The organism is Streptomyces griseoluteus (assembly GCF_004784465.1).
Classification (GTDB): Bacteria; Actinomycetota; Actinomycetes; order Streptomycetales; family Streptomycetaceae; genus Streptomyces; species Streptomyces griseoluteus.
Genome location: NZ_SRRU01000001.1, coordinates 113,923 through 335,109 on the forward strand (window position 1 = coordinate 113,923; position 221,187 = coordinate 335,109).

General features: G+C 71.2%; 221 protein-coding genes, 4 tRNA genes, 4 pseudogenes and 1 riboswitch (2 of these 230 cut by a window edge). Of the genes and pseudogenes, 155 read left to right on the forward strand and 74 right to left on the reverse strand.

All coding sequences use genetic code 11. From position 1 onward, the window contains the following. A protein-coding gene (locus E5082_RS00565; RefSeq protein WP_135789355.1) for an SDR family oxidoreductase crosses the window boundary here: on the reverse strand, window positions 1–719 show its 5' portion. 145 nt of this gene lie to the left of the window's left edge; only the first 719 of its 864 coding nucleotides appear in the window; the start codon lies at window positions 717–719; its stop codon lies beyond the left edge, outside the window. 94 nt (window positions 720–813) lie between these two features. Here E5082_RS00565 and E5082_RS00570 point away from each other — a divergent pair, with 94 nt between their 5' ends. Continuing rightward, window positions 814–1,212, forward strand: a complete 399-nt coding sequence (locus E5082_RS00570) for a winged helix-turn-helix transcriptional regulator (protein ID WP_135789356.1) — start codon at window positions 814–816, stop codon at window positions 1,210–1,212. A gap of 20 nt (window positions 1,213–1,232) precedes the next feature. Here E5082_RS00570 and E5082_RS00575 read toward each other — a convergent pair whose 3' ends face one another. From E5082_RS00575 to E5082_RS00595, 5 genes are all read right to left on the reverse strand, one after another. Then, complete coding sequence (locus tag E5082_RS00575) at window positions 1,233–2,291, reverse strand: 2-oxoacid:ferredoxin oxidoreductase subunit beta (protein WP_135789357.1); 1,059 nt, start codon at window positions 2,289–2,291, stop codon at window positions 1,233–1,235. Then, window positions 2,284–4,212, reverse strand: a complete 1,929-nt coding sequence (locus E5082_RS00580; RefSeq protein ID WP_135789358.1) for a 2-oxoacid:acceptor oxidoreductase subunit alpha — start codon at window positions 4,210–4,212, stop codon at window positions 2,284–2,286. Before E5082_RS00580 ends, E5082_RS00575 begins: the two co-directional genes overlap by 8 nt. 152 nt (window positions 4,213–4,364) lie before the next feature. Further along, on the reverse strand, window positions 4,365–5,024 hold the full coding sequence (locus E5082_RS00585; RefSeq protein ID WP_279638094.1) for a response regulator transcription factor: 660 nt from the start codon (window positions 5,022–5,024) through the stop codon (window positions 4,365–4,367). Between the two features lie 67 nt (window positions 5,025–5,091). Continuing rightward, complete coding sequence (locus E5082_RS00590) at window positions 5,092–6,411, reverse strand: sensor histidine kinase (RefSeq protein WP_135789360.1); 1,320 nt, start codon at window positions 6,409–6,411, stop codon at window positions 5,092–5,094. A gap of 105 nt (window positions 6,412–6,516) precedes the next feature. After that, entirely contained in the window at window positions 6,517–7,716 is a 1,200-nt protein-coding gene (locus E5082_RS00595) for a sensor histidine kinase (RefSeq protein WP_135789361.1), read from the reverse strand. Between the two features lie 221 nt (window positions 7,717–7,937). On the opposite strand from E5082_RS00595, the gene E5082_RS00600 reads away from it, so the two are divergent. The 13 genes from E5082_RS00600 to E5082_RS00660 all read left to right on the forward strand — a co-directional run bounded on the left by E5082_RS00600 (window position 7,938) and on the right by E5082_RS00660 (window position 19,731). After that, complete coding sequence (locus tag E5082_RS00600) at window positions 7,938–8,354, forward strand: NADH-quinone oxidoreductase subunit A (protein ID WP_135789362.1); 417 nt, start codon at window positions 7,938–7,940, stop codon at window positions 8,352–8,354. Continuing rightward, window positions 8,345–8,962, forward strand: coding sequence for an NADH-quinone oxidoreductase subunit B (locus E5082_RS00605; RefSeq protein WP_135789363.1), 618 nt, complete (start codon window positions 8,345–8,347; stop codon window positions 8,960–8,962). The genes E5082_RS00600 and E5082_RS00605 overlap by 10 nt, the downstream gene beginning before the upstream one ends. Beyond that, window positions 8,959–10,257, forward strand: a complete 1,299-nt coding sequence (locus E5082_RS00610) for an NADH-quinone oxidoreductase subunit C (RefSeq protein ID WP_135789364.1) — start codon at window positions 8,959–8,961, stop codon at window positions 10,255–10,257. Before E5082_RS00605 ends, E5082_RS00610 begins: the two co-directional genes overlap by 4 nt. Further along, window positions 10,254–11,222 (forward strand): complex I subunit 1/NuoH family protein, encoded by a 969-nt coding sequence (locus E5082_RS00615; RefSeq protein WP_135789365.1) that lies wholly within the window; start codon window positions 10,254–10,256, stop codon window positions 11,220–11,222. Before E5082_RS00610 ends, E5082_RS00615 begins: the two co-directional genes overlap by 4 nt. Beyond that, entirely contained in the window at window positions 11,222–11,812 is a 591-nt protein-coding gene (locus tag E5082_RS00620; protein WP_135789366.1) for a NuoI/complex I 23 kDa subunit family protein, read from the forward strand. The genes E5082_RS00615 and E5082_RS00620 overlap by 1 nt, the downstream gene beginning before the upstream one ends. Then, a complete protein-coding gene (locus E5082_RS00625) occupies window positions 11,809–12,411 on the forward strand; it encodes an NADH-quinone oxidoreductase subunit J family protein (protein WP_135789367.1) in 603 nt (200 codons plus the stop codon). Before E5082_RS00620 ends, E5082_RS00625 begins: the two co-directional genes overlap by 4 nt. After that, window positions 12,411–12,791 (forward strand): NADH-quinone oxidoreductase subunit NuoK, encoded by a 381-nt coding sequence (gene nuoK / locus E5082_RS00630; RefSeq protein WP_135789368.1) that lies wholly within the window; start codon window positions 12,411–12,413, stop codon window positions 12,789–12,791. Before E5082_RS00625 ends, nuoK begins: the two co-directional genes overlap by 1 nt. Further along, window positions 12,788–14,782, forward strand: a complete 1,995-nt coding sequence (locus E5082_RS00635) for an NADH-quinone oxidoreductase subunit 5 family protein (protein WP_135789369.1) — start codon at window positions 12,788–12,790, stop codon at window positions 14,780–14,782. The genes nuoK and E5082_RS00635 overlap by 4 nt, the downstream gene beginning before the upstream one ends. 6 nt (window positions 14,783–14,788) lie before the next feature. Beyond that, window positions 14,789–16,399, forward strand: a complete 1,611-nt coding sequence (locus E5082_RS00640) for a complex I subunit 4 family protein (protein ID WP_135789370.1) — start codon at window positions 14,789–14,791, stop codon at window positions 16,397–16,399. Further along, the gene (locus E5082_RS00645) at window positions 16,396–17,955 is read left to right on the forward strand and encodes an NADH-quinone oxidoreductase subunit N (protein ID WP_135789371.1); all 1,560 of its coding nucleotides are present in this window, start codon (window positions 16,396–16,398) and stop codon (window positions 17,953–17,955) included. Before E5082_RS00640 ends, E5082_RS00645 begins: the two co-directional genes overlap by 4 nt. Before the next feature lie 145 nt (window positions 17,956–18,100). After that, a complete protein-coding gene (htpX, locus tag E5082_RS00650; protein ID WP_135789372.1) occupies window positions 18,101–18,964 on the forward strand; it encodes a zinc metalloprotease HtpX in 864 nt (287 codons plus the stop codon). After that, complete coding sequence (locus E5082_RS00655) at window positions 18,961–19,359, forward strand: YccF domain-containing protein (RefSeq protein WP_135789373.1); 399 nt, start codon at window positions 18,961–18,963, stop codon at window positions 19,357–19,359. Before htpX ends, E5082_RS00655 begins: the two co-directional genes overlap by 4 nt. Before the next feature lie 105 nt (window positions 19,360–19,464). Next, a complete protein-coding gene (locus E5082_RS00660) occupies window positions 19,465–19,731 on the forward strand; it encodes a GlsB/YeaQ/YmgE family stress response membrane protein (RefSeq protein WP_135789374.1) in 267 nt (88 codons plus the stop codon). Between the two features lie 13 nt (window positions 19,732–19,744). On the opposite strand, the gene E5082_RS00665 is transcribed toward E5082_RS00660, so the two are convergent. Continuing rightward, on the reverse strand, window positions 19,745–20,005 hold the full coding sequence (locus tag E5082_RS00665; protein WP_135789375.1) for a hypothetical protein: 261 nt from the start codon (window positions 20,003–20,005) through the stop codon (window positions 19,745–19,747). Between the two features lie 83 nt (window positions 20,006–20,088). Further along, window positions 20,089–20,577: a YajQ family cyclic di-GMP-binding protein gene (locus tag E5082_RS00670; RefSeq protein ID WP_086693011.1), complete on the reverse strand. Its 489-nt coding sequence runs from the start codon at window positions 20,575–20,577 to the stop codon at window positions 20,089–20,091. A gap of 193 nt (window positions 20,578–20,770) precedes the next feature. Between E5082_RS00670 and E5082_RS00675 the strand changes: the two genes are divergently transcribed. Beyond that, window positions 20,771–20,852: transfer RNA gene (locus tag E5082_RS00675), tRNA-Tyr, on the forward strand. Window positions 20,853–21,398: 546 nt separating this feature from the next. Beyond that, window positions 21,399–21,639 (forward strand): annotated as a pseudogene (locus E5082_RS32755) (GntR family transcriptional regulator); the annotation flags it as partial. On the opposite strand, the gene E5082_RS00690 reads toward E5082_RS32755, so the two are convergent. The 4 genes from E5082_RS00690 to E5082_RS00705 form a co-directional block, all read right to left on the reverse strand. Next, window positions 21,604–21,840: a hypothetical protein gene (locus E5082_RS00690; protein WP_135789376.1), complete on the reverse strand. Its 237-nt coding sequence runs from the start codon at window positions 21,838–21,840 to the stop codon at window positions 21,604–21,606. The pseudogene E5082_RS32755 and the gene E5082_RS00690 sit on opposite strands and share 36 nt — an antisense overlap. Before the next feature lie 255 nt (window positions 21,841–22,095). Next, window positions 22,096–24,228, reverse strand: coding sequence for a tetratricopeptide repeat protein (locus E5082_RS00695; RefSeq protein ID WP_135789377.1), 2,133 nt, complete (start codon window positions 24,226–24,228; stop codon window positions 22,096–22,098). Then, window positions 24,225–24,635, reverse strand: coding sequence for a hypothetical protein (locus tag E5082_RS00700; RefSeq protein WP_135789378.1), 411 nt, complete (start codon window positions 24,633–24,635; stop codon window positions 24,225–24,227). The genes E5082_RS00695 and E5082_RS00700 overlap by 4 nt, the downstream gene beginning before the upstream one ends. A 325-nt stretch (window positions 24,636–24,960) precedes the next feature. Beyond that, window positions 24,961–25,491: a lamin tail domain-containing protein gene (locus E5082_RS00705; protein WP_229918991.1), complete on the reverse strand. Its 531-nt coding sequence runs from the start codon at window positions 25,489–25,491 to the stop codon at window positions 24,961–24,963. A gap of 348 nt (window positions 25,492–25,839) precedes the next feature. On the opposite strand from E5082_RS00705, the gene E5082_RS00710 reads away from it, so the two are divergent. Then, the gene (locus E5082_RS00710) at window positions 25,840–26,052 is read left to right on the forward strand and encodes a hypothetical protein (RefSeq protein ID WP_135789380.1); all 213 of its coding nucleotides are present in this window, start codon (window positions 25,840–25,842) and stop codon (window positions 26,050–26,052) included. A gap of 28 nt (window positions 26,053–26,080) precedes the next feature. Here the strand turns inward: E5082_RS00710 and E5082_RS00715 are convergent, their stop codons facing one another. Both E5082_RS00715 and E5082_RS00720 read right to left on the reverse strand, forming a co-directional pair. Continuing rightward, on the reverse strand, window positions 26,081–26,737 hold the full coding sequence (locus tag E5082_RS00715; protein ID WP_135789381.1) for an SDR family oxidoreductase: 657 nt from the start codon (window positions 26,735–26,737) through the stop codon (window positions 26,081–26,083). Window positions 26,738–26,907: 170 nt separating this feature from the next. Next, on the reverse strand, window positions 26,908–28,134 hold the full coding sequence (locus E5082_RS00720; RefSeq protein WP_135789382.1) for an amidohydrolase family protein: 1,227 nt from the start codon (window positions 28,132–28,134) through the stop codon (window positions 26,908–26,910). A 231-nt stretch (window positions 28,135–28,365) separates the two neighbouring features. On the opposite strand from E5082_RS00720, the gene E5082_RS00725 reads away from it, so the two are divergent. From E5082_RS00725 to E5082_RS00750, 6 genes are all read left to right on the forward strand, one after another. Next, window positions 28,366–28,438, forward strand: a tRNA-Thr gene (locus E5082_RS00725). A gap of 46 nt (window positions 28,439–28,484) precedes the next feature. Continuing rightward, window positions 28,485–28,557, forward strand: a tRNA-Met gene (locus tag E5082_RS00730). Between the two features lie 90 nt (window positions 28,558–28,647). Beyond that, the gene (rpmG, locus tag E5082_RS00735; protein ID WP_003948671.1) at window positions 28,648–28,812 is read left to right on the forward strand and encodes a 50S ribosomal protein L33; all 165 of its coding nucleotides are present in this window, start codon (window positions 28,648–28,650) and stop codon (window positions 28,810–28,812) included. 94 nt (window positions 28,813–28,906) lie between these two features. Then, complete coding sequence (locus E5082_RS00740; RefSeq protein WP_135789383.1) at window positions 28,907–29,359, forward strand: MaoC family dehydratase N-terminal domain-containing protein; 453 nt, start codon at window positions 28,907–28,909, stop codon at window positions 29,357–29,359. A 6-nt stretch (window positions 29,360–29,365) separates the two neighbouring features. After that, a complete protein-coding gene (locus E5082_RS00745) occupies window positions 29,366–29,794 on the forward strand; it encodes a MaoC family dehydratase (RefSeq protein ID WP_135789384.1) in 429 nt (142 codons plus the stop codon). A 93-nt stretch (window positions 29,795–29,887) separates the two neighbouring features. After that, window positions 29,888–30,943, forward strand: coding sequence for a UDP-N-acetylmuramate dehydrogenase (locus E5082_RS00750; RefSeq protein WP_135789385.1), 1,056 nt, complete (start codon window positions 29,888–29,890; stop codon window positions 30,941–30,943). A gap of 11 nt (window positions 30,944–30,954) precedes the next feature. Here E5082_RS00750 and E5082_RS00755 read toward each other — a convergent pair whose 3' ends face one another. The 3 genes from E5082_RS00755 to E5082_RS00765 all read right to left on the reverse strand — a co-directional run bounded on the left by E5082_RS00755 (window position 30,955) and on the right by E5082_RS00765 (window position 33,980). Beyond that, the gene (locus tag E5082_RS00755; RefSeq protein WP_135789386.1) at window positions 30,955–31,587 is read right to left on the reverse strand and encodes an NAD(P)-dependent oxidoreductase; all 633 of its coding nucleotides are present in this window, start codon (window positions 31,585–31,587) and stop codon (window positions 30,955–30,957) included. Then, window positions 31,584–32,627: an adenosine deaminase gene (locus tag E5082_RS00760; RefSeq protein ID WP_135789387.1), complete on the reverse strand. Its 1,044-nt coding sequence runs from the start codon at window positions 32,625–32,627 to the stop codon at window positions 31,584–31,586. The genes E5082_RS00755 and E5082_RS00760 overlap by 4 nt, the downstream gene beginning before the upstream one ends. 126 nt (window positions 32,628–32,753) lie before the next feature. Continuing rightward, the gene (locus E5082_RS00765) at window positions 32,754–33,980 is read right to left on the reverse strand and encodes a pyridoxal phosphate-dependent aminotransferase (RefSeq protein WP_135789388.1); all 1,227 of its coding nucleotides are present in this window, start codon (window positions 33,978–33,980) and stop codon (window positions 32,754–32,756) included. A gap of 259 nt (window positions 33,981–34,239) precedes the next feature. Between E5082_RS00765 and E5082_RS00770 the strand changes: the two genes are divergently transcribed. The 46 genes from E5082_RS00770 to truA all read left to right on the forward strand — a co-directional run bounded on the left by E5082_RS00770 (window position 34,240) and on the right by truA (window position 71,011). Then, a tRNA-Trp gene (locus E5082_RS00770) sits at window positions 34,240–34,312 on the forward strand. A gap of 111 nt (window positions 34,313–34,423) precedes the next feature. Further along, window positions 34,424–34,708 (forward strand): preprotein translocase subunit SecE, encoded by a 285-nt coding sequence (gene secE, locus E5082_RS00775; RefSeq protein WP_030811625.1) that lies wholly within the window; start codon window positions 34,424–34,426, stop codon window positions 34,706–34,708. Window positions 34,709–34,788: 80 nt separating this feature from the next. After that, window positions 34,789–35,664: a transcription termination/antitermination protein NusG gene (gene nusG / locus E5082_RS00780; RefSeq protein ID WP_135789389.1), complete on the forward strand. Its 876-nt coding sequence runs from the start codon at window positions 34,789–34,791 to the stop codon at window positions 35,662–35,664. Window positions 35,665–35,831: 167 nt separating this feature from the next. Then, window positions 35,832–36,266, forward strand: a complete 435-nt coding sequence (gene rplK, locus E5082_RS00785; RefSeq protein ID WP_030811629.1) for a 50S ribosomal protein L11 — start codon at window positions 35,832–35,834, stop codon at window positions 36,264–36,266. Window positions 36,267–36,374: 108 nt separating this feature from the next. Further along, entirely contained in the window at window positions 36,375–37,100 is a 726-nt protein-coding gene (rplA, locus tag E5082_RS00790; RefSeq protein ID WP_030811632.1) for a 50S ribosomal protein L1, read from the forward strand. A gap of 158 nt (window positions 37,101–37,258) precedes the next feature. Further along, window positions 37,259–38,122 carry an SCO4651 family lipoprotein gene (locus tag E5082_RS00795; RefSeq protein ID WP_135789390.1) on the forward strand — a complete coding sequence of 288 codons (864 nt, stop codon included), beginning with the start codon at window positions 37,259–37,261 and terminating at the stop codon, window positions 38,120–38,122. Window positions 38,123–38,406: 284 nt separating this feature from the next. Next, complete coding sequence (rplJ, locus tag E5082_RS00800; protein WP_086689993.1) at window positions 38,407–38,937, forward strand: 50S ribosomal protein L10; 531 nt, start codon at window positions 38,407–38,409, stop codon at window positions 38,935–38,937. Window positions 38,938–39,053: 116 nt separating this feature from the next. Further along, window positions 39,054–39,437, forward strand: a complete 384-nt coding sequence (rplL, locus tag E5082_RS00805; protein WP_135789391.1) for a 50S ribosomal protein L7/L12 — start codon at window positions 39,054–39,056, stop codon at window positions 39,435–39,437. A 566-nt stretch (window positions 39,438–40,003) separates the two neighbouring features. Then, window positions 40,004–43,489 (forward strand): DNA-directed RNA polymerase subunit beta, encoded by a 3,486-nt coding sequence (gene rpoB / locus E5082_RS00815; RefSeq protein WP_135789392.1) that lies wholly within the window; start codon window positions 40,004–40,006, stop codon window positions 43,487–43,489. 97 nt (window positions 43,490–43,586) lie between these two features. Continuing rightward, window positions 43,587–47,486, forward strand: a complete 3,900-nt coding sequence (locus E5082_RS00820; protein ID WP_086689999.1) for a DNA-directed RNA polymerase subunit beta' — start codon at window positions 43,587–43,589, stop codon at window positions 47,484–47,486. A 290-nt stretch (window positions 47,487–47,776) separates the two neighbouring features. Further along, complete coding sequence (locus E5082_RS00825; RefSeq protein ID WP_135789393.1) at window positions 47,777–48,238, forward strand: DUF1707 and DUF4190 domain-containing protein; 462 nt, start codon at window positions 47,777–47,779, stop codon at window positions 48,236–48,238. A 336-nt stretch (window positions 48,239–48,574) separates the two neighbouring features. After that, window positions 48,575–48,946, forward strand: a complete 372-nt coding sequence (gene rpsL / locus E5082_RS00830; RefSeq protein WP_003948652.1) for a 30S ribosomal protein S12 — start codon at window positions 48,575–48,577, stop codon at window positions 48,944–48,946. Window positions 48,947–48,948: 2 nt separating this feature from the next. Continuing rightward, window positions 48,949–49,419: a 30S ribosomal protein S7 gene (rpsG, locus tag E5082_RS00835; RefSeq protein WP_003992340.1), complete on the forward strand. Its 471-nt coding sequence runs from the start codon at window positions 48,949–48,951 to the stop codon at window positions 49,417–49,419. 39 nt (window positions 49,420–49,458) lie between these two features. Further along, the gene (fusA, locus tag E5082_RS00840; RefSeq protein ID WP_135789394.1) at window positions 49,459–51,585 is read left to right on the forward strand and encodes an elongation factor G; all 2,127 of its coding nucleotides are present in this window, start codon (window positions 49,459–49,461) and stop codon (window positions 51,583–51,585) included. Window positions 51,586–51,727: 142 nt separating this feature from the next. Further along, the gene (gene tuf / locus E5082_RS00845) at window positions 51,728–52,921 is read left to right on the forward strand and encodes an elongation factor Tu (RefSeq protein ID WP_030811655.1); all 1,194 of its coding nucleotides are present in this window, start codon (window positions 51,728–51,730) and stop codon (window positions 52,919–52,921) included. 691 nt (window positions 52,922–53,612) lie between these two features. Further along, a complete protein-coding gene (rpsJ, locus tag E5082_RS00850; protein WP_003948644.1) occupies window positions 53,613–53,921 on the forward strand; it encodes a 30S ribosomal protein S10 in 309 nt (102 codons plus the stop codon). Window positions 53,922–53,938: 17 nt separating this feature from the next. Continuing rightward, on the forward strand, window positions 53,939–54,583 hold the full coding sequence (gene rplC, locus E5082_RS00855; protein WP_030811658.1) for a 50S ribosomal protein L3: 645 nt from the start codon (window positions 53,939–53,941) through the stop codon (window positions 54,581–54,583). A 5-nt stretch (window positions 54,584–54,588) separates the two neighbouring features. After that, window positions 54,589–55,245, forward strand: a complete 657-nt coding sequence (gene rplD, locus E5082_RS00860; protein ID WP_030811662.1) for a 50S ribosomal protein L4 — start codon at window positions 54,589–54,591, stop codon at window positions 55,243–55,245. Further along, on the forward strand, window positions 55,245–55,664 hold the full coding sequence (rplW, locus tag E5082_RS00865) for a 50S ribosomal protein L23 (protein ID WP_030811665.1): 420 nt from the start codon (window positions 55,245–55,247) through the stop codon (window positions 55,662–55,664). Before rplD ends, rplW begins: the two co-directional genes overlap by 1 nt. Window positions 55,665–55,704: 40 nt before the next feature. Continuing rightward, window positions 55,705–56,541 carry a 50S ribosomal protein L2 gene (gene rplB, locus E5082_RS00870; protein WP_086690003.1) on the forward strand — a complete coding sequence of 279 codons (837 nt, stop codon included), beginning with the start codon at window positions 55,705–55,707 and terminating at the stop codon, window positions 56,539–56,541. Window positions 56,542–56,553: 12 nt separating this feature from the next. Then, entirely contained in the window at window positions 56,554–56,835 is a 282-nt protein-coding gene (gene rpsS / locus E5082_RS00875) for a 30S ribosomal protein S19 (RefSeq protein WP_030619138.1), read from the forward strand. Between the two features lie 44 nt (window positions 56,836–56,879). Further along, the gene (gene rplV, locus E5082_RS00880) at window positions 56,880–57,227 is read left to right on the forward strand and encodes a 50S ribosomal protein L22 (protein ID WP_003974262.1); all 348 of its coding nucleotides are present in this window, start codon (window positions 56,880–56,882) and stop codon (window positions 57,225–57,227) included. Then, a complete protein-coding gene (rpsC, locus tag E5082_RS00885) occupies window positions 57,227–58,057 on the forward strand; it encodes a 30S ribosomal protein S3 (RefSeq protein ID WP_030811675.1) in 831 nt (276 codons plus the stop codon). The genes rplV and rpsC overlap by 1 nt, the downstream gene beginning before the upstream one ends. 5 nt (window positions 58,058–58,062) lie before the next feature. Then, window positions 58,063–58,482: a 50S ribosomal protein L16 gene (rplP, locus tag E5082_RS00890; protein ID WP_030811678.1), complete on the forward strand. Its 420-nt coding sequence runs from the start codon at window positions 58,063–58,065 to the stop codon at window positions 58,480–58,482. After that, window positions 58,482–58,706, forward strand: coding sequence for a 50S ribosomal protein L29 (gene rpmC / locus E5082_RS00895; protein ID WP_007494763.1), 225 nt, complete (start codon window positions 58,482–58,484; stop codon window positions 58,704–58,706). The genes rplP and rpmC overlap by 1 nt, the downstream gene beginning before the upstream one ends. Continuing rightward, window positions 58,703–58,987 carry a 30S ribosomal protein S17 gene (gene rpsQ, locus E5082_RS00900; protein ID WP_030811683.1) on the forward strand — a complete coding sequence of 95 codons (285 nt, stop codon included), beginning with the start codon at window positions 58,703–58,705 and terminating at the stop codon, window positions 58,985–58,987. The genes rpmC and rpsQ overlap by 4 nt, the downstream gene beginning before the upstream one ends. Before the next feature lie 247 nt (window positions 58,988–59,234). After that, window positions 59,235–59,603 carry a 50S ribosomal protein L14 gene (gene rplN, locus E5082_RS00905; protein ID WP_003992364.1) on the forward strand — a complete coding sequence of 123 codons (369 nt, stop codon included), beginning with the start codon at window positions 59,235–59,237 and terminating at the stop codon, window positions 59,601–59,603. Window positions 59,604–59,605: 2 nt separating this feature from the next. Continuing rightward, a complete protein-coding gene (rplX, locus tag E5082_RS00910; protein ID WP_018543913.1) occupies window positions 59,606–59,929 on the forward strand; it encodes a 50S ribosomal protein L24 in 324 nt (107 codons plus the stop codon). Beyond that, window positions 59,929–60,486, forward strand: a complete 558-nt coding sequence (gene rplE, locus E5082_RS00915; protein ID WP_007494758.1) for a 50S ribosomal protein L5 — start codon at window positions 59,929–59,931, stop codon at window positions 60,484–60,486. Before rplX ends, rplE begins: the two co-directional genes overlap by 1 nt. 5 nt (window positions 60,487–60,491) lie before the next feature. Then, entirely contained in the window at window positions 60,492–60,677 is a 186-nt protein-coding gene (locus E5082_RS00920; RefSeq protein WP_003948630.1) for a type Z 30S ribosomal protein S14, read from the forward strand. 212 nt (window positions 60,678–60,889) lie between these two features. Continuing rightward, complete coding sequence (gene rpsH, locus E5082_RS00930) at window positions 60,890–61,288, forward strand: 30S ribosomal protein S8 (RefSeq protein ID WP_030811690.1); 399 nt, start codon at window positions 60,890–60,892, stop codon at window positions 61,286–61,288. A gap of 24 nt (window positions 61,289–61,312) precedes the next feature. Further along, window positions 61,313–61,852, forward strand: a complete 540-nt coding sequence (gene rplF / locus E5082_RS00935; protein ID WP_030811694.1) for a 50S ribosomal protein L6 — start codon at window positions 61,313–61,315, stop codon at window positions 61,850–61,852. A 3-nt stretch (window positions 61,853–61,855) separates the two neighbouring features. Continuing rightward, window positions 61,856–62,239: a 50S ribosomal protein L18 gene (gene rplR / locus E5082_RS00940; protein WP_030811697.1), complete on the forward strand. Its 384-nt coding sequence runs from the start codon at window positions 61,856–61,858 to the stop codon at window positions 62,237–62,239. Between the two features lie 41 nt (window positions 62,240–62,280). Continuing rightward, entirely contained in the window at window positions 62,281–62,886 is a 606-nt protein-coding gene (gene rpsE / locus E5082_RS00945; RefSeq protein WP_007494753.1) for a 30S ribosomal protein S5, read from the forward strand. Further along, window positions 62,886–63,068: a 50S ribosomal protein L30 gene (gene rpmD / locus E5082_RS00950; protein ID WP_003974250.1), complete on the forward strand. Its 183-nt coding sequence runs from the start codon at window positions 62,886–62,888 to the stop codon at window positions 63,066–63,068. Before rpsE ends, rpmD begins: the two co-directional genes overlap by 1 nt. Window positions 63,069–63,070: 2 nt before the next feature. Further along, on the forward strand, window positions 63,071–63,526 hold the full coding sequence (gene rplO / locus E5082_RS00955; protein WP_031180865.1) for a 50S ribosomal protein L15: 456 nt from the start codon (window positions 63,071–63,073) through the stop codon (window positions 63,524–63,526). A 201-nt stretch (window positions 63,527–63,727) separates the two neighbouring features. Next, on the forward strand, window positions 63,728–65,041 hold the full coding sequence (secY, locus tag E5082_RS00960) for a preprotein translocase subunit SecY (protein ID WP_135783686.1): 1,314 nt from the start codon (window positions 63,728–63,730) through the stop codon (window positions 65,039–65,041). After that, the gene (locus E5082_RS00965) at window positions 65,041–65,706 is read left to right on the forward strand and encodes an adenylate kinase (RefSeq protein WP_135789395.1); all 666 of its coding nucleotides are present in this window, start codon (window positions 65,041–65,043) and stop codon (window positions 65,704–65,706) included. The genes secY and E5082_RS00965 overlap by 1 nt, the downstream gene beginning before the upstream one ends. 103 nt (window positions 65,707–65,809) lie before the next feature. Next, window positions 65,810–66,646, forward strand: a complete 837-nt coding sequence (map, locus tag E5082_RS00970) for a type I methionyl aminopeptidase (RefSeq protein WP_135789396.1) — start codon at window positions 65,810–65,812, stop codon at window positions 66,644–66,646. 153 nt (window positions 66,647–66,799) lie between these two features. Further along, window positions 66,800–67,021: a translation initiation factor IF-1 gene (gene infA / locus E5082_RS00975; protein ID WP_003948620.1), complete on the forward strand. Its 222-nt coding sequence runs from the start codon at window positions 66,800–66,802 to the stop codon at window positions 67,019–67,021. Between the two features lie 60 nt (window positions 67,022–67,081). Then, the gene (gene rpmJ / locus E5082_RS00980; RefSeq protein ID WP_003974245.1) at window positions 67,082–67,195 is read left to right on the forward strand and encodes a 50S ribosomal protein L36; all 114 of its coding nucleotides are present in this window, start codon (window positions 67,082–67,084) and stop codon (window positions 67,193–67,195) included. A 187-nt stretch (window positions 67,196–67,382) separates the two neighbouring features. Beyond that, window positions 67,383–67,763 (forward strand): 30S ribosomal protein S13, encoded by a 381-nt coding sequence (gene rpsM, locus E5082_RS00985; RefSeq protein WP_030811707.1) that lies wholly within the window; start codon window positions 67,383–67,385, stop codon window positions 67,761–67,763. Between the two features lie 70 nt (window positions 67,764–67,833). Further along, window positions 67,834–68,238: a 30S ribosomal protein S11 gene (gene rpsK, locus E5082_RS00990; protein ID WP_003956432.1), complete on the forward strand. Its 405-nt coding sequence runs from the start codon at window positions 67,834–67,836 to the stop codon at window positions 68,236–68,238. Window positions 68,239–68,365: 127 nt separating this feature from the next. Then, window positions 68,366–69,388 carry a DNA-directed RNA polymerase subunit alpha gene (locus E5082_RS00995; RefSeq protein ID WP_003966937.1) on the forward strand — a complete coding sequence of 341 codons (1,023 nt, stop codon included), beginning with the start codon at window positions 68,366–68,368 and terminating at the stop codon, window positions 69,386–69,388. Between the two features lie 168 nt (window positions 69,389–69,556). Beyond that, window positions 69,557–70,066 (forward strand): 50S ribosomal protein L17, encoded by a 510-nt coding sequence (gene rplQ / locus E5082_RS01000; protein ID WP_135789397.1) that lies wholly within the window; start codon window positions 69,557–69,559, stop codon window positions 70,064–70,066. Window positions 70,067–70,156: 90 nt separating this feature from the next. After that, entirely contained in the window at window positions 70,157–71,011 is an 855-nt protein-coding gene (truA, locus tag E5082_RS01005; protein WP_135789398.1) for a tRNA pseudouridine(38-40) synthase TruA, read from the forward strand. A gap of 40 nt (window positions 71,012–71,051) precedes the next feature. On the opposite strand, the gene E5082_RS01010 is transcribed toward truA, so the two are convergent. Beyond that, window positions 71,052–71,930 (reverse strand): hypothetical protein, encoded by an 879-nt coding sequence (locus E5082_RS01010; protein WP_135789399.1) that lies wholly within the window; start codon window positions 71,928–71,930, stop codon window positions 71,052–71,054. Window positions 71,931–72,260: 330 nt separating this feature from the next. Here E5082_RS01010 and rplM point away from each other — a divergent pair, with 330 nt between their 5' ends. The 3 genes from rplM (at window position 72,261) to glmM (ending at window position 74,806) form a co-directional block, all read left to right on the forward strand. Continuing rightward, a complete protein-coding gene (rplM, locus tag E5082_RS01015) occupies window positions 72,261–72,704 on the forward strand; it encodes a 50S ribosomal protein L13 (RefSeq protein ID WP_030811719.1) in 444 nt (147 codons plus the stop codon). Window positions 72,705–72,746: 42 nt separating this feature from the next. Then, the gene (rpsI, locus tag E5082_RS01020) at window positions 72,747–73,268 is read left to right on the forward strand and encodes a 30S ribosomal protein S9 (RefSeq protein WP_086692746.1); all 522 of its coding nucleotides are present in this window, start codon (window positions 72,747–72,749) and stop codon (window positions 73,266–73,268) included. 179 nt (window positions 73,269–73,447) lie between these two features. Beyond that, window positions 73,448–74,806, forward strand: a complete 1,359-nt coding sequence (gene glmM, locus E5082_RS01025) for a phosphoglucosamine mutase (protein WP_135789400.1) — start codon at window positions 73,448–73,450, stop codon at window positions 74,804–74,806. Here glmM and E5082_RS01030 read toward each other — a convergent pair. Continuing rightward, a complete protein-coding gene (locus tag E5082_RS01030) occupies window positions 74,803–75,759 on the reverse strand; it encodes a DUF389 domain-containing protein (protein ID WP_135789401.1) in 957 nt (318 codons plus the stop codon). The two genes, glmM and E5082_RS01030, sit on opposite strands and share 4 nt — an antisense overlap. 23 nt (window positions 75,760–75,782) lie before the next feature. Beyond that, window positions 75,783–76,751: a type I pantothenate kinase gene (coaA, locus tag E5082_RS01035; protein ID WP_167513990.1), complete on the reverse strand. Its 969-nt coding sequence runs from the start codon at window positions 76,749–76,751 to the stop codon at window positions 75,783–75,785. A 219-nt stretch (window positions 76,752–76,970) separates the two neighbouring features. On the opposite strand from coaA, the gene E5082_RS01040 reads away from it, so the two are divergent. The 8 genes from E5082_RS01040 (at window position 76,971) to E5082_RS32240 (ending at window position 85,363) form a co-directional block, all read left to right on the forward strand. Continuing rightward, window positions 76,971–78,182, forward strand: coding sequence for an acyltransferase family protein (locus tag E5082_RS01040; RefSeq protein WP_135789403.1), 1,212 nt, complete (start codon window positions 76,971–76,973; stop codon window positions 78,180–78,182). Between the two features lie 147 nt (window positions 78,183–78,329). Further along, entirely contained in the window at window positions 78,330–80,177 is a 1,848-nt protein-coding gene (glmS, locus tag E5082_RS01045) for a glutamine--fructose-6-phosphate transaminase (isomerizing) (RefSeq protein ID WP_135789404.1), read from the forward strand. A gap of 23 nt (window positions 80,178–80,200) precedes the next feature. Then, window positions 80,201–80,572 carry a holo-ACP synthase gene (locus E5082_RS01050; protein WP_086692735.1) on the forward strand — a complete coding sequence of 124 codons (372 nt, stop codon included), beginning with the start codon at window positions 80,201–80,203 and terminating at the stop codon, window positions 80,570–80,572. 46 nt (window positions 80,573–80,618) lie between these two features. Beyond that, window positions 80,619–82,052, forward strand: a complete 1,434-nt coding sequence (locus E5082_RS01055; RefSeq protein WP_190045407.1) for an NAD(P)H-hydrate dehydratase — start codon at window positions 80,619–80,621, stop codon at window positions 82,050–82,052. Between the two features lie 65 nt (window positions 82,053–82,117). Next, window positions 82,118–83,272 carry an alanine racemase gene (alr, locus tag E5082_RS01060; RefSeq protein WP_135789405.1) on the forward strand — a complete coding sequence of 385 codons (1,155 nt, stop codon included), beginning with the start codon at window positions 82,118–82,120 and terminating at the stop codon, window positions 83,270–83,272. 87 nt (window positions 83,273–83,359) lie between these two features. Then, window positions 83,360–84,601: an alpha/beta fold hydrolase gene (locus tag E5082_RS01065; protein ID WP_135789406.1), complete on the forward strand. Its 1,242-nt coding sequence runs from the start codon at window positions 83,360–83,362 to the stop codon at window positions 84,599–84,601. Beyond that, window positions 84,567–85,079 carry a tRNA (adenosine(37)-N6)-threonylcarbamoyltransferase complex ATPase subunit type 1 TsaE gene (gene tsaE / locus E5082_RS01070; RefSeq protein ID WP_135789407.1) on the forward strand — a complete coding sequence of 171 codons (513 nt, stop codon included), beginning with the start codon at window positions 84,567–84,569 and terminating at the stop codon, window positions 85,077–85,079. Before E5082_RS01065 ends, tsaE begins: the two co-directional genes overlap by 35 nt. A 128-nt stretch (window positions 85,080–85,207) precedes the next feature. Then, the gene (locus E5082_RS32240) at window positions 85,208–85,363 is read left to right on the forward strand and encodes a hypothetical protein (RefSeq protein WP_167513958.1); all 156 of its coding nucleotides are present in this window, start codon (window positions 85,208–85,210) and stop codon (window positions 85,361–85,363) included. Window positions 85,364–85,377: 14 nt separating this feature from the next. Here the strand turns inward: E5082_RS32240 and E5082_RS01075 are convergent, their stop codons facing one another. Then, complete coding sequence (locus tag E5082_RS01075) at window positions 85,378–85,929, reverse strand: hypothetical protein (RefSeq protein WP_135789408.1); 552 nt, start codon at window positions 85,927–85,929, stop codon at window positions 85,378–85,380. Between the two features lie 132 nt (window positions 85,930–86,061). Here E5082_RS01075 and tsaB point away from each other — a divergent pair, with 132 nt between their 5' ends. From tsaB to E5082_RS01095, 4 genes are read left to right on the forward strand one after another with little or no spacing between them, the layout of a single operon-like run. Beyond that, entirely contained in the window at window positions 86,062–86,718 is a 657-nt protein-coding gene (gene tsaB / locus E5082_RS01080; RefSeq protein WP_135789409.1) for a tRNA (adenosine(37)-N6)-threonylcarbamoyltransferase complex dimerization subunit type 1 TsaB, read from the forward strand. A 17-nt stretch (window positions 86,719–86,735) separates the two neighbouring features. Continuing rightward, window positions 86,736–87,218, forward strand: a complete 483-nt coding sequence (gene rimI, locus E5082_RS01085; protein WP_135790090.1) for a ribosomal protein S18-alanine N-acetyltransferase — start codon at window positions 86,736–86,738, stop codon at window positions 87,216–87,218. After that, on the forward strand, window positions 87,211–88,314 hold the full coding sequence (gene tsaD, locus E5082_RS01090; protein WP_135789410.1) for a tRNA (adenosine(37)-N6)-threonylcarbamoyltransferase complex transferase subunit TsaD: 1,104 nt from the start codon (window positions 87,211–87,213) through the stop codon (window positions 88,312–88,314). The genes rimI and tsaD overlap by 8 nt, the downstream gene beginning before the upstream one ends. After that, entirely contained in the window at window positions 88,311–88,565 is a 255-nt protein-coding gene (locus tag E5082_RS01095) for a hypothetical protein (protein ID WP_135789411.1), read from the forward strand. The genes tsaD and E5082_RS01095 overlap by 4 nt, the downstream gene beginning before the upstream one ends. A gap of 217 nt (window positions 88,566–88,782) precedes the next feature. On the opposite strand, the gene E5082_RS01100 is transcribed toward E5082_RS01095, so the two are convergent. From E5082_RS01100 to E5082_RS01115, 4 genes are read right to left on the reverse strand one after another with little or no spacing between them, the layout of a single operon-like run. Further along, on the reverse strand, window positions 88,783–91,089 hold the full coding sequence (locus tag E5082_RS01100; protein WP_135789412.1) for a beta-xylosidase/alpha-l-arabinosidase: 2,307 nt from the start codon (window positions 91,087–91,089) through the stop codon (window positions 88,783–88,785). Between the two features lie 32 nt (window positions 91,090–91,121). Beyond that, window positions 91,122–91,940 carry a carbohydrate ABC transporter permease gene (locus E5082_RS01105; RefSeq protein ID WP_135789413.1) on the reverse strand — a complete coding sequence of 273 codons (819 nt, stop codon included), beginning with the start codon at window positions 91,938–91,940 and terminating at the stop codon, window positions 91,122–91,124. A 4-nt stretch (window positions 91,941–91,944) separates the two neighbouring features. After that, a complete protein-coding gene (locus E5082_RS01110) occupies window positions 91,945–92,805 on the reverse strand; it encodes a carbohydrate ABC transporter permease (RefSeq protein WP_086693667.1) in 861 nt (286 codons plus the stop codon). Then, a complete protein-coding gene (locus tag E5082_RS01115; RefSeq protein WP_135789414.1) occupies window positions 92,802–94,109 on the reverse strand; it encodes an ABC transporter substrate-binding protein in 1,308 nt (435 codons plus the stop codon). The genes E5082_RS01110 and E5082_RS01115 overlap by 4 nt, the downstream gene beginning before the upstream one ends. A gap of 118 nt (window positions 94,110–94,227) precedes the next feature. Between E5082_RS01115 and E5082_RS01120 the strand changes: the two genes are divergently transcribed. Next, complete coding sequence (locus tag E5082_RS01120) at window positions 94,228–95,256, forward strand: LacI family DNA-binding transcriptional regulator (protein WP_167513959.1); 1,029 nt, start codon at window positions 94,228–94,230, stop codon at window positions 95,254–95,256. 25 nt (window positions 95,257–95,281) lie between these two features. Here E5082_RS01120 and E5082_RS01125 read toward each other — a convergent pair whose 3' ends face one another. Further along, window positions 95,282–96,466 carry a class I SAM-dependent methyltransferase gene (locus E5082_RS01125; RefSeq protein ID WP_425276871.1) on the reverse strand — a complete coding sequence of 395 codons (1,185 nt, stop codon included), beginning with the start codon at window positions 96,464–96,466 and terminating at the stop codon, window positions 95,282–95,284. Between the two features lie 90 nt (window positions 96,467–96,556). Between E5082_RS01125 and E5082_RS01130 the strand changes: the two genes are divergently transcribed. The 4 genes from E5082_RS01130 (at window position 96,557) to groL (ending at window position 100,387) form a co-directional block, all read left to right on the forward strand. Beyond that, window positions 96,557–97,507, forward strand: a complete 951-nt coding sequence (locus tag E5082_RS01130; protein ID WP_135789417.1) for a polysaccharide deacetylase family protein — start codon at window positions 96,557–96,559, stop codon at window positions 97,505–97,507. After that, window positions 97,504–98,121, forward strand: a complete 618-nt coding sequence (locus E5082_RS01135; RefSeq protein WP_135789418.1) for a hypothetical protein — start codon at window positions 97,504–97,506, stop codon at window positions 98,119–98,121. Before E5082_RS01130 ends, E5082_RS01135 begins: the two co-directional genes overlap by 4 nt. Before the next feature lie 211 nt (window positions 98,122–98,332). Next, window positions 98,333–98,641 (forward strand): co-chaperone GroES, encoded by a 309-nt coding sequence (gene groES / locus E5082_RS01140; RefSeq protein ID WP_135783711.1) that lies wholly within the window; start codon window positions 98,333–98,335, stop codon window positions 98,639–98,641. Between the two features lie 117 nt (window positions 98,642–98,758). After that, a complete protein-coding gene (gene groL / locus E5082_RS01145) occupies window positions 98,759–100,387 on the forward strand; it encodes a chaperonin GroEL (protein ID WP_135789419.1) in 1,629 nt (542 codons plus the stop codon). A 195-nt stretch (window positions 100,388–100,582) separates the two neighbouring features. Here the strand turns inward: groL and E5082_RS01150 are convergent, their stop codons facing one another. The 3 genes from E5082_RS01150 to E5082_RS01160 all read right to left on the reverse strand — a co-directional run bounded on the left by E5082_RS01150 (window position 100,583) and on the right by E5082_RS01160 (window position 102,934). Beyond that, a complete protein-coding gene (locus tag E5082_RS01150) occupies window positions 100,583–101,233 on the reverse strand; it encodes a hypothetical protein (protein ID WP_135789420.1) in 651 nt (216 codons plus the stop codon). A gap of 205 nt (window positions 101,234–101,438) precedes the next feature. Next, a complete protein-coding gene (locus E5082_RS01155; protein WP_135789421.1) occupies window positions 101,439–102,212 on the reverse strand; it encodes an SDR family NAD(P)-dependent oxidoreductase in 774 nt (257 codons plus the stop codon). Window positions 102,213–102,265: 53 nt separating this feature from the next. Further along, a complete protein-coding gene (locus E5082_RS01160; RefSeq protein WP_135789422.1) occupies window positions 102,266–102,934 on the reverse strand; it encodes an MOSC domain-containing protein in 669 nt (222 codons plus the stop codon). An 80-nt stretch (window positions 102,935–103,014) separates the two neighbouring features. Between E5082_RS01160 and E5082_RS01165 the strand changes: the two genes are divergently transcribed. After that, the gene (locus tag E5082_RS01165; protein ID WP_135789423.1) at window positions 103,015–103,914 is read left to right on the forward strand and encodes a LysR family transcriptional regulator; all 900 of its coding nucleotides are present in this window, start codon (window positions 103,015–103,017) and stop codon (window positions 103,912–103,914) included. Between the two features lie 405 nt (window positions 103,915–104,319). Beyond that, the gene (locus tag E5082_RS01170) at window positions 104,320–104,526 is read left to right on the forward strand and encodes a hypothetical protein (RefSeq protein ID WP_135789424.1); all 207 of its coding nucleotides are present in this window, start codon (window positions 104,320–104,322) and stop codon (window positions 104,524–104,526) included. Between the two features lie 275 nt (window positions 104,527–104,801). On the opposite strand, the gene E5082_RS01175 is transcribed toward E5082_RS01170, so the two are convergent. Further along, window positions 104,802–105,125, reverse strand: coding sequence for a WhiB family transcriptional regulator (locus tag E5082_RS01175; RefSeq protein WP_135789425.1), 324 nt, complete (start codon window positions 105,123–105,125; stop codon window positions 104,802–104,804). A 381-nt stretch (window positions 105,126–105,506) separates the two neighbouring features. Between E5082_RS01175 and E5082_RS01180 the strand changes: the two genes are divergently transcribed. From E5082_RS01180 to E5082_RS01195, 4 genes are all read left to right on the forward strand, one after another. Next, on the forward strand, window positions 105,507–106,118 hold the full coding sequence (locus E5082_RS01180) for a response regulator transcription factor (RefSeq protein ID WP_003948568.1): 612 nt from the start codon (window positions 105,507–105,509) through the stop codon (window positions 106,116–106,118). Window positions 106,119–106,824: 706 nt separating this feature from the next. Beyond that, a complete protein-coding gene (locus tag E5082_RS01185; RefSeq protein WP_030811807.1) occupies window positions 106,825–107,412 on the forward strand; it encodes a sigma-70 family RNA polymerase sigma factor in 588 nt (195 codons plus the stop codon). Between the two features lie 132 nt (window positions 107,413–107,544). After that, complete coding sequence (gene guaB, locus E5082_RS01190; RefSeq protein ID WP_135789426.1) at window positions 107,545–109,053, forward strand: IMP dehydrogenase; 1,509 nt, start codon at window positions 107,545–107,547, stop codon at window positions 109,051–109,053. A gap of 136 nt (window positions 109,054–109,189) precedes the next feature. After that, window positions 109,190–110,314 carry a GuaB3 family IMP dehydrogenase-related protein gene (locus E5082_RS01195; protein WP_030811813.1) on the forward strand — a complete coding sequence of 375 codons (1,125 nt, stop codon included), beginning with the start codon at window positions 109,190–109,192 and terminating at the stop codon, window positions 110,312–110,314. Window positions 110,315–110,368: 54 nt separating this feature from the next. On the opposite strand, the gene E5082_RS01200 is transcribed toward E5082_RS01195, so the two are convergent. After that, window positions 110,369–111,571 carry a nucleotide sugar dehydrogenase gene (locus E5082_RS01200; protein ID WP_135789427.1) on the reverse strand — a complete coding sequence of 401 codons (1,203 nt, stop codon included), beginning with the start codon at window positions 111,569–111,571 and terminating at the stop codon, window positions 110,369–110,371. Between the two features lie 294 nt (window positions 111,572–111,865). On the opposite strand from E5082_RS01200, the gene E5082_RS01205 reads away from it, so the two are divergent. Continuing rightward, window positions 111,866–113,572 (forward strand): glycerol-3-phosphate dehydrogenase/oxidase, encoded by a 1,707-nt coding sequence (locus E5082_RS01205; RefSeq protein ID WP_135789428.1) that lies wholly within the window; start codon window positions 111,866–111,868, stop codon window positions 113,570–113,572. Window positions 113,573–113,636: 64 nt separating this feature from the next. Here the strand turns inward: E5082_RS01205 and E5082_RS01210 are convergent, their stop codons facing one another. Beyond that, the gene (locus E5082_RS01210; RefSeq protein ID WP_135789429.1) at window positions 113,637–113,888 is read right to left on the reverse strand and encodes a hypothetical protein; all 252 of its coding nucleotides are present in this window, start codon (window positions 113,886–113,888) and stop codon (window positions 113,637–113,639) included. 338 nt (window positions 113,889–114,226) lie between these two features. Here E5082_RS01210 and E5082_RS01215 point away from each other — a divergent pair, with 338 nt between their 5' ends. From E5082_RS01215 to E5082_RS01230, 4 genes are all read left to right on the forward strand, one after another. Further along, window positions 114,227–116,185 (forward strand): serine/threonine-protein kinase, encoded by a 1,959-nt coding sequence (locus E5082_RS01215; RefSeq protein ID WP_190045406.1) that lies wholly within the window; start codon window positions 114,227–114,229, stop codon window positions 116,183–116,185. Window positions 116,186–116,345: 160 nt separating this feature from the next. Beyond that, on the forward strand, window positions 116,346–118,787 hold the full coding sequence (locus tag E5082_RS01220; RefSeq protein ID WP_135789430.1) for a protein kinase: 2,442 nt from the start codon (window positions 116,346–116,348) through the stop codon (window positions 118,785–118,787). 168 nt (window positions 118,788–118,955) lie between these two features. Next, window positions 118,956–120,503 carry a serine/threonine-protein kinase gene (locus tag E5082_RS01225; RefSeq protein ID WP_135789431.1) on the forward strand — a complete coding sequence of 516 codons (1,548 nt, stop codon included), beginning with the start codon at window positions 118,956–118,958 and terminating at the stop codon, window positions 120,501–120,503. A 74-nt stretch (window positions 120,504–120,577) separates the two neighbouring features. Continuing rightward, on the forward strand, window positions 120,578–122,146 hold the full coding sequence (locus E5082_RS01230; protein ID WP_135789432.1) for a serine/threonine-protein kinase: 1,569 nt from the start codon (window positions 120,578–120,580) through the stop codon (window positions 122,144–122,146). A 57-nt stretch (window positions 122,147–122,203) separates the two neighbouring features. Here E5082_RS01230 and E5082_RS01235 read toward each other — a convergent pair whose 3' ends face one another. The 3 genes from E5082_RS01235 to E5082_RS01245 all read right to left on the reverse strand — a co-directional run bounded on the left by E5082_RS01235 (window position 122,204) and on the right by E5082_RS01245 (window position 123,614). Further along, window positions 122,204–122,794: a DsbA family protein gene (locus E5082_RS01235; RefSeq protein WP_135789433.1), complete on the reverse strand. Its 591-nt coding sequence runs from the start codon at window positions 122,792–122,794 to the stop codon at window positions 122,204–122,206. Window positions 122,795–122,916: 122 nt separating this feature from the next. Next, window positions 122,917–123,279: a DUF2267 domain-containing protein gene (locus E5082_RS01240; protein ID WP_135789434.1), complete on the reverse strand. Its 363-nt coding sequence runs from the start codon at window positions 123,277–123,279 to the stop codon at window positions 122,917–122,919. A 104-nt stretch (window positions 123,280–123,383) separates the two neighbouring features. Then, the gene (locus tag E5082_RS01245; RefSeq protein ID WP_135789435.1) at window positions 123,384–123,614 is read right to left on the reverse strand and encodes a hypothetical protein; all 231 of its coding nucleotides are present in this window, start codon (window positions 123,612–123,614) and stop codon (window positions 123,384–123,386) included. A 394-nt stretch (window positions 123,615–124,008) separates the two neighbouring features. Here E5082_RS01245 and E5082_RS01250 point away from each other — a divergent pair, with 394 nt between their 5' ends. The 3 genes from E5082_RS01250 (at window position 124,009) to E5082_RS01260 (ending at window position 128,485) form a co-directional block, all read left to right on the forward strand. Further along, entirely contained in the window at window positions 124,009–124,869 is an 861-nt protein-coding gene (locus tag E5082_RS01250; protein WP_135789436.1) for a serine/threonine-protein kinase, read from the forward strand. A 124-nt stretch (window positions 124,870–124,993) separates the two neighbouring features. Next, on the forward strand, window positions 124,994–126,607 hold the full coding sequence (locus E5082_RS01255) for a succinic semialdehyde dehydrogenase (protein ID WP_135789437.1): 1,614 nt from the start codon (window positions 124,994–124,996) through the stop codon (window positions 126,605–126,607). A 57-nt stretch (window positions 126,608–126,664) separates the two neighbouring features. Further along, window positions 126,665–128,485: a GMC family oxidoreductase N-terminal domain-containing protein gene (locus tag E5082_RS01260; protein WP_135789438.1), complete on the forward strand. Its 1,821-nt coding sequence runs from the start codon at window positions 126,665–126,667 to the stop codon at window positions 128,483–128,485. A gap of 675 nt (window positions 128,486–129,160) precedes the next feature. Here the strand turns inward: E5082_RS01260 and E5082_RS01265 are convergent. After that, window positions 129,161–129,430: a chorismate mutase gene (locus E5082_RS01265; RefSeq protein ID WP_229918990.1), complete on the reverse strand. Its 270-nt coding sequence runs from the start codon at window positions 129,428–129,430 to the stop codon at window positions 129,161–129,163. A 318-nt stretch (window positions 129,431–129,748) separates the two neighbouring features. Between E5082_RS01265 and guaA the strand changes: the two genes are divergently transcribed. From guaA to E5082_RS01285, 4 genes are all read left to right on the forward strand, one after another. After that, the gene (gene guaA, locus E5082_RS01270) at window positions 129,749–131,329 is read left to right on the forward strand and encodes a glutamine-hydrolyzing GMP synthase (protein ID WP_130331523.1); all 1,581 of its coding nucleotides are present in this window, start codon (window positions 129,749–129,751) and stop codon (window positions 131,327–131,329) included. A gap of 144 nt (window positions 131,330–131,473) precedes the next feature. Beyond that, complete coding sequence (locus E5082_RS01275; RefSeq protein ID WP_086694695.1) at window positions 131,474–132,268, forward strand: class II aldolase/adducin family protein; 795 nt, start codon at window positions 131,474–131,476, stop codon at window positions 132,266–132,268. A gap of 194 nt (window positions 132,269–132,462) precedes the next feature. Beyond that, window positions 132,463–133,734 (forward strand): hypothetical protein, encoded by a 1,272-nt coding sequence (locus E5082_RS01280; protein ID WP_135789440.1) that lies wholly within the window; start codon window positions 132,463–132,465, stop codon window positions 133,732–133,734. A gap of 118 nt (window positions 133,735–133,852) precedes the next feature. Next, the gene (locus E5082_RS01285; RefSeq protein WP_135789441.1) at window positions 133,853–134,383 is read left to right on the forward strand and encodes a DoxX family protein; all 531 of its coding nucleotides are present in this window, start codon (window positions 133,853–133,855) and stop codon (window positions 134,381–134,383) included. Between the two features lie 37 nt (window positions 134,384–134,420). Here the strand turns inward: E5082_RS01285 and E5082_RS01290 are convergent, their stop codons facing one another. Continuing rightward, window positions 134,421–134,636, reverse strand: coding sequence for a hypothetical protein (locus E5082_RS01290; RefSeq protein WP_135789442.1), 216 nt, complete (start codon window positions 134,634–134,636; stop codon window positions 134,421–134,423). Next, window positions 134,623–135,903, reverse strand: coding sequence for a PspC domain-containing protein (locus E5082_RS01295; RefSeq protein ID WP_229918992.1), 1,281 nt, complete (start codon window positions 135,901–135,903; stop codon window positions 134,623–134,625). The genes E5082_RS01290 and E5082_RS01295 overlap by 14 nt, the downstream gene beginning before the upstream one ends. Before the next feature lie 606 nt (window positions 135,904–136,509). Between E5082_RS01295 and E5082_RS01305 the strand changes: the two genes are divergently transcribed. Next, window positions 136,510–137,802 carry a PspC domain-containing protein gene (locus E5082_RS01305; RefSeq protein ID WP_135789445.1) on the forward strand — a complete coding sequence of 431 codons (1,293 nt, stop codon included), beginning with the start codon at window positions 136,510–136,512 and terminating at the stop codon, window positions 137,800–137,802. After that, entirely contained in the window at window positions 137,799–138,563 is a 765-nt protein-coding gene (locus tag E5082_RS01310) for a LuxR C-terminal-related transcriptional regulator (protein WP_135789446.1), read from the forward strand. Before E5082_RS01305 ends, E5082_RS01310 begins: the two co-directional genes overlap by 4 nt. Before the next feature lie 69 nt (window positions 138,564–138,632). Here E5082_RS01310 and E5082_RS01315 read toward each other — a convergent pair whose 3' ends face one another. Beyond that, complete coding sequence (locus E5082_RS01315) at window positions 138,633–139,733, reverse strand: C40 family peptidase (protein ID WP_135789447.1); 1,101 nt, start codon at window positions 139,731–139,733, stop codon at window positions 138,633–138,635. Between the two features lie 446 nt (window positions 139,734–140,179). On the opposite strand from E5082_RS01315, the gene E5082_RS01320 reads away from it, so the two are divergent. Continuing rightward, the gene (locus E5082_RS01320) at window positions 140,180–140,533 is read left to right on the forward strand and encodes a hypothetical protein (protein ID WP_030811871.1); all 354 of its coding nucleotides are present in this window, start codon (window positions 140,180–140,182) and stop codon (window positions 140,531–140,533) included. On the opposite strand, the gene E5082_RS01325 is transcribed toward E5082_RS01320, so the two are convergent. After that, complete coding sequence (locus tag E5082_RS01325; RefSeq protein ID WP_135789448.1) at window positions 140,511–141,506, reverse strand: SLAC1 family transporter; 996 nt, start codon at window positions 141,504–141,506, stop codon at window positions 140,511–140,513. The two genes, E5082_RS01320 and E5082_RS01325, sit on opposite strands and share 23 nt — an antisense overlap. Window positions 141,507–141,755: 249 nt before the next feature. Here E5082_RS01325 and pcrA point away from each other — a divergent pair, with 249 nt between their 5' ends. Next, the gene (gene pcrA, locus E5082_RS01330) at window positions 141,756–144,236 is read left to right on the forward strand and encodes a DNA helicase PcrA (protein WP_135789449.1); all 2,481 of its coding nucleotides are present in this window, start codon (window positions 141,756–141,758) and stop codon (window positions 144,234–144,236) included. A 65-nt stretch (window positions 144,237–144,301) separates the two neighbouring features. On the opposite strand, the gene E5082_RS01335 is transcribed toward pcrA, so the two are convergent. The 3 genes from E5082_RS01335 to E5082_RS01345 form a co-directional block, all read right to left on the reverse strand. Continuing rightward, a complete protein-coding gene (locus E5082_RS01335) occupies window positions 144,302–145,750 on the reverse strand; it encodes a M23 family metallopeptidase (RefSeq protein WP_135789450.1) in 1,449 nt (482 codons plus the stop codon). Window positions 145,751–145,941: 191 nt separating this feature from the next. Continuing rightward, complete coding sequence (locus E5082_RS01340; protein WP_135789451.1) at window positions 145,942–146,511, reverse strand: SMI1/KNR4 family protein; 570 nt, start codon at window positions 146,509–146,511, stop codon at window positions 145,942–145,944. A gap of 47 nt (window positions 146,512–146,558) precedes the next feature. After that, on the reverse strand, window positions 146,559–147,413 hold the full coding sequence (locus E5082_RS01345; protein ID WP_135789452.1) for an esterase/lipase family protein: 855 nt from the start codon (window positions 147,411–147,413) through the stop codon (window positions 146,559–146,561). A gap of 237 nt (window positions 147,414–147,650) precedes the next feature. On the opposite strand from E5082_RS01345, the gene icmB reads away from it, so the two are divergent. Beyond that, the gene (icmB, locus tag E5082_RS01350; protein ID WP_086696301.1) at window positions 147,651–148,070 is read left to right on the forward strand and encodes a coenzyme B12-dependent isobutyryl CoA mutase small subunit; all 420 of its coding nucleotides are present in this window, start codon (window positions 147,651–147,653) and stop codon (window positions 148,068–148,070) included. A 6-nt stretch (window positions 148,071–148,076) separates the two neighbouring features. Here the strand turns inward: icmB and E5082_RS01355 are convergent, their stop codons facing one another. After that, window positions 148,077–149,678, reverse strand: coding sequence for a DUF5691 domain-containing protein (locus E5082_RS01355; protein ID WP_135789453.1), 1,602 nt, complete (start codon window positions 149,676–149,678; stop codon window positions 148,077–148,079). Window positions 149,679–149,719: 41 nt separating this feature from the next. Further along, complete coding sequence (locus tag E5082_RS01360) at window positions 149,720–151,075, reverse strand: SWIM zinc finger family protein (RefSeq protein ID WP_135789454.1); 1,356 nt, start codon at window positions 151,073–151,075, stop codon at window positions 149,720–149,722. 132 nt (window positions 151,076–151,207) lie between these two features. Here E5082_RS01360 and E5082_RS01365 point away from each other — a divergent pair, with 132 nt between their 5' ends. The 5 genes from E5082_RS01365 to sucD all read left to right on the forward strand — a co-directional run bounded on the left by E5082_RS01365 (window position 151,208) and on the right by sucD (window position 158,212). Beyond that, window positions 151,208–152,338 (forward strand): ATP-binding protein, encoded by a 1,131-nt coding sequence (locus tag E5082_RS01365; protein WP_135789455.1) that lies wholly within the window; start codon window positions 151,208–151,210, stop codon window positions 152,336–152,338. Next, window positions 152,335–154,677: a DUF5682 family protein gene (locus tag E5082_RS01370; protein WP_167513960.1), complete on the forward strand. Its 2,343-nt coding sequence runs from the start codon at window positions 152,335–152,337 to the stop codon at window positions 154,675–154,677. The genes E5082_RS01365 and E5082_RS01370 overlap by 4 nt, the downstream gene beginning before the upstream one ends. Beyond that, entirely contained in the window at window positions 154,674–155,852 is a 1,179-nt protein-coding gene (locus tag E5082_RS01375) for a VWA domain-containing protein (RefSeq protein ID WP_135789456.1), read from the forward strand. Before E5082_RS01370 ends, E5082_RS01375 begins: the two co-directional genes overlap by 4 nt. 265 nt (window positions 155,853–156,117) lie before the next feature. Further along, entirely contained in the window at window positions 156,118–157,299 is a 1,182-nt protein-coding gene (sucC, locus tag E5082_RS01380) for an ADP-forming succinate--CoA ligase subunit beta (RefSeq protein WP_086693394.1), read from the forward strand. A 28-nt stretch (window positions 157,300–157,327) separates the two neighbouring features. Then, window positions 157,328–158,212 carry a succinate--CoA ligase subunit alpha gene (gene sucD, locus E5082_RS01385; RefSeq protein WP_030811903.1) on the forward strand — a complete coding sequence of 295 codons (885 nt, stop codon included), beginning with the start codon at window positions 157,328–157,330 and terminating at the stop codon, window positions 158,210–158,212. A gap of 84 nt (window positions 158,213–158,296) precedes the next feature. Here the strand turns inward: sucD and E5082_RS01390 are convergent, their stop codons facing one another. Further along, window positions 158,297–159,115 (reverse strand): sigma factor-like helix-turn-helix DNA-binding protein, encoded by an 819-nt coding sequence (locus tag E5082_RS01390; RefSeq protein WP_135789457.1) that lies wholly within the window; start codon window positions 159,113–159,115, stop codon window positions 158,297–158,299. Window positions 159,116–159,244: 129 nt separating this feature from the next. Here E5082_RS01390 and E5082_RS01395 point away from each other — a divergent pair, with 129 nt between their 5' ends. Next, window positions 159,245–160,849 carry a cell division protein PerM gene (locus tag E5082_RS01395; RefSeq protein WP_373310118.1) on the forward strand — a complete coding sequence of 535 codons (1,605 nt, stop codon included), beginning with the start codon at window positions 159,245–159,247 and terminating at the stop codon, window positions 160,847–160,849. Window positions 160,850–161,082: 233 nt separating this feature from the next. On the opposite strand, the gene E5082_RS01400 is transcribed toward E5082_RS01395, so the two are convergent. Next, complete coding sequence (locus E5082_RS01400) at window positions 161,083–161,850, reverse strand: hypothetical protein (RefSeq protein ID WP_135789458.1); 768 nt, start codon at window positions 161,848–161,850, stop codon at window positions 161,083–161,085. Between the two features lie 270 nt (window positions 161,851–162,120). Here E5082_RS01400 and purN point away from each other — a divergent pair, with 270 nt between their 5' ends. Beyond that, window positions 162,121–162,759 carry a phosphoribosylglycinamide formyltransferase gene (gene purN / locus E5082_RS01405; protein ID WP_135789459.1) on the forward strand — a complete coding sequence of 213 codons (639 nt, stop codon included), beginning with the start codon at window positions 162,121–162,123 and terminating at the stop codon, window positions 162,757–162,759. Beyond that, window positions 162,756–164,327, forward strand: a complete 1,572-nt coding sequence (purH, locus tag E5082_RS01410; protein WP_135789460.1) for a bifunctional phosphoribosylaminoimidazolecarboxamide formyltransferase/IMP cyclohydrolase — start codon at window positions 162,756–162,758, stop codon at window positions 164,325–164,327. The genes purN and purH overlap by 4 nt, the downstream gene beginning before the upstream one ends. A 70-nt stretch (window positions 164,328–164,397) precedes the next feature. Here the strand turns inward: purH and E5082_RS01415 are convergent, their stop codons facing one another. After that, complete coding sequence (locus E5082_RS01415) at window positions 164,398–164,994, reverse strand: RDD family protein (RefSeq protein WP_135789461.1); 597 nt, start codon at window positions 164,992–164,994, stop codon at window positions 164,398–164,400. Between the two features lie 262 nt (window positions 164,995–165,256). Between E5082_RS01415 and E5082_RS01420 the strand changes: the two genes are divergently transcribed. From E5082_RS01420 to E5082_RS01435, 4 genes are all read left to right on the forward strand, one after another. Then, window positions 165,257–166,111, forward strand: coding sequence for a bifunctional methylenetetrahydrofolate dehydrogenase/methenyltetrahydrofolate cyclohydrolase (locus tag E5082_RS01420; protein ID WP_135789462.1), 855 nt, complete (start codon window positions 165,257–165,259; stop codon window positions 166,109–166,111). Then, on the forward strand, window positions 166,101–166,565 hold the full coding sequence (locus tag E5082_RS01425; RefSeq protein ID WP_135789463.1) for a DUF3017 domain-containing protein: 465 nt from the start codon (window positions 166,101–166,103) through the stop codon (window positions 166,563–166,565). Before E5082_RS01420 ends, E5082_RS01425 begins: the two co-directional genes overlap by 11 nt. A gap of 303 nt (window positions 166,566–166,868) precedes the next feature. After that, window positions 166,869–167,765 (forward strand): XRE family transcriptional regulator, encoded by an 897-nt coding sequence (locus E5082_RS01430; protein WP_135789464.1) that lies wholly within the window; start codon window positions 166,869–166,871, stop codon window positions 167,763–167,765. 309 nt (window positions 167,766–168,074) lie between these two features. Continuing rightward, the gene (locus E5082_RS01435; RefSeq protein ID WP_135789465.1) at window positions 168,075–169,064 is read left to right on the forward strand and encodes a malate dehydrogenase; all 990 of its coding nucleotides are present in this window, start codon (window positions 168,075–168,077) and stop codon (window positions 169,062–169,064) included. 66 nt (window positions 169,065–169,130) lie between these two features. Here E5082_RS01435 and E5082_RS01440 read toward each other — a convergent pair whose 3' ends face one another. Then, window positions 169,131–169,817: a siderophore-interacting protein gene (locus E5082_RS01440; protein WP_135789466.1), complete on the reverse strand. Its 687-nt coding sequence runs from the start codon at window positions 169,815–169,817 to the stop codon at window positions 169,131–169,133. 325 nt (window positions 169,818–170,142) lie between these two features. Here E5082_RS01440 and E5082_RS01445 point away from each other — a divergent pair, with 325 nt between their 5' ends. Both E5082_RS01445 and E5082_RS01450 read left to right on the forward strand, forming a co-directional pair. Further along, the gene (locus E5082_RS01445; protein WP_135789467.1) at window positions 170,143–171,858 is read left to right on the forward strand and encodes a hypothetical protein; all 1,716 of its coding nucleotides are present in this window, start codon (window positions 170,143–170,145) and stop codon (window positions 171,856–171,858) included. Next, on the forward strand, window positions 171,855–172,202 hold the full coding sequence (locus tag E5082_RS01450) for a hypothetical protein (protein WP_135789468.1): 348 nt from the start codon (window positions 171,855–171,857) through the stop codon (window positions 172,200–172,202). The genes E5082_RS01445 and E5082_RS01450 overlap by 4 nt, the downstream gene beginning before the upstream one ends. 462 nt (window positions 172,203–172,664) lie before the next feature. Here E5082_RS01450 and E5082_RS32760 read toward each other — a convergent pair whose 3' ends face one another. Further along, window positions 172,665–173,288: a hypothetical protein gene (locus E5082_RS32760; RefSeq protein WP_229918988.1), complete on the reverse strand. Its 624-nt coding sequence runs from the start codon at window positions 173,286–173,288 to the stop codon at window positions 172,665–172,667. A gap of 67 nt (window positions 173,289–173,355) precedes the next feature. On the opposite strand from E5082_RS32760, the gene E5082_RS01460 reads away from it, so the two are divergent. From E5082_RS01460 to E5082_RS01485, 6 genes are all read left to right on the forward strand, one after another. Further along, a complete protein-coding gene (locus E5082_RS01460; protein WP_229918987.1) occupies window positions 173,356–173,811 on the forward strand; it encodes a hypothetical protein in 456 nt (151 codons plus the stop codon). A gap of 222 nt (window positions 173,812–174,033) precedes the next feature. Then, window positions 174,034–175,554, forward strand: coding sequence for an aldehyde dehydrogenase family protein (locus E5082_RS01465; RefSeq protein WP_135789471.1), 1,521 nt, complete (start codon window positions 174,034–174,036; stop codon window positions 175,552–175,554). Between the two features lie 54 nt (window positions 175,555–175,608). After that, window positions 175,609–177,141, forward strand: a complete 1,533-nt coding sequence (locus E5082_RS01470) for a GMC family oxidoreductase (protein ID WP_135789472.1) — start codon at window positions 175,609–175,611, stop codon at window positions 177,139–177,141. Beyond that, window positions 177,138–178,280: a quaternary amine ABC transporter ATP-binding protein gene (locus E5082_RS01475; protein ID WP_135789473.1), complete on the forward strand. Its 1,143-nt coding sequence runs from the start codon at window positions 177,138–177,140 to the stop codon at window positions 178,278–178,280. The genes E5082_RS01470 and E5082_RS01475 overlap by 4 nt, the downstream gene beginning before the upstream one ends. Next, window positions 178,280–180,223: an ABC transporter permease gene (locus E5082_RS01480; protein ID WP_190045403.1), complete on the forward strand. Its 1,944-nt coding sequence runs from the start codon at window positions 178,280–178,282 to the stop codon at window positions 180,221–180,223. The genes E5082_RS01475 and E5082_RS01480 overlap by 1 nt, the downstream gene beginning before the upstream one ends. A 1-nt stretch (window position 180,224) precedes the next feature. Beyond that, window positions 180,225–181,187: an ABC transporter substrate-binding protein gene (locus tag E5082_RS01485; protein WP_135789474.1), complete on the forward strand. Its 963-nt coding sequence runs from the start codon at window positions 180,225–180,227 to the stop codon at window positions 181,185–181,187. A 68-nt stretch (window positions 181,188–181,255) separates the two neighbouring features. On the opposite strand, the gene E5082_RS01490 is transcribed toward E5082_RS01485, so the two are convergent. After that, window positions 181,256–181,756 carry a carboxymuconolactone decarboxylase family protein gene (locus E5082_RS01490; RefSeq protein ID WP_135789475.1) on the reverse strand — a complete coding sequence of 167 codons (501 nt, stop codon included), beginning with the start codon at window positions 181,754–181,756 and terminating at the stop codon, window positions 181,256–181,258. Between the two features lie 46 nt (window positions 181,757–181,802). Here E5082_RS01490 and pdxR point away from each other — a divergent pair, with 46 nt between their 5' ends. Then, a complete protein-coding gene (gene pdxR, locus E5082_RS01495) occupies window positions 181,803–183,197 on the forward strand; it encodes a MocR-like pyridoxine biosynthesis transcription factor PdxR (protein WP_135789476.1) in 1,395 nt (464 codons plus the stop codon). 46 nt (window positions 183,198–183,243) lie between these two features. On the opposite strand, the gene E5082_RS01500 is transcribed toward pdxR, so the two are convergent. Next, complete coding sequence (locus tag E5082_RS01500; RefSeq protein WP_135790094.1) at window positions 183,244–184,119, reverse strand: DMT family protein; 876 nt, start codon at window positions 184,117–184,119, stop codon at window positions 183,244–183,246. Between the two features lie 117 nt (window positions 184,120–184,236). Here E5082_RS01500 and E5082_RS01505 point away from each other — a divergent pair, with 117 nt between their 5' ends. From E5082_RS01505 to E5082_RS01525, 5 genes are all read left to right on the forward strand, one after another. After that, window positions 184,237–184,590: a hypothetical protein gene (locus tag E5082_RS01505; protein WP_135789477.1), complete on the forward strand. Its 354-nt coding sequence runs from the start codon at window positions 184,237–184,239 to the stop codon at window positions 184,588–184,590. A 17-nt stretch (window positions 184,591–184,607) separates the two neighbouring features. Next, a complete protein-coding gene (locus tag E5082_RS01510) occupies window positions 184,608–185,792 on the forward strand; it encodes a glutathionylspermidine synthase family protein (protein WP_135789478.1) in 1,185 nt (394 codons plus the stop codon). 286 nt (window positions 185,793–186,078) lie between these two features. Next, window positions 186,079–186,164, forward strand: a riboswitch (ZMP/ZTP riboswitch). A gap of 38 nt (window positions 186,165–186,202) precedes the next feature. Next, a complete protein-coding gene (locus tag E5082_RS01515) occupies window positions 186,203–187,660 on the forward strand; it encodes a glycine hydroxymethyltransferase (RefSeq protein ID WP_135789479.1) in 1,458 nt (485 codons plus the stop codon). Window positions 187,661–187,790: 130 nt separating this feature from the next. Next, the gene (gene trpS / locus E5082_RS01520; protein ID WP_373310065.1) at window positions 187,791–188,819 is read left to right on the forward strand and encodes a tryptophan--tRNA ligase; all 1,029 of its coding nucleotides are present in this window, start codon (window positions 187,791–187,793) and stop codon (window positions 188,817–188,819) included. A gap of 183 nt (window positions 188,820–189,002) precedes the next feature. After that, window positions 189,003–189,581 (forward strand): 2'-5' RNA ligase family protein, encoded by a 579-nt coding sequence (locus E5082_RS01525; protein WP_135789481.1) that lies wholly within the window; start codon window positions 189,003–189,005, stop codon window positions 189,579–189,581. A gap of 11 nt (window positions 189,582–189,592) precedes the next feature. Here E5082_RS01525 and dprE2 read toward each other — a convergent pair whose 3' ends face one another. Then, window positions 189,593–190,348: a decaprenylphospho-beta-D-erythro-pentofuranosid-2-ulose 2-reductase gene (dprE2, locus tag E5082_RS01530; protein WP_135789482.1), complete on the reverse strand. Its 756-nt coding sequence runs from the start codon at window positions 190,346–190,348 to the stop codon at window positions 189,593–189,595. A 162-nt stretch (window positions 190,349–190,510) separates the two neighbouring features. Here dprE2 and E5082_RS01535 point away from each other — a divergent pair, with 162 nt between their 5' ends. Then, window positions 190,511–191,419 carry a YihY/virulence factor BrkB family protein gene (locus tag E5082_RS01535; protein WP_135789483.1) on the forward strand — a complete coding sequence of 303 codons (909 nt, stop codon included), beginning with the start codon at window positions 190,511–190,513 and terminating at the stop codon, window positions 191,417–191,419. Here the strand turns inward: E5082_RS01535 and E5082_RS01540 are convergent. After that, window positions 191,367–192,653: a D-alanyl-D-alanine carboxypeptidase family protein gene (locus E5082_RS01540; protein ID WP_244321564.1), complete on the reverse strand. Its 1,287-nt coding sequence runs from the start codon at window positions 192,651–192,653 to the stop codon at window positions 191,367–191,369. The genes E5082_RS01535 and E5082_RS01540 overlap by 53 nt on opposite strands. A gap of 91 nt (window positions 192,654–192,744) precedes the next feature. On the opposite strand from E5082_RS01540, the gene E5082_RS01545 reads away from it, so the two are divergent. From E5082_RS01545 to E5082_RS01565, 5 genes and pseudogenes are all read left to right on the forward strand, one after another. Further along, entirely contained in the window at window positions 192,745–192,984 is a 240-nt protein-coding gene (locus tag E5082_RS01545; RefSeq protein ID WP_086695049.1) for an SCO4848 family membrane protein, read from the forward strand. A gap of 12 nt (window positions 192,985–192,996) precedes the next feature. Continuing rightward, window positions 192,997–194,355: a metallophosphoesterase gene (locus E5082_RS01550; protein WP_135789485.1), complete on the forward strand. Its 1,359-nt coding sequence runs from the start codon at window positions 192,997–192,999 to the stop codon at window positions 194,353–194,355. Window positions 194,356–194,420: 65 nt separating this feature from the next. Continuing rightward, entirely contained in the window at window positions 194,421–194,657 is a 237-nt protein-coding gene (locus E5082_RS01555; RefSeq protein ID WP_135789486.1) for a hypothetical protein, read from the forward strand. 28 nt (window positions 194,658–194,685) lie between these two features. Continuing rightward, complete coding sequence (locus tag E5082_RS01560) at window positions 194,686–196,119, forward strand: DUF2079 domain-containing protein (RefSeq protein ID WP_135789487.1); 1,434 nt, start codon at window positions 194,686–194,688, stop codon at window positions 196,117–196,119. A 78-nt stretch (window positions 196,120–196,197) separates the two neighbouring features. Continuing rightward, window positions 196,198–196,395 (forward strand): annotated as a pseudogene (locus tag E5082_RS01565) (ABC transporter permease); the annotation flags it as partial. Here the strand turns inward: E5082_RS01565 and E5082_RS01570 are convergent. Continuing rightward, window positions 196,396–197,229: a PIG-L family deacetylase gene (locus E5082_RS01570; RefSeq protein WP_135789488.1), complete on the reverse strand. Its 834-nt coding sequence runs from the start codon at window positions 197,227–197,229 to the stop codon at window positions 196,396–196,398. Window positions 197,230–197,522: 293 nt separating this feature from the next. Here E5082_RS01570 and E5082_RS33365 point away from each other — a divergent pair, with 293 nt between their 5' ends. After that, window positions 197,523–197,645: a hypothetical protein gene (locus E5082_RS33365; protein WP_268255629.1), complete on the forward strand. Its 123-nt coding sequence runs from the start codon at window positions 197,523–197,525 to the stop codon at window positions 197,643–197,645. Here the strand turns inward: E5082_RS33365 and E5082_RS01575 are convergent. Together E5082_RS01575 and E5082_RS01580 are read right to left on the reverse strand one after the other, a co-directional pair. Further along, a complete protein-coding gene (locus tag E5082_RS01575) occupies window positions 197,626–198,405 on the reverse strand; it encodes a VOC family protein (RefSeq protein WP_135789489.1) in 780 nt (259 codons plus the stop codon). The two genes, E5082_RS33365 and E5082_RS01575, sit on opposite strands and share 20 nt — an antisense overlap. 225 nt (window positions 198,406–198,630) lie before the next feature. After that, entirely contained in the window at window positions 198,631–199,356 is a 726-nt protein-coding gene (locus tag E5082_RS01580; protein WP_135789490.1) for a dienelactone hydrolase family protein, read from the reverse strand. A gap of 207 nt (window positions 199,357–199,563) precedes the next feature. On the opposite strand from E5082_RS01580, the gene E5082_RS01585 reads away from it, so the two are divergent. Further along, window positions 199,564–200,007 (forward strand): NUDIX domain-containing protein, encoded by a 444-nt coding sequence (locus E5082_RS01585; RefSeq protein WP_135789491.1) that lies wholly within the window; start codon window positions 199,564–199,566, stop codon window positions 200,005–200,007. A gap of 274 nt (window positions 200,008–200,281) precedes the next feature. Here E5082_RS01585 and E5082_RS01590 read toward each other — a convergent pair whose 3' ends face one another. From E5082_RS01590 to E5082_RS01640, 11 genes and pseudogenes are all read right to left on the reverse strand, one after another. Continuing rightward, a complete protein-coding gene (locus E5082_RS01590; protein WP_135789492.1) occupies window positions 200,282–200,779 on the reverse strand; it encodes a hemerythrin domain-containing protein in 498 nt (165 codons plus the stop codon). A 95-nt stretch (window positions 200,780–200,874) separates the two neighbouring features. Next, window positions 200,875–201,603, reverse strand: coding sequence for a TetR/AcrR family transcriptional regulator (locus E5082_RS01595; protein ID WP_135789493.1), 729 nt, complete (start codon window positions 201,601–201,603; stop codon window positions 200,875–200,877). 9 nt (window positions 201,604–201,612) lie between these two features. Next, a complete protein-coding gene (locus E5082_RS01600; protein ID WP_135789494.1) occupies window positions 201,613–202,125 on the reverse strand; it encodes a thiol-disulfide oxidoreductase DCC family protein in 513 nt (170 codons plus the stop codon). After that, window positions 202,122–202,529 carry a hypothetical protein gene (locus tag E5082_RS01605; RefSeq protein ID WP_135789495.1) on the reverse strand — a complete coding sequence of 136 codons (408 nt, stop codon included), beginning with the start codon at window positions 202,527–202,529 and terminating at the stop codon, window positions 202,122–202,124. Before E5082_RS01605 ends, E5082_RS01600 begins: the two co-directional genes overlap by 4 nt. A 95-nt stretch (window positions 202,530–202,624) precedes the next feature. Continuing rightward, window positions 202,625–203,035: a VOC family protein gene (locus tag E5082_RS01610; RefSeq protein WP_135789496.1), complete on the reverse strand. Its 411-nt coding sequence runs from the start codon at window positions 203,033–203,035 to the stop codon at window positions 202,625–202,627. Between the two features lie 9 nt (window positions 203,036–203,044). Next, entirely contained in the window at window positions 203,045–203,635 is a 591-nt protein-coding gene (locus E5082_RS01615) for a Uma2 family endonuclease (RefSeq protein ID WP_135789497.1), read from the reverse strand. A gap of 140 nt (window positions 203,636–203,775) precedes the next feature. Next, window positions 203,776–204,537 carry a succinate dehydrogenase iron-sulfur subunit gene (locus tag E5082_RS01620; RefSeq protein WP_135789498.1) on the reverse strand — a complete coding sequence of 254 codons (762 nt, stop codon included), beginning with the start codon at window positions 204,535–204,537 and terminating at the stop codon, window positions 203,776–203,778. After that, window positions 204,537–206,291, reverse strand: coding sequence for a succinate dehydrogenase flavoprotein subunit (gene sdhA, locus E5082_RS01625; protein ID WP_135789499.1), 1,755 nt, complete (start codon window positions 206,289–206,291; stop codon window positions 204,537–204,539). The genes E5082_RS01620 and sdhA overlap by 1 nt, the downstream gene beginning before the upstream one ends. Before the next feature lie 19 nt (window positions 206,292–206,310). Next, complete coding sequence (locus tag E5082_RS01630) at window positions 206,311–206,784, reverse strand: succinate dehydrogenase hydrophobic membrane anchor subunit (RefSeq protein WP_135789500.1); 474 nt, start codon at window positions 206,782–206,784, stop codon at window positions 206,311–206,313. A 5-nt stretch (window positions 206,785–206,789) separates the two neighbouring features. Beyond that, window positions 206,790–207,170 (reverse strand): succinate dehydrogenase, cytochrome b556 subunit, encoded by a 381-nt coding sequence (sdhC, locus tag E5082_RS01635; protein ID WP_037774792.1) that lies wholly within the window; start codon window positions 207,168–207,170, stop codon window positions 206,790–206,792. Window positions 207,171–207,358: 188 nt separating this feature from the next. Beyond that, window positions 207,359–207,898: pseudogene (locus E5082_RS01640) on the reverse strand (2-oxo-4-hydroxy-4-carboxy-5-ureidoimidazoline decarboxylase); the annotation flags it as partial. Window positions 207,899–208,132: 234 nt separating this feature from the next. On the opposite strand from E5082_RS01640, the gene E5082_RS01645 reads away from it, so the two are divergent. The 5 genes from E5082_RS01645 (at window position 208,133) to E5082_RS01665 (ending at window position 212,208) form a co-directional block, all read left to right on the forward strand. Beyond that, the gene (locus E5082_RS01645; protein WP_135790095.1) at window positions 208,133–209,707 is read left to right on the forward strand and encodes a beta-N-acetylhexosaminidase; all 1,575 of its coding nucleotides are present in this window, start codon (window positions 208,133–208,135) and stop codon (window positions 209,705–209,707) included. 108 nt (window positions 209,708–209,815) lie between these two features. Then, the gene (locus E5082_RS01650; protein WP_135789502.1) at window positions 209,816–210,475 is read left to right on the forward strand and encodes a DUF4328 domain-containing protein; all 660 of its coding nucleotides are present in this window, start codon (window positions 209,816–209,818) and stop codon (window positions 210,473–210,475) included. A gap of 92 nt (window positions 210,476–210,567) precedes the next feature. Next, window positions 210,568–211,104: a hypothetical protein gene (locus E5082_RS01655; protein WP_135789503.1), complete on the forward strand. Its 537-nt coding sequence runs from the start codon at window positions 210,568–210,570 to the stop codon at window positions 211,102–211,104. 120 nt (window positions 211,105–211,224) lie between these two features. Next, the gene (locus tag E5082_RS01660; RefSeq protein WP_135789504.1) at window positions 211,225–211,623 is read left to right on the forward strand and encodes a hypothetical protein; all 399 of its coding nucleotides are present in this window, start codon (window positions 211,225–211,227) and stop codon (window positions 211,621–211,623) included. 141 nt (window positions 211,624–211,764) lie between these two features. Then, a complete protein-coding gene (locus E5082_RS01665; RefSeq protein ID WP_135789505.1) occupies window positions 211,765–212,208 on the forward strand; it encodes an Rrf2 family transcriptional regulator in 444 nt (147 codons plus the stop codon). A gap of 9 nt (window positions 212,209–212,217) precedes the next feature. On the opposite strand, the gene E5082_RS01670 is transcribed toward E5082_RS01665, so the two are convergent. Next, complete coding sequence (locus E5082_RS01670) at window positions 212,218–212,961, reverse strand: SDR family NAD(P)-dependent oxidoreductase (protein WP_135789506.1); 744 nt, start codon at window positions 212,959–212,961, stop codon at window positions 212,218–212,220. 105 nt (window positions 212,962–213,066) lie between these two features. Next, on the reverse strand, window positions 213,067–213,897 hold the full coding sequence (locus tag E5082_RS01675; protein ID WP_135789507.1) for an alpha/beta fold hydrolase: 831 nt from the start codon (window positions 213,895–213,897) through the stop codon (window positions 213,067–213,069). A gap of 340 nt (window positions 213,898–214,237) precedes the next feature. Here E5082_RS01675 and E5082_RS01680 point away from each other — a divergent pair, with 340 nt between their 5' ends. Further along, on the forward strand, window positions 214,238–214,900 hold the full coding sequence (locus E5082_RS01680) for an RNA polymerase sigma factor (protein ID WP_135789508.1): 663 nt from the start codon (window positions 214,238–214,240) through the stop codon (window positions 214,898–214,900). Beyond that, window positions 214,900–215,925: an extensin gene (locus tag E5082_RS01685; RefSeq protein ID WP_135789509.1), complete on the forward strand. Its 1,026-nt coding sequence runs from the start codon at window positions 214,900–214,902 to the stop codon at window positions 215,923–215,925. Before E5082_RS01680 ends, E5082_RS01685 begins: the two co-directional genes overlap by 1 nt. Window positions 215,926–216,023: 98 nt before the next feature. On the opposite strand, the gene E5082_RS01690 is transcribed toward E5082_RS01685, so the two are convergent. Next, on the reverse strand, window positions 216,024–216,809 hold the full coding sequence (locus tag E5082_RS01690) for a L,D-transpeptidase family protein (RefSeq protein ID WP_135789510.1): 786 nt from the start codon (window positions 216,807–216,809) through the stop codon (window positions 216,024–216,026). A gap of 86 nt (window positions 216,810–216,895) precedes the next feature. Here E5082_RS01690 and E5082_RS01695 point away from each other — a divergent pair, with 86 nt between their 5' ends. Both E5082_RS01695 and leuE read left to right on the forward strand, forming a co-directional pair. Further along, window positions 216,896–218,476, forward strand: coding sequence for an acyl-CoA mutase large subunit family protein (locus E5082_RS01695; RefSeq protein ID WP_135789511.1), 1,581 nt, complete (start codon window positions 216,896–216,898; stop codon window positions 218,474–218,476). 32 nt (window positions 218,477–218,508) lie between these two features. After that, entirely contained in the window at window positions 218,509–219,162 is a 654-nt protein-coding gene (gene leuE, locus E5082_RS01700) for a leucine efflux protein LeuE (protein WP_135789512.1), read from the forward strand. Between the two features lies 1 nt (window position 219,163). Here the strand turns inward: leuE and E5082_RS32600 are convergent. From E5082_RS32600 to E5082_RS01715, 3 genes and pseudogenes are all read right to left on the reverse strand, one after another. After that, window positions 219,164–219,518: pseudogene (locus E5082_RS32600) on the reverse strand (pentachlorophenol monooxygenase); the annotation flags it as partial. Window positions 219,519–219,540: 22 nt separating this feature from the next. After that, window positions 219,541–220,647 carry an acyltransferase family protein gene (locus E5082_RS01710; RefSeq protein ID WP_229918901.1) on the reverse strand — a complete coding sequence of 369 codons (1,107 nt, stop codon included), beginning with the start codon at window positions 220,645–220,647 and terminating at the stop codon, window positions 219,541–219,543. A 42-nt stretch (window positions 220,648–220,689) separates the two neighbouring features. Next, window positions 220,690–221,187: the 3' end of an alpha-2,8-polysialyltransferase family protein gene (locus tag E5082_RS01715; protein ID WP_135789514.1), read on the reverse strand. Its footprint extends 837 nt past the window's final position; the window shows 498 of its 1,335 coding nt (coding positions 838–1,335); its start codon lies off the right edge, out of view — the gene reads right to left on this strand; its stop codon occupies window positions 220,690–220,692.

Below are 221,187 nucleotides of genomic sequence, written 5' to 3' on the forward strand. Positions count from 1 at the left end.
AGCGCGTCCGGCAGCCCCGCGCCGGCCAGGATGCCCTTGAGGGTCTCCCCGGACACGGACTGGTAGCTGATCGTCCGCCCCGTCCGCGCGCTCAGCTCGGCCGCGTACTCCGCGAAGCCCCACGCCACGTCGCCGCCCAGCTCGTAGGTGGTGTTCTCGTGGCCCTCACCGGTCAGCACGGCGACCGCCGCGGCGGCATAGTCGGCACGGGCGGCGGAGGAGACGCGGCCCTCGCCCGCGGCCGTGACCACCGCGTCGTGGGCCAGCACGGGGGCCAGGTTCTCGGTGTAGTTCTCGTGGTACCAGCCGTTGCGCAGCAGCGAGTACGGCAGCCCGGAGGCGAGCACCGCCTCCTCGGTCGCCCGGTGGTCGTCGGCCAGCGTCGCGGTCAGGGTGCCCGGCGCGCTGGTGTACGCGAGCAGTGCCACCCCCGCCGCCTTCGCCGCGTCGATGACCACCTGGTGCTGGGCCACCCGGCCCTTGTCGAACTCGTTGCCCGAGATCAGCAGCACCTTGTCGCCGGCCGAGAAGAGGCCGTCGAAGGTCTCGGGGGCGTTGTAGTCGGCGACGGCCAGCCGCACACCGCGCTCGGCGAACCCGGCGCCCTTGGCCTTGTCCCGCACGACCGCGGTGATCTCCTCGGCCGGGACCCGCTCCAGCAACTGGGCGATCACGTGGCGGCCGAGGTGTCCGGTGGCTCCGGTGACGACGATGCTCATGGCGTTACTCCTAGGGGAACGTCGGGGTTATGTCGCTAACCCTAGGAACGGCGCTAACCAAAAGACAGTACCCACTTACAAGTAAGGTACTGCTATGAAGGTAAGCAACAAGGTCGGCGAAGCCCTGTGCCCGCAGCGCCTGGTGCTGGAGCATGTGACGAGCCGCTGGGGCACGCTCGTCCTCATCGAGCTGCTGGACCGCTCCTACCGGTTCGGGGAGCTGCGGCGGGCGGTCGGCCGCTGGGGCGGCCGCGAGGTCAGCGAGAAGATGCTCACCCAGACCCTCCAGACCCTGGAGCGGGACGGCCTGGTCCACCGGGACGCCAAGCCGGTCATCCCGCCCCGCGTCGACTACTCCCTCACCGGCCTGGGCCGCGAGGCCGCCGAGCAGGTCAGGGCGCTGGCGGTGTGGACCGAGGACCGCCTGGAGCAGGTGGAGAAGGCCCGCCGCGCATACGACGAGGTCCGGGAGACACGCTCCCGGACCTCGTAGAACAACGCCGTACGGAGACCTCAGCCGACGACCGTCCAGGTGTCCCCGCCCGCCAGCAGCGTGGCCAGGTCGCCCTTGCCCTGCTGCTCGATCGCGGTGTCCAGCTGCTCGGACATCAGACTGTCGTAGACCGGCCGGTCCACCGCCCGGAACACCCCGATCGGGGTGTGGTGCAGGGTGTCCGGGTCGGCCAGCCGGGACAGCGCGAACGCCGTGGTGGGGGAGGCCGCGTGCGCGTCGTGGACCAGCAGGTCCGCCTCGTTGTCCGGGGTCACGGTGACCACCGTCAGCTCACCGGCCCGGTCCCGTACGACACCCCGCGAGCCGTCCGCGCCGAACCGCACCGGCTGCCCGTGCTCCAGCCGGATCAGCGCCTCCTCGGCCCGCTGCTTGTCCTTGAGGGCGTCGAAGGCACCGTCGTTGAAGATGTTGCAGTTCTGGTAGATCTCGATCAGCGCGGTGCCGGGGTGGTCGGCGGCCGCCCGTAGCACCTCGGTCAGATGCTTGCGGTCGGAGTCGATGGTCCGGGCGACGAACGACGCCTCCGCGCCCAGCGCCAGCGACACCGGGTTGAACGGCGCGTCCAGCGACCCCATCGGCGTCGACTTGGTGATCTTGCCGAGTTCGGAGGTCGGGGAGTACTGGCCCTTGGTGAGGCCGTAGATCCGGTTGTTGAACAGCAGGATCTTCAGGTTCACATTGCGGCGCAGCGCGTGGATCAGATGGTTGCCGCCGATGGACAGCGCGTCCCCGTCACCGGTGATCACCCACACCGACAGGTCCCGCCGCGAGGACGCGAGCCCGGTGGCGATGGCCGGGGCGCGGCCGTGGATGGAGTGCATCCCGTAGGTGTTCATGTAGTACGGGAAGCGGGACGAGCAGCCGATGCCCGAGACGAAGACGATGTTCTCCCGGGCCAGCCCCAGCTCCGGCATGAACCCCTGCACGGCCGCGAGGATCGCGTAGTCACCGCAGCCGGGGCACCAGCGGACCTCCTGGTCGGACTTGAAGTCCTTCATCGACTGCTTGCCCTCGGCCTTGGGGACAAGCTGGAGCAGCTCGCGTGCGGAGTCAGTCATCGATGGCCTCCTTGAGCGCGGTGGCGAGCTGTTCCGCCTTGAACGGCATGCCGTTGACCTGGTTGAACGAGCGGGCGTCGACCAGGTACTTCGCCCGGATCAGGGTGGCGAGCTGCCCCAGGTTCATCTCCGGGACCACCACCTTGTCGTAGCCCTTCAGCACCTCGCCGAGGTTCGCCGGGAAGGGGTTGAGATGGCGAAGGTGCGCCTGCGCGATGGACTCGCCGGCCGCGCGCAGCCGCCGTACCGCCGCCGTGATCGGGCCGTACGTCGAGCCCCAGCCGAGCACCAGCGTCGGGGCGCCGTCCGGGTCGTCGACCTCGATGTCCGGGACGTCGATGCCGTCGATCTTGGCCTGGCGGGTGCGGACCATCAGGTCGTGGTTGGCCGGATCGTAGGAGATGTTGCCCGTACCGTCCTGCTTCTCGATACCGCCGATGCGGTGCTCCAGCCCCGGCGTGCCCGGCACCGCCCAGGGGCGGGCCAGCGTGCGCGGGTCCCGCTTGTACGGCCAGAAGACCTCGGTGCCGTCCTCCAGCGTGTGGTTCGGGCCCTGCGCGAACTGCACCTGGAGGTCCGGGAGTTCGTCGAGGTCCGGGATGCGCCACGGCTCGGAGCCGTTGGCCAGGTAGCCGTCGGAGAGCAGGAACACCGGGGTCCGGTAGGTCACCGCGATCCGGGCCGCCTCCAGCGCCGCGTCGAAGCAGTCGGCCGGAGTACGCGGGGCCACCACCGCGACCGGCGCCTCACCGTTGCGCCCGTACATCGCCTGGAGCAGGTCGGCCTGCTCGGTCTTGGTCGGCAGACCCGTCGACGGGCCGCCGCGCTGGATGTCGATCACCAGCAGCGGCAGCTCCAGCGAGACCGCGAGCCCGATCGTCTCGCTCTTGAGCGCCACCCCCGGCCCCGACGTGGTCGTCACCGCGAGCGAACCCCCGAACGCCGCGCCCAGCGCCGCGCCGATGCCCGCGATCTCGTCCTCGGCCTGGAAGGTCCGCACACCGAAGTTCTTGTGCTTCGACAGCTCGTGCAGGATGTCGGAGGCCGGGGTGATCGGGTACGAGCCCAGGAACAGCGGGAGATCGGCCTGCCGGGAGGCGGCGATCAGTCCGTACGCCAGGGCCAGGTTGCCGGAGATGTTGCGGTAGTCACCGGGCGGGAAGGCCCGCGCGGCCGGCGCCACCTCGTAGGAGACGGCGAAGTCCTCGGTCGTCTCGCCGAAGTTCCAGCCCGCCCGGAACGCGGCCACGTTGGCCGCCGCGATGTCCGGCTTCTTGGCGAACTTGCTGGTCAGGAACTTCTCGGTGGCCTCGGTGGGCCGGTGGTACATCCAGCTCAGCAGCCCCAGCGCGAACATGTTCTTGCTGCGCTCGGCCTCCTTGCGGGAGAGGTCGAACTCCTTCAGCGCCTCCACCGTCAGCGTGGTCAGCGGTACCGGATGCAGCTGATAACCATCGAGCGAGCCGTCGTCCAGCGGGGAATCGGCGTACCCCACCTTCGCCAGCGCCCGCTTGGTGAACTCGTCCGTGTTGACGATGATCTCCGCGCCCCGCGGCAGGTCGCCGACGTTGGCCTTCAGGGCGGCGGGGTTCATGGCGACCAGCACGTTCGGCGCGTCGCCCGGGGTGAGGATGTCGTGGTCGGCGAAGTGGAGCTGGAACGAGGAGACGCCGGGCAGGGTGCCGGCGGGCGCGCGGATCTCGGCGGGGAAGTTGGGAAGGGTGGAGAGGTCGTTGCCGAAGGACGCGGTTTCCGAGGTGAACCGGTCCCCGGTGAGCTGCATACCGTCACCGGAGTCCCCCGCGAACCGGATGATCACCCGGTTCAGGCGCCGTACGTCCTTCGCTCCGCCCGGTCTGCGCTGCCTGCCGGCGGCGTTCTCGTCGGCCTGCTCCGCCGGGCTGCTGACCTGACTGGTCACTGAACTGGACCTCCTTCGAGGCGGCCGTCCGGGGGCGGTCTTCCCCCGGACCAATCCCAGGGTCAACCCTACGTCGCTCAGGGTCGGCTTCCGAGGATCGCTTGGGTATCTCCCGTTATGTGGACTCGCCGCGCCGTCCAGTCTGGGTGCCGTCAGGAGTTCAGATAGGTCAGCACTGCCAGAACACGCCGGTGGTCTCCGTCGCTCGGGGTGAGGCCCAGCTTCATGAAGATGTTGCTGACGTGCTTCTCCACCGCGCCGTCGCTCACCACGAGCTGCCGGGCCACGGCCGAGTTGGTCCGCCCCTCCGCCATCAGCCCCAGCACCTCCCGTTCGCGCGGGGTCAGCGCGGCCAGCACGTCCTGCTTGCGGCTGCGGCCCAGCAACTGCGCCACCACCTCCGGGTCCAGCGCCGTACCGCCCCGGGCGACCCGCTCCACCGCGGCGACGAACTCGCGCACGTCCGCGACCCGGTCCTTGAGCAGATAGCCGACGCCCCGGCTGGAACCGGCCAGCAGTTCGGTGGCGTAGCGCTCCTCCACGTACTGCGACAGCACCAGCACCCCGAGGTCCGGGTGGCGGCCGCGCAGCTCCACGGCGGCCCGCACCCCCTCGTCGGTGTGCGTCGGCGGCATCCGTACGTCCGCCACCACCACGTCCGGCAGCTCGTCCCGGCCGGCCAGCTCCGCGATGGTGGCGAGCAGCGCCTCCGCGTCCGCGACCCCGGCCACCACCTCGTGGCCGAGGTCGGTCAGCAGCCGGGTCAGCCCCTCCCTGAGCAGTACCGAGTCCTCGGCGATGACCACACGCACCTTGTTCTCCACGATTCCCCGAGCCCCCACACGCCTGTCGACAAGGAGGCCCAGCATTCCAGCTTCGTCAGGCGCGCCAGGGCAGTTCCGCGGTGATGACGGTGGGCCCGCCGGGCGGGGAGTCCACGACGAACACCCCGTCGACCGCGCCGAGGCGTTCGGCGAGTCCCGCGAGTCCTGATCCGTGGGCGGGGTCGGCTCCGCCGATTCCGTCGTCGCGGATTTGGAGCATGAGGTGGTGGGGGGTGTGCCAGAGGTCGAGGGTGGCGTGGTGGGCGTGGCTGTGTTTGCTGATGTTCTGGAGGAGTTCGCTGGCGGTGTAGTAGGTGATGCCTTCGATGGCGGGTGCGGGTCGGGTGGGGAGGTCGACGGTGAGGGTGACGGGGACGGTGCAGCGGGTGGCGATGGCGGAGAGGGCTGCGTCGAGTCCTCGGTCGGTGAGGACGGCGGGGTGGATGCCCCGGGCGAGGTCGCGGAGTTCTTTGAGGGCGGTTTTGACTTCGCCGTGGGCTTCTTCGACCATGCGGGCGGCTGTTTCGGGGTCGTGGTGGAGTTTTTCCTTGGCGAGTCCGAGTCCCATGGCGAGGTTGACCAGGCGTGCCTGTGCTCCGTCGTGCAGGTCGCGTTCGATACGGCGCAGATCGGCGGCGGCGGTGTCGACGACCACACCCCGGTCCGACTCCAGCTCCTCCACGCGGGCCGTCAGCCGGGAGGGGCCGAGCAGGCCGCGCACCAGCAGCCCGTCCACCGTGGTCAGGCCCCGCAGCAGCCACGGCGTGAGCAGCGTGAACACCAGCCCGACCAGCGCGGTCGCGGTGATCTCGAAGGGGTTGTCCAGGTAGACGCTGTGGTGGTCGTCCCCGTAGAGCTGGATGCCGCCCTGCCCGGCCCACATCGGGAACACCCAGAACCACAGCGGGTACGTCAGCAGCGCCCAGCCGTACGTCCAGAAGCTGAGGGCCACCGAGAAGGAGAACACCGCCCACGGGAAGTGGACCAGCGCGTACACCAGGTGCCGCCAGGACGAGCCGCTCTTGAGCACCGCGCCGAGCCAGGGCAGCAGCCCCGGTCCGCTGGGGTTCAGCGGCTCCGGCGCGGCCACCCGCACCTTCAGCAGCGCCCCGGCCCGCGCCCGCTCCAGCGCCCCGAAGCCCCGGCAGCCGACCAGGGCCAGCGCGAGGACGGGCACCCCGACGAAGGTCACCAGCAGGCCGGCGCCGAGCGAGATCATCGTGACCGTCCAGACGAACAGGGCGACGGCCACCGGCAGCCCGGTCAGCGCGTAGCCCAGCTCCCGCCAGGTCCGCGCCTCCAGCGGCGCCCGCAGCGCGGCGGGGAGGCGGTGGCGGGCCGGCTCTTCCCGGTAGGGCGTGTAGTGCGTGGCCATCGGTGTGGTCCCCGTTCTCCTCGTGTGGGCCTGCCTGCTCAGACTGCTCGTCCGCACCGGGTGCGGGCCATGGCGTGCGTCCCCGTCTTGAACAGGGGGTTTTCCCTACCGTCCGGCGCGGCGCTCGTCCTCGCGGTCCCGCCAGGGCAGCTCGGCGGTGATGACGGTGGGCCCGCCGGGCGGGGAGTCCACGATGAACACCCCGTCGACCGCGCCGAGGCGTTCGGCGAGTCCCGCGAGTCCTGATCCGTGGGCGGGGTCGGCTCCGCCGATTCCGTCGTCGCGGATTTGGAGCATGAGGTGGTGGGGGGTGTGCCAGAGGTCGAGGGTGGCGTGGTGGGCGTGGCTGTGTTTGCTGATGTTCTGGAGGAGTTCGCTGGCGGTGTAGTAGGTGATGCCTTCGATGGCGGGTGCGGGTCGGGTGGGGAGGTCGACGGTGAGGGTGACGGGGACGGTGCAGCGGGTGGCGATGGCGGAGAGGGCTGCGTCGAGTCCTCGGTCGGTGAGGACGGCGGGGTGGATGCCCCGGGCGAGGTCGCGGAGTTCTTTGAGGGCGGTTTTGACTTCGCCGTGGGCTTCTTCGACCATGCGGGCGGCTGTTTCGGGGTCGTGGTGGAGTTTTTCCTTGGCGAGTCCGAGTCCCATGGCGAGGTTGACCAGGCGTGCCTGTGCTCCGTCGTGCAGGTCGCGTTCGATACGGCGCAGATCGGCGGCGGCGGTGTCGACGACCACACCCCGGTCCGACTCCAGCTCCGCTATCCGGCGCTCCAGCTCGTCCGACGGCGCCAGCAGGGCGCGGGCCAGCGCCCGGTCCACGTTCGCCAGACCCCGCGCCAGATAACCCAGCACCGGCCACAGCACGAAGAACGAGACCAGCACGGTGGTGAAGGTCAGCACCCCCCAGGGCAGCCGGATCAGGCAGTAGAGCAGCGACCGCCAGCCCACCGGGTCCCGCAGCGCCTGCCACAGCCGCCGCACCACACCGCCGCCCCGCGCGAGTGGCAGCGGCGACGGCTCCGGCACCCGCACCCCGAGCAGCACGCGCACCCGCGCCCGCTCCAGCCTGCCCAGCAGCCGGGCGCCCAGCAGGGAGCCCGCCAGCAGCGGCAGCCCGAGTACCGTGACGGTGAGACCCCCGCTCACGGACAGCACGGTGACCGCGTACACGAAGCCCACCACCGCCAGCGGCAGGTTCAGCAGGAGATGCGCGATCTCCTTCCAGGTGTGCGCGTCGAAGGCGAGCCGGGCGGACGGCGGACGGCCGGAGTCGCCGGCCGGTCCGGCGGCGGGAGCGGGAGCGGTCATGGCGGCCAGCCTGCCGTGCCCGAAGGCCCGTACGCCATGCGGTGGACCGCCTTCCGGGCCCTGGGGAAAACCCCACCCCCCGGCCTCGCGGCCCGTCACGGGCTGCTTACCGGCGCTTTATCAGGGCCTAGACTCCCGTGCGTACGCAAACCTCTGCCGCGTCCGTCACAGGGCGCGCGGAGGTCACGGAGGACACCCGGTCAGGGAGCGAGGGACGGACGGTGCGCGAGACGTTGGGGGTGACGACGGTCGCCGCGGGCGGCACCACGTCGGACTACTTCGGGTCCTACTCGGTCGTGGGCCTGCTCGCCGTCGTCGGCATGCTCTTCGTGGCGGCCGCCTTCGGCGCCGGCCGCCTGCTGCGGCCCGTGGTGCCCACCCCCGAGAAGCTCATGACCTACGAGTGCGGTGTCGACCCCGTCGGGGAGGGCTGGGCCCACACCCAGGTCCGGTACTACGTCTACGCCTTCCTGTACGTCATCTTCGCCGTCGACTCGATCTTCCTGTTCCCCTGGGCGACGGTCTTCGCCGCCCCCGGCTACGGCGCGGCCACCCTGGTGGAGATGTTCATCTTCCTGGGCTTCCTCGCCGTCGGCCTGCTGTACGCCTACAAGAAGGGCGTCCTGACATGGACGTGAACCCGGCCGCCCCCGAGCCGGTACTGCTGCCCGAGCCCAAGCGGCTGGGCGCGCTGGCCCGGCTGGCACCCGAGCCGATGAAGGTCGTCCTCAACTGGGGCCGCCGCTACTCGCTCTGGGTCTTCAACTTCGGCCTCGCCTGCTGCGCGATCGAGTTCATCGCCGCGTCGATGGCCCGCCACGACTTCATCCGGCTCGGCGTCATCCCCTTCGCGCCGGGCCCCCGCCAGGCCGACCTGATGGTCGTCTCCGGCACGGTCACCGACAAGATGGCGCCCGCCGTGAAGCGGCTGTACGAGCAGATGCCCGAGCCGAAGTACGTCATCTCCTTCGGCGCCTGCTCCAACTGCGGCGGGCCGTACTGGGACTCCTACTCCGTCACCAAGGGCGTCGACCAGATCATCCCGGTCGACGTGTACGTGCCGGGCTGCCCGCCGCGTCCCGAGGCGCTGCTCCAGGGCATCCTCAAGCTCCAGGAGAAGATCGCCCGCGAGTCGCTTGCGGAGCGGTACGGCAAGGGGGGCGCGGCCCGGCCGTCCGTGGCCGCACTCCAGAGCGACCTGGTGCGTCCGCCGGCGGCTCCTTCCGCGGAGGGGACCGAGCGATGAGCTGGCTGCCCGCCCCCGTGGAGGAGCTCTTCGGCCCCGACGCCACCGCCGAGGAGTCGTACGACGTCCTCACCGTCGACGTGCCTCCCGCCGCGTGGCTCACCGCGCTCGAGACGGCTCGTACGACGCTGACCTGTACCTACTTCGACTGGCTGAGCGCGGTCGACGAACCCGGTACCGGGTTCCGGGTCTCCGCCCACGTCGTCGCCCTGCACCCGGTCCGCCGCCTGCTGGTGCGCACGACCGTCCCGCACGAGGCGCCGGTGCTGCCGAGCGCCGTCGGCGTGTACGCGGGCGCCGCCTGGCACGAGCGGGAGACCCACGAGATGTTCGGGGTCGACTTCACGGGCCACCCCGCGCTGGACCACCTCCTCCTGCCGGAGAACTTCGAGGGCCACCCCCTCCGCAAGGACTTCGTTCTCGCCGCCCGCGTCGCCAAGGCGTGGCCGGGGGCGAAGGAACCGGGCGAGTCGGAGCACGGCGGCCCCAAGCGGCGCCAGATGCTGCCGCCGGGGGTGCCTGATCCCAACGAGTGGGGCCCGCTGAAGGGCCAGCTGCCACCCGCGCCGTCGCGTCCCGCGCGGGCGGCTGCGGCGGGCGAGCGGCCGGCTCGGCGGGCTCGCGCTGCGGGGGAGCCGGGGGGCGGCGCGGCGGAGGAGGCTGTGCGACCTCGGCGGGCTCGGAGCGCCAGTGAGGGATCTGCGAGTCAGGGTGCTCCGGAGCCGGAGGGTGCTGCTGCTGGGCCTCGCCGGATGCGGAGTGCGAGCGAGGGGTCGGCGAGTCAGGCGGCTCGGGAGCCGGGGGCTGCTGCGCCTCGGCGGACGCGGAGTGCCAGCGAGGGCTCGGTGAGTCAGAGTTCGGCGGAGCCGGGTGCCGGGGCCTCGCCGCGCCGGATGCGGAGTGCGAGTCAGGGGTCGGCCGGCCAGGGGTCTCCGGAGGGTGTGCAGGCCCCTGCCGAGACGCCGACCGAGGCACCCAGGGGGCCGCGCAGGTCGCGCAGCGCCTCGCAGGGATCGGCCTCGCAGCGAACCGGGACGCCCGAGCCTGCTGAGCCCTCGGTACCGGCAGGGCCGACCGAGTCTTCGGAACCGAGTGGACCGAGCGGGCCTGCCGAGCCCGCACAGCCGACCGAGCCGAAGAAGCCGGCCGAGCCGGCGCGGCGTCGCAGCGCCGACGCGCCCTGGCATCACGCCCGTCCGGCCTTCGAGGAGGCCGACGAGCGGCCGAAGACACCCCCCGCTCCCGAGCAAGAACCCACCGACACCCCCGACGACCCCGCAGGAGGCGCGCAGTGAACGACGTGCTGGACGTCGCCCTGCGACTCGTCGTCGTGTTCCTCGTGTTCCTGACGTTGCCGCTGGTCATCGGGCAGACCGAGCACAAGGTGATGGCGCACATGCAGGGCCGCCTCGGCCCGATGTACGCGGGCGGCTTCCACGGCTGGGCCCAGCTCGTCGCGGACGGCGTGAAGTTCGCGCAGAAGGAGGACGTGGTCCCGGCGGGAGCCGACCGCCGCGTCTTCCAACTCGCGCCGGCCGTGGCCCTGTTGCCTTACCTCCTCGTACTGCTCGCCATCCCGATCGGCCCGAGCGCCGGTGCCGTGGGCCAAGTGCTGGACGCCGGCATCTTCTTCGTGCTCGCGGTGATGGGCGTGGGCGTCCTCGGCTCGCTGATGGCGGGCTGGGCCAGCGCGAACAAGTTCTCCCTGCTCGGCGGCCTGCGCACCGCCGCCCAGTTGCTCGCCTACGAACTCCCGATGCTGCTCGCCGCCGCCTCCGTGGCGATGGCGGCCGGCACGGTCTCGCTGCCCGGCATCGTGGGCGCCTTCCACTGGTGGTGGCTGCCCTGGCAGCTCATCGGCGCGGTGGTGTTCTTCGTCGCCGGACTCGCCGAGCTGCAACGGCCGCCGTTCGACATGCCGGTGGCCGACTCGGAGATCATCTTCGGGGCGTACACCGAGTACACCGGTCTGCGCTTCGCCCTGTTCCTGCTCGCGGAGTACGCGGGGATCGTCGTCCTGTGCGGTCTGACCACCGTGCTGTTCCTGGGTGGCTGGCACGGCCCCTGGGGCGCCGACGGGCTCGGCTGGGTGTGGACCCTGGTGAAGACCGCGATCCTCGCCTTCCTGGTGATCTGGCTCCGGGTCACCTACCCCCGGCTGCGCGAGGACCAGCTCCAGAAGCTGTCCTGGACCCTCCTCGTCCCGCTCGCCCTCGCCCAGATCGCCCTCACCGGCGTCGTCAAGGTGGTGACCGCCTGATGTCTCCCGTACCCGGCTCCGGCCTGGCCAAGGGCCTCGCCGTCACCCTCCGCACGATGACGAAGAAGACCGTCACCGAGCGCTATCCCGACGTCCAGCCCGACCTGCCGCCCCGCACGCGCGGCGTGATCGGCCTGTTCGAGGAGAACTGCACGGTCTGCATGCTCTGCGCCCGTGAGTGCCCCGACTGGTGCATCTACATCGACTCCCACAAGGAGACCGTCCCGGCCGCCGCCCCCGGCGGCCGCGAGCGCAGCCGGAACGTCCTCGACCGGTTCGCCATCGACTTCTCCCTCTGCATGTACTGCGGCATCTGCATCGAGGTCTGCCCCTTCGACGCGCTGTTCTGGTCCCCGGAGTTCGAGTACGCCGAGACCGACATCCGCGAACTGACCCACGAGCGCGACAAGCTCCGCGAGTGGATGTGGACCGTCCCGGCCCCGCCCGCGCTGGACCCGCACGCGGAGGAGCCGAAGGAGATCGCGGCCGCCCGCAAGAGCGCCGACAAACTGGCCGCCGCCCGGGCGGCCGAGCAAGCCCGGGCCGCCGAGCAGGCCGACCAGAACCCGGACCAGGAGGGAGAGCAGTGAGCCTCGCCGCCACCGCCCCGTACGGCTTCCTGTCCCCGACCGGCGTCGAGATCGCGTTCCTCCTCGTCGGCCTGGTCACCCTCGGCGCCGCGCTGATCACCGTCACCACCCGCCAGCTGGTGCACGCCGCCCTGTGGCTGGTGGTCACCCTCGGCGGCCTGGCCGTCGAATACCTCCTGCTCACCGCCGAGTTCATCGCCTGGGTGCAGGTCCTCATCTACGTCGGCTCCGTCGTCGTCCTCCTTCTCTTCGGGCTGATGCTCACCCGGGCCCCCATCGGCCACTCCCCTGACGCCGATTCGGGCAACCGGCCGGCCGCGCTGGTCGTCGCCGTGGGCTCGGCGGGCGCCCTGGTCTGGGTGGTGACGGACGCGTTCCGTGCCACCTGGATCGACCTGGACGGCCCGGCCGCGGGCACCACCGGCGTCACCGGCGAGAGCCTCTTCCGGCACTGGGTGCTGCCCTTCGAGGCGCTGTCCGTCCTGCTCCTCGCGGCCCTGGTCGGCGCGATCGTGCTGTCCCGCAAGGCCAAGGCCGAGCAGGCGGCCGGCACCCCGAGCCTGGCCAAGGCCCCCGGCGACAAGGAAGGCGCCCGCTGATGCACCTCGCCTACCCCGCCGTACTCGCCGCCCTCCTCTTCTGCACCGGCCTCTACGGCGTCCTCGCCCGCCGCAACGCCATCCTGGTCCTGATGTCGGTCGAGCTGATGCTCAACGCCGTCAACCTCAACCTCGTCGCCTTCGACGTCTGGCTCAGCCGGACCGCGCAGGACACCCTGCACTCCGGCCAGGCGCTGGCCCTGTTCACCATCGCCATCGCGGCCGCCGAGATCGGCATCGGCCTGGCGATCGTCCTCGCCGTCTACCGCGACCGGGCCACCGCCGACATCGACAGGCTCCGCGACACCGCCGAGACCCCCGGCGACGACCCCGACCATCCCGACGCCTCCGGGACCGAGAAGGCTGAGGCCACCGCGTGACCACCACCACCCTCGCCGCGCTCGTCCCCCTCCTGCCCTTCCTCGGCGCCGTCGCCGGACTCCTGCTGGGCCGCACCGCGCCCGGCTTCGTCCGCCCGCTCGCCGTGCTGCCGCCGCTGGCCTCGCTCGTGCTGGCCGCGCTGGTGGCGGCCCGCCAGGGCGGCGGCCGGGCCATCGACGCGTACACCCTGCTGACACCCACCGGCTCGGTCCCCGTCGACCTGGCGCTGCACATCGACGGCTTCGCCGCGCTCGTCGCGGTCCTGGTGGCCTTCGTGGCGACCTGCGTGCAGATCTACTCCACCGGTTACCTGCGCGACGACCCCCGCTACCCCTCCTACGCGGCCCTCGTCTCCCTCTTCACCTCCGCGATGCTCCTCGTCGTCTACTCCGGCGACCTGATCGTGCTGCTGGTCGGCTGGGAAGTCATGGGCATCTGCTCCTACTTCCTGGTCGGCCACTACTGGGGCACCCCCGAGGCCCGCGCCGCCTCCCTCAAGGCGTTCCTGGTCACCAAGCTCGGTGACCTCCCGTTCCTGATCGGCCTGTTCGCGCTGGGCACCGACGCCGGGTCCTTCCGCATCACCCGCGTCCTCGGCGCCGTGGCGAGCGGCGGACTCGACCACCCCACCGTGATCGCCCTGCTGCTCCTCGCGGGCGTGGCGGGCAAGTCCGCGCAGTTCCCGCTGCACACCTGGCTCCCCGACGCGATGGCGGGCCCCACGCCCGTCTCCGCGCTGATCCACGCGGCCACGATGGTCGCCGCCGGTGTCTACTTCGTGGCCCGTCTCCTCCCCGTGTTCGAGGCGTCCGCCGCCGCGATGACGGTCCTCGCGGTGATGGCCGCCGTCACCATGCTGGGCTCCGGCCTCGCCGCGCTCGCCCAGGACGACATCAAGCGGGTCCTCGCCTACTCGACGATCGGCCAGCTCGGCTACATGACCGGTGCCCTCGCCGTCGGCGACCGCGGTGCCGCCGTCTTCCACCTCCTCTCGCACGGCGCCTTCAAGGCGCTGCTGTTCCTCGCCGGCGGAGCCGTCATCCACGCCGCCGGCACCAACTCGCTGGCCGCCATGTCCCGGATGAGCCACCTGCGCGACCGCGTCCCGGACGCCTTCTGGACGATGACCGTGGCCCTGCTCGCACTGGCCGCGATCCCGCCGTTCAGCGGGTTCTTCTCCAAGGAGTCCGTCCTCGCCGCCGCCGAGCGCCTCGCCACCGGCCACCCCGGCCCGGCACCGGGCGCCGCCGGCTGGATCGTGCTCGTCGCCGCGCTCGCCACGGCCCTCCTCACCGCCGCCTACGCCACCCGGCTCTGGCTGCTGGCCTTCCGGGGCCGGGGCGCGGAGGCCCCGGACCACGGCCGCCAGCCGCTGACCATGACCGTGGTGCTCTGGGTGCTGGCCTTGCCCTCGCTGGCCTTCGGCGCGCTCGCCTACCGCACGCTGCCCGGCTGGTTCGACGGCCGGAGCCTCGCGCCCACCCTGCTCACCTCCGTCCTCGGCACCGGCCTCGCCGTGGTCGGCGGCCTGCTGGCCTACGGCGCCTGGCAGCGCGCCGCCGCGCGGGCGCCCCGGGTCCCGCTGGGTGCCGTCGCCGCCCATCCGGAAGGCGACGCGGGACTGGTCGAGGCCGAGGCCATCGCCGCCCACGAACCGGCGTACGGCGACATCGCTCAGGCCCCCGACCCGGCCGACCCCGGCCGTCTGCTGCTCGGCCCGCTGTTCGGGCCCGCCGCCGCGGGGTTCCACCTGGACGCCGTGTACTCGGCGCTGTTCGTCCGCCCGGTCCTGGGCGCGGCGAGCCTGGTCCGCTTCCTGGACCGCGAGGTCGTCGACACCTACGTACGCGGCGCCGCCGCCCTGCCCCGGCTGCTCGGCGCGGCCGTACGGCGCGCGCAGACCGGCAATGTGCAGACCTATGTGAGCGCGCTGCTCGCCGGCACCGTCGTCCTGACGGTCGCCGTCCTTCTCGTCGCCTCGGGAGCGTGAGCGGGCGTGATCGGTATCAGCGGATCAGTGATGCAGTTCCTTCTGGCGTTCGTCGTCGCCGTGCCGCTCCTCGGCGCGGCCGCCGCCCTCCTGCCCTCCCGCCCCTCGGCGAGCCGCTCCGCGGCGCCCCTTCTAGTCACCGGACTGAAGGGGAAGTCCCCCGACCAGGCCGTGCTCCGGCACGGCGTGACCGTGACCGGCGTGGTCCTCGTGGCCGCGATCGTCCTGGCGCTCGGCTTCGACCATGACCATCCCTCGAAGATGCAGGCCACGACCGACATCAGCTGGATTCCCGCACTCCACGTGCGCATCCACCTCGGCATCGACGGCATCTCCCTCCCCCTTCTCCTCCTGACCGCGCTGCTGACCTTCCTCTGCGCGCTCTACTCCTACTTCAACCCGCCCGCGGGGCCCTCCCCGAAGGCGTTCACCGCCCTGGTCCTGCTGCTCGAAGGGGGCACCCTCGCCTCCTTCGCCGTGCTCGACCTCGTCCTCTTCTTCCTGGCCTTCGAGACCGTGCTGGTCCCGATGTACTTCCTCATCGCCCGCTGGGGCGGCGAGGGCCGGACCCGGGCCGCGTGGAGGTTCATCCTGTACACGCTGCTCGGTTCCGTGATCATGCTGCTCGGCCTGCTGCTGATCGGGATCAAAGCGGGCACATTCGACATGGTGGCACTCGCCACTGACAACGGCCGGACATTGACCACATCCGTGCAGGTCGTCGCCGTTCTGGCGATCGGGATCGGGCTCGCGGTGAAGGCGCCGATGTGGCCCCTGCACAGCTGGCTGCCGGACGCCCACACCGCCGCCCCGACCGTCGGCTCGGTGCTGCTCGCCGGCGTTCTGCTGAAGATGGGCACGTACGGGTTCGTCCGCATCCTGCTCCCGGTCGCGCCCGACGGTTTCCGGGTCTTCGCCCCCTACCTCGCCGCGTTCGCCGTCGTCGGGATCATCTACGGGTCCCTGGCCTGCCTCTCGCTCGCCAGGCGGGGCGCCAAGGGCGACCTGAAGCGGCTGATCGCGTACTCCTCGGTCGGCCACATGGGCTTCGTGCTGCTCGGCATCTCCACCATGACCCCGACCGGCGTCAACGGCGCGCTCTTCGCCAACATCGCCCACGGCCTCATCACCGGCCTGCTGTTCTTCCTGGTCGGCGCCCTGAAGGACCGCACCGGCAGCACCGACCTCGACACCCTGGCCGCGCACAGCGGGGGCGCCCTGTACGGCCGGGCCCCGCGTCTCGGCGGGCTGCTCGCCTTCGGTGCCGTCGCCTCGCTCGGACTGCCCGGACTCGCCGGGTTCTGGGGCGAGATGCTCGCGCTGTTCGGCGCGTTCCAGCCCGCCGCCGGGCTCAGCCGGGCCGCCTACCTGGTCTTCCTGGCGATCGGCGCCTTCGGCACCCTGCTGACCGCCGCGTACCTGCTGGTCGTGGTCCGCCGCGTCTGCATGGGCGACCCGGGCCAGGACCTGCCCGAACTCGCCGACGTGCGCGGCTACGAGTTCGCCGCCTGGACCCCGCTCGTCGTCCTCACCGTCCTCGCCGGACTCTGGCCCAGGGCCCTGCTCGGCCTCAGCGACCCGGCCGTGCAGCAGCTCCTCGCAGGAGGCACCCGATGACCGCCCTGGCCCAGTCCCTCGCCCAGGCCGCACCGGGACACCTGGCCGCGCCGGCGGTCAACGCCCTGATCCAGTCCGTCGACTGGCTGGCCATCGCCCCGCCCGTCATCGTCGCCGTCACGGCCCTCGCCGTGCTCGTCACCGACCTGTTCCTGCCCGAGTACCGCAAGCCGCTTCTCGGCTGGTTCTCCGTGGCCGGCCTGGCCGCCGCCGGGCTCATGCTGCTGCCGCTCCTGGACGGCGACCGCGCCACCTTCTGCCTGACCGGCTCCACGCGCGCGTGCAGCTACAGCGCCGACCACTTCACGGTCGTCATCCAGTTCCTCGTCCTCGGCGGCGCCCTGCTCGCGGCCCTGCTGTCCGTGACCGGCGTCCAGGACGACCGGCGGCGCGTCCCGGCCGGGGAGTTCTGGTTCCTGCTGCTCTCCTCGGCGGCCGGTGCCGCCCTGCTGCCCGCCTCCCGCGACCTCGCCACCCTGATCGTCGCCCTGGAGGTCGCCTCCCTGCCCGCCTTTGCCCTGGTCGGCATCCGGCACGGCGAGGCACGCTCTGCCGAGGCGGCCCTGAAGTTCTTCCTCTCCTCGGTCACCGCCACCGCCGTCAGCCTGATGGGCGTCAGCTTCGTCTACGCAACCACCGGCACCCTGCACCTCACCGAGATCGCCCGCCGCCTGCCCCAGACCGACGGCCAGCTCCACACCCTCGTCCAGACCGGCGTCGTCCTCACCCTGGTCGGCTTCGCCTTCAAGACCGCCGCCGTGCCCTTCCACTTCTGGGTCCCCGAGACCTACGTGGGCGCGCCGCTCCCGGTCGCCGCCTACCTCTCGGTCGTCGGCAAGGCGGTCGGCTTCTCCGGCCTGATCCTCGTCACCGTGATCGCCTTCCCGTCCTACGCCGAGGTCTGGGGCCCCGCCCTCGCCGTCCTGGCCGCGCTCACCATGACCGCGGGCAATGCCGGTGCCCTTTGGCAGCGGGCCACGCGCGCGTACAGCGCCGTACGCCTCCTCGCCTGGTCCTCCATCGGCCAGGCCGGCTACCTCCTGGTCCCGATCGCCGCCGCCGGATACACGCGGGACGGCCAGAAGGCGATCGGCTCCACCGTCGCCTACGCCCTGATGTACGCCGCCGTGAACCTGGGTGCCTTCGCGGTGGCCGCCCTGGTGGGCCGCACGAGGCCGCTCAACCGGATCGCCGACTACCGGGGCCTGTACGCCACCAACCCCGTCACCGCCGTCCTCCTGGCCTTCTTCCTGCTCTGCCTGGCCGGGCTCCCGCCGGGCGTGATCGGACTGTTCGCCAAGGTCACGGTGTTCTCGGCGGCCGTGGACGCCGGGCTCGGCTGGCTCGCCGTGGTCATGGCCGTCAACGTGGTGATCGCGCTCTACTACTACCTCCGGTGGACGGCCCTGCTGTTCCGCGTACCCGAGGGCGAGCCCGTACGGCACCGCCTCCCCGCCCCCCTCACCGCCGCGCTCGCCCTCACGGCGGCCGTCGGCGTGGCCCTCTCGGGCGCACCCCAGCTGGTGCTGCGCTTCGCCGCCACGACCCTGTTCTGACGGGCGCGGCGGACCTCGCTCACTCGTACGGGTGTCCGCGCCACCACGCCCACCTGGGAACTCGCGGCCTTCGCCTGGCGTTGTCCTGATCGGGAGGGTCCACTGGACCGAAGGGTTCCCGCGCCGCACGATCGGGAGGGTCAGGGTGCACCGCCGGCACAACGGGCTCAGGACCGCAGTACTCCTCGGGGCACTGTCGGCGATCATCATCGTCATCGGCAGCTTCTTCGGCCGTACGGGGCTGATCGTCGCCGTCCTGGTCGCGCTCGGCACGAACGCGTACGCGTACTGGAACAGCGACAAGCTGGCCCTGCGCGCGATGCGGGCGCGCCCGGTGAGCGAGTTCGAGGCGCCGGAGCTGTACCGGATCGTGCGCGAGCTGTCCACGCAGGCGCGCCAGCCCATGCCCCGGCTGTACATCTCGCCCACGGAGGCGCCCAATGCCTTCGCCACCGGCCGCAACCCGCGCCATGCGGCCGTCTGCTGCACCGAGGGCATCCTCCGCCTGCTCGACCGGCGCGAGCTGCGCGGCGTCCTCGGCCATGAGCTGAGCCATGTCTACAACCGGGACATCCTCATCTCGTCCGTGGCCGGCGCCCTCGCCTCGGTGATCATGTTCCTGGTCAACTTCGCGTGGCTGATCCCGGTCGGCCGCTCGGACGACGACGAGGGGCCCGGTCTGATCGGCATGCTGCTGACCATGCTCCTCGGCCCGCTCGCGGCCACCCTGATCCAGCTGGCCGTCAGCCGCTCCCGCGAGTACGAGGCGGACGCGTCCGGCGCCCAGCTCACCGGCGACCCGCTGGCCCTCGCGTCGGCGCTGCGCAAGCTGGAGAGCGGCACCCAGCAGCTCCCGCTGCCCCCGGAGCCGCGTATCGAGACCGCGAGCCACATGATGATCGCCAACCCGTTCCGGCCCGGCCAGGGACTGGCCCGGATGTTCTCGACGCACCCGCCCATGGCCGAGCGGATCGCCCGACTGGAGAAGATGGCAGGTCGAAACCGGTGAAGACCCTTCTGAACATCATCTGGCTCGTCCTGAGCGGCTTCTGGTTGTTCCTCGGCTACGTGCTCGCCGGCGTGCTGCTGTGCATCACGATCATCGGCATCCCCTTCGGGGTGGCCGCCTTCCGTATCGGCGTCTACGCCCTCTGGCCCTTCGGGTACACCACCGTCGAGCGCCGGGATGCGGGCGCGCCGTCGTGCGTCGGCAATGTGCTCTGGCTGGTGCTGGCGGGGTGGTGGCTGGCCCTGGCCCACATCACCACGGGCATCGCGCTGTGCCTGACGATCATCGGCATCCCCTTCGGCATCGCCAACTTCAAGCTGATCCCGGTCTCGCTGCTCCCGCTGGGCCGCGAGATCGTCCGCACCGACGAGCCGTTCGGCGCGCGCGTCGACTGAGGCAACCGGAACCCGGCCGCGCGGCGTCCTGGCAGGGGACAGGGCACACCGGCTTCTTACGGAGCGAGGGTGTGCGGACGCGGCGCGGAAGGGCAGGTTCCTGGCATGGGCATTCTCGGTTGGATCATCCTGGGCCTGCTGGCCGGAGCCATCGCCAAACTGCTGCTGCCGGGCCGTGACCCAGGGGGCTTCGTCGGCACGACCCTGATCGGCATCGCGGGCGCGTTCCTCGGCGGCTGGATCTCGTCCCGCTGGCTGGACCACCCGGTCTCGAAGCACTTCTACGACGGCGCGACGTGGGCGGCCGCGATCGGCGGCTCGCTGGTGCTGCTGATCCTGTACCGGGTGATCTTCGGCAACTCGCGCGACTAGCGCTTTCCGGCGGTCAGTCCTCGGAGCGGCGCTCGCTGCGATGCGTGCCGCGGGCCAGCTCCTGGAGGATCTCGTGCTCGGACCGCCCCGTCGTACGGGCCAGCGTGTGCAGCAGCGCCGCGCACAGGGCCGCCGTACCGTCCAGCAACGTCTCCGTCGCCCCGGGGTCCTCGTGCCGCCGCTCCTCCAGATACTCCGTCAGGAGCTCGTCCCCGGAGACGTAGGCAGTCATGAACTCGATACCGGTGCGCACGCGGTCGTAGTCACTGCTCATGCCGGAACGATCGCACATACCGAGCCCCGCCGCCGGGGAAGCCGGGGCGGGGCGAGGTGCGCGGCCGGTACTACCGGTAGGTACTACCGGTAGTTCACGAACTGGAGCGCGAAGTCGAAGTCCTTGCCCTTGAGCAGGGCGATGACGGTCTGGAGGTCGTCGCGGCTCTTGGAGCTGACGCGCAACTCCTCACCCTGGACCTGCGCCTTGACGCCCTTGGGGCCCTCATCGCGGATGATCTTCGCCACCTTCTTGGCGTTGTCCTGGGAGATGCCCTCCTCGATGGACGCGAAGATCTTGTACTCCTTGCCGGACAACTGGGGCTCGCCCGCGTCCAGCGCCTTCAGCGAGATGCCGCGCTTGATCAGCTTGGACTCGAAGACGTCGAGCACGGCCTTCACCCGGTCCTCGGAGTTGGCCTCCATGAGGATCTTCTCGCCGGACCACGAGATCGAGGCGCCCACGCCCTTGAAGTCGTAGCGCTGCGAGATCTCCTTGGCGGTCTGGTTGAGGGCGTTGTCGACCTCCTGCCGCTCGACCTTCGAGACGATGTCGAAACTGGAGTCGGCCATGTCCTGTGGCTCCTTGCATCGGGGGCGGAACGGGGTGCGGACCGTCCGGCCGCACCGCATCCGCCCCAGCCTAGCCACCCCCGGCCCCCGAGGACGGCGATCAACCGGGTGGCGGAGCACCCCCGCGCATCAGGTATTGTTTACGTCGTTGCCAGGGAGCACCGCCAAGGCGGACCCCCTTACAACAACCCCCGGCGGTGTGCCCGAGCGGCCAAAGGGAGCAGACTGTAAATCTGCCGGCTCAGCCTTCCCAGGTTCGAATCCTGGCGCCGCCACACTGGGGAGAGCCCCCTCTGATCAGCCTTTACGGCAGGTCGGAGGGGGTTTCTTCGTTCCCGGTGCCCGTTCGCATTATCGCGGACAGGCGCGGACGTGTCTCACTCGGTCCCGCCCGAATCCCACTTCTGATCAGTGCGTGTCCCTCAGGTGTCCCCCAGGGGAGAGCATGATCACTCCGGTTCGTTCCACTCCCGGAGGGCCGCGTCGATCCGGCTGTTCGCCCGCTCCCGAGTCTGGTCGAGCACCTTGGCGTACACCTGGTGCAGCACGGCGATGCTGTGTGGCCTGCGCGGCGGGCGCACTCCATGGCGTCGACTCCTTGCTTGGCGATCCATGCGAAGGCGCGGGCATCGTCATTTGGCGGGGTCTCGCCCCAGCGGTTCCGGTTGTACGCCCACCCGTACAACGGCCCTCGCAGGAGGGAACCATCCGGTATTCCCGCCGTTGTTTTCACGAGCGCGGGGGTGATGGTGGTCGCCGTAGTTCTTGCGCGACTTTGCAGGAGCGTGCGCCCACTTGCGGTCGAAGTAGGTGCAGCCTGCCAGTTGCCGCAGCTCAGGGAGTAGGTGGAAGCGGGCGAAGGCTCAAAGTCCACGGTTCATGCGGCCTACAAGGCGTTGGAGGCCGAAGGGCTGGTCACGTCGTCACGCGGACCCGGCGCGGTCGTCCGTGAGCGGGCCCCGCTCAAGCGCCTCGGTATCGCGCGATATGACAAAACCAAGTGACGAGACGGCGATGAAGTGGCGTTCATCGCGGACCGTGTGGCGTCCGGACGAACGTACCTGGGTGTCCCCAGGCCTCGGCCGTCACACCGATCTCGGCCCGCGCGGTCTCGCTGGTCGGCACCTGATGCTCCAGCAGGCCGGCAACGGGCCTGCCGAGTCCGGTTTCCTGCTCCCCGGCCTCCCAGCAGTCCACAATATCCGCGGCGCGAGCGGGTGGCAGGAGCACGGCGAACCGGCGCCACTGGGTCGCTTCATCCATCACTCGGCCCACGTTATCGGTGCTGTCGCGGATCAATCTGCGGTGAGGCGCGGTGGAGCGCGGGAGGTGGGCGACGACCGTTAGTGGCCGACGACGACCAGCGGGCCCGGCAGGGGGCGAGGCCCCGGTTACTACGTCTGCGCTGCGCAGCGAGATTCACGTATGCAGCCACATCCACGACAGTCCCTGGTGGTCGCAGCCCGCGAGATCGAAATCGGGGGTGTCGACTTTCCGGCACGCGAAGCCTGCGCGATGTCAGCGTTCACTCTGCGCGCCTTGATATTCCTGCAAGACCTCCTTCGAACTCAGTGTCCAAGGGTGTTGTGATCCGAGTACCCTCGTCCGACCTCCCACGAGTTGTTCTGCATGCTCGATTGCCTCCGCGTGCTGACCCAAGTCCCAGAGAATTCTGCTCAATGTGAGCTGATTATTCAGCGTGATGGGGAAATCGGGTCCGAAGCGTCGCACGTTGCTTCCAAAAGCGGAGAGGGCGTATGGCAGTGCGTCGGCTGACTGCCCTGCGCGTTGAAGCGCGAACGCAAGGTCGAGTTCGGATATGAGCGTGATGGTGTGGCTTTCACCGAGTTCGCGACGGCAGTCTTCGATCAGGGTGGATCCCACTGCCAACTCGGTCGGTTTCGTAGCCGTTTCCACAAGGGACGACCGTGCGAGGAGTGCGAGAGGATGCGTGGACCCAAAAAGTTGGATTCTTTTCTCTGTCGCTCGCTGGATTAGGTGGATTCCCTCCTGCTGTCGGCCAAGATTGATGAGAGGGCTGGCCAATTTTAGGTAAGTTGTCAAAGTGTCCGGAGCGTCAGGTCCTAGTGTTCCTATGCAGACTTCCAGCACGCTTCTGTACAGCGCTTCGGACTCTTCGAATCGACCCAGCCGAAAGAGCGCCCGTCCGATTCGGTGACGCAGCCTGATAAGCAGAACGTTGTCTTCGTCCAACTGGGTACTGAGAAGATCCACCACATTGTTGCTCAAGCTGAGTGCGGAAGCGAAGTCGCCAGTCCTGTGAACGGCCGTGACAAGCCGAAGGGCGCACTCCGCCGAAGCTTCCACTGTGGATCGGCTGACTTTCCAGTCGGCCGCTTTTCGCACCAGTGCGAGTACATGTGGTGCGAGCATGCTTACCCGGGGGTCCTGCGGCCCTCGGTCAGGCACCTCGGGCAGGAGGGCCAGGCACAGGCGGGCGGCCGTGGCTGAGAGCGACTCGCGCTGGTCGGCGGGTGTCGCCCGGGCCACGCTGTTGAGGAGCACGCCGTGGGTGCGCAGACCGCGTACGTCTCCTGGCACCAGCTCAGTGAGCGAGTGATCGATAAGTCCACGGAGAGCCGATTCGACATGGGAGGCCGGCAGTGCCGGGCCAAGTTCCGCACCGAGCAGAACCGATAGCGGCAGCGGGTCACTGGACCAGCAGGCGAGCAGGCGCAGAAGGTGGCCAGCTTCAGGCAGCCCTTGTGCAGTGAGGGCGTCCAGGGAGAACTGCCAAGTGCGGCTGGGCAGGCGGCGGGAGTCCTCGCCGATGGCTGCGGCCCCTTGTTCGATGAATTCGATGGGGTCCAGACCTGTGCTGCCGTCGAGTCGGCGGCCGTAGTCGGCGAGGCTCCAGGGGTCGATCACCTGATGAGCCAGGAATCCGCCGGCGAGGGTGAGTGCCAGAGGCAGTCGTCCGAGGCGGTCGGCTACCTCCGCGGCGTCTTCGATGGACCCGGCATGCGGTGCGAGGTCTCGCAGTACAAGGGCGGCTTCATCACGTGGGAGTACGCCGAATTGCAGCAGTTCCGCCCCGGGCCACCAGTGAGCTGCTGCTTGCCGGGTTGTGACGACGACGGTGCCGGTGGGGCTGGTGCGCAGCCAGCCGCCGTCGCGAAGGATGGCAGGGTTGTCGGCGTTGTCGAGGACAAGTAGCCAGGGTTGGTCAGAGCTGTCCAGATAGTGCCAGACGAGATCCGCGGCGGGGCGTAGTCCGCTGCGTGCTCCCATCAGTTCGCCGTCGGTGGCCCCGCGGTCGGCTGCGACGGCGAGCATGCCCGCACGTAGGGAGGTCGAGTCGGAAGCGTTGACCCACAGCCCGAGCCGGCCGGCCCGGTTGGTGGCGTGATGGAAGAGCGTGTAGGCGACGGCGGTCTTGCCGCAGCCGCCCAGACCGTGGAGGACGTAGACGCGGTTGCCGACGCCGGGTTCGACGGCGGCGCGCAGACGGTCCATCTCGCCAACGCGGTCGCGCAGCACCACGGGGGTGCGGCCGACCGCTGGGCGGCGCACGGAGTCCGGCCCTGACCAGTCGGGGACGTGGTGGTGGTGTTCGGTGATGTGCTGGTCGCCTGAGGCTTGGTAGACGCGGCCCTGGCCGTCTGCCCGGGCGTCGTTGCCGCCGTTCATCGGGGGCCGAAGTTCTGGTCGCGGCCGGCCTGGTAGACCCGGGCGTGGCCAGAGGCGGTCGCGTGCTGCGTCACCGATGGCGCTGCGGGCGGGCGCGGGGCCAATTCGTCAAGCAGCGTCCGCAGTGCGGCGGTCTCTTCCGGATGGGCTGCAAGCAGTCGCCGCAGGCGGCCCTGCCACTCGGCACTCAGCTCGTCGCGGGATTCGAGATCGCCGCTGGCCTGCGCGGCCAGCAGGTCGCCCCGAGTTACGTCGAGTTCGGCAGAGATCGCGTCGGCTCGGCCCGGCTCGGCGCGACGCCACAGCGAGGCAACACCGTCTCTGGCGCGTTGCCACGCTTCGGTCGTCAATAAGGTGACCAGGGTTGTCCCTGCTGTTCCTGCCAGCATGGCCATGTCCGGATCCACGAACCCGCCCCCTTCAGCCCGTTGCTACCTGCTGCCACAGAGTAGCCAGCAGACCCGGCAACTGCACGATCGCGCAAGGCCCCTACATGTTTGTGGACGAGCCCACCCCGCCAGGAGTATGACGAGTGGTCGCCGTTCCCCAGACGTCCCGCGGTAGCGCCGAGTTCGAGCAGGTCAGAAAGGGTGAGCGGAGCAGACTGACGCATGGCCGAAGGCTATGGCCAGGCAGTGACAAACGGGGAGACTCCCTTTCTTCTGAGGGGAGTTCAGACGCAAAGCGGCGCGGCACCCCCCGAGAGAAGTGCCGCGCAGCTTGCAGTGAGGGTCAGCGGCGGTGGTCGTGGCCGCGGCCGTGGTGGTCACGGCCGTGGTGGTCACGGTTGTCGTCCCAGCGCTGGCCGCGCTCGCCCCATGTCACGCTGTCGACGAAGCGGCGCTCGTCGTTGCGGAGGGTGGCGGTGTCGCGGCGGTTGTCCCAGACGTAGTTGCGGCGGTCCTGGAAGAGGTCGCCGGCGGTGTCGCGGCCGACGCCCGTGTGGACGCGGACGGTCTGGTGGCCGCCGAGGGTGAAGTGGCGGAAGGTGTAGGTGACCCCGCGCCGGTCCTCCGTCAGCCTCCAGCCGTCGAGGTTCACGCGGTGGCGGGAGTTGTTGGTGATCTCGACCCACTCGTTGTTGAGGGAGCGGTTGGAGCCGTTGTCCCAGCCGGGGGAGTCGTACTGCACGCGGCTGATCTCGACGTTCTCGCGGTGAGAGCGGTCCGCGGCGGTGGCCGGCAGGGCCGCCGCTCCGACCAGCGCCCCGGCAGCGAGAGCGGCGGCGGCCAGGCGACGAGCGGTCACGGAAGACGAAGTCACAGAGTCTCCTGCAAGGTGCGGGCACCCGCCCACGGGACGACCGGGGGCGGAAAACGTGCGATGTGCGGATGGCGACCTGCTGGCCGCGCAGACACCACTTTGGCGGGATGCGGAGGACATGTGGTGGAAACGTGAACTGTGTTACCGAGAGGCCATGTTTCCGTGACTCTTGGCTGTAACGTCCATTCATAGGAAGAATGCACCAAGTTGACGCCTCGAAAGAGACGGAGCCCTTGTGATCACTGGGCCGAGTCCCCTTTTCGCCAGGCCGCGCCACCCCGGCCACCCCGCACCCGTCACCCGAAAGTGAGTAACAGGCCTGTCAGACCCGCAGGGCACACTGGTCCCATGTCCGCGCGCCGCAGAACCTGTCCCGTGTGCCACCGCGAGATCGCCGTCGTCGCCGGCCGCTTCGCGCGCCACGACCCGCCCGGCGCGCGGGAGAGCCAGGAGATGGTCTCCTGCGCGGGCTCCCGGCAGCACGCCCAGATCGGCGCGGCCCAGCCCACGCTGGACGGCTACGTCGTTCCCGACTTTCCCGGCCAACTCCCGCTGTTCTGACCGGGAGCAGAGCCCCGCTGAGGCCGCCTCAGTTCCCCGCGACCGCCTTCACGGCCACCGCCACCGGCACCGACCCCTCGATCAGCTCCAGGATCAGCCCCGCCGTCGACGAGGTCTCCACCAGTTCCGCCAGCACGGCCGCCACGTCGTCCCGCGGGACCTTGCCCCGCCCGGTGTGCGCCGCCAGCTTGACCAGCCCCGTGCCCGGCTCGTCCGTCAGCGAACCGGGGCGCAGGATCGTCCAGTCGAGGGCGTCCTGCGCGGTGACGTACGCGTCCGCCTCACCCTTGGCCCGCAGGTACACGTCGAAGACCTCGTCGCCGGGGTGATGGGGGTCCGCGCCCATCGAGGACACCACCACGAACCGGCGCACCCCGGCCCGCACCGCCGCGTCGGCGAACAGCACCGCCGCGCCCTTGTCCACCGTCTCCTTGCGTTCCTTACTGCTGCCCGGACCCGCGCCGGCCGCGAACACGGCGGCGTCGGCGCCCCTGAGCGCCTCCGCGACCTCCTCCACCGACGCGGACTCCAGGTCCAGCAGGACCGGCTCGGCACCGGCCGCCTGCAGATCCGCCGCCTGTTCCGGCTTGCGGATGATGCCCGCGGCCTCGTCCCCGCGGGCCGAGAGCCGCCGCTCCAGCCGCAGTGCGATCTGACCATGACCTCCGGCGATGACAATGCGCATGATTACGACCGTACGCCCGCCGTGACCCATCCGCCCCACGAGCGGGCCCCGCCCGGAGAACGTCCCCCCGGAGGGCCACGGCGCACGACGGCAACCGGGGGCGCACAGGGCAGTCATCCGTACCCCGAGTGGGCCAACTCGCCGTAGATAAAACGCTGTTACGACAGTCTCTAGCGGCCCTGCCGGGGCAGCCCCAGCTCCGCCTCGGCCGCCGACTTGCAGTACTCCCGCACCGCGCTGGTCCGGGCCACCAGCCGCCCCCGGTGCACGACGATCCTGCTGTACGCCAGCGACAGCGCCCCCGCCAACTCCTCCCCGCGCACCGCCAGCAGCTCCGCGGGGAACCCCGCCTCCACCCGCACCTCCGGCAGCCCCAGCACCGCCCGCGCCGACGCGCTCACCGTGTCGTAGGCGTCGGCCGGGCGCATCCCGTGGACGGAGGCGAGGAGGTACGCCGCCTCCAGGGGGTCGCCCCGGCCCACCGGGTTGGCCAGGTCCCGCAGGGCTCCGCTGCCCGCCGCGACGCGCACCCCGGCCGCGCGCAGCAGCCGTACCGGCGCGGTGCCCCGGCGGTCGGTGCCGGCGCAGCCGCCCTGGGGGAGGCAGACCACCGCGATCCCGGCGGCCGCGAGCCGGTCCGCGACGCGGTGCGCGGTCTCGGCGGGCAGCCGGGCGAGGGCCGCGCACGGGCCGAGGGTCACACCGGGACGCAGGCCCCCCGCCATCGCCGCGAGCCGCGACAGCCGGGCCGAATCCGCCGCGTCGGTGTGCAGATCGACCGGGCAGCCCTGCTCAGCGGCGACCTCCAGCACCGCCTCCGCGTACCCGGTGGGATCGGGGTCCAGGTCGGGGCAGCCGCCCACCACGTCGGCGCCCATCTTCACCGCGTCCCGCAGCATCGCCAGCCCGTCCGCACCGGCGACCCCGGTCAACAGCCTGGGCATCGCCACCGTGGTCAGCTCCGCGAGCCCGCGCAGCGCACGGCGGGCCTGGAGCACCGCCTCCAGCGCGCCGAGCCCCTGCACATCGCCGATGCGCACCTGGGCCCGTACCGCCGTGGCACCGTGGCCGAGCTGGAGCAGGATCGCCTCGGTCACTCTGCGTTGCACCTCCTCGGGGGCGGCCGACGGCGGGCCGGGGGGTCCGGCGGTGAGGCAGGTGTCGCCGTGGGCGTGCGGTTCGGCGGGGGCCGGGAGCAGCAGGTAGCCGCGCAGGTCGACCCGAGAGGCACCGGCGCGGGCCGGGCCGCGAGCCAGGGTGCCCGCCGTGCCGACCGCCTCGATACGGCCGTCACCCAGCCGTACGTCCACCGTCCGTCCGTCGGTGAGCCGCGCCCCGCACAGCACGAGGGCGCCCTGGTCGGGGGCGGGAGGAGGCTGTCGCCGGCTGTCGGGCATCGGGCGCTCGGACTCCAGAGGCGGGGGGACACGGAGCAAGATCACGCAGGGTGTCCGAGCGTAGGGTCGACGGCCGTGCGGACGGCGCAGGAGGGCAATAGTCGTACCGGCGTGGCACGGGGCCTCCGGGGGTGCCGGAGCGGCCCCGGAGGCCCAGGGGACGGCCCGCGATGGGCGCCCCGATACGGATTTGGGCGATCGGCGGCGGACCGTGTAATGTCTTCCTCGCTCGCCCCAATAGCTCAGTCGGCAGAGCGTCTCCATGGTAAGGAGAAGGTCAACGGTTCGATTCCGTTTTGGGGCTCTGGTGTGAGAGGTACCCGTCGTGAGACGGGTTCCGATCTCATCAAAGCGGTGTAGCTCAGTCGGTAGAGCAAGCGGCTCATAATCGCTGTGTCACCGGTTCAAGTCCGGTCACCGCTACTAACAGTAGCCGATTGCGGGGTCGGTCCTTCGATCGGCTACTCTTACATGCGTTGAACTAGCCCATCCGTTCGTCCTAGGAGCACTCACGTGGCTGCCACCGACGTCCGCCCGAAGATCACGCTGGCCTGCGTGGAGTGCAAGGAGCGGAACTACATCACCAAGAAGAACCGGCGTAACAACCCGGACCGTCTTGAGATGAAGAAGCACTGCCCGCGTTGCAATGCGCACACCGCGCACCGCGAAACGCGATAAATCAGGCTCGTACTTGAGGCCGCCCCCAGCAGTATGGGGGGCGGCCTCAAGTCGTTTTCCCAAGCACTCCGCTAGACCAGGAGGTACCGGGCCCATGGCGCTCGACCAGTCCTTCGTGGGGCGTACCTATCCGCCCACCGAGCCCTACGAGGTGGGCCGGGAGAAGATCCGCGAGTTCGCCGAGGCCGTCGGCGACACCAACCCGGCGTACCGCGACCCGGAGGCCGCCAAGGCTTACGGGCACGCCGATGTGATCGCCCCGCCGACCTTCGTGTTCTCCATCACCTTCCGCGCCGCCGGACAGGTCGTCGAGGACCCCCAGCTCGGACTGGACTACAGCCGTGTGGTGCACGGCGACCAGAAGTTCGCCTACACCCGCCCGGTGCGCGCCGGTGACCGGCTCACCGTCACCTCCACCATCGAGGCCATCAAGTCCATGGCGGGCAACGACATCCTGGACATCCGGGGTGAGGTGCACGACGCGTCCGGCGAGCACGTGGTGACCGCCTGGACCAAGCTGGTGGCCCGCGCGGCCGAGGAGGTCTGAGCAGCGATGACCGCGAAGATCGCGTACGACGACGTCGAGGTCGGCACCGAACTCCCGGCGCAGACCTTCCCCGTGACCCGCGCCACCCTCGTGCGCTACGCGGGCGCCTCCGGGGACTTCAACCCCATCCACTACAACGAGCGGTTCGCCAAGGAGGTGGGCCTGCCGGACGTCATCGCGCACGGCATGTTCACCATGGCCGAGGCCGCCCGCGTCGTCACCGACTGGACCGGTGACCCGGCCGCCGTCGTGGAGTACGGCGTCCGCTTCACCAAGCCGGTCGTCGTGCCCGACGACGACAAGGGCGCGCTGATCGAGGTCTCGGCCAAGGTCGCGGCCAAGCTCGACGACAACACCGTCCGCGTCGACCTCACCGCGACCTGCGCGGGCCAGAAGGTGCTCGGCATGTCCCGGGCGGTCGTCCGGCTGGCCTGACCGACAGCGGCAGAAGTACAGCGGCAGAAGTAAGGGGCGTCCGGCAATGGCGGGCGCCCCTTACCGTTTCCCCCGCCCCGTAGTCTTGCCTCCGTGCACGTACTCCACGACGCCCCCCTGGCCCCGCTGACCACCTTCCGGCTGGGCGGTCCCGCGACCCGGCTGGTCACCGCCACCACCGACGCCGAGGTGATCGACGCCGTCCGCGAGGCCGACGACAGCGGCACCCCGCTGCTGATCATCGGCGGCGGCTCCAACCTGGTCATCGGCGACAAGGGCTTCGACGGCACCGCCCTGCGCATCGCCACCCGTGGCGTCGAACTGCGCGGCACCACCCTGGAGCTGGCCGCCGGTGAGGTCTGGACCGACGCCGTCGCCCGCACCGTCGAGGCCGGGCTCGCCGGGATCGAGTGCCTGGCCGGCATCCCCGGCTCGGCGGGTGCCACCCCGATCCAGAACGTCGGCGCGTACGGCCAGGAGGTCTCCTCCACCATCACCGAGGTGACCGCCTACGACCGCCGCGTGGGGGAGACCGCCACGCTCACCGGCGAGGAGTGCGCCTTCTCCTACCGCCACAGCCGCTTCAAGGCCGACCCCGAGCGCTACGTCGTGCTCCGCGTCCGCTTCGGGCTTCAGGACGCGGGCGGCCTGTCGGCGCCGGTCCGGTACGCGGAGACCGCGCGCGTGCTCGGCGTGGAACCCGGCGACCGGGTGCCGCTGGCCGACGCCCGCGAGACCGTGCTGAGGCTGCGCGCGGGCAAGGGCATGGTCCTCGATGCCGAGGACCACGACACCTGGTCCGCCGGGTCCTTCTTCACCAACCCGATCCTGGACGAGGAGCGGTTCGCCGCCTTCCGGGACCGGGTGCGCGAGCACCTCGGCGCGGACGCCGTACCGCCCGCCTACCCGGCGGGGGACGGGCTCACGAAGACCTCCGCGGCCTGGCTGATCGACAAGGCCGGCTTCACCAAGGGGTACGGCACCGGGCCCGCCCGCATCTCCACCAAGCACACCCTGGCCCTCACCAACCGGGGCGAGGCCACCACCGAGGACCTGCTCGCGCTGGCCCGCGAGGTCGTCGCCGGGGTCCAGGACGTCTTCGGCGTGACCCTGGTCAACGAGCCGGTGACCGTGGGCGTCAGCCTCTAGTACGCCACCGGCTAGTACGCCACCCCGACGCCCTGCCGGACCGTGGCGGGGTCGCCGAGCGCCGCCAGCATCGCGTGCGCCACGTCCGCGCGGCCGATGGTCCGGCCGCCGCGCGGGAAGCCGCCGACCACCGTGCGGTAGCGGCCGGTCAGGGGCCGGTCGAGCAGGCGCGGCGGGCGAACCGAGGTCCACTCGACGGTGCTGCGGGCCAGCTCGGCCTCCGTCTCGCGCAGATCGGCGTAGACGTCCTTGAGCACCGCCGACACCACGGACCGCAGCGCGCGGTCCAGGAGCCCGTCGTCCTCGGGGGCCGGGCCCACCGGGGCGGCGCTGACGATCACCAGCCGGCGCACGCCCTCCGCCGCCATGGCGGCCAGCACCGCGCGGGTCAGCCGGGCCGTCACCCCCGCGGCCCTGCGGGACCGCGCCCCCAGCCCCGACAGCACCGCGTCCCGGCCCGTGACGGCGCCGCGCAGCGCCTCCGCGTCGGACAGGTCGGCCCGGACCACGTGCAGCCGCTCCCCGGTGACGGTGAGCCGGGCGGGGTCCCGGACGACCGCCGTCACCTCGTGCCCCGCGTGCAGGGCCTGCCGGACGATCTCGCCGCCCACACCGCCGGTGGCGCCGAACACGGTCAGCCTCATGCGTTCACCGGCTCGGTCAGCCACTTGTCCACGCCCGCCAGCAGACGCTCCTTCGTCTCGGGGGGCGCCGCCGAGCCCCGTACCGACTGCCGGGCCAGTTCAGCGAGTTCGGCGTCGGTGAAGGCGTGGTGACGGCGGGCGATCTCGTACTGGGCGGCCAGCCGGGAGCCGAAGAGGAGGGGGTCGTCGGCGCCGAGGGCCAGCGGGACGCCGCTCTCGAACAGAGTGCGCAGGGGGACGTCCTCGGGCTTCTCGTAGACGCCGAGCGCCACGTTGGAGGCCGGGCAGACCTCGCAGGTGATGCCCCGGTCCGCGAGCCGCTTCAGCAGGCGCGGGTCCTCCGCGGCGCGCACCCCGTGCCCGATCCGGGTGGCGTGCAGGTCGTCCAGGCAGTCGCGCACCGACGCCGGGCCGGTCAGCTCACCGCCGTGCGGCGCCGACAGCAGGCCGCCCTCGCGGGCGATGTGGAAGGCCCGGTCGAAGTCGCGGGCCATGCCGCGCCGCTCGTCGTTGGAGAGGCCGAAGCCGACGACGCCCCGGTCCGCGTACCGCACCGCGAGACGGGCCAGGGTGCGGGCGTCCAGCGGGTGCTTCATCCGGTTAGCGGCCACCAGCACCCGCATTCCGAGCCCGGTGTCGCGGGAGGCGGTGTCCACCGCGTCCAGGATGATCTCCAGCGCCGGGATCAGCCCGCCCAGCCGGGGGGCGTACGAGGTCGGGTCCACCTGGATCTCCAGCCAGCCCGAGCCGTCCCGGACATCCTCCTCGGCGGCCTCCCGGACCAGCCGCTGGATGTCCTCGGGCTCACGCACGCACGAGCGCGCCGCGTCGTACAGCCGCTGGAAGCGGAACCAGCCGCGCTCGTCGGTGGCCCGCAGTTTCGGCGGCTCGCCGCTGGTCAGGGCATCGATCAGGGTCTCGGGCAGCCGGACGCCGTATTTGTCGGCCAGCTCCAGGACGGTGCCGGGGCGCATCGAGCCGGTGAAGTGCAGATGCAGATGGGCCTTGGGAAGCTCCGAGAGATCACGTACACGCTCCATCCAGAGATCCTGCCGCACCGGGAGGCCACACCGGTAGCCGGTTCCCCTTTAGTGGTCTTGCTCGCACACAGAAGCGGGGCGCGGCCTGTTCACCGTGAACAGGCCGCGCCCCGCTGGAAAAGGACCTCAGTCCCGCGCCTCCGCCAGCAGCTTCTGCATCCGGCTGACGCCCTCGATCAGGTCCTCGTCACCCAGCGCGTACGACAGCCGCAGGTAGCCCGGCGTGCCGAACGCCTCACCGGGGACGACCGCGACCTCGGCCTCCTCCAGGATCAGCGCGGCCAGCTCGACCGTGGTCGCGGGGCGCTTGCCCCGGATCTCCTTGCCCAGGAGGTCCTTCACCGACGGGTAGACGTAGAAGGCACCCTCGGGCTCCGGGCACAGCACGCCGGCGATCTCGTTCAGCATCCGCACGATGGTCCGGCGGCGCCGGTCGAACGCCTCGCGCATCTCCGCCACGGCCTTCAGGTCGCCGGAGACGGCGGCCAGCGCGGCGGCCTGCGCCACGTTGGAGACGTTGGAGGTGGCGTGCGACTGAAGGTTGGTCGCGGCCTTGACCACGTCCTTCGGACCGATGACCCAGCCCACCCGCCAGCCGGTCATGGCGTACGTCTTGGCGACACCGTTGACCACGATGCACTTGTCCCGCAGCTCCGGCAGGATCGCGGGCAGCGAGGTGAAGGTGGCGTCGCCGTAGACCAGGTGCTCGTAGATCTCGTCGGTCAGCACCCACAGGCCGTGCTCGACGGCCCAGCGGCCGATGGCCTCCGCCTCGGCCTCGCTGTAGACCGCGCCGGTCGGGTTGGACGGCGAGACGAAGAGGACGACCTTCGTCTTCTCCGTGCGGGCGGCCTCCAGTTGCTCGACGGTGACGCGGTAGCCGGTCGTCTCGTCCGCCACGACCTCCACCGGGACACCGCCCGCGAGCCGGATCGACTCCGGGTAGGTGGTCCAGTACGGGGCCGGGACGATGACCTCGTCGCCCGGGTCCAGGATCGCGGCGAACGCCTCGTAGATGGCCTGCTTGCCGCCGTTGGTCACCAGGATCTGCGAGGCGTCGACCTCGTAGCCCGAGTCCCGCAGGGTCTTCGCGGCGATGGCCGCCTTCAGCTCGGGCAGGCCGCCGGCCGGGGTGTAGCGGTGGAACTTCGGGTTCCGGCAGGCCTCTACGGCCGCCTCGACGATGTAGTCCGGGGTCGGGAAGTCGGGTTCACCGGCGCCGAAGCCGATCACCGGACGCCCGGCGGCCTTGAGGGCCTTGGCCTTGGCGTCCACGGCGAGGGTGGCGGACTCGGAGATCGCGCCGACTCGGGCGGAGACCCGGCGCTCGGTGGGAGGGGTTGCAGCGCTCATAGGCCCATCGTTCCAGACCGGAAACACGGCGGGCACACGGGTTTCACAGACTGAACAGCACCGGGCGGCCTGCGGAACAAGGGTCCGAATCCGGGCCGCCGCCTGGACGATCTTCCACTCCGGGCGCCCGGCCGGGCACTTTCTGTTCGACGCCGGGCCGTGGAGCACGTACACTCTCACCTCGTTGGCCTCCAGCAGCCACCGCGTGACCGCTCCACACTGGGCGGTCGGGCGGATGCGGTAGGTTGGGGGACACCAAAGGGTCGTAGCTCAATTGGTAGAGCACCGGTCTCCAAAACCGGCGGTTGGGGGTTCAAGTCCCTCCGGCCCTGCTACACACACCGCCAGGATGTGTGCGCATGTACGTACAGCAATGCACCGCCGTGCGGCTCTGAATTCACCGGGCGCGGCACGGCCACGATTCCGGGATCAGGTGAGGACGCATGACGGACGCCGTGGGCTCCATCGACACGCCTGATGCCCAGGACGAGCTGTCGGATGCCAAGAAGCCCCGCAAGGGCGGCAAGCGTGCCAAGAAGGGCCCGCTGAAGCGTCTTGCCACCTTCTACCGCCAGATCATCGCGGAACTCCGCAAGGTCGTCTGGCCGACCCGCAATCAGCTGACGTCGTACACGACCGTCGTGATCGTCTTCGTCGTCATCATGATTGGCTTGGTCACCGTGATTGACTATGGCCTCAACCACGCGGCCAAGTACGTCTTCGGCTGAGCCAAGAGCGAAGGGCGCCGTGGTACCGGCGCCTTTTTTCGCATGTTCCACCCCTATGTATCCAGGAAGAAGCAGCCATCGTGTCTGACCCGAACCTGAACGACGCCACCGAGCCTCGCCGTGAAACCGCCGAGGCGGTGGACGCCGAGCTCGACATCGTCGAGGGCGCGGACGAGCAGGACGAGTTCGAGGCTGCCGAGGCCGCTGCGGGCGAGCCCGCCGAAGCGGTCACCGAGGTCGAAGAGGACGTCGCCGGGACCGACGAGGCGGACGAGGCCGGCGACGTCGTCGAGGCCGAGGAAGCCGTCGAGGTCGCCGAGGAGGAGCTGGCCGAGCCGGTCGACCCCATCGCCGCGCTCCGCGAGGAGCTGCGCACGCTGCCCGGCGAGTGGTACGTCATCCACACCTACGCGGGTTACGAGAACCGCGTGAAGACGAACCTGGAGCAGCGCGCCGTCTCGCTGAACGTCGAGGACTACATCTTCCAGGCCGAGGTGCCGCAGGAAGAGGTCGTCCAGATCAAGAACGGCGACCGCAAGACGATCAAGCAGAACAAGCTGCCGGGTTACGTCCTGGTCCGCATGGACCTGACGAACGAGTCCTGGGGCGTCGTCCGCAACACCCCCGGCGTCACCGGCTTCGTCGGCAACGCCTACGACCCGTACCCGCTGACCCTGGACGAGATCGTCAAGATGCTCGCCCCGGAGGCCGAGGAGAAGGCCGCCCGCGAGGCCGCCGAGGCCGAGGGCAAGCCCGCCCCGCAGCGCAAGGTCGAGGTCCAGGTGCTGGACTTCGAGGTCGGCGACTCGGTCACCGTCACCGACGGCCCCTTCGCCACCCTCCAGGCCACGATCAACGAGATCAACGCCGACTCGAAGAAGGTCAAGGGCCTCGTCGAGATCTTCGGCCGCGAGACCCCGGTCGAGCTGAGCTTCGACCAGATCCAGAAGAACTAGTTTTTCTGGTCACACGCTTCCGTGCAGGTCAGACGGGCTCTCGTAGCCGGTCTGACCTGCACGGTTTTTAGCCGCACATCTATACCCGCTATCGTTGTGCGGTATGCCTGCGTCCGGGTTGGTCCCCTTACGCGGGCAGGACCCGAATCGAAAGGACCCGGAGAGCTATGCCTCCCAAGAAGAAGAAGGTCACGGGGCTCATCAAGCTCCAGATCAACGCCGGTGCGGCGAACCCGGCCCCGCCGGTCGGCCCCGCGCTCGGTCAGCACGGCGTCAACATCATGGAGTTCTGCAAGGCCTACAACGCCGCGACCGAGTCGCAGCGTGGCTGGGTCATCCCGGTGGAGATCACGGTCTACGAGGACCGTTCCTTCACCTTCGTGACCAAGACTCCGCCGGCCGCGAAGATGATCCTGAAGGCCGCTGGTGTCGAGAAGGGCTCCGGCGAGCCGCACAAGACCAAGGTCGCCAAGATCACCGACGCGCAGGTCCGCGAGATCGCCACCACGAAGATGCCCGACCTCAACGCCAATGACCTGGACGCCGCGGCGAAGATCATCGCCGGTACCGCGCGCTCCATGGGCATCACGGTCGAGGGCTGAGCCCCACCTTCGTAGTTCCCCGCGGCTGCCGAACGGGCGGTCGCACGTGGCAGGGCCTGCTCGGCCCGTACACCACGACTCCTTTTTCAGAACACACAGGAGCAAGTTGTGAGCAAGCGCAGCAAGGCTCTCCGCGCTGCGGACGCCAAGGTCGACCGGGAGAAGCTGTACGCCCCGCTCGAGGCCGTCCGTCTCGCCAAGGAGACCTCCACGACCAAGTTCGACGGCACCGTCGAGGTCGCCTTCCGCCTGGGTGTCGACCCGCGCAAGGCCGACCAGATGGTCCGTGGCACCGTGAACCTCCCGCACGGCACTGGTAAGACCGCTCGGGTCCTGGTCTTCGCGACCGGTGACCGTGCCGAGGCCGCGCGTGCCGCCGGCGCCGACATCGTCGGTGCCGACGAGCTGATCGACGAGGTGGCGAAGGGCCGTCTGGACTTCGACGCCGTCGTCGCCACCCCGGACCTCATGGGCAAGGTCGGCCGCCTCGGCCGCGTCCTCGGCCCGCGTGGTCTGATGCCGAACCCGAAGACCGGCACCGTGACCCCGGACGTGGCCAAGGCCGTGACCGAGATCAAGGGCGGCAAGATCGAGTTCCGCGTCGACAAGCACTCGAACCTGCACTTCATCATCGGCAAGACGTCGTTCGACGACGACAAGCTGGTGGAGAACTACGGCGCGGCGCTGGAGGAGATCCTCCGTCTGAAGCCGTCCGCCGCCAAGGGTCGCTACATCAAGAAGGCCGCCATCAGCACCACGATGGGCCCCGGCATCCTGGTGGACCAGAACCGCACCCGCAACCTCCTCGTCGAGGAGGACCCGGCCGCCGTCTGAGCCTTCGCTCACCGGTAGCCGCGTCTGCGACGCGTGACGCAGGTCGAGGACCCCGCACCCCTCCGGGTGCGGGGTCCTCCCCTTTTCCGTCTCCCCTCCCGGCCGGGAGCACCGCTGGGTTACGGTGCGGACAGGCGCGTACAGGGGTGGGGGACCGGATGAGGAGCACGAACGTCCGCCGGGCGGGGTTCGCGGCGATGGCGCTGGCCCTGTCCACCCCGGCCGCGTGCGGCGACGCCCACGACGTCGGCCAGGCCCGCTCGCTGGCCGCCCTGCGCTCCGCCGAGCACTCCACCGACCGCGCCGAGTCGGTCCGGGTCCGCTCCACGCTCAGCTACGGCAAGGCCCTCTCCCTGTCCTCGGACGGCGCCCTGCGCTGGCACGACGGGGTCACCGGCCACCTCACCATCCGCTACACCGGCGGCGCCCTGGCGGCCGCGATGCGCAAGGCCGGCACCCCGTCCCTCAGGGCCCGCTACCTCCCGGACGCCTACTACGCGCGCATGAGCGACACTTTCGCCAAGCGGGCCGGCGGCAGGCACTGGATCAGGTACGGATACGCCGACCTGGCGCGCGGCGGTGACGGCGTCGGGATGTATCTGAAGGACCAGATGCGCAACACCACGCCCAACCAGTCGGTGAAGATGCTGCTGGCCTCCGGGGACGTGCGCCGGGTCGGCACCGAGCGGGTCCAGGGCGCCCGGGCCACGCACTACCGGGGCCGGGTCCGGGTGGCCGACCTGGCGGGCCGGGACAGCGGGCTCAGCGCGCGCGAGCTGGCCGGGCTGAAGCGGCAGCTCGACCAGGCCGGGGTGCGCACGGAGACCGTCGACCTGTGGATCGACCACCGGAACCTGCTGGTCAAGAAGGTGGAGCGGGCCGACACCGCCCAGGGCAGCCTGGTCAGCACCGCCTACTACCGCGACTACGGCGTCCGTATCGCTGCCGAGGCGCCCCCGGCCTCCGACACCCGTGACTTCACGGAACTGGCCCGCTCCAAGGGGGCCGCCGAAAGCCGCTGAGCACCGGATTTGCCCGTCGGTGCCCGAGTCACGTACTCTCCTCGAGAAGCCAAAGACCGCTGGTCGTTGCCGCACGCTCACCTGAGGGTGTGGTGGCCGAAGGACCTACTGCAAAGTGGGCGACCCGCGCAGGTGTCAGTGGAAGAACTCCCGGAGCAGACGCGCTCACGCGTAGGCGCCCGGTCGAGTCCGCCCCGAGCGCCTGCGCCGGGGCGTTTCGTTTTTCCCAGTCTCCTCCTTCGGGTCCGCGCGGTCAGAATCACCCGGAAGGAGGCCGAGGCTCTATGGCGAGGCCCGACAAGGCTGCCGCAGTGTCCGAGTTGACGGAAGCGTTCCGCAACTCCACCGCTGCCGTGCTTACCGAGTACCGCGGTCTCACCGTGGCGCAGGTCAAGACCCTGCGCCGGTCGCTCGGTGAGAACGCCAAGTACGCCGTGGTGAAGAACACGCTGACCAAGATTGCGGCCAACGAGGCCGGGATCACCACGCTGGACGACCTGTTCAACGGTCCGACGGCTGTCGCCTTCGTCACCGGTGACCCGGTGGAGTCGGCGAAGGGTCTCCGTGACTTCGCCAAGGACAACCCGAATCTCGTCATCAAGGGCGGTGTCCTTGACGGCAAGGCGCTGTCCGCCGACGAGATCAAGAAGCTTGCGGACCTCGAGTCCCGCGAGGTTCTGCTCAGCAAGCTGGCCGGTGCCTTCAAGGGCAAGCAGTCCCAGGCTGCTCAGCTCTTCCAGGCGCTGCCCTCGAAGCTCGTCCGCACCGTGGACGCGCTCCGTGCCAAGCAGGCCGAGCAGGGCGGTGCCGAGTAATTCGGCTCGCTTTCTGACTCTTGCCGCATGAGGCGGCCGGGGTCGCAGCGGGCCGACGTACGCCCGCCACATCCAGTACATACGGCACCCGCCGATCGAGTGGAAGGACCGCCATCATGGCGAAGCTCACCCAGGACGAGCTGCTTGCCCAGTTCGAGGAGATGACCCTCATCGAGCTCTCCGAGTTCGTGAAGGCCTTCGAGGAGAAGTTCGACGTCACCGCCGCCGCTGCGGTCGCCGTCGCCGGCCCGGCCGCCCCCGGCGCGCCGGCCGAGGCTGCCGAGGAGCAGGACGAGTTCGACGTCGTCCTCACCGGCGCCGGCGACAAGAAGATCCAGGTCATCAAGGTCGTGCGCGAGCTGACCTCCCTGGGTCTGAAGGAGGCCAAGGACCTCGTCGACGGCGCCCCGAAGCCGGTCCTCGAGAAGGTCACCAAGGAGGCCGCGGAGAAGGCTGCCGAGTCCCTCAAGGGCGCCGGCGCCTCCGTCGAGGTCAAGTAACACCTCACGGGGTTCCGCGAACCTCACCCGCGTGACCGCGGCCTGAAGAGGCTGTAACGCGAACGCACCGAAGAGCGATCATCCATCCGGGTGGTCGCTCTTCGGCGTATCCGCGGGGGGACCACGGTTGCCTTGCACTCGTCGTGGCGAGGGGTATGGTGATCTTCGTTGTGTCTCCGGAAGGCCCCGTTCCGGCTGGGGGGCCTTGACGAACCGCACGCAGCGCGCAATTCTCAGGACGCGTCGTCACAACGATCCGAATCCGAGGCATGGATCGACGGCGAAGAGGGCAGGATCATCCTGCGTCGAGGGCAACGGGCCGAGGGCGTCGAAGACGAGGGCGTTGAGAAAAACGAGGGTCTCCGAAACCGGGACTGGACATCAGTGTGCCAAGTGGCTACACTGACCCTTTGCGCTGCCTGTTAGCTGTCCCCTGCCCGTCACCAGGGGTCTGCCCTCACTCGAGCACCGACGCCGAACTTCCCTGACCTGGGGTTTCCCGTCGTGAGCCTGAGAGAGGGACCGGTACGCGCGTAGTGAGTCCGAGCCCTCGGAAGGACCCCCTCTTGGCCGCCTCGCGCACTGCCTCGACCGCGAATACGAACAACGGCGCCAGCACCGCCCCGCTGCGCATCTCCTTTGCAAAGATCAAGGAGCCCCTCGAGGTTCCGAACCTTCTTGCGCTCCAGACCGAGAGCTTCGACTGGCTGCTCGGCAACGACGCCTGGAAGGCTCGCGTCGAGAAGGCTCTCGAGAACGGTCAGGACGTTCCCACCAAGTCCGGTCTGGAGGAGATCTTCGAGGAGATCTCCCCGATCGAGGACTTCTCCGGGTCGATGTCGCTGACGTTCCGCGACCACCGCTTCGAGCCGCCGAAGAACTCCATCGACGAGTGCAAGGACCGCGACTTCACGTACGCCGCGCCGCTCTTCGTCACCGCCGAGTTCACCAACAACGAGACCGGCGAGATCAAGTCCCAGACCGTCTTCATGGGCGACTTCCCGCTCATGACGAACAAGGGCACCTTCGTCATCAACGGCACCGAGCGTGTCGTGGTGTCGCAGCTGGTCCGCTCGCCGGGTGTCTACTTCGACTCCTCCATCGACAAGACGTCCGACAAGGACATCTTCTCCGCCAAGATCATCCCGTCCCGGGGTGCCTGGCTGGAGATGGAGATCGACAAGCGCGACATGGTCGGTGTCCGCATCGACCGCAAGCGCAAGCAGTCGGTCACCGTTCTGCTCAAGGCGCTCGGCTGGACGACCGAGCAGATCCTCGAGGAGTTCGGCGAGTACGAGTCCATGCGCGCCACCCTGGAGAAGGACCACACCCAGGGCCAGGACGACGCGCTGCTCGACATCTACCGCAAGCTGCGTCCGGGCGAGCCCCCCACGCGTGAGGCCGCGCAGACGCTGCTCGAGAACCTCTACTTCAACCCCAAGCGCTACGACCTCGCCAAGGTCGGCCGCTACAAGGTGAACAAGAAGCTCGGTGCCGACGCCCCGCTCAGCGCGGGTGTGCTCACCACCGAGGACGTCATCTCGACGATCAAGTACCTGGTCAAGCTGCACGCCGGCGAGACCGAGACGGTCGGCGACAGCGGTCAGTCGATCGTCGTCGAGACCGACGACATCGACCACTTCGGCAACCGTCGCCTGCGCAGCGTCGGTGAGCTGATCCAGAACCAGGTCCGTACGGGTCTCGCCCGTATGGAGCGGGTCGTGCGCGAGCGCATGACCACCCAGGACGTCGAGGCGATCACGCCGCAGACCCTGATCAACATCCGGCCGGTCGTCGCCTCCATCAAGGAGTTCTTCGGCACCAGCCAGCTGTCGCAGTTCATGGACCAGAACAACCCGCTGTCGGGTCTCACCCACAAGCGCCGTCTGTCGGCGCTCGGTCCGGGTGGTCTCTCCCGTGAGCGGGCCGGCTTCGAGGTCCGTGACGTGCACCCCTCGCACTACGGCCGCATGTGCCCGATCGAGACGCCCGAAGGCCCGAACATCGGTCTGATCGGCTCGCTCGCCTCCTACGGCCGGGTCAACGCGTTCGGTTTCGTCGAGACCCCGTACCGCAAGGTCGTCGACGGCCAGGTCACCGACGAGGTGGACTACCTGACCGCCGACGAGGAGGACCGCTTCGTCATCGCGCAGGCCAACGCCACGCTCAGTGACGACATGCGGTTCGAGGAGGCCCGCGTCCTGGTCCGCCGTCGTGGCGGAGAGGTCGACTACGTCCCCGGTGACGAGGTCGACTACATGGACGTGTCGCCGCGCCAGATGGTGTCCGTCGCCACCGCGATGATCCCGTTCCTCGAGCACGACGACGCCAACCGTGCCCTCATGGGCGCGAACATGATGCGCCAGGCCGTGCCGCTCATCAAGAGCGAGGCCCCGCTCGTCGGCACCGGCATGGAGTACCGCTCCGCCGTCGACGCCGGCGACGTGGTCAAGGCCGAGAAGGCGGGTGTGGTCCAGGAGGTCTCCGCGGACTACGTCACCACCGCCAACGACGACGGCACGTACATCACGTACCGCCTGCACAAGTTCTCGCGCTCCAACCAGGGCACCTCGGTCAACCAGAAGGTCATCGTCAACGAGGGCGACCGGATCGTCGAGGGCCAGGTCCTGGCCGACGGTCCGGCCACCGAGAACGGCGAGATGGCCCTGGGCAAGAACCTGCTCGTGGCGTTCATGCCGTGGGAGGGTCACAACTACGAGGACGCGATCATCCTGTCGCAGCGCCTCGTGCAGGACGACGTCCTCTCCTCGATCCACATCGAGGAGCACGAGGTCGACGCCCGTGACACCAAGCTCGGCCCCGAGGAGATCACCCGGGACATCCCGAACGTCTCCGAGGAGGTCCTGGCCGACCTCGACGAGCGCGGCATCATCCGCATCGGCGCCGAGGTCACCGCGGGCGACATCCTCGTCGGCAAGGTCACGCCCAAGGGTGAGACCGAGCTGACGCCGGAGGAGCGGCTGCTCCGCGCGATCTTCGGTGAGAAGGCCCGTGAGGTCCGCGACACCTCCCTGAAGGTGCCGCACGGCGAGACCGGCAAGATCATCGGTGTCCGCGTCTTCGACCGCGAAGAGGGCGACGAGCTGCCGCCGGGCGTGAACCAGCTGGTCCGCGTCTACGTCGCGCAGAAGCGCAAGATCACCGACGGTGACAAGCTCGCCGGCCGCCACGGCAACAAGGGTGTCATCTCCAAGATCCTGCCGATCGAGGACATGCCGTTCCTGGAGGACGGCACCCCGGTCGACATCATCCTCAACCCGCTGGGTGTCCCGTCCCGAATGAACCCGGGACAGGTCCTGGAGATCCACCTCGGCTGGCTCGCCAGCCGTGGCTGGGACGTCTCCGGGCTCGGCGAGGACTGGGCGCAGCGCCTGCAGGTCATCGGTGCCGACCAGGTCGACCCCGGCACCAACGTCGCCACCCCGGTGTTCGACGGCGCGCGGGAGGACGAGCTGGCGGGTCTGCTGCAGCACACCATCCCGAACCGCGACGGCGAGCGGATGGTGCAGCCGACCGGCAAGGCGAGGCTGTTCGACGGCCGCTCCGGTGAGCCGTTCCCGGACCCGATCTCCATCGGGTACATGTACATCCTCAAGCTGCACCACCTGGTCGACGACAAGCTGCACGCCCGCTCGACCGGTCCGTACTCGATGATCACCCAGCAGCCGCTGGGTGGTAAGGCCCAGTTCGGTGGCCAGCGCTTCGGTGAGATGGAGGTGTGGGCGCTGGAGGCTTACGGCGCCGCCTACGCCCTCCAGGAGCTGCTGACCATCAAGTCCGACGACGTGACCGGCCGCGTGAAGGTCTACGAGGCCATCGTCAAGGGCGAGAACATCCCCGAGCCCGGCATCCCCGAGTCCTTCAAGGTGCTCATCAAGGAGATGCAGTCGCTCTGCCTCAACGTGGAGGTGCTGTCCAGCGACGGCATGTCCATCGAGATGCGTGACACCGACGAGGACGTCTTCCGCGCTGCGGAGGAGCTCGGCATCGACCTGTCCCGGCGCGAGCCGAGCAGCGTCGAAGAGGTCTGACGGGAGTCCGGCGGGGTCCTCTCACCGAGGACCCCGCCGACCCCCAGGCCCCCGTTTCAGACCACAGACTTACGACACTGAGAGGGATTGACGCATAGTGCTCGACGTCAACTTCTTCGACGAGCTCCGGATCGGCCTGGCCACCGCGGACGACATCCGCCAGTGGAGCCACGGCGAGGTCAAGAAGCCCGAGACCATCAACTACCGCACCCTCAAGCCCGAGAAGGACGGACTCTTCTGCGAGAAGATCTTCGGTCCGACCCGGGACTGGGAGTGCTACTGCGGCAAGTACAAGCGTGTCCGCTTCAAGGGCATCATCTGTGAGCGCTGTGGCGTCGAGGTCACGCGCGCCAAGGTGCGCCGTGAGCGGATGGGCCACATCGAGCTCGCCGCTCCCGTCACCCACATCTGGTACTTCAAGGGCGTTCCGTCGCGGCTGGGCTACCTGCTCGACCTCGCCCCGAAGGACCTCGAGAAGGTCATCTACTTCGCCGCGTACATGATCACGTACGTCGACGAGGAGCGCCGTCAGCGCGACCTGCCGTCGCTGGAGGCCCACGTCTCCGTCGAGCGTCAGCAGATCGAGAACCGCCGCGACTCCGACCTGGAGGCCCGCGCCAAGAAGCTCGAGACCGACCTGGCCGAGCTCGAGGCCGAGGGCGCCAAGGCGGACGTGCGCCGCAAGGTGCGCGAGGGCGCCGAGCGCGAGATGAAGCAGCTCCGTGACCGCGCGCAGCGCGAGATCGACCGCCTCGACGAGGTGTGGAACCGCTTCAAGAACCTCAAGGTCCAGGACCTCGAGGGCGACGAGCTGCTCTACCGCGAGCTGCGTGACCGCTTCGGCACGTACTTCGACGGTTCGATGGGTGCCGCGGCGCTGCAGAAGCGCCTGGAGTCCTTCGACCTGGAGGAGGAGGCCGAGCGCCTCCGCGAGATCATCCGTACCGGCAAGGGCCAGAAGAAGACCCGTGCGCTCAAGCGCCTCAAGGTCGTCTCCGCGTTCCTGCAGACCTCCAACAGCCCCAAGGGCATGGTCCTGGACTGCGTCCCGGTCATCCCGCCGGACCTGCGTCCGATGGTGCAGCTGGACGGTGGCCGCTTCGCGACCTCCGACCTGAACGACCTGTACCGCCGTGTCATCAACCGCAACAACCGCCTGAAGCGGCTTCTCGACCTCGGCGCGCCCGAGATCATCGTGAACAACGAGAAGCGCATGCTCCAGGAGGCCGTGGACGCCCTCTTCGACAACGGTCGTCGTGGTCGCCCGGTCACCGGTCCCGGCAACCGCCCGCTGAAGTCCCTGAGCGACATGCTCAAGGGCAAGCAGGGTCGTTTCCGTCAGAACCTGCTCGGCAAGCGAGTCGACTACTCGGCGCGTTCCGTCATCGTCGTCGGCCCGCAGCTCAAGCTGCACCAGTGCGGTCTGCCCAAGGCGATGGCGCTGGAGCTGTTCAAGCCGTTCGTGATGAAGCGCCTGGTCGACCTGAACCACGCGCAGAACATCAAGAGCGCCAAGCGCATGGTGGAGCGCGGCCGCACGGTCGTGTACGACGTCCTCGAAGAGGTCATCGCCGAGCACCCGGTTCTGCTGAACCGTGCTCCCACCCTGCACCGCCTCGGCATCCAGGCCTTCGAGCCGCAGCTGGTCGAGGGCAAGGCCATCCAGATCCACCCGCTCGTCTGCACCGCGTTCAACGCGGACTTCGACGGTGACCAGATGGCCGTGCACCTGCCGCTCTCCGCGGAGGCGCAGGCCGAGGCCCGCATCCTGATGCTGTCCTCGAACAACATCCTCAAGCCCGCCGACGGCCGTCCGGTGACGATGCCGACCCAGGACATGGTCCTCGGTCTGTTCTTCCTCACCACCGACGGCGAACTCCGTGACACCAAGGGCGAGGGCCGCGCGTTCGGCTCCACGGCCGAGGCGACCATGGCGTTCGACGCCGGCGAGCTGGCCCTGCAGTCGCCGATCGACATCCGCTTCCCGGTGGGCACCATCCCGCCGCGTGGCTGGACGCCGCCGGCGCGCGAGGAGGGCGAGCCCGAGTGGCAGCAGGGGGACTCGTTCCGCCTGCGCACCACGCTGGGCCGCGCGCTCTTCAACGAGCTGCTGCCCGAGGACTACCCGTTCGTCGACTACTCGGTGGGCAAGAAGCAGCTCTCCGAGATCGTCAACGACCTGGCCGAGCGCTACCCCAAGGTCATCGTGGCGGCGACGCTCGACAACCTGAAGGCGGCGGGCTTCTACTGGGCGACCCGTTCCGGTGTCACCGTGGCCATCTCCGACGTCGTCGTTCCCGAGGCGAAGAAGGAGATCGTCAAGGGCTACGAGGCGCAGGACGAGAAGGTCCAGAAGCAGTACGAGCGCGGTCTGATCACCAAGGAAGAGCGCACTCAGGAGCTCATCGCGATCTGGACCAAGGCGACCAACGAGGTCGCCGAGGCGATGAACGCGAACTTCCCCAAGACGAACCCCATCTTCATGATGGTTGACTCGGGTGCCCGAGGAAACATGATGCAGATGCGGCAGATCGCCGGTATGCGTGGTCTGGTGTCGAACGCCAAGAACGAGACCATCCCGCGTCCGATCAAGGCGTCCTTCCGTGAGGGCCTGTCCGTGCTGGAGTACTTCATCTCCACGCACGGTGCCCGTAAGGGTCTGGCGGACACCGCCCTGCGTACCGCCGACTCGGGTTACCTCACCCGTCGTCTGGTGGACGTCTCGCAGGACGTCATCATCCGCGAGGAGGACTGCGGCACCGAGCGCGGCCTCAAGCTGTCGATCGCCGAGCGCGGCGCCGACGGTGTGCTGCGCAAGGCGGACAACGTCGAGACGTCCGTGTACGCGCGCTGCCTCGCCGAGGACATCGTCGTCGACGGCAAGGTGCTGGCCCCGGCCGGCACCGACCTGGGCGACGTGCTCATCGACGAGCTGGTCAAGCACGGCGTCGAGGAGGTCAAGACCCGCTCGGTCCTGACCTGCGAGTCCGCCGTCGGCACCTGCGCGATGTGCTACGGCCGTTCGCTGGCCACCGGCAAGCTGGTCGACATCGGCGAGGCGGTCGGCATCATCGCCGCCCAGTCCATCGGTGAGCCCGGTACTCAGCTGACGATGCGTACCTTCCACACCGGTGGTGTGGCCGGTGACGACATCACCCAGGGTCTGCCCCGTGTGGTCGAGCTCTTCGAGGCCCGTACCCCGAAGGGTGTCGCCCCGATCTCCGAGGCCTCCGGCCGCGTGCGGATCGAGGAGACCGAGAAGACCAAGAAGATCGTCGTCACCCCGGACGACGGCAGCGACGAGACGGCGTTCCCGATCTCCAAGCGTGCCAAGGTCCTGGTCCGCGAGGGCGAGCACGTCGAGGTGGGCCAGCAGCTCACCGTGGGTGCCACCAACCCGCACGACGTGCTGCGCATCCTGGGTCAGCGTGCCGTCCAGGTCCACCTGGTCGGCGAGGTCCAGAAGGTCTACAACTCGCAGGGTGTGTCGATCCACGACAAGCACATCGAGATCATCATCCGGCAGATGCTCCGCCGGGTGACGATCATCGAGTCCGGCGACGCCGAGCTGCTGCCCGGCGAGCTGGTCGAGCGCTCGAAGTTCGAGACCGAGAACCGTCGTGTGGTCCAGGAGAACGGACACCCGGCCTCCGGGCGTCCGCAGCTCATGGGTATCACCAAGGCGTCGCTGGCGACCGAGTCGTGGCTGTCCGCGGCCTCCTTCCAGGAGACGACCAGGGTCCTGACGGACGCGGCGATCAACGCCAAGTCCGACTCCCTGATCGGCCTCAAGGAGAACGTCATCATCGGTAAGCTCATCCCGGCCGGTACGGGTCTGTCCCGCTACCGCAACATCCGGGTCGAGCCGACCGAGGAGGCCAAGGCCGCGATGTACTCGGCCGTCGGCTACGACGACATCGACTACTCGCCGTTCGGCGCGGGCTCCGGCCAGGCCGTTCCGCTGGAGGACTACGACTACGGTCCGTACAACCAGTAGGCGAGCAGCCGTAAGGCGCTTGAACTGAAGGGCGGCATCCCCACCGGGATGCCGCCCTTCGGCGTTTTTCCCCCGTCCGGCGGACATTCGGGCGCATGATGGAAGACCCCGGCCGGGGGTTGGGGAGGTGCTCCATGTCGCATCCGTCGTCGCAACCGTCGTGGCAGCCGCCGCGCCCGCAGAACTGGCCCGCGGCGCCCCACCCCGGTGCCTTGCCCGGAAACTTCCAGCCGCAGCCGCCCGCGTACTGGCCGGCGCCGCCCCACGGGCCGGCCGGGGGAGCGGCGTTCATGCTGGCCTCGCACGCGGACCGGGAGCGGGCGGTGGACGTGCTGCGCGCCGGGTTCGCCGAAGGGCGGCTGGAGAAGGACGAGTTCGACCGCCGGGTCAGCCGGGTCCACGCGGCCCGCACGGTGGGGGAGCTGGCCCTGGTGGTGGCCGACCTGCCGCAGGGCCCGGTGCCGCATCCGGGGCCCGTGGCGGCCGTCCCGCAGGTGTTCCTGGCCACACCGCGGCCGGCGCAGAACGGCCACGCGGTCGGGTCCGCGGTGTGCGGGCTGCTGTGCCTGCTGACCGCCGGGCTCACCGGAATCCCGGCCGTGGTGCTCGGGCACACCGCCCGCGCGGAGATCCGGCGCACCGGTGAGGACGGTGACGGACTGGCTCTGACCGGCCTCGTTCTGGGCTGGCTGTCCGTCGGCGGCTGGGCGCTGTTCTGGCTGCTGCTGATCGCGGTGGAGGTGCTGGACTGACGGCGGGGCGATGACAGGAGTGTGGCGCGGTGTGTGCGCTACGTGAAATCGAAGATCGTCCACGGCGTTGGGACTTGACATGCCCTGTCCGTCACGGGGGGCCGCCTCGCATTTGTTTTGACCGAAGTCCGTGCGATAGGTACGCTCAGACCTTGTGCCTGGGGTGTGCCCTGGCTCCCGTGTGTGCCACTCACCGCACGGCGAGCCGTCAGCGGCCACCGAAATCCGCGCTCTTCCCTTTGCGGCGGGAGTCCGCGGGTTCGACACACCCGACCGCGTGGGTCGGAGTCGTTCCAGGTTAGCTTCACCATTCGGCACACAGAAACCGGAGAAGTAGTGCCTACGATCCAGCAGCTGGTCCGTAAGGGCCGGCAGGACAAGGTCGAGAAGAACAAGACGCCCGCACTCGAGGGTTCGCCCCAGCGTCGTGGCGTCTGCACGCGTGTGTTCACGACCACCCCGAAGAAGCCGAACTCGGCCCTGCGTAAGGTCGCGCGTGTGCGTCTGACCAGCGGCATCGAGGTCACGGCCTACATTCCGGGTGAGGGACACAACCTGCAGGAGCACTCCATCGTGCTCGTGCGCGGCGGCCGTGTGAAGGACCTGCCGGGTGTTCGCTACAAGATCATCCGCGGCTCGCTCGACACCCAGGGTGTCAAGAACCGCAAGCAGGCCCGCAGCCGCTACGGCGCCAAGAAGGAGAAGTAAGAATGCCTCGTAAGGGCCCCGCCCCGAAGCGCCCGGTCATCATCGACCCGGTCTACGGTTCTCCTCTGGTGACCTCCCTCATCAACAAGGTGCTGCTGAACGGCAAGCGCTCCACCGCCGAGCGCATCGTCTACGGCGCCATGGAGGGTCTGCGTGAGAAGACGGGCAACGACCCGATCATCACGCTGAAGCGCGCGCTGGAGAACATCAAGCCGACCCTCGAGGTCAAGTCCCGCCGCGTCGGCGGTGCGACGTACCAGGTGCCGATCGAGGTCAAGCCCGGTCGCGCCAACACGCTCGCGCTGCGCTGGCTCGTCGGTTACTCCCGCGCCCGTCGCGAGAAGACGATGACCGAGCGTCTGCTCAACGAGCTTCTCGACGCTTCGAACGGCCTCGGTGCGGCCGTCAAGAAGCGCGAGGACACGCACAAGATGGCCGAGTCCAACAAGGCCTTCGCGCACTACCGCTGGTAGTCGCTACCCACATCGAGACCGAGAGAAGACTGAAGCCTTATGGCTACCACTTCACTTGACCTGGCCAGGGTCCGCAACATCGGGATCATGGCCCACATCGACGCGGGCAAGACGACCACCACCGAGCGGATCCTGTTCTACACCGGTGTGTCGTACAAGATCGGTGAGGTCCACGACGGCGCCGCCACGATGGACTGGATGGAGCAGGAGCAGGAGCGTGGCATCACGATCACGTCCGCTGCGACGACCTGCCACTGGCCTCTCGAGGGCAGTGACTACACCATCAACATCATCGACACCCCGGGTCACGTCGACTTCACCGTCGAGGTGGAGCGTTCGCTCCGCGTGCTCGACGGCGCCGTGACGGTGTTCGACGGTGTCGCCGGTGTGGAGCCGCAGTCCGAGACGGTGTGGCGTCAGGCCGACCGTTACGGCGTGCCGCGCATCTGCTTCGTCAACAAGCTGGACCGTACCGGCGCCGAGTTCCACCGCTGTGTGGACATGATCTCGGACCGCCTGGGCGCCCAGCCGCTCGTCATGCAGCTCCCGATCGGTGCCGAGGCGGACTTCAAGGGCGTCATCGACCTGGTCCGCATGAAGGCGCTCGTGTGGTCCGCCGAGGCGGCCAAGGGCGAGATGTACGACACCGTCGACATCCCGGCCACGCACACCGAGGCCGCCGAGGAATGGCGCGCCAAGCTGGTCGAGGCCGTCGCGGAGAACGACGAAGAGATCATGGAGCTGTACCTGGAGGGCGAGGAGCCCACCGAGGAGCAGCTGTACGCCGCGATCCGTCGTATCACCATCGCGTCCGGCAAGTCCGAGGGCACCACGGTCACCCCGGTGTTCTGCGGTACCGCGTTCAAGAACAAGGGCGTCCAGCCCCTGCTCGACGCGGTCGTGCGCTACCTGCCGACCCCGCTCGACGTCGAGGCCATCGAGGGCCACGACGTCAAGGACCCCGAGGTCGTCGTCAAGCGCAAGCCGTCCGAGGACGAGCCGCTGTCCGCGCTCGCGTTCAAGATCATGAGCGACCCGCACCTGGGCAAGCTCACCTTCGTCCGGGTCTACTCGGGCCGCCTGGAGTCCGGCACCTCGGTGCTGAACTCCGTCAAGGGCAAGAAGGAGCGCATCGGCAAGATCTACCGCATGCACGCGAACAAGCGTGAGGAGATCGAGTCGGTGGGCGCCGGCGACATCGTCGCCGTCATGGGCCTGAAGCAGACCACCACCGGTGAGACGCTGTCCGACGACAAGAACCCGGTGATCCTGGAGTCCATGGACTTCCCGGCGCCGGTGATCCAGGTCGCCATCGAGCCCAAGTCCAAGGGTGACCAGGAGAAGCTGGGTGTCGCCATCCAGCGTCTCGCGGAGGAGGACCCCTCCTTCCAGGTCCACTCGGACGAGGAGACCGGCCAGACCATCATCGGCGGTATGGGCGAGCTGCACCTCGAGGTGCTGGTCGACCGCATGCGCCGTGAGTTCAAGGTCGAGGCAAACGTCGGCAAGCCGCAGGTCGCGTACCGCGAGACGATCCGCAAGGGCGTCGAGCGTCACGACTACACCCACAAGAAGCAGACCGGTGGTACCGGTCAGTTCGCGAAGGTGCAGATCGCGATCGAGCCCATCGAGGGCGGCGACGCGTCGTACGAGTTCGTGAACAAGGTCACCGGTGGCCGCATCCCGAAGGAGTACATCCCTTCGGTGGACGCCGGTGCGCAGGAGGCCATGCAGTTCGGCATCCTGGCCGGCTACGAGATGACGGGCGTCCGCGTCATTCTTCTCGACGGTGGCTACCACGAGGTCGACTCCTCCGAGCTCGCCTTCAAGATCGCCGGTTCGCAGGCCTTCAAGGAGGCCGCGCGCAAGGCTTCGCCCGTGCTCCTCGAGCCCATGATGGCCGTCGAGGTCACCACGCCCGAGGACTACATGGGTGAGGTCATCGGCGACATCAACTCCCGCCGTGGCCAGATCCAGGCCATGGAGGAGCGGGCCGGTGCCCGCGTCGTGAAGGGCCTCGTGCCCCTCTCGGAGATGTTCGGCTACGTCGGAGACCTCCGCAGCAAGACCTCGGGTCGCGCAAGCTACTCGATGCAGTTCGACTCCTACGCCGAGGTTCCCCGGAACGTCGCCGAGGAGATCATCGCGAAGGCCAAGGGCGAGTAACGCACCCCGTTTACACGCTTTAGGCTTGACACCGACCGTCGGGGTCGGACCACTCGGAAAGATCCCGGCGGGCGGCATCCCAGCAAAGATCACCTGGCGCCGATGAGTAAGGCGTACCAGAACCACTCCACAGGAGGACCCAGTGGCGAAGGCGAAGTTCGAGCGGACTAAGCCGCACGTCAACATCGGCACCATCGGTCACATCGACCACGGTAAGACGACCCTCACGGCCGCCATTACCAAGGTGCTGCACGACGCGTACCCGGACCTGAACGAGGCCTCGGCCTTCGACCAGATCGACAAGGCTCCTGAGGAGCGCCAGCGCGGTATCACCATCTCGATCGCGCACGTCGAGTACCAGACCGAGACGCGTCACTACGCCCACGTCGACTGCCCCGGTCACGCGGACTACATCAAGAACATGATCACCGGTGCCGCGCAGATGGACGGCGCGATCCTCGTGGTCGCCGCCACCGACGGCCCGATGCCGCAGACCAAGGAGCACGTGCTCCTGGCCCGCCAGGTCGGCGTTCCGTACATCGTCGTCGCCCTGAACAAGGCCGACATGGTGGACGACGAGGAGATCCTGGAGCTCGTCGAGCTCGAGGTCCGTGAGCTCCTCTCCGAGTACGAGTTCCCGGGCGACGACCTGCCGGTCGTCAAGGTCTCGGCGCTCAAGGCGCTCGAGGGCGACAAGGAGTGGGGCAACACCGTCCTCGAGCTCATGAAGGCCGTGGACGAGAACATCCCGCAGCCCGAGCGCGACGTCGACAAGCCGTTCCTGATGCCGATCGAGGACGTCTTCACGATCACCGGTCGTGGCACCGTCGTCACCGGTCGTATCGAGCGTGGTGTCCTCAAGGTCAACGAGACCGTCGACATCGTGGGCATCAAGCCGGAGAAGACCACCACCACGGTCACCGGCATCGAGATGTTCCGCAAGCTGCTCGACGAGGGCCAGGCCGGTGAGAACGTCGGTCTGCTGCTCCGCGGCATCAAGCGCGAGGACGTCGAGCGCGGCCAGGTCATCATCAAGCCCGGTTCGGTCACCCCGCACACCGAGTTCGAGGCCCAGGCCTACATCCTGTCCAAGGACGAGGGTGGCCGCCACACGCCGTTCTTCAACAACTACCGCCCGCAGTTCTACTTCCGCACCACGGACGTGACCGGCGTCGTGACCCTCCCCGAGGGCACCGAGATGGTCATGCCGGGCGACAACACTGAGATGACCGTTTCGCTCATCCAGCCCGTCGCCATGGAAGAGGGCCTGAAGTTCGCCATCCGCGAGGGTGGCCGCACGGTGGGCGCCGGCCAGGTCACCAAGATCGTCAAGTAAGTACCCCTTGCTTGAGGGTCGTTGACTGACCCAGAGAGGCCCGCACGACTCCGGTCGCGCGGGCCTCTCTGCTGTTCCGTGAGCGGGGCGTACAGCGACGCCCAGGCGCCGCACAGGGCGTTGAAGCGGGGGAGTGGGTCGGGACCACAGGGGTGGGCACCAACTGCCCGTGGACGGACGGCCGTGGACAGCGCCGGTGTCCCCGGCCGCAGTTTCCGTTACTTCGTCCTGCTTCGTGGCCGGTTCGCCTTCACCTGGCGGGAGTTGAGAGGGAGACCGAGGGCGCGGGGAGTTTGACCTGCGTCACTATCGGGGTAATCTACTCGGCTCGATTGGCCAGGGGGGTAGGCCATATGGCAGACTGTCCGAGTTGCTCGGTCGAGTGTTGATGCTGCGCGCCTCCCGCCGGGAGGACCGGAAGCGAGTCCCACAGTACTCGTCAACCCCCTGGGGTTGGACGTACGGGAATCTTCCGGGAAGCGTGGGCGCAATACCGACCAGGCGCCCGGTGGGCCTTCCGCCCCCGGCCCGCGGTTCCGGCAGGGCCGTGTGCATTCCCTGGAGGGATGTTCCAGTGATGGGCATCCGCGTCAGCGGCAGTGCGACACGCCCGACCGCGTGGGTCGGAGAGAAGGCAGTGTGAAACTGCCGGGTTCCAGAGCGTGAGAGAAGACAGGACTACTGAGTAGCCATGGCGGGACAGAAGATCCGCATCCGGCTCAAGGCCTACGACCACGAGGTCATCGACTCCTCGGCGAAGAAGATCGTCGAGACGGTGACCCGCACTGGTGCGTCGGTCGCGGGCCCGGTGCCGCTGCCCACTGAGAAGAACGTGTACTGCGTCATCAAGTCGCCGCACAAGTACAAGGACTCGCGCGAGCACTTCGAGATGCGCACGCACAAGCGCCTGATCGACATCCTCGACCCGACGCCCAAGACCGTTGACTCCCTGATGCGACTCGACCTCCCGGCCGGTGTCGACATCGAGATCAAGCTCTAAGGGTCGGTGATCTGAGAATGGCTAAGCAGATCAAGGGCATCCTGGGCGAGAAGCTCGGCATGACGCAGGTGTGGGACGAGAACAACCGTGTTGTTCCGGTCACCGTCGTCAAGGCCGGCCCCAACGTCGTCACCCAGGTCCGTACGAACGACGTCGACGGCTACGAGTCGGTCCAGATCGCCTTCGGCGAGATCGACCCGCGCAAGGTGAACAAGCCCCTCAAGGGCCACTTCGCCAAGGCCGACGTCACCCCGCGCCGCCACCTGGTGGAGCTCCGCACCTCCGACGCCAGCGACTACACGCTGGGCCAGGAGATCACTGCCGAGGTCTTCGAGTCGGGCGTCAAGGTCGACGTCACCGCGAAGAGCAAGGGCAAGGGCTTCGCCGGTGTCATGAAGCGCCACAACTTCAAGGGTGGCAAGGCGTCCCACGGTGCCCACCGTGTGCACCGCATGCCCGGTTCCATCGGTGGCTGTGCCACCCCCGGTCGTGTCTTCAAGGGCATGCGCATGGCGGGTCGCATGGGCAACGAGCGGGTCACCACCCAGAACCTGACCGTTCACGCCGTTGACGCGGAGAAGGGCCTGCTCCTCATCAAGGGCGCGGTTCCTGGTCCGAACGGCGGCCTCGTCCTGGTCCGCACCGCGGCCAAGGGGGCCTGAGGACTATGAGCACCATTGACATTCTGTCGCCCTCCGGCGACAACGCCGGGACCGTAGAGCTCCCGGCCGAGATCTTCGACGTCGAGAAGATCAGCGTTCCGCTGCTTCACCAGGTCGTCGTCGCGCAGCTTGCCGCCGCCCGTCAGGGCACGCACAAGGTCAAGCGTCGTGGCGAGGTCCGCGGTGGCGGTAGGAAGCCCTACCGTCAGAAGGGCACCGGCCGCGCGCGCCAGGGTTCGACCCGTGCGCCGCAGTTCGCCGGCGGTGGCGTCGTCCACGGCCCCACGCCGCGTGACTACTCGCAGCGGACCCCCAAGAAGATGAAGGCCGCGGCCCTGCGCCACGCCCTCACCGACCGGGCCCGCAACGCTCGTATCCACGTCATCACCGGCGTGGTCGAGGGCGACACCCCCTCCACCAAGGCCGCGAAGAGCTTCCTCGGCAAGGTCAGCGAGCGCAAGAACGTGCTCCTGGTCATCGAGCGCTCCGACGAGGCCGCGCTGCTTTCCGCGCGCAACCTGCCCCAGGTCCACATCCTGGAGCCGGGCCAGCTGAACACGTACGACGTTCTCGTCTCGGACGACGTGGTCTTCACCCAGGCCGCTTTCGAGTCCTTCGTGTCCGGCCCGAAGGCCAATGACACCGAAGGGAGCGAAGCCTGATGGCTACGCGCCACCCGAGCATCGCCTCGAAGGCCGCCAAGGCCGCCAAGGCCGCGCGCGTCGCCAAGGCGAAGCGTCACGCCACCGAGGGCAAGAACACCGTCGAGACCCCGCTGAGCAAGTCCTTCACGGACCCCCGTGACGTGCTGCTCAAGCCGGTCGTCTCGGAGAAGAGCTACGCGCTCCTCGACGAGGGCAAGTACACGTTCATCGTCGCCCCCAACGCCAACAAGACCCAGATCAAGCAGGCCGTCCAGGCGGTCTTCGACGTCAAGGTCACCGGGGTCAACACGATCAACCGCCAGGGCAAGCGCAAGCGCACGAAGACCGGTTTCGGTCAGCGTGCCGGCAGCAAGCGTGCGATCGTGACCCTCGCCGAGGGCGACCGTATCGACATCTTCGGCGGTCCGACCGCCTGACGGCGGTCTGGATCGTCCGATATCGGACGAGGACTGAGAAATGGGAATCCGCAAGTACAAGCCGACTACGCCGGGCCGTCGTGGCGCCAGCGTCGCCGACTTCGTCGAGGTCACGCGGTCCACGCCGGAGAAGTCGCTGGTCCGCCCCCTGCACAGCAAGGGCGGCCGTAACAACGCCGGTCGTGTGACCGTTCGCCACCAGGGTGGCGGACACAAGCGCGCCTTCCGAGTGATCGACTTCCGTCGTCACGACAAGGACGGCGTGCCGGCGAAGGTCGCGCACATCGAGTACGACCCCAACCGCACCGCGCGCATCGCGCTGCTGCACTACGCGGACGGCGAGAAGCGCTACATCCTCGCCCCGCGCAACCTGCAGCAGGGCGACCGCGTCGAGAACGGTCCGGGCGCCGACATCAAGCCGGGCAACAACCTGGCGCTCCGCAACATCCCGGTCGGTACCACGATCCACGCGATCGAGCTCCGTCCCGGTGGCGGTGCCAAGTTCGCCCGCTCCGCCGGTGCGTCCGTGCAGCTCCTTGCGAAGGAGGGCTCCATGGCCCACCTCCGCATGCCGTCCGGCGAGATCCGTCTCGTCGACGTGCGCTGCCGCGCCACCGTCGGTGAGGTCGGCAACGCCGAGCAGAGCAACATCAACTGGGGTAAGGCCGGCCGTAAGCGGTGGCTGGGCGTTCGCCCGACCGTCCGTGGTGTGGTCATGAACCCGGTCGACCACCCGCACGGTGGTGGTGAGGGCCGGACCTCCGGTGGTCGCCACCCTGTGTCCCCGTGGGGCAAGAAGGAAGGCCGTACTCGTTCGCCCAAGAAGGCGTCGAACAAGTACATCGTCCGCCGCCGCAAGACGAACAAGAAGCGCTAAGGACGGGTTGAGATGCCTCGTAGCTTGAAGAAGGGACCCTTCGTCGACGACCACCTGATCAAGAAGGTGGACGTCCAGAACGAAGCCGGTTCCAAGAACGTCATCAAGACCTGGTCCCGTCGCTCGATGATCGTCCCGGCGATGCTGGGCCACACGATCGCGGTGCACAACGGCAAGACCCACATCCCGGTGTTCGTCACCGAGTCGATGGTCGGCCACAAGCTCGGCGAGTTCTCGCCGACCCGCACCTTCCGCGGCCACGTCAAGGACGACCGGAAGTCGAAGCGCCGCTAGTAGCGGATCGCATTCAGACACGTAAGTAACTGAGAGGGACAACCATGGAAGCCAGGGCCCAGGCGCGGTACATCCGCGTTACGCCCATGAAGGCCCGCCGCGTGGTGGACCTTATCCGTGGCATGGATGCCACGGAGGCTCAGGCTGTTCTGCGATTCGCTCCGCAGGCAGCCTCCGTGCCGGTCGGCAAGGTGCTCGACAGCGCCATCGCCAACGCCGCGCACAACTACGACCACACCGACGCCGACAGCCTCTTCATTTCCGAGGCCTACGTCGACGAGGGCCCGACCCTGAAGCGGTTCCGGCCGCGCGCCCAGGGCCGTGCCTACCGGATCCGCAAGCGGACCAGCCACATCACCGTGGTCGTCAGCAGCAAGGAAGGAACCCGGTAATGGGCCAGAAGGTAAACCCGCACGGGTTCCGGCTCGGTGTCACGACCGACTTCAAGTCGCGTTGGTACGCCGACAAGCTGTACAAGGACTACGTCAAGGAAGACGTGGCCATCCGTCGCATGCTGACGCAGGGCATGGAGCGCGCGGGCATCTCCAAGGTGGAGATCGAGCGCACCCGTGACCGTGTCCGCGTCGACATCCACACCGCGCGTCCGGGCATCGTCATCGGCCGCCGCGGTGCGGAGGCCGACAAGATCCGCGGTCAGCTGGAGAAGCTGACGGGCAAGCAGGTCCAGCTGAACATCCTCGAGGTCAAGAACCCCGAGACGGACGCTCAGCTCGTGGCCCAGGCCGTCGCCGAGCAGCTTTCCTCGCGTGTCTCCTTCCGCCGTGCCATGCGCAAGAGCATGCAGTCGGCGATGAAGGCCGGCGCCAAGGGCATCAAGATCCAGTGCGGTGGCCGCCTCGGTGGCGCCGAGATGTCCCGCTCGGAGTTCTACCGCGAGGGCCGTGTGCCCCTGCACACGCTCCGCGCGAACGTGGACTACGGCTTCTTCGAGGCCAAGACGACCTTCGGCCGCATCGGCGTGAAGGTCTGGATCTACAAGGGCGACGTCAAGAACATCGCCGAGGTCCGCGCCGAGAACGCTGCGGCCCGTGCGGGTAACCGCCCGGCCCGTGGCGGCGCCGACCGCCCGGCCCGTGGTGGCCGTGGTGGCGAGCGTGGCGGGCGCGGTCGCAAGCCGCAGCAGGCTGCCGGCGCCGAGGCCCCCAAGGCCGAGGCTCCCGCTGCCGCCGCTCCGGCTGAGAGCACCGGAACGGAGGCCTGACCGTCATGCTGATCCCCCGTAGGGTCAAGCACCGCAAGCAGCACCACCCGAAGCGCAGTGGTATGGCCAAGGGTGGCACGCAGGTCGCGTTCGGCGAGTACGGCATCCAGGCGCTGACCCCGGCGTATGTGACGAACCGTCAGATCGAAGCGGCTCGTATCGCCATGACCCGCCACATCAAGCGTGGCGGCAAGGTCTGGATCAACATCTACCCGGACCGTCCCCTCACCAAGAAGCCTGCCGAGACCCGCATGGGTTCCGGTAAGGGTTCCCCGGAGTGGTGGATCGCCAACGTCAAGCCCGGACGCGTCATGTTCGAGCTGTCGTACCCCAACGAGAAGATTGCGCGTGAGGCCCTCACTCGTGCGGCCCACAAGCTGCCGATGAAGTGCCGGATCGTCAAGCGCGAGGCAGGTGAAGCGTGATGTCGGCCGGTACCAAGGCGTCCGAGCTGCGCGAGCTGGGCAACGAGGAGCTTCTTGCGAAGCTCCGCGAGGCCAAGGAAGAGCTGTTCAATCTCCGCTTCCAGGCGGCGACTGGTCAGCTCGAGAACCACGGCCGTCTGAAGGCGGTCCGCAAGGACATCGCGCGGATCTACACCCTGATGCGCGAGCGTGAGCTGGGCATCGAGACGGTGGAGAACGCATGAGCGAGAAGAACGTGACTGAGAACGCAGAGGCCCGCGGCTTCCGCAAGACCCGTGAGGGTCTCGTCGTCAGCGACAAGATGGACAAGACCGTCGTCGTCGCCGTCGAGGACCGCGTGAAGCACGCGCTGTACGGCAAGGTCATCCGCCGTACGAACAAGCTCAAGGCCCACGACGAGCAGAACGCCGCCGGCGTCGGCGACCGTGTCCTCCTCGCGGAGACCCGGCCGCTGTCCTCGACGAAGCGCTGGCGCATCGTCGAGATCCTCGAGAAGGCCAAGTAATCCCTGCGGGGCTTTGACCCGCAGATAGATTCGCCGTCTCGGCGAGGGGCTCCGTGAGTCGACTCACGGGCCCCCTCGCCGGGAAACCGGTGGGGCTGCGTGAATCACCAGCGCTTGGCGCGTGTGTGACTCACGCGGCCCGCCGGGCGGCCATGTAATTCCTGCGGGAGTTCACCCGCAGGAGAGTTCCGCCAGGCTCTCCGGGCTCAACCCCCGGAGGGAACCGGCAGACAAACAGGAGATAGACGTGATCCAGCAGGAGTCGCGGCTGCGTGTCGCCGACAACACTGGTGCGAAGGAGATCCTTTGCATCCGTGTGCTCGGTGGCTCCGGTCGCCGCTACGCGGGCATCGGTGACGTCATCGTCGCCACCGTCAAGGACGCGATCCCCGGCGGCAACGTGAAGAAGGGTGACGTCATCAAGGCGGTCATCGTTCGCACCGTCAAGGAGCGCCGCCGTCCGGACGGCTCGTACATCCGCTTCGACGAGAACGCCGCTGTCATTCTCAAGAACGACGGCGACCCTCGCGGCACCCGTATCTTCGGCCCCGTCGGCCGTGAGCTGCGCGAGAAGAAGTTCATGAAGATCATCTCGCTCGCGCCGGAGGTGCTGTAAGCATGAAGATCAAGAAGGGCGACCTGGTCCAGGTCATCACCGGCAAGGACAAGGGCAAGCAGGGCAAGGTCATTGCCGCTTACCCGCGCGACGAGCGTGTCCTGGTCGAGGGTGTCAACCGGGTCAAGAAGCACACCAAGGCCGGCCCCACCGCCAGCGGTTCGCAGGCGGGCGGCATCGTCACGACCGAGGCGCCCATCCACGTCTCCAACGTCCAGCTGGTCGTTGAGAAGGATGGCAACAAGGTCGTCACGCGTGTCGGCTACCGCTTCGACGACGAAGGCAACAAGATCCGCGTTGCCAAGCGGACGGGTGAGGACATCTGATGGCTACCACCACCACTCCGCGTCTGAAGACGAAGTACCGCGAGGAGATCGCGGGCAAGCTGCGTGACGAGTTCAAGTACGAGAACGTCATGCAGATCCCCGGCCTCGTCAAGATCGTGGTCAACATGGGTGTGGGCGACGCCGCCCGCGACTCCAAGCTGATCGAGGGCGCCATCCGCGACCTCACCACGATCACCGGTCAGAAGCCGGCCGTCACCAAGGCCCGCAAGTCCATCGCGCAGTTCAAGCTGCGCGAGGGTCAGCCGATCGGTGCCCACGTCACGCTCCGTGGCGACCGCATGTGGGAGTTCCTGGACCGCACCCTGTCGCTGGCGCTTCCGCGCATCCGCGACTTCCGCGGCCTGTCCCCCAAGCAGTTCGACGGCCGTGGCAACTACACCTTCGGTCTCACGGAGCAGGTCATGTTCCACGAGATCGACCAGGACAAGATCGACCGCGTCCGGGGTATGGACATCACCGTGGTCACCACGGCGACCAACGACGCTGAGGGCCGCGCGCTCCTTCGTCACCTCGGCTTCCCGTTCAAGGAGGCGTGAGCGAGATGGCGAAGAAGGCTCTTATCGCTAAGGCTGCTCGCAAGCCCAAGTTCGGTGTGCGTGGCTACACGCGCTGCCAGCGCTGCGGCCGTCCGCACTCCGTGTACCGCAAGTTCGGCCTCTGCCGCGTGTGCCTTCGTGAGATGGCTCACCGTGGCGAGCTGCCGGGCGTGACCAAGAGCTCCTGGTAATCCCCTTAAACAGGGATTCCTGAAGCTCTCGGTAAGCAACTGGGTCGACAGGGGCCCGCCCCCACATGCCGTAGGCTTGCGGGGTCGGGCGTCTGTCGCGCCCGTACGACTTACTACGCCGTAGGTCCACCGCGCCGCACCCGTCCCGTCTCGGATCGGGGAGAGGGATGGCGCACCAGGAAACCCCGGCGAGAGAGGCCGAAGGCCAATTCATGACCATGACTGATCCGATCGCAGACATGCTTACGCGTCTGCGGAACGCGAACTCGGCATACCACGACTCCGTGACGATGCCGTCCTCGAAGATCAAGTCTCACATCGCAGAGATCCTCCAGCAGGAGGGCTTCATCACGGGCTGGAAGGTCGAGGACGCCGAGGTCGGCAAGAACCTCGTCCTGGAGCTGAAGTTCGGCCCCAACCGTGAGCGCTCCATCGCGGGGATCAAGCGCATCTCCAAGCCCGGTCTCCGGGTTTACGCGAAGTCCACCAACCTGCCGAAGGTGCTCGGCGGCCTGGGCGTGGCGATCATCTCCACGTCGCACGGTCTCCTCACCGACAAGCAGGCCGGCAAGAAGGGCGTGGGTGGGGAAGTCCTCGCCTACGTCTGGTAACGGAAGGGAACGGAGGAAACAGCTATGTCGCGTATTGGCAAGCTCCCCATCACGGTTCCCGCCGGCGTGGACGTCACCATCGACGGCCGTACGGTCGCGGTCAAGGGCCCCAAGGGCTCGCTGACCCACACCGTCGTCGCGCCGATCGACATCGTCAGGGATGAGGACGGCACCCTCGCGGTGACCCGTCCCAACGACGAGCGTCAGAACAAGGCCCTGCACGGCCTGTCCCGCACGCTGGTGGCGAACATGATCACCGGCGTGACCCAGGGTTACGTGAAGAAGCTCGAGATCAGCGGTGTCGGTTACCGCGTCACGGCCAAGGGCTCGAACCTCGAGTTCGCGCTCGGCTACAGCCACCCGATCGTCGTCGAGGCGCCCGAGGGCATCACCTTCAAGGTGGAGAGCCCGACCCGCTTCCAGGTCGAGGGCATCGACAAGCAGAAGGTCGGCGAGGTTGCGGCCAACATCCGCAAGCTGCGCAAGCCCGACCCGTACAAGGCCAAGGGTGTCAAGTACGAGGGCGAAGTCATCCGCCGCAAGGTCGGAAAGGCGGGTAAGTAAGCCATGGCATACGGACAGAAGATCCTCAAGGGCGACGCCTACAAGCGCGCCGCGATCAAGCGCCGCCACATCCGGATTCGCAAGAACATCTCCGGTACGGCGGAGCGTCCGCGTCTGGTCGTGACCCGCTCCAACCGTCACATCGTGGCGCAGGTGATCGACGACCTCAAGGGCCACACCCTGGCCTCCGCGTCCACGCTGGACGCGTCGGTCCGGAGCGGCGAGGGCGACAAGTCGGCGCAGGCCAAGCAGGTCGGCGCCCTGGTCGCCGAGCGTGCCAAGGCCGCCGGCGTCGAGGCTGTCGTGTTCGACCGTGGTGGCAATCAGTACGCCGGGCGCATCGCCGCCCTGGCGGACGCCGCCCGCGAAGCCGGCCTGAAGTTCTGAGCCGGTTCCGTAGCTAGCGGAAACAGAGAGAGGTAATTCCAATGGCTGGACCCCAGCGCCGCGGTGGCGGTGCCGGTGGCGGCGAGCGGCGGGACCGGAAGGGCCGTGACGGCGGCGCAGCCGCCGCCGAGAAGACCGCTTACGTTGAGCGCGTTGTCGCGATCAACCGTGTCGCCAAGGTTGTGAAGGGTGGTCGTCGCTTCAGCTTCACCGCGCTGGTCGTGGTGGGCGACGGTGACGGCACCGTGGGTGTCGGTTACGGCAAGGCCAAGGAGGTGCCGGCCGCCATCGCCAAGGGTGTTGAGGAGGCCAAGAAGCACTTCTTCAAGGTCCCCCGTATCCAGGGCACCATCCCGCACCCCATCCAGGGTGAGAAGGCTGCCGGCGTCGTGCTGCTCAAGCCCGCGTCCCCGGGTACCGGTGTTATCGCCGGTGGTCCGGTGCGTGCCGTGCTCGAGTGCGCCGGTATCCACGACATCCTGTCGAAGTCCCTGGGCTCCGACAACGCGATCAACATCGTGCACGCCACCGTGGCGGCCCTCAAGGGCCTGCAGCGTCCCGAGGAGGTCGCGGCCCGCCGCGGTCTGCCGCTCGAGGACGTCGCCCCCGCGGCTCTGCTGCGTGCGCGTGCCGGGGCTGGTGCGTAATGGCACAGCTCAAGATCACGCAGGTCAAGTCCTACATCGGCAGCAAGCAGAACCACCGCGACACCCTGCGTTCCCTTGGTCTCAAGGGGATCAACACGCAGGTCGTCAAGGAGGACCGCCCCGAGTTCCGCGGCATGGTGCACACCGTCCGCCACCTCGTGACGGTCGAGGAGGTCGACTGATCATGGCGGAGCAGAACCCGCTCAAGATCCACAACCTCCGTCCGGCCCCCGGCGCCAAGACCGCCAAGACCCGTGTCGGTCGTGGTGAGGCGTCGAAGGGTAAGACGGCCGGTCGTGGTACCAAGGGCACGAAGGCCCGTTACCAGGTTCCGGAGCGCTTCGAGGGTGGCCAGATGCCCCTCCACATGCGTCTCCCGAAGCTGAAGGGCTTCAAGAACCCGTTCAAGACCGAGTTCCAGGTCGTGAACCTCGAGAAGCTGGCCGCGCTCTACCCCGAGGGTGGCGAGGTCACCGTCGAGGGTCTGGTGGCCAAGGGTGCCGTTCGCAAGAACAGCCTCGTCAAGGTCCTGGGCCAGGGCGAGATCTCCGTGGCGCTGCAGGTGACGGTCGACGCCGTCTCCGGTTCCGCCAAGGAGAAGATCACCGCTGCCGGCGGTACGGTCACCGAGCTGGTCTGAGGCCCTCAAGGGTCCCTCAAGGTCACTCGATGACGTAGACGATCCCGACCGGGGATACCCCACAATGGGGTATCCCCGGTTGGTCGTTCCTAGGGGGGCGGTGTCGCCGGTAAGGTGGCCAGCGCTGTTCCCTTCCACTTATTCGTCGAACCTCTAGACCGTCACCCTTGACGCAGTTGCGCGGGGGTCGCAGGAGGCACCGTGCTCACCGCGTTCGCCCGGGCGTTCAGGACGCCCGACCTGCGCAAGAAGCTGCTCTTCACGCTGGGCATCATCGTGGTCTACCGGGTCGGTACCCACATCCCGATCCCCGGCGTCAATTACAAGGCCGTCCAGACCTGCGTGACCGAGGCCTCCGGCAACCAGGGCCTGTTCGGTCTGGTCAACATGTTCAGTGGTGGAGCGCTGCTCCAGATCACGATCTTCGCCCTCGGCATCATGCCGTACATCACGGCGAGCATCATCCTTCAGCTCCTCACGGTGGTGATCCCGCGTCTGGAGGCCCTCAAGAAGGAGGGTCAGTCCGGCACCGCGAAGATCACGCAGTACACCCGCTACCTGACCGTGGCGCTCGCCATCCTGCAGGGCACCGGCCTGGTGGCCACCGCCCGCAGCGGCGCGCTGTTCAGCGGCTGCACCGTCGCCGGGAACATCGTCCCGGACCAGGCGATCTTCACCACGATCACCATGGTGATCTGCATGACCGCCGGTACGGCGCTGGTGATGTGGCTCGGTGAGCTGATCACCGACCGCGGCATCGGCAACGGCATGTCGATCCTGATGTTCATCTCGATCGCCGCGACCTTCCCGTCCGCGCTGTGGGCCATCAAGAAGCAGGGCACGCTGGCCGGCGGCTGGATCGAGTTCGGCACCGTCATCCTGGTCGGCCTGGTCATGGTCGCGCTCGTGGTCTTCGTGGAGCAGGCCCAGCGCCGCATCCCGGTGCAGTACGCCAAGCGGATGATCGGCCGCCGGTCCTACGGGGGTACGTCGACGTACATCCCGCTGAAGGTCAACCAGGCCGGTGTGATCCCGGTCATCTTCGCCTCGTCGCTGCTCTACATCCCGGCACTGATCGCGCAGTTCGCCGGCGGCGACTCGGGCTGGAAGCGCTGGATCACGGCGAACCTGACCAAGGGCGACCACCCGATCTACATCTCGCTGTACTTCCTTCTCATCGTGTTCTTCGCGTTCTTCTACGTGGCGATCTCCTTCAACCCCGAGGAAGTCGCCGACAACATGAAGAAGTATGGTGGCTTCATTCCGGGTATCCGGGCCGGCCGGCCGACCGCTGAGTACCTCAGTTACGTGCTCAACAGGATCACCTGGCCGGGCTCGCTGTATCTGGGTCTGATCGCTCTCGTACCGACGATGGCGTTGGTTGGCTTCGGAGCAAGTCAGAACTTCCCCTTCGGCGGGACCAGCATCCTGATCATCGTGGGTGTCGGACTCGAGACGGTGAAGCAGATCGAGAGCCAGCTCCAGCAGCGCAATTACGAAGGGTTCCTCCGCTGATGCGTATCGTCCTCGTCGGGCCGCCGGGTGCCGGTAAGGGAACGCAAGCCGTCCGTCTCGCCGAGAAGCTGGGCGTACCGCACATCTCCACGGGCGACCTGTTCCGCTTCAACATCTCTCGGCAGACGGAGCTGGGCAAGCTGGCCAAGTCCTACATGGACGCGGGCAACCTCGTCCCGGACGAGGTCACCATCGCCATGGCCAAGGACCGCATGGAGCAGCCGGACGCCAAGAACGGCTTCCTGCTCGACGGCTTCCCGCGCAACGTCTCCCAGGCCCAGGCGCTGGACGAGCTGCTGCAGAGCAAGGGCATCAAGCTGGACGCCGTCCTGGACCTGGAGGTCCCGGAGGAAGAGGTCGTCAAGCGGATCGCCGGCCGGCGCATCTGCCGCAACGACTCCTCGCACGTGTTCCACGTGACGTACAGCGGGTCGAAGAAGGAAGGCGTCTGCGACGTCTGTGACGGCGAGCTGTACCAGCGCGACGACGACTCCGAGGACACCGTCCGCAAGCGGCTCGAGGTCTACCACACGCAGACCGAGCCGATCATCGACTACTACAAGGCGCAGGGGCTCGTCGTGACGATCCCCGCCCTGGGCCCGGTGGAGGAGATCACCAAGCGGGCGCTGGAGGCACTCAAGCGCGAGAAGGCCGGCAGCGAGTAAGACCCCCGGTCCTTCCGGCCGCGGTGCCCGACGTGGGTGCCGCGGCCGTAGTGTTGTGCAGGTAACCCAGTCGGTGACGAGTGACGGAGAGCGCAGGCCCCCCATGGTGCAGATCAAGACCCCCGAGCAGATCGCGAAGATGCGGGCGGCGGGCCTGGTCGTCGCCGCGATCCACGCGGCCACCCGCGAGGCGGCGGTGCCCGGCGCGTCCACCAAGGATCTGGACGACGTGGCGCGCAAGGTGCTGGACGAGCACGGCGCGAAGTCGAACTTCCTCGGGTACGGCGGGTTCCCCGCGACCATCTGCACCTCGGTCAACGACGTGGTGGTGCACGGCATCCCCTCCGAGAACGTCGTCCTGAACGACGGCGACATCATCTCCATCGACTGCGGCGCCATCGTGGACGGCTGGCACGGTGACGCGGCCTACACCGCCTTCGTCGGCTCGGGGCACGCGCCGGAGCTGGTCGAGCTGTCGCGGGTGACCGAGGAATCGATGTGGGCGGGGATCGCCGCGATGAAGCTGGGCAACCGGCTGGTCGACATCTCCCGCGCGATCGAGACCTACATCCGCCGGCAGCCGAAGCCGGGCGGCGGCAAGTACGGCATCGTCGAGGACTACGGCGGCCACGGCATCGGCACCGAGATGCACATGGACCCGCACCTGCTGAACTACGTCGAGCGGCGCCGCGGCAAGGGCCCCAAGCTGGTCCCCGGCTTCTGCCTCGCCATCGAGCCCATGGTCTCCCTCGGCACCCCCCGCACGAAGGTCCTCGAGGACGACTGGACCGTCATCACCACGGACGGCACCTGGTCCTCCCACTGGGAACACTCGGTGGCCCTCACGGACCAGGGCCCGCTGGTCCTGACGGCCCCGGACGGCGGCAAGGCGAAGCTCGCCGAGTACGGCGTCACGGCCGCTCCTGATCCGCTCGCATAAGGATCAGTGGTATGGGGCAGAATCCTTCGATTCGTTTTTCCGGGTGGCCTGACGTAGACTGACTCGTCGGCTCTCGTGCACCCGCATGTCCGCATGCGCCCGTAAGGGAAAAGCGTGAGAGTCGATCAAGGTAGTCGATTCGAAGGGCGAAGCGTGGCCAAGAAGCAAGGTGCCATCGAGATCGAGGGCACTGTCGTCGAGTCTCTGCCGAACGCCATGTTCAAGGTCGAGCTCCAGAACGGCCACCAGGTCCTGGCTCACATCAGCGGCAAGATGCGTATGCACTACATCCGCATCCTCCCTGACGACCGGGTCGTGGTGGAGCTGTCTCCGTACGACCTGACGCGTGGCCGGATCGTCTACCGGTACAAGTAGATCTTGCCCGCATCCCGGTTCGCGCCGGGGTGATGGCACTGACCCGGAGAACCTCACCCCATGAAGGTCAAGCCGAGCGTCAAGAAGATCTGCGACAAGTGCAGGGTGATCCGCCGTCACGGCCGGGTCATGGTCATCTGCGACAACCCGCGCCACAAGCAGCGCCAGGGCTGACGCAGGGCCGAACCCTCTGCACTCATCGCAGAGTTTCGCGCGACGCAAGCTGAATTGTTCATACGCAGAGCCCGAGCCAACCAGCTCGACACCCTCGGTCGGAGGCCGAGGACCCGGTTCGTACCTCGTACGGCGGCCGGGACCCGGTTCTGTGGAAGACCTCCGAAGAATCACCAGGAGCCATTGAATGGCACGCGTTTCCGGTGTTGACATCCCGCGCGAAAAGCGCGTGGAGGTCGCCCTCACCTACGTGTTCGGCATCGGCCGGACCCTCTCCCAGGAGACGCTGGCTGCGACCGGCGTCGACCCGAACACCCGCGTCCGCGACCTGAGCGAAGAGCAGCTCGTCGCGATCCGCGAGTACGTGGACAACAACATCAAGACCGAGGGTGACCTCCGTCGCGAGATCCAGGCCGACATCCGCCGCAAGGTCGAGATCGGTTGCTACCAGGGTCTCCGTCACCGTCGCGGCCTGCCCGTCCGCGGTCAGCGCACCAGCACCAACGCCCGCACCCGCAAGGGCCCGCGTCGCGCCATCGCCGGCAAGAAGAAGCCGGGCAAGAAGTAGTCCTCAGCGGACAACGCTTCACCAGCGGTCTTCGCTGTAGGACCGACCACCTCCCCGTAGGAGTTTGTAGATGCCCCCCAAGGGACGTCAGGGCGCTGCCAAGAAGGTGCGCCGCAAGGAAAAGAAGAACGTCGCTCACGGCCACGCGCACATCAAGAGCACGTTCAACAACACGATCGTCTCGATCACGGACCCGTCCGGCAACGTGATCTCCTGGGCCTCCGCCGGCCACGTCGGCTTCAAGGGTTCCCGGAAGTCGACGCCGTTCGCCGCGCAGATGGCCGCCGAGTCGGCTGCCCGCCGCGCCCAGGAGCACGGCATGCGCAAGGTCGACGTGTTCGTCAAGGGTCCGGGTTCCGGTCGTGAGACCGCGATCCGCTCCCTGCAGGCCACGGGCCTCGAGGTCGGCTCCATCCAGGACGTCACCCCGACCCCGCACAACGGCTGCCGCCCGCCGAAGCGCCGCCGCGTCTGACGCACAGCGCTCCGCTGCGTCAAGCGGTTCCGGGCGGTACGGCTCCTCACGGGGCCGTGCCGCCCGTACCCTTGCAGTACCAAGTCGGGCGTCAAATAGCGGGCGCCCCTGACTGAAGGATTCACACATGCTGATCGCTCAGCGTCCCTCGTTGACCGAAGAGGTCGTCGACGAGTTCCGCTCCCGGTTCGTGATCGAGCCGCTGGAGCCGGGCTTCGGTTACACCCTCGGCAACTCCCTCCGCCGTACCCTCCTCTCCTCGATCCCCGGTGCCGCTGTCACCAGCATCCGGATCGACGGCGTCCTGCACGAGTTCACCACCGTGCCGGGTGTCAAGGAGGACGTCACCGACCTGATCCTCAACATCAAGCAGCTGGTCGTCTCCTCGGAGCACGACGAGCCGGTCGTGATGTACCTGCGCAAGCAGGGTCCGGGTCTGGTCACCGCCGCCGACATCGCGCCCCCGGCCGGTGTCGAGGTGCACAACCCCGACCTCGTCCTCGCCACGCTCAACGGCAAGGGCAAGCTGGAGATGGAGCTTACCGTCGAGCGCGGTCGCGGCTACGTCTCCGCCGTGCAGAACAAGCAGGTGGGCCAGGAGATCGGCCGTATCCCGGTCGACTCCATCTACTCGCCGGTTCTCAAGGTCACGTACAAGGTCGAGGCCACGCGTGTCGAGCAGCGCACCGACTTCGACAAGCTGATCGTCGACGTCGAGACCAAGCAGGCGATGCGTCCCCGTGACGCCATGGCCTCCGCCGGTAAGACCCTGGTCGAGCTGTTCGGTCTCGCGCGCGAGCTGAACATCGACGCCGAGGGCATCGACATGGGTCCGTCCCCGACGGACGCCGCGCTGGCGGCCGACCTCGCGCTGCCGATCGAGGAGCTCGAGCTCACCGTTCGGTCGTACAACTGCCTCAAGCGTGAGGGCATCCACTCCGTGGGTGAGCTCGTCGCCCGCTCCGAGGCCGACCTGCTCGACATCCGTAACTTCGGTGCGAAGTCCATCGACGAGGTCAAGGCCAAGCTCGCGGGCATGGGCCTGGCGCTCAAGGACTCGCCTCCCGGGTTCGACCCGACCGCCGCTGCCGACGCGTTCGGTGCCGATGACGACGCTGACGCCGGTTTCGTGGAGACCGAGCAGTACTGATTCGGCTGCCGGTCCGTCGTGGCTGGTCGCGCAGTTCCCCGCGCCCCTCTGGGGCGCGGACCACTCCGGGCATCTGAGAAGAGGCTCGGATCTCCGACAGGCGACCGCCTGCTCGGATACTGACCTCGGTACCTGACACGGCCGGGGCAGAACACTAGGAGAAACATCATGCCGAAGCCCTCCAAGGGTGCCCGTCTGGGCGGCAGCGCCGCGCACGAGAAGCTGCTCCTCGCGAACCTCGCGAAGAGCCTCTTCGAGCACGGCCGCATCACCACCACCGAGGCGAAGGCGCGCCGTCTGCGCCCGTACGCCGAGCGTCTGGTCACCAAGGCGAAGAAGGGCGACCTTCACAACCGCCGTCAGGTGCTCCAGGTGATCACGGACAAGAGCGTCGTCCACACGCTCTTCGCCGAGATCGGCCCGCGCTACGAGAACCGCCCCGGTGGTTACACCCGCATCACCAAGATCGGTAACCGCCGTGGCGACAACGCGCCCATGGCTGTCATCGAGCTGGTCGAGGCGCTGACGGTCGCGCAGCAGGCCACCGGTGAGGCCGAGGCCGCCACCAAGCGTGCGGTCAAGGAGTCCGAGGAGGCGAAGGTCGAGCAGACCGAGGCCACCGAGGCTCCCGCCGAGCCCGCCGTGGAAACGGCTGACGAAGGCGGCAAGGACGCCTGAGGCTGACGCCTGAGAAGCGGGTCCGTCCCTGTGGGGGCGGGCCCGCTTTCACGTTTTCCACCAGCACGGCGCCCTTGAGAGGATTCCCGCGTGAGTGACGAAGCACAGCCCGGCCATGTCCGCATCCGCCTCGACCTGTCCTACGACGGCACCGACTTCCACGGGTGGGCCAAGCAGGCCGGCGGCCGGCGGACCGTACAGGGCGAGATCGAGGACGCCCTGCGCACGGTGACCCGGTCGAAGGAGACGTACGAGCTGACGGTGGCCGGGCGGACGGACGCCGGGGTGCACGCGCGCGGCCAGGTCGCCCATGTCGACCTGCCGGAGGCGGTGTGGGCCGAGCACCGGGAGAAGCTGCTGAAGCGGCTCGCGGGCCGGCTGTCCAAGGACGTACGGGTCTGGTCCCTGACCGAGGCCCCGCCCGGCTTCAACGCCCGGTTCTCGGCCGTCTGGCGGCGCTACGCGTACCGCGTCACCGACAACCCCGGCGGTGTCGACCCGCTGCTGCGGAACCACGTCCTGTGGCACGACTGGCCGTTGGACGTGGACGCGATGAACGAGGCGGCCCGCGCCCTGCTGGGCGAGCACGACTTCGCCGCGTACTGCAAGAAGCGCGAGGGCGCGACCACCATCCGCACCCTGCAGGAGCTGAGCCTGGTGCGCGGGGCGGACGGCGTGATCACGGCCACCGTGCGCGCGGACGCCTTCTGCCACAACATGGTGCGCTCGCTGATCGGCGCCCTGCTGTTCACCGGTGACGGGCACCGGGGGCCCGAGTGGCCGGGGAAGGTGCTGGCGGCCGGGGTGCGGGACTCCGCGGTGCACGTGGTGCGGCCGCACGGGCTGACGCTGGAGGAGGTCGGCTACCCCGCCGACGAGCTGCTGGCCGCCCGGAACAAGGAGGCGCGCAACCGGCGCTCGCTGCCGTCGGCGGGCTGCTGCTGAGGCGGGCGGGGGAGTACCGGCGGGGGAACGCGGGCGGCCGCTACTGGTTCGCGGCCGCCGACGCCTGGGCCTCGCCGCGCCGCCGGATCTGGCGGAAGGAGAACTGGGCCAGGTCGTTGCCGGCCGCGAACACCTTGGTGTCCTTGGTCGTCACGTCCTTGCCGTTGGTGAACCCGGCGATGGTGAAGTAGGCGTACCGGCCGAGGGTGTTGGTGGTGGAGCGGCAGATCGCGGAGTCGCAGAACGCCTTGACGCCCTTGCCGGGCAGCGCGGCGACGATGCTCTTCTTGTCGGCGCGGTCCTTGAAGCGCTGGGCGTCGGTGTCGTTGTCGAAGACGGCGACGCCCACGGTGACGGCCACGCCGTCCTTCACATAGCTGACCCGCATCAGCCGGGTGCACTTCCCCGCGGCGAGGGCCTGGGCCAGGGTGCCGCCGGCGCCGGACGCGCAGTCCTTGCTGTCGCTGGTGGCGCCCTTCTTGTACACCGTCTCGCCCATGGTGAGCTGGGTGCCGGGGAACAGGGTCTCCGGGCTCAGCGGGGCGGTGTCCTTGTTGGCGCTGGCTATGAAGTCCTTCGGGTCCAGCGGCGGGGGCGCGCTGGTCGGGGCGAAGGAGGGGGCCGTGGTCGCCGTGCCGCCCGGCAGGGACGCGGTCGCGGGCAGGCTGGAGGGACCGCCCGCCCGGCTGTCCCCGCCCGCGTTCGACACGGCCATGGCGACGGCGGTGCCGATCGCGCCCGTGGCGAGCACGCCGCCCGCGATGAGCAGCACCTTGCGACGCTTCTTACGGTTCTCCGAGGCGTCCGCGAGCGCGGCCCAGTCCGGGGTTCCGTCGTCGTCGCCGCTCTTCCACGGCTGCTGGGATTGAGGTGTCCAAGGGTCCCACTGAGACTGGGGACCCCCCTGCCCGTAACTCATGGGGCGCATCTTAGAGGGGGCCGCGAGGTCCCGGCGCGCCCGAGGGGAGCGGGTACGAAGGCGATACGGGGACCTTCGGCGCACGGGGGAACATTGCGGCCGGGAGGATTTCCGGCAAGCTCGTTTTGACCCGTCCGGGGGCGGCCCGGTAACCTGGCTCCTCGTTGTGTATTGGCTTGCTCATTCTCACGGGACGGGCCCTTACACCGGTCCACCGGGCCGATGACCAGCGATCAGCACGCGGTTGCGTCACCGCAGTGCGATCGAGGCTGTCGTGATCGTTTCGGTGACCTGTTCAGGACCATTCACTCGAAGCGAAGGCTACGAACCGTGCGTACGTACAGCCCCAAGCCCGGCGATGTGACGCGCCAGTGGTACGTCATCGACGCTCAGGACATCGTCCTGGGTCGTCTCGCCACCACCGCCGCGACCCTTCTCCGGGGCAAGCACAAGCCGATCTACGCGCCGCATGTCGACACCGGTGACTTCGTCATCGTCGTCAACGCCGACAAGGTGCACCTGTCCGGCAACAAGCGGACCCAGAAGATGGCTTACCGTCACTCCGGCTACCCGGGTGGTCTGCGCTCCGTCCGTTACGACGAGCTGCTGGACAAGAACCCCGAGAAGGCCGTCGAGAAGGCCGTCAAGGGCATGCTCCCCAAGAACTCCCTTGGCCGTCAGATGCTCTCGAAGCTGAAGGTCTACAAGGGTGACCAGCACCCGCACGCTGCCCAGCAGCCGGTGCCGTTCGAGATCACCCAGGTCGCGCAGTAATACCGGCCACCCTTTAAGACTGAAGAGAATCTGAGGAGAATCGTGGCCGAGACCACCCCCGAGCAGCCGCTCGAAGAGACTGAGCTCGTCGACATCGAGAGCTACACCACCGAGACCGAGCTCCCCGTCGAGGGCGAGTACACGTCGGAGTCCCTCGCGTCCCGCTTCGGCGAGCCCCAGCCGGCCGCCGGCCTGGGCCGCCGCAAGAACGCCATCGCCCGCGTCCGGATCGTTCCGGGCACCGGCAAGTGGAAGATCAACGGTCGCACCCTCGAGGACTACTTCCCGAACAAGGTGCACCAGCAGGAAGTCAACGAGCCCTTCAAGGTGCTCGAGCTCGAAGGCCGCTACGACGTTGTCGCCCGCATCGCGGGTGGCGGTGTCTCCGGTCAGGCCGGTGCGCTCCGTCTCGGTGTCGCCCGTGCGCTGAACGAGGCGGACGTCGACAACAACCGCGGCGCCCTGAAGAAGGCCGGGTTCCTCAAGCGCGACGACCGTGCGGTCGAGCGCAAGAAGGCCGGTCTCAAGAAGGCCCGCAAGGCTCCGCAGTACAGCAAGCGCTAAACAGCGGCGCTTCGCGCGTACTCCGAACGCCCCGGCGGCACGCCCTGTGTGCCGCCGGGGCGTTCGTTTATCTCCGCCAAGGGCGTATAACGACACAAGACGCTCAAAGTCTTGTGTGATCGGATGCTCGGGCGCATGCCATGATTCCTGGCAGCAGTGACGCTTTCTCGGGAGGACAAGTGGGACGACTCTTCGGTACCGACGGCGTGCGTGGCGTCGCCAACGCGGACCTGACGGCCGAGATGGCGCTCGGCCTGTCCGTCGCGGCGGCGCACGTGCTGGCCGAGGCGGGCACGTTCGAGGGCCATCGGCCGACCGCCGTGGTGGGGCGTGACCCGCGCGCGTCCGGGGAGTTCCTGGAGGCCGCCGTCGTCGCGGGCCTCGCCAGCGCGGGCGTGGACGTGCTCCGCGTCGGCGTGCTGCCCACGCCCGCCGTCGCCCACCTGACCGGTGCCCTCGGCGCCGACCTCGGTGTGATGCTGTCCGCCAGCCACAACGCGATGCCGGACAACGGCATCAAGTTCTTCGCCCGCGGCGGCCACAAGCTCGCGGACGAGCTGGAGGGCCGTATCGAGGCCGTCTACGAGTCGCACCGCCACGGCGAGCCCTGGCAGCGCCCCACCGGCGCCGGGGTCGGCCGGGTCCGCGACTACGAGGCGGGCTTCGAGACCTATGTCACCCACCTGCTGTCGGTGCTGCCCAACCGGCTCGACGGGCTGAAGATCGTCCTGGACGAGGCGCACGGCGCGGCCGCCGGTGTCTCCCCGGAGGCGTTCTCCCGCGCCGGTGCGACCCTCGTCACCATCGGTGCCGAGCCGAACGGCCTCAACATCAACGACGGCTGCGGCTCGACCCACCTGGACCTGCTGAAGGCCGCCGTGCTGGAGCACGGCGCGGACCTCGGCATCGCGCACGACGGTGACGCCGACCGCTGTCTGGCCGTGGACCACACCGGCGAGGAGGTCGACGGCGACCAGATCCTCGCCGTGCTGGCGCTGGCGATGCGGGAGCGTTCCGAGCTGTCCGCCGACACCGTCGTGGCCACCGTCATGTCCAACCTGGGCTTCAAGCTCGCCATGGAGCGGGCCGGCATCCGCCTGGTGCAGACGGCCGTGGGCGACCGGTACGTGCTGGAGGAGATGAAGGAGCACGGCTACGCCCTCGGCGGCGAGCAGTCCGGGCACGTCATCATCCTGGACCACGCCACCACCGGTGACGGCACGCTGACCGGCCTGCTGCTGGCGGCACGGGTCGCCGAGACCGGCCGGACGCTGCGTGAGCTGGCGTCGGTGATGGACCGGCTGCCGCAGGTGCTGGTCAACGTCCCGGACGTGGACCGCTCCCGGGTGGGGACCTCGGCCGACCTCGCGGCCGCCGTGGGTGAGGCCGAGCGTGAACTCGGCCAGACCGGGCGGGTGTTGCTGCGCCCCTCGGGCACGGAGCCGCTGGTGCGGGTGATGGTGGAGGCCGCGGACATCGACCAGGCCCGCACGATCGCCGGACGGCTGGCGGACGCGGTCAAGTCGGCGCTGGGCTAAGCCGCTTCGGGCTTCCCCGGCTTCGGGCCCTTCCTGCCCATCCTGGCCCAGAACGCCTTCTGGGCCAGGAGGGTCAGCACGCCCGCCACCACGATGCCGAACAGGTTCAGCAGCAGTTGCTCGCTGGAGCCGACGGTCTGCGTGGTGTCGCCGTAGGCGAGGGCCACGGCGGCGTTCGCGGCGGCCGGGACGGTGGTGACCGAGATGGCCACGCCGACCAGGGCGCCGGACTTGGCCGAGGTCAGCGAGAGCGTCCCCGCCGCGCCCGCGAGCAGCGCGACGATGAACGAGAAGGGGTCCGGCGCGTACACGAACCCGGTGTTCGGCCGGTCGCCCTCCAGCTTGGCCTCGCTGAACTGTCCGGCGGCGTCCATCAGCACGCTGAAGCCGACGGTGAGGGCCATGGCCACGGCGAAGCCGACGACCAGCGCCACCAGCGAGCGGAACGCCAGCCGGGGCTTCCTGCGCACCAGCGCGGTACTGATCCCCGCCAGCGGCCCGAACTCCGGGCCCACCGCCATCGCGCCCACGATCAGCACCGCGTTGTCCAGCACCACACCGCAGGCCGCGATCATCGTGGCGATGGTGAGGAAGGCGACGTAGGTCACCGAGAGGGTGGACTCCTCGTGGGTCTCCTCGACCAGGTGCTGCCACAGCACGGCGTCCGCGGCCTCGCCGGGCGCGTCCTTCTCGGCCTGCTCGGCGCGCCGGGACAGCGACAGGGCGATGTCGTCCGCGGCGATGGAGCCCGAGTGGTCGATGCCGAGCTGCTGGAGCCGGGAGAGCAGGCCGTCGCCCGCCTCCCGTGCCACGTCGCACATCACCACGTCCCCGGCCGGGTCGCGGGCGGCGCCGGGCAGGACGACGAGGTGGGTGGCGCCGACCGTGGACTCGATCAGGCGCACCACCTCGTCCGTGCGGTCGGACGGGACGATCAGACGCAGATGCAGCATGCGCCCATCCAACCCCGTCCCCGCTACAGCTTGCGCAGGCGCAGCCGCTGCACGGTGTGGTCGGGGCCCTTGCGGAGCTGGAGGGTGGCCCGGCCGCGGGTGGGGGCGATGTTCTCGGTCAGGTTGGGCTTGTTGATGGTCCGCCACAGCGTGCGCGCGTAGTCCACCGCCTCCTCCTCGGAGACCTGGGTGTACTTGCGGAAGTACGAGGACGGGTTCTGGAACGCGGTCTGCCGCAGCTTCTTGAACCGCTCCAGGTACCAGCGCTCGATGTCCTCGCCGCTCGCGTCCACGTACACGCTGAAGTCGAAGTAGTCGGCGAGACCGACACGGGTGCGGCCGTCGCTGCCGGGCAGGGCGGGCTGGAGGACGTTGAGGCCCTCGACGATGAGGATGTCCGGGCGGCGCACGGTGAGGCGCTCGCCTGGGACGATGTCGTAGATGAGGTGGGAGTAGACCGGTGCGGTGACCTCGTCCTTGCCGGCCTTGATGTCGGCGACGAAGCGGGTCAGGGCGCGGCGGTCGTAGGACTCGGGGAAGCCCTTTCTGGACATCAGCCCGCGGGCCTGCAGCTCCTTGGTCGGCAGCAGGAAACCGTCCGTCGTGACCAGCTCCACGCGCGGGTGCTCGGGCCAGCGGGAGAGCAGGGCCTGGAGCAGGCGGGCCACGGTGGACTTGCCGACGGCCACCGAGCCGGCCACGCCTATGACGAAGGGAGTGCCGGACTGGGAGCCCTTCTCGCCCAGGAAGGTGTTCAGGGCGCCTCTGAGGCCGTCGGTGGCGCCGACGTAGAGGTTGAGCAGCCGGGAGAGCGGGAGGTAGATGTCCCGGACCTCGTCGAGGTCGATGACGTCTCCGAGGCCGCGCAGCTTCTCCACCTCCTCGGCGGTGAGCGGCTGCGGCGTCTTGTCGCGCAGCGCGCTCCATTCGGCGCGGGTGAGATCGACGTAGGGAGTCGCCTCCGGCCTGTGCCGGTGGGCGCTCCGGGGCATCGCGGAGACCGGTGAGATCACATTCCATTGTTAACGCTGTTTGAACGGGCGTGGAGGTGGGGTCGGTCACGTCAGGGCGAGGGAATGTGTGAGCGTCGTGTGTGGCAGGGTCGAAAGTTGTCCGGAGACGTGGGGACAACCGTTCTTACTGCTCAGTCGTCGTGTGAACGTGAGTTCGTACGATGCGGACCCAGAGACTGGCGCTGAAATGGTGGATGGATGACCCTGAGGGAAGACGCGGTGGTGGCGGTCAAGGCCGAGGAGGTGCCCGCCGGGGAGTTGGCCACCGCACATGTCCGGGTGACACAGGCGCCCTCGGAGCCCAAGGAGGCCGCCCCGAGCATGCGGGGCAAGGGGCAGCGGCTGGCGGCGCTGGACGGGCTGCGGTTCCTGGCCGCCGTCGCGGTGGTGGTCTTCCACTTCACCGGGCAGACGCCGGACACGATGGAGCACATCTGGGGGCGCCCGTACCAGGCGATCTTCCCGGACTCGCACCGCTATCTCGCCTTCGGCCGGCTCGGGGTCGACCTGTTCTTCCTGATCAGCGGCTTCGTGATCTGCATGAGTGCCTGGGGCCGGTCGCCGCGGGACTTCTTCATCTCCCGCGTGACCCGGCTGTACCCGATGTACTGGATAGGCGTGCTGGTGTCGGCGGCCGTCATCTACCTCTTCGACACCCCGATGGGGCACCCGAACCCGCGGGTCGTCTTCGCCAACCTCACGATGCTCCAGAAGCCGCTCGGCGTGGACAACCTGGACTCGGTGTACTGGACGCTCTGGCCGGAGCTGTGCTTCTACCTGACGTTCTCGGTGGTGGTGTGGAAGGGCCTGACCTACACCCGCGTCGCCGTGTTCGCCGGTATCTGGACGGTCGCCGCGGTGCTGGCCCCGGCCGCGGATCTGCCGCTGCTGACGGTGCTGGTCAACCCGGTCTCCGCGCCGTTCTTCATCGCGGGCATGGCGTTCTACCTGATGTACCGGTTCCGGGCGACCCCGCTGCTGTGGGGGATCGTGCTGATGTCGTGGCTGCTGGCGATGCACTTCATCCTCACCCCGCACGGCGGACGGCTCGACTGGGACACCTGGCACCCGTGGCGCGGCTGGCTGGTGCTGACGATCACCGGCTTCTTCGCGCTGATCGCCGCCATCGCGCTCGGCTGGACCAGCCGCATCCAGTGGCGGTGGCTGAGCGTGGCGGGAACGATGACCTTCCCGCTGTACCTGCTGCACGACGTGATCGGCCTGACCGTCGCCCACCACTTCGGTGACCGGATGGACCCCCGTCTGCTGGTGGTGTCCACGGTGGCCGCGCTGGTCCTGCTCGCCTACGTGGTGCACCGGCTCGTGGAGCGCCCGATCGCGAAGTACATGCGCCGCTGGCTCAACAGCGCCTCCTTCGGCCTGGAGGCCCCTGCGGTACGCCGCGGCTGAGCCCGGAAGGGGGGGGCATCGCGTGGAAGACGTTCACGCGGTGCCCCCCCTTTTCGTCCCTTCAGGCCTTCGTACCCGAGTGAAAATTTCCGAATCCGGGCACGCGGAAGCGGTTTTGGATCGCTGACGGACCGTAGGCTGCGGCACATGTGCGGAATCGTGGGATACGTAGGAGCGCAGTCGGCGCTCGATGTCGTGATGGCCGGGCTGAGGCGGCTGGAGTACCGGGGCTACGACTCGGCCGGTGTCGCGGTGCTCGCGGACGGCGGCCTGGCCACGGCGAAGCGGGCCGGGAAGCTGGTCAACCTGGAGAAGGAGCTGGGCGAACACCCGCTCCCGGCCGGCACCACCGGCATCGGGCACACCCGCTGGGCCACCCACGGCGGCCCGACGGACGCCAACGCCCACCCGCACCTGGACAACGCGGGCCGGGTCGCGGTCGTGCACAACGGCATCATCGAGAACTTCGCCGTACTGCGCGCGGAACTCACCGAGCGCGGCCACGCCTTGGCCTCCGAGACGGACACCGAGGTGGTCGCGCACCTGCTGGCGGAGGAGTTCTCCGCGAGCGCCGACCTCGCGGAGGCGATGCGGCTGGTGTGCCGCCGCCTGGAGGGCGCGTTCACCCTGGTCGCGGTGCACGCCGACGAGCCGGACGTGGTCGTGGGCGCCCGCCGCAACTCCCCGCTGGTGGTGGGCGTCGGCGAGGGCGAGACGTTCCTCGCCTCCGATGTGGCCGCGTTCATCGCCCACACCCGCGAGGCCATCGAGCTGGGCCAGGACCAGGTGGTCGAGCTGCGCCGCGACGGCGTCACGGTGACCGGCTTCGACGGCAGCCCGGCCGAGGTCCGCGCCTACCACGTCGACTGGGACGCCTCGGCCGCCGAGAAGGGCGGCTACGACTACTTCATGCTCAAGGAGATCGCCGAGCAGCCCAAGGCCGTGGCCGACACCCTCCTCGGCCGCATCGACCCCTCCGGCTCGCTCACCCTGGATGAGGTCCGGATCGGCGCGGCCGAACTGCGCGAGGTCGACAAGGTCGTCATCGTCGCCTGCGGCACCGCCTTCCACGCCGGGCTGATCGCCAAGTACGCCATCGAGCACTGGACCCGCATCCCCTGCGAGGTGGAGCTGGCCAGCGAGTTCCGCTACCGGGACCCGATCCTGGACGGGCGTTCGCTGGTCATCGCCATCTCCCAGTCCGGCGAGACCATGGACACCCTGATGGCGCTCAGGCACGCCCGCGAGCAGGGCTCCAAGGTGCTGGCCATCTGCAACACCAACGGCTCGACCATCCCGCGCGAGTCCGACGCCGTCCTCTACACGCACGCCGGCCCCGAGGTCGCCGTCGCCTCCACCAAGGCGTTCCTGACCCAGCTGGTCGCCTGCTACCTCGTCGCCCTCTACCTGGGCCAGGTGCGCGGCACCAAGTGGGGCGACGAGATCCGGGACGTCATCCGCGACCTCTCCCGGATCTCCGGCGCGGTCGACCGGGTCCTGGAGACCATGGAGCCGGTACGGGAACTCGCGCGCTCGCTGGCGGAGAAGAACACGGTGCTCTTCCTCGGCCGCCATGTGGGCTACCCCGTCGCCCTGGAGGGCGCCCTCAAGCTCAAGGAACTCGCCTACATGCACGCCGAGGGCTTCGCGGCGGGCGAGCTGAAGCACGGCCCGATCGCGCTGATCGAGCAGGACCTCCCGGTCGTCGTCATCGTGCCCTCCCCGCGCGGCCGTTCCGTGCTGCACGACAAGATCGTCTCCAACATCCAGGAGATCCGCGCCCGCGGCGCCCGCACCATCGTCATCGCCGAGGAGGGCGACGAGACGGTCGTCCCGTACGCCGACCACCTCATCCGCATCCCGGCCACGCCCACCCTGCTCCAGCCGCTGGTCTCCGCGGTGCCGTTGCAGGTGTTCGCCTGCGAACTGGCCACCGCGCGCGGCAACGAGGTGGACCAGCCGAGGAACCTGGCGAAGTCGGTGACGGTCGAGTAGGGGAGCGGCCGTAGGCTCCCGGCATGAGCATCATCGGGGTCGGGATCGACGTGGCCGAGATCGACCGGTTCCGGGCGGCGCTGGAGCGCACGCCCAACCTGGCCGCCCGGCTGTTCGTCGCGGGGGAGCTGACGCTGCCGGGCGGGGAGCGGCGCGGGATCGCCTCGCTCGCCGCCCGCTTCGCGGCCAAGGAGGCCCTCGCCAAGGCGCTGGGCGCCCCCGCCGGGCTGCTGTGGACCGACGCCGAGGTGTACGTCGAGGCCAGCGGGCAGCCCCGGCTGCGGGTCAAGGGCACCGTCGCGGCCCGCGCGGCCGAGCTGGGGGTGCGGTCCTGGCACGTCTCGCTCAGCCACGACGCGGGCGTGGCCTCCGCCGTGGTGATCGCCGAGGGGTGAACCATCCGGGTGCGAGGGTCCGCGATTCGGGGGCAGACTCGGACCCATGCGTACTGCGTACAGCGTGGAGACGGTACGGGCCGCCGAGCGCGCCCTGATGGCCCGGCTGCCCGAGGGCACCCTGATGCAGCGGGCGGCCGCCGGACTGGCCGCCGCCTGCGCCGAGTTCCTCGGGCGGGTGTACGGCAGCCGGGTGGTGCTGCTCGTCGGCAGCGGCGACAACGGCGGCGACGCGCTGTACGCCGGGGCCCGGCTGCGGCGGCGCGGCGCCGGGGTCACCGCCGTCCTCTTCTCGCCCGACCGCGCTCACGAGGGCGGCCTCGCCGCGCTGCGCCAGGCGGGCGGCGCCGTCATCGGTCCCGAGCGGGCGCTCGGCGTGATCGAGCGGGCCGACCTCGTGGTGGACGGTGTCGTCGGCATCGGCGGCAAGGGGGGCCTCAGGCCCGACGCCGCCCGGCTCGCCTCGGCCGCCGAGCGGGCGCGGGCCGCGATCGTCGCCGTGGACCTGCCCAGCGGGGTCGACGCGGACACCGGCGAGGTGTCCGGCTCCGCCGTACGCGCCGACCTCACCGTCACCTTCGGCGCCTACAAGCCCGGCCTGCTGATCGACCCCGGCCGGGAGCACGCCGGAACGGTACGGCTCATCGAGATCGGTCTCGAACTCCCCCCGGACCCGGTGCTCCAGGCCCTCCAGCACGAGGACGTGGCCCGGCTGCTGCCCCGGCCCGGCGCGGAGAGCGACAAGTACCGGCGCGGGGTGCTCGGCATCGCCGCCGGCTCCGCGCGCTACCCCGGCGCCGCCGTGCTCGCCGTCTCCGGCGCGCTGCGCGGCGGCGCGGGCGCCGTGCGGTACGTCGGCCCCGCCGGGGACGCGGTCATCGCCCGCTTCCCCGAGACCCTCGTCTCCGACCAGGGCCCCGACCACGCGGGCCGGGTGCAGGCGTGGGTGGTGGGGCCGGGCGCAGGGGACGACGCGGCGACCGTGGCCGAGGTGCTCGGTTCCGACGTACCCGTGCTGCTGGACGCCGACGGGCTGCGGCTGGCCGACCGCGACCTCGTACGCGGGCGCACCGCGCCGACCCTGATGACCCCTCACGCCGGGGAGGCCGCCGCCCTGCTGGGCGTGCGGCGCGAGGAGGTCGAGGCGGCCCGGCTGACCTCGGTGCGCGAACTGGCCGCCGCCTACCGGGCGACGGTGCTGCTGAAGGGCTCCACCACGCTGGTCGCCGACCCCGGCGGCAGCCCGGTACGGGTCAACTCCACCGGCACCGGCTGGCTGGCCACCGCGGGCAGCGGTGACGTGCTGTCAGGGCTCGCCGGATCGCTGCTCGCCTCCCGCCTGTCCGCGCTGGACGCGGCGAGCGTCGCCGCCTACCTCCACGGCCTCGCCGGGCGCCTGGCCTCGCGCGGCGCCCCCATCGCCGCGCTGGACATCACCGAGCACCTCCCCGACGCCTGGCGGGACGTCGTACGGGACTGAGCGCGGCGGATCGCCGAGGAGTGCGGCCGGGGGCCGCCGACGCCCTCTGAGAGACTGGGGGCGCCATGAACGAGACTTCCGCTGTGCCGACCGCGCCCCTGCGCGCCCGCGCCGAGATCGATCTGGGTGCCCTGCGCGCCAACGTCCGGGTGCTGCGCGCCCGCGCCGAGGGCGCGCACCTGATGGCCGTCGTCAAGTCGGACGCGTACGGCCACGGTGCCGTGCCGTGCGCCCGCGCGGCCCTGGAGGCCGGGGCGACCTGGCTGGGCACGGCCACCCCGGAGGAGGCCCTCGCGCTGCGCGCGGCCGGGCTGCCGGGCCGGATCATGTGCTGGCTCTGGGTGCCCGGCGGGCCCTGGCGGCAGGCGATCGAGGCCGACCTGGACGTCGCGGTCAGCGGCATGTGGGCGCTGCGCGAGGTCGGCGACGCCGCCCGTGAGGCGGGCCGGCCCGCGCGGGTGCAGCTCAAGGCCGACACCGGGCTCGGCCGCAACGGCTGCCAGCCCGAGGACTGGCCCGAACTGGTCGGCGCCGCCCTGGAGGCCGAGGCCGCCGGGCTGATCAAGGTCACCGGACTGTGGTCCCACTTCGCCTGCGCCGACGAGCCGGGCCACCCCTCGATCGCCGCCCAGCTCACCCGGTTCCGGGAGATGGTGGCGTACGCCGAGGAGCGGGGCGTGGAGCCCGAGGTACGGCACATCGCCAACTCCCCGGCCACGCTGACCCTTCCGGAGACCCACTTCGACCTCGTCCGCACCGGCATCGCGATGTACGGCATCTCGCCCAGCCCCGAGCTGGGCACCCCGGCCGACTTCGGGCTGCGCCCGGTGATGACGCTGAGCGCGTCGCTGGCGCTGGTCAAGGGGGTGCCGGGCGGGCACGGCGTCAGCTACGGCCACCACTACGTCACCTCCGGCGAGACCACCCTCGGCCTGGTGCCGCTGGGCTACGCCGACGGCATCCCGCGGCACGCCTCGGACGGTGGCCCGGTGCTGATCGACGGCAAGCTGCGGACCGTCGCGGGGCGGGTGGCGATGGACCAGTTCGTGGTCGACCTCGGCGGCGACGAGCCCCGACCGGGCACGCGGGCCGTGCTGTTCGGGCCCGGCGACGGGGGCGAGCCCACCGCCGAGGACTGGGCGCAGGTGTGCGGCACGATCGCGTACGAGATCGTCACCCGGATCGGCACCCGCGTGCCCCGCGTCCATGTGAACGGATGACCCCTGCGGGTACCGGGCACGCTACTGTCCGGTAGCTCCGGGGCGCACGGGCCCGGTGGACGGCAGTACGGCGAGGAGGAACGGCACGTGAGCGAGAGCAGTGCGGAGGCCGTGGTGGACGCGGTGGCAGCGACGGCCGCGTCCGGCGGCTGGCGCAAGGCGACCGGTCTCGCCGGCGCCGCGATAGGCGTCCTCGCCGCGGGCGCGGCGGCCGGGGTCGCCATAGAGCGGATGACGGTCGGCCGCGACATACGCCGCAAGGCAGCCCTGGCGCTGGACTCCGCCGGCCCCTACGGCACCCTGCGCGGCACCCCCGGCAAGGCGGTCGCCGACGACGGCACCGAGCTGCACTACGAGGTCGACGACGTCGAGCCCGACCCCGGCCCGAACGTCTCCCCGCGCCGCCGCAGGCTCTTCGGCCGCAAGGCGCCCGCCGCGGTGACCGTCGTCTTCTGCCACGGCTACTGCCTCGGCCAGGACTCCTGGCACTTCCAGCGCGCCGCCCTGCGCGGCGTCGTCCGCACCGTCCACTGGGACCAGCGCAGCCACGGGGGGTCCGGGCGGGGCGTGGCCCAGATCCGTGACGGGCTGCCCGTCACCATCGACCAGCTCGGCCGGGACCTCAGGGCGGTGCTGGACGCTGCCGTGCCCGAGGGGCCCGTCGTGCTGGTGGGGCACTCGATGGGCGGGATGACGGTCATGGCGCTGGCCGCGCAGTTCCCGGAGTACATCAGGGACCGGGTCGTCGCCACCGCGTTCGTCGGCACCTCCTCCGGGCGGCTCGGCGAGGTCAACTTCGGGCTCCCGGTGGCCGGGGTCAACGCGGTGCGCCGGGTGCTGCCGGGCGTGCTGAAGGCGCTCGGGCAGCAGGCGGAGCTGGTGGAGAAGGGGCGCCGGGCCACCGCGGAGCTGTTCGCCGGGGTGATCAAGCGGTACTCGTTCGCGGGGCGGGACATCGACCCGGCGGTCGCGCGGTTCGCGGAGCGGATGATCGAGTCCACGCCGATCGACGTGGTCGCGGAGTTCTACCCGGCCTTCACCGACCACGACAAGACCGGGGCGCTGGCCTGCTTCCAGGACATGCCGGTGCTGGTGCTGGCCGGGGTGCGGGACCTGGTCACGCCGAGCGAGCACAGCGAGGCCATCGCGGACCTGCTGCCCGACGCCGAGCTGGTGCTCGTGCCGGACGCCGGCCACCTGGTGATGCTGGAGCATCCCGAGGTCGTCACCGACCGCCTGGCGGACCTGCTGACCCGCGCGGGAGCCGTACCGGCAGGGGCTACCGTAAGCGGTTATGGAAGAGGCAGTAGCACCGCACAATCCGGCTGAGACCCGGCTCACCGTCACCTCCCCCGAGCAGATGCGGGAGCTGGGCCTGAGACTGGCCGGGCTGCTGCGCGCCGGCGACCTGGTGATGCTCACCGGCGAGCTGGGCGCGGGCAAGACGACGCTGACCCGGGGGCTCGGCGAGGGGCTCGGGGTGCGCGGCGCGGTCACCTCGCCGACCTTCGTCATCGCGCGGGTCCACCCCTCCCTGGTCGACGGGCCGCCCCTGGTCCACGTCGACGCCTACCGGCTCTCCGGCGGGCTGGACGACATGGAGGACCTGGACCTCGACGTGTCCCTGCCCGAGTCGGTCATCGTCGTGGAGTGGGGCGAGGGCAAGGTCGAGGAACTGACCGACGACCGGCTGGAGATCCTCATCCACCGCGCCGTCGGCGACACCACCGACGAGGTCCGCCACCTGACGCTCACCGGACTCGGGGACCGCTGGGCGAAGGCCGGCCTGGACTCGCTCGCGGGCTGAGGGCACCGATATCCCGACAGGCTGTCGGGAACGTGTTGCGCGGGACGTACCGGGCGTGGTCACATGGTATCCAGCCCGTGGTTAGGCATACCTAACCCCGCCCGCCCCCGCAGCTCAGGAGGCGCCCCATGTCCGCTCCGCGTCCCCCGGCCCGCCCCGAGCCCGCCCCGCGGCTCCCCATGCGCGACCTGCTGGCGTCCTGCGCGGCGGCCAAGGCGATCTCCACGCCGCCTCCGGCCCCGGACCCCGTCGGACGCGGGGTGGATCACCGCAAGGCGGCCTGAGCCGCGCGCTCCCGTCAGCGGATCACCACCACCGGCACCCCGATCGTGGCGAACTGCCACATCGCCTCGCCGTCGGGGCGGGTCTCCCTGATGGCGCCGGTGCGGGGGGAGCCGGGTTCGGCGGCCTGGTTGCGGGTGGCGGCGCTGAAGCCGACCGTGACGCCATCGACCTGGGTGAAGCGGACGACGTGTTCGACCGGGAGGCCGTCGCTGCCGGTGATGGCGCTGGAGCGGGAGGTCACCCAGTAGGAGCCGGGGGCCGGGTCGACGCCGCCGGGGCGGACGCCGAAGGTGCGGGTGACGCGGCCGTGGTCGTTCACCAGCCAGACGCGGTCGTCGTCGAGCGAGTACACGACCCGCTCGCCCTTGCCGGAACCGGCCGGCAGGGCCGTGGGGTGGCGGCGGTCGCGCGGAGCCTTGGTGACGGCAGCCGAGGGTGAGGCGCTCGCCGAGGGCGCGCGCAGGCTCGCCGGGACGGTCGCGTCCGCCTGATAGGCGAGCAGGCCGACGGTGCCGACGGACACCGCGACGAGTCCGGCCACGATCCCCGAGCTGGTCCCTGACACGTGCGCCACCTCTGCCTCGTACCGACCCGTCACGATTCGCGGGAAATGTCGTACTTCATACAGACCGTAGCAGTCAGTGACGGTCCGACCGGGACGGGCGTGCGCGAGCCGTCGGCGCCGTAGGCTGTTCGCGTGCTTCTGCTCGCTCTGGATACCGCCACCCCCGCCGTCACCGTCGCCCTGCACGACGGGACGGACGTCGTCGCCTCGTCGAGCCAGGTGGACGCCCGCCGCCACGGCGAACTGCTGCTGCCCGCCGTGGACCGGGTGCTCGCCGCCGCCGGGGCCAAGCTGGACGCCGTCACCGGCATCGTCGTCGGCACCGGGCCCGGCCCCTACACCGGGCTGCGGGTCGGCCTGATGACCGCCGATACCTTCGGGCTCGCCCTCGGCGTCCCCGTGCACGGCGTGTGCACCCTGGACGGTCTGGCCTACGCGGCCGACATGACCAAGGGCCCCTTCGTCGTGGCGACCGACGCCCGGCGCAAGGAGGTCTACTGGGCGACGTACGCCGACTCCCGCACCCGGCTCACCGGCCCGGCCGTGGACCGCCCGGCCGACATCGCCGAGCGGGTCGCGGGGCTGCCCGCCGTGGGCGCGGGCGCGCTGCTCTACCCGGACACCTTCCCCGACGTCCACGAGCCCGAGCACGTCTCCGCCGCCGCGCTCGCCTCGCTGGCCGCCGCGAAGCTGGCCGCCGGGGAGGAGCTGGACGAGCCCCGCCCGCTGTACCTGCGCAGGCCCGACGCCCAGGTGCCGAAGAACTACAAGGTGGTCACCCCCAAGTGACCGCGAAGCTGCGCGAGATGCGCTGGTGGGACATCGACCGGGTCCTGGAGCTGGAGAAGGAGCTGTTCCCCGAGGACGCCTGGTCGCGGGGCATGTTCTGGTCCGAGCTGGCCCACGCGCGCGGGGCCGGCGCCACCCGCCGCTACCTCGTCGCGGAGGACGACGGCCGGCTCGTCGGATACGCCGGGCTCGCCTCCGCCGGCGACCTCGGCGACGTGCAGACCATCGCCGTCGCCCGCGACCAGCAGGGCACCGGCCTCGGCGCCCGGCTGCTGACCGAGCTGCTGCGGGCCGCGACCGCCTTCGAGTGCGCCGAGGTGATGCTGGAGTGCCGGGTGGACAACACCCGCGCCCAGAAGCTCTACGAGCGCTTCGGCTTCGCCCCCATCGGCTTCCGGCGCGGCTACTACCAGCCGGGCAACGTGGACGCCCTGGTGATGCGCCTGACCGACCCCTCTTCCTCCCTGGAAGACGTACAAGGAACCGAGATCAATGGCTGACGAACCTCTCGTCCTCGGCATCGAGACCTCCTGCGACGAGACCGGCGTCGGCATCGTGCGCGGCACGACCCTGCTCGCCGACGCGGTCGCCTCCAGCGTCGACGAGCACGCCCGCTTCGGCGGTGTCGTGCCCGAGGTGGCGTCCCGCGCGCACCTGGAGGCGATGGTCCCGACCATCGACCGCGCCCTGAAGGAGGCGGGCATCACCGCCCGCGACCTCGACGGCGTCGCGGTGACCGCGGGACCCGGCCTCGCGGGCGCTCTCCTGGTCGGTGTCTCGGCCGCCAAGGCGTACGCCTACGCCCTCGGCAAGCCGCTCTACGGCGTGAACCACCTGGCCTCGCACATCTGCGTGGACCAGCTGGAGCACGGCCCGCTGCCCGAGCCGACCATGGCGCTGCTGGTCTCCGGCGGCCACTCCTCGCTGCTGCTCTCCTCGGACATCACCTCCGACGTGCGGCCGATGGGTGCCACCATCGACGACGCGGCCGGCGAGGCGTTCGACAAGATCGCCCGTGTGCTCGATCTGGGCTTCCCCGGCGGCCCGGTCATCGACCGCTACGCCCGCGAGGGCGACCCGGCGGCCATCGCCTTCCCGCGCGGTCTGAGCGGCCCCCGCGACCCCGCGTACGACTTCTCCTTCTCCGGCCTCAAGACCTCCGTGGCCCGCTGGATCGAGGCCAGGCGCGCGGCCGGCGAGGAGGTGCCGGTGCGGGACGTGGCCGCGTCCTTCCAGGAGGCCGTCGTGGACGTGCTGACCCGCAAGGCGGTGCGCGCCTGCAAGGACGAGGGCGTGGACCACCTGATGATCGGCGGCGGTGTCGCGGCCAACTCCCGGCTGCGGGCCCTTGCCCAGGAGCGCTGCGAGGCGGCCGGCATCCGGCTGCGCGTGCCGCGCCCGAAGCTGTGCACGGACAACGGCGCGATGGTGGCCGCCCTCGGCGCCGAGATGGTCGCCCGCAACCGTTCCGCCTCCGACTGGGACCTGTCCGCCGACTCCTCCCTGCCGGTGACCGACCCGCACGTGCCGGGCAACGGGCACGGCCACGACCACGACCATGTGCACGAGGTCAGCAAGGAGAACCTGTACCCGTGAGCGTCGCCCTGATGTGGGAGGCGAAGGCCGCCGAGGGCCGGGGCGGGGAACTCCTCGCCTGGGCCCGCGCGCAGCGGCTCGAGCGAAGTCCGCTGCGCCGTGAGACCTTCCGCGCGCCGGGTGACCGGGTGCTGGTCATCACCTGGTGGGACGCGGCCTACGACGCGGACGTGCCGGAACTCCCGGCGCCGGACGCGGAGCTGGTGTCCCGGCCGGTGCACCGGTGGCGGTTCGAGCGAGTCGAGGACTGAGGGGGCTGATCCGGCTCGGGTGGCGCATCTCCGCGATCACGCGCTATGATCATCACACAGCGAACGGCCGGAACAACTCCGGTCCGAACGCCGCGCGTTGGTGGTCCAAGTCAAGACGCCCCGCTTCCTGCGGGGAAATGCAGGTGCAATCCCTGCCCAGCGCTCCAGTACGAAGGCCGCTCCGGTTCCGACCGGGGCGGCCTTCGCCGTTCCCGGCCTACTCCACCGGTGTCACCGAGGTCCGGCAGCGCAGCACCCGGTCCGGCCCGGCCTCCCGCACCGGCCCGGTCAGCCGCAGCCGGGTGGTGTGCCGGACCTCGGCGCCGGACGGGCCGAGCCGCAGCTCCAGCAGCCCCGGCTCGACCACCCGCACCCCCGCGAGGCCGGTGAAGGACGCCAGGTCGGCGTGGAAGGCGAAGGTGACCCGGCGGGCCTCGCCGGGCGCCAGCTCGACCCGCTGATAGCCGACCAGCCGTACGTCCGGCCGGGTCACCGAGGCCACCGGGTCGTGCAGATAGAGCTGGACCACCTCCGCGCCCGTCCGCGCCCCGGTGTTGCGCACGGTCACCGTCACCTCGTACGACCCGTCCGTGGCGGTCTCCGCCTCCGGCGGGCCGAAGTCCGTCCAGGCGAAGGTGGTGTACGACAGACCGTGGCCGAAGGGGTGCAGCGGGGTCGGGTCGAAGCTGCTGACCTCGCTCGCCAGGCCCAGCGGCGGCTGGAGGTAGGTCCAGGGCTGGCCGCCCGGCGTACGCGGCACGCTCACCGGCAGGCGCCCGGAGGGGTTCACCCGGCCCGCCAGGACCCCGGCCAGCGCCGGGCCGCCCTCCTCGCCGGGGAAGAAGGCCTGCACCACCGCGCCGAGCCGCCCCGCCCAGCGGCCCAGCGCGTAGGGGCGCCCGGTGAGCAGCACCAGCACCACCGGCGTGCCGGTGGCCACCAGTGCGTCCAGCAAGTCGCCCTGGACACCCGGCAGGCGCAGGTCGGCCGCGTCGCAGCCCTCGCCGGAGGTACCGCGCCCGAACAGCCCGGCCCGGTCGCCGAGCACCGCCACGCACACGTCCGCCTCCGCCGCGCGGGCCACCGCCCCGGCGAAGCCGGAGGAGTCCGGGTCCGACACCCCGCACCCTTGCGTGAACGTCACCTCCGCGTCCGGGAGTTCGGCCCGCAGCGCCTCCAGCACGGTGGGGATCGCGATGCCCGGCGCGACACCGGGGTGGTGGGGGAGGACGTGGGCCGGGAAGGAATAGCAGCCGAGCATGGCCAGCGGGTCGGCGGCGCGCGGGCCGACCACCGCGATCCGGGCGCCGGGGGCCAGCGGGAGAAGGTCCGCCGGGTTCTCCAGCAGGATCACCGACTCCTCCGCCAGCCGCCGGGCCAGCGCCCGCCCCTCGGGGGGGTCCAGGACCACGGGACCGGCCGGCTCCGGGTCCCAGTCGGGGTCCAGCAGGCCCAGCTCGCACTTCTGGAGCAGCACCCGGCGGGCCGCCCGGTCCACCAGGGCCTCCGGGACGCGGCCCGCCTCGACGGCGTCGACCAGCGACGTGCCGTAGCAGTCCACGGTGGGCAGTTCCACGTCCACGCCCGCCTCCAGCGCCAGGCGGGCGGCCCCGGCGCGGTCCTCGGCGAGCCGGTGCTGGGTGCGCAGGAAACCGATGCCGAAGTAGTCCGCGACCACCGTGCCGGTGAACCCCCACTCCTCGCGCAGCACCCCGGTCAGCAGCCGGGCGTCGGCCGAGGCGGGCACCCCGTCCGTCTCGGTGTACGCGGCCATCACCGACCGTGCCCCGCCCTCGCGCAGCGCCAGCTCGAAGGGCGGTAGCGTCACGTCGGCCAGCTCCCGCGCGCCCGCCCGTACCGGCGCGAGATTGCGGGCGCCCGCCGAGGCCGCGTACCCGGCGAAGTGCTTCAGCGTGGCGACGATTCCGGCCGACTCCAGGCCGCGTACGTAGGCGGCGCCGACGGTGCCGACCAGGTACGGGTCCTCGCCGATCGTCTCCTCCACGCGGCCCCAGCGCGCGTCGCGGACCACGTCCAGCACCGGGGCGAGGCCCTGGTGGACGCCGGCCGCCCGCAGGTCGCCGCCGATACGGGCGCCCACCTCGGCCACCAGCTCCGGGTCGAAGGAGGCGCCCCAGGCGAGCGGCACCGGATAGGCGGTGGCGCCCCAGGCGGTGAACCCGGCCAGGCACTCCTCGTGGGCGAGGGCGGGGATGCCGAAGCGGCCCGCGGCGGCGATCCGGCGCTGGGCGGCGGCGAGGGCGCGGGCCCCCTGCCCGGGGTCGACCGGGGCGGTGCCGAAGGAGCGGGTGAGCTGGCCCAGGCCGTGCGCGATCAGCTCGTCCCAGTCCGGCACCGCGCTCATCTCGCTCTGCAGCGGGGCGACTTCGCCGCCGTCCGGGCCGGCGCCCACCCAGACGCCGTACAGCTGGGCGGTCTTCTCGCGCAGCGTCATCCGGGACAGCAGGTCCTCGACGCGTTCGGCGGCGGGCAGGGCGGGGTCGCGCCAGGCGGCGGAGGTCATGGAACTCCTGTCGGGAGACGTGGGGGAGCCGGTCACTTGCCGCCCGCGCCCATCAGGCCGCCGACCAGGGTGCGCCGGGCCACCAGGTAGACGGCGAACACGGGGACGCCGGAGAGGACGACCGAGGCGAGCAGGGCGGGGATGTTCACGCCGAACTGGCTGACATAGGTGAACAGGCCGAGGGTCAGCATCCGGCTGTCCTCGGACTGGGTGAAGATCAGCGGGAAGAGGAAGCCGTTCCACGCCTGGAGGGACGCGTAGACCACGACGGTGCCGATGCCGCCCCGGGCCAGCGGCACGACCAGCCGGAACAGCATCCGGGCCGGTGACGCGCCGTCCAGTGCCATCGCCTCGTACAGCTCCTCGGGGATGTCCCGCAGGGTGCCGGTGAGCACCAGCACGGACACCGGCATGGCGAAGGCGGCGGTCGGCAGGGCGACGGCGAGCAGGCTGTCGTAGAGGTTCAGCTTGGTGATCATCAGGTAGAGCGGGACCACCACCGCCTGCGCTGGGACGGCGACGCCGAGCAGGAACAGCCGGAACGCGCCGCCCGACCAGACGCCGCGGGTGCGCACGGCGACGTACGCCAGCGGGACGCACAGCACCAGGACGATCCCCACCACCACGGCCGCGACCAGGACGGTGTTGGCCAGGAAGTGGCCGAAGCCGTTGTCCAGGACGGTGCCGTAGTTGGCGAGGGTGGGGTGGTGCGGCGGGCGCAGGGCGTTGCCGCCGAGTGCCTCGTCCTGGCGGGTCAGGGACACCGAGACCATGACGTAGACCGGGACGAGGACGACGGCGAGCCAGATCACCGCGCCCAGGCCCGCCAGCGGGTTGGCCGGGCGGCTCACGGCGTCACATTCCTTCCCGGGTGCTGCGCATGGCGCCGAAGCCGGTCACCCGGACCAGCAGCAGCGACAGCGCGGTGGCGGCCACGACCAGGAAGGACGCGATGGCGCTCGCGTAACCGAAGTCGTACGCCTTGAAGCCCGCCTCGTACATCAGGTACGGCAGGATCGCGGTGTCGGTGCCGGGGCCGCCCTGGGTGAGGATCAGCACGGTCTCGAAGTAGGTCAGCGAGCCGACCACCATCAGCACCAGTGAGGTCGCCGCCGTGTTGCGGAGCTGGGGCAGGGTGATGGAGCGGAACCGGCGCAGGCGTCCGGCGCCGTCGATCGCGGCCGCCTGGTAGAGCACCTCGGGGATCTGCCGGGCGCCACCCTGGTAGATCAGGGTGTGGAACGGGATGAACTGCCAGCCGCCGACGAAGACCAGGGCGAGGAACGCCCCGGAGGTCGTGCCGAGGGTGTCGCCGGGCACGATGCCGAAGTTGGGGTCGAGCAGGGCGTAGAACAGCAGCGAGACGGCGGTCGAGGAGAGCAGGAACGGCACGAAGAAGACCGCCGACAGCACCGCCCGGTTGCGCTGCGGGCCCGCCGCCCAGACGCCGAGGAGCAGGGCGGCGGTCGTCTGGAAGGCGCAGCTCACCACGGTCAGCGCGACGGTGACGCCCAGCGAGCGGGTGAGCCGGCCGTCGGTCAGCAGGGCGTGCCAGTTGGCCAGTCCGGCCGGGCGCGGCTCGCCCAGGCCGTTCCATGAGGTGAAGGACAGGCCGAACGCCAGGGCCATCGGGACCAGGGCGAAGAAGCCGAAGAACAGCACGGCGGGCAGCGCCCAGGAGGGGTGCGGGCGGCCGGCGCCTCGCGCGGCGCTCACTTCAGCGCCTTCAGCGCCGCCACGAACCGCTCCGGCGACGACTTGCCGACGAAGAGCTTGTTGACCTCGGTGAGCATCGGGGTGGCCGCGTCCGGGTCGACCGCCTGGTCCCAGCTCAGCGTGAAGGCGGGGGCCTCGCGGACCAACCGGTACTGGAAGCGGGCGAACTCGGGGCTCGGGGAGGCGTCCAGCAGCTTGTCGGCATTGGCGGTGGCGGGCACGTCGCCGTTGGCTATCAGCTCGCGGGCGTAGGTCTGCGAGGCACAGGTCCGCAGGAAGGCGAGCGCGGTGTCCTTGTTGCGGGTACGGGTGTTCACGGACCAGTAGTTGGTGGGGTTGCCGACCACGTTGCGGACGTCACCGGCGCCGCCGTCGAACTCCGGGAAGGGGCACCAGCCCAGGTGCCCGCGGGCGAAGTCCGGGAACTTGCCGAGCTGGGTGGAGTACTCCCAGGACCCCATCAGGTGCATCGCGGCCTTGCCCTTGGCGAGCGCGGCCGGTGCCCCGCCGTTGGTGTACGCGACCGAGCTGAAGCCCTTGCCGAAGGCGCCGTCGTCGACGAGTTCGCGTACCGTCCGGGCGGCCTTCAGTACGGCGGGGTCGCCCCAGCCGGCCGGGTCGCCGTTCTTGACCCGGTCGAAGACCTCCGGGCCGCCGATCCGGTCCACCAGGTACTCCAGCCACATCAGTTCGGGCCAGATGTCGGCGCCGCCGAGGGCGAAGGGGGTGATCCCGGCCTTCTTGAGCCTGGCGTTGTTGTCGAGGAGCTGGTCCCAGGTGGCGGGCGGCTTCAGGCCGTGCTCGGCGAACAGGGTCTTGTTGTAGAAGAGGATCACCGGCTGCATGCCGCGCATCGGGATGCCGTACTCCCGGCCGCCGAGCGCCCCGGCGGCGAGGACGGAGGGCAGGAAGCCGTTCTTCAGCACCGGGTCGCCGGCGATGGTGCCGGTGAGGTCGACGATCTGGCCGGCCTCCCGGTACGCCTTGATGGAGCCGCCGCCCCAGTTGAAGAACACGTCCGGGGCGTTGGGGGAGCCCATCGCGGTGCGCAGCTTGGCCGGGTACTCCGCGCCGGGCACCTTCTCCAGCCGCAGGCTGCCCTTGGTCTCGCGGGCCGCCGCCGAGGCGTTGAACCGGGAGACCGCCTTCGCCTGCACCTTGGCCGCGTCGTCGCCGTACACGAACGCGGTGAGGGTGCCGTCCGAGCCGCCGGGGCCGCCGGAGCCGCAGGCGGTGAGACCGGCGGCCGAGACGAGGGCGGTGGTGCCCGCGCCGAGGAACCAGCGTCTGCTGTAGGTCTCCATGTGCCGGGCACCCCTCACGATCGTGGCCGAAAGTTTCGAGCGAAAACTCGAATGTTCCGGGAACCTAAGGCCGTCCTGAGGGTTCGTCAAGGGGTCGCGCAGGGCTACGATCACGACCATGGAACCGTCGAAGACCGCAGCGAAGCGGAGCGCCACGCTCGCCGAGATCGCCCGAGAGGCCGGGGTGTCGGCTCCGACTGTTTCGAAGGTGCTGAACGGCCGGGCCGACGTGGCGGCGGCCACCCGTACCCGCGTCGAGGAGCTGCTGCGCACCCACGGCTACCGGCGCAGGCGGGCCGAGGTCACCCGCTCGCCGCTGATCGAGCTGGTCTTCCACGAGCTGGAGAGCGCCTGGGCGATGGAGGTCATCCGGGGCGTGGAGAACGTCGCCCGCGACGCCGGGCTGAGCGTGGTCCTCTCCGAGAGCGCCGGGCGCCTCACGCCGGGCCGGACCTGGGCCGACCAGGTGGCCGGCCGCCGGCCGCACGGGGTGATCCTGGTGCTGTCCGGGCTCGACGCGGCCCAGCAGGCCCTGCTGACCAGCCGTTCCGTGCCCTTCGTGGTGATGGACCCGGCGGGCGATCCGGGGGCCGACGTCCCCTCGGTCGGCGCCACCAACTGGCAGGGCGGGCTCGCCGCCACCCGGCATCTGATCGACCTCGGGCACACCCGGATCGGCGCGATCGGCGGCCCCTCGCGCATGATGTGCGCCCGCGCCCGCCTCGACGGCTACCGGGCCGCGCTGGAGACCGCCGGCCTGCCCGCCGACCCGGCGCTGATCCGGGAGGGCGACTTCCACCACGAGTCCGGCCACCGCCTCGGCCTCGGCCTGCTCGGCCGTCCCGACCGGCCCACGGCCGTCTTCGCGGGCAACGACCTCCAGGCGCTCGGCCTGTACGAGGCCGCCCGCGAACTGGGGCTGCGCGTACCGGAGGACGTGAGCGTCGTCGGCTTCGACGACCTGCCCGTCGCCCGCTGGGTGGGCCCGCCGCTGACCACCGTGCGCCAGCCGCTGACCGAGATGGCCGAGGCGGCGGCGCGGCTGGTGCTGGAGCTGGGGCGCGGGGAGCGTGAGCGGACGGCCACCCGGCTGGAGCTGGCGACCAGCCTGGTGGTGCGGTCGAGCACGGCGGCCCCGGCTGGGTAAGGCGGCTCCGAAAGTTTCGAAGAGGCTAGGCCGGGTGTCCGATCAGCATGGCCGGGGCGCCCGCCACGCGGGTCATGAACACGGTCGCGGCGTTGGGTCCCTGCGGCTTGACCTTCCGGCGCAGCTCCTCCGGCTCGACCGCCGAGCCGCGCTTCTTCACGGTCAGGTTGCCGACCCCGCGCTCCCGCAGCAGCGCCTTCAGCTTCTTGACGTTGAACGGCATCCGGTCGGTGATCTCGTAGGCGGTGGCGTACGGGGTCGGGTGGAGTTCGTCGGCGGTGATGTAGGCGATCGTCTCGTCCAGCAGGCCGCCGTCCAGCTCCTCAGCGACCTCCGCGACCAGATGGGCCCGGATCACCGCGCCGTCCGGCTCGTACAGGTACCGGCCGGGCGTGCGCACCGCCGGGTCGGGCAGGCCCCGGCCCTCAAGGGTGCGCGGGCCGGGGAGGAGGGTGGCGCGGACGCCGCCCGGTGCTGCGGTGCCGAACCAGAGCACGGCCTCCTTCACGTCCCCACCGTCCGAGATCCACTCCGCCTCGGCCTCGGCGGGCACCGCCTCGTGCGGGATGCCGGGCGCGATCTTCAGGGCGGCGCGGGGCGCGGCGAGCGCGGTGGCCACGGCCCAGGACAGGGGCGGTGAGTACGCCTCCGGGTCGAAGATCCGGCCGCGTCCGCCGCGCCGGGCGGGGTCCACGAACACCGCGTCGTATCCGGCGGTGTCCACCTCGGTGACGTCGGCCTCGCGCACCTCGATCAGGTCGGCGAGCCCCAGCACCTCGGCGTTGGCCCGCGCGACGGCCGCGGTCAGCGGGTCCCGGTCCACCGCGAGCACCCGGATGCCCGCGCGGGCCAGGGCGAGCGCGTCGCCGCCGATCCCGCAGCACAGGTCGGCCACCGAGGCGACCCCGAGCGCCCGCATCCGCTCCGCGCGGTACGCGGCCACGCTCGCCCGCGTGGACTGCTCGACCCCGTTGGGCGTGAAGAACATCCGCCGCGCGTCCTCCGCGCCGAACTTGGCCTCCGCCCGCTGACGCAGCCGGGCCTGGCCGAGGGCGGCGGACACCAGCCCGGCCGGGTGGGTGCGGCGCAGCCGGGTGGCCACGGCGAGTTCGTCGGCCGGCGCGGTGCCGCGCACCTCGTCGAGGAGGGCCCGGCCCTCGTCGGTGCGCAGCGCGTGGAATCCCTGGAGGGCGGAGAGCTGGTCGTTCACCGGCTCATTGTGGGCCAGTCGGTGGACCGTACGCCTCCGGCGGCGGTGTCGGGCCGGGATCGGGGCGGGGTCCTGCCAAGATCCGGCACCATGCGACATGTAGGACAAAATGACAAATGCTGGGCCAGTTCCCGGTCCCTGGCCGTGCGTTGCTCCGTCGCCGTGCTGGCCGCGGCCGCCGTGCTCACCCGATGCTCGGGGCCCGGCTCCTCCGGCTCCTCCGGCTCTTCCGGTTCCTCCGGTTCCTCCGGCTCCGCTCCGGCCGGCCAGGGTGGGCCCGCCAAGGCCCCCGACGCCGCCTCGGCCCGCCTCGCGGAGCAGCGGCGCATGGTGGCCGCGGCCCGCAAGTGGCGGCTCGACCAGGTGCCGCTCACGGCCCCGGCCCCGCCGAAGGTCAAGCCGAGGATCACCGCGCGCGCGGGTTTCGAGGTGGACCACCAGGAGGACGAGAACCTCCCCCCGGTCTTCACCACCGTCCCCACCGACAAGAAGATCGTCTTCCTCACCATCGACGACGGTGCCGAGAAAGACCCCCGGTTCCTCTCGATGATGCGCGAGCTGAAGGTCCCGTACACCGCCTTCCTCAGCGACTACCTGGTGAAGGACGACTACGGCTACTTCCGCAAGAGCCAGGCGTACGGCAACACGCTCGACAACCACACCCTGACGCACCCGTACCTGCCCGGTCTCTCCTACGAGCAGCAGCGGCAGGAGATCTGCGGCATGCAGGACGTCATGGAGAAGCAGTACGGCAAGCGCCCCGAGGTGCTGCGCCCGCCCTACGGCGACTACAACCAGGACACCCTGCGCGCGGCCAAGTCCTGCGGCATCAAGTACGCGCCGATCTGGAACGAGGAGGTCTTCGTCGACCACTGGGAGTACCGCGAGGACGACCGGCGACTGCGCAAGGGTGACATCGTTCTCACCCACTTCCGGGGCCCCGACGAGTGGGACGGCACGATGGTCGACGACATGCGCCGCTTCCTCAACAAGGTCACCCGCGAGGGATACGCCGTGGCGCGCCTGGAGGACTACCTGTGAGGCGCCGGGCGCGGCGGGCCCACCGCGCGGTACGGGCCGTCGCGCTCGCCTCGGCCGCACTGCTGCTCACCGGCTGCGCCCAGTCGGTCGACCCCATCGAACGCCTCGGCAAGAAGGCCGCGCAGGGCGTCCACCGCTCGGCCCCTGCGCCCGAACTCGCCTACCGCCGCTGGGGCCTCACCGCGCCCCTGGCCGCCCCGCCCCGCCGCGCGGCCCAGCCCCGCCGGGCGCGTACGGGGACGCGCGCGGTGGACCATGTGGCCACGGCCGACCGGGTCGTCTTCCTGACCTACGACGAGGGGGCCGTACGGGACCGGCGACTGGCCGCCCTGGTCGGCGAACTCCGCCTGCCGGTCACCGTCTTCACCCGCGCCGATGCCGTCGTCCGCTGGCGCGTCAAGACCGCTCGGCACGGCCTCGTCTACACGGGCGCCCCCGGACACCTGGCCGCCGGCGACATCGTCCGCGTGACCCCGGACCGCCAGGGCGCCCTGGCCGAGCGCACCGTGCGAGTGCTGAAGGAGGCGCAGAAAAGGGGCCTGACGCCGGGAAAGCTGGACGACTACCTCCAGGACGCCGTGGGGGCGCGCCTCCCGGCAGCACGGCGGAGGTGACTCCAACAGCCGGCGTGTGCCGACGCGCCGCACGGCAATTGGCACTCCGCTTGACCGAGTGCTAACCGCGGTCATAGTCTCGGCACTGGCACTCGGCACACGAGAGTGCCAACAAAGCGACGGGCAGGTCCGGCACCCGCGACGACGGATCGACCTGGTCGCCACCTCAGACAGTCAACCCCGTGAATTCTCAGAAGGGGGAGGTCGGATCGTGACGACCGCCAGCTCCAAGGTTGCCATCAAGCCGCTCGAGGACCGCATCGTGGTCCAGCCGCTGGACGCCGAGCAGACCACGGCCTCTGGCCTGGTCATTCCGGACACCGCGAAGGAGAAGCCCCAGGAGGGCGCCGTCCTCGCCGTCGGTCCGGGCCGCTTCGAGAACGGCGAGCGCCTGCCGCTCGACGTCAAGGTCGGTGACATCGTGCTGTACAGCAAGTACGGCGGCACCGAGGTGAAGTACAACGGCGACGAGTACCTCGTCCTCTCGGCCCGCGACGTTCTCGCGGTCATCGAGAAGTAGTTCACCCCGAAGCTTCTGCTTCACCACTGCGCCCCTGGTTCCCGCGACCGTCAAGAAGCCGGGCGGCCGGGGGCGCAGGCACATCCACCCAGATTTTCCGAGAGGGCTCCCGCTGTCATGGCGAAGACACTGAAGTTCGACGAGGACGCCCGTCGCGCCCTTGAGCGCGGCGTCAACAAGCTGGCCGACACGGTGAAGGTGACGATCGGCCCCCGCGGCCGCAACGTCGTCATCGACAAGAAGTTCGGCGCGCCGACCATCACCAACGACGGTGTCACCATCGCCCGTGAGGTCGAGATCGAGGACCCGTTCGAGAACCTCGGCGCCCAGCTCGTGAAGGAGGTGGCGACCAAGACCAACGACATCGCGGGTGACGGCACCACCACCGCCACCGTGCTCGCCCAGGCCCTGGTCCGCGAGGGCCTGAAGAACGTCGCCGCCGGCGCGTCCCCCGCCGCCCTGAAGAAGGGCATCGACGCCGCCGTCAAGGCCGTCTCCGACGACCTGCTCGCCTCCGCGCGCCCGATCGACGAGAAGTCCGACATCGCCGCCGTCGCCGCGCTGTCCGCCCAGGACCAGCAGGTCGGTGAGCTGATCGCCGAGGCCATGGACAAGGTCGGCAAGGACGGTGTCATCACCGTCGAGGAGTCCAACACCTTCGGTCTGGAGCTGGACTTCACCGAGGGCATGGCCTTCGACAAGGGCTACCTGTCCCCCTACTTCGTCACCGACCAGGAGCGTATGGAGGCCGTCCTCGACGACCCGTACATCCTGATCAACCAGGGCAAGATCTCCTCGATCACCGAGCTGCTCCCGCTGCTCGAGAAGATCATCCAGACCAACGCCTCGAAGCCGCTGCTGATCATCGCCGAGGACGTCGAGGGCGAGGCCCTGTCGACCCTGGTGGTCAACAAGATCCGCGGCACCTTCAACGCCGTCGCCGTGAAGGCCCCCGGCTTCGGTGACCGCCGCAAGGCGATGCTGCAGGACATGGCCGTCCTCACCGGCGCCACCGTCATCTCCGAGGAGGTCGGCCTCAAGCTCGACCAGGCCGACCTGGACGTGCTCGGTACCGCCCGCCGCGTGACCGTCACCAAGGACGACACCACGATCGTCGACGGCGGCGGCAACTCCGCCGACGTGCAGGGCCGCATCGCGCAGATCAAGGCCGAGATCGAGAACACCGACTCCGACTGGGACCGCGAGAAGCTCCAGGAGCGCCTCGCCAAGCTGGCCGGCGGCGTGTGCGTGATCAAGGTCGGCGCCGCCACCGAGGTGGAGCTGAAGGAGAAGAAGCACCGTCTGGAGGACGCCATCTCCGCGACCCGCGCCGCGGTCGAGGAGGGCATCGTCTCCGGTGGTGGCTCCGCGCTGGTCCACTCCGCGAAGGTCCTCCAGGACGGTCTCGGCAAGACCGGTGACGAGGCCACCGGCGTGAGCGTCGTCCGCAACGCGGTCGTCGAGCCGCTGCGCTGGATCGGCGAGAACGCCGGCCAGGAGGGCTACGTCATCGTCTCCAAGGTCAAGGACATGGAGAAGGGCCAGGGCTACAACGCGGCCACCGGCGAGTACGGCGACCTGGTCAAGGCCGGCGTCATCGACCCGGTCAAGGTCACCCGCTCCGCCCTGGAGAACGCCGCCTCCATCGCCTCCCTCCTCCTCACGACCGAGACCCTGGTCGTCGAGAAGAAGGAAGAGGAAGAGACCGCCGCCGGTCACGGCCACGGCCACGGTCACTCGCACTGACCCGACGTCACCTCACCCGAGGCCCGGCGCTCCCACGGGAACGCCGGGCCTCGGCGTTGTCGGACCCTTGGTCCTGCCTGCGCCGAGGCTCTCGACGGCGGCCGACGGCGCCGGGCACCCGGACGAGCGGAAACCGCGCGAACCGGGTGAGGCGGGAGCGGTCTTCTCGAGCTGATCCGCGCCGGCACGTCCCGGTCAGCTCAGGGCGCGGGTGAACAGGCGCTGTCCGGTGGGGTCGGTGACGACGAGACTCCAGGCCGTCCCGTCACCGTCGTCGCCGTCCCACCACGTGGCGAAGGCGTCCGCCAGTCCCCGCACGTCGGCCTTCGCGCTCCTGGCGGTGCAGGTGCAGGCGAGCTCGACGTCGTAGTCACGTGTGCCGAGGTGGACGAGGACCACTCGGCCGGCGTGCCGTGCCGACTGCTGTTCCCCGTGGGCCGCGGCCCAGGAGCGGAAACGCCGCAGCAGGTCCGGATCCGCTGCGCGGCGTGTCACGGGCCCGGTCGGCGGATGCCGGTCCGCTCCGCTGCCGGCTCCCTGCTTGCAGCCCAGCACCCAGGCCCCGCGGTCCTTGTCCACGACATCACGCGGCCGGGCGGTCAAGGACCGGCGCACGCAGCCTCCCCACACCACCGCACGGACCGCGCCCCCCTTGCCGTCGTCTTCGAAGATCCGTTTCCCCTCGCGCCATCCCGCTTCGTACGCCGCCGTGTAGGCGGGTCCGACGGTGGCGTGCGACACGGAGGGCCCCGGCCGCGCGCTGCTGCTGCCGCAAGCAGTGATCAGGCCGAGGCACGCGGCCGCGGCGACGAGTCCGGCCGGCCTGGCCCGTGCGGGTGCGCGCATGTCCCCGTCTCTCCTCCCGATGGCATCAGCAAGGGGGAAGCGTGCGGCTGGGACGTGGCCCGGCCGTGGCAACCGCGATGGCGGACACCTCATGTCGACGGCCGCGCGGACCTGCTCCACACCCGCACGCCGGCGTCACCGGGCAGTTCACCCGTCGGTCCGTCACCGGCCGTCCCGTCTCCGACGGGAACGTGCGCCCCGTCGTTCACTGCGGCCCGTACTTGCGCCCCGTGCGCGCGCTGATTCCGCCGAGCAGGTTGCGGGGGGCGATCTTGGCGAGGCCCATGAGGGCCTTGTAGCGGGGGTCGGGGATGGAGACGGTCTTGTTGCGGGCGAGGTCGTTGAGCGCCTCGGCCACCAGTTTGTCGGCGTCGAGCCACATCCAGCCGGGGATGTTGTCCGTGCCCATGCCGGCCCGCTCGTGGAACTCGGTGCGGACGAAGCCGGGGCAGAGGGCCATCAGCCGGACCCCGCTGCCCGCGAGGTCCTTCGCCGCGCCCTGGGTGAACTGCACGACCCACGCCTTCGAGGCGCCGTACGTACCGCGCGGGACGAAGGCCGCCACCGAGGCGACGTTCACCACCCCGCCGCGCCCGCGCTCCCGCATCGCCTCCGCGGCCGCCGAGGTCAGCCGGAGCACCGCCTCGCAGTGGACCTTGAGCATGCGCAGCTCGTCGGCCATGGAGACGTCGAGATAGCGGCCCTTGTTGCCGAACCCGGCGTTGTTGACCAGCAGGTCGATCGGGTGCCGCCGGTCACCGAGCCGCTCGGCCACCGTCTCGATGCCCTTGTCCTCGGCGAGGTCGGCGGTCAGCACCTCCGCCTCGATGCCGTGCCGGTCGTGCAACTCGGTCGCCTGCTCGCGCAGCCGCGCCGTGTCGCGCGCCACCAGCACCAGGTCGTGCCCGTCCGCCGCCAGCCGCCGTGCGAACGCGGCGCCGATGCCCGCGGTCGATCCCGTAATCAGAGCCGTTGTCATGGCCCAAGACTAGTGACCCGCGCCGACGGCCCCCGGCCTGTGGTGACGGCCGCTCAGCGTGCCTGGTCCGCCAGATACTTGCGGACCTGGGCGAGGACCTCGCCGTGCAGGGCGTCGCCCGCCGCGAGCAGCGAGGGCAGCAGCTCCCGCTCGGTGGTCACCGCGCGGAACTGCGTCGCCGCCGTCACCCCGTGGTCCGGCCGGTGCACGATCTCCACCGCGTCCCCCGCCCGTATCTCACCCGGCTCGATCACCCGCAGGTAGGCCCCCGTGACGGCCTTCCGGGTGAACCTCCTCACCCAGCCCGGCTCGGCCATATGGCCCTGGAACGTACGGCACGGAATCCGCCCCGACGTCACCTCCAGCACCACCCCGGACCCGATCCGCCAGCGCTCCCCGATCAGCGCCCCGGAGACATCGAGCCCCTCGGTGGTCAGGTTCTCCCCGAAGAATCCGTTGGACAGGGACCGGCCCAGCTCGCGCTCCCAGTCGTCCAGGTCCTCGCGCGCGAAGGCGTACACCGCCTGGTCGTCCCCGCCGTGATGGCGCAGCTCGCACACCGCGTCCCCGGCCAGCCCGCTGCCGCCGACCCCCTTCGGCCCCGGCGCCGCCACCCGCACCGGACCCTCGACGGGCCGCTTGTCGATGCCCGTCACCCCCTCGGCCTGATCGGTGTACGGCACGGCGCGGGGTCGCCCCAGGTTGACGGAGAGAAGCTTCATGCGCGCACGGTACGTGACCAACGCCCAAAGCGTCGACGCGATATCAGGACCCGATCCCAAGCACCGCTTATGCTCGAAGGGTGATCGAGGCCCGCCATCTCCGCGTCCTGCGCGCCGTCGCCGCCAGTGGTTCCTTCTCGGCGGCGGGGCGCGAACTGGGCTGCACCCAGCCGGCCGTCAGCCAGCAGATGAAGGCGCTGGAAGCCTCCGTCGGCACCCCGCTGCTGGTCCGGGGCGGCCGGGAGATGCGGCTGACCCAGGCCGGAGAAGCCCTGGTCAGGCACGCCTCCGGCATCCTCGCCGGGCTCACCGCCGCCGAGGAGGAGGTCGCCGCGATCGCGGGTCTGCGCGCGGGCCGGGTCCGGCTGGTCTCCTTCCCCAGCGGCACCTCCACCCTGGTCCCCACCGCGCTCGCCGCCCTGCGCGCGGCCCACCCCGGCACCCGCGTCTTTCTGGAGGAGGCCGAGCCGCCGAGGTCGGTCGAGCTGCTGCGCGAGGGCGACTGCGACGTGGCCCTCGCCTTCCGCTACCAGGGCGCTCCGGCCACCGAGGAGTGGGACGACCTGGTGATACGACGGCTGCTGACGGACCGTCTGGTCGCCCTGGTCCCGGAGCGGCACCGGCTCGCGGGCGCGGAGTCCGTCGCCATCGGAGAGCTGGCCGAGGAGCCCTGGATCGCTGGCTGCCCGCGCTGCCGGGGCCAGCTCGTGCAGGTCTGCGAGGGCGCCGGGTTCAGCCCTCGCATCGACTTCGCCACCGACGACTACCCGGCCGTGGCCGGCCTGGTCGGCGCCGGCCTGGGCGTGGCCGTGCTGCCCCAGCTCGCGGTGGAGTCGGTACGGCCCAGGGGAGTGCGCGTGGTCCGGCTGGAGCCCGCGGTACGACGGGAGATCGTCGCCCTCACCCTGCCCGACCTGGCCCAGGTCCCGGCCGTGGCCGCGACGCTGGAACAGCTCGGCCAAGCGGCCTCGCGGCCTTAGGGCCTGTCCGGCGGATCAGGGTGCGGGGAGGCAGCGGTGCCGATCGTCCCAGGTGAGCGGGGTCTGGGGCGTCCAGGTGCAAGGCGGAGGAGGGAGTGGACGCGGTGGGGGTGCCCCCGCGCGAGCGCGGCCGAGCGTGGGGGAGTCGGGGAGTGGCGACAACGCCGCTGGGGGTCCCCCCTGCTCGCAGAGCTTGGGGGAGGGCGTGCCAGACCCCGCGTCCGCGCCATGATCCGCCGGACAGGCCCTAGGGGCCTGTCTCGTCGACCAGGCCGGGTTCGCGTTGTCCGGCCTCGCCTCGCGGGCCTCATCGGGAGCGCCCATGCTGGGACAAGAGGGCGCCGTCGTTTCGGGATTCGTCCTTCCCGAAGGCCGGGCGAGGGCGCCTGAGAGGAGGAGGAAGGCATGCGTGTACGCAGAATCCTGGCCCTCGTCCTGGCCACGGCAGCCTTTGCCGGTGTGAGCGCCGTCGGCGCTGTCAGCGCCGGGGCCGCCTCGTCTCCGAGCATCTCCAGAGACGACTGCGTGGCCGCCGGCGGACAGATCGTTTCCCGCGCCTACGCCGGCGAGGCCTGCGCGCTGCCCAGCGGCATCACACCGGCGATCACCTGACCGCGCGGACCCCGGGCACCTCACCACGCTCGCCCGCGACGGAGTTCGTAAACCCCGGCCCACCGTGGGCCTTTCGGGCCGACCCGGACGGAGCGGGCCCGAAGCGCCGGCCCGGCTGCTGAGCCGGTCCCGGCCGCGCGCGGCAGCGCCCCGCGGCGCCTGGCTGCGGGGGGCGAGCGGCGGCGGTGTGGTCACGGCGCGGGTGAGGCCGGGTAAAGCCAGGCACGGCTGAGGGGCACGCGGCTGCGTGCCCTGACGGATGCAGAAACGTTCCTTCAGGCGTCGGAGCCGGGGCTCCCGCTGGTGGTGGACACCAGGCGGTTGCGCGCCCGGCCCATCAGCTCTTCGCGCTCGTCCTCGGTCAGCCCGCCCCACACGCCGTACGGCTCACGCACCGCCAGCGCGTGGGCCGCGCACTGTGCTCGGACCGGGCACCGCATGCAGACCTCCTTGGCCGAGTTCTCACGTGCACTCCGCGCCGCACCGCGCTCGCCCTCCGGGTGGAAGAAGAGCGAGCTGTCCACCCCTCGGCAGGCTGCCAGCAACTGCCAGTCCCACAGGTCCGCGTTCGGTCCGGGAAGGCGGGAGAAATCTGCCATTACGTGACCCCTTGTAGCCGTTCTGAGCGGATACCGTGCCTTCGACCGTACATCCCCGGTCTAAGGAGATGAAAATATGACTCATTGCGAATCTAGCCTCAGACACTGGCAAACGGGACCAAAAGCGACTAAATGGGGCACATGTTGTGCGGAAAACCTGCGGGTCCGTCGCGCGTGACGGACCCGTGTCCGACCCCTCACGTAGAGTGCCGAAGTCAGTACGCCGACCCGTAACTCTTTCGGGTGACCGTCGTTGAGAGTGCGGAGGCGGTTGAAAACACAAGTGCTCGGGCAGGCGTCCGAGACGGTCGACCGCACAGGTGACGATTCCGTACCAGCCTGGAGGCTCAAGGTGACGCGCATCAGCTCCGGAGGGCGGTCATGACTTCCGTCCTCGTCTGCGACGACTCCCCGCTTGCCCGAGAGGCGCTTCGCCGCGCGGTTGCGACCGTGCCCGGCGTCGAGCGCGTGACGACGGCTGCCAACGGCGAGGAAGTCCTCCGCCGCTGGGGCGCCGACCGCTCCGACCTCATTCTCATGGACGTACGCATGCCCGGACTGGGCGGCGTCGAGACCGTGCGCCGTCTGCTGTCCGCCGATCCGGGCGCGCGCATCATCATGCTGACCGTCGCCGAGGACCTCGACGGCGTCGCCCTCGCGGTCGCCGCGGGTGCGCGGGGGTACCTGCACAAGGACGCCTCCCGCGCCGAGCTGCGCGCGACGGTGACGCAGGCCCTCGCCGACCCGACCTGGCGGCTGGCCCCGCGCCGGCTGCGCTCGGCCGAGATGGGGGCGGCGCCCACGCTCACCGCGCGGGAGATCCAGGTGCTCGAGGGCATGAGTCACGGCCGCTCCAACGCGGAGATCGGCCGCGAGCTGTTCCTCTCCGAGGACACCGTCAAGACCCACGCCCGGCGCCTGTTCAAGAAGCTCGGCGCCTCGGACCGCGCCCACGCGGTGGCACTCGGCTTCCGCTGGGGACTGGTCCGGTAACGCATGCGCGGCCGCTGCGCCCGGCCTTGGCCTCGGGGTTCTCGGCGGGCGTCGGAGGAGGTGGGCGCGCGCGGGAGGCCGGCTCCGGCGACGGTGCTTGCCGCGGGCGGGCGCCGCGTGGTGCCGGTCTCGGCCGGTGCCGCGGGGCCTCGACGGTCCGGCTCGCCGTGGGCGCCGGCGGTGGATTCGGCATCCGCAGATGCCGGGGGCGCGCTCGTGGTCGGCGGCGGGATGGCCGCCGGGCCCGGGCCGAGCCCGGTCTTCGGCGGTGCACCGCGCGGAGGCGGCCGGGCCGGCTCGGGCGCTTCGCGTCGGTGTCGCCGTGCGGGGCCGGGCGCCGGTGGCGCTCTTGGTCCGCGCGGCCCGCTGGACCCGCCGTCGGCCGACGGCGGTACCAGCCCGTCGGGGCTGAGCCGCTTCACCGGTGACACCGCTGCTCACCGGCACCCCCGTCCCCACCCCGCCGGCGGCGGGCGTGGCGGAATCGAACCCGTTCGCGCCCCGCGAGGGACCGCGTGCTGCTTGTTTCGGTGGGGATGCCGCATCCTTGAGGTGTGGAGTCTCTCGGGGACGAGTCGAGCGAGCGGAAAACGAGCGGAAGGGGAGGGCGCAGGAGATGAGTGCCGGCGCACCTGCTCATAACGCTTCGGTGCACAACCACGAACGCGATGCCACGGACCGGTCGGCCGCAAGGCACCATGGACCGATGCGCGACGACGAGGCGGGCACGGCCCCCGGGCCGATCGGCCCCCTGGTGCATCGTGCCGTCGACGGGGACGAGCAGGCCACGCACGACCTGCTCGCACACGTCCACCCCCTCGCCCTGCGCTACTGCCGCACCCGCCTGTCCCGGCTGCCCGGCGACGCCCGCCACTTCGTGGAGGACCTCGCGCAGGAGGTCTGCGTGGCGGTGCTGCTCGCCCTGCCGCGCTACCGCGACACCGGCCGCCCCTTCGAGGCGTTCGTCTTCGCCATCGCCTCCCACAAGGTGGCCGACCTCCAGCGCGCCGCGATGCGCCACCCCGGCTCCACCGCCGTCCCCTCGGACGAGATGCCGGAGCGGCCCGACGACTCCCTGGGCCCCGAGGAGCGCGCCCTGCTCAGCTCCGACGCCGCCTGGGCGAAGAAGCTGCTGGCCAACCTCCCCGAGAACCAGCGCGAACTGCTGCTGCTCCGGATCGCCGTGGGCTTGACCGCGGAGGAGACAGGGCAGATGTTGGGAATGTCACCAGGAGCGGTCCGCGTGGCCCAGCATCGCGCGCTGAGCCGCCTGCGCGCCCTGGCCGAGCAGTAGCCCACGAGGCCACCTACCCAAATTCGTACGAACATACGAAGCCTGAAGCGCCCCCGTAGCGTGGAATTTGCTCACGACGCTTCCCGTTAGCATGGACATCCGCACCGATCAAGGCCATTTGGGGAAGGTGTCATGACTGCCAACGTCGACGGAGTGCCCGGTAAATTCCAGACACTCGGGCTGACCTACGACGACGTGCTGCTGCTGCCGGGCGCGTCGGACATGGCGCCCGACGACATCGACACCGCCTCGTACGTCTCCCGGAACGTGCGGGTCAACATCCCGCTGCTGTCCGCTGCCATGGACAAGGTGACCGAGTCCCGCATGGCGATCGCCATGGCCCGTCAGGGCGGCGTGGGCGTGCTGCACCGCAACCTGTCCATCGAGGACCAGGCCAACCAGGTCGACCTGGTGAAGCGGTCCGAGTCGGGCATGGTCACCGACCCGATCACCATCCACCCGGAGGCCACGCTCGGCGAGGCCGACGCGCTGTGCGCCCGGTTCCGGATCAGCGGTGTGCCGGTGACGGACAACGACAAGAAGCTGCTCGGCATCGTCACCAACCGCGACATGGCCTTCGAGACCGACCGTACCCGGCGTGTCCACGAGGTCATGACGCCGATGCCGCTGGTCACCGGCAAGGTCGGCATCTCCGGCCCGGAGGCCATGGAGCTGCTGCGCAAGCACAAGATCGAGAAGCTGCCGCTGGTCGACGACCGCGGTGTGCTCAAGGGCCTGATCACGGTCAAGGACTTCGTCAAGGCCGAGCAGTACCCGAACGCGGCCAAGGACTCCGAGGGCCGGCTGCTGGTCGGCGCGGCCGTCGGCGTGGCCGGTGACTCCTTCGAGCGCGCCCAGGCGCTGATCGAGGCGGGCGCCGACTTCATCGTCGTCGACACCGCGCACGGTCACTCCCGGCTGGTCGGCGACATGATCGCCAAGATCAAGTCCAACTCCTCCGGCGTCGACGTCATCGGCGGCAACATCGCCACCCGCGACGGCGCCCAGGCGCTGGTGGACGCGGGCGCGGACGGCATCAAGGTCGGCGTCGGCCCCGGCTCGATCTGCACCACGCGTGTGGTCGCGGGCGTCGGTGTCCCGCAGGTCACCGCGATCTACGAGGCCGCGCTCGCCGCCAAGGAGGCCGGGGTCCCGGTCATCGGCGACGGTGGCCTGCAGTACTCCGGCGACATCGCGAAGGCCCTGGTCGCGGGCGCCGACACGGTGATGCTCGGCTCGCTGCTCGCGGGCTGCGAGGAGTCGCCGGGCGAGCTGCTGTTCATCAACGGCAAGCAGTTCAAGTCGTACCGGGGCATGGGCTCGCTGGGCGCGATGCAGACGCGCGGCGACCGCAAGTCGTTCTCCAAGGACCGGTACTTCCAGGAGGGCGTCGCCTCCGACGAGGCGCTGATCCCCGAGGGCATCGAGGGTCAGGTGCCCTACCGCGGCCCGCTGTCCTCCGTGGTGCACCAGCTCGTCGGCGGTCTGCGCCAGTCGATGTTCTACGTCGGCGGCCGTACCGTCCCGGAGCTGCAGGACAACGGCCGGTTCGTCCGGATCACCTCGGCGGGTCTCAAGGAGAGCCACCCGCACGACATCCAGATGACGGTCGAGGCGCCGAACTACAGCGGCAAGAAGTGACGCACGCGCACGCGTGCCGGTCGTGACGAGGGCGGTCCCGGAGCATCCGGGACCGCCCTCCGCTTCGCCGGGACGGCCATCGGCGGCCCGGTCGGGGATACTGGAAGACGCTGTAAGCATCAGGGAAAGGCATGACGTGACTGAGATCGAGATCGGGCGCGGCAAGCGCGGCCGCCGGGCGTACGCCTTCGACGACATCGCTGTCGTCCCCAGCCGCCGTACGCGGGACCCGAAGGAGGTCTCGATCGCCTGGCAGATCGACGCCTACCGCTTCGAGCTGCCGTTCCTGGCCGCTCCCATGGACTCGGTCGTCTCCCCGGCCACCGCGATCCGCATCGGTGAGATGGGCGGCCTCGGCGTCCTCAACCTCGAGGGTCTGTGGACCCGGCACGAGGACCCGCAGCCGCTGCTGGACGAGATCGCGGAGCTGCCGGCCGAGGCGGCCACCCGCCGCCTCCAGGAGATCTACGCGGCTCCGGTCAAGGAGGAGCTGATCGGGCAGCGCATCAAGGAGGTGCGGGACGCCGGTGTGGTCACGGCCGCCGCGCTCTCCCCGCAGCGCACCGCCGAGTTCTCCAAGGCGGTCGTCGACGCGGGCGTGGACATCTTCGTCATCCGCGGCACCACCGTGTCGGCGGAGCACGTGTCCTCCTCGCACGAGCCGCTGAACCTGAAGCAGTTCATCTACGAGCTGGACGTGCCGGTGATCGTCGGCGGCTGCGCCACGTACACCGCCGCCCTGCACCTGATGCGCACCGGCGCGGCGGGTGTGCTGGTCGGCTTCGGCGGTGGTGCCGCGCACACCACGCGCAACGTGCTGGGCATCCAGGTCCCGATGGCGACCGCGGTCGCCGACGTGGCCGCCGCCCGCCGCGACTACATGGACGAGTCCGGCGGCCGGTACGTGCACGTGATCGCGGACGGCGGGGTCGGCTGGTCCGGCGACCTGCCCAAGGCGATCGCCTGCGGCGCCGACGCGGTGATGATGGGCTCCCCGCTGGCCCGTGCCACGGACGCGCCCGGCAAGGGTCACCACTGGGGCATGGAGGCGGTCAACGAGGAGCTGCCGCGCGGCCAGAAGGTCGACCTCGGCACCGTCGGCACCCTGGAGGAGGTCCTCACCGGCCCTTCCCGCACCCCCGACGGCTCCATGAACTTCTTCGGCGCCCTCCGCCGCGCCATGGCCACCACGGGCTACAGCGAGCTGAAGGAATTCCAGCGCGTCGAGGTCACGGTCGCGGACAGCCAGCACCGCCGCTGACCTCTCATTACGCAAAAGGGCCCGGTCACCTCGACCGGGCCCTTTCGTGTGCGCTCACAGGCGGTGCGCCGCGCCCGTAGGGGTGGCTCCCCGGGTGTCCAGGAGGAGTTGGGCCTTTACGGAGAGGCCCTGGAGGTCGTAGGTGCGGTGGGGCTGGAGGAGGAGGGTGAGGTCGGCGGCGGCCGCGGCTTCGTAGAGGGAGTCGGCGCGGGGGACCGGGCGGTCCAGGACGTGCCAGGCGGGGATGTGGGGGTCGTGGTAGCTGACGGAGGCGCCCAGTTCCATCAGGCGGACGGCGATCTCGTGGGCGGGGGCGCCCTGCTGGTCGGCGAGATCGGCCTTGTAGGTGACACCGAGGAGGAGCACGCGGGCGCCGCGGGCGGACTTGCCGTGCTCGTTGAGGAGGGCGGCGGCCCGCTGGACGACGTAGTGCGGCATGCGTTCGTTGACCTGCTGGGCCAGCTCCACCATGCGCAGCCCCCGGCTGGCGTGGCCGGTGAGGTCCTGCGGCACGCCGTGGCCGCCGACGCCGGGCCCCGGCCGGAACGCCTGGAAGCCGAACGGCTTGGTCTCCGCGCAGCGGATCACGTCCCACAGGTCGACGCCCAGCTCGTGGCAGACGACGGCCATCTCGTTGACGAGCGCGATGTTGACGTGCCGGAAGTTGGTCTCCAGCAGCCGTACCGCCTCCGCCTCGCGCAGCCCTCGCGCCCGGACCACCTTGTCGGTGAGCCGGCCGTAGAACGCGGCGGCCGACTCGGTGCAGGCCGAGGTGAGGCCGCCGATGACCCTGGGGGCCGGGGCGTGGTCGCGGCTGCCCGGGTCGGTCCGGCTGGGGGAGTAGGCGAGGTGGAAGTCGCGCCCGGCGCGCAGTCCGGAGCCGCGCTCCAGGATCGGCCGCAGCAGGTCCTCGGTGGTGCCGGGCAGGACGGGGGACTCCAGGATGACCGTGGTGTGCGGGCGCAGCCGCTCGGCCAGCGTGCGGGCGGCCGCCTCGACCTGGCCGAGGTCGAGTTCGCCGTCGGCGCCGCGTGGGGTGGGCGCGCAGATGACGGCGGTGCGGACCCGGCCGAGCTGGGCGGGGTCGCTGCTGGGCCTGAAGCCGGTGGAGCGCATCCGGCGGAGTTCGGCGGGGCTGAGCGACCCCGCCTCGGGGCCGGTGGCGTACCCGATGGTGGGGATGCCTGCGGCGACGGCGGCCTGGGCCAGCGGCAGGCCGTAGGGACCGAGTCCGATGACGGCGAGATCTGCGGGCATGGCGTGGGCCGTCCTTCCCGATAGCCGAAGTGGGAATGGCGCGCAAGCCCGGTGGACCGCCTGAGCGAGCGCACAGTCAGACTAGGTACAAATATGACCGTTATGTGTGATTGTGTTCGTGTGTCTTCGGGGTGATACGCGCGAGTTGTCCACAGGCTGAGGGCTCGTGGTGGCCGAACCCGGCCGAGCCCGCCACACTTTTGAGCATGAGGTTCTGGGCATGAGGAGGGGACGAAGGGGCGGCGCCGCACCGGGCGCGGCCCATCAGGGGGCTTGCGAGAGCGGGAGGCAGCGGTGAGGACAGCGACCCTAGACCCGGCGCAGCGCGCCGAGGCACTGGCGGAGATGGCCGAGCGCGAACTGGATGTGCTGGTGGTCGGCGGCGGCATCGTGGGCGCGGGCACCGCGCTGGACGCGGCCACCCGTGGCCTGTCCACCGGCCTGGTCGAGGCGCGGGACTGGGCGTCCGGCACCTCCAGCCGGTCCAGCAAGCTGATACACGGCGGCCTGCGCTATCTGGAGATGCTCGACTTCCCCCTCGTGCGCGAGGCACTGAAGGAGCGCGGCCTCCTCCTGGAGCGCCTCGCCCCGCACCTGGTCAAACCGGTCCCGTTCCTCTACCCCCTCCAGCACCGCGGCTGGGAGCGCCTGTACGCGGGCGCGGGCGTCGCGCTGTACGACGTGATGTCCATGGCAAGGGGCCACGGCCGGGGCCTGCCCACGCACCGTCACCTCAGCCGCAGCCGCGCCCTGCGCGTCGCCCCCTGCCTGCGCAAGGACGCCCTGGTCGGCGCCCTCCAGTACTACGACGCCGAGGTGGACGACGCCCGCTTCGTCGCCACCCTGGTCCGCACCGCCGCGTCCTACGGCGCCAAGGTCGCCAACCGCGCGCGTGTCACCGGGTTCCTGCGCGAGGGCGAGCGGGTCGTCGGGGTCCGGGTGGAGGACGTGGAGGGCGGCGGGGAGTACGAGATCCGCGCCCGCCAGGTGGTCAACGCCACCGGGGTGTGGACCGACGACACCCAGGGCCTGGTGGGGGAGCGCGGCCAGTTCCACGTCAAGGCGTCCAAGGGCATCCACCTGGTCGTGCCCCGGGACCGCATCCACTCCAGCACCGGCCTGATCCTGCGCACCGAGAAGTCCGTCCTCTTCGTCATCCCCTGGGGCCGGCACTGGATCGTCGGCACCACCGACACCGCCTGGGACCTCGACAAGGCCCACCCGGCCGCGTCCAGCGCCGACATCGACTACCTGCTGGAGCACGTCAACTCGGTTCTGGCCGTACCGCTCACCCGTGACGACGTCGAGGGTGTCTACGCGGGCCTGCGGCCCCTGCTGGCCGGCGAGTCCGAGGCCACCAGCAAGCTGTCCCGCGAGCACACCGTGGCGCACCCGGTGCCGGGCCTGGTGGTCGTCGCGGGCGGCAAGTACACGACGTACCGGGTGATGGCCAAGGACGCCGTCGACGCGGCGGTGCACGGCCTGGACCGCAGGGTGGCCGACTCCGTCACCGAGGAGATCCCGCTGCTCGGCGCCGAGGGATACCCGGCGATGTGGAACGCCCGTGTGCGCATGGCCGAGCGCAGCGGCCTGCACGTGGCCCGCGTCGAGCACCTGCTGAACCGGTACGGCTCGATGGCCGACCAGCTCCTCGACCTGATAGCCGCCGACCCCACCCTCGGCGAACCCCTGCGGCACGCGGACGACTATCTGCGCGCCGAGATCGTCTACGCGGCCTCCCACGAGGGCGCCCGGCACCTGGACGACGTCCTCACCCGCCGCACCCGCATCTCCATCGAGACCTTCGACCGGGGCACCCGCAGCGCCCGCGAGGCCGCCGAGCTGATGGCACCGGTGCTCGGGTGGGACGCGGACCAGATCGCCCGCGAGGTCGAGCACTACGAGAAGCGGGTCGAGGCCGAACGCGAGTCCCAGCGCCAGCCCGACGACCTCACGGCGGACGCGGCCCGGCTGGGCGCGCCGGACATCGTGCCGCTGTAGGGCCGGCCGGAGCTTCACTCGAACGAGTGGGCGGGTGCGGGATCTCCGTTCCCAGCCCGCTCGTTCAAGGGGGTGCGGGACCCAACTCGGCTGGGGCCAGAGCCCGTTCGAGCCGGGGGTCCACCGTCGTGCCGGCTGAGTCGGCGCAGTCGGTGATGCCGCTGGTGCGGGTGGGCAGGGTGCGCGGGGTGGGGCCGGATTCCTCTCCGGAGTGCCGTGTCCCGGCGCGGAGTCGGGGCAGGAGTCCGGGAAGGTTCTGTTCGACGGTGTCGGACAGCCGGTGGTCCGCGGCGAGTTGCAGCACGACGATCGCCACGAAGGTCCTGCGCCGGCAGGGCCGCGGCGGGGGCTGCACCCTCGCTGACCAGCAACACAAGCGCAGAGTCAAGGGAACTGGGCGCCGCAGGACGCCTCAGGAGCCGTGGGAGGTGAGCAGCAGAGCCACGAGAACCGGTATGGACAGGACTGTCCGAAGGGTCGGCATCCCTGGCTCCTTCCACGCCGGGGACATCATCCCGGCAACTGGAACATCTGGTTCGGAAGGCTCGCCGACACGGCGGACGAGGTGCGCCCGGAGGGGCCCCCTGGGCGTCGGCCGGTTGCCGGGTGAGGGACAATGAAGGCTCTGTCAGGGCGGGTTGCATGAGGGGACGCATGTCGGAGGCGGAGCGGGCGGGGTCATCCCGTCAGGAGACTCGTCAGGGCAAGAACGAGCGTCGTCTTCTCGCCGGGCGGTACCGGCTGGGGGACGTGCTGGGCCGGGGCGGCATGGGCACGGTCTGGCGTGCCGAGGACGAGACCCTCGGCCGGACGGTGGCGGTCAAGGAGCTGCGGTTCCCGTCGAACATCGACGAGGAGGAGAAGCGGCGTCTGATCACGCGCACGCTGCGCGAGGCCAAGGCGATCGCCCGGATCCGCAACAACAGCGCGGTGACGGTCTTCGACGTGGTCGACGAGGACGACCGGCCGTGGATCGTCATGGAGCTGGTCGAGGGCAAGTCCCTGGCCGAGGTCATCCGCGAGGACGGCGTGCTGACGCCCCGTCGGGCCGCCGAAGTCGGGCTCGCCGTGCTGGACGTGCTGCGGTCCGCGCACCGCGAGGGCATCCTGCACCGCGACGTGAAGCCGTCCAACGTGCTGATCGCCGAGGACGGCCGGGTCGTGCTCACCGACTTCGGCATCGCCCAGGTCGAGGGCGACCCGTCCATCACCTCCACCGGCATGCTCGTCGGTGCCCCCTCCTACATCTCCCCGGAGCGGGCCCGCGGCCACAAGCCCGGTCCCGCCGCCGACCTGTGGTCGCTGGGCGGCCTGCTGTACGCGGCCGTCGAGGGCGTGCCGCCGTACGACAAGGGGTCGGCCATCGCCACCCTGACCGCCGTGATGACCGAGAGCCCGGAGGAGCCCAAGAACGCGGGCCCGCTGGGTGACGTCATCAAGGGCCTGCTCACCAAGGAGCCCGAACGCCGGCTCGACGACGCCGGCGCGCGGGCCATGCTCAACAAGGTCATCAACGCCGGTGACGCCGAGCCGCTGGACGCCACGCGGGTCGTGCCGATCCCGGCGCAGCCCGACTCCCCCGAGACCAGGCGGGAGGAGTCCGGGGACAAGGTGCGCGGCGCGCTGCGCTCGGTGCGCAAGGCCGCCGGTGCCGCGTCGGCCGCGACCGCCGCCCGGTCGAAGAGCGAGTCCGGCGCGACGACCGGGGCCGGTGGACGCGGGGCGTCCGACACGCCGAACTCCAGCGCGAACAAGCCAAGTTCGAGCTGGCCCGTGATGCCCCGGCCCGACATGGATCTCCCGCCGAGGCCGGCGCCCAAGGCGTCGCTCACCGATGTGGTGCCACGGCGCACACTGATCGTCGTCGCGGTGATCGCGCTGGCCCTGCTGGTGGTCGGCACCGTTCTCGCCCTCACCCTCGGCGGTGGCGACGACAAGGGCACCGGCGCCCAGGGCGCGCCCAGCGCCAGTTCCTCCACCAAGCGGGACCCGGACAAGGACGGCTCCGGCGCGACCGGTCCCGACGGTTCGGGCTCCGCGCCCGCGACCGACGGCTCCCGCTCCGGCGGGGCCGGTGACGGGAGCACCGCCGACGACTCCGACGGCAAGGGCAAGGACGGCAGCGGCGGGTCGGACGACGACTCCTCCGGCTCATCCGGGAAGAAGGGTTCGGGCAGCGCGCCCGTCGTGACGACCCGCAAGAGCTCCCAGGGCTACTCGATCGGCCTGCCCAAGGGCTGGAAGTACGCGTCGACGGGCGCCGCGGGCGACCGCTACACCGGCCCCGGCGGACAGAAGCTGCTCGTCGCCTGGACCAGCACGCCCAAGAGCGACCCGGTGAAGGACTGGGAGAACCAGGAGCGCTACATGGTGCGCTCCCAGTACGACCGCATCCGGATAGCGAAGGTGGACTACCGGGGCTGGACCACGGCGGACTGGGAGTTCACCTATGTGGACGACGGCACCAAGTACCGTTCCATCGACCGGGGTTTCAAGGTCAACGACCACCTCGGCCACGCGCTGATGTACACCGCGAAGAGCTCCGACTGGGACGGCGCGCTGCGCGAGGGCACCTGGAAGACGCTCACGACGTCCTTCGAGCCCAAGTCGTGACCTGAACGAGTTCGGGTTGGGAGCCTGGAATCGGTCATCCCCTCGGTGCGGGTTGCCTCCGGCACGTATCGTGAATGGTTGAGAACCGTACGCAGCCGGGTGTGATGCGTGACGGGCGGTGAACGATCGCGGGCGACCGGAACGGCAGGGGGTGGCAGACATGGAGGACTACGCGGGGCGGGTGCTCGCCGACCGCTACCGACTGCCGCTGCCGCCCTCCGACGAGTACGAACTCACCGAGACATACGCCTTCGACACCTACAGCGGGCAGGAGGTGCTGGTCCGTCAGGTGCCGTTGCCGGAGGTCGTCGAGGCCGAGGTGATCGACGCCGAGGGCCTGCCCGAGGGGTTCACGGCGCGTGAGCGCGGCCGTCGCGCCCCGGCGGGCCGCAACGCCACCCGTACGCCCAGGGACCCCGCCGTGCGGCGCGCCGTGGAGGCCGCGCAGGCGGCGGCGCGGATACCGGACCATCCGCGGCTGGACCAGGTCTTCGACGTGTTCGCCGAGGGCGGCTCGCTGTGGATCGTCAGCGAGGCGGTGTCGGCGCGCCCGCTGTCCGCGCTGCTCGCCGAGCAGCCGTTGTCGCCGTACCGGGCGGCCGAGGTGGCGGCCGACGTGGTGATGGCGCTGCGCGTGCTGCACGCCCACGGCTGGACCCACCGCAACATCACCGCCCGCACGGTCCTGGTCTGCGACGACGGCCGGGTCATGCTGACCGGCCTCGCGGTCGGTGCGGCGGAGGAAGCGCTCTGCGGGTACGACCCGGTCCCGGCCCAGGATGGCCCGGAGGACCCCCCGCTGCCCGACCAGCGGCAGCCCGGCGGGAGTGTCGTACCGCGTACGGCCGCGGCGGCGGCCGTCGCCGGCACGGACCCCGAGGCCGCACGGCGTGCCGCGATCCAGGCCCGCGCGGCCGGGGGGCTGCCCGCACCCGCCGCCAACGGCGACTCCGGCGCCCCCGCACCGGCCCTGCCGCGCCCCATGGAGAGCGGGGACGACATCCGGGCCGCCCGCGCCGGGGCCATCGCCGCGTACCGCGCCGGGGCCCGCGCCGCCGCCCGCGTACAGGAGTCGCAGCGGGGCGGCCGTACCGCCCTGCCCGGCGCGCGGACGCCCGCCGAGGGGGAGATCGCGGAGCAGGGCGGCAACCCGCCCGGTGACGTGGCCGATCCGTACGGGGTCGCCGGGCGGCCCTGGCACGGGGCCGCGCCCCGCCAGGCCCAGCCGGAGGCGGCGCCCTACCCGTTGAACCCCGCCCAGCCGGGCGTACCCGGTCCGCCCCGGCCCGCGCTGCCCGCGCAGAACGGCGGCGGGTCCGGCGTGTCCGGTTGGGACCAGCCGGAGACGGCCGGGGCGCGGCGCGGGCCCGGTACCGCCATCGCGGCCGAGCGGTCGCGGCACATGCGGATGACCGTGGTCGGCCCGGTGACCGAGCGGTGGGCGCCGGAGCAGGCCGGCCCGGTGCACGAGAACTGGCAACTGGCCGCGCCCGTCGGCCCCGCGACCGACCTGTGGGCGCTCGGCGCGCTGCTCTTCCGCGCCGTCCAGGGCCACGCGCCCTACCCGGAGGAGTCCACCGCCGAGCTGGTGCAGCTGGTGTGCGCGGAGCCGCCCGCCTACGCGGAGGAGTGCGGGCCGCTGCGCCCGGTCGTGGAGTCGCTGCTGCGTCAGGACCCCACCGAGCGGCTGGACTTCGAGGAGCTGAGCGGCTGGCTGCGCTCGCTGGTGCGGTCCGCGCCCGAGCCGGACGCCGGTGCCCATGTGGTGCCGGTCCCGCCCGCCGACCCGACCCGGCTGCCGATAGTGCGCCGGCGCGGTGAGCTGGCCCGGTGGCGGCGCCGCAACAAGGCGCCGGTTCCGCATCCGCACGCCCGGCACAAGCGGGCCCGGCAGGAGGCGCAGGGCTCCCCGCGCAACCTCGGCCGCACCCTGCTGCTGCTCGTCCTCCTGCTGCTGGCCGGAGCCGTGGCGTACGCGGTGATGTTCATGCCCAAGCAGGGCGAGGACGGCGACCGTGCCGGAGCGGCCGGGCAGGCGAGCCCCGCGCCCTCCCGCGAGCGGCAGCCGCCGGATGCGGCGAGCACCCCGGACGGCGGGCCGACCGCTTCCTCGCCCGCCACCGAGACCCAGACCGGCGGAGGAGCGGCGGCGGACGGCTTCACCCTGCGCACCGACCCGGCCGGCTTCAAGGTCGCCGTCGCCAAGGGCTGGTCGCACGCGCCGCGCAACGGCAGTGGCCAAGTGGTGTACTCGCACGGCAACTTCGAGCTGGTCGTGGTGCCCGGCCGGGACAGCACCGCCACCTACGGCAGCGACCCGATGGTGTACCAACGGGACAAGGAACGGGAGTTGCAGCCGTACCGGGACTCCAGCTGGGCCACCGCGTCCGGGTTGCGCACCATCGAGGTGGGCGGACGGACCATGGCCGAGGGGCAGTTCACCTGGACCGACGCCCAGGGGCGTGACCTGTTCGTGCGCAACATGGCGATGCTGCTGAACGGGCGGTACCACATCGTGCAGGTGCGCGGCCCGGAGGCGGAGCGGGACGAGGTCACCCGGCTGTACGACCAGGCGACGGCCACCTACCGCTACACCGGCTGAGGCGACGCTCCGACAGGGCCCTTTGCGGAAGCGGGCGTTCGGTTGCACGGACTGTGCGGAAGCGACAACAGTCACAGTGCCGATTCCGTGGCCCCCCGCCGGTTCCCTGGGCGGGGGGCGGTCCATAGTCTGACCCTGACAAGAGCATTGCGGGGCAACGTGAATCAGATGCAGGGCCAGCTCGTGGCGGGCCGCTACCGGCTCACCGATTCCATCGGCAGCGGCGGCATGGGACGGGTGTGGCGCGCCCATGACGAGGTGCTGCACCGGAAGGTCGCCGTCAAGGAGCTGACCGCGGCGCTGTACGTCTCCGAGAGCGACCAGCACGTGCTGCTGGCCCGTACCCGTGCCGAGGCCCGCGCGGCCGCGCGCATCAACCACTCCGCCGTCGTCACCGTGCACGACGTGCTGGAGCACGACGGCCGCCCGTGGATCGTGATGGAGCTGGTCGAGGGGGAGTCGCTGGCCGACGCGGTCAAGGAGCGCGGGCGGATCGAGCCCCGCGAGGCCGCGCGGATCGGGCTGTGGGTGCTGCGGGCGCTGCGCGCGGCGCACACGGCGGGGGTGCTGCACCGGGATGTGAAGCCCGGCAACGTCCTGCTGGGCCGGGACAGCCGGGTGCTGCTCACCGACTTCGGCATCGCGCAGATAGAGGGCGACAGCACCATCACCCGTACGGGTGAGGTCGTCGGCTCGGTCGACTACCTCGCGCCGGAACGGATACGCGGGCACGACCCCGGTCCCGCCTCCGACCTGTGGGCGCTCGGCGCGACGCTGTACACCGCCGTCGAGGGACGTTCGCCGTTCCGCCGCACCTCGGCCCTGGGCACCATGCAGGCGGTGGTGGAGGAGGACGCCGAGGAGCCCCGCCACGCCGGCCCCCTCGCCCCGGTCATCGCCGCCCTGCTGCACAAGGACCCCGCCCGCCGCCCGGACCTGACCACGGCCGAGCGCATGCTGGACGACGCGGCGGCGGGCCGCCCGACGCAGACCGTGCCGGTGTTCACCCCGCCCCCGCGGAGCACCCCGCCCGCGCCCCGCGACACGGCCGTCACCCCCGTGACCCCGGCCCGCCGCGGCCACCGCGCCCGCATGCTCGCGCTGGCCGCCGCGGCCGTCCTGGTCTTCGGCGCGAGCCTGACCGTCGGCTACCTGCAGTGGGGCGGCGGCCACCATGCGGCGGGCACGGACGACCCCGGCGAGAACGCGTCCGCGTCGGCCACGAACAGCTCCAACACCGTCCCCGACGACTGGGAGCGGTACGACGACCCGGTCGGCTTCAGCCTCTCCCTGCCCAAGGGCTGGAAGCGGTCCGTCTCCATCGACAAGGACGGCATCCGGCAGGTCGACTACTCGCCCGACAAGGGCAAGCACCTCGTCCGGGTGGCCGTCGACACCGACCCGGACTTCCGCACCTCCTACGAGCACCTGACCGACCTGGACCAGCGGGTCTCGGCCCGGCTGCTGGAGTACAAGCGGGTGGTCCTGAAGGAGGAGGTCTTCCGCGACGAGCCGGGCGCCCGCTGGGAGTACACCTGGAACGCCCTGGCCAAGGACGGCCCGCACTACTTCCCGGGCCCGTACCACGCCATCGACGTCGGTTACATGAACGCCGACAACACGGAGTACGCCCTCTACTCGTCCTCCCCGGCCGACGACTGGCCCACCACCAAGAAGCAGTTCACCTGGATTCTCCGGAGCTTCCAGGAGGGCTGAATCGGCCGTCACCTTCGTACCTTGGCCGGTCAGCGCCCCGGAAGGGGTGGGTCCGGTGCGGCATGATGGGCGGTATGGGGACCGAGGGGCACGACCTCCGTGTGGTCGCGGGCCGTTACCGCCTTGAGGCGCGCATCGGACGCGGCGGGATGGGTGTCGTCTGGCGGGCCGACGATCTGGTGCTGGGCCGTCAGGTGGCCGTCAAGGAACTCACCCTGGACGAGTCGCTGTCCGAGGATGACGCGCGCAGGCGGCGGGAGCACTCCTTCCGGGAGGCGCGGGCGGTCGCGCAGTTGCGGCACCCGCACATCATCGTGGTGCACGACGTGGTCGAGCAGGACGAACGCCCCTATCTCGTCATGGAGCTGATCGACGGCTGCTCGCTCGCCGAGCGCATCGCCGCCGACGGCCCGTTGGACGCCGCCGAGGCCGCCCGGATCGGAGCCGACCTGCTCAGCGCGCTGGCCACCGCACACGCGGCCGGGGTGCTGCACCGGGACATCAAGCCCGCCAACGTGCTGCTGGAGTCGGTTACCGACCGGGTGGTGCTCACCGACTTCGGCATCGCGCGGGTGGCGGGTGCGACGACGCTCACCGAGACCGGTTCCTTCGTCGGCTCGCCCGAATACACCGCCCCGGAGCGGATGTCGGGGCTGCGCGGCGGACCCGCGTCCGACCTGTGGTCGCTGGGCGCGCTGCTGTGCGCCGCGCTCAGCGGCGAGTCGCCCTTCCGGCGCGACTCGCTCGGCGGCATCCTGCACGCCGTCGTCACCGACGAGATCCGGCCGCCGGCCGAGGCCGGCCCGCTGCTCCCCGTGATCCGGGGCCTGCTGGAGCGCGACCCCGAGCTGCGGCTCGGCGCGGCCGACGCCGAGCGGATGCTGCGTACATACCTGGAGACCGGCCGTATGCCCCCCGCCTCCGGCGTTCCCGCGGCCGCGCGTACGCTCCGGCTGCTGGGCGCGGTACGCGGCACCAGGTCCGACGCGCCGCCGGCCGCGGCAGAACCACCGCGGAGCCCCGCCCGGCCGGCGTCCCCGAGGCGGGCGAGGCTGATCGCCGCCCTGCTGGTGGCCGCCGTGGCCGGAGCCGCGGTGTCGGCGGCGGTGCTGATGCTGCACGAGAACCGGGGCGGCGGTGACGACGCGCCCGGCGCCCCCTCCGCCTCCCGCACACCGGGCCCCACCGGCACCCGGGCACCCTCCGGCTACCGCACCGTCCGCGACCCCGCGGGCTTCGCCCTGGCCGTGCCGGACGGCTTCACCCGCGAACGGCAGGGCGAGCGCGTCTTCTACCTCTCCGCCGGGGGCACCTTCCGCCTCGGCATCAAGATCTCCCCGCCGGAACCGGGCGGCCCCGCCGCCGTCCTGGAACGCCTCGCGGCGGAGGGCGCGGAGAACAATCCCGGCTACCGCGACGGTCGTGTCACCGAGACCAGCCACGAGAAACACCCCGCCGCCCTCTGGGAGTTCACCTGGAACGGCTACACCCCCGCCGAGGGCGCCCGGCACACCTACGACCTGTGCTGGGAGGAGGGCGGCCGGATGTACGACGTCTGGGTCTCGGCCCCGGTCGGCAAGGTGCGCGAGGCCCGCGAGCACTTCGACGTGGCCGTGGACACCTTCACCGTCACCGCCCCCTGAAGGGCCGGCGAGCGCCCGCCGGATCGTCATGGGGCCGGTCCACGGCTGACCGGCGCCTCATCCTCCGCCACCGGCGAGGGCGGCACGGACCGCGGCAAGGATGGTCTGGGGGCTGGCCGGCACCGCGACGCCCTGGACCGCCACGGTCGGCGTTCCGCCCACGCCCCGCTGGACGGCCGTCGCCGTCACGTAGGAGCTCCAGTCCAGGTAGACGCCCTCCCGGACGCACGCGCCGAACGAGCTGTCCGCCAGTCCCACCCCGCGGCCGAGCTCGACCAGTTCGTCATCGGACAGGCCCGGCCCGCCCTCGGGGGGCTGGTTGGCGAACAACGCGTACAGGTACTCCATGAAGTGGCCACCGTCGGAGGCGCAGCCCGAGGCCGCCGAGGCACGGGAGGAATACCGGGTCGTGGACAAGCCGTCGAGAAAACCCATGGGGTGGTAGACGAGACTGATCGCCTCGTCGGCCACCAGCTCGTCGAGGAGTGGCCCGCACCTCCCTTCGAACTGCTTGCAGAACGGGCACAGAAAGTCGATGAAGGCATCCACCTGTACCGGGCCGGCTCCGACGACGATGCCGTCCCCGCTCGGCGAGGCATTGGCCGGAACGCGGGAGGGCGAGCTGATGTGGGGCGTCTGAGTACTCATGCCGAGTCCCTTTGCCGTGAAGTCGATGGAATTCGCGTCATACCGCGCGACAGGCACGGCGGACCGACCACGTGCGCCGGGCTGTGCGCACAGCCGCATTACGGGCGCCGGGATGTCCGGCGCTAGAGGTTCTGGAATTCGTTCGGCAGTTGCGACATCACATCCTCGAACTCCGTGCCGGGCACGGCCTCTCTCAGAGTCCTGAAAACCGCCGCGACGCCGCTGCGCGCCACGGACTCATCGACGCCCGCCCGCTCACTCACCCGCCGGACGAACTCGGCAACGCCGAATTTCTGGGCGACATCCTCCGGTGGGACCAGGGGCGGGGCGATCTCGGCGGGCAGGACGCCGGCCAAGTGCCTGGCCTCGCCGCCGGTGATCCGCTCGCCCAGCGTCAGCATCGTGGCCAGGGTCAGCTCCCTGGCCTGCTCCTCGGGCACGTGGGCCCGCTCGCTGACGAGACGGATGAACTCGTCGCTGTCCATGGCGCCTCCAATCCGGCAACCCATCACGGGTACCGCGCATGCACTGCCCCAAACGGTGATCGAAATGCCGGTGCGAACCCGGCGGCCGATGCCGAAAGCGCCGGTCACCGCCCGTCCTCTGCGCCTTCCTCGGTAAAGGGGCGCACCGCCTCCAGCAGGGCCCTCAACGCACCGGTGAGCATCCCGACCTCGGCGACGCGCTGGGCGGACGGGTCCTGCGGATACTGCCGCTCGGCCTGTCCGGCCTGTCCGGCCTGTTCGGCGACGTTCGCCAGGACCTGTTCGGCGGCCTGAGCCGCGGCGCGCAGGGCGGCACGTTCGATATCGCCGGGCATGTGATCTCCCCTGGATTCGGCGGCCGGGCACGGAATTCCCGGAATGCTTCGACGTCGCCATCAACAGGTTTTGCCGGGAACGCCACGGCTGGCGCGAATCAATACGAAGGCGTGTCTTCCACCAGCGTATGGGCGTGCGGGACGCCCTGCAGGATGTCGACTTCCCTGTGAGCAGGTCGGGGAGATCAAGGAGGGCGAGCGCAATGGCGTCATGCGGCACCCGGCCCGCCGTACCGGACGCTTCGAGTTCCGGGTGTGCCGCCTGGTGACGTGCGGGCCGGGAACGCGGCGCGGAGACGAAGCCGGACGGCGCTTCGACAAGCCCTGAAACCGGCCGAGTTGAAGGCGTGCGCCCGCGTCGACAAGCGCCGGGTGGGCGCGGTACTGATGGGGCATGAGTGACGACGGCGCACCCCCGCCCGACGGACGCCTGCTCGGCGGGCGCTACCGGCTCCTCGAACGGGTGGGGGCCGGGCCGACCGGCACCGTCTGGCGCGCCCGTGACGAGCGGGACGGGGACCTCGTCGCCGTCAAGGAGCCCCGGCTGCCGGGCGGTGCGGCGGGCGAGAAGGCCGGGCGGACCGCGCACCGGCTGCGGCGCGAGGCCGGCGCCGCCGCCCGGGTTCGCCATCCGTCCGCCGTACGGGTACGGGACGTGGCCGGCGAGGACGGGCTGCCCTGGATCGTCATGGAGTGGGTCGAGGGCGAGTCGCTGCGCCAGACCGTGCGGCGCGGTCCGCTGCCGCCCGCCGAGGCGGCCCGGATCGGGCTCGCCGTGCTGGGCGCGCTGCGCGCCGCGCACGCCGTCGGCATCGTGCACCGGGACATCAAGCCCGCCAACGTGCTGATCGAGTCCGGCACCGGGCGCGTGGTCGTCACCGACTTCGGGATCGGTGACGGGCACACCGAGGACGCCCCCGAGGGGTTCGTCGCGCCGGAGCGGGCGTCCGGAGGGGGCGGGCCCGCCTCCGACCTGTGGTCGCTCGGCGCGCTGCTCGCCGCCATGACGGACGGCGACCCCGGCCCGCTCGCCCCGCTGCTCGACCGCCTGCGCGCCCCGGACCCCGACGCCCGGCCGGACGCGGCGGAGGTGGCGGCGGAGCTGGAGAGACGCGCCGGTGTGCAGGTGGAGGAGCCGGAACCCGAACCCGTCACGGAGCCGGCGCGGACTGTAGTGACGCCCGCCCCGGTCGTGCGCCGCACCCCGCTCGCGGCCCTCGGGCTGCTGCTGTCGAAAAAACCCGGAGCCGAGTGACCGGGCCGACAACGCGCTGATCAGCACGTTTACCGCCAGTGATCACTGGCGGAATGTGTGCGGCCGGTGAAACCCCGTTACCGACGGGTACCGAAAGGGCGGCCACCGGCATACCCTGCCGCTCATGACGGACTCGCAGGCCCCGGAAGTCACCGGCACCAATCCGATCGCCCCGGCCCCCGAGGGCGTGCGCACCGCCGCCGACGTGGTCACCCCCGAGCTGCTGGCCCAGCTCACCAAGGGCGTCACCGGCTCGGGCCGGACCAGCAACCACACCCCGCTCACCGGGGCCAAGCTCGCCGACCTGCCCGAGTCCACCCCGGACGACGTCGCCGCCGCCTTCGAGGCCGCCCGCGCCGCCCAGCGGGTGTGGGAGCGGACCCCGGTGCGTGAACGGGCCGCGGTGCTGCTGCGCTTCCACGACCTGGTGCTGGAGCGGCAGTCCGAGGTGCTCGACCTCATCCAGCTGGAGACCGGCAAGGCGCGGCTGCATGCCCACGAGGAGGTGCAGGCCGTCGTCGTCGCCGCCCGGCACTACGGCCGCCGCGCCCCCGCCTACCTGCGGCCCAAGCGGCACACCGGCGCCATGCCGACCCTGACGAAGGTGACCGAACTGCGGCACCCGCGCGGGGTCGTGGGCCAGATCGCCCCCTGGAACTACCCCCTCGAACTCTCCGTCGGCGACGCCCTGCCCGCCTTCGTCACCGGCAACGCGGTCGTGATGAAGCCGGACACCGAGACCTGCCTGACCGCCCTGTGGGCGCGTGACCTGCTGATCGAGGCCGGACTGCCCGCAGGGGTCTTCCAGGTGGTCCTCGGCGAGGGCCCGGTGGTCGGCCCGGAGATCGTCCGGCACGCCGACTACGTCTCCTTCACCGGCTCCACCCGCACCGGCCGTGAGGTCGCCCAGGGCGCCGCCGCCCGCCTGATCGGCGTCTCCCTCGAACTCGGCGGCAAGAACGCCATGCTGGTCCTGGAGGACGCCGACATCGAGAAGGCCGCCGCCGGTGCCGTCCGCGCCTGCTTCTCCTCGGCCGGCCAGCTCTGCATCTCCATCGAGCGGCTGTACGTCCACGAGTCGGTCGCCGACGCCTTCCTGGAGCGCTTCGCCGCCCGTACCAAGGCCATGCGGCTGGGTACCGCCCTCGCCTACGGCGCCGACATGGGCTCGCTGGCCGGGGAACGCCAGCTCAAGGCCGTCGAGGCGCATGTGACCGAGGCCGTCGCCAAGGGCGCCAAGGTGCTCGCGGGCGGGGTGGCCCGGCCCGACATCGGCCCGTACTTCTTCGAACCGACCATCCTCGACGGCGTCGACGACACCATGTCCGTCTGCGCCGAGGAGACCTTCGGCCCCGTCGTCTCCGTCTACCGCTTCGGCTCCGACGACGAGGCCGTGGAGCGCGCCAACGCCACGCCGTACGGCCTCAACGCCTCGGTGTGGACGACCAGTTCGAAGCGCGGCACGGAGATCGCCGCCCGGCTGCGCACCGGCACGGTCAACGTCAACGAGGGGTACGCCCCCGCGTACGGCAGCGCCCAGTCCCCGATGGGCGGCATGAAGGACTCCGGCCTCGGCCGCCGCCACGGCTCCGAGGGCATCCTCAAGTACACCGAGGCCCAGACCGTCGCCCGCCAGCGGCTGCTGCCCATGGCGCCCTCGCTCGGCATGGACGACGCCGCGTACGCGGCCTTCATGAGCCGCAGCCTGAAGGTGATGAAGGCGTTCCGCTTCCGCTGACGCCCTCCCGCCGACCCGATCCGCCCGTTCCACCACCGTTCTCGACGAGGAGAGCACGTGCCGCAGGAGAAGACTGTCCAGACCCGGAACGAGGAGGGGCGCGACGACGGTTACGACTACGACGTGCTCGTGGTCGGCTCCGGCTTCGGCGGCTCGGTGACCGCCCTGCGCCTGACCGAGAAGGGCTACCGCGTCGGCGTCCTGGAGGCGGGGCGCCGCTTCACCCCGGCCACCCTGCCCCGTAACTCCTGGGACCTGCGCAACTACCTCTGGGCCCCGAGGCTCGGCCTGTACGGCATCCAGCGCATCCATCTGCTGGGCAACGTCATGGTGCTGGCCGGCGCGGGCGTCGGCGGCGGCTCCCTCAACTACGCCAACACCCTTTACGTGCCGCCGAAACCGTTCTTCGAGGACGCCCAGTGGCGGCACATCACCGACTGGCAGGACGAGCTGTCGCCGTACTACGACCAGGCCAAGCGGATGCTCGGGGTCCGGCTCAACCCGACGACCACCCCCTCCGACACGCATCTGAAGGCGGCGGCGCAGCGGATGGGCGTCGGCGACACCTTCCACATGGCGCCGGTCGGCGTGTTCTTCGGGGACGGCGAGGACGCCGACGGCACGGCCAAGGCGCGGCCCGGCGAGCAGGTCGCCGACCCGTACTTCGGCGGCGCCGGGCCCGCGCGACGGGCGTGCACCGAGTGCGGCGAGTGCATGACCGGGTGCCGGCACGGCGCGAAGAACACCCTCAACGAGAACTACCTGTACCTCGCGGAGAAGGCGGGCGCGGTGGTGCACCCGCTGACCACCGTCGTCTCCGTCACGGACGACTCGCGCGGCGGCTACGCGGTCGCCACTCTTCCGACCGACCGCAAACGCACCGGTCAGGGACGGCTGTTCACCGCCCGCCGGGTCGTCCTCGCGGCCGGCACCTACGGCACCCAGACCCTGCTGCACCGCATGAAGGCCAGCCACCTGCTGCCCCACCTCAGCGCCCGGCTCGGTGACCTCACCCGCACCAACTCCGAAGCCCTGGTCGGCGCCCAGACCGACGACCGGCGCTACCGCAAGGCGCACGGCGCGGACAAGGTGGACTTCACGCGCGGGGTGGCCATCACGTCCTCCGTCCACCCGGACGCCCACACCCACATCGAGCCGGTCCGCTACGGCAGGGGTTCCAACTCGATGGGCGGCCTGACCATCCTCCAGGTGCCCTATGCCGAGGGCTCCTCCCGCGTCCTCGGCTGGCTCGCGCACGCGGTCCGGCATCCGGTGCAGTTCGCCCGCTCGTTCTCCAACCGGCGCTGGTCGGAGCGGACCATCATCGGCCTGGTGATGCAGTCGCTGGACAACTCCCTGACGACGTATCTGAAGCCCGGCGGCGTCGGCAAGGGCCTGCTGACCGCCCGGCAGGGCCACGGGGCGCCCAACCCGACCCAGATCAAGGCCGCCACCGAGGCCGCCTCCGCGCTCGCCGCCGAGATCAACGGCTTCGCGGGCAGCAACGTCGGCGAGCTGATGGGCACCCCGCTGACCGCGCACTTCCTCGGCGGCTGTCCGATCGGCGACTCCGCGGAGACCGGCGTGATCGACCCGTACCACCGGCTGTACGGGCACCCCGGCATCTCGGTGGTGGACGGGGCGGCGGTCTCCGCGAACCTGGGCGTGAACCCGTCGCTGACGATCACCGCGCAGGCCGAGCGGGCCATGGCGTACTGGCCGAACAAGGGCGAGGAGGACCCGCGGCCGGCGCCGGGTGCGGCGTACCAGCGGCTTGCGGCGGTGACGCCGCGTACTCCGGCGGTGCCGGCGGATGCCTTCGGCGCGCTGCGGCTGCCGCTGCTGGCGGTGCCCGAGGTGCCGCGCAAGAAGGGGTGAGCGGGCGGCCCGGAACGAGACAGGGACCTGCGTCCCCCTCCGAACGCAGGTCCCTCGATTCTCACCGTTTTCTTGATCCCGGTGCCTGGTTCGATGCGTGAGGACGGCCGGGGGTTGTACCGGTGGCCCGGATTTGGGTGTGGCGTCGATCACATAACGGTGCGGGCGTGAGGATGCGGGCAGGACGAAGGGCCCCGCGGGGCTCGGCCGCGGGGCCCTTGTCGTCGGCACCGGCGTCGGGGAGGTGCCGGTGCCGGGGAAGCGGCGCCGGGGGGTCGCGCCGCCCGCCTCGACGGTCCGCACCGCCGGCGGTGGTGGTGCGGGGAGGGTGCCGGGGATGCGCGGGGACAGGGGGAGGGTGCGCTGCGTGCCGCACGCCCTGAGGCGTCCGCGGCCGCCCGGTCCGGCACGGATCATGTGTGCAGTTGTCCGCCGGACGGCCCCGGGCGTCCCCGGAGCCGGCCGTTCTCTTGGGTGACCGGGCTGCTGTCCCCTGCCGTCCGGTCACTGTTCCGGGACGAGGTCCCACGGTGTACGGCACGACCCGTACCCCTCATCGCCCCGGTGAGCCACGCGTGGTTCTTTCGGGCCCGCCCCTGGCTGGCACGGACATGGGGCTCAACGAAGCGGTGCCCGAGCCGGTCACGCGCCGTACGGGTGAGAGCGGCCCCGAACTCAGATGCGACCCCGGCACAGCTCCAGCAGGGTCATGGCGAGCGCGGTGCCGGGCTTGCCGAGGGCGTCCCGGTAGCGGCCGAGGATCTCCATCTCGCGGGACAGGCTCACCCGGCGGCCCCCGGACGTGATCCGGGTCTGCTGGACGACGGCGGAGACGGCCATCCGCTCCTGGACGAGGCCGATGATCCGGTCGTCGAGGGCGTCGATCCGCTCACGGGCGTCGTCGATGGTTCGCTCGGGCTCGGTGTGCGGGGTGGCGGTGGTCATGCGGGGCTCCTGGTGGCTGGTGGCCGCCCCGGACCGGCAGGACCCGGAAAGACGACAGGCGCTCCGGGCCTTGTCGGCCCGGAGCGCCTGTCGGAAGTCGCTTGTTATGTGCTCAAGCAGAACGACCATGGCAGCCGGCGGGCCCGGTGCCATAGGTAAAGAGGAACGTCGTCTGGGTGAACACGGGGTCAGTATGCCACGACCGCCGGTCACCCCGGACCGCTTGTGGACATCTCCCCCGGCGTCCGGGAGGGGGTCGGCGCCCACCCCGTTAGAATCGGTCATACAGACCCCCGCCCCACCGCCGGAAGGCACCCCGTGTCATCAGCGACCCAGTCTGCCGACGCCCCCGACACCGTTCTGGTCGTCGACTTCGGCGCGCAGTACGCCCAGCTCATCGCCCGTCGCGTCCGCGAGGCGCGGGTCTACAGCGAGATCGTGCCCAGCAGCATGCCGGTCGCCGAGATGCTCGCCAAGAACCCCGCGGCGATCATCCTCTCCGGAGGCCCCTCCTCGGTCTACGAGGAGAACGCCCCGCAGCTCGACGGCGACCTCTTCGAGGCCGGCGTCCCCGTCTTCGGCATGTGCTACGGCTTCCAGCTCATGGCGCAGACCCTCGGCGGCACCGTCGACAACAGCGGCGCCCGCGAGTACGGCCGCACCGGCCTGCACGTCTCGATGTCCGGCTCGACCCTGTTCGAGGGCACCCCGGACGAGCAGCCCGTGTGGATGTCCCACGGCGACGCCTGCTCCGCCGCCCCCGAGGGCTTCACCGTCACCGCCTCCACCGACGTGGTGCCGGTCGCCGCCTTCGAGAACGACGAGAAGAAGCTCTACGGCGTCCAGTACCACCCCGAGGTCATGCACTCCACGCACGGCCAGCAGGTGCTGGAGCACTTCCTGTACCGGGGCGCGGGCCTGACCCCGTCCTGGACCACGGGCAACGTCATCGAGGAGCAGGTCGCCGCGATCCGCGAGCAGGTCGGCGACAAGCGCGCCATCTGCGGCCTGTCCGGCGGCGTGGACTCCGCCGTCGCCGCCGCCCTGGTGCAGAAGGCCATCGGCTCCCAGCTCACCTGCGTCTACGTCGACCACGGCCTGATGCGCAAGGGTGAGACCGAGCAGGTCGAGAAGGACTTCGTCGCGGCCACCGGCGTCCAGCTCAAGGTGGTCGACGCCGAGGAGCGCTTCCTCAAGGCGCTCGCCGGGGTCTCCGACCCCGAGGAGAAGCGGAAGATCATCGGGCGCGAGTTCATCCGCGTCTTCGAGCAGGCCCAGGCCGAGATCATCGCGGACGAGGGCCCTGCCGTGGAGTTCCTGGTCCAGGGCACCCTGTACCCGGACGTGGTCGAGTCCGGCGGCGGCACCGGCACCGCCAACATCAAGTCGCACCACAACGTCGGCGGCCTCCCCGAGGACCTCGAGTTCCAGCTCATCGAGCCGCTGCGCAAGCTGTTCAAGGACGAGGTCCGCATGGTGGGCCAGGAACTCGGCCTGCCCGAGGAGATCGTCCAGCGCCAGCCCTTCCCCGGCCCCGGCCTCGGCATCCGCATCGTCGGTGACGTCACCAAGGAGCGCCTGGACCTGCTGCGCGACGCCGACGCCATCGCCCGCGAGGAGCTGACCGCCGCCGGCCTGGACCGCGAGATCTGGCAGTGCCCGGTCGTGCTGCTCGCCGACGTCCGCTCGGTCGGCGTCCAGGGCGACGGCCGCACCTACGGCCACCCCATCGTGCTGCGCCCGGTCTCCTCCGAGGACGCCATGACCGCCGACTGGTCCCGGCTGCCCTACGACGTGCTGGCGAAGATCTCCACCCGGATCACCAACGAGGTCCGCGACGTCAACCGCGTCGTCGTCGACGTCACCTCCAAGCCGCCGGGCACCATCGAGTGGGAGTGACCCGGGTGCCGGCCGGCTGACCGGCACCGCCCGAGGTGGAACGGCTCCGGCCGTTCCACCTCTTTTTCGTCACTCGGCCTCTTTTGGTACCCGCCACCCGACGGTAACTTCCGGTCCGTAAAGCACCCCAGCGCTGGAGGACTCATGCACCGGCCCACCCCTCCCTCGCCGCTGCCCACCGACAAGCTGCGGTTCGCCATGCCGCCCATGCACGAGTCGGTCGACGAGGAACGCCGCCACCGCAAGGAACGCCTCGCGGGCGCCCTGCGCCTCTTCGGGCGCGCCGGGTTCGAGGACGGTGTATCGGGCCACATCACCGCCCGCGACCCGGAGTTCAGCGACTGCTTCTGGGTCAACCCCTTCGGGATGCCCTTCAAGCACGTCACCGTGAGCGACCTGGTCCTGGCCAACCAGGACGGCCAGGTCGTCGAGGGCGGCTACCACGTCAACCAGGCCGCCTTCACCGTCCACGCCGCGGTCCACGCGGCCCGCCCGGACGTCGTCGCCGTCGCCCACTGCCACTCCGTGCACGGCCGCGCCCTCGCCTCCCTCGGCGAGGTCCCCGACCCCATCACCCAGGAGAGCTGCGCCTTCTACGAGGACACCGCGCTCTACGACGACTACACCGGAGTGACCGTCGACGCCGAGGAGGGCCGCCGCATCGCCTCGGTGCTCGGCTCCAACAAGGCCCTGGTGCTGCGCAACCATGGCCTGCTCACCGTCGGCGACTCGGTCGACGCGGCCGCCTGGTGGTTCATGTCCATGGAACGCTCCTGCCAGGTCCAGCTCACCGCCGAGGCCGCCGGACGCCCCGTCCTCATCGAGCACCGGCAGGCGGTCGCCACCCGCGAGCAGCTCGGCGGCGACCTCGTGGCCTGGATCAACTACCAGCCCCTCTGGCAGGACATCAGCCGCAGCGAACCCGACCTGCTGAGCTGAGCGTCCCGCACGGGCGTGCGAGTGGGTCAGCAGGATGGGCGGTCCTTTCCGCCCGGCGTGGACCGGCGAACCCCCAGTGCCCGGCGTAGGGCACAATTCGCCTTGTTCACAGGGGAGTTGCTCGGCCACCGCACGCACTGTGCGTGACGGCCGTATTCCGGGATCTCGGGTAGCGGGGAAGGCGGGCGTCGGTCGTGGCGGTGCAGGAGGCGAGGCAGGGCGCGGGGGCCCACGGAGGCGGCTGTGCGTGCGGGGACTGCCCGCACGGGGCGCGCGAGGGCCACCGGCGGGCGCTGGCCGCCTTCCGGCAGGGCCGCGACGAGTTCGCCGCCGGACGCGGGCTGCCCCCGGCCGTGGCGCACTCCGCCTCGGCGTCCCGCCAGTGGATCTCCGCCGAACTGGCCCAGCGCGCAGAGGCGGTCGCCGAACGCGGCCGCGCCGAGGGCGACGCCTGGCTCGCCGGCCTCTGGACCCGCACCGCCTTCCTGGCCTGGGGCGCCGTGGTGATCCTGCTGCTCGCCCAGGCCCTCACCGCGATCGGCGCGGGCTGGAGCAGCGCCCGCACCGCGGGACTGCTCGCCGCGGTGGCCGTCGCGGGCGCGCTGACCCTCGCCGGCTTCTTCCACCGGGCGCGCGGCGGGGCGCTGGCCCCGATGATCGGCGAGGACAACCGGATGTCCACCTCCCGGACGGTCGCCGCCTGCTGGGTGCTGTTCGTCGCCTACGCCGTCCTGCTGCTCGCGGGCCGCCTCGCCGCGGCCTCCGACCCCGCCGAACGCGACTCCCTCCTCGCCGGCCTCGACCTCGCGCGCGGCGCCGGTGTGGTGACCGTCCTCGCCGTGGTGTGCGGCATCGCCGTCCTGGTACGCCGGGTGGTCGGCCTGCGTGTCCTCGGCCAGCGGCTCCAGAAGGTCCCGGCGCACCGGCCGCGCGCCGCCGACCTGCTCACCGACGACGCGGGCCGGGGTGCCTTCGCCGACATCCAGTACGTCGTCATCAGCGCCGTCGCACTGGTCTTCGCCGCCGTCCGCCTCGGCCGCCGCCCCGATCAGCTTCCCGACCTGCCCTGGGGGCTGGCCGTGCTGGTGCTCATCTCGGCGGCCACCTACCTGGCGGGCAAGTACGCCGAGGGCGGCCGTCCGGTGGTGCTCTCCGTGGTCCGCGCCCGCGAGCCCGGCGACCTGGACGGCCCGATCCGCACCGGGGACGACATCGAGATCCGCGGCACCGGCTTCGTCCCGCCCGGCGCCCAGGGCGCCGACCGGCTCGCCCGCATGGTCGTCCGTATCGGCGCGGTCGACGTCCATGTGCCCCTGATCCCGGTCCCCGGCGGCTTCCGCAACCCCACCGACAGCGTCCTCACCGTCCCGGTCCCGGTCGAGGTGGAGCCCGGCGCGGTGGAGGTGCAGGTGGTGACGGCGGCGGGGCTGGCCACCAACCGGTACTCCATCGAGGTGACGGACTGACCCCGTACGCTGCACCGATATCCGGAAAATCCTCCAGGGAGGATTGAACCGGCTCCTTTCTTCATACGTATCGTCGGGTGAGGGGTCCGGGACGGCGGGCGAGAGGCGGCTAGCACTGATGACTCACGGTATGCGGACGGACACGCACACCTCCCATCTCGAAGGGGACCGTGACTGGCGGGCGACCGCCACCCGTTACGCGCTCCTCCCACTCCGGATCTTCCTGGGCGTCACCTTCGTCTACGCCGGTCTGGACAAGATCACCGACAGCGCCTTCATGAAGGCCAGTGGTGCCGGTTCGCTCGGCGACACGATGCGCGCGGTCCGGGACTCCTCCGCCATCCCGGCCCTCGTCGACCTGGCCCTCAAGAGCCCTGTCGGCTTCGGCTACGCCATCGCCTTCGGTGAGCTGGCCGTCGGCATCGGCATCCTGATCGGGCTCCTCGGCCGGCTGGCCGCCCTCGGCGGCGCGCTGATCTCGCTGAGCCTGTGGCTGACGGTGAGCTGGGCCACCACCCCGTACTACTACGGCAACGACCTCGCCTATCTGATGGCGTGGCTGCCTCTCGTCCTCGCGGGCACCCCCTATCTCTCCGTCGACGCCTCTCTGCGGGACCGGCGCCTACGCCGGTCGGGCGGATACCGCTAGAACGGCTTGGCCACCCGCCCGCGTCCCGGGCGGGGGCTCAGACCTTCTCGTCCTCCGCGCCGTTCCGTCTGCGCAGGGCGCGGGTGAGGGCGGTGGTCACGCCCGCCAGGAACAGGCCGCCGACGGCCAGGGGGATCGCGGTGAACCACGGAATGTCCCACAGCCCGCGCACGTCCCCCAGGTAGAGGGCGCCCGCGACGGTCAGGCAGACCCCGCCGATCAGCCGGCCGGGCTGGAACTCATGACGCAGCACGGCTGACCTCCACCTGTCCGATGCCCACATGCAGGTCGATCCGCAGCACACCGGCCTCCTTGGTCCCCTTGTCCGGCGCCAGATTCGTCGTCTCATGCCGACCCGGCCGCACGTCCACGTCCTTCGTGTTGTCACCGGGCAGGCGGATGTCGCCCACCCCCACGTCGATGCTCAGCACCGCCGCCGCGTCCGCCGGGACGATCACGCGCAGCCGGCCCGCTCCCAGCCCGGCCCTGGTGGAGACCGTCTGGTCCTTGGCCAGGCGCACCCTGGTCAGGTCGAGGGTGGCGGAGCCGGACCCCAGCTCGTAGGCCGGGCGGACATCCGCCGTGGCCGCCGGCCGCCAGGCCGTCTGCCGCCAGCGCGAGGTGACATCGCTCGGCAGCACGGCGCTTCCGGCCAGCAGCAGCGCCGTCACCAGGGCCAGGAAGGCGGACCCGCCTCCCGTGCGCCCCAGGAAGGCGCTGACGGCTATGCCCAGTCCGAAGACCACCAGCGCGCAGGCCAGCCCGGTCTGGAGGCTGGTGGCCAGCGGGCGGGTCTCCCAGCTGCGGCTGCCGCCCAGGCCGCCCGCCAGCAGCGCCAGCAGGAACACCCAGCCGCTGATCCAGCGCGGCCCCCGCGGCTTGGGCTGCCTGTCACCCGCTGAGCGCCCGGCGAGCGAGTGGGGCCAGGGGAGCTGCATGACGAACTCGATCGGCGGGGAGGGCGAGACGTGCTGCTCGTAGGCGTCGCTCGGGCCCCACAAGTACCCGGTGCCGCCGACATGGGTGCCGTCCTTGACGATCGGGTCCCGCCACCAAGAAGGCCCGCTGTAGTAGATCGGCGGTGCCTGGGTCTCCGGTGGGGCGTCGGCCGCCGCCTGCGCGGCTATCGGGTGGCCCCTGGGCGACTTCGGCTCGTCGCTCGGAGAGGGGGCGGGGTCGGTGGTGGCGCGGTGCCGCGACCAGTACCCGGCCCCGGCCAGCAGCAGGGAGAGCACCACGGCGAAGGTGAGCACCCCGCCGTTGCGCAGGGTGGTCAGGATGACCCCGCAGCCGATCAGGGCGAACAGGACGGCGGCCAGTGCCTGTCCGTCGACCCGGCCGGTCAGCAGCTTGCGTACCTCGTTCTCCTCCTCGTCGTCGTACGGGACGAGGAGCCAGGCGAAGCCGTAGAAGATCAGGCCGATGCCGCCGGTCGCGGCCAGCACGGCCAGGGTGATGCGGAAGATCACCGGGTCCATGTCCGTGTGCCGGCCGAGGCCCGCGCACACGCCCGCGATCATCTTGTGCCGCCGGTCGCGGCGGAAGCGGCGGGGGGCCTCAGCGGTGCGGTGCACTGCCGGGGTGTCCGCCTCTCCCGCGCTTCCCGAGCCGCCGGCCACTGAGCCCGGCGCTGCCGAGCCCCGGGCTCCCGGTTCCTCCGCTCCCGGTTCCTCCGCTCCCGGCCCGTTCGCCCCGCAGTCCCTCTCTTCGGTGTTCCTCACTGCTCCACCCCCTCTCTCCGTGCTCCGTCTCCCGCGGGCGTCTCCTGTGTTCGCGTGGTGTCCGCCGGGTCCGGTCCCGTCCGCTCCGGCGCGGCGGGTTCGGCATCCGTCGGTCCGGTGCCCGAGGCCGGGCGCGGGCCGGTGCCGGGTCCCGGACCCGTCGCGGCGTGCTCGTGATCCGTCATGTGTCCATGGTGACGGGCCGGGACCCTTGTGGGCAGTCGGGTCGACCCTGGTCGAACCCTGAAATCGCCCCTGAGACGAGCGGGGGAGATGTTCGACTCCGGGCCGGGGCTCCGGCCCGGACCGGTCGGCCGGGACCGGGGGAACCCTGGTGAAGATCAGGGGAGTCTCGGGGGACGACCCTGATGCCACGGTCCCGGCCGCCGTGTGACCATCGTTGGCATGCCGGAAGCCGCAGCACTCCCACTCGAAGACCCGCGGCCGCCGCGCAAGCTCTACCGCAGCGGTGACGGCCGCTGGCTGGGCGGAGTGGCGCGGGGGCTCGCCGGGCATCTCGGGCTGCCCGTGGTGTGGGTGCGGCTGGCCTTCGTCGGCCTGCTCATGGCGAACGGACTCGGTGCGCTGCTGTACGCGGCGTTCTGGTTCTTCGTCCCGCTCGGCGTCGGCGGGGTGGGCGACCACAAACCAGCCTCGCTGGTCGGCACCGAGACCTCGCCCGAGGGGCGCCGCAGACTCGTCGCCCGCAAGCCGGACAAGGGGCAGATGGTCGCGCTGCTCCTCATGGTCATCGTGTCCATCGTCTTCCTGGGCAGCGTCAACCTGACCAACACCGCCAAGGCGTACCTGGTACCGGTGGTGCTGGTCGCGGCGGGTGTCGCCCTGGTGTGGCGGCAGGCGGACAACGCCCGCCGGGCCCGCTGGGTCGAGGTCGGCGGCCGTCGGCGCACGCTCACCGTGCTCCGGGCGGCCGTGGGCGTGCTGCTGGTCACCGCCGGGGTCTCCGCGATCTTCCTGATGCAGGTGTCCGCCGCCCACCTGGGCGCGGTGCTGGAGGCGGCACTCGCCGTGCTGGTCGGCATCACCCTGCTCGCCGGTCCCTATCTCGTCCGCGTGACGCAGGACCTGTCCGAGGAACGGCTGATGCGCATCCGTGCCCAGGAGCGGGCCGAGGTCGCCGCGCACGTCCACGACTCGGTGCTGCACACCCTCACCCTGATACAGCGCAACGCGGACAACGCCGGTGAGGTGCGCCGCCTGGCCCGCGCGCAGGAGCGGGACCTGCGCACCTGGCTGTACAAGCCGGAGGGCACCGGCAAGGACGAGGCCGAGGAGCCGGACACGGTCGCGGAGGCGGTGCGGCGCAACGCCGCCGAGGTCGAGGACAAGCACGGCGTGCCCATAGAGGTCGTGGTGGTGGGCGACTGCCCGCTGGACGACCGGACGACCGCGCAGATGCAGGCCGCGCGCGAAGCGATGGTGAACGCCGCCAAGTACGGTGGCGAGGGCGGTGCCGTGCAGGTCTACGCGGAGGTCGAGGGCCGTACGGTCTTCGTGTCCGTCCGCGACCGGGGTCCGGGCTTCGACCTCGACTCCATACCCGCCGACCGCATGGGGGTCAGGGAGTCGATCATCGGGCGCATGGAGCGCAACGGCGGTACGGCCCGGCTGCGGTCGGTGCCGGACGGCGGCACGGAAGTCGAGCTGGAGATGGAGAGGGCGGAGAAGACGGCATGAGTGACGCGACCGAGGCGAACGGCACGGCGGGGGAGGCGGAGGTGGCCGAACCCGGACGCGACACCGCGACGACGGCGGAAGGCACCGAGGGCACGGTCGGGCGCCATGTGCGCGTGGTGCTCGTGGACGACCACCGCATGTTCCGTACCGGCGTGCAGGCGGAGATCGGGCAGACCTCGCGGACCGGGGTCGAGGTGGTCGGTGAGGCGCCGGACGTCGACGAGGCGGTCGCGGTCATCACCAGGACCCGGCCCGAGGTGGTCCTGCTCGATGTCCATCTGCCCGGCGGCGGCGGGGTCGAGGTGCTCCGGCGCAGCGCGGCCCTGATGGCGGACCCCGAGCAGCCGGTGCGCTTCCTCGCGCTCTCCGTGTCGGACGCCGCGGAGGACGTGATCGGGGTGATCCGGGGCGGGGCGCGCGGCTATGTCACCAAGACCATCACCGGGTCCGACCTGATCGACTCGATCTTCCGGGTGCAGGAGGGCGACGCCGTCTTCTCGCCCCGGCTGGCCGGGTTCGTGCTGGACGCCTTCGCCTCCACCGACGCCCCGCCGGTCGACGAGGACCTCGACCGTCTCACCCAGCGCGAGCGTGAGGTGCTGCGCCTGATCGCGCGCGGCTATGCCTACAAGGAGATCGGCAAGCAGCTCTTCATCTCGGTGAAGACGGTCGAGTCCCATGTCTCCGCGGTGCTGCGCAAGCTCCAGCTCTCCAACCGGCACGAGCTGACCCGCTGGGCCACGGCCCGCCGGCTGGTCTGACCCGAAGCCGAAGCCGAAGCCGCACCCTGACCCCGCCGACCCGGAAGACGGCGCATCCCGACGGAAGCCCTAGGCCACCCGGGTGGCCCCCGCGAACGGCATCTGGTCGATCGGCGCCACCCGGACCGGCGCCGAGGGGTTGGGGGCGTGGATCATGCGGCCGTTACCTACGTAAATGCCCACGTGGCTGATGCCGGAGTAGAAGAACACCAGGTCACCGGGCTGGAGCTGGGAGCGGGAGACGCGTCGGCCCGCGTTGATCTGAGCGTAGGTGGTGCGGGGGAGGGAGATGCCCGCGGAGCGGTAGGCGGCCTGGATCAGCCCCGAGCAGTCGAAGGCGTTGGGGCCGGTCGCGCCCCACACGTAGGGGCTGCCGAGCTTCCGGTAGGCGTAGGCGACGGCAGCCGAGGCGCGTGAGGTGGGCGCGGGAATCCGTGCGGACGGCACGGTCGCGCGGCCGGGGGACGCCTTGCCGGCGGTTGCCGGAGTCGGGGCGGAGCGGCCTCCGGCGCCCGCTCGGAGCGGAACCGCCGGGGCGCCGGTGGTGGCCTTCGCCCGCTCGGGCGGGGTGAGCCCGGCGAGCAGCTGCCGGGCCTGCTTCAGCTTGGCGGTGACCGCGTCCTTCTGCCGCTTCAGCTCCGCCTGCCGGGACCGTACCGACGTCGCCTCGACGCGGGCCGCGCCGCGCAGCCGCTCTATCTCCCGGAGCTGGGCGCGCACCCGGCTCACCTGCTGGGCCTGGCGGTGCCCGGCGCGTTCGGCCAAGGCGGCGTCGTCCAGGTAGCGGTCGGGGCTGCTGGAGAAGGCGAGCTGCCAGCTCGGGGCGATCGCGCCGTCGCGGTACTGCGCGGCGGCGAAGGCGCCCAGGGCGCCGCGAGCGGTGTTGAGTCTGTCCTGCCGGCGGGCGGTCTCGTCACGCAGGGTGTTGAGCCGGTGCTGCGCGGCGCTCGCCTTCTCGTGGGCACCGTTGTACTTCTCGGTGGCGGTCTCCGCCTCCCGGTACAGCCGGTCCACCCGGCTCTTGACCTGGGCGGTGGTGAGCTGCGGCTCGGCGTGTCCCGTTCCGTCGAAGGCCGTCGCGGTGGCCGCTCCCGCCAGGGCGAGAGTGGCGGCTGTGCGGGCCGTGTTGCCGCTGAGTGAGCGCGCTCGGGGCTTTCGGTGCGCTGCCACCTGGACCGTCACGTCCTTCCATGGGACTCGTGCGGCCGAGAACCACGGTCCCCTGGGGGGCCGGTGTCCGGCGGCCGTCCGCACAGGGGAGACGGCGGCCGACGGACGGTCCTCGGCGGTGATGTCCGGCTGCCGCCCCCTGGTCCGGGCGGCTGTGGGGAGCCGGTCACCTGGGGGAGGACGCTAGGCCGCTTGATGTCGGCTTGGTAACGCGTGTACGGAACTGTCCTCGACGGACCGGAAAGTGACCGTCTGCGACCGGGTTCCGGGCTGGCTGAGGCGCCCATCCGAAGCCTGGTGATCAAAGAGGGAAAGACGGGACCCGAGGGATGCAGGGGGTGCTATAACCTGCGAGCCCGCCCGTGGGTGAGACCGGCCGGAGCCGTGCGCCGGACGCGGGCCCCGGTACGGTGCCGACGGGATGTCGGGAACTAGGCTCGGTTCCCATGACCGTACTCATCCATGTCTTCGTCGCCCTGCACATCATCGGCATTGCTGCGCTGCTCGGCGGCTTCCTCACCCAGATGAAGGCTATGGGCCGGGGTACGGCCCGCTTCGTGCCCGCCATGCTGCACGGTGCGATCACCATGCTGGTGACCGGCGTGGTGCTGGTCGGCCTCAACGAGGCGGACGGCCACCACGTCAACAACATCAAGATCGGCATCAAGCTGGCGCTGCTGATCGTGATCCTCGGCCTGGTCTATGTGAAGCGTGACGAGGAGACGGTCGACAAGGGGATGTTCGGGCTGGTCGGCGCCCTGACCACGGCAAACATCTTCATTGCCGTGCTGTGGACGTGACGTCCGGCGCTCCCGCCTCCCGAGCGGCGCGCAACGCGAGCACCGCGCCCGCGGCAGCCGCCAGCCACACCGCGACCGCCACCCAGACCAGCACCTTCCCCGGCCCGCTCAGCCAGGACACGTCCAGGGCGGCCGAGACCGCGAGGGTCGCCGCCGCCGTCATCCCCATCGAGAACACGGTGGCCCAGCGCAGCAGGCCGTAGCGCGGCCGGGGGCGCGCCAGCTCGGCCAGCACCAGCACGGCGTAGCAGACGAGGTCCAGTACCAGAAGGGTCGCGGTGGCCTGGTGCAGGACCTCGCTGTCGTCCTTGTTCCACAGGTACAGCCGCGCGCTGTCGGCGGAGATCAGCCGGGCCCCGGCCAGCGCCGAGATGGACAGAGCGCCGCCCGCGATCCAGTGGTCGCCCGGCCCGCGCAGGACCTGGCGGGAGTCGAAGCGGGGCAGGGTGAGGGCGTAGAGCAGCAGGCCCAGCCAGAACAGCACCAGCGCGGCGTGCGCGAGCCAGGCCGTCGCCTCGGCCGCGGCCAGGGTGGCCGCCAGGACGGCGAGCGCCTGTGTGGCCACGCAACACATGAACACCGTGCCCGGCATGCGCCGCCCCCAGTGCCGCAGCACGGAGACGAGCAGCACCGGCCAGAACAGCGCGGCCAGCGCCAGCAGCGCGCCGGCCAGGGGCTGGAGGCCGAGCAGCGAGATCCGGGTGCCGAGTACCGCCGTGGCCGCCACCGCCGTGAGCGCGGCCGGGTCGCAGGCCTCCTCCGCCCAGCGTTCCCGGTGCCCCGCCAGCCGGAAGGCGAAGGTGGCGGCGAGGGTCAGCCAGGCGAGGCAGGCCAGTACCAGGAAGATCCGGGACACCACCTCGACGCCCGCCAGACGCAGGCCGATGGAGACGACCGCGGTCGCCATGACGGCGGTGCCCGCCGCCGGAGGACGCTCCGCCACCCACGTTCGCAAGCCCGAGATGCCCGACATGTCCCTGATGCTAGGGAGCGGCACGTCCCCGGCAGGCAGGGCACGCGCGCGTGGAGCTCGAAAAGAGGACCGGGCCGCACGGAGACTGTCCGGCCCGGATCGGGAGACTGTCCGGCCGGGAACGGAAGATCGTCCCGCGGGGAACGGGAGACCGCCCCGCCCGGAACTGAAGATCGTTCCACCGGGAATCCGGCCATGTTCCCCGGACCGGGACCGGTTGTCGGTGCGGCGCCCTAGACTCGTAGAGCGATGAGCAGCCTCTTTGACGACAACTTCCTGGCCAGCCTCCAGCCCCCGCGGGGACCCGAGGAGGAGTCCGCGCCGCCCGAGGACGAGCACGCTCCGGAGCCGATCCCGGACGACCTGTTCGGGGGGAAGTTCGACGTGCCCCCGGACCGGGACACCCACTACCGCGACGGCGCCCCGCGCCCGCCGGTCGACGCGGCGGCCCTGCTGGAGGGGCTGAACGAGAACCAGCGCGCGGCCGTCGTCCACGCGGGCTCCCCGCTGCTCATCGTCGCGGGCGCCGGTTCCGGCAAGACGCGGGTGCTCACCCACCGCATCGCCCACCTCCTCGCCGAGCGCCATGTGCACCCGGGCCAGATCCTCGCGATCACCTTCACCAACAAGGCCGCGGGCGAGATGAAGGAGCGCGTCGAGCAGCTCGTCGGCCCGCGTGCCGGCGCGATGTGGGTCATGACCTTCCACAGCGCCTGCGTCCGCATCCTGCGCCGCGAGTCGAAGAGGCTGGGCTTCACCTCGTCGTTCTCGATCTACGACGCGGCCGACAGCAAGCGCCTGATGGCCCTGGTCTGCCGCGACCTGGACCTCGACCCCAAGCGCTACCCGCCCAAGTCCTTCAGCGCCAAGATCAGCAACCTCAAGAACGAGCTGATCGACGAGGAGGACTTCGCCGCCCAGGCCACCGACGGCTTCGAGAAGACCCTCGCCCAGGCGTACGCGCTCTACCAGTCGCGGCTGCGCGAGGCCAACGCCCTCGACTTCGACGACCTGATCATGACCACGGTCAACCTGCTGCGCGCCTTCCCGGACGTGGCCGAGCACTATCACCGCCGCTTCCGGCACGTCATGGTCGACGAGTACCAGGACACCAACCACGCGCAGTACGCGCTGGTCCGGGAGCTGGTCGGCACGAGCGCGCACGACGAGGACGTACCGCCCAACGGGTACGACGTCCCGCCCGCCGAGCTGTGCGTCGTGGGTGACGCGGACCAGTCGATCTACGCCTTCCGGGGCGCGACCATCCGCAACATCCTCCAGTTCGAGGAGGACTACCCGGACGCGACGACGATCCTGCTGGAGCAGAACTACCGCTCCACGCAGACCATCCTGTCCGCCGCCAACGCGGTCATCGAGCGCAACGAGTCCCGCCGCCCCAAGAACCTGTGGACCAACGCCGGCCAGGGCGCGGGCATCACCGGCTATGTCGCGGACACCGAGCACGACGAGGCCCAGTTCGTCGCCGACGAGATAGACCGCCTCACCGACGCGGGTGACGCCAAGGCCGGGGACGTGGCGGTGTTCTACCGCACCAACGCCCAGTCCCGTGTGTTCGAGGAGATCTTCATCCGCGTCGGCCTGCCGTACAAGGTCGTCGGCGGAGTGCGCTTCTACGAGCGCAAGGAGGTCCGGGATGTCCTGGCCTACCTGCGTGTCCTCGCCAACCCCGAGGACTCGGTGCCGATGCGCCGCATCCTCAACGTGCCCAAGCGCGGCATCGGGGAGCGCGCCGAGGCGATGATCGACGCCCTCGCCCAGCGCGAGAAGATCAGCTTCCCGCAGGCGCTGAAGCGGGTGGACGAGGCGTACGGCATGGCCGCGCGCTCCACCAACGCGGTCCGGCGGTTCAACGCGCTCATGGACGACCTGCGCACCGTCGTCGAGTCCGGCGCCGGACCGGCCACCGTGTTGGAGGCGGTCCTGGAGCGCACCGGCTACCTCGCCGAGCTTCAGGCGTCCACCGACCCCCAGGACGAGACCCGGATCGAGAACCTTCAGGAACTCGCGGCCGTGGCGCTGGAGTTCGAGCAGGAGCGGGAGGACGGCGAGCAGGGCACGCTGGCCGAGTTCCTGGAGCGGGTCGCGCTCGTCGCGGACTCGGACCAGATCCCGGACGAGGAGGACGGCGACGGCGTCATCACGCTGATGACCCTGCACACCGCCAAGGGTCTGGAGTTCCCGGTCGTCTTCCTCACCGGCATGGAGGACGGCGTGTTCCCGCACATGCGCGCCCTCAACCAGACCAAGGAACTGGAGGAGGAGCGGCGCCTGGCCTACGTCGGCATCACGCGCGCGCGGGAGCGGCTGTACCTCACCCGTGCCGCGCTGCGCAGCGCCTGGGGGCAGCCGTCGTACAACCCGCCCTCCCGGTTCCTGGAGGAGATCCCGGCCACGCACCTGGAGTGGAAGCGGACCGGTGCCTCGGCCGCGCCGTCCTTCGGCAAGGCCGCCTCCTCGGTCGCGTCCACCCTCTCCTCGTCCCGGTCCCGCTCCTCGGCGGCCGGTGCCTCCGGGTTCGCCACCCGCCGGGCCGGCGAGAAGCCGGTGGTGTCACTGGCGATCGGCGACCGCGTCACCCACGACCAGTTCGGCCTCGGCACGGTGGTCGCGGTGGCCGGCGAGGGCGACAAGGCCCAGGCCACGATCGACTTCGGCGGCGGCAACGCCAAGCGGCTGCTGCTGCGGTACGCGCCGGTGGAGAAGCTCTAGACGCGGCTTCTCCACGACGCGAGCCCCGCCAGAACGGCGGGGCTCGGTCATGTCGGGGCGGAGGATCAGGTCGGGTCCAGGCCGTGGCTGCGGAGCCAGGGGAGAGGATCGATGGCCGCGCCGCCCGCCGGACGGACCTCGAAGTGGAGGTGGGGGCCGGTGGAGTTGCCGGAGTTGCCGGAGTAGGCGATCGGTTCGCCGGCCTTGACCGAGGTTCCGGAGGGTACGCGGTAACTGGAGAGGTGGCAGTACCAGGTCTCCGTGCCGTCCTTCGCCGTGAGGACCAGCATGTTGCCGTAGGCGCTGTTCCACTTGGTGGTGACGACACCGTCGGTCGCGGCCATCACGGTGGTGCCGTACGACACGGGGAAGTCGATGCCGGTGTGGACGGACATCCAGTTGACGCCCGCCTGCCCGAACTGGGCGCTGAGGCCCCTCTGGAGCACCGGGAGCATGAACTTGGGGCGGAGCCTCTCCTTGAGCGCGGCCTCGGCGGCGGCCTTCTTCTTCTCCAGTGCCTGCTGGGCCCTGAGGTCGATGCGCTCCTGCGTCCGGCTCACCCGGTCGGTGAAGTCGTCGGCTCCGGCGGACAGGGTCCGCAACTGGGTGTCGAGCTTGCTGTTGGCGACGGACGGCTTCACGGTGTGCGTGTCGGCGGCGGAGGCGGCGGCCTCCTGCGTCCCACCGGTCAGGTCGCCGACCGAGGCGGCGGCGATACCGGCCACGCCCATCACACAGGCCGACGGCACGGCGACGGTCAGCAGGGCGGAGCGCTTGGCGGGCGTGCGGCGCCGGGAGCGGGCCGCGGCACGTGAACCCGCGCGGGGGGCCGGAATGACCTCCTCCTGGTCGTCCAGGAGGGCGGGGAGTTCACCGGTGCCGGTCAACTCGTCGTCGGCGTCGGGGTGTTCGTTGTGCTGGGGGTCCGCGTACTCGGCGTAGGCGGCGTCGTCCCCGTACGGGTCGTGGGTCACCTGGTCGAAGGTGGCCGTCGCCTGCTGGTCGAACGGCTCCTCGGCCCGCTGGTGCTCGGGCGTGCCGTCGGTGTTCCACTGGGTGGCGTCGTAGGCGCCGGTGTCGAAGGTCTGCGTCCCCCAGTCCCACTGCTGCGCGGGGTCCGGAGCGGCCTGCTGCCCGTACTGCGCCCAGGCGCCGGTGTCCTCCGGGGTGCCCTGCGCGGGGACGGTCCAGGCGGTGGTGTCGTAGGCGCCCGTGTCGTACGCGGTGTGCTGCTGGGCCGCGTAGGGGTCGTGGGCGAGGTGGCCGCCGTCGCCGGTCTGCCAGTGCGTCGTGTCGTACGCGCCCGTGGCGTGCTGGACGTTCTGGTATCCGCCGAGGTGCGGGTCGGCGGCGTAGGCCGCCTCGGCCACCGGAAAACCGGTGGTGTCGTAACCGCCGTACGTGGTGAGGTCGTCGTACGGGACTTCCGGTGCTCCGTACGGCGCGTAGTGCGCGGTGGAGGCGTCGGAAGCCGGAGCCGGGGTCATGGTCCCCGACGGGTGACGGTCGTTCACCAACTTCTCTTTCGCCTCGACAACAGGGGCTGCCAGAGCAGTGCGGCGACTGTACCCGGCGGTATGCGGGCGCGACAATCTTCCGCTGGTTTCATGTGGACGGGAAACGGGCATTCGGCCGTGTTTCGGGGTTTGCTGAACGCGAGTTTGGCCCTGTGTTCGAAGAACGTTCGAGAATGTGTGACGCTGCGTCATACCTGAGAAGGCTGTGACAGGGCGGTCAGCCACTTCGTGTACCAACCGTGGAAGTCGCGCTCCAGCGGAGTGAAGCCACCCCAGTCGGGGTCGAGCAGCCAGATCTCTCCGGCGTGCGGTCCGTTCAGGACGAGGCGGACGTACATCCCGCAGCCCTCGTCGGCCAGTGCGAGGGTGCCTCGGGTCAGCCTGTCGGCGGCCGCGCCGAGGCGGCCGGGCGCGGGCTCGCGCAGGGGGAACGGGGAGGCCAGGCGGCCGGGGAGCCGGTCCCGCGCCCACTCGTCGTCCACCGCCCAGTCGTCGCCGGCCTCGGGACGCGGGGTGATCAGCGGCAGCAGGCCGTGGGCAGGGCCGGCCGGGCCGTCGCCCACCTCGCCGACGAAGGGGCGGTACGGCGAGGGCAGCTCGATGCCGTGGGTGGTCTCGAAGGCGCGGATCTCCGGCTCCGGGAGTGGGGGTCGCAATCGGTAACGGTGGGTATCCGCCCCGAAACGCTCCATGGCCCCGTCGAGCGCCGCGGCCTCCCGCAGGCGTGCCTCGACGGCGGTCCGCTCCCAGGTCTTCATGGGCCCGAACCTAACGAGGGCGGGCGACCTGTTGTGGACCGGGTTTCTCAGGCGACCGTGAGGCCGCCGCCCTCCTGGCGGCGCATGGCGGACTCGGAGTCGAGGGCTTCGCGGATGCCGGCGGCGATCGTGGGGTGGACCGGGAGAGCGAGGTGGCCGATGCCGGTGACGCGGATGTTGTGGGCCTCCAGGTCGGGGTGGTCGACGCAGGCCGCCTCCAGGGGGGCCATCACGGAATCCAGGTCGCTCCAGAAACTGACGAAGCGGGTGCGGCACCCCGGTGCCGGACGGGCCAGCTCCTGGATCAACGGCGAGTCGGGCCGCATCTGCCGGACGATCGGGTGCGCGTTGGCCAGCGGTATCGCGCGGGTCCCGGAGTGCGGGGTGCCCAGGGTGACCACGGTGCGCACCCGGACGTCACCGCCGAGGCACTGCGCGTAGTACCGGGCGATCAGGCCCCCCAGGCTGTGGCCCACGATGTCCACCTGGGTGCTGCCGGTGCGCTCGCAGATCTCCTCCACATGCCGGCCCAGCAGCTCGGCCGCGGTACGGATGTCGCAGGTCAGGGGGGAGTAGTTCAGCGATTCCACCCGCTGCCTGCCGTGCTGGGCGAGGCTGCGGCGGAGCAGGACGAACACCGAGCGGTTGTCGATGAAGCCGTGTACCAGCACGACCGGCGGACCGGTCGGCACAGGAAGTCTCGCCGTGCCCGCCGGCGCGGGAAGGGCGGCCTGACGGCGCTCCTGGGTGAGGCCGGTCGGGTACAGCAGCATGTGACCGGCCAGGATCGCGGCCTCCAGCGCGGTGGCCTTCACCAGCGTCACGGACACGGAGGCCAGTCTGCCGGGCCACAGACGTCGGCAGACCGGGAGGAAGAGTGGCAGTACCCCGGTGACCTTCATTGGCCGACCTCCTGTCGGCACGCGGGGGGCGGCTCTGTCCCCCGCATGCCCTCATGTCCCACCATGTGATTTCCCCCTCGCCGGGTGCCGTGAAACAGTCCGCTGCGGGATGCTGGGGATAACGTTCGTTCACTTTCGACAGGTGGCGGAACGTGCCAGGTGTGCGGTACTTGTCGGTACGGGACGGAAGCGGACGCTTCCGCGGTCCTTGACGGTGGTCCCTTGATGGAGGCAGTGATGGGTGTGGCAGCCGGTCCGATCCGCGTGGTGGTGGCGAAGCCGGGGCTCGACGGCCACGATCGCGGGGCCAAGGTCATCGCCCGCGCGCTGCGGGACGCGGGTATGGAGGTCATCTACACCGGCCTGCACCAGACGCCCGAGCAGATCGTCGCCACGGCGATCCAGGAGGACGCCGACGCTATCGGCCTGTCCATCCTCTCGGGCGCCCACAACACGCTCTTCGCGGCCGTCATCGACCTCCTCAAGGAGCGTGACGCGGCCGACATCCTCGTCTTCGGCGGCGGCATCATCCCGGAGGAGGACATCCCGCCGCTGCGCGAGAAGGGTGTCGCCCAGATCTTCACGCCCGGTGCGACCACCACGGCCATCGTGGAGTGGGTGCGGGAGAACGCGCGCCAGCCCGCTTCCTCCTCCTGAGCCTTCTCAGGCCGGGCCGTCCGGGGCCAGCTCGCGCACCATCGCCGCGCGCAGCCGCAGGGTGGTCGCCAGCCGCTGGAACGCCTCCGCCCAGTAGCCCCCGGCACCGGGGGAGGCGTCCTCCCGCTCGTCCGGGACCGCCAGCAGGCTGTCCAGCCGGGCCGTCTCTGCCGGGTCGAGGCAGCGCTCGGCCAGGCCCATCACCCCGCTGAAGCTCCACGGGTAACTGCCTGCCTCCCGCGCGATGTCGAGGGCGTCCACGACCGCGCGGCCCAGCGGCGCCGTCCACGGCAGCGCGCACACCCCGAGCAACTGGAACGCCTCGGACAGGCCGTGTCCGGCTATGAACCCGGCCACCCACGCGGCCCGCTCGTCCGCCTCCAGCGCGGCCAGCAGCTTCGCCCGGTCCGCCAGCGACACCGCGCCCGGCCCGCCCGCCTCGGGTGCCGACGGCGAACCCAGCAGCGCCCGCGCCCACCGCGCGTCCCGCTGCCGTACGGCCGCCCGGCACCAGGCGGCGTGCAGTTCGCCCTGCCAGTCGTCCGTCACGGGCAGCGCGACGATCTGCTCCGGGGTACGGCCGCCCAGCCGGTCCGGCCAGGTTTCCAGCGGTGCCGCCTCGACCAGCTGGCCCAGCCACCACGACCGTTCGCCCCGGCCTGCCGGAGGTCTGGCGGTCACGCCGTCACGCTCCATCTCCGGGTCGCAGGCGGCCGGCGCCTCCACGACGATCGCGGCCGTGCTGCCGGTGTGGTCCAGGGCGACGCAGGTCGCGGCCCGCTGCGCCATCCGCGCGGCGAGCGCCGAGCAGGGCAGGGTGGACAGCAGCTCGGCCGCCGTCGCCCGGACGTTGCGGCTGCGGTCGCCGAGCGCCTGCTCCAGGAAGGGCTCGTCGTCGGCCGACAGGCCCGCGCGCAGCGAGTCCAGGAACATCAGCCGGTCTTCGGCCCGCTCCTGCGTCCAGGTCTCCGCCAGCAACTCCCGTGCGTCGGCCGGGGTCCGGGCGCGGAGGGCGGTCAGCAGGGCGACGCGTTCCGCGAACAGGCCCTCCCGCCACAGCCGTCGTACACCTTCCTCGTCCTCCGTGCCGGGCAGCGCCGAGGCGTTCCCGGAGGCCGAGCGCTGGGCGAACCGCCAGTCCGGGTTCAGCCGGGCCAGCCAGAGGGCCCGCGCGCCCGCGAACTCCAGTGCGGCGGGGCGGAGATCGGTACGGGCGCGGGCCGCGTCCAGCAGGGCGGGCACCGACTGCGGGGGTGCCGCGTAGCCGTGTGCGTTGGCCACGGCGAGCCATTGGGGGAGGAGTTCGGTGAGGTCGGGGGTGCTGCCCCGGCGGCCGCCGCCTCCGCCGGGGCGGTCGGCCAGGAGGAGGGTGAGACGGTGGGCCGCTGCGGGCGGCAGGGTGGGGCGGGTGTCGGCGGGGGCGGGTTCCGGCCGCGTGCCCGCCCGTCCGGGGCGCAGGCCGGCCCGGCGCTGCACGGCCGCCACGGCGGCGGCGTCCAGCAGGGCGGCCGGGGCCTCGCGGCCGGCGGGGTCGGCCGGAAGGGCGCGGCGGTCGGTGCCCAGGAGGGCGGTGGTGAGGAGGCCGTCCCAGGTGGGCGCCGTGGTCATGGGGTTCCCTTCCGGGCGGGTCGTGGACATGGGCGGGGTGGTCAGCACAGGCTCACCGGCGCGGCCGTCCCTTCCGCCCACGCCGTCAGGGGCGTGAAGCCTCGGTGGCCGCACTCGCCGAAGACCGTGAGGGGAGCGCCTCCGGCCAGCGCGACCAGCCGCCACAGGCCAGGCCGGGCCAGGAACGACCGGGTGAGCGGCAGGGCGGTGTCCGACTCGGCGTCGGCCAGGTGCCAGGAGCCGGAGGTGTCCTCCGGCACGGGTATGACCGCGTCCAGGGTGACCGGGACGGAGTCCAGCCAGGGGTCCTCGCGGAGGGCCTCGCCGTAGGAGGTGAGCGCCCGGACGGTCGTGGTGCCGGGCGGGCGGGAGGCGGCGGGTGCCGCCGGGGCGTGCCGTTCGCCCAGGGTGGCCCGGATCTGGCCTGCACCGGGGTAGTCGGACAGGTCCGCGTCCAGGGACAGGCCGACCGGCAGGGAGAGTTCGGGCGCCCGGCCCGCCGCGCCGAAGGAGAGGAGCAGGCGGGTGCGGCCCGAGTCCGCGCCGTGGACCCAGATGCGGCGGGTCGTCAGCTTGGCGTCGGCCGTGTCGTACTGCGCCAGCACCTGCCAGTGGTCGCGCACCGGTGGTCCGTCCGCCGAGGTGGGCAGGCCGAGGCGGGTGCGGACGGTGGCCGTGAGGGCGTCCGGGAGCAGGTCGCGGTGCAGCCAGCCCTGGTCGAGCAGATGGAGCAGGGCGCACTCCTCCAGCAGTCGGGCCGGCCAGCCCGTACCGGACGCCGGTATGGCTCCCAACTCCCTTACGCGCGAGGCGAGTCCCGGTGCCTGGGCGTCGACCATGCGGGCCGCCGTCTCCTCCCAGAGCCCGTACCCCGCGCGCTCGGCCGAGGCCAGGCCGTCGCGGAGCAGGTCGGCGAGGCGGCGCTCCAGCTCGGTCGCGCCCGCGGTGACCCGCTGGTCCCGGCGCTCCGCGCGCTTCCGCGCGGCCTCGGGATCGGCCGCCGACCCCGCCGCGGTCTGCGTCTTCCTGGTCTCCGCCCGCCCGCGCCGGCCCGCGAGCCACTGCTCCGCCCAGTCCGGCACCGCCTCCGACTCGGGCACCTCGCCCTCGTCCCCGGCCCAGAGCAGCAGCAGCCCCAGCGCGTGTTTGCACGGGAACTTACGGCTCGGACAACTGCACTTGTACGCGGGCCCGGCGGGGTCCGACAGGTCCACCACCGTCTGGTACGGCTTGCTGCCGCTGCCCTTGCACAGCCCCCACACCGCCCCCTCCCGGCCGCTGCCCGCACCGGACCACGGCCCCGCCACACCCAGTTTGCTTCCCGCTTTGCGCGACGACGCGTCAGGCGCCAGGTCCAGCACCTGCTCCGCGGTCCGGCGCACCCCCTGCTGAGTCATGCCAACGACGTTAGAACGCCCCACTGACAATCGGTCATGTAAGTACGTCGGCGCAGGTCAGGGCGATTGTCAGTGGGGTGCTGCATGGTGGATGCCAGATGACCCACGGCCGAGCTGGAGGGGGCCTCAGCCATGACTGTGTCCATGGAACCCACGAATGTCGAACCGATCCCGAGCCAGGCGCCGCAGGCGTTGCGACCGCACGCCGAAGACGCCTTCGCCGCCGAACTCACCGCGCTCGCCGCGCAGGACGACCGGCCGCGGCCGGAGCGCTGGAAGCTGTCGCCGTGGGCGGTCGCCACGTATCTGCTCGGCGGCACGCTGGCCGACGGCACCGTGATCACACCCAAGTACGTGGGCCCGCGCCGGATCGTCGAGGTCGCCGTCACCACGCTGGCCACCGACCGCGCCCTGCTCCTGCTGGGTGTGCCCGGCACGGCCAAGACCTGGGTGTCGGAGCATCTCGCGGCCGCCGTCAGCGGCGACTCCACCCTGCTGGTGCAGGGCACCGCCGGCACCCCGGAGGAGGCGATCCGGTACGGCTGGAACTACGCCCGCCTGCTCGCCCACGGCCCGAGCCGGGACGCCCTGGTGCCCAGTCCCGTCATGCGGGCCATGTCCGAGGGGATGACGGCGCGGGTCGAGGAGCTGACCCGGATACCGGCCGACGTACAGGACACACTGATCACGATCCTGTCCGAGAAGACCCTGCCGATCCCGGAGCTGGGCGAGGAGGTGCAGGCCGTGCGCGGCTTCAACCTCATCGCCACCGCCAACGACCGCGACCGGGGCGTCAACGACCTCTCCAGCGCGCTGCGCCGCCGCTTCAACACCGTGGTGCTGCCGCTGCCGGAGAGCGCGGACGCCGAGGTCGACATCGTCAGCCGCCGGGTCGACCAGATGGGCCGCTCGCTCGACCTGCCCCGGGCGCCCGAGGGGCTGGACGAGATCCGCCGTGTCGTCACCGTCTTCCGCGAGCTGCGCGACGGCGTGACCACCGACGGCCGCACCAAGCTGAAGTCGCCGAGCGGCACCCTGTCCACGGCGGAGGCGATCTCCGTCGTCACCAACGGCCTCGCCCTGGCCGCCCACTTCGGCGACGGCGTGCTGCGCGCCGGGGACGTGGCCGCGGGCATCCTCGGTGCCGTGGTGCGCGACCCGGCCGCCGACCGGGTCGTCTGGCAGGAGTACCTGGAGACGGTCGTGCGCGAGCGCGACGGCTGGACGGACTTCTACCGGGCCTGCCGGGAGGTGAGCGCGTGAGCGAGGCCCCGCCCCCGGCCGGGGCGTTCGAGACGGGCCCGCTGCTGCTGGGCGTCCGGCACCACGGGCCGGGCTCCGCGCGGGCGGTGCGGGCCGCGCTGGACGCCGCCGCGCCCGCCGCGGTCCTCATCGAGGGCCCGCCCGAGGCCGACCCGCTGATCCCGCTGGCCGCCGACCCCGGCCTGCGTCCGCCGGTCGCGCTGCTCGCCCACGCGGTGGACGAGCCCGGCCGGTCGGCGTTCTGGCCGATGGCGGAGTTCAGCCCGGAGTGGGTGGCGATCCGATGGGCCGTCGAGCGGGGCGTCCCGGCCCGTTTCATCGACCTGCCCGCCACCCATTCGCTGGCATGGGAGGAGGACACGGGCGACGGCGACCCGGAGGAAGAAGCCGAGCACGCGCGCGTGGACCCGCTCGCCGCCCTGGCCGAGGCCGCCGGGTACGACGACCCCGAGCGCTGGTGGGAGGACGCCGTGGAGCACCGGGGTCCGGGCCGGAGCGAGCCGTTCGCGCCGTTCGCCGCGCTGGAGGACGCCATGGGCGCCCTGCGCGAGCGGTACGGCGACGGCGGCCGGCCGCGCGATCGCGTGCGCGAGGCGTACATGCGGCTCCAGATCCGCGCCGCCCGCAGGGAGTTCGGGGACGAGGTGGCCGTGGTCTGTGGCGCCTGGCACGTGCCCGCCCTCCGCGCGAAGGCCACCGTCACCGCCGACCGGGCGCTCCTCAAGGGACTGCCCAAGCTCAAGACCGATTTGACCTGGGTGCCCTGGACCCACCGCAGGCTGGCCCGGTCCAGCGGGTACGGCGCCGGGATCGACTCGCCGGGCTGGTACGCCCACCTGTTCGGCGCGCCGGACCGGCCGGTGGAGCGGTGGCTCACCAAGGTCGCCGGGCTGCTGCGCGAGGAGGACCGGATCGTGTCCTCCGCCCATGTCATCGAGGCGGTCCGGCTGGCCGACACCCTCGCCGTGATGCGCGGCCGTCCCCTGGCCGGCCTCACCGAGACCACGGACGCCGTGCGCGCGGTGCTGTGCGAGGGCTCGGACGTCCCGCTGTCCCTGGTGTACGACCGGCTGGTGGTCGGGGACGTACTGGGCGAGGTCCCGGAGTCCGCGCCCGCGGTGCCCCTGCAGCGGGACCTCGCCCGTGAGCAGCGCCGGCTGCGGCTCAAGCCGGAGGCGCTGGAGCGCGAGCTGGAGCTGGACCTGCGCAAGGACACCGACGCCGCGCGCGGCCGGCTGCTGCACCGGCTGCGACTGCTCGGCGTCGGCTGGGGCGAACCGGCCCGCTCGCGCGGGAGCACGGGCACCTTCCGGGAGACCTGGCGGCTGCGCTGGGAGCCGGAGCTGTCGGTGCGCATCGCCGAGGCCGGGGTGTGGGGCACGACCGTGCTGGGCGCGGCCACCGCCAAGGCCGAGGCGGACGCGGCCGGCGCGCGGGCCCTGGCCGATGTGACCGCGCTGGCCGAGCAGTGCCTGCTGGCCGGGCTGCCGGACGCGCTGCCCGTGGTGATGCGGGTGCTCGCCGACCGCGCGGCGCTCGACACCGACGTGAGCCACCTCGCCCAGGCGCTCCCCGCTCTGGTCCGCTCGCTGCGCTACGGCGACGTGCGCGGCACCGACACCGGTGCGCTGGCCGATGTCGCCGCCGCTCTCGCGGAGCGTGTCTTCATCGGGCTCCCGCCCGCCTGCACCACGCTGGACACCGACGCCGCCCAGGAGATGCGGGGCCACGTCGACGCCGTGCACGGCGCGGTCGGGCTGCTCGCCGAGACGCTCACCGGGCACGACGGCCTGCGGCCCCGCTGGCGGGCGGTGCTGCGCACGCTGTCCCAGCGGGACACCGTGCCGGGGCTGCTCCGGGGCCGGGCGGTGCGGCTGCTGCTGGACGACGGGGTGCTGGAGGCCGACGACGTGGCCCGGCTCATGGGGCTGGCCCTGTCGCCGGGGATTTTGCCGGGTGACGCCGCCGCGTGGGTCGAGGGGTTCGTCGGAGGTGGCGGGGGAGGGCTGCTGCTGGTGCACGACGAGCGACTGCTCGGCCTGGTCGACGCCTGGCTGACCTCCGTACCCGCCGACGCGTTCACCGACGTGCTGCCGCTGCTGCGGCGCACCTTCTCGGCGTACGAGCCCGGTGTGCGCCGCACGCTCGGCGAGCTGGTCCGGCGCGGTCCGGGCGGCGGTGCCGGGGCCGCAGGCCACCCGGCGACCTCGTCCGGCTTCGCGCCGGAACCCGATGCCGGACGCGCGGACGCCGTGCTGCCGGTGCTGCGTCTGCTGCTCGGCCTCGCACCGGAACAGGCGCAATCGACGGACGACGACCTCGCGGGGGTGGGGGCATGACGAACGGCACGACACGACTCGACGGCGACGCCGAGCGGCTGCGCCGGTGGCGACTGGTGCTCGGCGGGGACCAGGCGGACGGCACAGGAGTCACGCTGACCGGCCGGGACGCGGCGATGGACGGCACCCTGACCGCGCTCTACGGCCGGGGCGACAAGGCGGGCAGGAGCACGGCCGGGCGGGAGCGTTCGGCGGGACTCGGCGGTTCGGCGCCCTCCGTGGCGCGCTGGCTCGGGGACATCCGCACCTACTTCCCCTCCTCCGTGGTGCAGGTCATGCAGCGCGACGCCATCGACCGGCTCGGGCTGGCCGCGCTGTTGCTGGAGCCGGAGATGCTGGAGGCGGTGGAGGCCGACGTCCACCTGGTCGGCACCCTGCTCTCGCTGAACAAGGCGATGCCGGAGACCACCAAGGAGACCGCGCGGGCGGTCGTGCGCAAGGTGGTCGAGGACCTGGAGAAGCGGCTGGCGACCCGCACCCGTGCCACCCTCACCGGCGCCCTGGACCGCAGCGCCCGCGTCAGCCGGCCGCGCCACCACGACATCGACTGGAACCGCACGATCGCGGCCAACCTCAAGCACTACCTGCCGGAGTACCGGACGATCGTGCCGGAGCGGCTCATCGGGTACGGGCGGGCCGCGCAGTCGGTGAAGAAGGAGGTGATCCTCTGCATCGACCAGTCCGGCTCGATGGCCGCGTCCGTGGTCTACGCGTCGGTGTTCGGGGCGGTGCTCGCCTCGATGCGGTCGATCAGCACGCGCATGGTCGTCTTCGACACCTCCGTCGTCGACCTCACCGACCAGCTCGACGACCCGGTGGACGTGCTCTTCGGCACCCAGCTCGGCGGCGGCACCGACATCAACCGGGCGCTCGCCTACTGCCAGTCGAAGATCACCCGGCCCGCCGAGACGGTGGTCGTACTGATCAGCGACCTGTACGAGGGCGGCATCCGGGACGAGATGCTGAAGCGGGTCGCGGCGATGAAGGCGTCCGGCGTGCAGTTCGTGACCCTGCTCGCGCTCTCCGACGAGGGGGCGCCCGCCTACGACCGGGAGCACGCGGCCGCACTGGCCGCGCTCGGCGCCCCGGCGTTCGCCTGCACCCCGGACCTCTTCCCGGAGGTGATGGCCGCCGCGATCGAGAAGCGCCCGCTGCCCATACCGGACACCGCATGACAAGCTGGAGGGGGGTATCGGTCGAACAAGTGCACCCCGTGAGGCACGGTGTGTCAGGGAAAACGGCATCATGTGACAGGTATCACCGCTCGGGTGTGACCCGCGATTTAGGGGCCCCCGGCAAGCAGGGATAACCTGCGAGACGGACATGCCGCGCGCTCGGACACCGTGTGCGCACCCCTTGTGACAAGCGGACGTCACGTTGCCCTTCGCGGCACGCCCACGCATCCAACGACCGCGAGATCACTGATAGGGACGGAAGCGCGTGGACCTGTTCGAGTACCAGGCGAGGGACCTCTTCGCCAAGCACGATGTACCGGTGCTGGCCGGTGAAGTCATCGACACGCCTGAGGCGGCGCGCGAGATCACCGAGCGTCTGGGCGGCAAGTCCGTCGTCAAGGCGCAGGTGAAGGTCGGTGGTCGTGGCAAGGCCGGCGGCGTCAAGCTCGCCGCCACCCCGGACGAGGCCGTCGCCCGTGCGACGGACATCCTCGGCATGGACATCAAGGGCCACACGGTCCACAAGGTGATGATCGCCGAGACCGCTCCGGAGATCGTCGAGGAGTACTACGTCTCCTTCCTCCTCGACCGTGCCAACCGCACCTTCCTCTCCATCGCCTCCGTCGAGGGCGGCATGGAGATCGAGGAGGTGGCGGCCACCCGCCCCGAGGCCGTCGCCAAGACGCCGATCGACGCCATCGACGGCGTGGACGAGGCCAAGGCCCGCGAGATCGTCGAGGCCGCCAAGTTCCCGGCCGAGGTCGCGGACAAGGTCGCGAACGTCCTCATCAAGCTGTGGGACACCTTCATCAAGTCGGACGCCCTCCTCGTCGAGGTCAACCCGCTGGCGAAGGTCGCCTCCGGCGACGTCCTGGCCCTGGACGGCAAGGTGTCGCTCGACGAGAACGCCGAGTTCCGTCACCCCGAGTACGAAGAGCTGCACGACAAGGAAGCGGCCAACCCGCTCGAGGCCGCCGCCAAGGCGAAGGGCCTCAACTACGTCAAGCTCGACGGCCAGGTCGGCATCATCGGCAACGGCGCTGGTCTCGTCATGAGCACCCTGGACGTCGTCGCGTACGCCGGTGAGAAGCACGGCAACGTGAAGCCCGCCAACTTCCTGGACATCGGTGGCGGCGCCTCCGCCCAGGTCATGGCGAACGGCCTGGAGATCATTCTGGGCGACCCGGACGTCAAGTCCGTGTTCGTCAACGTCTTCGGCGGCATCACCGCCTGCGACGAGGTCGCCAACGGCATCGTCCAGGCGCTGAAGCTCCTCGAGGAGCGCGGCGAGAAGGTCGAGAAGCCGCTCGTCGTCCGCCTCGACGGCAACAACGCCGAGCTGGGCCGCAAGATCCTCACCGACGCCGACCACCCGCTGGTCCAGCGCGTCGACACCATGGACGGCGCGGCCGACAAGGCCGCCGAGCTGGCCCACGCCGCAAAGTAAGCACTCAGGACGAGGACACCAACACACCATGGCTATCTGGCTCAACAAGGACAGCAAGGTCATCGTCCAGGGCATGACCGGCGCCACCGGCATGAAGCACACCAAGCTCATGCTGGGTGACGGCACCGAGGTCGTGGGCGGCGTCAACCCGCGCAAGGCGGGTCAGACCGTGGACTTCGACGGCACCGAGGTACCCGTCTTCGGGACCGTCAAGGAGGCCATCGAGAAGACCGGCGCCAACGTCTCCGTCATCTTCGTGCCGGAGAAGTTCACCAAGGACGCCGTCGTCGAGGCGATCGACGCCGAGATCCCGCTGGCCGTCGTGATCACCGAGGGCATCGCCGTGCACGACACGGCCGCCTTCTGGGCGTACGCCGGCAAGAAGGGCAACAAGACCCGGATCATCGGCCCGAACTGCCCCGGCATCATCACGCCGGGCCAGTCCAACGTCGGCATCATCCCGGGCGACATCACCAAGCCGGGCCGCATCGGTCTGGTCTCGAAGTCCGGCACGCTGACGTACCAGATGATGTACGAGCTGCGTGACCTGGGCTTCTCGACCGCCGTCGGCATCGGTGGCGACCCGATCATCGGCACCACGCACATCGACGCCCTGGCCGCGTTCCAGGACGACCCCGACACCGATCTGATCGTGATGATCGGTGAGATCGGTGGCGACGCCGAGGAGCGCGCGGCCGCGTTCATCAAGGACAACGTGACCAAGCCGGTCGTCGGCTACGTCGCGGGCTTCACCGCGCCCGAGGGCAAGACGATGGGCCACGCCGGCGCGATCGTCTCCGGTTCGTCCGGCACCGCCCAGGCGAAGAAGGAGGCCCTCGAGGCCGCGGGCGTCAAGGTCGGCAAGACCCCGACCGAGACGGCCAAGCTGGCGCGGGAGATCCTGAGCGCCTGACGCTCGGCCCCTTTCGGGCAGCACGCCGGCGGGCCCGTCCCCTTTGCGGGGGCGGGCCCGCCGCTGTTTTCCGCACACCGGGTGTCAGCCGGGTGTAGGTGCCAGCCGTTCCGGGCCGTTGCCCGCCTCCCCGCGCAGCTTGGCGCGCAGGGTGCGTTCGGTCGGTGAGAGCGGGCCGAGGGCGGGGGCCGGGGGGACTCCGCGTACGGCCTGGGCAGGAGGAATGGGCGCCTCGTAGTGGGTGGGTGCCGTGCGCAGGGTGAGGCCGGTCGCGCCGATGACGGCGACGGTGAAGGCGATGGCGGCGCGGGTCCAGAAGGCGTTGCGGCGCTCGCCCGAGGTGCGGACGGTGGTCGGGGCGTCGGCGCGGAGCCGTTCCGTGGAGGCGAGTTCCATCAGGCGCCGGTGCAGGGTGGCCGGGTCGGCCAGCTCCGGCACCTGGGCGGCGACGGCCTCCCGGGCGCGGGTCAGGCGGCCCGCCGCAGCCGGGGTGCTCGCCTCGGTCTCGGCCGCCGTCTCGGGCAGGTCGAGGCCGACGCCGTCGTACAGCACGAGAGTGCGGCGGTAGGAGGGCGGGAGGCGGAGCAGCGCGTTCAGCAGGGCGCGGGCGTCCGGGTCGGCGGGCAGGGGCTCGGGGGTGCGGTAGCGGGGGCGGAAGCCGTGCCAGGGGGAGAGGGCGTACTCGTACGCCGTTGCCCGGACCCAGCCGCCCGGGTCGCGGTCGCGGGCCACCTCGGGCCAGCGCTGCCAGGCCGCCTGGAACGCCCGCTCCACCGCCTCGCGGGCCAACTCCCGCCGCCCGGTGAGCAGATAGGTCTGCCGGACCAGGGCGGGGGCGCAGAACGCGTAGAGCGCGTCGAACGCCTGATCAGGGGTCAGGGAGGGTGCGGTTCTCTGCGTCACGGCTCACCCCTCTGTGTGAAAAGGCACATAAGCATATATTGGGCGACACTACGGAGGTTCGCCTGTTACGCCGGGAAAGCGCGTGTCGTTGGGAGCATGGCGGGCGTGATGCCGCTGACACTCCGTCGCATGTCGTCGTCCCTGCGGTCCCGGTTGCGCGACCGTTCACCCGGCCTCGGGTCCGCGCTGGCGGGCGGTGCGCTCGCGGCCGGGCTCGGGCTCGGCGGGTGCGCGGCGCTGGTGATGGTGCTGTGGGTCAGTTCGCCCTACCCGGACAGCGGGCCCGGCGGTGCGCTGCATGTCGCGGCCGCGCTGTGGCTGCTGGCGCACGGGGTCGAACTGGTCCGCACCGAGACGCTGTCCGGGGCGCCCCAGCCGGTCGGGCTGACCCCGTTGCTGCTGCTCGCCCTGCCGGTGTGGCTGGTGTACCGGGCCGCGCGGGACGCCACGGACGCGTCCGACGAGCCCGGCGGCCCGCCGCCGGTTCCCGCGCGTACGGCGTGGACGGGGGTCGTGCTCGGGTACCTCGGCGTGGGGGCGGCTGCCGCACTGTACGCCTCCGGGGGTGAACCCCGTCCCGAGTGGCACTGGGTGACGGTGTGTCTGCCGCTCCTCGCCGGCGGCGCCGCGGGGGTCGGTGTCTGGGCGGGCGCCGGGCGGCCGCACCCGCCGGTGTCGTCCCGGCTGCCGCACTGGGTACGGGGGGACGCGATCGGTACGGCGGCCCGCGCGGCCGGAGCGGCCACGGCCGCGCTCACCGGGGGCGGGGCGCTGCTGCTCGGCGCGTCCCTCGTCTGGCACGGGGACATCGCCCGGCTGGCGTTCACCCAGCTCACCCAGGGGTGGACCGGGCGGCTCACGGTGCTGCTGCTCGCCGTCACGCTGGTCCCCAACGCGGCGCTCTGGTCGGCTTCCTACGCGCTCGGCCCCGGATTCGCGCTCGGCGCCGGGCACATGGTGCATCCCCTCGCCTCGGACCCGGCCCCGCTGCTGCCCCCGTTCCCGCTGCTCGCGGCCGTCCCCGACGTGGGTGCCGGTACGCCGCTGAACTGGGCGGCCGCCCTGGTGCCGGTGGCGGCCGGGGTGACGGCGGGCTGGTTCGTGGCAGCGGCCGCCGTGAGACGGGGCCGCCCCTGGCTGTACTGGTCGGCCGGACGAAGCGTCGGCGTCCTGGCCCTGGCCGCCCTGCTCTGCGCCGTCGCCCTCGCCCTCCTCGCCGAGCTGTCCGGCGGCCCCCTGGGCACCTCGGCCCTCTCCCGTTTCGGCCCCGTGGCCTGGCGAACCGGCCCGGCGGCCGCCCTCTGGCTCCTCCTCCCGGGCACCCCGGTAACCCTCACGGCGAGAGCCTGGCGCCTCCACACCCTCCGGCGCGCAGGCGTTCTGCCGTCCCGCCGCACAAAGAAGCGCACCGGGCCGACGGCAGCCAAGGCGCCCCGCGCGGCGGAGGGAGCCCCGCGGCTCCCCGGCCCCACCCCGGAGCCGGAGCAGGAGGACCTCTACGACTTCCTGGAATCGGACACCCCGGAAGCGGCCCCCGCGCCCCGGACCCCGGACCGGAGCGAACCCGGGGACCGGAGCGAACCCGAGGCCCCGTCCCCCGGCGACCCGACGTCACCCGAGCGCGAGGAGGCCCCGGACTCGGTAGCCGCACCCCGCACTCCCGAGCCGGCCGAGGCCCTGACCCGGGCCCCGGAAGCCACCCCGGACCCGGCCGAGCCGAACCCCTCGGCCTGACGCGCCGTCGCTCAAGGGCCCACGGGGTGCAAGGGCGGGGCCGCCGAACAGCCACCGGGTCCACCGCCCACGCCCTGTTCCGGCCGCCGGACACCCCCGGATCCGACCGGGACCCTCCCGTACCAGCCCACCGCCGAGGACATCACCGGCGCTCCAGAACCGCCCGCCCCCGAGGCCGCCGCATGTCCGACGAGCGCCCCGCAGGCAGCGGACCCCGCCCCCCGAGCGGACCTCTACGAGTTGGCCGACCCCAGGACCCCCCGCAGATGCTGCGGCAGGAGCTGGTCGCAGGACTGCTTCGACTGCTGGGTCAGAGCGTCGTTCACGCACGTGTAGTAGTCGCGGTACACCAGCTGGACGGTGAAGACCGCGGCGACCAGGACGAGGGCCAGGCCGGCGGTGATCATGCCGGTGACGGCCGCGGTGACCTGGGGGCGGGCGCCGGCCGGCCGGGGTTCGTCCGGCGAGGGGGTACGGGGCTTGGCGCGCAGGGAGCTGCCGCCCCAGTAGAGGGCGAGGGCGCCGAGGAGGAGGGCGACGTAGGGCCAGCCGAGGAGGACGAAGAAGACGGCCCACATGCCGGACAGCAGGGCGTAACGGGCCCGGCGCTGGGCCGGGTCGGTCGGGTCCCAGCGCTGCTTGCTCGCACCGCCGCCGCCCTGGCCCTCCGGCCCCGCGCCGGGGCGCTCGCCGAAGCCGCCGGGGGCGCGGCCGGGCTGGCGGTCGCTCCACTGGCTGCCCCAGCGCGAGTCCCCGGAACCCTCGTGACCTTCCTGGCCCTCGGGGTGACGCGGGCGCCACGGCTGGTCGGGACGGTCCTCGGGCGGGGGCGCGTACGGGTTGTCGTCCTTCTGGTCACCGCCCCGGTCGTCGTCGCCGCGGCCGCCGGAGGGTGTCTGGGGCGGCGAGGTCGGCCGCTCCCGCAGCAGGACAACGCCACGCTCGCCCTCCTGGCCGGTCAGCGGCGGGAACGTGAGCAGTCGCGGGCTGCGATCGGGCATCAAAGGAGCGTCTTCCCCTAGGTCATTCGAAGTCCGGCATGAGCCGTCATCCCGTGAACGCGCCGCACGACGGCCGCGTTCCCGAGCCGGCTCGTCCCGAACGCTACCTTCCGGCCACGCCCCCGTCCCGTGGGGGCCGTCCGGAGTGCCGGTATCGTTGCTGGCGGCCGGCCGCTTCGTAGACTTCCCCGTATGGCGGGACGCGAAGCATTCGTAGAACCCTACAAACGCCGGCCGCGACCCACCGCCGTCCCGAGAAAGGGCCCCATCGTGGCCGCCACCCCCGCCGGTCCAGCGGCCCGGCGACTCGTCGTACTGGTCTCCGGTTCCGGCACCAACCTCCAGGCCCTGCTGGACGAGATCGAGCGCGTCGGAGCCGAGACGTACGGCGCGCGGATCGTCGCCGTGGGGGCCGACCGCGACGGCATCGAGGGGCTGGCCCGCGCCGAGCGCGCCGGGCTGCCCACCTTCGTGTGCCGGGTGAAGGACCACCCGAGCCGCGAGGAGTGGGACGCGGCGCTCGCCGAGGCGGTCGCCGCGCACGAGCCCGACCTCGTGATCTCGGCCGGCTTCATGAAGATCGTGGGCAAGGAGTTCCTGGCCCGCTTCGGCGGCCGGTTCGTCAACACCCACCCGGCCCTGCTGCCGAGCTTCCCGGGGGCCCACGGCGTGCGCGACGCGCTGGCGTACGGCGCCAAGGTCACCGGCTGCACCGTCCACTTCGTCGACGACGGCGTCGACACCGGGCCGATCATCGCGCAGGGCGTGGTGGAGATCCGGGACGAGGACGACGAGAGCGCGCTGCACGAGCGCATCAAGGACGTCGAGCGAAGGCTGCTCGTCGAGGTCGTGGGGCGGCTCGCCCGCAACGGCCATCGCATAGAGGGACGAAAGGTAGTTATCCCGTGACCGCCACCGCCGAGAGCACCAAGCGGCCCATTCGCCGGGCGCTCGTCAGCGTCTACGACAAGACCGGTCTGGAAGACCTCGCGCGCGGGCTGCACGAGGCCGGGGTGGAGCTGGTCTCCACCGGCTCCACCGCGGCCCGTATCGCCGCCGCGGGCGTCCCCGTCACCAAGGTCGAGGAGCTGACCGGCTTCCCCGAGTGCCTGGACGGCCGGGTCAAGACCCTGCACCCCAAGGTGCACGCGGGCATCCTCGCCGACCTGCGCCTGGACAGCCACCGCGAGCAGCTCGCCGAGCTGGGCGTCACGCCGTTCGACCTCGTCGTGGTCAACCTGTACCCGTTCCGGGAGACCGTCGCCTCCGGCGCCTCGCCCGACGAGTGCGTGGAGCAGATCGACATCGGCGGCCCCTCCATGGTCCGCGCCGCCGCCAAGAACCACCCCTCGGTCGCCGTGGTCACCAGCCCCGAGCGGTACGCCGACGTGGCCGCCGCCGCCCAGCAGGGCGGCTTCGACCTCGCCGCCCGCAAGCGGCTCGCCGCCGAGGCGTTCCGGCACACCGCCGCCTACGACGTGGCGGTGGCCGACTGGTTCGCCTCCGAGTACGCCCCGGTCGACGACTCCCCGTTCCCCGACTTCCTCGGCGGCACCTGGGACCGCGCGCACACCCTGCGCTACGGCGAGAACCCGCACCAGCCGGCCGCGCTGTACGTGGAGCCGGGCGCCGAGGGTCTCGCGCAGGCCGAGCAGCTGCACGGCAAGGAGATGTCGTACAACAACTACACCGACACCGACGCCGCCCGCCGGGCCGCCTACGACCACGACGAGCCCTGTGTGGCGATCATCAAGCACGCCAACCCGTGCGGCATCGCGGTCGGCGCGGACGTGGCCGAGGCGCACCGCAAGGCGCACGCCTGTGACCCGCTGTCGGCGTTCGGCGGGGTCATCGCGGTGAACCGGCCGGTCAGCAAGGAGATGGCCGAGCAGGTCGCGGAGATCTTCACCGAGGTCATCGTGGCGCCGGACTACGAGGAGGGCGCGCTGGAGGCCCTCGCCCGGAAGAAGAACATCCGGGTGCTCAGGGCCCCGCAGGGTCCCGCCGCCACCGTCGAGATCAAGCCGGTCGACGGCGGGGTGCTGGTCCAGGAGGCCGACCGCCTCCAGGCCGACGGTGACGACCCGGCCAACTGGACGCTGGCCAGCGGCGACGCGCTCTCCCCGGCCGAGCTGGCCGAGCTGGCGTTCGCCTGGCGGGCGTGCCGTGCGGTGAAGTCCAACGCGATCCTGCTGGCCAAGGACGGCGCCTCGGTCGGCGTCGGCATGGGCCAGGTCAACCGCGTCGACTCCTGCAAGCTGGCCGTCGAGCGGGCGGGCGAGGAGCGGGCGCGGGGTGCCTTCGCGGCCTCCGACGCGTTCTTCCCCTTCCCCGACGGACCGCAGATCCTGATCGACGCCGGGGTGCGGGCCATCGTGCAGCCGGGCGGCTCGATCCGGGACGAGCAGGTCGTGGAGGCCGCCAGGGAGGCGGGCGTGACCATGTACTTCACGGGCACGCGGCACTTCTTCCACTGAGCGGACGCGCGAAGCGGCCGCCCGTTCCCCTCGCGGAAGGGGAGCGGGCGGCCGCCTCGGTACCGCCTGCTTACTTGGTACGGATCACGATCGAGCCGCAGATCTTGTCCGCGAAGGTCTGGCGCTTGGAGTCCCACGCCGGCCACAGGTAGCCCAGGTAGCACGGCAGGCCGTCGATGAAGTGCGCGAGCTGGCGGACGAACGCCATGCCGCCGCCGAGCGGCTGGCCGGTGTCCTCCTTCAGCGTGCGGGTACCGACGACCTTCTTGCCGATCGTCTGGCCCGTCTTGCCCTCCTGGACGACCTGGTAGACCAGGAAGGCGATCATGAAGAGGAAGCCGACGAGCGAGAGCGCCGGGATGTTCGCCTTCGCCCCGATGAGCACGAGCGGCAGGTAGACCACCATGTAGAGGATGGTGTCGATCAGCCTGCTGAGGAATCGCTGGCCCCAGTTCGCGTACTGCGGCTGCTGGTAGCCGTAACCCGGCTGCTGCGGGTAGCCGTAACCGGCCTGCTGGGGGACCGGGGGCGCCTGCGGGTAGCCGTAACCGGGCTGCGGGGGCACGCCCTGCGGCGCCTGCGGGTAACCGGGCTGCTGCGGCTGCCCGTACCCCTGCTGGGGGTCCTGCGGCTGACCGTACGGGTTCTGGGGCGAGCCGAAACTCATGGCTGGATTCCTCCGTTGGTACTGCGGGAACGACGCGGACAGCACGGAGGAACGTCAAGATCTGAGCGGTATGCCCCCCACCGGACCGCGATGTATGCGCCGTTCATGGTTGTGGAGCCGTCACGCGTTGTCCAGCCGCATTCGCGAGGTGTTGTGCAAGTGCAACATCAACGATCAACGGAGGACATCTGGGACGCGACGGTGGCGGAGCCCACGCGGACCGGATTGGAACAGGGGGGCCGTCATCCGCGAGGATGGGGGCATGACCGCCCAGATTCTCGATGGCAAGGCCACCGCAGCCGCGATCAAGTCCGATCTGACCGCCCGCGTGGCGGCGCTGAAGGAGAAGGGAATCACGCCCGGCCTCGGCACCGTCCTGGTCGGTGAGGACCCCGGCAGCCAGAAGTACGTCGCGGGCAAGCACCGCGACTGCGCCCAGGTCGGCATCGCCTCCATCCAGCGCGAACTCCCCGCCACGGCCACGCAGGAGGAGATCGAGGCGGTCGTCCGCGAGCTGAACGAGGACCCCGACTGCACCGGCTACATCGTCCAGCTCCCGCTGCCCAAGGGCATCGACGAGAACCGCATCCTGGAGCTGATGGACCCGGAGAAGGACGCCGACGGCCTCCACCCGATGAACCTCGGCCGCCTGGTCCTCAACGAGCCCGCCCCACTGCCCTGCACCCCCAACGGCGTGCTCACCCTGCTGCGTCAGTACGGCGTGGAGACCAAGGGCGCCGAGGTCGTGGTCGTCGGCCGCGGTGTGACCATCGGACGCTCGATGCCGCTGCTGCTCACCCGGCGCAGCGAGAACGCCACCGTCACCCAGTGCCACACCGGCACCCGTGACCTCGCCCACCACCTCAAGCGTGCCGACATCGTCGTCTCGGCCGCCGGTGCCCCGCACCTGATCCGCGCCGAGGACATCAAGCCGGGCGCGGCCGTGCTGGACGTCGGCGTCTCCCGCAACGCCGAGGGCAAGATCGTCGGCGATGTCCACCCGGACGTCGCCGAGGTCGCCGGGTGGATCTCCCCGAACCCCGGCGGGGTCGGCCCGATGACCCGTGCCCAGCTCCTGGTCAACGTCGTGGAGGCGGCGGAGCGGCGTGCCGGCTGACGAGTCCGGGGAGCCGCAGGTGCGGGACGCGATCAGCGCTCCCGACGCGCAGGGGCGCACCCGGCGCATCACCCGCCGCTTCCCGCTGTTCACCAAGGACACCGCGCGTCCCGAGGGCGGCGGCCGGGCCGCGAGCGGCGACGCTCCGGCGCCGGCCCGGCAGTGGCCGGTGCTGGTCGTGCTCTGCGCCGTCGCGCTCGGCCTGCTGCTGGTCGCCTTCGACGTGACCCGCGCCGGGCTCCTGCTGATCGGCGCGGCCCTGCTGGCGGGCGCCGCGATGCGCTGGACACTGCCCGGCGTCGGCATGCTGGCCGTCCGCTCCCGCTTCACGGACATCGTGACCTACGGGGTGCTGGGTCTCGCCATCGTCCTGCTGGCCCTGATGGCCCAGCCCGAACCCCTGCTGCAGATCCCGTTCCTGAAGGACACCCTGCACTTCACGGTGGCCAACTAGCGCTGCGGGCAAGGCCGGTGGCTCGCCCCCACCCCCGATCAGGGGCGAGCCGCCGGGACTTCACCCTGGCGGGCCGGGTGGGTGCCGGGCAATGTCCTGCCGTGCGCTGTGGCACGGAGGTGACCGTTCCGCCATCGTGTCCGCGTCCTGCCACATCCGGTCAATCGGTGCCGTAACAAGGGCAGTTCGCCGGATACGTTCCGATCACCCCCCTCTCGCGGGCTACCGTGGAGCGGGGGCGGTGGCGTGACGCGGGGAGGCGTCGCGGTGCCCGCCGGGGGAGGAACGAGGGGGGAGCGGGCCATGGCTCGTTGGAAGGCGCTGCCGGAGGAACTCGACCCGCAGATCGGGGAGTTCACCCGTCAGTTGCGGCGGCTCGTGGACCAGGGCGGCCTGAGCGTCGCCACGCTGGCCGACCGCACCGGATACAGCAGGACGTCCTGGGAGCGGTATCTGAACGGGCGCCTGCTCGCGCCCAAGGGGGCCGTAGTCGCCCTCGCCGAGGTCACCGGCACCAGCCCGGTGCACCTCACCACCATGTGGGAGCTGGCCGAACGCGCCTGGAGCCGGGCGGAGTTGCGGCACGACCGCACGATGGAGCAGATCCGGATCACGCGGGCCCGCACGGAGCTGGGCGCCTTCGGCGGCGGCGCCGGGACGACGACGGTCGACGCCCCGCCGGCGCCCCCGCCTTCCGCCGAGCCCCCGGCGGGCAGGCGCCGCGTCCTGTTCTTCCTGGCGGGCGCCGTGGCCGTACTCGTCGTCCTCGGCACCGTCTTCCTGCTCACCGGCCGGGGTGACGGCGAGGGCGCACGGGAAGCCGCCACGTCGCCCTCGCCGGCCGCCACCAGTGCCGCCGGTCTGCCGCCCGGCGTCAAGTGCGTGGGCGTCGGCTGCACCGGCAAGGACGCCGAGGCCATGGGGTGCAGCGGCGACCTGGTGACCACCGCCAGGACCGCCACCGTCGGCGCGGCCACCCTGGAGGTCCGCTACAGCAGGACGTGCGGCGCCGCCTGGGGCCGGATCACCGGCGCCGCACCGGGCGACCGGGTGCGTGTCACGGCGGGCGGCGAGACCCGGCGGGGCGACGCCGTGGCCGGGGAGACGTACACGTACACCCCGATGGTCGCCGTCGGCCGCGCGGGCGAGGCCGAGGCGTGCGTGGTCCTGGCGTCGGGGCGGACCGGGTGCACCAAGTAGGCGGAGTTCTCCGGTGCGGCACGCATGGAACGCCCGCACCGGGGCACCCGGACAAGTACCCCCCCACGGGAGTCCGGCGAGCCGGTACCCCCATCGGCGGCCGCCTTCGTCCTCCTCTCCCGGACGGGCGGCCGCTGCCGTGTGCGGCCGTGCGGGCCCGCGGAGCCGGGCTGTGGGGCGGGCCACAGGGCCCCGGACGTCCGGCATGCCGGATGCGCGATAGCCTGACCGGTGATCTCTCTTGACGCCAAGAGATCGATCATCCGCACGGGGCAGGGACGCCCCACCGCCAGCCAAACGGAGAACGCCATGACCCGCACTCCCGTGAACGTCACCGTCACCGGCGCGGCCGGCCAGATCGGTTACGCCCTCCTCTTCCGCATCGCCTCCGGGCAGCTCCTCGGCGCGGACGTGCCGGTCAACCTCCGCCTCCTGGAGATCACCCCCGCGCTCAAGGCCGCCGAGGGCACGGCCATGGAGCTGGACGACTGCGCGTTCCCGCTGCTGAGCGGCATCACCATCACCGACGACCCGAACGTCGCCTTCGACGGCGCCAACGTCGCCCTGCTGGTCGGCGCCCGCCCGCGCACCAAGGGCATGGAGCGCGGTGACCTCCTGGAGGCCAACGGCGGCATCTTCAAGCCGCAGGGCAAGGCCATCAACGACAACGCCGCGGACGACATCAAGGTCCTCGTCGTCGGCAACCCGGCCAACACCAACGCGCTCATCGCGCAGGCCGCCGCCCCGGACGTACCGGCCGAGCGCTTCACCGCGATGACCCGCCTCGACCACAACCGCGCGCTGACCCAGCTCGCGAAGAAGACGGGCACGCCGGTCTCCGAGATCAAGCGCCTGACGATCTGGGGCAACCACTCCGCGACCCAGTACCCGGACATCTTCCACGCCACGGTCGCCGGCAAGAACGCCGCCGAGGTCGTGAACGACGAGCGGTGGCTGGCCGACGACTTCATCCCGACCGTCGCCAAGCGCGGTGCCGCGATCATCGAGGCCCGCGGTGCCTCGTCGGCCGCCTCCGCCGCCAACGCCGCCATCGACCACGTGTACACCTGGGTCAACGGCACCGCCGAGGGCGACTGGACCTCCATGGGCATCCCGTCGGACGGCTCCTACGGCGTCCCGGAGGGCCTGATCTCGTCCTTCCCCGTCACCACCAAGGACGGCAAGTACGAGATCGTCCAGGGCCTGGACATCAACGAGTTCTCCCGCGCCCGCATCGACGCCTCCGTGCGGGAGCTGGCGGAGGAGCGCGACGCGGTCCGCGGTCTCGGCCTCATCTGAGCCCCGCACGCCACGAGCGACGGGCCCCTTCCGGTCTTCCGGACGGGGCCCGTTCCCGTGTCCCGCCTACTCCAGGCCGCGCTTGCCCGGCGCCCAGAACGGCTTGGTCAGCACCGAGCGCCGGTCCCAGCCCGCGTCCCGCAGCACATGCCTTACCGCCTGCACGGTCCGCGCCTCCCCGGCGACGTACGCCACTCCGCCCGGCGCCGGTGCCAGGCGGCCCACCGCCTCGGGGAGCGGGACGGTGCCGCGCAGCACCCAGTCGAGCCGGCCGGCGTGGGCCAGCGGGAGCCGGTCATCCGCCGTGGCGGTCTCCACGCAGCCCGAGACCCGCGCGCCGTCGGGCAGCGCGGCGAGCATCGCGCCGAAGGCGACGGACGCCGTCTCGTCCCCGACGAAGACGTGGTGCGCGGCGTCCGGGCGCAGGGTGAAGGAGCCCTCCGGCTTGCCGAGGCGCACCTCGTCGCCCGCCGCCGCCTCGCGTGCCCAGCGGGCACCGGGGCCGGCGCCCTCGTGGTCCAGCACACACAACTCCAGTGCGCCGGACGGCTCGTAGCGCCACACCGAGTAGGTGCGCCGGGTGAGCGCGGAGCCCACGAGCACCCGGACCTGCTGGCCGGGGAGCACGTCGAGCCCGGCGAGCGCGTCGCCCTCGATCCGCAGGCGCCGCATCCGGGCGGTGAACCGTTCCACGGCGGTCACGGTGCCCCGGAGCATCAGCAGATCGAGGACAGGGTTCAGCAGCGCGGGCATGCACGGCTCCTAGAAATGGACAACTCGGGTCTACCGGACCGGAGTTGATCTTCGGTGGGGGGAGGGCGATGCTACGCGGTCGGGACGGGGTCGCGGACCGGAGGGTACGCTTCCGGGCGCCCCGCCCCGCGCCCATCGGAGCGGTCACCGCCGGCGCCCCCACGGCGACCGTGTGCGGCGCGGGACCCATGCCGTCGAGCGGTCCGGTGCGGGCGGAGGGAACAGTCCCGGATTCCGGTTTCCTGACCACCCGTCATCCCTCTATGCTCAGCCGTCGTCGTCCACCTTCTGGTGGGCGAGGGACTTCCATGCATCGGGGGATGGCATGAGCAGTGCTCACGTGCCGCCGCAGGCGGAGCGGACGTCGGCCGAGCGGGCGCCGGTCCACCCGCCGCCCGTCCCGCCCCACACCAGCGAGGCCACCCGGCTGCTGTGCGCGGGCACCTATCTGGACTCCGGCTACCGCGACCGCGTCATCGAGGAACTCCACCTCAACGAGCAGCGGATCGTGGCCCCTTCGCTCGGCTTCGACGCGGCTCGGGTGCTGGCGCACGCGCTGCGGGCCCGGCGGCAGGAGCTGGTCTGGGCCGGGGCGATCACCGGACTGTGGCTGGTGGGCATACCGCTCAGCGGTGGGCTGCTCGCGCTGTACCTGTGGCCCAGCATCTGGCTCGCGCTCGCCCCCTGGCTGCGCGGCCGGGCCGCGACGCCGCCGCTGTACCGGCTGGTCCTCGCCTTCCTGGCGCGGTGGTGGGGGCGGGCGTGGTTCGCCGCGCTGTTCGTGCTGACCGTCGTCACCGCGTTCGGCGGGGGTCCGTCCCCCGAGCCGTCCTACGATCCGTACGGGTACGGGTACGGCGGTTCCGAGGACCTCTCCGACTCGCTCACCCCGGTCGTGGAGCTGTGGCAGGCGTGGTTCACGCTCGTCGTGCTCGCGCTCATCGCGCTGTGCGTGCACGCGCAGCGGACCCAGTTCAGCCGCGCACTGGCGGGTGAGCTGTCCCCGCAGCGCTTCCCGGACGCCGCCGCCGACCCCGCCGAGCAGGCGCCGGGCCCGCGTTTCCAGCGGCTCAGGCAGCGCATCCGGCTGGAGCAGCACGCCCCGCTGGTCATGTACCACGAGGCCCGGCCCTTCTGCGGGGCCGGAGACGCGTACGACACGTGGGTGCTGGCCGTGGAACTCAAGCCGGACGAGCTGGCCAAGGAACGGCAGCCGCTCAGCAACCGGGCGATCCTGGAGAAGATCCGCCCCCGACTGGAGCAGCTCCGCGTCCCGGCCGAGTACGCGGGGCCCGGTGTCCGCGACCGGCTGCGCTGGCTGGAGATCGACGAGTGCGTGTTCCTCCCCGTGGAGGGGCTGAAGAAGCGGGAGCAGGCGCCGTACACCGCCGAGGCGTTCGAGCAGCACCGGGCGCGGGCGGTGGAGGAGGGGGCCGAGAAGCGGCGGCACTTCCTGCGGGTGCGGGTCGGCGGCTGGGAGGAGGAGCTGGTCGTCACCGTGTACGTCCGCGTCCACACCCAGGGCGGCATGCTGATGCTGGAGATCGCCCCGCATGTGCTGACGCCGGTGCGCGAGGACTTCAAGGACGCCGACCGGGCGGCCCACCGGTTCCGGAACAACAACTCCCTCGGCAAGGCCGTCACCGCCCTCGTCCTGGTACCGGGTTCCGCCGGGCGGGCGCTCGCCCAGCTCGGCCGGGGGCTGGTGCACGGCTGGCGGCTGCTGACCGGCGGGTACGCGGGCGCGCTGCCCGACGGGCCCGCGCTCTCGGTGCGCGAGCTGGGGTCCACCCCCGTCGGCTCGCTGTTCCAGGAGATGGACGTGGTCCGGTACCTGCGCGGGGTGCAGGACCGGGTGGCCGACGGGGTGCGGTCCGCGCTCGCCGAATCCGGCTACCAGACCGGGGAGTTCGTCCGGAAGGTCGTCAACATCCGCAACGGGGACGTCCACATCGGCCGCGTCGAGGGCAGCACCTTCGCCGTCGGCAGCCACGCCAACGCCACGGGCGCGCCCGCGCCGCAGAAGGGAGCCGGGACATGACCGGTCAGGAGCCGAACGTGCGCATCGGGGACGTCTCGGGGAGCACCTTCGCCATCGGCAGCCACGCCCACGCCGAGAGCCACCAGCACGGTACGGGCACCCCCGCCGACCAGGAACTCCTGGCGGCGATACGGGAGTTGCGCGCCGACCTCGCGCGGGTACGGGCCACCGAGCAGACCGCCGCACTGGGCGAGGCGCTCGCCGACACCGAGGCCGAACTCAGCCGCACCGGCCAGGCGAGCCCCACCCGCCGGGAACGCCTGCGCGAACTCCTCGCCGACTCCCAGTCCCTCCTGACCGTCCTTGCCTCGGCCGGCACAGTCGCCGGCCTGCTCGGACTCTGACCGCAACACCACGAGGGGGGCCGCGATGAGCGGGGGAGAACAGCACTGGAACGAAGACACCCAACGCTGGGAGACGGGGCCCGGCACCGCCTCGGCCCCGACCCCACCACCCCCGTCCCGCCCGGACCACGCCCCGGCTCCGGTATGGCCCCCGGCGGGCCCCGACGGGCCACCGGCCTCCGAGTGGCCGGCCGCCCCCACGGAGGCCCCCGACACCCCGGCCTCCACCTGGCCACCGGCAGACCGCCGCACGCCGCCCGCCCCGGCCGGTCCGCCGGCCGATTCCCCGTCTTCCGCCGATCCGTCGCCCACCACCCGGCCCCCGGCCGAGCAGACGACATCCACCGACCCCTCCGCGCCCGGAGGGCCGACGGCCGGTGCCCGGCCCCCGGAGGGACCCTCGGCATCCGCCGCTCTCTCCGCTTCTGCGGGTTCGACCCCGGGCCGGTCCTCGGAGGAGCCTCAGGCATCCGCCGCGGGCTCCACGTCCACGGGGACGACGGCCGGCGACCGGTCGTCGGCGGAGCGCTCGGCGTCCGCCTCCGCCGGCTCCTTCACGTCGCAGGGGGCGACGGCTGGTACCCGGCCCCCGGTCGAGCCCTCGGCGTCTGCCGACCCCTCCGCCGCCGGGCCGCCGACCGGGACCGGGCCCTCGGCCGACCCCTGGGCTCCCACCTGGCCGCCCGCAGGCGTGCGTACGCCCCCTTCCTCGTCCTGGCCGCCGGCCGAGGCTTCCGCGCATGCCGAGCCCCCGACCGCCTCGTGGCCCCCGGCCGAGCCGGCCGCCGCCTGGCCGTCTGCCGATTCCTCGTCCCCGGCCGCCGCCTGGCCCCCCACCGCTCCGACCTCCGCCTTCCCCGCCGGCACCTGGCCCCCCGCCGACCCGGCACCGCCCCGCAGCGGCCCCAGCCGTCGCCTCCTCTGGTCCGTCATCGTCGGGGCGGCGGCAGCCGGGATCGCGGTGAGCCTGGTGCTGACGCTGGTCGTCGGGAAGGACGACGGGGATGACCGGAGCCAGAAGGGACAGAGGCACAGCTCCTCCGCGCCCGTGACCCGTAGCCCGAGCCCCGTCTCCGGTTCACCCACCCCCAGCCCCTCGCCCAGCGCACCCCCCGCCGGATACGAGCTGCACGACGACGGTGAGGGATTCCGGGTGGCCGTGCCCGAGGGGTGGACGCGGGCCACCGTGCCCTCCGAGTACGGAATGGCCGTGGTGAACTTCCGCAGCCCGGACCGGGAGCACAGGCTGCAGGTGTACGAGGTGTCGGAGGCGAGCCCGGAAGCTTCCTTCGACCTGTACCTCTCGGACCAGACGGCCAAGCCGCGCGGATTCGAGCAGCTGGGGCTGACCAACCTGGACGAGGGGGACTTCACCGGGTCCCGGCTGGAGTACCTCGCCGACACCATCCGGAACGAGCCCGATGTCGGGACCTGGCACGTCTACGACGAGCGTTTCGTCGCCGCCGACGGCAAGATCTACGCGCTCGCCGCGTACGGCCCGGACGCCGACGGCAGGGAGGACGAGCTGGAACTCCTCACCACCGCGCTCGCCTGGTTCTGCCCGCCCGGCATGAACTGCGACCCGGCCGGGAACGCGGCGCTGGACTGATCGAATAGACCCGGTTCGCACGGTTGCGTACCGCGGTCGTGATCCACGCCACCCTTTCGCGTCCGATTCATCCGCCTTTCTCCCGTATTTTCCGTGAGCCAGCGCACTTTCGGCCATCAAATGCGCATGCGCTTCTTCCGCATCGGGCATGCGGTCATCCGCCCGGAGGTGGCAGCTCTGTCACACAGGGCGTCTGAACAGGAACGGAAGGCAAAACCGATCATGGCGGACAGAACGGAACGACCGGCCGAGGCCACCATTCACGCCGGAGGCGAGTGGCTGGAAGCGGACTCCGGTGCGACCCGCGAGATCCTCGACCCCGCGGACGGCAAGCCCTTCGCCGTCGTCGCGGAGGGCGGCAGCGAGGACGTCGACCGGGCGGTGGCCGCAGCCCGCCGCGCGTTCGACGAGGGCCCGTGGCCGCACACGCCGGTCGCCGAGCGTGCCGCCCTGCTGCGCCGCGTCGCCGACCTCCTGGTCCGCGACCGTGAGGAGCTGGGCCTGCTGGAGAGCAGGGACGCGGGCAAGACCGTCGAGGAGGGCCGCGTCGACATCGACTGCGTCGCCGACGCCTTCCGCTACTTCGCGGATCTGGTCGCCGCCGAGGCGCCCGGCCGGGTGGTCGACGCGGGCTCGCCCGACATCCACAGCGTCGTCGTGCACGAGCCGGTCGGTGTCTGCTCGCTGATCACCCCGTGGAACTATCCGCTGCTCCAGGCGAGCTGGAAGATCGCCCCGGCGCTCGCCGCGGGCAACACCTTCGTGATCAAGCCCAGCGAGATCACCCCGATGACCACCATCGCGCTCATCGAGCTGCTGGTGGAGGCCGGACTCCCCGAGGGCGTCGCGGGCCTGGTCACCGGCCCCGGTCACACCGTCGGCGCCCGCTTGGCCGATCACCCCGACGTCGACCTCGTCTCCTTCACCGGCGGCCTGGTCAGCGGCGTCAAGGTGGCCCAGGCCGCCGCGCCGAGCGTGAAGAAGGTCGCCCTGGAACTCGGCGGCAAGAACCCCAACGTGGTCTTCGCCGACGCCTGCGCCACCGAAGAAGGCTTCGACACCGCCGTCGACCAGGCCCTCAACGCCGCCTTCATCCACAGCGGCCAGGTCTGCTCGGCCGGCGGACGCCTCATCATCGAGGAGTCCGTCCGGGACCGCTTCGTCGCCGAACTCGCGTCCCGCGCCCGGAAGATCAGGCTCGGCCGCGGCACCGTACCCGGCGTCGAGTGCGGCCCGCTCGTCTCCGAGCAGCAGCGCGCCAAGACCGAGGACTTCGTCGCCTCCGCGCTCGCCGAGGGCGCGCGCCTGGTCTGCGGTGGCAAGCGCCCCGAGCCCACCGCCGACCGCCCGGAGTCCGGCTACTTCTACGAGCCGACCGTCCTCGACCACTGCCACCGCGAGATGCGCGTCGTGCGGGAGGAGGTCTTCGGACCCGTCCTCACCGTCGAGACCTTCCGCACCGAGGACGAGGCGGTCACCCTCGCCAACGACACCGAGTACGGCCTCGCGGGCGCCGTCTGGACCGCGGACCCCGGCCGCGCCCGGCGCGTCGCCGCCCGGCTGCGGCACGGCACCGTGTGGATCAACGACTTCCACCCCTATCTGCCACAGGCGGAGTGGGGCGGCTTCGGCAAGAGCGGCACCGGCCGCGAACTGGGCCCCGCCGGCCTCGCCGAGTACCGCGAGACCAAGCACGTGTACCAGAACCTCGCCCCGAGCCCGGTGCGCTGGTTCGCCGGCTGACCCCGGCCCCCGCAGACCTTCTACGACCTCCCGCCCCCAGGAGTCAGACACCCCATGCCCGAACACACCCACGAGTACGACTACGTCGTCGTCGGCGGCGGCACGGCGGGCTCCGTCATCGCCTCCCGCCTGACCGAGAACCCGGACGTCACCGTCGCCGTCATCGAGGGCGGCCCGAGCGACGTCGACCGCGACGACGTGCTCACGCTGCGCCGCTGGATGGGCCTGCTCGGCGGCGACCTCGACTACGACTACCCGACCACCGAGCAGCCGCGCGGCAACTCCCACATCCGGCACAGCCGGGCCCGCGTGCTCGGCGGCTGTTCCTCGCACAACACCCTGATCTCCTTCAAGCCGCTCCCCTCCGACTGGGACGAGTGGGAGCAGGCCGGGGCCACCGGCTGGGGCGCCGTGCAGATGGAGGCGTACTTCGCCCGGCTGAAGAACAACATCGTCCCGGTGGACGAGAACGACCGCAACGCCATCGCGCGGGACTTCGTGGACGCCGCGCAGTCCACGCTCGGCGTGCCGCGCGTCGAGGGCTTCAACAAGAAGCCGTTCAACGACGGCGTCGGCTTCTTCGACCTCGCCTACCACCCCGAGAACAACAAGCGCTCCTCGGCCTCCGTCGCCTATCTCCACCCGGTGATGGACGAGCGCCCCAATCTCCACCTCTTCCTGGAGACCTGGGCGTACAAGCTGGAGCTGGACGGCACCCGCGCCGAGGGCGTGCACGTCCGCACCAAGGACGGCCGCGAACTGCTGGTCAAGGCGCGCAGCGAGGTGATCCTCTGCGCCGGCGCCGTCGACACCCCGCGCCTGCTGCTGCACTCGGGCATCGGCCCGCGCGCCGACCTGGAGGCCCTCGGCATCCCGGTCGTGCTGGACCTGCCGGGCGTCGGCGAGAACCTGCTCGACCACCCGGAGTCGGTCATCGTCTGGGAGACCCACGGGCCCATCCCGGAGAACTCCGCGATGGACTCCGACGCGGGCCTGTTCGTCCGCCGCGACCCCGAACACGCGGGCCCGGACCTGATGTTCCACTTCTACCAGATCCCGTTCACGGACAATCCGGAGCGCCTCGGCTACGAGCGGCCCGAGTTCGGCGTCTCCATGACCCCGAACATCCCCAAGCCCCGGAGCCGCGGCCGCCTCTACCTCACCAGCGCCGACCCCGAGGTCAAGCCCGCGCTGGACTTCCGGTACTTCACCGACGAGGACGACTACGACGCCAAGACCCTGGTCGACGGCATCCGTATCGCCCGCGAGGTGGCCAAGTCGGAGCCGCTGGCCCACTGGCTCAAGCGCGAGGTCTGCCCCGGACCCGAGGTCCAGGGCGACGAGGAGCTGAGCGAGTACGCGCGCAAGGTCGCGCACACCGTGTACCACCCGGCCGGTACCTGCAAGATGGGCGCCGCCGATGACGAACTCGCCGTGGTCGACCCCGAGTTGCGTGTCCGGGGTCTGCACGGCATCCGCATAGCCGACGCGTCCGTCTTTCCGACGATGACCGCGGTGAACCCGATGATCGGAGTGCTCATGGTCGGGGAGAAGGCCGTCGAACTGATCGGTGGTGACGCGCGATGACGCTCACCGTTCCCACCCGTAAGCCGCCCACCTCCGCCGAAGGGTCCGACGCGCCGGTCTTCGCCGTCGACGGCCTGTGGAAGGTGTTCGGCCCCAAGCCCGGGCGCGTCCCCGCCGACCCGGCGCTGGCCGCGCTGAGCCCCGCCGAGCTGCGCGCCGAGACCGGCTGCACGGCCGCCGTGCGGGACGTGTCCTTCGAGGTCCGCAAGGGCGAGGTCTTCGTCGTCATGGGCCTGTCCGGCTCCGGCAAGTCCACCCTGGTGCGCTGTCTGACCCGGCTGATCGAGCCCACCGCGGGCACCATCGCCATCGACGGCGAGGACGTACGCGCCATGGACCGCGGCCGGCTGCGCGAACTGCGCCGTCACCGGGCCGCGATGGTCTTCCAGCACTTCGGTCTGCTGCCCCACCGCACGGTCCTCGACAACGTCGCCTACGGCCTGGAGATCCAGGGCATGGGCCGTGCCGAGCGGCGCGAGAAGGCCGCCGAGGTCGTCGCCAAGGTCGGTCTGGCCGGCATGGAGAAGCGCCGCCCCGGTCAGCTCTCCGGCGGTCAGCGCCAGCGTGTCGGGCTCGCCCGCGCCCTCGCCGTCGACCCCGAGGTGCTGCTGTTCGACGAGCCGTTCAGCGCGCTCGACCCGCTGATCCGGCGCGACATGCAGGACGAGGTCGCCCGCCTGCACAGCGAAGAGGGCCGCACCATGGTCTTCATCACCCACGACCTCACCGAGGCCCTCAAGCTCGGCGACCGCATCGCCCTGATGCGCGACGGCCGCGTGGTCCAGCTCGGCACCCCGGAGGAGATCGTCAACTCCCCGGCCGACGACTACGTCCGCGAGTTCGTCCGTGACGTGCCGCGCGAGCAGGTCGTCACCTGCCGCACCGCCATGCGCCCCGCCTCCCTGGAGGAGGCCGGCAGCGGCCCCGCCGTGCGCCCCGAGGCCCCCGTCGCCGAGGCCATCGAGGCCGTCGCCCGTGCCGGTGAACCGGCCCGCGTGATGGACCACGGCACCTGCATGGGCGTCGTCGACTCCGACGCCCTGCTCAACGTGGTCGCGGGCACCGGCACGGCCGCCCCCGCCGAGCGGGAGGCCGAGCCCACCCTCGTGTCCGCCGCTCCCCGGCCCAAGGCGGTCTGATGGCCACGATCACCGCCCCCGCGGCCCGGCGCGCCCTGCCCGGCCTGCTGAAGTCCCGTCCGGCGGCCAAGCTGCTCACGCTCGCCGTCGCCGCCGTGATCCTCGTCCCCCTGCTCGACAGCCGGTGGGGCAGCGGACACTGGCCGCACGCCCTGACCGTGAGCCTCACCGGCCCGCTCGGCGACGCCAGCGACTGGGTGATGAACAACCGGGACAGCCACCCCCTGTTCCTGTACTTCTTCGGCCACATCAGCAACGCCGTCGTGCTCTGCGTACGCGGTGTCTACCTCGCCCTGCTCGCCATGGGCTGGGTCGGCGTCACCGCGCTCGGCGCCCTGGTCGCCTGGCGGGTGGCCGGAGTACGGCTCGCGGCCGGGACGGCCGTGGCGTTCCTCGCCTGCGGCGCGCTCGGCATGTGGCTGCCCACCATGCAGACGCTCGCGCTCATGGTGGCCGCCGTGCTCGCGTCCGTCGCCGTCGGCGTCCTGCTCGGCCTCGCCGCCGGGCTCTCCGACCGGCTGGACCGCGCCCTGCGCCCGGTGCTCGACACCATGCAGGTGCTCCCGGCCTTCGCCTACCTGCTGCCCGTGGTGCTGGTCTTCGGCATCGGCGTCCCCGCCGCCGTCCTCGCCACCGTGGTCTACGCCGCCCCGCCGATGGCGCGGCTCACCGCGCTCGGCCTGCGCGGCGCCGACCCCGAGGTGCTGGAGGCCGTCCGCTCGCTGGGCGCCACCCCGCGCCAGCGGCTGCTGACCGCCCGCATCCCGCTGGCCCGCAAGGAACTCCTGCTCGGTCTCAACCAGACGATCATGATGGCGCTGTCCATGGCCGTCATCGCCTCCGTGATCGGCGCCGGCGGCCTCGGTGACCGCGTCTACCAGGCGCTGGCCTCCGTCGACGTCGGTGCCGCCCTCGCGGCCGGCATCCCGATCGTGCTGCTCGCCATCGTGCTGGACCGGGTGACCGGCGCCGCCGGCCGCGCCGCCGACAACACGGGTGAGTCCCGTCGCACGGTGTGGCTCCTCGCGCTCGCCGGCACCGCCGTCGCGGCGGTCGCCGCCCGGCTGCTCGGCCGCGCCGAGTGGCCCGCCGGCGCCACCCTGAACATCGCGGAGCCGGTCAACCACGCCGTCAACTGGATGACCGCGCACCTCTACTCCGGCGTCCCCGTCATCGGCGGCACCGCCGACTGGGCCGCGCACTTCACCACCTGGATGCTGGACCCGCTCCGCGACGGCCTGCGCGCGCTGCCCTGGTGGTCGGTGCTGCTGATCGTCGCCGCGCTGGCGTGGCTGATCGGCACCTGGCGCACCGCGCTGACCGCCACCCTCGCCATGGCCGCGATCGGTGTGCTCGGCGTCTGGGACTCCTCCCTCGACACCCTCTCCCAGGTGCTGGCCGCCGTCGCCGTGACCCTGGTCCTCGGCATCGCCACCGGTATCGCGGCCGCCCGCAGCGACCGGGTGGACCGGATGCTGCGCCCGGTGCTGGACGTGTTCCAGACCATGCCGCAGTTCGTGTACCTGATCCCGGTCGTCGCCCTGTTCGGCGTCGGCCGCGCCCCCGCCGTCGTCGCCGCCGTGGTCTACGCCCTCCCGGCCGTCGTCCGGATCACCGCGCAGGGCCTGCGCCAGGTCGACCCGGCCGCCCTGGAGTCCGCCCGCTCGCTCGGCGCCACCGGCCGCCAGCAGCTCTGGCAGGTCCAGCTTCCGCTCGCCCGCCGCTCGCTGCTGCTCGCGGTGAACCAGGGCGTGGTCCTGGTCCTCGCCGTCGTCATCATCGGCGGTCTGGTCGGCGCGGGCGCCCTCGGCTACGACGTCGCCTTCGGCCTCGCCCAGGGCGACCTCGCCACCGGCCTGGTCGCCGGTGCCGCGATCGTCTGCCTCGGCCTGATGCTCGACCGGGTCACCCAGCCCACCGGCCGCGCGAAGAAGGGAGCGTGACATGCGATTCCGTACGACCCTCTCGGTGAGCGTCGCCGCCGCGTCCGCGCTCGCACTGCTCACCGGCTGCGGCGCGGCCGACATGACCAAGCAGGCCAGCCCGTTCGCCAACGCGGGCGGCGCCAGGAGCATGACCCTGTCCGTGCAGTCCTGGGTGGGCGCGCAGTCCAACGTGGCGGTCGCCAAGTACCTGCTGGAACACAAGATGGGCTACCGCGTCGACACCGTCCAGGTCGACGAGATCCCCGCCTGGGACGCGCTCAGCCAGGGCCGCGTCGACGCCCTGCTGGAGGACTGGAGCCACCCCGACCAGGAGAAGCGGTACGTCCACGACAAGAAGACCGTCTCCTACGCGGGCGGGCTCGGGGTCACCGGGCACATCGGCTGGTTCGTGCCGACGTACTTCGCCAAGCAGCACCCCGACATCACGAACTGGAAGAACCTCAACAAGTACGCCTCGCAGTTCCGCACCGCCGAGTCCGGCGGCAAGGGCCAGATCATGGACGGCTCCCCGGCCTACGTCACCCACGACAAGGCCCTGGTGAAGAACCTGAAGCTGAACTACCAGGTCGTCTTCGCCGGGTCCGAGGCCGCGCAGATCACCCAGATCAAGCAGTTCGCCAAGGAGAAGAAGCCCTTCCTGACCTACTGGTACACCCCCCAGTGGCTGTTCAAGAAGGTGCCGATGACCGAGGTGAAGCTCCCGCCGTACAAGGAGGGCTGCGACACCGACGCCGCGAAGATCACCTGCGCCTACCCGAAGACCCCGCTGCGCAAGTTCCTCAACGCCGACTTCGCCCGCTCCGGCGGCAAGGGCGCCGCGTTCCTGAAGAAGTTCCAGTGGACCACCGAGGATCAGAACGAGGTCTCCCTCATGATCGCGGAGCAGAAGCTCAGCCCGGAGGAGGCCGCGAAGAAGTGGGTCGACGCCCACCCGGACCAGTGGAAGCGCTGGCTTCCGTGAGCTGACACCGGACGGCGGACGGCGGCGCGTGCCCGGGGGGCCGCGCCGCCGTCCGCCGTCCGGGCCGGTTACTTGTACTGCCCCGGCGTGTAGTGCCCCGGCACCATCCGGGTGGACACCGCGAACCGGTTCCAGGCGTTGATCACCGTGATCGCGGCGATCAGCTGCGCCAGCTCCGCCTCCTCGAACTGCTTGGCGGCGCGCTCGTACACGTCGTCCGGCACGAAGCCCTCGGTGAGGACGGTGACCGCCTCGGTCAGCTCCAGCGCCGCCAGCTCCTTCCCCGTGTAGAAGTGCCGGGACTCGTCCCACGCGCTGAGCTGCACGATCCGTTCCACGCTCTCCCCGGCCGCGAGCGCGTCCTTGGTGTGCATGTCCAGGCAGTACGCGCAGTGGTTGAGCTGCGAGGCGCGGATCTTCACCAGCTCCAGCAGCGTCGGGTCGACGCCCTTCCGGGCGGCCGCGTCCAGGCGGACCATGGCCTTGTAGACCTCGGGGACGTGCTCGGTCCAGGTCAGGCGGGCAGGGTGCTCGGGGGCGTACTCGGTGGTGTTCTCCGTGGTCTCCATGCCTGCAGCCTAGGAGCGAAGCAGCCCAGGAGTATGGTCCATTCCCATGGCGGAATCATGGGCCAATCTGGGGATCGACCTCCACCTCGAACCGGCCGGGAGCAGCGGTCTGCGCCGGGGTCTCACCGACGCGCTGCGCGACGCCGTACGCACCGGCCGGCTCGCCCCCGGCACCCGGCTGCCGTCCTCCCGCACCCTGGCGGCGGACCTCGGGATCGCCCGCAACACCGTCGCCGAGGCGTACGCCGACCTGGTCGCCGAGGGCTGGCTCACCGCCCGCCAGGGCTCCGGCACCCGCGTCGCCGAGCGGGCCGTACCGTCGGCCGGAACGGCGGGCACGCCCCTCCGGCGCCGCACGCCCGGCCGCCCCGCGCACAGCCTGGTCCCCGGCACCCCCGACCTCGCCGCCTTCCCCCGCACCGAGTGGCTGAGGGCCGCCCGCCGCGCCCTGACCCGCGCCCCCAACGACGCGCTGGGCTACGGCGATCCGCGCGGCCGCCCCGAACTGCGCACCGCCGTCGCCGGATACCTAGCCCGCGTCCGGGGCGTCCGCACCGACCCCGACTCGGTGCTGATCACGGCGGGTTTCGCGCACGCCCTGCGCCTCCTCGGCACCGTGCTGCGCGGCCGGGGCGCCCGCACGGTCGCCGTCGAGTCGTACGGCCTCTACGTGCACCACGACCTGCTCGCCGGAGCGGGCCTGACGACCACCGCGCTGCCGTACGGGGAACTCGGCACCGACACAAGGGGATTGGACGCAGAGGGTGCCGTACTCCTCACCCCCGCCCACCAGTTCCCCATGGGCACCCCGCTGCACCCCGACCGGCGGGCGGCCGTCGTCGACTGGGCGCGGCGGACCGGCGGACTGATCCTGGAGGACGACTACGACGGCGAGTTCCGCTACGACCGTCAGCCCGTCGGCGCCCTCCAGGGCCTCGACCCCGACCACGTGGTCCACCTCGGCACCGCCAGCAAGTCCCTCGCCCCCGGACTCCGCCTGGGCTGGATGGTGGTACCCCCGGCGCTGCTGGCGGAGCTGACGGAGGCCAAGGGGCACAGCGACACCGTCGGGGTGCTGGACCAGCTCACGCTGGCCGAGTTCATCGCCTCGGGCGCGTACGACCGCCATGTGCGGGCCGCCCGGCAGCGCTACCGGCGCCGCCGGGACCAACTGGCCGCCGCCGTGGCCGACCGGGCGCCGGAGGTGACGGTCACCGGGATCGCGGCCGGCCTGCACGCGGTGCTGCGGCTGCCGCCCGGCACCGAGCAGGCGGTCGTGCAGGCCGCCCACTGGCAGGGACTCGCGCTGCACGGCCTCGCCTTCTACCGCCACCGACTGGCCGTCGCCGAACCGCTGGAGGCGCTCGTCGTCGGCTACGGCACCCCGCCCGACAGCACGTGGCCGACCGTCCTGGAGGCCCTGTGCCGGGTACTGCCGTGACCCCCTCGCGGATGCGGTGCGCGAGGCGGGCGCCCCCCCGCGTGGGTCAGCCCACGGACGCGGTGCCCGCGCCTTCCCGGGCAGCGGCCGGGCCGTCACCCTCGGGCTCCGCCCCCGGCGCCTCCCCGAACCGCGCCAGCGCCAGCGCCCCCGCCACCGCCACGACGAACCCCAGCACCGCGAGCGGGCCGAGCCCCGCCCGTGTGCGGTCGCCCAGCCAGAGCACGCCCACCGCCGCCGGGCCCAGGGTCTCGCCGAGGACCATCCCGGCCGTGGCCGTGGTGACCGAGCCGCGCTGCAGCGCCGAGGTCAGGAGCAGGAAGGCGGCGCCGCCGCCGAGGAGGAGGGCGTAGAGGGACGGGTCGGTCAGCAGGGCGTACGGGTGGAGGGAGCCGACCAGGCGGACCGCCACCTCCACCACCCCGAAGCCGCACCCCGCGCCGAGCCCGAGGAGCAGCGCGCGCGGCCGTCCCGAGAGCCGGCCGCCCACCGCGCCGAGCAGCGGTACCCCCGCCGCCGTCGCCAGCAGCGCGTACGGCAGCCAGGCCGGTCCGCCGCGGTCGCCCTCCGCGCCCGAGGCCAGCCCGAGCAGCGCGAGCCCCGCGCACACCACACCGACCGCCGCCCACTCCGCCCCGCTCAGCCGCACCCGCAGCCACCGCGCCGCGACCACCGCCGTCACCGCGAGGCTCGCGGCCAGGGCGGCGCCCACCGCGTAGATCGGCACCGAGCGCAGCGCGAGGATCTGGAACACGAAGCCGAGCCCGTCCAGCGCCAGCCCCGCCGCGTACCGCCACTGCCGCACCGCCCGCAGCAGCAGCGCCGCCTCCCCGCCGCCCTGTTCTCCGGCCGCCCGCGCGGCCACCGCCTGAAGGACCGTGGCCGTACCGAAGCAGACCGCCGCGCCGAGCGCGCACACCATTCCAAAAAGCACAAAGCGACTGTAGGAGAACAGGCGTACGTGGGGGTGCCCTGCCGGAAACTCACACCTGTCTCTAGGCTGACTGCCGAACGCGCCACCGACGGGGGAGAAGAGAACATGGCCGACACCCGCGCACAACTGCGCTCCACCACAGTCGTTCTGGGCGGCATGGGGCTGCTCGCCGCCGCCCTCACCGCATGCTCCTCGTCCGACCCGGACAAGCGCTGCGTGGACCGCGACAGCTACACCGTGGGCAAGGGCTACCACGTGGTCTCCGACAAGAACTGCAAGTCGGGCTCCAGTGGCGCCGCCTACTACTACGGCGGCAAGAAGAAGGGCTCCTGGGTCCGCAGCGGCTCCTTCACCCCGCCCCGCAAGTCCGGCAGCGGCTCCGGCCGTTCGGGCGACGACGACAGCCACAGCGTGCACCGGGGCGGCTTCGGCGGCGGCCACGGCAGCTCCGGCGGCTGACCGGCCGGGTCGCACCGATGGAACGCCGTACGATCACGCCCCGTCCCGACTGGCAGCGCACCGTCGAGGAGCAGGGGATCGTCTACCCGCTCACCCGCCACCCCGACGGCTCCCTGCGTCCCTACTGGGACGAGAGCGCCCACTACGTCTTCTCGCTGCCCGAGGTGGAGGCGCTGGAGGAGACCGTCGAGGAACTGCACACCATGTGCCTGGCCGCCGCCGGGCACCTGGTGGAGCACGGCCGGCTCGCCGACCTCGGCATCACCGACCCGCGCGTGGCCGCCGCCGTCACCGAGTCCTGGCACCGGCGTGCCGAACTCCCGTCCGTGTACGGCAGGTTCGACCTGCACTACGACGGCACCGGCCCGGCGAAGATGCTGGAGTACAACGCGGACACCCCGACCTCGCTGGTGGAGGCCGCGTCCGCGCAGTGGTTCTGGATGGAGGAGCGCTTCCCCGGCGCCGACCAGTGGAACTCGCTGCACGAGCGCCTGGTCGACACCTGGCGCAAGCAGGCGAAGCTCCTCCCGCCGGGCCCGCTGCACTTCGCGCACTCCTCGGCCGACGAACTCGGCGAGGACCTGATGACGGTCGCCTACCTCAAGGAGACCGCCGAGCAGGCCGGGCTCGACACCGACTGGCTCTCCATGGAGGAGATCGGCTGGGACACCCTCTCCGGCCGCTTCGTGGACAACCGGCTGAAGTTCATCCGGGCGATCTTCAAGCTGTACCCGTGGGAGTGGCTCACCACCGACGAGTTCGCCGGGCACGTCCTGGACACCCTGGACAACGGCGGCGGCACCGGTAGCACCCTGTGGATCGAGCCCGCCTGGAAGATGCTGCTCAGCAACAAGGCCCTGCTGGCGATCCTGTGGGAGCTGTACCCCGGCCACCCCAGCCTCCTCCCGGCCTACCTGGACGGCCCCCGCGAGCTGGCCGCCATCACCGGCTACGCCGCCAAGCCGCTGCTCGGCCGCGAGGGCGACGGCGTCACCCTGCACCCGCCCGGCAGCCCGGCCCCTCCAGCACCCGAGGAGCCCTGCTGCTACCAGGCCCTCGCCCCGCTCCCCCTCTTCGACGGCAACCACGTCGTCCTCGGCGCCTGGGTCGTCGGCGACGAGGCGGCCGGTCTCGGCATCCGGGAGTCCTCGGGCCTGATCACCGACTCCTACGCCCGCTTCCTGCCGCACGTGATCCTGTAGGGCCTGTCCGGCGGATCAGGGTGCGGGAAGAGACGGTGCCCAACGATCCCGGTGAGCGGGGTCTGGTGCGTCCAGGTGCAAGGCGGAGGAGGGAGTGGACGCGGTGGGGGTCCCCCCGCGCGAGCGCAGCCGAGCGTGGGGGAGTCGGCGAGTGACGACAACGCCGCTGGGGGTCCCCCCTGCTCGCAGAGCTTGGGGGAGGGCGTGCCAGACCCCGCGTCCGCGCCATGATCCGCCGGACAGGCCCTGAACCGCGCGCACTCTCTCACCCACGGCCGGTACGCTGGTCGTGGGCCGTGACTGGCGCGCTGGGATGGGATGGACCATCGGGGAGCGGCCCGGGAGTCAGTGCCGTGCGCCTGGGCCGAACCGAACACGACGACACACCGACGCCCTGTCCGGAGGCCCCCATGCCCGAGAACCCCACCCCGTCCGGCTCCGCCGAGACCACCGCCTACCGCGCCGCGCTCGACGTCATCCGCGCGGTCGAGCCCCGCGTCGCCGACGCGATCGGCCAGGAGGTCCACGACCAGCGCGAGATGCTCAAGCTGATCGCCTCCGAGAACTACGCCTCCCCGGCCACCCTGCTGGCGATGGGCAACTGGTTCAGCGACAAGTACGCCGAGGGCACCGTCGGCCGCCGCTTCTACGCCGGCTGCCGCAACGTCGACACCGTCGAGTCCCTCGCCGCCGAGCACGCCCGCGAGCTCTTCGGCGCCCGGCACGCCTACGTCCAGCCGCACTCCGGCATCGACGCCAACCTGGTCGCCTTCTGGGCCGTCCTCGCCGACCGCGTCGAGGTGCCCTTCCTCGAGAAGACCGGCGCCCGCCAGATCAACGAGCTGTCCGAAGCCGACTGGGCCGAGCTGCGCCAGGCGTTCGGCAACCAGCGCATGCTCGGTATGTCCCTGGACGCGGGCGGCCACCTCACCCACGGCTTCCGGCCCAACATCAGCGGCAAGATGTTCGACCAGCGCTCCTACGGCACCGACCCGGCCACCGGCCTGATCGACTACGAGGCCCTGCGCGCCCAGGCCCGTGAGTTCCGCCCGCTGATCCTGGTCGCCGGGTACTCCGCCTACCCGCGCCTGGTGAACTTCCGGATCATGCGGGAGATCGCGGACGAGGTCGGCGCGACCCTCATGGTCGACATGGCGCACTTCGCCGGTCTGGTCGCGGGCAAGGTGCTCACCGGCGACTTCGACCCGGTGCCGCACGCCCAGATCGTCACCACGACCACCCACAAGTCGCTGCGCGGCCCGCGCGGCGGCATGGTCCTGTGCGACGACTCCCTGAAGGACCAGGTCGACCGGGGCTGCCCGATGGTGCTCGGCGGCCCGCTCCCGCACGTCATGGCCGCCAAGGCGGTCGCCCTGGCCGAGGCCCGCCGGCCCTCCTTCCAGGACTACGCCCAGCGGGTCGTCGACAACTCCCGCGCGCTCGCCGAGGGCCTGATGAAGCGCGGCGCCACCCTCGTCACCGGCGGCACCGACAACCACCTCAACCTGATCGACGTCGCCGCCTCCTACGGCCTCACCGGCCGCCAGGCCGAGGCCGCCCTCCTCGACTCCGGCATCGTCACCAACCGCAACGCCATCCCCGCCGACCCCAACGGCGCCTGGTACACCTCCGGCATCCGCATCGGCACCCCCGCCCTGACCACCCGCGGACTGGGCACGGCCGAGATGGACGAGGTGGCCGGCCTGATCGACCGGGTCCTGACGAGCACGGAACCCGGCACCACGAAGTCCGGCGCCCCCTCGAAGGCCCAGCACGTCCTGGACCGGAAGACGGCGGACGAAATCGCGCAGCGAGCGACGGACCTGGTGGCGGCCTTCCCGCTGTACCCGGAAATCGACCTGACCTGATCAACAGGGGCGAGGCGCACCTGCCTCAGGGGCGCGGGGAACTGCGCGGCAAGCCACGACGGCGCCACGGCCCCCCGCGCCCCGCACCCACCCCCACCTGGGCACGGGACCCACCTCCACCTCTGAGAGAATGGGCCTCATGGCCACCGCTGAAAAGAAGCCTCGCGTACTCTCCGGAATCCAGCCCACCGCAGGCTCGTTCCACCTCGGCAACTACCTCGGTGCCGTCCGGCAGTGGGTGGCCCTCCAGGAGACGCACGACGCGTTCTACATGGTCGTCGACCTGCACGCGATCACGCTCCCGCAGGACCCGAAGGACCTCCGCGCCAACACCCGCCTCGCCGCCGCCCAGCTCCTCGCGGCCGGTCTGGACCCCGACCGCTGCACCCTCTTCGTGCAGAGCCACGTCCCCGAGCACGCCCAACTCGCCTGGGTCATGAACTGCCTCACCGGCTTCGGCGAGGCGTCCCGCATGACCCAGTTCAAGGACAAGGCCGCCAAGCAGGGCGCCGACCGGGCCAGCGTCGGCCTCTTCACGTACCCGATCCTCCAGGTCGCGGACATCCTGCTGTACCACGCGGACGAGGTGCCGGTCGGTGAGGACCAGCGCCAGCACGTCGAGCTGACCCGCGACCTGGCCGACCGCTTCAACGGCCGCTTCGGCGAGACCTTCGTCAGCCCCAGGCCGTACATCCTCAAGGAGACGGCGAAGATCTACGACCTCCAGGACCCGACGGTCAAGATGAGCAAGTCGGCGGCCTCGCCCAAGGGTGTCGTCAGCCTGCTGGACGACCCGAAGACGACGGCGAAGAAGGTGAAGAGCGCGGTCACCGACACCGACACGGTGATCCGCTTCGACCGGGAGAACAAGCCCGGCGTGAGCAACCTCCTCACCATCCACTCCACCCTCACCGGCACGCCCGTCGCGGACCTGGAGCGGGAGTACGAGGGCAAGATGTACGGCGCCCTCAAGACCGACCTCGCCGAGATCATGGTCGCCTTCGTCACCCCCTTCCGGGAGCGCACCCAGCAGTACCTCGAGGACACCGAGACGCTGGACTCGATCCTCGCCAAGGGTGCCGAGAAGGCCCGCGCGGTGGCCGCCGAGACCCTGGCTCTGGCGTACGACCGGGTCGGGTTCCTGCCGGCGAAGCACTGACCGCGCGTCCGGGGGGCGCACAGCCGCCCCGGACGCGCGACCCGCACGCATGTCCGGTGGGGCAGAGCGCCGTACATCACTTCCGTTGCGCCTGCCCTGCGGACACCCGTGGCCGTACAGTCGATAGCCGACGGCCGTACGCGAGGACGGCCCACAGATCAGAACGCGACGACAGGAGACGACGTGGGGATCGTAACGATCGGCGTGTCGATCGCGGTCCCGGAGCCTCACGGCAGCCTGCTCCAGCAGCGGCGCGCGGGCTTCGGCGATGCCGCCGCGCTCAGCATCCCCACGCACATCACCCTGCTGCCGCCGACCGAGGTCGAGGAGGCGGACCTCGCCGCCGTCGACGCCCACCTCGCCGAGGTCGCGGCGGCCGGACGCCCCTTCCCGATGCGGCTGTCCGGCACCGGCACCTTCCGCCCGATGTCGCCCGTGGTCTACGTCCGGATCGAGCAGGGCGCCGAGGAATGCACGGAACTCCAGCAGCAGGTGCGGGACCCGGCCGGGCCGGTGCCGCGCGAGCTGCAGTTCCCGTACCACCCGCACGTCACCGTGGCGCACGGCATCGAGGAGGCGGCGATGGACCGCGCCTTCGAGGAGCTGGCCGGGTTCGAGGCGGCCTGGCCGTGCGCCGGGTTCGCGCTGTACGAGCAGGGGGCGGACGGGGTGTGGCGCAAGCTGCGCGACTACCCCTTCGGCGCCAACGTCGTGCCCAGCCAGGGCGGCCCCGCCGAGCGCGACCCCATCGCGAGCCGCTGAGCGCCTGTCGTTCAGACCGGCAGCCGGCGGAACAGGGCGCGCGGCGCGTGCCGCAGGAGTGACATCACCGGGCGCAGCGCGCCGGGCACCCACACCGTCTCCGAGCCCCTGCGCAGGCCGAGTTCGACGGCGGCGGCCACCTGCTCCGGGGTGGTGGAGAGCGGTCCGGGCGCCAGATGGGCGGTCCCGCCGGTACGCACGAAGCCGGGGCGTACGACCATCACGTGCACGCCCGTCCCGTACAGCGCGTCGCCGAGGCCCTGCGCGAAGGTGTCCAGGCCGGCCTTGCTGGAGCCGTAGATGAAGTCCGAGCGGCGGGCGCGTTCGGCGGCCACCGAGGAGAGGACCACCAGCGAGCCGTGGCCCTGGTCCTGGAGGGCGCGGGCGGCGACCAGACCGGCGGAGACCGCGCCGGTGTAGTTGGTGGCGGCGACCCGGACCGCGCGCAGCGGCTCCCGCTCGTCCTGTGCCTGGTCCCCGAGGACCCCGAAGGCGAGCAGCACCATGTCGACGGCGCCCTCGGCGAACACCTTGCCGAGCACCGCCTCGTGGGACTCCGGGTCCAGCGCGTCGAAGGCGACCGTACGGACGTCCGCGCCGAGCGCGGCCAGGCGGCCGGCCGCGCGGTCGAGGGCCGGGCCGGGGCGGCCCGCGAGCCACACGGTGCGGGTGCGGCGGGCGACGAGGCGGCGCGCCGTGGCCAGCGCGATCTCCGACGTGCCGCCGAGGACGAGCAGGGACTGGGGAGGACCGCAGACAGCAGACATGCGGGTGACCGTATCGCCCGCATATGGCAGGGTGGCCGCACGGCGGCACCGGGCTCCCCGCAATGGGTGATTAGTGCGACGCGCCGAGGGATGGGCCGAGGGGGCGGGCCCCATCCGGGGTGCGGGCACATGGAGTTCACGTGAAAAGGGCAGAGGCGGATCATGGACTGGCTGAAGAAGCTGCCCGGCATCGGGCCGATCGTGACCTGGCTGATGACCACGCACGCCTGGCGCTCGTACGCCCGCCTGGACCGGGTGAACTGGACGTGGCTCGCCGCGGCCATGACGTTCGTCAGCTTCATCGCCCTGTTCCCGCTGCTGACCGTCGCCGCCGCGGTCGCTGCGGCCACGCTCGACCCGGCCCGGCAGAAGACGGTCGAGAAGAACATCGCCGCCCAGTTCCCCGGCCTCGCCGACCAGCTCGACCTCAACGGGCTGGTGCAGAACGCGGGCACGGTCGGGCTGATCGCCGGTGCGGCGCTGCTGTTCACCGGTATCGGCTGGGTCGGCCAGGTCCGGGACTGTCTGCGCGCGGTGTGGGAGCTGCCCGAGCGGGACGGCAACCCGATCGTGCTGAAGCTCAAGGACGCCGGGGTCCTGATCGGGCTCGGCGGCGCCCTGCTGGTGACCCTGGCCGCATCCACCCTCGCCTCGGCCGCGATCGGCCGGCTGGCGTCGGCGATCGGTCTGGAGGAGCACAGCTGGGGGACCGTGCTGCTGCGGATCGCCGCGTTCGCCGTCGCCGTCCTCGCCGACTTCCTGGTGCTGCTGTACGTGCTGAGCCTGCTGCCCGGGGTCGAACCGCCGCGCCGCCGCCTGCTGGTGGCGGCCCTGCTCGGCGCGGTCGGCTTCGAACTCCTCAAGCTGCTGCTGAGCGGCTACATCCAGGGCGTCGCCGCGAAGAGCGTGTACGGCGCCTTCGGTGTCCCCGTCGCCCTGCTGCTGTGGATCAACTTCACCTCGAAGCTGGTTCTTTACTGCGCCGCCTGGACGGCGACGCGCAGCGACGAGGGGAAGGTCACGGACGCGGCCGCCGGCGCATCAGATCAGGCAGCGGCCAGCGGCGGTTGACCAGGAAGGCCCCGCCGCCGAGCAGCACCAGCAGCCCGGCCGCGATGGCCAGCGCGGTACCGGCGCCCCGCGAGCCACCGCTCCGCGCGGTGGTGCCCTTCACCGGCTCCGACCCGGCGCCCGCGGTGCCCTGCTGGGCGCCGGTGACGTCCGCGCCGGGCGCGCCGCTCGGCTGCGCGCTCGGGGTGGCGTTCAGCGGCGGGACGAGCACACCGACCGGCTTGACCTTGCCGGCCGCCTTGAAGCCCCAGTCGAAGAGCTGGGCGGTCTCCTTGTAGACCTCGTCGTGCTCGTGCTTCTCCGGGTTCATCACGGTGACCAGCAGCACCTTGCCGCCGCGCTCGGCGACCCCGGTGAAGGTGGCGCCCGCGTTGGTGGTGTTGCCGTTCTTGACCCCGGCGATGCCCGGATAGACGGACGTGTCCGCGTCCCCGCTCAGCAGCCGGTTGGTGTTCTGGATCTCGAAGGTCTCGCGGGTGGGCCTGCCCTTGCCCTTCCGCGTGGTCGCGCCGGGGAACTTGGCGCGCACGGTGGAGCAGTACTCCCGGAAGTCCTTCTTCTGCAGCCCGGAGCGGGCGAACAGGGTGAGGTCGTACGCCGAGGAGTACTGCCGGGGGGCGTCGTAGCCGTCGGGGCTGACCACGTGGGTGTCGCCGGCCTGGAGGGCGTCGGCGTGGGCCTGCATGTCCTTGACGGTCTGCGCGACGCCGCCGTTCATCGCGGAGAGCACGTGGACGGCGTCGTTGCCGGAGCGCAGGAAGACACCGAGCCACAGGTCGTGGACGGTGTAGGTCTCGTTCTCCTTTATCCCGACCATGCTGGACCCGGCGCCGATCCCGGCGAGGTCGGCGGGCACCACCTGGTGGCGCTGGTCCCTGGGGAAGCGGGGCAGCACGGTGTCCGCGAACAGCATCTTCAGGGTGCTCGCCGGGGGGAGCCGCCAGTGCGCGTTGTGCGAGGCGAGCACGTCGCCGCTCTCGGCGTCGGTGACGATCCAGGAGCGGGCGGTCAGTCCCTTGGGCAGCACGGGGACGCCCGTGGCGAGGTTCACCTGCGTACCGGGCACGCCGAGGCGGGCGCCGCCGACCTGGGACATGCGGGCCGGGGGAGCGGCCGTGGGACTGCCGGACGGCTTGGGTGCGGCGAAGGCTGACGGGGCGAGGCCGGAGACGGTCAGCAGTGCGGCGGATGTGATCAACAGGGATCGCTGCGCGATCTTCTTCGGTGCGGACACGATCGAGAACGTACCTGCCACGGGCTGTGAAGTCCCCCCTCGCGCTCCACCCCGGCCACGGAGCCGGATCGCGGGCGGCGATACTGGACTCATGAAGCTCAGCCGCCCGGTCTCCTGGTTCCTGCTCGCCTTCGGGGTGTGGAGCTGGGTCATCTGGGTCACTTTCGTCAAGAATCTCGTTGCGGACGGCAGCGGTCTCGCCTTCGACGACGGGCACCCCACGGCCTACTTCTGGGTGCACCTGACGCTGGCGGTCGTGTCCTTCGTACTGGGGACGGTCGTCGGGGTCATCGGGTTGCGCGGACTGCGCGCACTGCGTCGGACGTCATAGGGGACACGCCGGGTGGTCATCGTCTTCGCGCTCGTCGCCCTGGCCGTACTGGCCCTCGTGGCGGGCCTGCACTGGTACGTCTGGCGCCGCCTCGTCCGCGACACCACCCGCCCGGGCGGGGTCGCCCGCCGTGCGGGCACGGCCCTCTTCGTCGCGGCCCCGGTCCTGATGATCGCCGCCCTGGTCGCGGAACGCTCCGGGGCGCCCTTCTGGCTCCAACGGGCCCTGGCCTGGCCGGGGTTCCTGTGGATGGCCCTCGCGCTCTACCTGCTGCTGGCGACGGTGGCGACGGAGCCGGTGCGGGTGTGGGCCGGGCGGCGGGCGCGCCGGGCGACGCGGGAGGCGGTCCTTGCGGGGCTGGACGCGGTGCCGGTGCCGTCGGCGCAGCGGGCCGGGGTGGCGGACGACGCGCCGGTGTCCCCGGCGGAGCCGTCCGGGAGGGCCGACGGGGCGTCCGTGCCCCCGGCCCCGGCGGAACCGTCCGCAGGGGCTGACGGCACGTCCTCCTCCGAAACGCCGGAGGCTTCCGCGCTCGCCGCCTCCGCCCTCTCCCGCCGCGTCTTCGTCTCCCGCGTCGCTGGGGGCACGGCGGCCGCGGTGGCGCTCGGCACGACGGGCTGGGGCACGTACGGGGTGCTGCGCGGCCCGCGGGTGAAACGGCTGACGGTTCCCCTGGCCAAGCTCCCGCGCTCGGCGCACGGCTTCCGGATCGCGGTGGTCAGCGACATCCACCTGGGCCCGGTGCTGGGACGGAACTTCGCCCGGACGGTGGTCGACACGATCAACTCGACCCAGCCGGACATGATCGCGGTCGTCGGCGACCTGGTGGACGGCAGCGTGAAGAACCTGGGCCCGGCGGCGGCCCCCCTGGCGGGGCTGGAGTCCCGCCAGGGCACCTACTTCGTCACCGGGAACCACGAGTACTTCTCCGGCGCCGCCCAGTGGCTGGACGAGGTCCGCGCCCTGGGCATGCGCCCCCTGGAGAACGCCCGCACAGAACTCCCGTACTTCGACCTGGCGGGCGTGAACGACCTGCAGGGCGGGAGCGAGGGCCACGGCCCGGACTTCCGGAAGGCCCTGGGCGACCGGGACCCCTCCCGCGCCTGCGTCCTCATGGCCCATCAGCCGGTCCAGGTCCACGAGGCCGTCCACTACTCCGTGGACCTCCAGCTCTCCGGCCACACCCACGGCGGCCAGCTCTGGCCCGGCAACCTGATCGCGAAGGCCGCGAACCCCACGGTCGCGGGCCTCGACCGCTACGGCGACACCCAGCTCTACGTCAGCCGAGGCGCGGGCGCCTGGGGTCCGCCCACGCGCGTGTGGGCCCCGTCGGACATCACAGTGATCGAACTGGCCTCACGCGAGGCGTAGTCGCTCCGCTCCGCATGCCCCGACCGAGGCCATAGCGGACTCGCGTCCAGCGATCAAGCCAATGAATGATCTTGACGCTTCATGATCTTCACGCCCTGGAGTCCTGGACCAAGCAGGTGTTCCACAAGTGGTCGAAGTGCATGAAGTCCGACGGGTACAACTTCGAGGCCCCGCTGGACGCGCCTGGCGACGACGCGCGATTCAATGGCCTCTCCGGAAGAGGTGGCGATGGCGGTGAAAGACGTTTCCAGGAAAAGGAGGGAATCCTGAAGAAGGTGGCCGTGCTGGTGCGAGGAGAATAACTGTACCCATAACATTTCAGGAAAATCGATGGCTTCCGGAACTATTTCCCTTCGGCGTGAGAAAACATCTCTGGCTGTCAGGCGCTTCCTCATGGGGGAGCGATCGGCTCCCTGGATTCCGGCCTGTGTTGCCTTCGCCGCCTATGTGACGATTTCGGTTTCGCGCTTTCAGCGGGTATACAGCGCGTCCTGGGACCTCGGAATATTCGAGCAGGTGGTCCGTCACTATGCTCATTTCGAGTCCCCGGTGTCGGACATCAAGGGCGAGGGTTTTAACATCCTCGGCGACCACTTCAGCCCGATTCTGGCCACGCTGGCCCCCCTGTACCGGCTGTTCCCTTCCCCGGTCACGCTTCTCGTCGCCCAGGCAGCCCTGATCGCACTTTCCGTCGTCCCGCTGACCCGTGCCGCGATGGAAACCCTGGGCAAGGTCCCCGGGGTGGCGGTCGGGTTCTCCTACGCGATCTCATGGGGAATCCAGTCAGCGGTGGACTTTGACTTCCATGAAATATGTTTCGCGCTGCCCCTGCTGGCCTTCGTCCTGCGCGCTCTGTTGAGGCAGAGGTGGCGGGCGGCAGCTCTGTGGAGCTTGCCGCTCGTGCTCGTGAAAGAGGATCTGGGCGTCACGGTGGCCGCGATCGGCCTGTACATCTTCCTCTTCGGGAGCAAGAAGATCGGCGTAGCTCTGGCCGCCTTCGGGTCGGCCGGGTTCGCGTTCGTCACTTTCCTGTTCATCCCGGCCATGAACAAGGGCGGCAAGTATGCCTACTGGGACAAGCTCGACGGAGGATCTCACCTCGACCTCCATGCTCTGAGCGATTTCTTCCTCGAAGGCACCCTGGTGAAGATCACCACCCTGGTCATGCTGCTGTGGATCACTGGGTTGGTGGCGCTGAGATCACCGGTCAGCCTGCTGCTCCTGCCCACCCTGGGCTGGCGCTTCCTGTCCCGGGAAAAGAATTACTGGGGAATGGACTGGCATTACGACGCGATACTGATGCCCATTCTGTTCGCCGCGCTCATCAACGGACTCTTCTTGCTGAAGGGGTCCCGCAGGACCTGGCTCCGGAAGTACGCGGCCTGCACTGTTCCGGCCGTCCTCGCCATATCCCTCACGGTGTCCGGGCAGTTTCCCTTCAGGACGCTGACCCAGCCGGAGACGTATCGCACCTCGGACCTGGCGCGTTCAGCGGAGAAAGTTGTCCCTCTCATACCCTACGGATCGACCGTCGAGACAAGTGGAGGAATACTGTCCCACTTGACCGGACGAAGCCGTGTCTTCTGGGTGGGTGGCACGGGGAAAATCACACCCGAATTCATCGTGGTGGACCTGGCGGGCTGGAATCCCGCGCCGGACGGGAATTTCATCGGGTACGCGCACGACGCCCATCCGGAAGCCACGTACACCGTGGTCTTCCAGGACCGGCACTACGTGGTGCTTCGCCGTTCCCCACTCCGGTGAGCCGACGAATGCGTCCCATGGAAGCCGACGAATGCGTCCCATGGAAATGGCGGGGAACGAACAGTTGCCAGACGAGGCTTGGGAGGGCTCGTGGGCACCAGCATCGGGACCATCACCGTCGTCGCCGTCGCTGTCGTGCGGGACTGGACACCGGTCGTTCCTCCGGCCACCATCGTCGCCGCCCCTGTGACGGGCTTGCTGACCGGCGTTGTCGCCGGCCTCTATCCCGCCTGGCGTGCCAGCCGTATCCAGCCCGCCGAAGCGCTGCGTCGTTAGTCAGCGCAGTCCGGCGAAGAGGTCGTCCTCCGGGGTCGGGGCGCCGGTGGGGTCCTGGACGCGGAGGAAGGTCTCCGTGCCCATCAGTTCGGCGAACCGCTCCTTGCCCATCCTCAGGAAGAAGATGTTCTCGCCCTGGCTGGCGTGGGCGGAGAGGGCGTCGTACTTCTGGTCGCTGTAGGCGGTGGTGTCGACCCAGGTGGTGATCTCGTCGTCGGGGAGGCCGATCTCGGCCAGGGCGGCGGCCTCGGCGGGGTCGGGCTCCGGCATGTCGTCCGCGAACTCGCGCATGACCTCGCCGAAGCGGGCCATCTGGGAGCGGGGGACGGTGGTCCAGTACACCTTGGGGGTGAGGTCGGTCAGCTTCAGCGCGGCCATCGTGATGCGGTGGGCCTGGATGTGGTCGGGGTGGCCATAGAAACCGTTCTCGTCGTAGGTGACGACCACATCGGGGCGGTAGTGCCGCATCAGCTCCGCGAGGCGGGCGGCGCCTTCCTCCACGGGGGTCTGCCAGAAGGAGCCGGGAGCGTCGTTGCCCGGCCAGCCCGCCATCCCGGAGTCGGCGTAGTCCAGGATCTCCAGGTCGCTGATCTTCAGGACCTCGCAGCTCGCCTCGAGTTCGTCCCGGCGCATCCGGGCGACCGCCACCGGATCGTGTCCGGGCTCGCCCGGCTTCACACCCCCCGGCCCGTCCCCGCAACCGCCGTCGGTACAGGTCACCAGCACCGTCCGGACGCCCTCCGCCGCATACCGCGCGAGCACCCCTCCGGTCCCGGTCGCCTCGTCGTCGGGGTGGGCGTGTACTGCCATCAGGGTCAACGGCCGGTCGGTCATGAGGAGTCCTCCTGCGAGATGAGACGTGCCCGTGGCGGGCGTACCGCACAACCTCGCCGAGGGGACGGGATGTTCCCGGCGTGACGGCTCGCGTCCGCCTCGCGTCGGTCAGGGCTCGATGCGCGGGTCCTCGATGAGGCCGCCACTGAGACGGAAACGGTGGTGCAGGTCCACCACGCCGCCCGGGAAGTCGCCTCCAGGTGGTGGCGGTGAGTTCGGCGACTTCCTCGGGGTGCGCGGGGCGGCCGGGCGGGATGCCGCCGAGCTCCCGGCTCGCTCCTGAGCAGCGCAGCATGATCCACTACGTGTTCGCCGCCGGTCCGGCCCTGCTGGCCCGCTGTCCCCGCGGCGACGGGGCCACCGCCGATGAGCCGGCCCCCACCGAGGAGCGCGGCCTCAGGAGCCGGCCGGCCTGATCATCGCGAACGGCGCGCCCTGCGGGTCGGTGACCACGGTCATGCGGCCCGCGGACATGTCGAACGGCGGGACGAGGACGGTGCCGTCCCGGCGGACCAGGGTGTCCACCGTGGAGTCGACGTCGTCGACCGCGAAGTACGTCAGCCAGTGGGCCGGGGTGCCGGGCGGGTCGTCGGCGAGACGGGTGACGCCGCCGACCGTGAGGCCGCCCACGCGCAGTTCCCAGTAGGAGTCGTGGCCCTCCATCGGCGTGAACTCGATGTCGAACACCTCGCCGTAGAAGGCCGCGGCGGCATCCACGTCGCTGGTGTGCAGCTCGGTCCAGGTCAGCGCGCCGGGCTCGTTGACCACGCCCGCACCGAAGAACTCGCCCCGCTGCCAGACGCCGAACTCCGCGCCCTGCGGGTCGGTGGCGATCAGCATCCGGCCGAGGCTGCCGACATCCACCGCGGGGGCGAACGGGTCGCCGCCCGCGGCGATGATCCGCTCCTGGGTGGCGACCGCGTCGGCGGTGGCGAGGTAGGTGGTCCAGACGGTGGGCGGCTCCGGCATGCCCTCCGGGGCCGTCGCCGGGCCGATACCGGCAACGGCCCTGCCGTGCAGCTCGCAGACCGCGTACCCGCCGAACTCGGCCGGTCCCGGCGCGCCCTGCCAGCCGAACAGGTCCCGGTAGAAGTCCAGCGCGGCCTGCTGGTCCTGCGCCCTCAGATCGACCCAGCAGGGGGCGCCGGTCGCGTACGGGGTGGTGACTTCGGGCATCGTTGCCTCTCCCTGGTGGTGTGTCCGGGTGGACACCCTTCCGCCCCGATACGTCCCCGCCCCTCCGACACGCCGCTTGCCTCTCAGCGCACGGAGGAGGGCGGCGTGGCCCGTGCCCGGTGGTACAGGGATCGGGCGTGGGCGGGACCGGTGTGCGGCTCGACGGGCGCGCCGCGCCGACCGGTGAGCGCTGGCCAGCGGGCGCCCGGGTTGGGACTCGCCCGATCACTCCGTCACGGGCAGGCACTCGGCGAGCAGGTCGACGACGTCGTGCCAGGCTCGCCGCGCATGCCGTGGGTGGTGGCCGACGCCAGGGACCGCCGGATGGTCGACCGGCGGGTGGTGGAAGGCGTGCAAGGCGCCGCCGTAGACCACGAGGCGCCAGTCGACGCCCGCGGCCTGCATCTCGGCCGTGAACGCGTCCCGTTGTGCGGGCGGCATGATCGGGTCCTCCGACCCCACCCCGGCCCACACCGGGCAGCGGATGCGTGCCGCCTCACCCGGTCGGCCGGTGGTCAGTGCGTTGACGGTCCCGATCGCGCGCAGGTCGACGCCGTCACGCCCGAGTTCCAGCGCGATCGCGCCACCGGTGCCGTAGCCGACGGCGGCGATCCGGCCGGGGTCGGTCCGCGGTTCGGCGCGCAGCACATCGAGCGCCGCGTGGCCGATGCCGCGCATCCGGCCGGGGTCGTCGAGCAGCGGCAGGCAACGGGCCAGCATCTCCTCGGGGTTGCCCAAATAGCGCCCGCCGTGAAGGTCGAAGGCCAGCGCTACGTATCCCAGCTCGGCGAGGGCGTCGGCCCGCCGGCGCTCGACATCACTGAGCCCCATGCCCTCCGGGCCGACCAGCACCGCGGGCCGGCGGTCGGTACCGGCCGGAAGCGCGAGGTGCCCGATCATCGTGAGACCGTCGGCCGGGTACTCCACCGTGCGCGTGGTGATCTGTGGCATGCGACCGGACGTTAGCGAGCGACGGGCTCGGTCGGGCCGGGGTTTCACCACCGGCGGAACAGCGCGGGTGTTTCTTTGGCCCGGGACGCCTCCGCGACGAGTATGAGGACTGATCCGGGCGGGACGCCCCTCACCCGCCCGGGTGCGCCCCCCCTGGCGGACGCCCGGTGGACGTCCGTCGGATTCCGCGAAGCGAAGGGCTTGGTCATGAAGCGAGTTGTCGCCCGGTTGTGGCACGCCATGCGGGGGTCCGTGCAGTGGAGGGTCCTGTGGCTGGCGAACGCCAAGTTCATGGTGGGCGTGACCGGGGTCGTCCATAACGACGCCGGTCAGGTGCTCCTTCTCAGGCACCGTATGTGGCCCGAGCGGCGGCCGTGGGGACTGCCCACCGGGTTCGCGAAGAGGGGCGAGGAGTTCCCGCTCACCGTCGTCCGCGAGGTCAAGGAGGAGACGGGGCTCGACGTGACGCCCGGCCGTCTGGTCCGCCTGACCAGCGGATACCGACTCCGCGTGGAGGTCGCCTACGAGGCTCTGCACACCGGAGGAACCCTGAAGATCGACGACTTCGAGATTCTGGAGGCCCGGTGGTGCGACCCGGACGCGTTGTCGCAGGGATTGCAGGACTCCCATCGCCGGCTCATCACACCCTGAGGCAGTGGAACCGGCCGGGCCGCCCGCCCCGCGACGAGCCGGCCCGGCACCCCAAGGCCACCGGCGAGGACCTCGCCGAGTCACCCCCGCACGAACTGACCCACATAACCTGTGAGTTGGAGGCCATCCACCGCCCAACGGGGCGGCGGCCTCTACCAGTTCGTCCAGCTGTCCCCCTGCGAAGCCCCCGCCGAGGACGGCGACGCGTGCAGCCTCTGCGACGGACACGATCCCGGCCGCTCCCGGGAGAGGCGGGACCTCCTGCACGGCTGACTCAGTCCGAGGAGCCGACGATACGGCGCAGGTTCTCCACAGAGCCGGGCTCGCCCTTGAGGTGGCGTTCGCGGTCCGCGAGGAAGGCCTCGCCCAGCTCCTCGCGGCGCTTCATCGGGACGTTCTCGCGGGCGCCGTTGAGGATGGTGCGCTCCTCCTCGTCGGTGTGGTGGGTGATGGCCTCCACCAGCTCCTCCAGCTTGGAGTCCCACTCCTCGGAGCCGACCTCGTCGACCTCCAGCAGGGCCAGGAGGGCCTGGTTCCCCTCGTCGTGCTCGTGCTCGCCGTGCTCGACCTCTTCGTTGTCGATGTTCCGGTACCGCTTCAGGGCCGGATAGACCTCGGCCTCCTCCGCCAGCGCGTGCGCGACCAGCAGATCGGCGAACTCCTTGAGCGCCGCGGCCCGGTCGGCCTCGACGCTGCGCATCTGCCGGAAGAGGTCCTCCATGCGGCGGTGGTCCTGGAGGATGAGTTCGACGACGTCCTGGGTCTCGGCCATGAGGGGCACCACTCTCGTGCGATGTATGCGAAGTGTTCGGGTGCCCACCGTGTACCCCCGGTCCGCGCCGGGATGACTCGCCGCGCGGGGCGGGATCAGCTTCGGCTTCGCGGGGCCGGGAGGGCCTTCGTCATCCCCGGCAGGAAGTCGTTGAAGAGCTCATGGACCTCCAGGACCAGCGGGCGCAGGACGCGGAAGCGGGACAGGGCCACGCCGCGGGCGGTGAGGCGGGCGCCGCGCCGGGCCAGGCGGTAGCTGCGCTCGCGGTTCTCCGTACGGTCGAAGACCCAGTAGAGGACCAGGCCCATCTGGGAGAGCCACATCAGCTCGGGGAGGGCTTCGCGGAGCTCGGGGGAGACCTTGGACCTGGAGCCCGCCAGCACCTCGCGGTGCACGCTGATCGCCTGCTCGCGGGCGTGCTCGCTCTCCGCGGAGAAGGGGCTCAGCGGGCTGTCCGGGTCGGCCGCGTTCTTGAAGAACTGCACGGCGAACTCGTGATACGGCTCCGCGATGTCCAGCCACGCGGTGAGCACGCCCGCGAGCCGGGCCTCCAGGTCGGTCTCCGTCTCCAGCACCGACCGGACCGCCACCTGGTGCTCGGCGGCGATCCGGTCGTAGAAGCCCTGGATCAGGTGCTCCTTGCCCGCGAAGTAGTAGTAGGCGTTGCCGACCGAGACGCCGGCCTCCCTGGCGATGGCCCGCATCGTGGTCTTGTCGTAGCCGTTCTCCTGGAACAGCCGCATCGCGGTCTCGAGGATCAGCGCGCGGGTGTGTTCCGACTTGCTCTGGGGTCCGGCCTCGGGGCCGTCGTTCTTCGCGGGCACGTAGGGAGCCTAACCAGTGGGGCAGGTGCCGTCGGCGCAGGACGGCGGGTCGTGCACCCAGCCCTCGGCGGGGACGTACCGCCAGCCGTCCGTGCGGCTGTACGTGCCCTGCCCGCCCCATCGGCCGCCGCGCTGCCGACTCCACTGCGCGCCACGGTACTTGGCCGCCGCCAGCACCGCGCCCCGCGCCAGCACGGCGCCCGCCGGGGTGCTGAGGCGATGGGCCAGCGGGCGGTGCTCGCGCAGCGCCCACAGCACCACGACCCAGGCCGCCGCGCCCCGGTACACCTGGCCCAAGTCCCCGATCACGGTGACCTCCTCCAGTGTCCGGGCCGGGTCCACGCCGGGGAACCGGGTCAGGGCCTCGGCCGAGCCGGCGGGGACCAGCTCCAGGGGGACCAGGTGCGACTGGCGCAGCAGCCAGTCCCGCAGGTGGGTGCAGAGGCCGCACTCGGCGTCGTAGAGGACCGTCAGGCCCCGGACCGGGGCGCTCGTGACGCCCCGGTCCACGGCCCCGCTCATGCTCCGGCCGTCGGCGCGACCCAGCCCTGCGGGGCCACCGGCGGCTGCGTCTCGCGCTCCATCAGGCCGCGGCGGCGGATCTTGTTGAGTACGAAGACGTTGCCGAGGTGCATCGCGCCGAGGACCAGCAGGACGACGCCGAGCTTGGCCGAGAGGGTCTCGAAGACGCCCCTCGTGTCCTCGATGGTGCCGTCGTCGCTCAGGTAGAGCGTCACGAAGCCGAGGTTGACCAGGTAGAAGCCGACCACCAGGAGGTGGTTGACGGCGTCCGCGAGCTTTTCGTTGCCGTGCAGCACATCCGCCAGGAAGACCCGGCCGTTGCGGCTGAGCGTGCGGGCGACCCAGACGGTCAGCGCGATGCTGACGGCCAGGTAGATCACGTAGGCGATGACGGTGCGGTCCATGCCCCACCCCTTCTTGAACGCGTTCAAAACGCTGACAGGGATGACTGTAGACCTGTTTTTGAACGTGTTCAACCAAGAGGAGTGAGGTCTGGATCTCAAGCCCGGCGGGCGAGTTCGGGGCGCTTGGTGTAGTCGGTGAAGCCGAAGACGTTCCCCCACGGGTCCGCGAACTCCACGGTGCGCCCGGTGGCCGTGGACATCGCCTCGTCCACCGGCTCGATCCCGGCCTCCGCCAGTCGCCGCGCCGCCGCCCGCGCGTCCGGCACCTCCAGCCAGAGCCGCGACGCGGGCCAGGTGGGCGGCCGGTGTCCGAGCCCGTCCTCGAGCCGGAGCAGAATCCCCGGCGTCTCCCCGCCCACCCTCAGCAGCGCGATCCCGCCCTCGTCGAACCGGAACCCCACGGTGAACCCGGCCCGCTCGTAGAACCCCACGGCCTCCCCGAGATCCCCCACGGGAAGTACAACGTTGTCGAACCCCAGCAACTCGTGTGCTTCGTCGTCTGACATGCCGTCAGGCTAGCGACGGGGGCGTCCCGCCTCGATGATCGCGGCCACGTCCAGGGTGACCTTCGCCCCGATGGAGTCGGGGAGGTCGACGGTCTCGCCGGGGGAGTGGACGCGGTGGGTGCCGTACGTTCCCTCGGCGGGCTCGGTGAGCACGTGGAGCCGCTGGTGCTTGCGGTCCACGACGACGTATACCGGGACCTTGGCCCGGGCGTAGGCGCCGACCTTGGTCTTCAGGTCGTCCTTCCAGTTGCCGGAGGTCACTTCGAGGACGAGGCGGAAGCAGACGGGGTCGTACGTGTTGTTCTCGACGTGGTGATCTTCGATGTCGGCGTTGACCACTACCAGGTCGGGGACGGCGTAGTCCTCCGGACCAGTCGGCAGCCGGATGGCGATCTTCTGCGCCACGAGGGTCTCGTCCCGGTGCAGCTCGCCGTTGATGAGCAGAACCATGACGTCGGTCAGCACGCGGGCGTGCGGGGCGTCGGGCAGCGGGGTCACCAGGAGGTGGCCGCCGATGATCTCGACGGGGTAGCCGGGATGGCGCTCCATGATCTCGTCGGCGATCGGGGTCAGCGAGAACCACGAGGGTGTGCCGGACATTGCTCTGCCTCCAGGGTGACGATCAGCGGCATTCTCGTGCGACGCACCACACCCACGCGTCCCGCGATCACCCGCATTCACCCGAAAGGGCCCCGCTCCGGAGACCGGAACGGGGCCCTTGAGACCGTCGGAGACAGATCTCAGAAGCGGCGGGTGATCAGCGCGCGCTTCACTTCCTGGATCGCCTTCGTGACCTCGATGCCGCGCGGGCAGGCGTCCGTGCAGTTGAAGGTCGTGCGGCAGCGCCAGACGCCGTCGCGGTCGTTGAGGATCTCCAGGCGCTGCTCACCGGCATCGTCGCGCGAGTCGAAGATGAAGCGGTGGGCGTTCACGATCGCGGCCGGGCCGAAGTACTGGCCGTCGTTCCAGAACACCGGGCAGGACGAGGTGCACGCGGCGCACAGGATGCACTTCGTGGTGTCGTCGAACCGCTCACGGTCCTCCGGCGACTGGAGCCGCTCACGGGTCGGCTCGTTGGTGTCGTTGGTGATCAGGAACGGCATGACGTCCCGGTACGCCTGGAAGAACGGCTCCATGTCGACCACGAGGTCCTTGAGCGCGGTCAGGCCCTTGATGGGCTCGACCGTGATCGGCTTCCCGGGGTTGACGTCCTTGATCAGCGTCTTGCAGGCCAGGCGGTTCTTGCCGTTGATCCGCATCGCGTCGGACCCGCAGATGCCGTGGGCGCAGGAACGGCGGTAGGTCAGCGTGCCGTCGAGATCCCACTTGATCTTGTTGAGCCCGTCGAGGACGCGCTCCTTGGGGTCCATCTCCAGCTGGAAGTCTTCCCAGTGGGGCTCCGCCGCGACCTCCGGGTTGAACCGGCGGATGCGGAGGGTGACCGTGATGTAGGGGGACGCGGCGGACGCCGCCTCGGCCTTGTCCAGAACAGGGGTAGCCATCAGTACTTACGCTCCATCGGCTGGTAGCGGGTCTGGACGACCGGCTTGTAGTCGAGACGCACGGTCTCCGAGCCGTCGTCGCCCACCTCGCGGTACGCCATCGTGTGACGCATGAAGTTGACGTCGTCGCGGTTCGGGTAGTCCTCGCGGTAGTGACCGCCGCGGGACTCCTTGCGGGCCAGCGCGGAGACCGCCATGACCTCGGCCAGCTCCAGCAGGTTGCCCAGCTCGATGGCCTCCAGCAGGTCGGTGTTGAACCGCTTGCCCTTGTCCTGGATCGACACGTGCCGGTACCGCTCGCGCAGCTCGGCGATCTTCTCGACCGCCGTCTTGATCGTCTGCTCGGTGCGGAACACCATCACGTTGGCGTCCATGGTCTCCTGCAGCTCCCGGCGGATGTCGGCCACCCGCTCGGTGCCCGTGGCGTCCCGCAGCCGCTCGATCTGCGCGACGACCATCCCGGCCGGGTTCTCCGGCAGGTCGACGAAGTCCACGGTGTGGGCGTAGTCGGCGGCGGCGATGCCCGCGCGGCGGCCGAACACGTTGATGTCCAGCAGCGAGTTGGTGCCCAGGCGGTTGGCGCCGTGCACGGAGACACAGGCGACCTCGCCGGCCGCGTACAGACCCGGCACGACGGTGGTGTTGTCCGCCAGGACCTCACCCTCGACGTTGGTCGGGATGCCGCCCATCGCGTAGTGCGCGGTGGGCTGGATCGGGATCGGGTCCGTGTACGGCTCGATGCCCAGGTAGGTGCGCGCGAACTCGGTGATGTCCGGGAGCTTCGCGTCGAGCTGCTCCGGCGGCAGGTGGGTGAGGTCGAGGTACACGTGGTCGCCCTCGGGACCGCAGCCCCGGCCCTCGCGGATCTCGGTGTAGATCGAGCGCGAGACGACGTCACGGGACGCGAGGTCCTTCATGACCGGCGCGTACTTCTCCATGAAGCGCTCGCCGTCCTTGTTGCGCAGGATGCCGCCCTCGCCGCGGGCACCCTCGGTGAGCAGGATGCCCATGCGCCAGATGCCGGTCGGGTGGAACTGGAAGAACTCCATGTCCTCCAGCGGGATGCCCCGGCGGAAGCACGCGGCCTGGCCGTCACCGGTCAGGGTGTGCGCGTTGGACGTCACCTTGAAGAACTTGCCGGTGCCGCCGGACGCGTAGATCACGGACTTCGCCTGGAAGACGTGGATCTCGCCGGTGGCCAGCTCGTACGCCACCACACCGGAGGACGTCTTGACGCCGTCGACCTCGGTGATGAGCTGGTCCAGCACGTAGAACTCGTTGAAGAACTCCACGCCCTCCTTGACGCAGTTCTGGTACAGCGTCTGGAGGATCATGTGGCCGGTGCGGTCGGCCGCGTAGCAGGACCGGCGGACCGGGGCCTCGCCGTGGTTGCGGGTGTGACCGCCGAAGCGGCGCTGGTCGATCGTCCCGTTGGGCGTCCGGTTGAACGGCAGGCCCATCTTCTCCAGGTCGAGGACCGCGTCGATGGCCTCCTTGGCCAGGATCTCGGCGGCGTCCTGGTCGACCAGGTAGTCACCGCCCTTGACCGTGTCGAAGGTGTGCCACTCCCAGTTGTCCTCCTCCACGTTGGCCAGCGCGGCGGCCATGCCGCCCTGCGCGGCGCCCGTGTGGGAGCGGGTGGGGTAGAGCTTGGTCAGCACGGCGGTGCGGCTGCGCTTCGTGGACTCGATGGCCGCGCGCATGCCCGCGCCACCGGCGCCGACGATGACGGTGTCGTACTTGTGGATCTTCATGATTCTCGCAGCCCCGTGCCTAGCGGATGTTCGGGTCGAAGGTGAAGATCACCAGCGTGCCCAGCAGGATGGTGAACACCGTGGCCGTGTAGAGCAGGCCCTTGAGCCACAGGCGGGTGTTCACGCGCTCCGCGTAGTCGTTGATGACCGTGCGCAGGCCGTTGGCGCCGTGCAGCATCGCCAGCCACAGCATCGCCAGGTCCCAGACCTGCCAGAACGGGGACGCCCAGCGGCCGGCCACGAAGGCGAAGCCGATCTTGGAGACGCCACCGTCCAGCACGAGCTGGATCAGCAGGTGACCGAGGACGAGGACGACCAGCACGATGCCGGACAGGCGCATGAAGAGCCAGGCCGCCATCTCGAAGTTGCCCCGCGTGGACCTCGGGGTCTTCTTGGTCCGGGTGCGCGAGCGCGGCGCGTCGAGGGAGAGCGTGTAGGCGTCCTCGGCGGCGTCCGCGGAGGAGCCCGTCAGGTTGATCTCAGAGGTGGACATCGGCGTCAGCTCCCGAACAGGACACGAGCGGCGTGGCCGAGGACCGGGTACAGGGCGCCGGCCATCAGGATGATCCAGACGCCGAGGACGCTCCACAGCATCTGCTTCTGGTAGCGCGGGCCCTTCGACCAGAAGTCGACGGCGATGACGCGCAGACCGTTGAGCGCGTGGAAGAGGATGGCGGCCACGAGGCCGTACTCCAGCAGCGCGACGATCGGGGTCTTGTACGTGGCTACGACCTTGTCGTAGTCCTCGGGGGAGACACGCACGAGAGCGGTGTCCAGCACGTGAACGAACAGGAAGAAGAAGATGAGGACGCCGGTGACTCGATGAGCCACCCAGGACCACATACCTTCCCGGCCGCGGTACAGCGTTCCAGCCGGCACGGAAGAACCCTCCGGGTGCGGGGACTAGGGCCGCGCCGGCTTCACTGTCGGTCGGGCCCGGCCGGGTACGGTCCACCGGCCCTCAGCATCGTATCCATGAGGCGCGGCGCGACTGACGGGGGGCCTGTTTCGGGTGATCCGCCGCTTGTGGCGTTGCGGCTCGTGTGCATCCGTTCCGTTTGGTCCGCTTATACGCCCGGCCGGGGCGCGTAGTGGCTGGTCACGCGGGTGGCGGCGGTGCCCAGATGGGCCGTGAGCCGGTGCCGGGCCAGGCCCCGCAGTTCCTCGGCGGCGATCACCCGCTCGTCCTCGGGATCGTTCGCCAATCGTGACCGGATGCCCTCCAGGACCCGGTCCAGCGCCTCCTCGGGGGAGGTCCCGCCCGGCGCGATCACGAAGACATGGCCGAAGCGGGCCTCGTAGGCGGCGTGCGCCGCGCTCAGGGCCGTGTGGGCGGCCGAGTAGGTGTCCTCGGGCAGCTCGGGCAGGGACTCGCCCGCCAGGGCGTCGGCCAGGTCGACGACCCGCAGGTCGTAGGCCGCCTCGTCCGCCGCGGCCAGCAGGGCGGCCAGGTCGGGGTAGGGGCGGTGCTCGGCGAGCCGGTGCGCCCAGCGGGCGTTGCGCAGACAGCGCAGGAGCAGCGCGCGGGCCTCCTCGGCCGGCGCCAGGTTGAAGGCGTCGAGCGGGGTCGGGAGATACGGCGAACGGTGCGCAGGCAGCGTGGGTCCTCATGGGAGGAGGGACAGGGTCGTGCCGGAACGGCAGGGGGACCTGTGAAGGATGTGCCGACACGTTATCGAGAGTGGTCACTGTGTGTCCGGCTGATGCCCGAATTTCACTCGGACGGGAGAGTTTCGGAACGTCTCGGTGACGGGTGAACCGCGGATCGGCCGTACGTTGGGAGGGTGAGCCAGCACAGACATCGTGCTTCGGCACGACAGCTCAAGCGGAAGCGGGCCATCATGGCCGCCGCGGTCGTCGGAACCGTGGTGACCGGGGTGGGCGTCGGAGTGTGGGCGTCATCCGGAGGGGGTGGTTCCGGTAGGGGCTCGGACGCGGGCGCGGTCGGCGCCTCCCGGCAGGCCGATCCGCCGACCCCCTCGCCCACCCGCTCGTACCCCATGTCCAAGGCGCCGCAGACCATCCCGGCGGTGCGCGAGCACACCGCGGCCCGCGGGCCCGGCTGGAAGCCCGGTGACGGCGGCCGGGTGGTGGTCACCGACCCGGCGCTGGCCGACGAGGGCAAGCTCATAGCCGGTGAGCTGGGCCTCGCCTACGGCGGCGAGAAGACCGACTCCAGGGCCGGCGACGTCCGCCTCGGCCTCGGCGGGAGCGGCAACCCGGAGTCGTACACCATGACCGTGCGCGACGGGCGGGTGGACATCCAGGGGCCCGCCGACGCGGGCGTCTTCTACGGGACCCGGACCCTCAAGCAGGAGGTCCGCGGCGGCGGCACCGCGCCCGAGGGCGTGGTCAGGGACGAGCCCGCCAAGCCCTCGCGCGGCCTCATGCTCGACATCGCGCGCAAGCCGTTCTCGGAGACCTGGATCGAGGACCGGATACGCGAACTGGGCGATGTGAAGTACAACGAGCTGGGACTGCACTTCTCGGACGACCAGGCGTTCCGCATACAGTCCACCACCCACCCCGAGATCGTCTCCAAGGACCATCTCACCAAGGCGCAGGTCAAGAAGATCGTCGGCCTGGCCGCCGCCCGGCACATCGCGATCGTGCCCGAGATCGACTCGCCGGGGCACCTGGGCGCCGTCATCGCCGCCCACCCCGATCTCCAGCTCCGCAACGTCAACGGCAAGGCGACGCGCGGCGCGATCGACATCTCCAAGCCCGAGTCCGCGAAGATCGTCGACGATCTGCTCGACGAGTACGCGGACCTGTTCCCGGGCGACAAGTGGAACCTGGGCGGCGACGAGTACCAGGCGCTGGTCGTGCCCGACCCCGAGGCGTCCTACCCGCAGCTCGCCGCCGCCGCCCGCGACGCCTACGGCGCAGGCGGCAACGTCGCCGACCTCACCACCGGCTGGCTGAACGGCCGCGCGGACACCGTCCGGGCCCACGACCGCACCATGCGGGCTTGGAACGACGGCTTCCTGCGCGACTCCACGATCCAGCCCGCCAAGGACATCCAGGTCGCCTACTGGACCGGCAAGGAGATCGGCGCCCGGCCCCCGGTGGACTACCTGAAGGCGGGCCGCGAGGTCTACAACTACAACGACGAGTACCTGTACTACGTCCTCGGCGAGCCGAACGCCTTCGTCTACCCGACCGGCCAGCGGATCTACCAGCAGTGGACCCCGCGCGTGATCCGGGGCACGAGTGCCGTGCCGGCGCAGTACGACGGTCAGATCCTCGGCGGTTCCTTCGCCGTGTGGTGCGACTTCCCGAACGCCCAGACCGAGAGCCAGGTCGCGTCCGGCATCCGGATGCCGCTGCGGGCCACCGTGCAGAAGCTCTGGGACCCGGGGCAACCGGCGCTGTCCTGGCCGCAGTTCAAGCAGCTGGCGAACCGGCTGGGGTGAGTGGACGGAATGTCGGCGTAGCACGTATGTTTCCGTGTTCGCTCGTGCGTACGCGGCTCTGGGGAGGGCCGCGTACGCCGTTCCAGCCGTACCGGGGGGAAGACCTTCATGATCTGCGCCAGCTGCCACAGCAACGAGGCCGTCACCGGGGAGACGCGGTGCGCCCGCTGCGCGCCGGCCGTGCCCTTCGTACCGCCGGGTCCGCCGCTGCGCTCGCCGGTGGGGCTGGGGCAGGCGACGGCGGTGCTGCTGGGGCTCGTCGGTGCCGGTGACGCGGTGGCGATCTGGGCCGACCTGGCGAAGCCGTCCGTCCTGGCCGGGCCGGTCCTCGACATCGCGCAGGGGGTCCTGCTGCTCGCCGCGGCGGTCGTGTACCTGTGCTGGCTGTGGCGGGTGCGGGTCAACGCCGAGGTGTTCGACGCCAGTTCGCAGAGCAAGGCGCGGTGGTGGACGATCGGCGGCTGGTTCATCCCGTTCGTGAACTTCTGGTTCCCGCGCCGGATCGTTCTCGACGCGTGGGACGCCAGCGCGCCGCAGGGGCGGCCGAGCGGTCATGGGCTGGTCGACCTGTGGTGGACGGCGTGGGTGGCCGGGCTGATCGCCGACCGGCTGCTGCGGGTGGAGTCCGGGGCGGGGATGCTCGCCGTGGTCGACGGCATCGACCTCGTCGCCGCCGTGCTGGCCACCGTGGTGGTCCTCCGGCTGACCGGGATGCAGAACGAGAAGGCGCTCCGCGGGCCCTCGCTGCCGTTCGCCGCGCTTGGCTGAAAAACGGTGACTGTGACACTCCGGGCCCGTCGCACGCAGTAAGGGGAAATGCGGGCTCCGTACAGGCGGTGCCCAGGCGAGGGAGGCATTCCATGAGCCTGGAGGAACTGATCGCGCAGGCCGACGCACGCGGGCTGGCCGCGAGCGGGCTGGCTTGTTCGGATCGGTGCGTGTCCCTGCTCGTCGAGGACGACGAGTTGCTGCGCCCGCTGTGGGCGCATCTCGTGGACGACTCCGACTGGTCCGAGAGCCTGGCGAAGGTGCGGGCCGCGCTGGATGCGACGGAGCCGGAGCCGTGCTCCGGTTCCGGTGCGGACGAGGCGGCGGGGGTGGCGCGGGGGATGCTGCTGTCGGCTCCGGCCGAGCGGGAGGGGGACGCGCTGCGGGAGTGGGCCGAGGCGTGCTCGTCGGCCTCGCTGCGGGTGCACCGGCTGCTGGACCCGGCCGGCGGTGACGGCGGGGACGAGGAACTGCCGCTGGTCGCGGCGGAGCTGGGGCGGCAGACGGTGGTCCTCCAGCTCCTCGCGGAGCACGGGCCGCAGGGGTTGCGGCGGGCGCTGGACGTCTCGGGGGAGGGACGGCGGGTGCTGCGGGCGGTGGTGTCGCGGCGGGCGCGGGCTCAGGCTTAAACCTGAACTCGGGGTGGGTTCTGTGTCCGTCCTGTCGGGACGGTGGGGCGGTCCTGCGCCGGTTGCCGAAACGGCGCCGAATCGTGTGACGCGCGGGCGGCCAGGACCGCTTACCCCTGTGTGACTACCCAGTACGCAACAACGCAGACGGACTACCGCCCCTCGGCCGCGGCACGCCCCGCGCGGTGGGCCGCGGACACGGTCGCCACCATGCGCGAGGGCGCCCGCCTCCGCCTCGACTACTCCCCCCAGAGCCTGTGGCGCCTGGACCGCGTCATCGAGGAACTCCGCCACGACCACCCGCCGTACGAGGCCGTGGCACGCGTACTGCGCGGCTTCGGCGCCTACGCCGGCGAGGTCGTCGCCCGCCACACGGGCGGCGAATGGTGGGCCACGGGCGGCACCCACTGGCTCCGCACCCCCGACGGCCGCCTCTGGGACCCCCTGGAGGAGGCCCACCTGGCCTTCACCGGCGAGGGCTCCCTGCGGGGCCTGTGCCGGGAGGCGGCAGGGGCCTAGCCGGCCGCTCGCCGGACCACGTCCTCCCCCGGTCCCGGGCGGCGCACCGGGGTGAGTGACCCGGCCGGGCCCGTGCGACCCGCACCCCGCGCGGTCGGTGTAACATCAAAAGTTACGATTGAGGAAGGGTCGGCCGGGCTGATGAGTGCCAACAGCAGGATGAGCATCGCCGTTCACGTGCTGGCGTGGATGGCCCTGGACCGGCTCGACGAAGAGACGATCGCGACGTCGCAGCGCATCGCCGACAGCGTCAACACCAATCCCGTCGTGATCCGCCGTTGTCTGATGGAACTCCGCGACGCGGGCATCGTCCACGGCAAGCGGGGTGCCAAGGCCGGATGGACCCTGACCCGGGAACCCGAGTCGATCACGCTGCGGGACGTGTACGGCGCGGTGGAGGGCAACGGACTGTTCGCCCTGCACCGCACTCCGCCCAACGAGGAATGTCCCGTCGGCTTCGGCATCAGGCCGGTACTCGACTCGGTGTACGCCCGCCTGGACGACGCGGTACGGGACGAACTCGCCGCGATCTCGATCGCTGACGTCCTCCGCGACGTGCAGGAGGAGCGACGCGTCGCCGGCTGACCCCCGTCGTCACACCTGCCGCTGACCTCCGTCGACGAAGAGTTCGACACCGGTGACGAACGTGCTCTGGTCGCCGGCGAGGAACAGCGCCACATCGGCGACCTCCTCCGGGCGCCCCATCCGGCCCAGCGGAACCTGGCTCACGAAGCCCTCCCGTATCTTCGCGGCCGACTCCGCGTCGGGCGCGAGGCCCGCGATCCCCGGAGTGTCGGTCGGCCCCGGTGCCAGCGTGTTGACGCGGATCGCGCGATCGCTCAGTTCGTTCGCCCACGTGCGGGAGAAGGAGCGGATGGCGGCCTTCGAGGCGGCGTAGACGCCGAACGCCTCCTCCCCTCGCGCCGTGCTCCCGGTGAGGATCACCGAGGCGCCGTCGTTCAGCAGCGGAAGCGCCTTCTGGACCGTGAACAGCGTGCCCTTGACATTGATGCCGAAGGTCGAGTCGAAGTGCTCCTCCGTCAGGTCCTCCAGGGTGGCGAACTCACCGCCGCCGGCGTTGGCGAACAGCACGTCGATGCGACGGCCGCTCTCCGCCACCGCCTCGTACAGGCGGTCGATGTCATCCAGGTTCGAGACGTCTCCCCGGACCCCCGTGACGTTCTCGCCGATCTCGGCCACCGCCGCGTCGAGCGCCTCCTGGCGGCGGCCGGTGATGAAGACGTGCGCGCCCTCCTCGGCGAACCGCTTGGCGGTCGCAAGGCCGATCCCACTGTTGCCGCCGGTGACGACGGCCGTCTTTCCCTCGAGCTTTCCCACCGGGTCCTCCCTTCACCGCGGGCCGGCATCGACCCGACCCTGGATGTAACAACTTACATTACATCCAGGGTCGGGGGGTGGGGCGGAGACCGGTCGCGCGGGTGATCACCCCTCGATGAAGGAGAGGATCTCCGGGTTGAGGACGTCCGGGTGGAGCGACAGCATTCCGTGGGGCCATCCCTCGTAGCTCTTGAGCGTCGCGTTCTTCAGCAGCGCGGCGGACTTCGGCGCGGAGTCCTCGTAGGGCACCACTTGGTCGTCGGTACCGTGCAGGACGAGCACCGGGACGTCGATGCTCTTGAGGTCCTCGGTGAAGTCGGTCTCGGAGAACGCCTTGATGCATTCGTAGTGCGCGTTCGCCGCGCCCCTCATGCCCTGCCACCACCAGCGGTCGATGAGCCCCTGGACGACCTCGGCGCCGGGCCGGTTGAAACCGTAGAAGGGGCCCGCGGGGACGTCGATGTAGAACTGTGCGCGGTTGGCGGCGAGCGCCTCGCGCAGCGCGTCGAAAGCCTCGATCGGGGTGCCCTCGGGGTTGCTGTCCTTCTTGACCATGACCGGGGGCACCGCGTTGGAGATGACCGCCTTGGACACCCGGCCCGGTTCGGCCCGCGCCACGTAGCGGACCACCTCGCCGCCCCCGGTGGAGTGCCCGATGTGCACCGCGTCCTTCAGATCCAGTGCGTCGGTCAGGGCGGCCACGTCGGCGGCGTAGGTGTCCATGTCGTGCCCGGTCGACGGCTGGCTGGAGCGTCCGTGCCCGCGGCGGTCGTGGGCGATGACGCGATAGCCCTTGGACAGGAAGTACAGCAACTGGTTGTCCCAGTCCTCGTGGCTCAGGGGCCAGCCGTGGTGGAAGACGATCGGCTGGGCGTCCCGGGGGCCCCAGTCGACGTAGAAGATGCTGGTGCCGTCAGGCGTGGTCACTGTGCCCATGGCTGATACCTCCGGCCCCCCGGAACGTGTCGGCCCGCGTTTCTGCCACGCTACGCGCGCGCCGGTAGGGGTGCATGTCAGCGCTCGCGGGGCGCCTGGGCCGGAGGGCCGGCGGTCAGAGCAACGGCCGGGGTCGCCACCCCCCACAGGAGAGACCCCGGCCGTTGCGTGGTGCGGACCGCGGGCGGTCCGTCATGTTGTTCTGCGTCATGGCCGCGTCATATGTCACACCTGGGCGTGTCACGAGTCAGTTGCATCTTCCACAGACATGGACGAGCAGCGGTTTCAGGCCGTAACGTGCCTTTCGCGCCGACCGAGTGACGGGCGTAAAGGGAGTGCGGTGCAGGGGGACGACGCGGAGTTGACGGCCGCGGTGCGCGCGGCCCAGGCGGGGGACGAGACCGCGTTCCGTACGGTGTACCGCGCGGTGCATCCACGGCTGCTGGGCTATGTGCGCACGCTGGTGGGCGACTTGGAGGCCGAGGACGTCACGTCCGAGGCGTGGCTCCAGATCGCGCGCGACCTCGACCGGTTCAGCGGCGACGCCGACCGCTTCCGCGGCTGGGCCGCGCGGATAGCCCGCAACCGCGCCCTGGACCACATACGGATGCGCGGCCGCCGCCCCCTGATAGGCGGCGACGAGACGGAACTGACCGGCAGAGCCGCCGAGTCGGACACCGCCGGTGAGGCCATCGAGGCCCTGACCACCGACGGCACCCTCTCCCTCATCGCCCGGCTCCCGCAGGACCAGGCCGAGGCCGTCGTACTGCGCGTGGTGGTCGGTCTCGACGCCAAGACCGCCGCCGAGACGCTCGGCAAGCGCGCGGGCGCCGTCCGTACCGCCGCGCACCGGGGGCTGAAGCGGCTGGCCGAACTCCTCGGCGCCGATCCGGAATCGACGGGAGGGCTCGACGCGCTCCCGCCCCAGCGAACGCCGCGCGGTGGCGCGGTGCGGTCCGCGAGTGTGACGCATACGCGTACGCGGACGCAGAAGGACATGTGATGGCCGACGAGCACGACAAGTGGCTGGACGGTGAGACGTCGGAACGTCTGCTGCGCGGTGAGCCGTTGGAAACCGTCGACGCCGACGCGCGCGTCCCCGCCGACCGGCTCGCCGGACTGCTCGGCGCCCTGGCCGCCCAGGGTGCCCCCGCGCTCGGTGAACTACCCGGCGAGAAGGCCGCGTTGGCCGCGTTCCGGGACGGCCGGGCTGCCGTGCCCGCCGGGAGCGCGTACGGGTACGGCGACGCCGGCCTCGTCCGCATCGGCGCCCGCGCATCCCGTACCCGCCGCTCCCGCTGGGGCCGGCCCGTCCGGCTGGGCCTCGCCGCCGCGCTGGCCGCGGGCACGCTGGGCGGGGTCGCGGTGGCCGCGGGGAGCGGGGTGCTGCCCGGCCCGTTCCGGCACGACGCCCCCCGCCCCGGTGCCTCCCTCTCCGCCGCGGCGAGCCCGGCCCGGCCCGGCGAACCGGCGTCCCCGCCCTCCTCGCCGGGCACCTCGGGCACCCCGGACGTGACCCCGCGCGCACCGGCACCCGACGCGTCGGACGACGAAGCCGCGAGCACCGGCAAGGCCACGGACCAGCCCTCCTCCGCCGAGCCCTCGCGCCGCCCCGGCGCCCGCTGGTGGGCCGCCGCCACAGCCTGCCGCGACCTGCGGGAAGGCCGGGAGCCGGACACCGGGAACCGGCGGACCCTGGAGGGCCTCGCGGGCGGCCCGACGCGGGTCAAGGTCTACTGCCGCGCCCTGCTCGGCGCCGCCGAGGTGAACGGCCGCACCCCTGACCACCCGGGCGCGGACGGCAGGGGCGACGAGGGCGGGAGCGGCGGCCGGCACGACGACAACCAGGGCGACGACGACAGCCGCACCCCCCGCCCGCGTCTCCGCCTCGACCTCCCGTCGACCCGCCAGGCCCCTTCTGACCTGGTCCTTTGTCACTTCCGAAAAATTGTTTCGGAAAGGTGTGACGTTTCTGGAGGCGACGGCGCAGTACTGAGTGAGCCGACTGGTCATCGGCCGTCGCACTGAGCTGGGGTTCCCCCCGTACCCCAAGGCTCGTGCATCGGCGCGGGCGGGACACGTTCCCCCGGTCCCGCCCGCGCCCCCATTTCACCGCTGGAACCCGCTCACCGGTACACCACCACCCGGTCCCCGTTCCGCACCTGCGCGAAGAGCGACGCGATCGCCCCCTCGTCCCGCACGTTCACGCACCCGTGCGAACCGCCCGCGTACCCGTGCGCCGCGAAGTCGTAGGAGTAGTGGATCGCCTGGCCGCCGCTGAAGAACATGGCGTACGGCATCGGGGAGTCGTAGAGCGTCGACACATGGTGCCGGGACTTCCAGTAGATGCTGAACACACCCTCGCGGGTCGGCGTGTACTGCGAGCCGAAGCGGACCGAGACCGTGGTGAGCGTGCGGCCGTCGATCATCCAGCGCAGGGTCCGGCTGGTCTTGCTCACGCACAGCACCCGCCCGGTCAGACAGCGCGGGTCGGGCGCGGCGGCGGGCTGGCCGCCCATCAGATACAGCTCCCACTGGCCCGGCCGGTGCGTCATCGCCAGCAGCCGCTGCCAGGTGACGTTGTCCACGCGGCCCGTACGGGGGAGCCCCCGCTTGCCCTGGAAGCCGCTCACCGCCTGCTCGGTGAGGTCGTCGTACTCCCCGGTCGGCCCGTCGTTCAGCCACTGCACCTGCCGGAGCCGGGCCTGCAGCTCCCGCACGCCGGTCCCGCTGTCCCCGCGCGAGAACAGGGCCCCCGTCGTGGTGTGGGGCCGGGCGGACGGCGTGTCGAAGTGGACCGGGTACTGCGGCTTCCCGTCGGCCCCCTCCGGCGGTGGCTTGCACCCCCCGAGCGCCACGGCGAGGGCGGCGGCCGAGGCGAACAGGGCGACGGTTCTCCCCGGAATCCTCATGCCGAGGATGCTTCCCCCGCGCGCCCGCCGCCGAACAACGAGGCATCGTGGAAGGCGACCGACCCTCCCGGATTCCGGAGGCAGCCATGGCGCGAGAGTCGGAGTCGGGCACGCCCGTCGAGCCGGTCTACGGCCCCGAGGCACTGACCGGCTGGGACCCCGCCACCGAGCTGGGCGAACCGGGCGCGTACCCCTACACCCGTGGCGTGTACCCGACCATGTACACCGGCCGCCCCTGGACCATGCGCCAGTACGCCGGCTTCGGCACCGCCGCCGAGTCGGGCGCCCGCTACCGCGACCTGATCGCCCACGGCGTCACCGGCCTCTCGGTCGCCTTCGACCTGCCGACCCAGATGGGGTACGACTCCGACGCGCCCCTCGTGCGCGGCGAGGTCGGCCGGGTCGGGGTGGCGGTGGACTCGATCGAGGACATGCGGGAGCTGTTCGACGGGATTCCGCTGGACCGGGTCTCCACCTCGATGACGATCAACGCCCCGGCGGCCGTACTGCTGCTCCTGTACGAGCTGGTGGCCGAGGAGCGGGGGATACCCGGCGACCGTCTGACCGGCACCGTCCAGAACGACATCCTCAAGGAGTACATCGCGCGCGGCACCTACATCTTCCCGCCCCGCCCCTCCCTCCGGCTGACCGCCGACCTCTTCGCGTACTGCGCCGCCGCCCTGCCGCGGTGGAACACCATCTCCGTCTCCGGCTACCACATGGCCGAGGCCGGAGCCTCGCCCGCGCAGGAGATCGCGTTCACGCTGGCGGACGCGGTCGCCTACGTCCGCGCGGCGCTCGCGGCCGGCATGGACGTGGACGACTTCGGGCCCCGCCTGTCCTTCTTCTTCGTGGCGCGTACGACCCTGCTGGAGGAGGTCGCCAAGTTCCGTGCCGCGCGCCGGATGTGGGCCCGGATCATGCGGGAGGAGTTCGGGGCGCGGGACCCGAGGTCGTGGATGCTGCGCTTCCACACCCAGACGGCCGGGGTCCAGCTCACCGCCCAGCAGCCGGAGGCGAACCTCGTCCGGGTCACCGTGCAGGCGCTCGCGGCGGTCCTCGGCGGCACCCAGTCCCTGCACACCAACGCCTTCGACGAGGCCATCGCGCTGCCCACCGACAAGAGCGCCCGCCTCGCCCTGCGCACCCAGCAGATCCTCGCCCACGAGACCGACCTGACCGCGACCGTCGACCCCTTCGCCGGGTCGTACGCGGTGGAGCGGCTCACCGACGACGTGGAGCGGGCCGCGCTGGGGCTGCTGCGCCGGGTCGAGGAGCTGGGCGGGGCGGAGGCGGCCATCGAACTCGGGTACCAGAAGGGCGAGATCGAGCGGAACGCGTACCGGATCGCCCGCGAGACGGAGGCCGGGGAGCGGGTGGTGGTCGGGGTGAACCGCTTCCGCCTCGACGAGGAGGAGCCCTACGCCCCGCTCCGGGTGGACCCCGCCCTGGAGACCCGCCAGCGCGAACGCCTCGCCCGCCTGCGGGCCCGCCGCGACACCCGCACCGCCGACGCGGCCCTCCTCGCCCTCCGCGCGGCCGCCGAGGGCAGCGCCAACGTCCTCCCACCCATGAAACGCGCCCTCCGCGCCGAGGCCACCCTGGGCGAGGTCTGCGACACGCTGCGCTCGGTGTGGGGCACGTATCAGCCCCCGGACGCCCGCTGAGCCACCGGTGCCGGCGTGCGACACTCGCATCCATGTTCGGCGTCATTGATCTGCCCGCCTACCTGGCCGGGCTGCTGCTCATCATTCTGCTTCCGGGGCCCAATTCCCTGTACGTGCTGTCCGTGGCCGCCCGGAGGGGGGTCAGGCCGGGGTACACCGCGGCTGCCGGGGTGTGGTGCGGGGACACCGTGCTGATGACGTTGTCCGCGGCGGGGGTGGCCTCGCTGCTGCAGGCCAACGCCGTGCTGTTCGGGATCGTGAAGTACGCCGGGGCCGGCTATCTGACCTGGCTGGCGATCGGGATGCTGCGGGCCGCCTGGCAGATGTGGCGGACCCGGCGGGCGCCGGCCGTGGCGGAGGCCACCGCCGAGGAGGGGCCGGAGGCCGAGCGGCCGTTCCGGCGGGCGCTGGTGGTCAGCCTGTTCAACCCGAAGGCGATCCTGTTCTTCGTGGCCTTCTTCGTGCAGTTCGTGGACCCGGCCTACGCCTACCCGGCGCTGTCCTTCGTCGTCCTCGGGGCCTTCGCGCAGGCGGCCAGCTTCCTCTACCTCAGTGCCCTGATCTTCGGCGGCACCAAGCTGGCCGCCGCGTTCCGCCGCCGCAGGCGGCTGTCGGCGACGGCCACCTCGGCCGCCGGGGTGCTCTTCCTCGGCTTCGCGGTGAAGCTGTCGCTGGCCGCAGGCTAGTTCAGGCCAGGCCGACGCGGGCGAGGTGGCTGCCGAGTCCCTCGGCCGAGTCGCCCGCCCAGCCGACGTAACCGTCGGGGCGGATCAGGAAGACGCCGGGGCCGTACGCGGCCGGCAGGGAGCGCACGCCGGGGAGTTCGGCGCCCAGCAGGGTCCAGTGCGGGCCCCGGAAGGCGTCGAAGAGGCGGACGCCGTCCACCGTGCCGTCCGGGGCGCGGTCGCCCGCCCGTATCCCCGCGGGCTCCAGCCGGGGTGTCCACGCTGAGGGCCGACGCCCGGTGGCCCAGGCCGAGTTGGACCGTCGCCTGCCCCCGCTGGACCTCGCCCCGGTGCACCCCCGTGGGGAGGTCCAGCATGGACGTACGGCATCCGCTGACGTCAGCTCTTGAGCGCCCGGCGCAGCCGGGGCCCGAACGGCTTCTCCACGAACCGGTGCAGCAGCCACGCCAGCGCCAGCATCCCCGTCACCGTCAGCCCGAGCGTCGGCCACGCCCCGAGGCCCAGCCCCCGGTGCAGCACCCGGACCGCGAACCAGCCCAGGTGCTCGTGCACCAGGTAGAACGGGTAGGTCAGCGCGCCCGCCGTCACCAGCCACGGCCAGGACGCCCACCGGGTCCAGCCCAGCGCCACGGCCGCCACCGAGGCGAAGGCCAGCGTGACCACGGCGACGATCACCACCGGGTGCCGGGTGAAGTCGCCGTGCGCCCCCGGATGCCACAGCCCGCGCACGGCCGCGCTCTGCCCGAGCAGCCAGGACATCGCCACCAGCCCCCACAGCAGCGGGCTGCCGCCGAAGCGGTGGACCAGGTACAGCGCGAGTCCGCCGGTGAAGAACGGCGCGTACTCCGGCATGACGAGGGCGTCGGTGAGGGCGTTGCCCGCGGTGGTGGAGATCGCGGAGGCCAGCGTCCAGACGCAGGCGAACAGCACCACGCGCCGGTAGGTCGCCCCGCGCCACACAACGAACAGGGCGAACAGCGCGTAGAACCGGACCTCCACCCAGAGCGTCCAGCAGACGCCGAGTATCCGAGAGGCGCCCATCGGCTGCTGGAGCATGGTCAGGTTGACCAGGAACTCGTCCGCCCGCACCGGGTGCACCACCACCGGCAGCACGAAGGCCGCCCCGGTGACCAGCACCAGCGCCACCCAGTAGGCGGGGTAGAGACGGGCCACACGGGAGCGGAAGAAGTCGCCGGGCGTACGGCCCCAGCCGCTCATGCAGATCACGAAACCGCTGATCACGAAGAAGAACTGCACGCCCAGACAGCCGTAGGGGGTGATCTGGGAGAGCCAGGGGAAGACCTCGGACGGGCTCTGGTGCCAGGACTCCGATATCGTCCCGCCGCGCCCGGTGTAGTGGTACATGCACACCATCAGCGCGGCCACGAGCCGCAGCCCGTCCAGGGCGAGCAGCCGCCCCCGCGCCCCGGTGGCGACCGGCTGGGAGAGGCCGGCGGGCGCGGCCGGCGGCGAGGTGGCGGTCATCTGCACAGTCCTTGGCATCGAATCGGTCGGTAGCAGGGTGGTTCAGCCGCGGGCGGTCCGGCGCAGGCCGCGAGCGCGGCGGGCCACCCGGCGGACGGTGGCGTTGCGCGGGATGAACGCGAGCTGCGCGGGCACCCCGCCGGGCAGCCCCAGCACGGTCAGCCGGCGGCGCTTGAAGTAGCGCAGGGTGGCCGGGTCCAGGTGCCGGGCGAGGAAGCCCTCCACGTCGGCGCGCAGTCCGGGCAGGATCTTCGGCTGCATGGCGAAGCCCACCGCGCGCACCAGCTCGCCCAGTTCGGCGGCCTCCATGCCGCGCCGCCCCTCGGTGACGGCCGCCCGGTCGCCCAGCTCGGGCAGCAGCGCGTCGACCACGGTGACCGGCACCCGGTTGCTGTTCTCGTACGGGGCGAGCCGCTCCAGCAGGGTGCCGGTGCCGGCCCGCGCCACGGGCAGGCCGTACAGCGTGGCGGCGGTCAGCAGGGCGGTGGAGAAGCAGCCGACGACCAGCGCCGGGCGCATCCGCTGGTACAGCACCTCGGC

Excerpts from the sequence above, each read along its gene's own strand:
- E5082_RS01505 (WP_135789477.1), top strand. The coding sequence starts at position 184,237 with ATGGCCGACACCCGCGCACAACTGCGCTCCACCACAGTCGTTCTGGGC.
- E5082_RS01200 (WP_135789427.1), bottom strand. The coding sequence starts at position 111,571 with ATGCCCGCAGATCTCGCCGTCATCGGACTCGGTCCCTACGGCCTGCCG.
- E5082_RS01655 (WP_135789503.1), top strand. The coding sequence starts at position 210,568 with ATGAGCCTGGAGGAACTGATCGCGCAGGCCGACGCACGCGGGCTGGCC.
- E5082_RS01560 (WP_135789487.1), top strand. The coding sequence starts at position 194,686 with ATGGCTTCCGGAACTATTTCCCTTCGGCGTGAGAAAACATCTCTGGCT.
- E5082_RS00755 (WP_135789386.1), bottom strand. The coding sequence starts at position 31,587 with ATGAGGCTGACCGTGTTCGGCGCCACCGGCGGTGTGGGCGGCGAGATC.
- E5082_RS01310 (WP_135789446.1), top strand. The coding sequence starts at position 137,799 with ATGAGTGACGCGACCGAGGCGAACGGCACGGCGGGGGAGGCGGAGGTG.
- E5082_RS00670 (WP_086693011.1), bottom strand. The coding sequence starts at position 20,577 with ATGGCCGACTCCAGTTTCGACATCGTCTCGAAGGTCGAGCGGCAGGAG.
- alr (WP_135789405.1), top strand. The coding sequence starts at position 82,118 with ATGAACGAGACTTCCGCTGTGCCGACCGCGCCCCTGCGCGCCCGCGCC.
- E5082_RS01485 (WP_135789474.1), top strand. The coding sequence starts at position 180,225 with ATGCGATTCCGTACGACCCTCTCGGTGAGCGTCGCCGCCGCGTCCGCG.
- E5082_RS01490 (WP_135789475.1), bottom strand. The coding sequence starts at position 181,756 with ATGGAGACCACGGAGAACACCACCGAGTACGCCCCCGAGCACCCTGCC.
- E5082_RS01120 (WP_167513959.1), top strand. The coding sequence starts at position 94,228 with ATGGAACCGTCGAAGACCGCAGCGAAGCGGAGCGCCACGCTCGCCGAG.
- E5082_RS01610 (WP_135789496.1), bottom strand. The coding sequence starts at position 203,035 with ATGTCAGACGACGAAGCACACGAGTTGCTGGGGTTCGACAACGTTGTA.
- E5082_RS01055 (WP_190045407.1), top strand. The coding sequence starts at position 80,619 with ATGCGTACTGCGTACAGCGTGGAGACGGTACGGGCCGCCGAGCGCGCC.
- rplQ (WP_135789397.1), top strand. The coding sequence starts at position 69,557 with ATGCCGAAGCCCTCCAAGGGTGCCCGTCTGGGCGGCAGCGCCGCGCAC.
- rpmD (WP_003974250.1), top strand. The coding sequence starts at position 62,886 with ATGGCACAGCTCAAGATCACGCAGGTCAAGTCCTACATCGGCAGCAAG.
- E5082_RS00590 (WP_135789360.1), bottom strand. The coding sequence starts at position 6,411 with ATGGCCACGCACTACACGCCCTACCGGGAAGAGCCGGCCCGCCACCGC.
- sucD (WP_030811903.1), top strand. The coding sequence starts at position 157,328 with ATGGCTATCTGGCTCAACAAGGACAGCAAGGTCATCGTCCAGGGCATG.
- E5082_RS01600 (WP_135789494.1), bottom strand. The coding sequence starts at position 202,125 with ATGAGCGGGGCCGTGGACCGGGGCGTCACGAGCGCCCCGGTCCGGGGC.
- E5082_RS01535 (WP_135789483.1), top strand. The coding sequence starts at position 190,511 with ATGGACTGGCTGAAGAAGCTGCCCGGCATCGGGCCGATCGTGACCTGG.
- E5082_RS01050 (WP_086692735.1), top strand. The coding sequence starts at position 80,201 with ATGAGCATCATCGGGGTCGGGATCGACGTGGCCGAGATCGACCGGTTC.
- E5082_RS01690 (WP_135789510.1), bottom strand. The coding sequence starts at position 216,809 with ATGAGGATTCCGGGGAGAACCGTCGCCCTGTTCGCCTCGGCCGCCGCC.
- E5082_RS00710 (WP_135789380.1), top strand. The coding sequence starts at position 25,840 with ATGTCCGCGCGCCGCAGAACCTGTCCCGTGTGCCACCGCGAGATCGCC.
- E5082_RS01010 (WP_135789399.1), bottom strand. The coding sequence starts at position 71,930 with ATGAGTTACGGGCAGGGGGGTCCCCAGTCTCAGTGGGACCCTTGGACA.
- E5082_RS00745 (WP_135789384.1), top strand. The coding sequence starts at position 29,366 with ATGACCGCGAAGATCGCGTACGACGACGTCGAGGTCGGCACCGAACTC.
- E5082_RS01030 (WP_135789401.1), bottom strand. The coding sequence starts at position 75,759 with ATGCTGCATCTGCGTCTGATCGTCCCGTCCGACCGCACGGACGAGGTG.
- E5082_RS01040 (WP_135789403.1), top strand. The coding sequence starts at position 76,971 with ATGACCCTGAGGGAAGACGCGGTGGTGGCGGTCAAGGCCGAGGAGGTG.
- E5082_RS01415 (WP_135789461.1), bottom strand. The coding sequence starts at position 164,994 with ATGAGTTTCGGCTCGCCCCAGAACCCGTACGGTCAGCCGCAGGACCCC.
- E5082_RS01185 (WP_030811807.1), top strand. The coding sequence starts at position 106,825 with ATGCGCGACGACGAGGCGGGCACGGCCCCCGGGCCGATCGGCCCCCTG.
- E5082_RS01325 (WP_135789448.1), bottom strand. The coding sequence starts at position 141,506 with ATGTCGGGCATCTCGGGCTTGCGAACGTGGGTGGCGGAGCGTCCTCCG.
- E5082_RS01465 (WP_135789471.1), top strand. The coding sequence starts at position 174,034 with ATGGCGGACAGAACGGAACGACCGGCCGAGGCCACCATTCACGCCGGA.
- E5082_RS00575 (WP_135789357.1), bottom strand. The coding sequence starts at position 2,291 with ATGACTGACTCCGCACGCGAGCTGCTCCAGCTTGTCCCCAAGGCCGAG.
- E5082_RS00620 (WP_135789366.1), top strand. The coding sequence starts at position 11,222 with ATGTCTCCCGTACCCGGCTCCGGCCTGGCCAAGGGCCTCGCCGTCACC.
- dprE2 (WP_135789482.1), bottom strand. The coding sequence starts at position 190,348 with ATGTCTGCTGTCTGCGGTCCTCCCCAGTCCCTGCTCGTCCTCGGCGGC.
- E5082_RS00965 (WP_135789395.1), top strand. The coding sequence starts at position 65,041 with ATGCGTATCGTCCTCGTCGGGCCGCCGGGTGCCGGTAAGGGAACGCAA.
- fusA (WP_135789394.1), top strand. The coding sequence starts at position 49,459 with ATGGCTACCACTTCACTTGACCTGGCCAGGGTCCGCAACATCGGGATC.
- rplB (WP_086690003.1), top strand. The coding sequence starts at position 55,705 with ATGGGAATCCGCAAGTACAAGCCGACTACGCCGGGCCGTCGTGGCGCC.
- E5082_RS01355 (WP_135789453.1), bottom strand. The coding sequence starts at position 149,678 with ATGACCACGGCGCCCACCTGGGACGGCCTCCTCACCACCGCCCTCCTG.
- rplO (WP_031180865.1), top strand. The coding sequence starts at position 63,071 with ATGGCGGAGCAGAACCCGCTCAAGATCCACAACCTCCGTCCGGCCCCC.
- E5082_RS01130 (WP_135789417.1), top strand. The coding sequence starts at position 96,557 with ATGCGACATGTAGGACAAAATGACAAATGCTGGGCCAGTTCCCGGTCC.
- tsaE (WP_135789407.1), top strand. The coding sequence starts at position 84,567 with ATGGAAGAGGCAGTAGCACCGCACAATCCGGCTGAGACCCGGCTCACC.
- E5082_RS01710 (WP_229918901.1), bottom strand. The coding sequence starts at position 220,647 with ATGACCGCCACCTCGCCGCCGGCCGCGCCCGCCGGCCTCTCCCAGCCG.
- E5082_RS01445 (WP_135789467.1), top strand. The coding sequence starts at position 170,143 with ATGAGCAGTGCTCACGTGCCGCCGCAGGCGGAGCGGACGTCGGCCGAG.
- rpsH (WP_030811690.1), top strand. The coding sequence starts at position 60,890 with ATGACCATGACTGATCCGATCGCAGACATGCTTACGCGTCTGCGGAAC.
- E5082_RS00825 (WP_135789393.1), top strand. The coding sequence starts at position 47,777 with ATGCTGGCCTCGCACGCGGACCGGGAGCGGGCGGTGGACGTGCTGCGC.
- rplR (WP_030811697.1), top strand. The coding sequence starts at position 61,856 with ATGGCATACGGACAGAAGATCCTCAAGGGCGACGCCTACAAGCGCGCC.
- E5082_RS01365 (WP_135789455.1), top strand. The coding sequence starts at position 151,208 with ATGACTGTGTCCATGGAACCCACGAATGTCGAACCGATCCCGAGCCAG.
- groL (WP_135789419.1), top strand. The coding sequence starts at position 98,759 with ATGGCGAAGACACTGAAGTTCGACGAGGACGCCCGTCGCGCCCTTGAG.
- E5082_RS01685 (WP_135789509.1), top strand. The coding sequence starts at position 214,900 with ATGGCCGACGAGCACGACAAGTGGCTGGACGGTGAGACGTCGGAACGT.
- rplD (WP_030811662.1), top strand. The coding sequence starts at position 54,589 with ATGAGCACCATTGACATTCTGTCGCCCTCCGGCGACAACGCCGGGACC.
- E5082_RS01230 (WP_135789432.1), top strand. The coding sequence starts at position 120,578 with ATGGGGACCGAGGGGCACGACCTCCGTGTGGTCGCGGGCCGTTACCGC.
- icmB (WP_086696301.1), top strand. The coding sequence starts at position 147,651 with ATGGGTGTGGCAGCCGGTCCGATCCGCGTGGTGGTGGCGAAGCCGGGG.
- sdhA (WP_135789499.1), bottom strand. The coding sequence starts at position 206,291 with ATGAAGATCCACAAGTACGACACCGTCATCGTCGGCGCCGGTGGCGCG.
- E5082_RS01295 (WP_229918992.1), bottom strand. The coding sequence starts at position 135,903 with ATGATCGCGGGCGTGTGCGCGGGCCTCGGCCGGCACACGGACATGGAC.
- E5082_RS01450 (WP_135789468.1), top strand. The coding sequence starts at position 171,855 with ATGACCGGTCAGGAGCCGAACGTGCGCATCGGGGACGTCTCGGGGAGC.
- E5082_RS01255 (WP_135789437.1), top strand. The coding sequence starts at position 124,994 with ATGACGGACTCGCAGGCCCCGGAAGTCACCGGCACCAATCCGATCGCC.
- E5082_RS01240 (WP_135789434.1), bottom strand. The coding sequence starts at position 123,279 with ATGGACAGCGACGAGTTCATCCGTCTCGTCAGCGAGCGGGCCCACGTG.
- E5082_RS01175 (WP_135789425.1), bottom strand. The coding sequence starts at position 105,125 with ATGGCAGATTTCTCCCGCCTTCCCGGACCGAACGCGGACCTGTGGGAC.
- E5082_RS01440 (WP_135789466.1), bottom strand. The coding sequence starts at position 169,817 with ATGCCCGCGCTGCTGAACCCTGTCCTCGATCTGCTGATGCTCCGGGGC.
- rpsQ (WP_030811683.1), top strand. The coding sequence starts at position 58,703 with ATGAGCGAGAAGAACGTGACTGAGAACGCAGAGGCCCGCGGCTTCCGC.
- E5082_RS01630 (WP_135789500.1), bottom strand. The coding sequence starts at position 206,784 with ATGTCCACCTCTGAGATCAACCTGACGGGCTCCTCCGCGGACGCCGCC.
- E5082_RS00645 (WP_135789371.1), top strand. The coding sequence starts at position 16,396 with ATGACCGCCCTGGCCCAGTCCCTCGCCCAGGCCGCACCGGGACACCTG.
- leuE (WP_135789512.1), top strand. The coding sequence starts at position 218,509 with ATGTTCGGCGTCATTGATCTGCCCGCCTACCTGGCCGGGCTGCTGCTC.
- E5082_RS01545 (WP_086695049.1), top strand. The coding sequence starts at position 192,745 with ATGAAGCTCAGCCGCCCGGTCTCCTGGTTCCTGCTCGCCTTCGGGGTG.
- rplJ (WP_086689993.1), top strand. The coding sequence starts at position 38,407 with ATGGCGAGGCCCGACAAGGCTGCCGCAGTGTCCGAGTTGACGGAAGCG.
- E5082_RS00740 (WP_135789383.1), top strand. The coding sequence starts at position 28,907 with ATGGCGCTCGACCAGTCCTTCGTGGGGCGTACCTATCCGCCCACCGAG.
- E5082_RS00720 (WP_135789382.1), bottom strand. The coding sequence starts at position 28,134 with ATGCCCGACAGCCGGCGACAGCCTCCTCCCGCCCCCGACCAGGGCGCC.
- E5082_RS01500 (WP_135790094.1), bottom strand. The coding sequence starts at position 184,119 with ATGGTGTGCGCGCTCGGCGCGGCGGTCTGCTTCGGTACGGCCACGGTC.
- E5082_RS01150 (WP_135789420.1), bottom strand. The coding sequence starts at position 101,233 with ATGCGCGCACCCGCACGGGCCAGGCCGGCCGGACTCGTCGCCGCGGCC.
- E5082_RS01395 (WP_373310118.1), top strand. The coding sequence starts at position 159,245 with ATGTCGTCGTCCCTGCGGTCCCGGTTGCGCGACCGTTCACCCGGCCTC.
- E5082_RS01480 (WP_190045403.1), top strand. The coding sequence starts at position 178,280 with ATGGCCACGATCACCGCCCCCGCGGCCCGGCGCGCCCTGCCCGGCCTG.
- E5082_RS00695 (WP_135789377.1), bottom strand. The coding sequence starts at position 24,228 with ATGAACGGCGGCAACGACGCCCGGGCAGACGGCCAGGGCCGCGTCTAC.
- E5082_RS01470 (WP_135789472.1), top strand. The coding sequence starts at position 175,609 with ATGCCCGAACACACCCACGAGTACGACTACGTCGTCGTCGGCGGCGGC.
- E5082_RS00595 (WP_135789361.1), bottom strand. The coding sequence starts at position 7,716 with ATGACCGCTCCCGCTCCCGCCGCCGGACCGGCCGGCGACTCCGGCCGT.
- E5082_RS01160 (WP_135789422.1), bottom strand. The coding sequence starts at position 102,934 with ATGAAGCTTCTCTCCGTCAACCTGGGGCGACCCCGCGCCGTGCCGTAC.
- guaB (WP_135789426.1), top strand. The coding sequence starts at position 107,545 with ATGACTGCCAACGTCGACGGAGTGCCCGGTAAATTCCAGACACTCGGG.
- E5082_RS01675 (WP_135789507.1), bottom strand. The coding sequence starts at position 213,897 with ATGGGCACAGTGACCACGCCTGACGGCACCAGCATCTTCTACGTCGAC.
- rpsK (WP_003956432.1), top strand. The coding sequence starts at position 67,834 with ATGCCCCCCAAGGGACGTCAGGGCGCTGCCAAGAAGGTGCGCCGCAAG.
- pcrA (WP_135789449.1), top strand. The coding sequence starts at position 141,756 with ATGAGCAGCCTCTTTGACGACAACTTCCTGGCCAGCCTCCAGCCCCCG.
- rplE (WP_007494758.1), top strand. The coding sequence starts at position 59,929 with ATGGCTACCACCACCACTCCGCGTCTGAAGACGAAGTACCGCGAGGAG.
- E5082_RS01510 (WP_135789478.1), top strand. The coding sequence starts at position 184,608 with ATGGAACGCCGTACGATCACGCCCCGTCCCGACTGGCAGCGCACCGTC.
- E5082_RS01570 (WP_135789488.1), bottom strand. The coding sequence starts at position 197,229 with ATGACCGACCGGCCGTTGACCCTGATGGCAGTACACGCCCACCCCGAC.
- E5082_RS00570 (WP_135789356.1), top strand. The coding sequence starts at position 814 with ATGAAGGTAAGCAACAAGGTCGGCGAAGCCCTGTGCCCGCAGCGCCTG.
- E5082_RS01220 (WP_135789430.1), top strand. The coding sequence starts at position 116,346 with ATGGAGGACTACGCGGGGCGGGTGCTCGCCGACCGCTACCGACTGCCG.
- rpmJ (WP_003974245.1), top strand. The coding sequence starts at position 67,082 with ATGAAGGTCAAGCCGAGCGTCAAGAAGATCTGCGACAAGTGCAGGGTG.
- E5082_RS01605 (WP_135789495.1), bottom strand. The coding sequence starts at position 202,529 with ATGGACCGCACCGTCATCGCCTACGTGATCTACCTGGCCGTCAGCATC.
- rpsG (WP_003992340.1), top strand. The coding sequence starts at position 48,949 with ATGCCTCGTAAGGGCCCCGCCCCGAAGCGCCCGGTCATCATCGACCCG.
- rplW (WP_030811665.1), top strand. The coding sequence starts at position 55,245 with ATGGCTACGCGCCACCCGAGCATCGCCTCGAAGGCCGCCAAGGCCGCC.
- E5082_RS01265 (WP_229918990.1), bottom strand. The coding sequence starts at position 129,430 with ATGACCACCGCCACCCCGCACACCGAGCCCGAGCGAACCATCGACGAC.
- rplX (WP_018543913.1), top strand. The coding sequence starts at position 59,606 with ATGAAGATCAAGAAGGGCGACCTGGTCCAGGTCATCACCGGCAAGGAC.
- rpsM (WP_030811707.1), top strand. The coding sequence starts at position 67,383 with ATGGCACGCGTTTCCGGTGTTGACATCCCGCGCGAAAAGCGCGTGGAG.
- rpsE (WP_007494753.1), top strand. The coding sequence starts at position 62,281 with ATGGCTGGACCCCAGCGCCGCGGTGGCGGTGCCGGTGGCGGCGAGCGG.
- E5082_RS00765 (WP_135789388.1), bottom strand. The coding sequence starts at position 33,980 with ATGAGCGCTGCAACCCCTCCCACCGAGCGCCGGGTCTCCGCCCGAGTC.
- coaA (WP_167513990.1), bottom strand. The coding sequence starts at position 76,751 with ATGCCCCGGAGCGCCCACCGGCACAGGCCGGAGGCGACTCCCTACGTC.
- E5082_RS00690 (WP_135789376.1), bottom strand. The coding sequence starts at position 21,840 with ATGGATGAAGCGACCCAGTGGCGCCGGTTCGCCGTGCTCCTGCCACCC.
- E5082_RS01665 (WP_135789505.1), top strand. The coding sequence starts at position 211,765 with ATGAGTGCCAACAGCAGGATGAGCATCGCCGTTCACGTGCTGGCGTGG.
- E5082_RS01435 (WP_135789465.1), top strand. The coding sequence starts at position 168,075 with ATGACCCGCACTCCCGTGAACGTCACCGTCACCGGCGCGGCCGGCCAG.
- E5082_RS01555 (WP_135789486.1), top strand. The coding sequence starts at position 194,421 with ATGATCTTGACGCTTCATGATCTTCACGCCCTGGAGTCCTGGACCAAG.
- E5082_RS01585 (WP_135789491.1), top strand. The coding sequence starts at position 199,564 with ATGAAGCGAGTTGTCGCCCGGTTGTGGCACGCCATGCGGGGGTCCGTG.
- rpsC (WP_030811675.1), top strand. The coding sequence starts at position 57,227 with ATGGGCCAGAAGGTAAACCCGCACGGGTTCCGGCTCGGTGTCACGACC.
- E5082_RS01245 (WP_135789435.1), bottom strand. The coding sequence starts at position 123,614 with ATGCCCGGCGATATCGAACGTGCCGCCCTGCGCGCCGCGGCTCAGGCC.
- E5082_RS01430 (WP_135789464.1), top strand. The coding sequence starts at position 166,869 with ATGGCTCGTTGGAAGGCGCTGCCGGAGGAACTCGACCCGCAGATCGGG.
- E5082_RS01575 (WP_135789489.1), bottom strand. The coding sequence starts at position 198,405 with ATGCCCGAAGTCACCACCCCGTACGCGACCGGCGCCCCCTGCTGGGTC.
- E5082_RS01275 (WP_086694695.1), top strand. The coding sequence starts at position 131,474 with ATGCACCGGCCCACCCCTCCCTCGCCGCTGCCCACCGACAAGCTGCGG.
- E5082_RS01250 (WP_135789436.1), top strand. The coding sequence starts at position 124,009 with ATGAGTGACGACGGCGCACCCCCGCCCGACGGACGCCTGCTCGGCGGG.
- E5082_RS33365 (WP_268255629.1), top strand. The coding sequence starts at position 197,523 with ATGATCCACTACGTGTTCGCCGCCGGTCCGGCCCTGCTGGCCCGCTGT.
- E5082_RS01180 (WP_003948568.1), top strand. The coding sequence starts at position 105,507 with ATGACTTCCGTCCTCGTCTGCGACGACTCCCCGCTTGCCCGAGAGGCG.
- rpsJ (WP_003948644.1), top strand. The coding sequence starts at position 53,613 with ATGGCGGGACAGAAGATCCGCATCCGGCTCAAGGCCTACGACCACGAG.
- E5082_RS01215 (WP_190045406.1), top strand. The coding sequence starts at position 114,227 with ATGTCGGAGGCGGAGCGGGCGGGGTCATCCCGTCAGGAGACTCGTCAG.
- rplL (WP_135789391.1), top strand. The coding sequence starts at position 39,054 with ATGGCGAAGCTCACCCAGGACGAGCTGCTTGCCCAGTTCGAGGAGATG.
- E5082_RS00760 (WP_135789387.1), bottom strand. The coding sequence starts at position 32,627 with ATGGAGCGTGTACGTGATCTCTCGGAGCTTCCCAAGGCCCATCTGCAT.
- rpmC (WP_007494763.1), top strand. The coding sequence starts at position 58,482 with ATGTCGGCCGGTACCAAGGCGTCCGAGCTGCGCGAGCTGGGCAACGAG.
- rplF (WP_030811694.1), top strand. The coding sequence starts at position 61,313 with ATGTCGCGTATTGGCAAGCTCCCCATCACGGTTCCCGCCGGCGTGGAC.
- E5082_RS01475 (WP_135789473.1), top strand. The coding sequence starts at position 177,138 with ATGACGCTCACCGTTCCCACCCGTAAGCCGCCCACCTCCGCCGAAGGG.
- E5082_RS01155 (WP_135789421.1), bottom strand. The coding sequence starts at position 102,212 with ATGACAACGGCTCTGATTACGGGATCGACCGCGGGCATCGGCGCCGCG.
- E5082_RS01285 (WP_135789441.1), top strand. The coding sequence starts at position 133,853 with ATGACTCACGGTATGCGGACGGACACGCACACCTCCCATCTCGAAGGG.
- E5082_RS01695 (WP_135789511.1), top strand. The coding sequence starts at position 216,896 with ATGGCGCGAGAGTCGGAGTCGGGCACGCCCGTCGAGCCGGTCTACGGC.
- E5082_RS01515 (WP_135789479.1), top strand. The coding sequence starts at position 186,203 with ATGCCCGAGAACCCCACCCCGTCCGGCTCCGCCGAGACCACCGCCTAC.
- E5082_RS01650 (WP_135789502.1), top strand. The coding sequence starts at position 209,816 with ATGATCTGCGCCAGCTGCCACAGCAACGAGGCCGTCACCGGGGAGACG.
- rplV (WP_003974262.1), top strand. The coding sequence starts at position 56,880 with ATGGAAGCCAGGGCCCAGGCGCGGTACATCCGCGTTACGCCCATGAAG.
- trpS (WP_373310065.1), top strand. The coding sequence starts at position 187,791 with ATGGGCCTCATGGCCACCGCTGAAAAGAAGCCTCGCGTACTCTCCGGA.
- E5082_RS00995 (WP_003966937.1), top strand. The coding sequence starts at position 68,366 with ATGCTGATCGCTCAGCGTCCCTCGTTGACCGAAGAGGTCGTCGACGAG.
- E5082_RS01225 (WP_135789431.1), top strand. The coding sequence starts at position 118,956 with ATGCAGGGCCAGCTCGTGGCGGGCCGCTACCGGCTCACCGATTCCATC.
- E5082_RS01615 (WP_135789497.1), bottom strand. The coding sequence starts at position 203,635 with ATGTCCGGCACACCCTCGTGGTTCTCGCTGACCCCGATCGCCGACGAG.
- E5082_RS01305 (WP_135789445.1), top strand. The coding sequence starts at position 136,510 with ATGCCGGAAGCCGCAGCACTCCCACTCGAAGACCCGCGGCCGCCGCGC.
- map (WP_135789396.1), top strand. The coding sequence starts at position 65,810 with ATGGTGCAGATCAAGACCCCCGAGCAGATCGCGAAGATGCGGGCGGCG.
- E5082_RS01620 (WP_135789498.1), bottom strand. The coding sequence starts at position 204,537 with ATGGCTACCCCTGTTCTGGACAAGGCCGAGGCGGCGTCCGCCGCGTCC.
- E5082_RS01170 (WP_135789424.1), top strand. The coding sequence starts at position 104,320 with ATGCGTGTACGCAGAATCCTGGCCCTCGTCCTGGCCACGGCAGCCTTT.
- secE (WP_030811625.1), top strand. The coding sequence starts at position 34,424 with ATGACGGACGCCGTGGGCTCCATCGACACGCCTGATGCCCAGGACGAG.
- E5082_RS01580 (WP_135789490.1), bottom strand. The coding sequence starts at position 199,356 with ATGCCACAGATCACCACGCGCACGGTGGAGTACCCGGCCGACGGTCTC.
- rplC (WP_030811658.1), top strand. The coding sequence starts at position 53,939 with ATGGCTAAGCAGATCAAGGGCATCCTGGGCGAGAAGCTCGGCATGACG.
- E5082_RS01100 (WP_135789412.1), bottom strand. The coding sequence starts at position 91,089 with ATGACCTCCGCCGCCTGGCGCGACCCCGCCCTGCCCGCCGCCGAACGC.
- E5082_RS00660 (WP_135789374.1), top strand. The coding sequence starts at position 19,465 with ATGGGCATTCTCGGTTGGATCATCCTGGGCCTGCTGGCCGGAGCCATC.
- tsaD (WP_135789410.1), top strand. The coding sequence starts at position 87,211 with ATGGCTGACGAACCTCTCGTCCTCGGCATCGAGACCTCCTGCGACGAG.
- E5082_RS01235 (WP_135789433.1), bottom strand. The coding sequence starts at position 122,794 with ATGAGTACTCAGACGCCCCACATCAGCTCGCCCTCCCGCGTTCCGGCC.
- rpsS (WP_030619138.1), top strand. The coding sequence starts at position 56,554 with ATGCCTCGTAGCTTGAAGAAGGGACCCTTCGTCGACGACCACCTGATC.
- E5082_RS00605 (WP_135789363.1), top strand. The coding sequence starts at position 8,345 with ATGGACGTGAACCCGGCCGCCCCCGAGCCGGTACTGCTGCCCGAGCCC.
- E5082_RS01340 (WP_135789451.1), bottom strand. The coding sequence starts at position 146,511 with ATGAAGACCTGGGAGCGGACCGCCGTCGAGGCACGCCTGCGGGAGGCC.
- E5082_RS01645 (WP_135790095.1), top strand. The coding sequence starts at position 208,133 with ATGGCCGCCGCGGTCGTCGGAACCGTGGTGACCGGGGTGGGCGTCGGA.
- E5082_RS32240 (WP_167513958.1), top strand. The coding sequence starts at position 85,208 with ATGTCCGCTCCGCGTCCCCCGGCCCGCCCCGAGCCCGCCCCGCGGCTC.
- E5082_RS01400 (WP_135789458.1), bottom strand. The coding sequence starts at position 161,850 with ATGCCCGATCGCAGCCCGCGACTGCTCACGTTCCCGCCGCTGACCGGC.
- E5082_RS01345 (WP_135789452.1), bottom strand. The coding sequence starts at position 147,413 with ATGAAGGTCACCGGGGTACTGCCACTCTTCCTCCCGGTCTGCCGACGT.
- rplK (WP_030811629.1), top strand. The coding sequence starts at position 35,832 with ATGCCTCCCAAGAAGAAGAAGGTCACGGGGCTCATCAAGCTCCAGATC.
- rplP (WP_030811678.1), top strand. The coding sequence starts at position 58,063 with ATGCTGATCCCCCGTAGGGTCAAGCACCGCAAGCAGCACCACCCGAAG.
- E5082_RS00665 (WP_135789375.1), bottom strand. The coding sequence starts at position 20,005 with ATGAGCAGTGACTACGACCGCGTGCGCACCGGTATCGAGTTCATGACT.
- E5082_RS00795 (WP_135789390.1), top strand. The coding sequence starts at position 37,259 with ATGAGGAGCACGAACGTCCGCCGGGCGGGGTTCGCGGCGATGGCGCTG.
- E5082_RS00715 (WP_135789381.1), bottom strand. The coding sequence starts at position 26,737 with ATGCGCATTGTCATCGCCGGAGGTCATGGTCAGATCGCACTGCGGCTG.
- glmS (WP_135789404.1), top strand. The coding sequence starts at position 78,330 with ATGTGCGGAATCGTGGGATACGTAGGAGCGCAGTCGGCGCTCGATGTC.
- pdxR (WP_135789476.1), top strand. The coding sequence starts at position 181,803 with ATGGCGGAATCATGGGCCAATCTGGGGATCGACCTCCACCTCGAACCG.
- E5082_RS00610 (WP_135789364.1), top strand. The coding sequence starts at position 8,959 with ATGAGCTGGCTGCCCGCCCCCGTGGAGGAGCTCTTCGGCCCCGACGCC.
- E5082_RS01590 (WP_135789492.1), bottom strand. The coding sequence starts at position 200,779 with ATGGCCGAGACCCAGGACGTCGTCGAACTCATCCTCCAGGACCACCGC.
- nuoK (WP_135789368.1), top strand. The coding sequence starts at position 12,411 with ATGCACCTCGCCTACCCCGCCGTACTCGCCGCCCTCCTCTTCTGCACC.
- rimI (WP_135790090.1), top strand. The coding sequence starts at position 86,736 with ATGCGCTGGTGGGACATCGACCGGGTCCTGGAGCTGGAGAAGGAGCTG.
- E5082_RS01375 (WP_135789456.1), top strand. The coding sequence starts at position 154,674 with ATGACGAACGGCACGACACGACTCGACGGCGACGCCGAGCGGCTGCGC.
- E5082_RS01115 (WP_135789414.1), bottom strand. The coding sequence starts at position 94,109 with ATGGAGACCTACAGCAGACGCTGGTTCCTCGGCGCGGGCACCACCGCC.
- E5082_RS01320 (WP_030811871.1), top strand. The coding sequence starts at position 140,180 with ATGACCGTACTCATCCATGTCTTCGTCGCCCTGCACATCATCGGCATT.
- E5082_RS00920 (WP_003948630.1), top strand. The coding sequence starts at position 60,492 with ATGGCGAAGAAGGCTCTTATCGCTAAGGCTGCTCGCAAGCCCAAGTTC.
- E5082_RS01420 (WP_135789462.1), top strand. The coding sequence starts at position 165,257 with ATGACCGCCCAGATTCTCGATGGCAAGGCCACCGCAGCCGCGATCAAG.
- E5082_RS01360 (WP_135789454.1), bottom strand. The coding sequence starts at position 151,075 with ATGACTCAGCAGGGGGTGCGCCGGACCGCGGAGCAGGTGCTGGACCTG.